This is a genomic window from Idiomarina sp. H2 (assembly GCF_004364275.1).
GTDB classification, from domain to species: domain Bacteria; phylum Pseudomonadota; class Gammaproteobacteria; order Enterobacterales; family Alteromonadaceae; genus Idiomarina; species Idiomarina loihiensis.
Genome location: NZ_SNZY01000002.1, coordinates 171,763 through 402,448 on the forward strand (window position 1 = coordinate 171,763; position 230,686 = coordinate 402,448).

Consider the following 230,686-nt stretch of genomic DNA (forward strand, 5'->3'; position numbering starts at 1 on the left):
TATAACCGTTGTGTCCGTCTTCAACAACATCGTCTATACCGCTGGAGCGCACCGCAACCACGGGTAAACCCGCCGCCATAGCTTCCAGAATCACCATACCCTGAGTTTCTGACTGCGAGGCAAATAGGAAAGCGTCTCCTAGCTGATACCAGGCAGCCATTTGCTCAGGCGGAACGGCGCCAACCAGGGTAATGTACTGCTGCAGTTTCATGTTATCAATGCGCTGCTGTAACCGATGGCGCTGATGACCATCCCCCACAATCAGCAAACGGAACGGCTTATCGGTTTGCTCTTTCAGTTGCGCTACAGCTTCGATCATAAAGTCGATGTTCTTCTCATTCGACAACCGGGACACACTGACAAACACTGTTTCATCGCCTAGCTTTTGTTGCTGGCGCAGCTCCTCTATTTGCTTGTCGTCAACTTGCTGGAAACGCTCAAACTCAATACCTGTTGGCTGTACAAAGGTAGGCTTCTTAACCCCTATCATGCGCAGGTATTCTTCGGTCGACTGTGTCGGCACAATTACGCCGTCGCATTTGTTGGCAAAGCGACGCACCAAAAAGTGCGCAATAATATTGCGGAACAACGAACCGGGTAAAAACACAAAGTGCGCATAATGTTCTAGCCGCGTGTGATAAGTATAAACCACCGGCACTTTCAGGCGGCGCGCAATAAAGACCCCAAGCGAACCTATCCAGAACGGATGGTGAACGTGAATAATATCCGGTTTAAAGGCTTTAACCTTTTTACGCACGGCACCGGAGAAAATATTGGCAAACTGAAACTCACTCTTTTCACCAAAAGAAAACAGCGACGGCATACGCACCACATGCTCTTCTTTTTCACTACTTTGCTGATAGCGCGGCGCAACAACCAATACCTTATCTTTGAGCTTAACTAATCCCAGACGCAGGCGCTCGATAGAAATTGGCACACCACCGATAAAAGGCAGATAGTTATTCGTGAACATGGCCACGCGCAACGGCTTTTTGAACCAGGGCTGCGGGTCAATATCGTAGTCCGGGTAGTAATCTTTACCGACGAATACCGCGTTGTACAATTTGGTACTAATAACCAAAAACAGGCTCACCAGCAGAATAAAATTCAGGTAGCCCACGTAAAACAACGAGTGAATAAAGAACCACAGGCTTTCCAGTTGCTTCAAAATGGGGTGCTGACCAATTTCCAGCTCTTCAACAGAATGCTCAACCGAGCCATCGGCATTCACTGTTACTTTCACATAGTGATAAAAGCTCTCGTCCTGATTCAGTACCAGACCACCCGCGCCCCCAGTAGTGATATAGGGAATGCCGTTGTGCTCACGCTCTGAGTAAATAGAGATATTGGATGAAAAGACGCGATCAACACCGAAGTTGCTTATTGTCTGCAGTAACGCATGACGGAACTCCATGGGTTGCAGGAAATCGTCCTCCTGGGCTAAAAAAAACTCTTCTTCAGGCTCTAAAGGTGGGTGACCAATAAAAACAAAGCGATGCTTTGAATCGTCGGCTTTAAGAATATCGGTTAACCAGCGAAGCTGCCATTGCCATGGCGTTTTTCCCGTGCTGTCTAAGAAAATAAAGCGGCTGTCATCGGCAGTAAAACTGAAAAAATGCGGACCGTAATGGTCATAAAAGCGGAAGCTGCCAAACTCTTCATACTCATTGTTACCGAAGGTCAGTAAATACGGCATATCCAGCCGCGACAGAGTACCTTTTATTGCCCGGTATTTGTCTTCTCCTCCACTGCTCACAGCATTCCCCGCAGACACTAAAAAATCAATGTCGGTGTCGTTCAACATAGGAATAATGCGACGCTCGAAAATACCAACCGAATTATTGATATTACCCACGACAGCAAAGCTGTAACTGTCCTGTCCTTCCAGCCGGGCACTAATGTCTGAGAGCTGTTCGGTATGCTCCGCCTCAAATTCAGAAGTCACCAGGTTCAAATAAATTTTATAGCCAATAAGCCCAACCACAACCGCAATGTTGAGGTAAAACAGGACTTTCAGTAACTTGGTTTTATTCATTGTATGCCCTGCACTTTAGCCGACTGAACTAAGTAGCGCTGTAAAATAAAGAGTCCCAATAACATACCAAGATAAATGGTTAAGAAGCGCCAGCTAAAGGTGACTAACAGTAAATGATTATTGGCTAAAATGTCATTAAAAAAGCTACCAAACACACCTTCGGAAATTCCCGAAGCACCGGGCGTTGGCGCGAAATACATGATAAAGGTGGTAACCACCAGCAGTCCCAGGCTGACGAGGTAATCAACGTCGTATCCTAAACCCCACATTAGCAGCGCGGGAAAACTGAATAAGCTGAGCAGAAAAATGACGGTGGACAATACCGACAGCGCAATAGCCACCTTAGAGCCGCGACAATACTCCGAAAAACTCCGGGAGAAACGCAGCATTTCGCGGCGAGTTTTGTATTGCCAGCGCAGATGACGCTCAGGACTAATCAGTTGCAGCTTATGCACCGCTTTACATAAATAGCTTAGCGGCCCAATTAACCAATGTGCCCGCAACAAAACCACCGCGAAGAAGAGCAGATAAAGCACAATGAAAACGGCAAGAGCCGTACCAATTTCACCAATAATAGCTTTGTTCTGCAGTGGCTCCAGCACCAGCAAGAACACCGGCGTCAGCGAAAAAATAAAGAAAATAGCCAACACCGTACGAATAGTAGTGGCAGCGGTCGCCCGCCCAATAGGCACGCCGTGCTCGTGTAAGAACCAAACCTGCGCGAAACCGCCACCGGTGGCCATAGGGGTAATATTGGAGAAAAAGATATTAATAAAGACCAGTTTAGCCATGGCTTTTTTAGGAATACGGTAACCCAGAGCGCGCAAAGTGTAGTAAAGCCGCAAACCGTCGGCGGCGAAGTAAACCAGTAACAGCAAGACTGCGGCACTTAAAACTTCAGGGGCAAACAAACGAAAATCGAAGGTAAGACTGCGGCCGGAAAAGTGGTCATAAATGGCGTAAAATCCGGCAGCCGTGAGTAAAACAAATAACACACTAAATAGCGTTAAGCGTTTCCACGAGGCTTTGTATTGTTTTTCTTCTTCCGCTGAAGCTGCCATCTTGCTGCCGTTTACTCCCCACAAAGCCTAAAGATTAAGGATTATGGAGTTGCTGGGAAGGGATGTCAAAAACCTTACATTACGCAGCCGCCGACTGCCGTGCGTCATGAGTCATTTTCACTAGTTGCTTTCTGATCTCACCGGCTGTCGCGCAGTCCGTCTCAAAAGGAATGAAAATACTGCGTTCATCGGCAATTAGATGGAACCCGTCCGGATAAATACTGCTCATTTTGACGCTACCTGCATAGTTCCTGAACTCCACTTTCTGGTGGCGCAAAATAAGGCCACAAGCGTCAGCATGGTCATCATTCATATGCTGGATCATCTGCAATGCGTCTGCCGAATTCCATTGGGGTTCAAGCAGCAGCCATTCAGCAGGGTTTATCCAGAAAATTTTGCCGAAGCCACCAATGTACCGAATATGCTCAACGTCCATTTGCCAAAATTTAAAGTCATGAGCATTGCGATAACTTAAAGCGTCGGGGAAACGCTGAAAGTACAACTCCCCTAAAGACTCATCCACTAAAAACCGAGCATTTCCCGTTAACGTCAGTCGCCCGTGAGTATTCTGGTCACCGCTTTCAGCCGCATCGAACACGGTAATACTTAAACGGTTATCTACTGATAAATTACGGGCATGCTGGGCAATATCAGACACATAAAATATGACCTGACCTTCTGCAGAAAGCATAAACGGTGATACCGAACCGAACGGATATCCCAGTAACTTCTTTGAGATAGTGGACAGAACAGCGGTATCGTTATTTTGCGCTAGTACTCGCGCTTCTCGCGCCGCTTTTATTCGTTCATTCATTATAAAATACTCCTTAATGTCTTGGCTCGGTGAAAATCATTGGCTTTAAAAAGCTCGGGTGCGAGCTGACGTGCACCGGTGTACGATAGGTTCTTTCCAGAATGTCTTCCCGAAAAACACTCTCGGGGCTGTCAACATGCTGAATACAGTTATTGCCTAAAACAATGACTTGATCGGCATACAAAGAAGCCAGATTTAAATCGTGCATAACCGACAGAACCAGGTTGCCTTTTTGGCTGAACGACTTAATTTCATGCAACACCGCATGTTGATGATACACATCCAGTGCGGAGGTCGGCTCATCCAAAAGCAACAATTGTTCGCCCGGCAAGTCTTTATCTAGCTGGCATAAACACCGGGCTAAATGTGCCCGCTGTTGTTCACCACCAGACAAGGTTTCAATGCCTCGCTCACCCATTTGGGCTAAATCAAAGCGGCTTAACCATCGGGTTGCGCGTTGTTCCGCATCGGCATCAGACTCCTGTGACCAATATCGTCCCATGGCCACCAGTTCCTTAACCGATAACCCTTCAGGCGCGGCCTGGTGCTGCTCCATAACCGCTCTTATCGGCGCCAGTTTCAAAGCATCCCACGAGTTCAGTTCTCTTCCATTTAAGTAAATAGAACCGTTATAAGGAAGCTCCCCTGCTAACATATTTAAAAAGGTGGACTTACCCGCACCGTTTTCGCCGACAATGGCAACAAATTGGTGGGCTTCTAAACTTAGGTTCAGTGACGTTAACACTTGCTGCCGACCAATAGATAGATTCGACACATCGATATCAAGCATAAAACCTCCGTCGTTGCTTCATAAGCAAATAAATAAAAAATGGCGCGCCGATAGCCGCCGTAATAATGCCAATAGGTAATTCCGCCGGAGCAACCAAAGTTTTTGCTAACCAGTCGGTAAGCACCAAAATGGCCGCGCCAAATAACATGGATATCGGCATTAACCAGCGCACATTAGCGCCAACCAGCATTCGTGCAATGTGGGGAATAATCAGTCCGATAAAGCCAATCATGCCGGTTAAGGCAACAGCTCCGCCGACACCAAGTGCAACGAAAAAAATTATCCGACGCTTCAGAGTGCCGACATTAACGCCCAGGTAACGCGCTTGTCGTTCACCTAAAAGCAGAGTGTTAATTGCCCGGCGGTGAATAAAGAGTGCAACGCAGCTAACGCCCATAAACAAAAAGCCAAGTGGTAACTGTTGCCAGTCGGCTCCGGCCAGAGAGCCCATCTGCCAGAAACTCATAAGCCTCAGGGCGTCATCGTTAGCGTAGTAGCTGAGCAACCCGAGAATGGAACCGGCCAGCGCATTGATGGCAACACCTGCCAGCAGTAAGGTGGCAACATGAACTCCGGAACGCCCACCAGCCAAATGGTAAACCACAAAGGTGGTCACCAGAGCGCCGATAAAAGCCGCGCCGGAAACCCAGAGCTGTCCCTGTAACCCGAACTCGGGACCTAAGGCAATAACTGCCAGTGCGAATACAGCCGCTCCCCCCGAAATACCAATTAGCCCGGGGTCAGCCAGCGGATTACGACACAAGGTTTGCATTGCAGTACCACTTTGCGCCAACACCGCGCCCACCATTAGTCCTAAAACCAACCGGGGTAACCGAATATCGATTAATACCGTCTTTTGGATATCAGTAGCTTCAGACAAGACTCCCGGTAACCAGATAAAGGGCAACCGCCAGTCCGACATCACCGGTCCGCTGGAAAGCAACAAAACGCTGCTGACAGCAATACCCATAACACCGACGAGTAACCAATAGCGACGTTCAAGCGGCATAGTCTTACTCCCGGCCCGCCGCTAATTCATTGGCAAACTCAGCAACCACTCGTTGCGCCTCTGCAATGCGGGTTGTCATACCCAGCGCCAGCAACGAATCCATAACCAAAACCCGGCAGTTTTTTCCGGCTTCCAGTAGCTTAAGTGCCTGCGCCTGACAAAACGCTTCTTTACTGCCGTGGCTTTTAACCACGTGCTCAGGAGCAACTAAAAAGTCAGGCTGTTCTGCCAGTAAATATTCAGTAGAAACGGTCTTGAATCCGACGTGAGAAAACACGTTGTTAATATCGGAGTAACTGAAAAGCAAATCCGGTACTGTATCCGTCCCGGCTGCCACCACGCCTCGCTCTGACGCCTGCAGAACGAACAGAGCCTTCAAAGGCTCTTTACGCGAGCTAGTCGTCGTCAAATCCGACTTGATACCGGCAATCACCTGCTTTCCTTCGGCTTGCGCACCGAAGCGATCCGCCATGTTTTCAATTAGCTCGTACAGCTCCTGAAGCGACGTCGGCTTATCAAATACAACCACAGAAACTCCGGCCCCCTCAATTTGCTGCAAAACTTTATCGCTACCGCCGCCTTCAAGCACCCACAGGTGTTCAGGCTCAAAACTCAGAACGCCCTCAGCGGATAAATTACGGTAGTAACCAACCTTCGGTAACCGGTTAACAGCCGCAGGCGAAGTACTGGAAGTATCTACGCCAATCAGGCTGTCGTCTTTATGCAGCGCAAACACGATGTCGGTTAAGGTTCCGCCTGCGGTTATTAACTGGTTAACGTCCGTATCCAGCGTATCTTCAGCCTGGCCGAACCACGAAAACAACAATAGAAAAGTGGCTCCGGCATGAACCAGAAACTGTCGTCCTGTCATCACAATCAAACTCCTGAATTAGATTTTCTTTTTTGTCCTAAATCAAAAATAGTAACTTTCACTTGCAAATGCAAATCATTTTCGTTTAGATCTTATTGATTTTTTCATACGACGTGTTAGTCAGAATTGGAGATGAAAAGTGAATAAAGGACATAAAATAACTCGCAGCTTTGCAAAAAGCTTATTGGCGACAGCCATTTTCGCTACCTTACAAACCACCGTTTACGCAGCTGATTCGGCCGAACCCAAGCTGGAAACCGATGAAATACTGGTAGTAACCGGGTCGCGCAGTAAAGAAAAACTGGAAGATGTTGCCGGTGCCGTCAGTGTTGTGACAGCCGAGGAAATTGATATTCAGGTTAGTAACAGTCTGTCGGATATTTTTCGTTATGACCCCAGCATCAGTTCAACCGGCAGCCAGGGTCAGGCACAAACCCTGTCAATACGAGGCATTGGCGGTAACCGGGTAGTGTACATTAAAGACGGCCGACGCTTAAACGATGCCTATGCCGGCGGTGGCGGGTATCTGGTTGGCCGGGGTTACCTGGACGTCTCACAATTGAGTCAGGTGGAAGTTGCTAAGGCCGCAGCATCGCCACTTTATGGCTCAGACGGATTGGGTGGGGTTATTGTTCTGACAACGCCAGACCCTGACGATATGCTAAAGGGTGATTCAAACGCACTCGCCCTGCAGGCGGGTTTTGATAGCATTGCAGACGAACGCAGTTTAGGTGTGCAGGCGGCAAAACAGTTTTCCGGGTCGCAGGCATCCATTCAGCTCACCGCCCGCAAAGGAAACGAAACCCAGAACTATGAAGAGTCGTTACCGGAGTTTGATTACGACAGTGTTGGTGTGCTGGCTAAGTGGGCTATCGCGCTTGAAAATAACAATGAGCTGAAGTTTACTCTGGACCACTACCAGCAAAACAATGAGCAGTTGCAGGAGCCGCCGGAGCAAACCGAGGATGAAGACACACAAACCGCCTTTTCCATCGACTATCTCAATAATAACAGCAACTGGCTGACCGATACCCAACACTGGCAGTTGTATTTGAGTCATTACGAACAAAACAGTGACCAGATAGCGCAAGGTGCGGACCAAGGCGGTCCTTATATCGACAACAACGATTACGGCTTTGAACAGCGTATTATTGGTGCTCGCTGGCAGGGCGAAACCTTGTTGTCCGGCAACCAAGTGGAACAAGATCTGGTATTTGGGTTCGATGTTGACTACTACGACACTGAACGACCACGCTTTAAAACCCGCACCGCAGCAGACGGCACCTTACTGCAGGACAACGAACCGCAAAAAGCCTTTCCCGGTGCAGAAACCTGGTTAGCAGGGCTCTTCCTGCAGGACAATATTCAACTGAAAGATAGCCCAATTAAATTCATTGCCGGAGTCCGTATCGACCATTATCGCATGACGCCTCAAGACAATTCACTCTACGACATGTCGCTATTAAGTGATATACGTGAAACGGCTATGTCACCTAAACTGGCGGCTATATACACTTTCTCAAATGATATTCGCGGATACGTTCAATACGCCGAAGGCTTTAAAATTCCACCTCATGATCAGGCCTACCAGAACCATGGTATCGAACCTTTTTATGCCATATTGCCTAATCCCGACTTAGATCCTGAGAGCAGCCGTTCGCTGGAAACCGGTCTGAAATTTGCGGACAACAACACTCGCTGGAATCTGTCAGCTTTTTACAGCAAGTTTGACGACTTTATCGATACTCAGGTCGTCGGAACCAGTCCCACCTATATTCCGGGCGTGGATCGCGTCGAGTATCAGTATGTTAATAAGGACGAAGTGACAATAAAAGGCGTTGAAGCCTCAGTGACTCACTGGCTGAATGACAACATTCAATTAGCTTCGTCAGTGACCTACACAACCGGCAAGGATGAAACAACAGACGACTATTTGACCACTCTGTCACCGCTTTCCGGCAATGCCTCAGTGGGCTACCACGGCAATGACTGGTATGTGCGCGGCGTTGTTACCGCAGTAGATAGCATGAGTCGCGTTCCAACCGATGACTCTATCCAAACACCGGGCTACGCCACCGTTGATCTGCTGGCTGGTATCACACTGACAAACTGGCAAGTTAACCTTGCGGCGCGTAACTTAACAGATAAATATTATGTGCCCTACCAGAGCGTGGCAGGACTTCAGAGCGAAGCCTCTACGGAACAGTACAGTCAGCCCGGACGTTCGTTTGGGGTGCAGGTGAAATACACTTTTTAGTCTAAAACAGCCAAAAAAAAGCCCCCAAATATTGGGGGCATAAAAACTTAACCAGGGAGTATAACCAAACAATGTTAAGTTGTGGTGCATGTTAAAGATTAAATATGACAGTTTTTAGACGACTTTATTCAATTTTGATGAAACCTGCCGTTTAAATAAAGCCATCACAAGAATCAAATACACCAATTGCGCACCTAAGGTCTCCCAGCTGGCGTAAATACCCAGCCAGTCGAAGGTTACATCCACTGGAAACGCCGTATGACTAAACCAGGCAGCTTCCTGCAGGGCGCTAATGCCTTTGCCCAGCAAAACAAAGACCAGAGCCAGAATGATGTACGTTGTGAACTTGAAAAACGTATTCATTGGCAGTTTGACTGAGTATTTAATGACAGCCCAGGCCACTACCGCCAGAACCACCAGGCCAAAGACAAAACCGTAGGCGACACTGCTGCCATTGTCCTGCGCCTGCAACAATAAAGACTGATAGAACAATACGGTTTCAAACACTTCTCGATACACAGCTAAAAAGGCAAGACCGGCAAGACCCCATAAAGCGCCCTGCTTTAGCTGAGTCTGCACTTTTTCATGAATAAAGCGTTGCCACTGCTGCGACTGGGTTTTGCTGTGCATCCAGTAACCCACATAGAACAGTATGATGGCGGCTAGTAAGGCCGCCCCACCTTCAATAATCTCGCGGCTGGCACCACTAATGCTGATAAAGTATTCCGCCACCAGCCAGGTGCCGACACCCGCAATCAGCGCCGTGATCCATCCCGCGTGCACATAACGCAGGCCGTCTTTGCGTCCGGAACGCGCCAGTACTGTGCCAATTGCCAGCACAATGAGTAAGGCTTCAAGCCCTTCTCGTAACAGAATAACGGCGCTTGCCGCAAACAATGCAGACTCTGAAAGCTGATCTTCCGACAGCGTGTTCGCCGCAACGTCCAGTTCCTGTTGCAACTGCGCTGTCATTTGCTCTACCTGCTGCAGCTTGCCGGGTTTACTGATAACCCCACGCAACGCCATCATGTCACGTTCTATGGTTCGCATTAGCTCCGGAGCTTTGGCATTAAGGGAGTTTTCAGCTAACTCGAAACCATCGAGATACGCCGAAATAGCCAACCGCTTAGCTTCGCTATAATTGTCCTGTTGGTAAGCCTTTAAAGCCTGACCAAGAGTTGTGCGGGCAATTGCGATAGGACTGTTTACTGAGCTTTCAGAAAAGTAATCGCGGGCGTGAGTGCGCGAGTAGTCAATAGCGTTAGACGAAATACCGCGCTGCAATAAGGTATTTGGGCTGTAATTAATCAACTCGCTCAGCGCCACCTTCTGCTCAGAGCCGGCACTGTTATTAAACGCCAGACTGCCCACGTAAAAGGTTAACGCCCACCGCTCTTCTTCGCTTAAATGGCTAAAAGATGCCATTGCCGTGCCGTCGATGCCATCGGAAACGGCGTCAAACAACCCAAGTAATGAGCGGTTATTGGCGCGTTCACGGTCGGTAAAGTTAGTCGGCGCAGGTTCCAGTCCGGCTGCACCAGGCCCATCGCCCTGACCGTTAGCACCATGACAGGCTGCACAGTTTTGTTGAAATAGCTGTTTAACCTGCGTTTCACTTGCTAACTTTGACGGCAGACTTAACTTTGGCAGAGCCGACAACAGGGTGTCTCTTAGCTCACTGGTTAGCGCAACCACAGCTTCCGGGTCAGCTTTGTCATTAATCAGCTGCTTAAGCTTGTCCACCAACTGACGCATTTCGGCTTGCACCGCCTGCGGCGCCTGTTCAGTCTTTTCACCAATAAGGCCGGCGAACTCAGTCATTTCGCTGTATTCATCGGGATTAATGACTTCACCATTGGCTACCGCTTCGGAATAATCTACGCCAACGTATTCCGCCAGCTGCAATAACTGACGCATGTCAGAACTTTGAGTATCCGCTGAAGAACTGGCCAAAGCCTGACCGGAGAAAAGTAATGTGCCTATTAAGGCAATAGGGAAAAAGAATCGGGAAAACACGAGTACTCCTCAAGGCTCATGTCATAATCAGGCTTAAAATTATACAGGAACCTTGAGAAGTATTAAATGATAACTATTGTTGTTTGTCTTTAAAGTCTCTTAATCTGAGCTAAATCAATACGCCGGCATTAAGAACACTTCGCGCACACAATTACGCGGATTCGCATTGATTGAATACAATACCGCATCGGCAACGTCTTCAGGAGCCAGTTTGTCCGGCTTAGGTTCGTCGAAGAACGGCGTATTGACCATACCCGGTGCTATGGTTGTGCAGCGGCCGTTCCACTCTTTCATTTCTTCGGCCAGGTTCTGGGCAAAGCCATGAACGAACCACTTAGTCGCACCATAAACCGAACCTTTTAGCGTAATTCGTCCGGCGGCAGAGCCTGTCATTAAAAAGTGACCGGTGGTTTTACGTAAATGCGGCAAAGTCAATTTAGCCGTGTACAGAAGACCATTGATATTCACATCCACCATAGACTTCCACTCGTCCGGGTCGCCCTCTTCTGTTCCAGCGGTCGAAACCCCGGTTCCGGCGTTAGCGAATACCGCATCCAGCTGACCAAACTTATCTACGCCCTGCTTTACAGCCTCGGCTAACTGGTCATAATTTCCGGCATCAGCAGCGACACCAATAGCATTATCCGCACCAAACTCCTTAACCAGCGCATCCAGTTTTTCTTTCCGGCGCGCCGTTAATATCAGCTTTAATCCCTCTTTCGCCGCTTTTCGGGCTGTAGCTTCACCAATGCCGCTTGAGGCACCTGTTATCAATAATACTTTGGACATACTTCCTCCTTAAGTTCGTGTTTCTACCTCTATTGTACTCTTCTGCTTCGCTTAGCGATCAACGACCCACCAACGAAACCATGGAGAACAAAAAAGGGGCGCTTAATACTAAGCGCCCCTTTTCATTAACCAGCTAATTCAGTATTAAGCTAAATCAAACCGATCTGCGTTCATGACTTTCGTCCAGGCCTTCACAAAGTCTTTTACAAACTTCTCCTGGTTGTCGTCCTGAGCGTACAGCTCTGAGTACGAACGCAATATAGAGTTTGAACCGAAGACTAAGTCAATGCGGCTCGCTGTCCACTTCAGTTCGTCAGTTTTGCGGTCACGAACTTCGTAGTGGTCATCCGCTTTCTTCCAGACATTGTTCATGTCGGTCAGGTTAACGAAAAAGTCGTTGGTTAACGTACCGACACGGTCAGTGAATACACCGTGCTCAGACTCACCGTAGTTAGCGCCTAAAGCGCGCATACCACCGACAAGAACTGTCATTTCTGGCGCCGTTAATCCCATCAAATGGGTGCGATCCAGCATCAGCTCTTCCGCCGGTACCGCGTAATCTTTTTTCAGATAGTTACGGTAACCGTCATGCAATGGCTCTAAAGGCTCGAAGCTTTCTACATCGGTCTGTTCGTCGGTTGCATCACCACGGCCAGGCGCAAACGGAACCGTCACATTATAACCAGCATCTTTTGCAGCCTTCTCAACGGCTGCCGTACCGCCAAGTACAATCAAGTCGGCCAAGCTGACTTTTTTATCCAGCGTCGACTGCAGTTCTTCTAATACACGAAGGACTTTGTGCAGCTTTTCCGGTTCGTTACCGTGCCAGTCTTTTTGCGGCGCTAAGCGAATGCGAGCGCCATTTGCGCCGCCACGAAAATCCGAACACCGGAAGGTACGTGCGCTATCCCATGCGGTAGAAATCAGCTCGTAAGAGGTTAACTCTGTGTTTAATAATTTCTCTTTCAAGTCAGCAATTTCTTGCTCGCTTAGGGTGTAATCCACTTTCGGAATCGGGTCCTGCCAAATCAGGTCTTCTTCCGGCACGTCCGGGCCTAAATAACGGTCTTTTGGACCCAAGTCGCGGTGCGTCAGTTTGAACCAGGCGCGGGCGAATACATCGGCAAAATACTCAGGGTCGTTATAAAACTTCTCCGCAATTTTGCGATAGTCCGGATCCATTTTCATTGCCATATCAGCGTCTGTCATAATGGGGTTATGACGAATGGACGGATCTTCGACGTCAACTGGTTTGTCTTCCTCTTTAATATCGATAGGCTCCCACTGCCACGCACCGGCCGGGCTTTTCTTCAGTTCCCACTCGTAGTTAAACAGCAGGTAGAAGTAACCGTTGTCCCACTGAGTTGGGTTGGTCGTCCAGGCGCCTTCAATACCACTGCTCATGGTGTCGCGACCAACGCCTTTGCCGCCGCTGTTGCGCCAGCCCATGCCCTGCTCTTCCACATCTGCCGCTTCAGGCTCAGGACCTAAGTTCTCTTCTTTACCATTACCGTGACACTTACCCACAGTATGGCCACCTGCGGTTAACGCACAGGTTTCTTCGTCGTTCATTGCCATACGTTTAAAGGTTTCGCGTACGTCTTTTGCGGAACGAAGCGGGTCAGGCTGACCGTCAACGCCTTCAGGGTTCACGTAAATTAAGCCCATTTGCACTGCGGCCAGTGGGTTCTCCAGTGAATCACGCTTTTCATCTGAATTGTAACGGTTTTTCGTTTCCGCCAGCCATTCTTTCTCGCTACCCCAGTAAGTGTCTTCTTCAGGGTGCCAGATGTCCTCACGACCACCGGCAAAACCAAAGGTTTTAAGACCCATGGACTCATAAGCCATAGTACCGGCCAAAATGAACAAGTCAGCCCAAGACAATTTGTTGCCGTATTTTTTCTTAATTGGCCACAATAGCCGACGCGCTTTGTCTAAGCTTACGTTGTCCGGCCAACTGTTTAACGGCGCGAAGCGTTGGTTACCTGTACCGCCGCCGCCACGGCCATCAGCTAATCGGTAAGAACCCGCCGAGTGCCAGGCCATACGAATCATTAAACCACCATAATGGCCCCAGTCTGCTGGCCACCACTCCTGGCTGTCGGTCATAAAGTTTTTCAGATCTTGCTTTAACTCTTCTAAGTCAATTTTTTTGAACTCTTCCGCGTAGTTAAATTCTTCATCCATTGGGTTGGCTTTGGTGTCGTGCTGACGCAGAATTTCCAGCTTCAACGAGTTTGGCCACCAATGGGTGTTTGTTTTCTTCTCAGAGGTCATGCTGCCGTGCATGATAGGGCATTTACCGCCACCACTTGATTTAGTCATTTAGCTTTCCTTATTTTCTGTGCTCAAATCGATTACTTGTTATGTAAGTTATAGCAACACACAGTGACATACTCAAAGGCAAGATTTCGTTTGCTTTGATAGGTTTTATAGATACAGCTCAAATAAGAGGGTGGATCGGAATGCCGTTAACACTCAACGTCTCACTTTTTTGAATGTTTGCCAGCGACCATAGGTAGCCAAGCGCCATAGCCACTCGAAAGGCCCATAGTTAAAGTACTGCAGCCACCACTGACTTAATGTTAACTGACAGAGCCAAAAAGCGAGAGCCAGTAACATCATTTCAAACCTCCCCAGCTCGCCATATAAGCCAAATCCGTAGCCATAGAATAACGTGGTGAAACACAAGGATTGCAGTAAATAATTTGTCAAAGCCATACGGCCAGCCGGAGCCATATTCTTCAAAATACAATTCTGCTTTTTATTACGACAAAACATTAAAGCAATAAAAGCCATATAAGCTACGCACAACCCTAAAGACGAAATTTGCATTAACGAATAAAGCAAAGCCGCATTAACTGTCGGCAAAATCATTTCAGTAGCCGGTAAGGCACTTGCGTATAGCGCAGCGGAAATTCCCGGTATTCCTCCCCAAATGAGGAGCTTGTTATAAACTTTAGTTTGGGGCTCGGAGCTTGTAAAAACCCCACTCCGACTAAGAGCTGCGCCCAGAAGGAATAGTCCCAGAAAGGTCGAAATTGTAAAGACAATCTCACTGCTAAAAATTAAAGCAAATTCCTCAATACGTGCTTCAGTTACTTTTTCATAAACGCCAGTGGCATATGCCTCGCTGGCAAAACTTGCCACCTCAGATAAAGAGCTTTGCATTTCGTTAACATCTATCTGGTATTGCTGTATTTCTTCTGACGATTGGCTCGAAGAGTGAATTGAAACTGCAGATAACCATAAAAGCGCAACGGGCAAAGCGATAAAAAATAATCCCCACTTCCACAGCCTGCTCGCAGAGGTTCTGACAAAAAACAATAGAAACAGTCCGGCTATAGAATAGATGAATAAAATATCCCCCGCCCAGACAAAAACAGCATGGGCTACACCAATAAGACCAAGCACTATGATACGCCGGAAGAACAACCACTTCGGTAAATTGCTTTTTTGCTTCGCTCTGTCATAAAAAATGACAAAACCAATACCGAATAATAAGGAAAACATGGTGTAGAATTTTCCTTCGGCAAAAACAAAAAGGCTCCAGGCTATCGCGTAATCAATGCCACTTTCGTTACCTTCAACGCCTAATGAAATCGTTGTTAGAGGGCTTTGAAAAAACGCCATGTTCATCAACAAGATACCCAGCAAAGAAAAGCCTCTGAGAATGTCGAGTAACTCAATGCGCTGACTGGAATTTATAGAACACGCTGTCATATTTCTCTGGTCGGTTACCGTCATCAAAAACTAGCTTACTCGAAATCTCTGAGGTAGCATACCCCCATGCAATGTACTCTATGTTCCTCAATATCCCAGCCTTTTTGTGCAGATAAAAAGCGTCAGTATTTTCGCTGCACGGAGTGCGACCTTATTTTCGCAGACCCCGACACTCTGCTGTCTCAAGCCGAAGAGAAGCTCATTTACGACTATCATGAGAATGGTCCAAACGATCTTGGCTACCGAAAGTTCTTAAACCACCTGAAACCCCCTTACTGGATAAACTGTCTCCGGGTATGAAAGGTCTTGATTTTGGTTCCGGCCCCGGTCCAACATTGAACCTGATGCTTGAAAAACAGGGAATGAAGATGTCTGTTTATGACATCTATTACGCGCCGGATACCGGTCAGCTGAGTTGTCAGTACGACTTTGTCACCTGCACCGAAGTCGCAGAACACTTTCGGGAGCCTGATAAAAGCTGGGCGCAGTTAATTGGCCTGGTCAAACCCGGCGGCTGGCTGGGAGTAATGACCTGCATGTTCACAAAAGAAACGGCTGACGACTTTAACCTGTGGAGCTACAAAGGGGACCCCACCCATATCAGCTTTTACACACCAAAAACCATGCAATGGATAGCACAACGCTTCCAGTTACGCATTGAAGTAGTTAGCGACCGAGTCATTTTGTTTAAGAACAAAGCCGCCCGGCAGCGTTAACTACCGGGCGGCTTTATCAGTAAGCGTATAAGAAGTAACTACTTACTTAATGGTTTTCAGAATATTCTCTAACGGCACCAGTTTAAGATTCTGACCCGCTTCCGGCATACGGTTACGTCCGTCCTGAACAATAAAAGCGCCTTGCTCAAATCCTTTACCCAGAGACTGAGTTGTTACGTCAATACCATCGGTTTCTGATGCGCCATCAATAGCTAACTCAGTATTGGTGCGAATACGGAAGTGCGAAAGCAGCGACCAGGGCGCCTGCCCTTCAAACACAATGTAACTGTCGTTGCCCTGACTTGAGACAAACAACAAGTCCCGGCCATCAACATTTGCGAAGGTAACGCCTTCAATGTCATCGACCAGCTCTTCATGTTGATCAACACGAATAATGCTTTCACCAGACGTTGAGCCATCGGCAGCGGCATCAAATAACCATACCGCAACGTCCTCTTCACCAACGAATAAGCGTTGTGTTTTATCATCGACAACACAACCTTCTGGCTGAGATGGAACGCTCAATTCTCTTACTTTTTTCATCTTGCCGTCGTTGCTTATGACAAACTGCTGAATAACGCCGGATTTGCCGTTTACATAAACGGAGGCCTGTTCTGTCGACTCATTGTAGCCCATGCAAAGACCGTAAATTTCGTCAATATCGGTAAGCGCATTGGTACCAACCGAAAGCTCGCCGTCTGCGTTAATATCAAACAGTTGCAGACTGTTGTTGTCACGCAAGGAAGCAACGGCCCGGGAGCCACGGACATCGACATTATTCAGCCGGCCTACAGGGAGTTCCTGAACAATGTTACCGGACATGTCATAAACATAGAGACCTGTGCGCTTGTCTGTAGCCAAAATGCGGCTTTTCTCAGGGGCTTCCGGATGTACCCAAACGGCAGGATCATCAATCGCATCGCCCCGTAACGGTGAGGGTTCAGTCTGCAGTGTTGCCTCAACCTGAGACACCGGCTTTTTAACCGAACGCTGTTTTGACTCCAGAGTATCAATTGTCAGCTTGCTCGTTGCGGTCATGTCTTCTTCTGTCAGCAATAGCTCGCCATTTCCTAAATCAGACACATCGGTTAAAGCTTCAGCGTCGTCAATTGCAAAGGCTTTATCAAACTTAAAACCCTGCTCATTCTGACGATACACCAGCAACCGCGGCGGCTCTTCTTCAAGCACCAGCAAACTGCCGTCATCAAGCAGCTCCAGCGCTTTCACTTCGCCTTCAATAACACCAAAAGGTTTGGCTGCCGCAATTAAGTCGCGCCCCTGATCAACTTCCGGCTCTGCGTTATACGCCCACACAGCCTGATCCGCTTCGGCAACATACAGCTTTTGTTCCGCATTCGATACAACACAAGCCGTGCTGTCAAAAGGTACGTTCATATTACGGATAACCAGCGGCTCTTTTAGCCACTTTTCGTCCTGCTTTAACAATCGCTGTTCTGCACCGCCACGGCCGCCAAGCAGGAATACAGACAGCTGCTGGTTTTCGTAGCTCTCGTAAAAGCAGATATCCTCTACCACGCGGCTGGTAATTTCGCCCTTCCACACCGGCTGTATAGCTTTGCCGCTGGCACGCCATAGAACAAGCTCCTGAGTGTTGCCTTCCATTGCGCCAATCAGGGTTTCACCATTACTTAACGGCAGAGTTCGCAGGTGGAAAAAATCGCCTTCGGCAACGCGTTTATCACCCAGACTGAGTCCGTCAGCAGTGACTTTCAGGTAGTCATTATTCAGTGCTACTTTATGACGAACATTGGTCTCTGTCGCTGACGTACCGCAAGCGGCAAGTAGCATCAAACTTGATGCTACCGCGCTTAAAATCATTTTATTTCTCATGGTTATCCTTTAAATACCGTTATTCCGTGTTACCAGTTAATTAGCTGCACACCCAGAGTGAAGCTGCGGCCATAGCTTTCGTACTGTGCGTTGTATCGCTTCTGGCCGTTGTAAACATAGTAGGGTTCATCGGTAATGTTGTTGGCCGCAAAGCTCAGGCTGACATGGTCGTTAATGAGCCATTTCGCGGAAAAGTCCAGAGTCAGATTGTCGTCTTCGTAAATGTCGTAACGGCTGTCTTCAACGTCACCAAGCTCAGCCAGATACTTTGACTTATAGTTCGCTGCCAAACGTAAGCTGACATCATAAACTTCGTAGCCAAGCGCAAAGTTTGCCGTGGTATCAGACTGGCTCGGCAGCGTGATGTCGCGTGACACAAGCTGACCATCGTCAATCCAGTCAACCGTTGCTTCCGAGTCAGTGAAAGTCAGGTTGGTATTGATTAAGAAGTTATCCAGCCAGTTATCAAAACCAGACACCTGATGCACAAAGTTGATTTCTAAACCATAAACGTAAGCGTCATCACCGTTGATATAAGTGACGGCCTCGTCAAAGTTTTCGTAACCCGGGCGCCCGGCAACATCGGCTTCATAGACAAAGTTTTTAATGTCTTTGTAAAAGGCCATGGCGGAAATAACGCCCAGAGTGTCGTCGTAATGCTCAATACCAAAATCGAGGTTTTGCGTGGTTAATGGTTCAAGATCCGGGTTACCGAATTCAGCTTTCAGGTCGCCGTCGTCGTTTTCCAGATAGTAGCTGGATCTGACTTGCTCAAAGTTAGGTCTGACAAGACCGGTGCTGTATGCCGCACGAATAATAGTGTCATTACTTAAGTCGTAGCGCGTCACCACACTAGGAAGCCAGTTTGCATCGCTGAATTTATCCGAAACTGGTGTAAAGGTTTCCAGTTCGTCGTCATACCGGTTACCGCGCCCGGTGCGCTCCTCATGTTCATACCGCGCGCCAGCAATAACCTGCCACTTACCAAAGCCCATGTCGGCCATCAGGTAACCGGCACTGATGTCTTCATCAATTTCGTAAGAGGCGATTCTCGATTCAACTTCATCCCGGAAGTTTTGTAACTCGAAGGTATTAATCATGTCCCAAAGTTTGCCGGCGGAAGCGCCGGGGCCAAATCGATCCAGACCGTACTCAACATTTGACGACGTTTCGTAGTCAGCAAGCGTTAATCCGGTAACACCCAGGTCAGCAAAGTCATCCATAATAAAGATGTTTTCTTCTGCGGACTTTTCGCGTTGGCTTAACTTAACACCGCCTTTAAAAGTAACCTGATAGCTGGGTTGTAACCAGTCATAAGCCACATCCAGCTTAACGTTCTTTTCAGTCTCTTAGGCGCGTTGCTCAAACTCTTCCAGCCCCGGTTCATCCAAGTCCCAGTTTCCGCCGGTTTCAACGTTGTCGGTAGTAAATGAGCGATCCTGATAACTACCGGCAAAGGCGATACCAAAACTGTCCGCTTTATCGCCAACATCAAAGGTGTTGCTGACAACACCGGAAACTTTTGGGTTCGTTTCGCTGGCCTGCTCGTTATAACCAACATCAGCAGTAAAAGAATAGAACGAGCCTTCACGGTCAAAGGCCGTCATGCTTTGCAGTTCAATATTAGCGCCAAGGCTGCCTGCTGAGATATCCGGCGTCAGGGTTTTATTAACCACAACCGATTCCAGCAAATCCGCCGGAATAACATCTAGCGCCACGGCTCGGCGTCCGGCTTCAGGAGCGGCCAGCGAGGTGCCATTGTATGAAACCGAGTTTAAATCGGGGGCTAAACCACGAATGCGAATAAAGCGTCCTTCACCCTGGTCGCGTTCTACAGATAGACCAGGAATGCGCTGCAACGCATCACTAACGCTGTCGTCCTGCAGCTTACCCATGTCATCTTTCTTCAGAACATTGATAATACCGCCGGACTCTCGCTGCTCTTGCACGGCACGTTTTATTGAGTCGCTGTAGCCAATAGTAAGCACCTCTTCAATGCGCTTTTCTTCGGCTGTTTTATCTGCGCTCTGGTCCTGCGCTTCCTGAGCCATAAGTGGGGATGTAGCACCACATGAAACGGCAATAAGCCAAGCTAAATATGTCTTTTTCATAATCATTCAAACCCTGTCGTTTTTTGATTGATGCGACATACCTTAAAAGCAAAAAGTGACAATATGAGGATGCATATCGCCCGCTTATGAGCTCTTTTGATGCGGGTCAGTTAAGCTCAGAAAGCGAAACCGGCGTCACCAAACTGTCACAACCGGAGGTTAGAGTGTCTTTGTTGTTCTAATGCCGAGATATGCGGAGACTTCAATGCAATTGATTAATTTACGCTATATCAGCAACTGGCGAGTTCTGCTCATTGCCGTAGTGGTTCTGCTTTGTTTGCTGCTTAGCAGTCAACTGGGTGTGGTCAAACCCTATGAAATCGTTGATCCGCTGGACATTCTTGGTGAGGGCTCGACCCTGTTCCTGACCATTTTAATTGTCATATTTATGGTTACTGACCGGCCTCGGGGTAATGTAACCAACCTCTTTTACAGCGGTGGTCTATTACTTATTTTTTCCATGACGCTGGACGTACTAGATGAATTTTTTCGCTATCCCGATGCCCTGCGGTTATTAAGCTGGCTGGAGTCCTTTCCGCTTCCGGTGGGGCTTATTATCATTAGTTTTGCCGCAGCTGAATGGCGGCGTGAAAACAAAATGCTGTCGCGACAACTTATGGTACGCGAAAAGAACCTTCGGTCTCACCAGTGGGTCGACCCTTTAACCTCGCTATACACCACCCCTTATTTTATCAAGCTGGTTGAACGGGAAATAGCGTTACAAAACAGTACTGATGCAGAGTCGACTGTATTGGTTAGCGTTAATTTCAAAAACTTCGCCCAGTATAATCATGAAATGGGTACAAAAGCCGGAGACGAACTCCTGCATCAGGCCAGCGAGTTAATGGTGTTACTGCTAAGGCCTCAGGACTGTCTGTGTCGGGAACACAGTGACCATTTTTTAATACTGCTTCCACAAACTCGCTTGTCTCAGGCGGACAGGTTAATGAAGGTTATAGCTCAGAATCTAAACTCCGAACTAGAGTTACCCAATTACATGAGTGTGGAAGTGCATACTCACCGCGTTGAAGAACTCTCGGCTGTTGATGCAATTACTGCATTACACACGCAAGTTGAGGAGATGACTCACTATGCGCCCCTGGCCAACTAACGACCAGCGCCGTTTGCTTGGTAAACCCTTTATACGGGCGCTGCTGCCGCTTGCCGAGAGGCGCGGCATTTCCTCTTCGGAGCTTTTCAGGGGCACCTCATTATCTGAACAAAAACTGCAGATAAACAACTTTCGGCTCACCGATCATGAAATGCTGTTGTTACTGGCGTCTGCCGAAGAAAAAACTAACGACCCGCACTTATGGCAATTGGTTGTAGAAACACTGTTCAGTGACAGACTGAACCCACTGATTGACCTGACCGTTCATGCGCAAACACTAAAGCAGGCACTTATTCACTTGTCGCGCTTTCAAAGCCTGCTACAGCCCTTTTTATTTACCCCCACCCAACGCTTTGAAAATTACTTACAACTGGACTTTATTCCGGTTGAGGGGCTGTCAGGGAAAATGAATCAACTCTGCTATTCTGCCAATTGCAAAATTGGTGTAGCAATACTTTTAATGCTGGGCAGAGCTCGTGGCTTAGCTATTAACCAGTGGCATGTTGCTCTGCCTGATGATATTTCGCCCTTACCCACCTGGAAAAAATGGGTAAAAAAGGTGAGTTCACGCCCTATTTGTGGACTCTCTATTCCGGCGGAACAGCTTCAGGAACATTCGCCTGAACGCAACTTAGCCCAATATCATCAGGCACTTAGCTTTTGTCAGATGCAGCATCAGACACAGACGCGAGCTTCTGTCATGCTAAGCGTTTTTAAGTGGCTGGATTATCAGCTCGAAACGGGCCATGACGCCTCGCTAACCGAGTTGGCGGCTGAAATTGGCATTAGCCTTTCCTCGTGCAAACGTCTGCTGGCCAGTCATGGCTACAGCTTTCAGCAAATATATGACCTGGTGCGTCTACACAAACTGCTGAACCTGCTGCAAAAACACCCCTACAGCAATGTCGAGCCTGCGCAGAAGCTGGGGTACAGTAACCCCAACAACTTTCGACGCGCCTGCAAACGCTGGCTGGGTATTGTCCCGGAAGAGCTGCGCCAGCAGCAATCTGCGCTATTTATTTCCAATTCAGCTTTATGATCGGGCTACTCCCTCATCTGACAAGTAGGTAACAACAGCACCCGCAATATGCACAACAAGCAAAGCCGGCAGTACGTAAAGGCCGGTAATTTTATGCACTTCTTCCGCCGGTTCGTGAACAATACTGAGAGCAGTGAGATCAAGATTAACGGTAAACCAGTCAAACACAGCCAGTCCTTCATTCTCAGTAAACAAATACAAGGGACCGGTAATAATCAATAGTGTCAGCCCGAGTAGAATCAAGTAGTGAACAACCCGGGCAAATTCGTGACGCCTATCTTGTTTTTTGTGCGCAGGGAAACCCATTTTTAAACGGTAGATTGTGCGCCAGAGCAAAAACCAGAAGGCAAAAAATCCAACGCCAATATGTGCGGCTTCGGCGTATGAGCCAGAGGCTCTGTCATTTGCAAAAAACATCATATAACCCAGAGTCAGCATGACAACCACAAAGATCACGCTGAACCAGTGGTTTATTCGCGACAAACCCGAATATCGAATATCCATAACAACTCCAAAAGGTGTTTAATGACTTGAGTATAGCACACTACCTTAAGGAAATATTAAGCTTATGCGCTCAACGCCGGGAATACAGCCGCTTATTGATCCGTATCAAAAGTTACAATAAAACAGAACTCATCATCGATATGTCGAAAGTTAATCTGAACGCCGAGTTGCTCGGCCAAATTCTTCACAATACTCAGACCCAGTCCGGAGCCCTCAACATCTAGCTGTTTTCCGCGATAAAACCGCTCGGTAATTCGGTCAATATCAATAACATGGTCTGCAGCGACGCGGTTACAAACAAATATCTGGTTTTCGGTGACTTCGATTCCGATATGAGAGCCCGGAACCGCATACTTAATTGCGTTATCCAGTGCGTTAGCAAACAAAAGATAGAGGTAACTTTCTTCACCCTGGCTTTTAGCTCCTCTAATCACGAACCGTTTGAGTTCCCCGATAACACTATAAAGCTTCATGATGAGCCTAAAAATACCGTGAATAATGCGGTTAAATATGCGGATTACGCACTCGGAGAGTTCTTTAGAAAAGCCAGACAAAGTGACTACTGGGATAACACCTTATTTTTGGTCGTGGCCGATCATGATACCCGGGTTTACGGTGACGACTTAATCCCTGTCAATAAATTCCACATACCAGGACTGATTTTAGGCGCAGATCTTGAACCACGAACCATTAAGTCGACGGCAAGCCAAATTGACTTGGCTCCCACATTACTCTCTTTAGCAGGTGTTTCCGCCTATTTGCCAACAGTAGGGCAGGATTTAAGTCGCACAGATAAAGCTCCGGAAAACCGGGCAATGATGCAGTTTGGCGACAACTACGGATGGTTGGAAGGTGATACTTTAACCGTTCTTAGGGTAAATAAGCCAACTGAGCATTATCGCTATATCCCGGAAGCCGATAAGCAAGAGCCGATAGAGGATCCGCTAAGCCCCGAGCAGTTAAAAAAAATAAGAGCATTCGCTATGTTGCCGTCCATCTTGTATCAATCGCGAGGATATTATGTTCCTAAAGATTAGACTACTTCGGCGTACCAAACAGGATCTTGTCGGCTTGACCAGCTAACGCAATGATCATGGTCACAACCCAAACGCCCAGTATCCACCAAAAAGTTGGCCAGGACATCCATGCCAGGTCTAGAAACAGCAAGTCAAAAATCCAGACAATAAATGCCGCGAATAAGATTGAGGGCAAAAATACAACGAAAAGAACGCAAAGGGCTAAAGGTATCGTGCCCAGAGTTTTCATCCAGTTTAATAAAGACGACATAGTGGCTTCAGTTTAGTGAGAATGGACTGAAGCTACCTTGAGTTGATAGAGATATCAACTCACTCTGTGTTTTTAGATTTTTATTCCGCTATTTCGCCTGTTATTCGCCAAAATTACGAAATCTTTACGCCTCTTCAATGTTCCGTTCTAGAGAATTTACGCTCCCCCACAATACATTGCCATTGTCTCAGTCATCAACAGAGGAAATTGACATGACTTGGCTATTACTACTCATTGGCGTATCGCTATTGGCATATCTTGCCGTAGCGATGTTTGCCCCTGAAAAGTTTTAAGGGGGCTTTATGTTTGAAATTATTCTTATTATGGCGATTGCGGTCGCACTGGCTTATCCTTTAGGTCGTTACATGACTGGAGTATTCTCTGGTCAGGCGCACTTCTCCGATCGACTTTTTAACCCTATCGAAAAAGTTATATATCGCTGTATTGGTATTAACCCCGGCGTCTCTATGACCTGGAAGAGCTACGGCGTCGCTTTTCTGTTAAGTAATCTCGTACTGGGCATCATTGCTTTTTTAATTTTGAAGTTCCAGCACGTGTTACCGATGAACCCCGACGGAATTGGTCCGCTTAGCTGGGATTTGGCGCTTCACACAGCGGTTTCTTTCCTGACTAACACGAACCAACAGCACTACTCAGGTCAAGCACAACTGTCTTATCTGTCACAGGGCACCTTAATTGTTACCTTGCAGTTTGTAACTCCAGCTATGGGGCTGGCGGTCTGCGTGGCTATGCTCCGCGGTATGGTCGGCGGTCGCGACGAGAAATTTGCCAAAGACGGTCAGGAGCGCGATTTAGGCAACTACTATGTTGACGTCGTTCGCGGCTTGACTCGCGTGTTTATTCCTCTGGCAGCCGTTGTTGCGCTCATTCTGGCATCACAAGGTGTGCCCAGTACCTTTAAAGGTGCTCAAAATGTCGAAACCCTGGACTCTCAGAGTGAAGTAACCGAACAAACAATTCCTGTTGGCCCGGTCGCTTCAATGGTGGCAATTAAACAACTGGGCACTAACGGTGGAGGCTGGTACGGCCCCAACAGCAGCAACCCACTGGAAAATCCAACACCTGTATCGAATGCAGTCGAGACCATCGCGCTTGTACTTATACCTATGGGTGTTGTGTTTTTAGCTGGCGGCATGGTGCGGCGTAAAAAATTCGGAGTCATGTCATTTGTGGTGATGGCCGTATTCAGCGTCAGCTTCATCGGCCTGACGGTATACAGCGAACTACAACCTAATGCCGCATTCAATGAACTGGCAGCAGAAGGCTCCAACTGGGAAGGCAAGGAAACCCGGTTTGGCCCTGAACTGTCGGCACTCTGGGGTACCTTAACCACACAAACCTCTAACGGTTCGGTTAACGCCATGCACGATTCATTTAACCCCGTTGGCGGGCTTATGACTCGCTCGGGCATGCTTATTAACGGCATTTGGGGCGGCATAGGCTCAGGCTTTGTTAACTTTGTTATCTACGTCTGGATAGCCGTCTTCTTATCCGGGTTAATGATTGGTCGCACACCAGAGCTGTTTGGTAAAAAGGTGGAAACCCGCGAGATAACCCTGCTTGGTAGCCTTATTGTTTTGCCAACTATCGTTCTTCTTGGCTTTACTGCAATAACGGTTGCTCTGCCTGCACTCACGGGCAATAGCAACCCGGGTTTCCACGCCATTTCGCAGGTGTTTTATGAGTACACTTCTGCTTTTGCTAATAACGGTTCCGGCTTCGAAGGCTTAGGCGACGATACCGTATGGTGGAACATCAGTTGCGTCATTGTGCTGATTCTAGGTCGCTATTTGCCCTTAATTATTCCGTTAGCAATAGCCGGAATGATGGCGAAAAAACGCACCATACCAACCAGCAAAGCAAGCTTAAGCGTCGAAAGTGTGACTTTTGGTGTCACTTTAGTCGCGGTCATTCTCATTCTTAACTTTCTTTCATTTCTTCCTGCGGCGGTTATCGGCCCTATTGGTGAAGCACTGCAGCTGGCATCACTTGGGGTGGAGGGCTAATCATGACTACTCAAGCTAAAACATTGTCGTCCACAGCAGTAAAAGGCGCTCTGGTCGACGCACTGAAAAAAATGGCGCCCCGCTATATGGCGAAAAATCCGGTAATGTTTGTGGTTCTTATCGGAACCGTCATTTGTATCGCGACCACAGGCATAAAAATAGCCAGTGGTCTGAGCTTCGGGTTTGAGCTCATCACCTCTTTAATTTTGTTCGTAACACTTTGGTTTGCTAATTTCGCAGAGTCGGTTGCGGAAGCCCGCGGACGAGGCCAGGCGGCAAGTCTCCGCGCAACGAAACAAGCCTTGGTTGCGTTCAAAAAAGAAGGCAGTGAGTTCGTTAAAACCGAAGCCACAGATCTCCGAAAAAATGACGTTGTTCGGGTTCAACAGGACGAATACATTCCTGCCGACGGCGAAATTATTGAAGGTGTTGCTACGGTCAACGAATCGGCAGTAACCGGAGAGTCGGCGGCGGTATTGCGCGAAGCAAACACAGACCATTCCGGCGTTATTGGTGGTACCAAGCTTTTGACTGGCGAAGTTCTCATTAAAGTGTCTGACGACCCGGGCAACAGTTTCCTCGACAAAATGATTGGTTTAGTCGAAGGCGCAGAACGCAAGAAAACGCCGAACGAAATAGCGCTGACGGTTCTGCTTGCAGCACTCACTGCGGTGTTTCTTATTGTCGTCATGACGCTGCCCGCACTGGCCTCCTTTGTCGATGTCGAGCTCAACTACATCATGCTCATCGCCTTGTTGGTTTGCTTAATACCAACCACCATCGGTGGTTTGCTTCCGGCTATTGGTATTGCCGGAATGAACCGTGCTTTGACCTCAAATATTATCGCTAAATCCGGTAAGGCTGTTGAGGTAGCGGGTGATATAGACATCTTGTTGCTGGATAAAACCGGAACCATTACCTACGGTGACCGTCAGGCAACTGATTTCATCCCGGCGCAAGGTGTGGGCAAAGACGAACTCATTCAGGCAGCTTATCTGGCGTCGGTTGACGACCCGACTCCTGAAGGCAAATCCATTGTTAAGCTTGCTAAACAAAACAAAGGGTTAGATGAAAGCTATCCGGAAGGCGCTGAGTTTATTCCTTTTTCGCCAACCACCCGGCTTTCGGGTCTAAAAATCAGCAACGATGAGTTTTTTGTCAAAGGTTCCGGTGACGCTATCCACACCTTCGAGGAAGAAAAGGGTGTGTCCTGGCCAAACAACCTTAATGCTGAAATCGGGAAAGTCGCCAAACAGGGGGCAACTCCGTTAATAGTCGCCGATCAGGATAGAATTCTGGGTGTTATTGCATTGTCCGATGTCATAAAGCCCGGTGTTGCAGAACGTTTTGCAAGACTGCGCAAACTTGGTGTGAAAACCGTCATGGTGACCGGTGACAACCATGTAACTGCCGGTGCAATTGCCGCGGAAGCCGGTGTTGATGACTTTATCGCCGAAGCAAAGCCGGAAGATAAGTTAAGCCTTATTCGCGAAGAACAGGCAAAGGGACACTTGGTCGCCATGGTCGGTGACGGCACCAATGATGCGCCGGCACTGGCACAAGCGGACGTTGGCCTTGCTATGAATTCGGGAACCCAGGCGGCGAAAGAAGCCGGTAACATGGTCGATTTGGACTCCGACCCAACCAAACTGCTGCAAGTAGTTGAAGTGGGTAAACAACTACTGATTACTCGCGGCGCAATGACCACGTTCTCGCTGGCAAACGATGTTGCGAAGTATTTCGCTATCATTCCTGCGGTTTTCGCCAGTGCCCTGCCGTTAATGTCGACACTGGACATTATGAATTTAGGCAGTCCGCAGTCAGCCGTTATCTCAGCATTAATTTTTAACGCTTTGATTATTCCTGCTCTGGTTCCACTGGCTCTGCGCGGCGTTAAGCTGAAAAGTAACAGCGCTGAGAAAATCTTACGCAATAACATGCTGATATTCGGTCTTGGCGGTATTGTTCTGCCATTCATCGCTATCAAACTTATTGACCTAGTCGTCAGTCTGTTCATTTAAGGAGCGAGTCATGACTACATTAAATTCAAGCTCTGCAGGCAGCATCATTACAGGCATTCGCTTTAGCGCCACACTCATTATTGTGTGTGGTGTTATCTACACCGGTGCCACAACGCTGGTAGGCGAGCAGTTATTTTCGCATCAGGCCAGCGGCAGCATCATTGAAAAGGACGGCAAGGCTATTGGATCTGAATTCGTCGCACAGGACTTTCAGGCTCCGAATTATTTCTATGCCCGTCCCAGCGCCGCGGGATACGATCCAACAGGAACCGGCGGAAGTAACCTTGCACCTTCTAATCCTGAGTTGCGTGATCAGGTCAGAGCTCGCAGCCAGTCCATACAAGCTTTAGAAGGTGTGGACGCTAACAAAATACCTCCAGAGCTCCTGGCTGCTTCAGGCGCTGGGCTTGATCCACACATTAGCCCACAAGCAGCAGAGTTTCAGACTCCGCGCATAGCAAATACTCGCGGTCTGCAACTTAATCAGGTAAAGGCGTTAATTGATGAACACACCGAAGGCAAGCAATTGGGCTTATTCGGTCAACCCCGGGTGAACGTTCTCAAGCTTAATATAGCGCTTGATAACGCATCCATGAAAAACGAAAACACAGAGGATTAGCAACGTGAAAATGATTAAAACCGCACTTTTTTCACTGGTTACCTGCGCGCTGGGCACAAGCTCAGCGTTAGCAAATGATTACAGCGTTTCTTCGAACCTGACATTAACCAGCGATTATGTGTTCCGCGGCGTGTCACAGACCAATGAAGATCCAGCTATTCAAGGTGGCTTTGACCTGGCACTCGAAAATGGTTGGTACGCTGGTGTCTGGGCATCTAATGTCGGCTTTGGTGAAGGCAGTACCGAAGCCGATATCTATGCCGGCTGGAGTCAGTCACTTAACGATGAATGGGCATTGGATTTTGGTGTTATTCGCTACCTTTATCCTAGCGGTAACGGTGTAGGAGCTGAGTTTAACTACAACGAAATTTACACCAACATCACGTTCCGGGACTTTAACTTAAACATAGTCTATTCAGACGACTACTTTGGAACCGGAGTCGACAGCTTTTACTACGTTGCTGGTGACTACGGTTATCAGTTTACGGAGAAATGGTCCGTGAATTTGCATGCCGGTCTGAATCAGTTTGATTCCGAAAATGAACTGACGCAGTTCTTGGGGGCAGCGCCGACAACAGACGATGCATACTGGGACTGGTCAGTGACGTTAAATTACAGCCTGACCGATAGCATCAGCCTGGATTTAGGTTATATTGACACCGATATTGATAAACAGTCCTGCGTCGACATTTGTGACGGTCGTATGGTTGTTAGCCTGTCATCGTCGTTTTAAATTTTTAAGAAGAGGCCAATAATGGACGACTCGAATCGCGAGCAAAAGGCAGATGCTATTCTACAGCGTGTAGAACAAGAAAATAGTGGACGCCTGACAGTATTTTTGGGTGCGGCACCCGGGGTAGGAAAAACCTACTCCATGCTAGCTGCAGCCAAAGAAAAACAGCAAAGCGGTCGGGAAACCATTATTGGCCTGGTCGAAACTCATGGGCGCTCAGACACCCAACAAATGGCTGATGGTTTTGAGCAACTGCCGCTGACTCAAATTGAGTATCACGGAACTCAGTTGTCAGAATTTGCTGTCGATGCCGCTTTGCAACGCAAACCCGACCTGATACTGGTTGACGAGCTCGCCCATACCAATGTTCCCGGCAGCCGCAACAAGCGGCGTTATCAGGACATTGAAGAACTACTGAATGCCGGTATAGACGTTTACACTACGGTTAATATTCAGCACATGGCCAGTGTCAACGATCTGGTTTTGCAAATGACCGGAGTTAGGGTGAATGAAACGGTACCCGACCATTTTGTCGATAGTGCCTACGAAATTCGCTTTATTGATCTGCCACCGGCGACACTGATTGAACGCTTGCAACAAGGTAAAGTGTATCTACCCGAATACGCGCGCTCAGCTTTATCATCGTTTTTTTCATCGGCGAACTTAACCGCATTGCGAGAGCTGGCGATGAAAAAAGCGCTGGAACGGGTCGACGCCACGATGCTAAGCGAGCTGGCCGTTAATCAGAAGTCAGGACTTGGCATTTATATGGACAAGTTGCTGGTACTGGTTAGCGCAAACAGCGACCATCGTTACTTAATTCGGGTTGGCCGACAAATTGCCGAACGCAGACAAATTCCCTGGGCCGTCGCCTGGGTGGATACCGGCAAAACCCGAAGCCCGGAAAAATCCCAGACTATTGAGCTCAACCTTGCGCTGGCAAAAGAGCTGGGCGCACAAACAAAAGTACTTAAAGGAACAAGTACTATTAGCGCCGTCAGCGAATTTATAAAGGATAATGCGGTTTGCACTGTACTGGTAGGCGCCGGACGCAGAAACCGTTTTAACTGGTGGCGAAAACGCCTGTATCACCATTTAATCAATTTAGGGCTCCCTATTGAGGTTACGGTATTCCGGGCCAGATCAACACCGGTTCAGAAAAAGAAAAAGCTAACACCACCAGCAGTTCAGAACTTCTTTGGCAAGTTGAGCGGTTATGTCCATGGTGCCATTGGCGTTGGAATAGCTTCATTATTAGCCGTTATTCTCGAGAACTTTCTGAATGTCGGTAACCTGGTTTTAGTTTACACGCTGGCGGTTATCTTCGTTGGCCTTACCTCTGGCTCGCGGCCGGCAATGTTTACCGCGATACTCTCGTTTTTAAGCTTTAATTTCCTGCTTACCGAGCCTAAAAATACCTTGATGGTTTATAATCATGACGATGTAACCACACTCATCTTTCTGACAGTAATAGGGCTCATCTGTGGTCCTGCAGCATCACGCATACGCAGTCAGTTTTTACTGCTCAAACAAGCCAATCATTATGCCGAAACCTTACGCGATTTAGCTCAGGAACTGGCAACTGTCAGCGATGAAACGGGCTTATGGAAGCGCCTGAGTAAATTATTAAGGAAATCAACGGAAGTTGATTGCCTTATTGCAGTACCTGACGAAGATTCAGACTTCAGGTTTGTAGAATCTCCTCCCGCACCACCTCATAAATTAACCGAGGCAGCCATTCGCTGGAGCTTCAAAAACAAAGCCAGTGCGGGGGTTACAACCGAAACCCTGTCCGCAGCTAAAGCGACCACCTATCCGGTGATTGTTGATGACACCGTGGTTGCAGTCGCTGCCGTTCCTTTAACAGAACAAAGTAATGACATTAACAGCGCTAGCACCAGTTTAATTCTCGCCATGCTTAATCAGGCTTCTAATGCCTGGCGTCGTATTCATCTGGCTTCCGATTTAGAAAGTGCGCGAGTCAAAACCGAAGTAGAACAACTTCGTTCGGCGTTGTTGTCTTCGGTGTCTCATGACCTGAAATCGCCACTATCGGCTATGATGGGGGCAGCAGAAAGCCTAAAACTATTGCATGACCAGCTTCCCGATAAGGACAGAATAGAGTTAATTGACACCATCATTTCAGAAAGTCAGCGGCTTGATAGCTACATTCAGAACTTACTGGATATGACCCGCCTTGGTCACGGCACACTAAAAATTGAGCGAGACTGGGTTTCTGTAGACGACATTATCGGCAGTGCCATTAGACGATTAAAGCGCTATTGGCCATCAACCAACGTACAAATTGAACGAATGGGTGAACCGCCTCTGCTTTACGTTCATGCGGCATTAGTTGAACAGGCAATTTTTAATATCCTTGAAAATGCGGCTAAATACAGTCCCGATGAATCCCCTATTTTTGTTGAACTGCATAAAGGCCGCGCGCAATGTTTAATCGCCATAGAGGATAGGGGCCCCGGCATTCCATCTGACCAGCGCGATAAAATTTTTGATATGTTTTACATTGTTGCTGACGGTGACAAGAAAAAACAAAATACGGGTATGGGACTGGCCATCTGTAAAGGTATGATCGGCGCACATGGCGGCAACGTTGTCGCAACCTCTGCCAGGGATGGTGTAGGTACTCGTTTCGAAATTACATTGCCGTTAGACTACGGGAACAACCAACAGGAAGAGTCGTAACGTGGCAACAAAGATTGTTGTGATTGATGACGAAAAACAAATTCGGCGCATGCTTAAAATCGCTTTGTCTAGTGCCGGCCATGAAGTCACTGAAGCTGAAAACGGTACTGACGGACTAAGTTGCGTTGCCCGCCAGCAACCCGACCTTGTCATTCTGGATTTAGGGCTGCCCGATATTGACGGCAAACAAGTGTTAAAAGAAATTCGGGAATGGTCACCAGTGCCGGTTATTGTTTTATCTGTGCGCAATCAGGATCAGGAAAAAATCATCGCCCTGGACTATGGCGCTCAAGACTACGTGACGAAACCTTTTAGTGTCGAAGAGCTACTGGCCCGGGTTAGAGCTAATTTGCGAGATCACTTACAAGCAGACACCTCACCACTTCTTGAAATAGACGACTTGTCTTTTGATTTGTCACGCCGCATAGTCAAGAAATCGGGACAGCCCGTTGAACTTACACCGAAAGAGTATGCGGTGATCTCCCGCCTGGTAAAACAACCCAATTGTGTGGTTACCCAAAGCCAGCTGTTGAACGAAATATGGGGACCCAGCCACAAGGAAGACACTCACTACCTTCGCATTGTTATTAGCCACCTACGGCAAAAGTTAGGCGACGACCCAACCGAACCCAAATACTTGAGAACCGAAGCCGGTATAGGCTACCGATTTTGTGTTGACAGTTAATAAAGGCTGCCCATGTTTCAAAATAAACAACGCTACTTTTTCATTCTCGTTGCATGCTTGTCACTCAATGCCTGTAATCAACAACCTGAAATAAAAAAGATTACCGGGCATGCGCAAGGCACAACCTATAGCGTGAGCTACTGGAGTGAAAATACGGTAGACCAAAAACAACTGCAGACTCATCTTGCCGATGAACTGACTCGAATTGACCGGTCGATTTCGAATTATCAGGATACTTCTGTAATTGAAAAATTTAATAACAATGCATCGCTTGAGCCAATTGAGGTGAATTCTGAAATCGTTAGGTTGCTTAATATTTCCGGTAAGGTATCAAAAGCCTCTAATGGCTGTTACGACCCTACCATCTTTCCAGCCTTTCGCGCGTGGGGCTTTCTTGATAATGAGCTCCATGAACCTACAGACGAGGAATTTGCAAGATTGCGAGAAAACGTCGGTATCAAAAACGTCAAAGCAACTTCAGGCTCCAAGCTACAAAAAAAGAACTCCGGCACCCGTCTTGATCTATCGTCTATAGGACAAGGTTATAGCGTAAGCCAGTTGGCACATATACTTGACCAGGCGCACGTCGAAAACTACCTGGTGGAGATAGGTGGTGAATTACAAACCAGAGGGCACAAACCCGATGGCTCGCATTGGCGAGTAGCGATTGAAAAACCAAACCATAAACGACGCGAAGTTTTGGACGTCATTGAGGTAGTAACCGACGCCCCCACAGCTATAATGACTTCCGGTACCTACCGTCATTATTACCAAGCTCATGAGCAGCAATACAGTCATATTATTGATGCTCGCAGCCTAAGCCCGGTAACCCATCGTACATCTTCCGTTACCGTCATCCATAACGATGCAACAGCAGCTGACGCTTGGTCAACCGCATTACTCTGTCTCGGCAGCAAAAAAGGCCTTGCAGTTGCCAACTCTCACCATATAAAGGCTCTATTTGTAGACGGCTTTGATAAAGAGCTGATAAAAGTTAAATCTGATGACTTAGCGAATAACCAATCGGATGTAGCTCTGCATTAAACCTTACAATTACAGAAAGGATAGCCCCATGCTGCGCTTTTTTAAAATTGTCGATAATGTCATTACCGAAATGCCTGCAACGGAAGAGGAACAACATCAATCTATTGAAGCAGCAGACTGGATAGACGCTCTCGACGCCACGGATAATGAGCGAGCACTGCTGAATTCATTTTTAAGCATAGAGCTTCCTGAAATTGAGGAAGTTGAAGAGATTGAGGACTCTGCCCGCTGTTTTTCTGATAATGCCGGTATACACGTTCATAGCTTATTCCTGGCTCCTTCTGAAGGACGCCACAAAACCGTTCCAGTCGCTTTTATTTTGCAAAAAAACCTTCTAATAACAATTCGGGATAGTGATACAGCGGACTTTCGCTTATTCAGGCTACGCGCAAGGAGAAAGCAGATTCTCTGTGGAAATATAAACGCGTTGTTGATCAAGTTATTTGAACAAAAAATAGAGAATCATGCTGACACACTGGAAGATATCCATCGAGAACTAGAGAAAATAAGCTTCACGGTGCTTGAGGAAAAAGACTCAGATCTAGAAGAATGCATTTCCCGTCTGGCTAAACTGGAGGACTCAAATGGTAAGATGAGGCTATGCCTGATGGACTCGCAACGCAATATTTCGTACCTACTACGCAACTTACAAGCTGACACAAACCAACTCGAAACGTTGAAAGGTGTCACTCGCGATACTGAGACCCTAATGTCGCATACAACCTTTTTGTTTGAAAAGGTTAATTTCCTAATGGATTCAACCCAGGGCTTTATTAATATTCAGCAAAACCAAATTATCAAAACATTCTCGATTGCTACCGTCGTCTTCTTCCCTCCTACACTCGTAGCCAGTATTTATGGAATGAACTTTCAGTTCATGCCTGAGCTAGAATGGGTACTAGGCTATCCGGCAGCCATTGGTTTTATGCTTTTATCTGGGTGTGCCCCTTACTTTTACTTTAAACGTAAAGGTTGGCTATAAGCCTCTGTTAAGACGCATTTATTGCGGGGTGGCTAACAGCCAGCTAGCAGCCACCCCTAAAGCCTTTATTTTTTAAATTGCTGACTGGCCGATTTCAGCGCCGTTGATAAAGACTCTGTCGCCGACTCAAGTCCCTTACTAACGTCAGACCATGCGTCCTTGCTGGATTTCTTAACCTCTTCCAGCTTATTTTCCGCATCATCTTTTAACGCTTCAAGCTCATTAATTTTTTCTTCATACTTAATTTCAGATTCCGCCTCTGACTGCTTTGCTTTGGCTTTTAAGCGGTCAATCTCGGCTTTCATCTCTTCTATTTTTGCTTCGTGCTTTTTCTCAAATGCGTCTTTGTTGTCCATTTAAACCTCCAAGTTTTTACCGTTACTCAGTAACTTAATTAAATAAGCATGGTCAAAAGTCGTCTGGGAATCAAGCGGGCCCTGGTTCTCCTGTATGATTACTGTAAAGATGCTTGTCCGGTTTATGGTTTTCGGGTTTCATATTCGCATTACCCAATAGACAGGGATGTCATGGCAAAAAGTAGAACAAGCACGCTAGATCGGAGTATCAGGCTCTATGAGCGTTTTAAAGATTATGCCTGGTTAATGCCTGAGCCGGTGCACAATGCTTCCTGACTTTATGCCATTCATAATAAAGCTGATCTTGTCGCAAATAGTCTGCCGATGTCACAAAAGCTTAAATGAACTGTCAACGGCGGTTCATTTAAGCAGAGGAGTATGGACGAAACCCACAGTGGGAGATCGTTATGCCTCAGGCTCGCTTGAACGCCCGAACTTTGTTTATTTCCGACGTACACCTTGGCTCTAAAGATTGCAAAGCCGAATTTCTGCTTCACCTGCTCAAACGCGTTGATATTGAGCGGTTGTATCTGGTTGGCGACATTGTCGACTTTTGGGCAATGAAACGGCAGATATTTTGGCCGGATCAGCATCATAAGGTACTTCAGCAAATACTGGCAATGGCACGTAACGGTGTCGAGGTTATCTACATTCCCGGCAACCATGACGAAGTTATGCGTAAATATCGCCATCCAGATGTGGCCAGTATTCGCATTCAACGTCAGGCTATTCATACTACCGCTGACAACAAACGTTTGCTGGTAATGCACGGCGACGCGTTTGATGCCGAAACCTGCCATAGCCGCTGGCTGTCGTTTGTTGGCGACCATCTTTATGACTTCTTACTGTGGCTTAACCGAACAACAAACCGCATTCGCAACCTGTTTGGCCACAATTACTGGTCATTGTCGGCCTACGTGAAAAGCCAAATTGGTAAAGCCGAAGAAGTCATTGGCCGCTATCGGGCGGCCTCATTCCGCGAAACTAAAAAGCGTGGTTTAGACGGTATTGTATGCGGACACATTCATCACCCAGAATTGGTTGAGTCTGACGGCTTACTGTACGCCAATACCGGTGACTGGGTGGAAAATTGCACGGCTCTGTTTGAAAACCATGACGGCGAGCTGTCGCTGATGAAATACACATTCTCGGATGCTCAGCCAGCTCGCTTAAGTCGCTTTCGTCGGCGCCGTCGCGCCTATAACAACGCGGCCTAAAGGCTAAGTTAAGGTATCGACAATACCGCCTTCGACTCGCAGCGCTGCGCCGGTAGTGGCGCTGGCCTGCGGCGATGCCACGTAAACACTCATATTAGCAACCTCTTCAGGCGTTGCTAAGCGCTGAATAATGGACGAAGGCCGGTTCTCCTGAACAAAGCGGGACTCTATTGTTTCCTGTGAAACGCCCTCTTCCTCAGCCATGTCTTTAAGCATATTAAGCACGCCTTCTGAGCGTGTGGGTCCGGGCAGTATGGCGTTAACTGTCACTTGAGTGCCGCTAAGTACTTTCGCCAACCCCCGGGAAATGGACAACAGCGCTGATTTTGTCATGCCGTAATGCACCATTTCACTAGGAATATTAATGCCCGATTCACTGGATATAAACTGAATACGCCCCCAGTCACGCTCCTTCATGCCTTTCGCATAATGGCGCGAGAGTCTCACCGCACTCATCACGTTCACATCGAAAAATTGCTGCCAGGTATCATCATCCACCTCAAAGAAGTCCTCAGGTCCGAAAATACCGACATTATTAACCAAAATATCAGTGTCTGGTTGCTGTTCAGTCAGAGTTTTACAACCTTCCGCGGTTCCAAGATCGGCTGCGACACCTTCAATGCCAGCATCAGGAGCCGCTTTTTTAATCTTGGCGATGGCTTCATCAACCCGCTGTTGAGTACGCCCGGTGATCACAACATTAGCACCAGCCTTGGCGAGCCCTTCGGCAATTGCAAAGCCAATACCGGCTGTAGAGCCAGTAATAATGGCGTGTTTTCCGTTCAGATCAATGTGCATAAGCTGCTCCTTTTTTCTGAATACCCGTGCTACATAGAAAAACGATGAACGCACGGCTTGTTAAGGAAAACATGGGACTCTTTTTATTATATTCAAGGTGCAGAAGGCCGGAAAGTCGCCGCCTCTTTCTCTTCATTAGACGAAGGTTTACTCAGCTTCAGACTGCCTTCATGTAATACCAGATAGACCTCTGGCTTATCTGCCAAATGATAAGAAGACCACTCACTATTGGACAGGCCTTCAACTTGCTTAAAGGTCGCGTTGGCGATAAAACTGTCTGAGCCATCATGCTTGCTTACGGTTAACTTACCGTTTTCCGAAACAAGGTAGAAACCAGGTGATGCTTCAGGCTGAAACGAAACCGTATTCTTCTCACCGCGTAACGACTGCAGATGCCACAGCTGGCTATAGTTTTCTTTCTCACCTGCAGCAACAGCGGCACCGTCACCCTGATAAGTCAGAAACTCTTTATTTGAAAAGGCCTGCAACTGTTTCGCATTGTAGTGAATACCCGACGCCGTTGGGGTAATTTTCTGGATGCTGCCGTCCTCATTGTACTCAAGATGTTCTATCGAAACCGAACGACGATAATTCCCACCCGTTGGCAGCGCGGCGGTGTGATAAACCAAATACCACTGCTCTTCGAACTCAAGAACAGCCTGATGGCTAGTTCCGCTATCAGGTAACACATCCATTATCAGCCCCTGATATTCCCACGGCCCTTCAGGCGAGTCACTTACCGCATACGCCAGCTCTTCAGGATAATTCATCGCAAATGTCAGGTAATATTTATCCTGGTATTTATGCAGCCACGGCGCCTCAGTGAAGGTACCTGGCATGTTATTGATATCAACTTTATGAATTTCGCTGTCCAGTTCGGTCATATTGTCTTTCAGACGTGCGTAGTAGAGGTGCGTGTTCCCCCAATACAAATACGCTTGTCCGTCATCATCAATAAATACAGTTGGGTCGATATTGTCCCACGGCTCATCCTTCATAAATTCAGGCGATTCTGTCATATCAGCGGTTATCAATGGCCCGCCTATTGCGTCTTTCCAACCATTAACCGGGTCATCCGACACCGCCACTCCTATCGCAAAACCTTGTTTTTCCGGAGCGGGGTCGTCGTTTAGTACGGTTACATACCAGTAAAACTTACCGTCTCGTTCAGTCGCCTGGGCAGCCCAGGCGGTATCGCCTTTTGCCCACTCAAATTCCGTGCGGGGAAAAGCGCCTTCCAGCGTCCAGTCCTTTAAGTTTTCTGACGAATAGATAGACCACTCGCGAAGGACAAAAAAGTCGCCGTCTTCTTTAGCTTCGTCATGGCCTACATACAGATAGACCACACCGTCATGCACTAAGGTTGCCGGGTCGGCGGTAAAGCGTTCTTTAATAATAGGATTTCCGGCCACAGCAGAGCCAATAGCTGAAGCCGCCAGCACAAAGCCCCCGAGCATAGTCATTAATTTATTCGGCATATAACATGATTCCTGGTTTAAGGTATCCGGGAAATAGTTTTAGAGACTACCCCGAACCTAATTCGCACAAAGTTAATTTGTATTACTATAAGACATTAACTTATTTAACTATAAACCCTAAACTTTGTTTGTAAGCTGACTTTGCGTATCATTGAGACAAACGACACAGGAGCAACGCATGACAGACAATAACAGTAATAAAGCGCTCAGGCTGGATAACCAGCTTTGCTTTGCGTTGTACTCAACCTCTCTAGCAATGAATAAGCTCTACAAGCCTCTGCTCTCAAAGTTTGATTTGACCTATCCGCAATACCTTATTTTATTGCTTTTATGGGAGCGCGATGGCGTGACCATTACTGAAATAAGCCACAAGTTGTTTCAGGAAAAAGGGGCGTTAAGCCCGGTTATTAAGCGGCTGGAGCAACGCGGGTTAATAACCCGAAAGCGCAATACCGACGATGAACGTCAACTCCATTTATACCTCACCGAACAAGGTCGGCAACTGGAACAGTCTGCCTGCGATGTTCCAGAACAGGTTTTCTGTGCCACTCAGCTTGAGCCTAATGAGGCCCTTGCCTTAAAACAAACCCTTGAATCACTGCGGGCGCAGTTACAAGACAAGCCCAACCGCTAACTAAATCAAATGTATCGAAAATATCGATAACACCATTCGGAAAACACTGTTAGCGCGATAACCATTATTGCACTAACATTATGTGTATTAGTTCCCAACACACCAACTAGTAAGGTAATCGTTATGGATATTCTGTACAAAGCTGTAGCAACATCAACCGGCGGACGCGATGGTCAGTCAGAGTCTGACGACGGTCAACTGAAAGTAAAACTGACAACGCCTAAAGAACTGGGTGGCGCAGGCGGTGATGGTACCAACCCGGAGCAATTGTTTGCAGCAGGTTACTCAGCCTGTTTTATCGGCGCACTGAAGTTCGCTGCGGGTCAGGAAAAAGTCAAACTGCCCAAAGACACTGAAGTTAAAGCCGAAATAGGTATTGGTCAGATTGAAGGCGGGTTTGGTATTGATGCCACGCTGAACATTCATTTACCGGGCATGAGCCAGGACGAAGCGGAATCTCTTGCTGAAAAAGCACACCAGGTTTGTCCGTACTCAAACGCGACTCGTAATAACATCGACGTACGCCTGAACGTTACGGTGTAGCTGCGACTAACACCCGTGGTATTCAGAGTTTCAGCCGATCAGATTAACTGATCGGCTGGCTATTTCAGGCTCCAACGACTCCGCCGTCTTCACGAGTAATAATAACCGTTGCTGAACGCGGACGCGCACCGTTACCGGCAGGCCAGCTACTGCTAAACTTACCAGGCGCCAGTCGGTCACCAGGGTGCTGAACATTCACGAACATGGTTTTCCCGTCGGGCGTTGTAACCACCCCGGTAATTTCGCAATCCACAGGCCCCACCAAAAAGCGCTTCAACTCGCCAGACTCAGGGTTCGCAGCGTACATACCGTTATTACCAAAACTGCCCTCACTTAACAGCTCACCACTCATGTCCGTTTGGATCCAGAGCGTGCCTCTATGATCAAACCACAAGCCATCCGGACAGGCGAACTGGTTGTCAGACGTTAAAGTCAGGTCATCCCCTTCGGCACTTGGAGTGCGGGTACCCGCTTCGCCGCCCATTAAGAAAATGTCCCAGTGAAAGGATTCAGCGCTTTGCTGGTTGCCTTCGCTCCAGCGCACAATATGACCGTAAGCGTTTTCTGCACGTGGGTTCACAGCATTAGTCTGCACTTCAGTACGCCGGGTGTTATTGGTTAAACTGAAGTAGACTTCTTTGGTCGTTGGGTGAACAGCGCCCCATTCCGGACGGTCCATTTTCGTCGCCCCCATAACATCGGCCGCAAGCCGGGTATTTAACAGCACATCGGCCTGAGAATGGAACCCGACGCCCGCTTCGCTGGCCTTTGCCTGGAACTCTGAGTTTTCAATATCTAACGGCAGCCAGCGACCCGTTCCGTCATCATTAAATTGCGCAACGTACAGCGTACCTTCATTCAACAGCTCGCCTGAGGCAGTCGCTTTATAATAAGGCTTCGCCGAAACAAACTTATAAATATACTCAAAGCGCGAATCATCGCCGGAATAAGCCACCAACGGCTCACCTTCCACTGCCGGAGCAAACACAATACCTTCATGAGCAAAGCGACCCAGCGCGCTTCGTTTAACCGGTGTGCTTTTAGCATTGAAAGGGTCTATTTCAACAATCCAGCCAAAGTGGTTCGGTTCATTCCGGTAATCATCCTCGGCTGCAGCACCGGTAGAAGAGGCATTAAAGCGCGCGGTTTCATCAAGACCCGGCGTTGCCGTTTCCCAGTAATAACGGCTGTTCTCGCGGTTCACACCGTACCGTTCATGCTCACGAGGATGAGTATCGTCATCGTTCATGAAACAGCCCGCCCAGTTTTCTTCGCAGGTTAAATAAGTGCCCCAGGGCGTATGGCCATGCGAACAGTTATTAATGGTTCCACGAGTCTTGGTGCCGTCAGGACTAAAACGGGTTACCAGCTTGTCATGACCGGCAACAGGCCCGCTCATTTGCATTGGGGTACTTGCGGTAATTCGACGGTTGTAGGGGCTGCCCTCAACAAGCTGCCATTCGCCATCGGGTTTACGAATAATATGAGCTACCGATACACCATGTGCCATCATCTCTTTCAGCACTTCCTGCTGCGGGCGCGGCGCATTAAGAGAAAAATTAGCGTGCAGAATTTGTGGATCAACGTACTCATGGTTCATCACCAGCAGCCCTTCTTTCGAGGAGGCGCCACCTTCTTTCACGTCTATGGGAAAGAAATGCATACCGTCGTGATGTGAACCGACTTGCCGCGCCTGATCTAACGCCGAATTGCTGGCGTCAGTTTTGAAATCACCGGCACCGGGCACAAGTGGCGTACCCCAGGGCAGAAAAGGCTGAGCACGATAACCTACGGGTACGTCAACAACATCGGTTCGGTTGCCGGCAATGGCCTGAAAACCAAGCCCCGCAGATGAACGGCCAGTGTCTTTAGAGGACGTACAACCCGCCATTAAAGGCGATAACATAAAGGAGCTGACGGCAACGCCAAGACCTCCTTTAAGGAAAGAGCGACGGCTTAACTGACGGTTCACCACATCGTAAAAGTCATCACCTTTTGACTTATTACAAATTGGATCAACACCTGAAATATCAATCTTCAGCTTTTTCTCTTTCGTGGTCATGCCGTCTTCCCCGTTCTGAAACCTCTGGCTTAACAAGCTCAGCGTTATATTTTCGAACAGGCAATAGTACTGACTTTAAATGACAGTTTGATTACGTCGTTAACCAGCTGTAATGGCGACTATCTCCTACATTTTTTTAATATCGGCGCCCTGCTTTTCAAGCTGCTCAAGCACGCCTTGCTGACCACCAAGGTGCCCCGCCCCAACGGCCACGAATACGGTATCAGACTCATTTACCTTAGCGAGTTTTGTTATCCATTCATTGTTACGTTTCGTGATCAGCTCGTCTAACGCCTTCGGAGGTAGGTTCTGGTTTAAGTAGTGGGTGAGTTTATCAAGATCACCCTCGAGCCAGGTCTTCTGGATATCGGCAAAAACCTCTTCAATTTTTTCCACTTCCGCAAGCGTCTGCTCCAGCAATTCCCCCTCACCAGATTCACTTTGAGCCGCGCGTAAAGCATCAATTTGCCGCTCGACGGTTTCTAGCCCTTTAACCGGTATGTCCGAGCTTTTTGCCAACTCAAACAGTTTTCCTTCAGAGCCACCTTCGGCGGTGTAACCGGATTGCGCAATGGCTTGCGAAACAATGACAATTTGTGCAAACCAGGCATTGAGCTGTTCTAACGCACTGGCGTTCATACCATACTTTTCTGCCAACGTAGTGAGCTGCTGCCAGGTTTCGCTATCAACCGAGTCAGATAACTTACCCTCGGAGCGCCGGGCATGCTGCATAAACAAAGGCTGAGCACTTCCCAGCTTTTCAGGATGTACCTCAAACCACACAGTTTCACTGTTTTTTAGTGCGTTTTTTGCCGTTTCAGACAGGATTATGGCGTCTTTTTTGGCGGCGTGCAGCGTTCCGTAAACCCAAATAGTCTGGTCTTCTTTTGTCACCTTGTAGAGGATTTCAGCCTGCGCGGAGGTACTCAATAAACACAATACAAAACTGATGAGTATCGTTTTCAACTTCAGCATGGTTATCTCCGGTCTATTTTTGTAGCAGTAGTCTCATATTTACCAGTATACGACAACTCTATAGCGCTCATCAGCCAGCTAACGAGTAAAGCCCACCGCTAGCCTGTGTTTTTACAAATCCTTAACTTAAAGTTGTGCGCTTTAACAGGTACTCTTAGCGGTCATGCTTTAAACGAACAGAATTTTTAGCGCCAGCTGGTACAGCTATCAGTAAAACAGATTAGGTACTGTCATGAATAAAAAAGGGATTTTGTTGCTTATTGGCGCGCTTTCAGCGAGCGCTATTACGCTGGGCTGCAACAGTAACGACAGTTATTCAGCAAGAGAGGTACTGAGTGTGGAGCAAAAAGAAGCGGCTTTGGCTGAGTTACAGCAAAAGAGAAAAGAGCGTAAGGAAAAAATCCAAACCATTGAAGATAAAGCTTTGTTTGAAGCTCTGGAAGGTGAAGAATTTATAGCCCACCGGAACATTTACAGAACGATAAAATTCGATGAAAAACCTGCGCAGTACTTTTATGTTGAGCCTTTCAAGGCTTCTTATATTGGCCCTTTAGGTCGCCCCTACACCGCCGACCGCTTTAAACGACTGAAAGACTACGAAAGTCCACAAAAGCTTCTGGATATTTACCGTAACAATTTTGTGGCTTCCACCGCTTCACGCGAGGGTCAGTGGTTTCAGGTCCGTGAACCTTTTGCTTTTCCCTTTAGAAGTCAGCTGCAGTTTACCCAGGTAGTTATGGATAACGGAGACGTTAAAGCCCTACCAGACCTATTAGACTGGGTTGCCCAAACCGATGAAATTCGTTACGACCCGGAACGCTTTTATTTCAAAGAACCACGTACCGAAGACGACCCACAACCCGTTAAACTGCTCGGCGACGTTGAAACTGAGTTACCAAAAGATGTGCTTCAGTTTGAGTTTAAAGCAAGCGATGTTGGCAAAACTCTAGAGCAGCGCGGATACTCTGTCACTCTGGTTAAGGCCGGTGATTTTAACTACGACATAAAAATTGAAGTACCGGATGACCAGGCAATGCCGCTGCGGGACGAAGACATTATCGGCGAAGCCCTCTCTCCGACAGAGCGCGAACTTCAACTACGAATGGATACGACACTGCGGTCTGATTATCACGAACGAATGGGTGAATGGCTTGACGAAATTATAGAACGGGCCATGCGGGGCGAAGTTGATGCAGAAACCGTACGCACCGAGGGCAATAACTTACATGACAAACTTTCAGTGGGCGAAGGCCGCGTTCTGCATAAAGCCTTTTCCTTCATGGGACCTGTGGCTACCGCACGAGTGACTTTGCTGCCTCGTAAGAAAACCACCAATAAAGTAACCCACAAAATTGAAATTCCAATTCATTTCCTTGGTCAGCAAGGAAACAGTGATGAAATTGATTTGAGCACTTTGCCTGATATCGACCTGGAAGGCCCGGTTTATGATGAAAGGCCAAAACGACGAGTCGATTTAACCGAAGAAGAAATGAAGCAGCTTATTGATATTCGCTATGAAAAAAGTCGTCACCTTCCGGAGTATCAACACACAGAACGAATCTATCTGAAATACCCGCCGGTACAAAGCCAGCTTTTTATCAGCAGTTCAGAGCGCTACCATTTCAACTTAGAGCCCAAATTTAAGCGAGTGATACTGACCGAAATGGTGAAGTTTTTCGATGACGCAGACGAAACCATTGAGCTAACACGCGACAAAGATGAGGTATTCAGTTTCACCACATATGGCTTTGCGTATACCCCTGAGTATATGCCGGAGTCGCCCGCCCGTATTGAAGCCCGCATTCCGCTATTAACAGCACCGGATATTGTCAAGAAAAGATACAGTGCCGACAATTTACCCGATGGTATGCGCTTAGACGACAACCGACTTGTCGTTGACTACAGCGTGTTTACTCCCGAAGAAACCCTGGACGGTACGTGGTTGAACACAAAACTTCGCAACCGAATTTTCGCGAAGAACGCAGAGCAAAAATACCTACAGCCCTTTGAAAACGTTATTCTACTTGAGCGCGAAGACGGCGAACCGGTGCATGTGTTCTATTATTACGGGCAGCCTGAAAGTATTGAGCTCTGGTATCGCGGCGAAACGAAAGTCGTCGACTTCAACCTGGATGTCGAGACACGGGAGCAGAAAGGTTAGTCAGGGCGGCATTCGTTTGATTCATTTTTTCGATGGTGGAGATAGATTATTTCTAATTATCTAAAGCTAGCGTACGAGCTAGTATAGGTGCCTCAAAATTGCTTTTACAGCACGCGAAGTAAATAACAGGAGTACTTAAGTTGTCCGCATTATTTCAACCGTTCGAGTTAAAAGACGCACGTTTGCGTAACCGCATTGCCGTTCCCCCAATGTGCCAATATATGGCTGAAGAAGGTGTCGTTAACGACTGGCACTTAAGCCATTACACCAGCCTGGCGCGTGGCGGTGCCGGCTTAGTCATTGTCGAAGCCACTGCGGTTTCTCCTGAAGGCCGCATTACTCCCAACTGCACCGGTCTCTGGAACGACGACCAGGCACAAGCTTTTGCACCTGTTGTCGAAAATATTAAAAAAGCAGGCGCCGTTGCCGGTATTCAAATTGGTCACGCCGGACGCAAAGCCAGCGCAAACCGCCCGTGGGACGGTGACGATCATATAGCTGAAAATGATGCTAAAGGCTGGCAACCAATATCACCTTCTCCTGTCGCTTTTGGCGCAAACTTGCCTCGCGAACCGAAAGAAATGTCGCTGGATGACATAAAACGCGTGCAAAATGACTTTGTTTCCGCTGCGGAACGAGCTCGTGACTTAGGGTTTGAATGGCTTGAACTGCACTTTGCTCATGGCTACTTAGGGCAGAGCTTCTTTTCTCCTCATGCTAACCAGCGTACTGACGAATACGGTGGCTCGTTTGAGAACCGTGCCCGGTTCCTGGTAGAGACAGTTCGTGCGGTAAAACAAGTATGGCCAGATAACTTCCCGCTAACCGCGCGCTTCGGCGTGATTGAATTTGATGGCAATGACGAACAGCAAATGCAGGAATCCGTCAAGCTGACTCAGTTGCTAAAAGCTGAGGGACTGGACTTTTTAAATGTCAGTATCAGTTTCTCAACGCCAAACGCCAACATACCCTGGGGCCCAGGCTTTATGGCACCTATCGCGGAGCGCATTCGTAAAGAAGCGGATATTCCAGTGGCTTCCGCCTGGGGCATTGATTTACCTCAGTTGGCAGAACACACTGTTGCACAAGGGCAACTGGATTTGGTCATGGTTGGCCGTGCTCATTTATCGAATCCTCACTGGCCTTACGACGCCGCCAAAGCAATGCGTGTCGAGAAGCCTTCTTGGGTATTACCTGCACCTTATGCACACTGGCTTGAACGCTACTAGGCAATAAGTTGCTCGCAGCTCAAGCAAAGGCGGTCACCCTATACGGTGGCTGCCTTTGCTTATTAAGCGCCGAGATCCATTAAGTCGGTTTACGCGTATAAAGGGGTGATGAACAAATAACAGGAGGAATAATGAATACAAGTGATAAAACAGCTGAATTCACCGCCCCTGGGATTAAAGACAAGTCTGCCCAAGACGCTATAGCACTGCTCGACGACCGCCTGGTCGCACTGCTTGACCTTCAACTGACGCTTAAACATGTTCACTGGAACGTGGTTGGTCCAAACTTTATTGGCGTACATGAAATGCTGGACCCGCAGGTTGATAGCATTCGTGAAATGACCGACACCATCGCAGAGCGAATCGCCACTATGGGCGGCGTGCCCGCCGGTACCCCTCAGTCAATTGTGGATCGCCGTTCATGGAAAGACTATTCGATAGGCAGAGGTCTGGTCACTGAGCATCTGGTTGCACTTGATAAAGTGTACAACGGTGTAAATAAAGACCACAGAGACGCACTCAATAAGCTCGCTGAACTGGACCCGGTTTCGGAAGACATGCTCACCGGCCAACTTGCCGAGCTTGAGCAATTCCAGTGGTTTGTCCGCGCTCATATCGAGTCGGCGTCGGGTGAACTCAAAAGCTAATTAATTTTTACAATTAGCAAACCACTCTGGAAGCCCGGCAACGATGTTGCTGGGCTTTTTTGCTTTTAAGGCCGGGCTACTGCAGTTAAGAACTGCCTATCAATGCGGGGGGCCCCGATATAGCTAACAAATTATAACTTTGTTAATATCATTTGAATTAAAAATAATAATCATAACGAGATCCCCACATGCAAAAGCTTCGCCCACTGTATATTGCTTTATTAAGTGCTGCATTATTGCAGGCCTGCTCTCCCGCGAATCAAAACACCGATACCAGCTCATCGACCTCTAAACAAGGCGTTGAAGCTCCGGTAGCAGAAAAAGTCCCTCATGAAATGACCATTCATGGTGATACCCGCATCGATAATTATTACTGGATGCGGGACGATGAACGTAAAGACCCTAAAGTACTGGCTTATCTTGAGGCAGAGAACGCTTATACGGATGAGATGCTGGCTCACACGGAAGATTTGCAGCAAAAGCTGTTTGAAGAAATGAAAAGCCGCATAGCCAAAGATGATAACTCCGTACCAGTACGTGACGGCGACTACTATTACTCAACAGAAATGCGCGGCGATAACGAATACCCGATTTACGTTCGCAGTACAGATTTTTCCGGTACCAACAAGCAAATTTTGTTAAATGTTAATGAGCTTGCTGAAGGTAAAGATTATTACTCCGTAGGCAGCCTTGAAGTTAGCCCGGACGATGCGATTCTTGCCTATAGTGAAGATACCGTTAGCCGCCGTATGTATGAAATTAAACTTAAGGATATGAAGACCGGTGAATTACTACCGGATGAAATCAAAAATACGTCGGGGAGTATAGTCTGGGGCAACAACGGACAGCATTTTTACTACATAAAGAAAAACCCAGAAACCCTGCTCGGCTATCAAGTCTATCGTCATACCTTGGGTACCGAACAGCAACAAGATGAACTGGTCTACGAAGAAGAAGACACAACCTTTTACACCGGCATCAGCAAGAGTAAAGATGACTCTCAAATTTATATTGTCCATGATGCGACAGAGTCAAAAGCCGTATCACTAATTGATGCCAATGATCCCAACGCCAAACCTGTTCCCTTTGTGCCACGGGAAGACGGCCTGGAATACAGCATCGCCAAACACGGCGATGCTTATTATGTATTAACCAATCTGGACGCTGTGAATTTCCGTCTGATGCGGGTAAGTGCTGATGAGCTCGGCGATAAGCAGCAATGGCAGGAAGTCATTCCACATAAAGAAGATACACGACTGGAAGACATTGAGATTTTTGAACAGCATTTGGTCTATAAACAGCGCCAGCGTGGCCAGACACAGGTGTTTGTACGTAATTTAAACATCGGTGATGAGCAAGAGATTTCCTTCCGGGATAAAGCTTACACGCTGTATTTTTATGGCAACAAAGAAGCCGATAACCCTGAGCTGCGCCTTTACTACACCAGTATGACCACTCCGGGTAGCCACTATAATGTGGACCTGAACAGCCTGGATAAAGCCCTGTTAAAGCAACAGCCAGTAGTGGGCGATTTTAAGCCTGAAAACTATGCTTCCGAACGGTTGTTTGTCACCGCCCGGGACGGTGCTGAGGTACCGGTAACACTGGTTTACCGTAAGGATAAATTCAAAAAAGACGGCACCAACCCACTATATCAATATGGCTACGGTTCTTACGGTTCAACTTCAGAACCCAGCTTTAGCAGCAACCGTCTAAGCCTACTGGATCGCGGGTTTGTCTTTGCTATAGCCCATATTCGCGGCTCGCAAATGCTGGGGCGCCCTTGGTACGAAGACGGCAAAAAACTGACAAAACAAAACACCTTTAATGATTTTGTCGATGTCACTAAGGCATTGGTTGAGCAAGGCTATGGCGCCAAGGATAAAGTCTTCGCCATGGGTGGTAGTGCTGGTGGTCTGTTAATGGGCGCAGTGATCAATCAGGCGCCGGAACTATACCTTGGTGTAGCGGCACATGTACCTTTTGTCGATGTTGTAACAACCATGCTGGATGAAAGTATTCCTCTCACTACCAACGAGTTTGACGAGTGGGGTAACCCGAAAGAGAAAGTTTATTACGACTATATGCTGTCGTATTCACCTTATGATCAAATCAGCGCACAGGACTACCCTAACCTGCTGGTAACCACCGGCCTATTTGACTCACAAGTGCAGTATTTCGAACCAGCCAAGTGGGTTGCCAAACTCAGAGATTATAAAACCGATGATAATCTGCTGTTATTTAAAACCGAAATGGAAGCGGGCCACGGCGGTGTTTCCGGGCGCTTTAAGCGCTTGCAAAACACAGCGCTGGAATATGCTTTCTTTCTCGATTTACTGAAAAGCAAATGAGCCAGTTCACACAGTCTCGAACCTATAAGGCAACATTATGAATATTCGCGGCATTATAAGCAGTGCCCTACTTATGTCGGTTAGTCTGTTCACTCAGGCTGCCGACACCGGGCACACATCTTCGCACAGCCTAACCTTGTCCGAGGCGAATAAGCTGGTGGAGCTACCACTGCATTGTGTCGAGACACCTTATCCATACAAAACGGGAGTAATACTGGGAAGTGCCGATGATTTAAAGGAACCTTCGGTTATACACCCGATTTTTTATGGCTGCTTTGACTGGCATAGCGCTGCTCATGGTTATTGGTCAATGGTGACTTTATTACGTCAGTTTCCAAACTTAGAACAGGCCGACGAAGTCAAAGCCATACTTAAAGGTAATTTAACCGCTGAAAAAGTGGCGCGCGAAGTCGACTTTTTCAGTAAAGATATTAATGACTCCTTTGAGCGCACTTACGGCTGGGCCTGGCTGTTAAAGCTGTCTGACGAGCTCCATTCATGGGAAGACCCTATGGCCAAAGAACTGGCCGCTAACTTACAACCATTAACCGATTTAATCGTTGAGCGCTATATCAACTTTTTACCCCGGCTGGTCTATCCGGTGCGTGTGGGCGAGCATACCAACACAGCCTTTGGCTTAAGTTTCGCCTACGACTATGCCGTTAACCAGCAGCACACCGGACTACAGCAGTTAATTGCCAAACGCGCGAAAGACTATTTTCTGGAAGATAAAAACTGCCCCATAGGCTGGGAGCCCAGCGGCTACGACTTTCTTTCGCCCTGCCTGGAAGAAATTGGCTTAATGCAGCGCGTTCTACCGAAGCAGCAGTTTTTAACCTGGCTGGATGATTTTATGCCACAACTCGCTGACCCAGAATTCAGTCTGGCGGTAGGTGAAGTTGGCGACAGAACCGATGGCAAACTGGTTCATCTGGACGGTTTAAATTTCAGCCGCGCCTGGAACCTCTATGCGCTGGCTAACCAATACCCGCAGTACAGGCATTTACGCAAAATAGCCGATAAGCATATGGCGCACTCATACCCTAATCTAATCGGCGATAGCTACGAAGGTGGTCACTGGCTTGGCAGCTTTGCTATTCAGGCGTTAAATCAAGCCCAGCAGTAATTGCTGGGTTTGCTAAAGAGCAAGCTTCGGGTCGGCATCAGCTAAAAAGCCTTCTATGATTAATAGCTCAGCCAGCATTACTCCTAGCGTCTGATGCTTTAGGTTTTACCACTTCTGGATAGTGGTGTATCAATTAATCGTATCTAAAGGTGATGGTTATGTCTGATTATATCCGTATTGAAAAAGCCATGGCCTATATGTCAGAGCATGTATCGAGCCAGCCGACCCTGGAAGACGTTGCTGCTCATGTTCATCTCAGTCCGTTCCACTTCCATCGGGTGTTTTGTAAATGGGCAGGCACCACACCGAAACGCTTCCTGCAGGCCCTCACGCTGGAGCGAAGCAAACGAATGCTGAAGGGAGAAAGCTCTCTTATGGATGTTTCCCTCAGCATGGGTTTAAGCGGAGGCTCCCGACTGTATGACCACTTTGTAAAGCTAGAAGCCGTAACGCCAGGTGAATACAAGAACGAAGGCCAGGGAGTTACTATCCAATACGGCGTAAATGAAACGCCTTTTGGTAAGATATTTGTCGCAATTACTCCACGGGGCGTATGCCGCATTGAGTTTTTGGGCTCCAGAGCTGTTGACGAGATACTTACTGATTTATGCAAAGACTGGCCCAAAGCCTCGCTCGTAAGAAACGACAACGCGATCAACTATGTGGCTAACGTACTGTTTAGTCGATTAAAAGACGGGCAGTCTAACCCCTTGTCATTGCACGTAATGGGTACAAATTTTCAAGTAGCCGTGTGGCGAGCTTTATTGAGGATACCACCGGGAAAGCTGGCGAGTTACTCACAAATTGCCAATGCATTAGGTTACCCTAAAGCGTCTCGGGCGGTTGGTAATGCTGTTGGTTCGAACCCTGTTGCCATGCTAATTCCGTGTCACCGTGTTATTCAGAAAAGCGGTGCTTTGGGCGGGTATCGCTGGGGTTCAACGAAGAAAGAAATGCTTCAGGCATGGGAGTCCCTGCACGAAGAGCCCGTAGAGCAGTAGCATCGTTCGGTAACCGCGTTATTGCCCTTATTTAAGAAGAGTGCGAACGCCAGATTCGAAAGCGCGTCACTATGTACCAGATAAGACCGCCGATAAACATAACCAGAGGTATCACATTAATTTCGTTACTTTGTTGAGATTCTTCTGAGGTTAAAAAGAACCAAAGCACACCCACGATAAGAATAACGAGCGATAACACACCTTGTATCTGCAAACTTTTCGATGTGTTCTCAGACGTAATCGCGCTGTTTTCGCCCGGTTGGTTCTCTTGCTCCGATTTTTCACTCTTCACAAAACCACAGGCAGGACAGCTATAGTTATTATCCAGTACCTGATCTTCACATTTTGGACATTTTTCAAATGCCATTGAGGTACCTCTCTGCTTTATTGATGAGTGTTCATTGTTGAGTGTAGTCAAAAACTTTTGTGTTTGTCATTTCCATTACGCTGATGACATCCGTTATAAGCTGTGCCACGTAATAGGATTTTATGTATTTAAGTATATTTCTGACAGCCTTTCTGGCCGCCACAATACTGCCTGCTCAGTCTGAGTTTGTGGTCGTGGCAGCCCAGCGCATGGATTACGATGTCTGGATAATCTGGTGGCTGGCCTCAATCGGTAATACGCTGGGGTCAGTGGTCAACTATGTTCTGGGTCGTTTTTTGGTACGGTATCAGGATCGCCGCTGGTTCCCGTTCAAACCAAAATCTCTTGCCCGTGGTCATCGCTGGTTTGAACGCTTTGGTAAGTGGTCGCTGCTGATGGCCTGGGCTCCCTTCATTGGCGACCCTCTTACGTTTATAGCCGGTATGCTGCGATTAACCTTCTGGCAATTTTTAATTCTGGTTTTCATTAGTAAAGCTGGCCGCTACGCTATTTTGCTGGGTATTACGCAGTTGTTTTAATAACTCTCATCGCACCATTACACCTACCGGATTCACTCTAAAACGGTGACCTGTTTTTTTTAATCTGTGAACACAGACGAAATTTTTCTTTAAAGCTATACTCAGGTTCGATAATACGAACATAAGGCTTTGCAATGGAGTTTATTGATTATTACGAAGTACTGGGTGTAGAGCCGACCGCCGATAGTAAAGCAATTAAAACCGCGTACCGCAAACTCGGCCGAAAGTATCATCCCGATGTAAGCAAGTTACCAGATGCAGCCGAGAATTTTAAGCGCGTAGCCCAAGCCTATGAAGTATTACATAGTGCTGAAAAGCGTGCTGAATATGATGCTTTGTGCGAGGCTCGCAAACGCGGTTATAACAATCAAAATAGGAAATCGAGCGCCAACTATCACACTAATAATAGTACGATGGGTAATCAGGACTTTACTGACTTCTTTAACTCAGTGTTTGGAGCAGCAGGTTCCCGCAGTCGCCAACAACATCGTCAGCAACCTTGGTATGAGGACGCCAACCAAGCCAAAGGAGCTGATGTTGAATTCGACTGGCCGGTTATGCTCGAAGACACCTTGGCCGACACGACCAAACAAATTGAGTTCGTTATTCCGGTTTATGACCAACAAGGTTACCAGCAGCAGGTACAAAAATCGCTCAAAGTAAAAATTCCTGCTGGCGCACGAGATGGCGAACGTATTCGACTAAAAGGACAAGGTGCCCCCGCTTACGGTAACGCCCCAAGCGGCGATGCTTACTTAACCATCAAATTACTTCCGCATCCATTATTTGATGTGGAAGCCAATAATCTTTTGCTCACCTTACCGCTCGCGCCATGGGAAGCGGCATTGGGAACTAAAGTAGAGGTGCCGACGCTCTCTGGCAAAGTTCAACTAACCATTCCAGCTAACAGCCAGGCAGGTCAGCGCTTACGTGTAAAAGGCAAAGGCTTGGTCGGGAAGCTCTCAAATGGCGATTTGATTGCCACAATAAAGATTGTGATGCCATCCTCACTAAATGAAAACAGTAAGACCCTTTGGGCTCAGCTCGCGGACAGCGAAACCTTTGACCCTCGTCGCGAATGGAGCGATAGATAATGACAACCTTACAACAAGTGTACTCACCCAATTTTCACCTGAGTTTCGAAGAGCTCTGTCTGTCTGCAAATCTCAGCGCCGAAACCATGCTTGAGCTGATTGAGCATGAGATTGCGGTACCAGTCACCGGAGAACACCCACGTCAGTGGATGTTTCATGTTACCTCTGTGATGACAGTAAAAAAGGCGGCGCGTCTCAACCGGGATCTAAATATAGACTGGGCCGATCTCTATTTAGTGCTAAACCTGCTTGATGAAATTGAGCAGATAAAAGCTGAGAACCACAGGTTGAAGCAACGGCTCAATAGAAAAATTTAGAAGAGCCGCCGGTAAATCAAACGTCTGGTCGGAGTCGATTACAGCACGTTAAAGCTTATCGAACTCGGATACTCAGAGTTGTGATAAATTTTATGAGTTGCCTTTGTAAAGTCGCTCTCTTTTGCATTAAAAATGTTTTCAACGTAATTCTGGGGGTTAATATCCAGAAACGGAAACATGCTGCTTTGTATTTGAATCTGCAGCTTATGCCCGCGTTTGAACGTATGTAAAACATCGTACAACTCAAACCCAATTTCAGTTGGTTGATTTGAGACAAATGCTTTAGCCTCACTCATACTGTCACGAAAACGCCCGCGTAACACTCCCCAACGCACAAGCTCATGGCGGTTCCCGCGCTCCATGTCAGCCTTATTGGTATTCTCATCAATGGAAGGAAAGACATCGACAAGCTTCACCACAATATCCGCCGCTGATTTATTGGTAGCGAACCATAGGTTAAGGTCGATGGCCCCGGCAATTGTTAAGTCCGATTCCAGCGTATCGGTCTCAAATACCAGAACGTCAGGTCTTCTCGCTGTAAAACGCTGATCTTCTACCATGTATGGTCTATCCCAGCCGCGACTGATTTCGGCAGAATGAGGAACCGGCTTGTTAGGGTCACTTAGGTACTCGCTGCTACCCGTATTGTTTTCCTGCTCAACGATTTTTTCGTCATCCGCTAAATACAGGGTTTCTCTAGATGTATCCTTAGGCGGCCAAGCTTCAAAATGACGCCAGCGATTACTGCCGGTTTCGAACATGGTTGCCCTAGTCAGATTGGCTTCATCAGCACCTTTTAGGTGCTCTTTAAAAAATGGCAGCAACACATCTCTTTGAAACCAAGCACTGGTATCAAAACCAAAATGAGCCTCTCCAAGTTCAGTACCGCCCTGCTCGCTTTGCCATTGACCGTGATACCAGGGCCCCATGACCAGTTGAACATGATCCTTCTTATTGTTGTCTGACATGGTTTGATAGGTATAAAGCGGTCCGTAAAGGTCTTCTGTATCATACCAACCGCCAACAACTAGCGTGGCAGGCTTAGTGTTTGATAAGTGCTGTAAAACATTTCGCGACTTCCAATAATCGTCGTAATTGGGGTGCTGAATAATCTCATTCCAAAATGGGCGTTCGCCGTTAAAGTACTTATCGTTTACATTGGAAAGTGGCCCAAGATTTTTGAAAAACTGATAGCCGTCTGGCGTTTCAGTTTTCATACCTTCAGGCCAGTAAGCGAAGGTGCCATCGCGCTGCTTATCGAAGGTATCAAAAAATATGAAAGCCATGGGCGTGACGAAAGCACCATTTCTATGAAAGTCATCAAAGAACCAATCAGCAATGGGAGCCTGAGGTGAAATAGCCTTAAGCGCAGGGTGACTGTTAATTGATGCCACCGACGTGTAGTAACCGGGGTAAGAGGTTCCCCACATACCGACTTTCCCGTTGTTACCTTCGATATTGCTTACGAGCCAATCAATCGTGTCGTACGTATCTGTGGCATCATCCGTTGCGTTCTTTCCGCGAGTGTAGGCATCCTGCGGGCGCATGTTGACGAAATCCCCCTCCGACATGAACTTGCCGCGCACGTCCTGGAAGACAAAAATAAAACCGTCTTTTTCAAATGCTTCGCTCGGCCCCAAACGTTTTTTATACTCGTCTACCCCGTACGGTGCAACGCGATAAGGCGTTCGCTGCATCATAATAGGGTAAGATTTGCTGGTATCATTGGGTACGTAAACCGACGTGAATAACTTTACGCCATCGCGCATCGGGATTTGATATTCATATTTGGTGTAGTTAGCCCGGATATAGGCTTCCCTTTCATCCGCTACACTTTGTTTACTGAATGCGGAGTTCACCGTCAGCAAACATATAGCCAGCAAAAAGCTGCGTATAACAACCTTCATGTTCTGTCCCTTTTATTATTGAACTAACTCGTTTACCACCTCGAATGGATGCCGCGGATAGCCGTTTTCGACCTTTCTTTGTTATAAATCCAAAACCACTCAGTAGCAAGTTTTGTGTTTGTTCAAAGTTTTAGTTGTGGGAAGGCCGCCGAAGTCCCAAAAATTCTCTGTCTTCGCGTTAATATCGACTGCTACAGCCATCTTGTATTGGGGAGCCAGCTTTGAGCGCCACGGGACACGCCACCATGATTGGCAAGTATCCTTCTGGGTTAATGAAGGAACACTTCCAAATAACTTTTTAGATCGTTCATATCAGCAGTTTTTTCCTTGCTAGATCCAGAACGCCTTTGGTTATTTGTTCACCTGTTTCCCGATGAAAGTGGTCGGGAGCATCAGCCCAGGTTTTATCAAGAGCACCCTGCAACTCCTCATTTATCGCACCAATTAATTCTTGAGCAATATCGGGGGAAAGGCCAGAAAATTTGGCATGATTAGGCCAATGCCGAGGTAATATTTTATGCCAATGATAATGGGAGTTTTTACTTTTTACCCTCATTGCCATTTTAGCTTTTTTCGGCTGTATTTTACCCAGGGTTGGATACGCTGAAAGGACATCATAGATTGGCGTTAACCAATAACCCGAAGCGTCCAAATAAACACTGAAATTCTTTGCATGACCATCAATAGCACACAGTAACCAGAATACGTATTGACTCAAAAAAAACACTTGCTGATCTTTTAAACCTTGCTGACTTGTTGCGAGCAGATCCGATATTTCAAAAGCGCCCGGGCCTCCTTTATCTTCATACTTCGATTGCCCGGCTCTGCCCAGAGCCTGGCACATATCTTCCTGGCTTATCCTTAAAATTTGACCATCTTCATCCGTATGTCTATCAAAACGTTCGACAACAAGTACCTTTTGCTCACCAAAAACTTCTATCTCAGCGTGCGCTACATCAAACCCTAAATGATGCATAAAGCGTAAACAAAACCATTCATTGTCGACACTTTGCTCCATATTTATGCCACTAGGTAACTCTCCCATAGCCATTTTAAAAATATGGGTTGTAGGAGTGTTACCTATCGGTTGATGCCACTGACCACGGTGATAGGTTAATGCTGTTTTTTCCTGAGCTCCTGCAATAGAAATACGAAAAGTATCGTCATCCCCCATTCCGAGGGTATGCCCGGTAACCGCATGATTTAAAATCTCATTGATTTCATTCTCATCGACCGGGTTCATCTGCATAGATGGTTCTGGAGGTATTTCCGTTAAGGAAAGAGATAACGCTCCCACACAGTCACGCCCGATAGCTGATAGCAAATCCATAGTGTCTGTTGAGTAAGCGCCGATTCTATCAACAATTTGCTGACGAACTTCTTCATTATCTGGCAACAAATTATCAAAAAAATAACGAACGCGCTCGCCTGTATGTCGTTTAGATGTCATTGGCAGTGACAAGCTTATCGAATGCGCATATTCTGCTCCCAACCATTCATCATCATAAATAAACTCGAAGGTGCCACTTTTCCGCCTTACGGTTCCTACTTTTATTCCATTAATCCCGCAATGTAATTCTCGTGTAGCCTTGCGCCTTGGCATGACGAATCTTCCTTTTACTTTTTAGGTGGTGATTTTCGAATCACAATAGGCCTACGATTGCTCTTAAGCGCATCAAGAGGCCGATGCTTGGTTTGCGGGAGATTTTCATCCACAGACGCTTTCCTGACCCTATTTAAGACTTCATAACCGTCATCTGCGGAATTAGAAATATCGAACCGAATGTTCAAAGCAGCCATTACTTTCATTAAGTTAGCGAAAGTAATGGATGATGTTTTGGTCTCAACACGGGATATAAAACGCTGATCTTTACCAATCCGTTTGCCTAATTCCATTTGGCTATAACCAGCTTCCTGTCGCCGTTGTGCTATATATTTACCCAAGGAACCGGGAGTGGTGATTCGCATTTTAATTCCTTATATAGAATATAGGCATTTATACTAAATAGAGAATATAAAAATTTAGTTTATATATGGAATATAGTCAAATAATGCATATATGGATTATCTCGTAACTAAACCCACTGAATTGAGTGCATCCACAAGTCTGTTATAAGCTCTCCGATGTCTTTCCTCACTCATTTCTCCAAGATTTTTCAGCTTCCACCTAACCGCCGGTAGCCGATCAACACCATCAAGTCCGAGTAATGACCAATCCGGTTTGCGTGATTTAAACGTCAAAAGAAACGACCTCTCCTCGTCAGTAAATGCCGCATGCATGAGTTTTACAATTTTCCCACGCGCAGCCACAAGCTCCGCGAATGGGACATCGATGTCCGCCATCGATTTAAACTCCCCCTCATAAAGTTCGGAAATATCTTTGAAATGAGGTCGTAATAACTCCGAAATAGGACGGGGGTGGCTGACAATATAAACAAGTAACGCTTTACGAATATCATCAGTGAAGCCTTCGTTATCCAGAAGTAGTTTTACGTCAAACAAATCTCTGGGGTGCTGCCGGTCGAGCGCGGCGCAAATCTTACCAGCATAGAGATCGGCGAAATTAACCACGGAAATTTCTGCGAAGCCAAATTCATTTTCCACCGCTTCAGTAACACTCAAGGTTGTCGGTTTGTAGACAGTTCCTCGAAGTACGGGTGACAGTTCTATCTTTATCTGAACCTTTGTACCGCGAACCTCACGCTCCACCAATAAACGGAGCGCGTCTTTTTTGACTTCAAATGGGCGTATGACAGTCACATTCTGAATTTCGGCTGTGAGCTTTTTACCTATTTTCTCCAGGTGACTAGTGATCGTATTAAGTGCTTCATCTCGATCCATCATAGGTAGAAAAACGAGATCAATATCAACCGACAGTCGCGGAAAGTCTCTGACAAATAGGTTAATCGCTGTGCCGCCTTTGAGCGCAAAGCAGTCATGAGCCGCAACAAATGGTAACACCTGCATAAGCAACTGAACCTGCCGATAATAAATGCTATTTCTATCCATGATAATTTACATCTCCTTGGGTACCGTGATCTGCCATTTGCTTTCCAGGCGACCATTTACCGCGATAGCTCTTTTACCTGAGCCTAGATCGTAGTCTGTTGACACTAAACGTTTAAACCAGGGCTGTTGATTGCGCTCCGCTAGCCAAAAGAATAGCCGTTTTACTTTGACATTAAGGCAGTTTTTTAGCAGCGTATCTAACTTCCGGGGTGATAAGTTATGCAACCCCTGAAGCAGCGCATCAGCATGCTCAAAACTGATATGTTTAGGTACCTCGTTGAGCACTTCCAGATAAGCTTTTTCAACACAAGAATACGTTATTTCCGGCAAACCTTTTGACCATTCATAAGGACGGAGAACGCGCTGGTCGCGCATGAGTGATTCTGGCCACAATCGCTTCGTTCCATGCCATTCGAAAGTAGCTTCCACACCAATTTTATCAACCCATACAGGCAGCTTCTCAGGACAATATAGACCAATCGTAGGTTTTCCACTTTGATTTACGTAATGGCTTACACCATTTAACTCTAGAGCTGTCAGGCCCCCCACATTGACTGCGAACGTAGCTATTCGCTGCAATGAAGCCACAACACCTTGCCAGGTTGGGTAAGCTTCTTCGCGATAATAGACCCCGGGCGTAGCAACGATTAAAGCTCCTCGTCGGACGGAGTTGTCGATATAGTGCAAACTCAAGCCCTGCTCTTGTAGCCAACGCTTTGTTGCTATCATACCGAGAGGAAGTTTTTGCTTTAGCGTTTTGCCCGCTTCATGATTTAACATGTGATGCTCTTTTGGTTTGCAATATACTTTATACACGTTAATTATTGACGTGTATAATGAATTAGTCAAACTGAAGGCACAGGAAAATCGTAAACCTGTGGTTAGCTTCTCTTGACCACTACAGTTAGTGTCGCCCGTCTGTCGTGTATATTTCGTGACCGACACCGACGTTGTTGCTTCATCATTGAGCCTGAATACAGATACCAGGAGAATTTGAATGATTAAAAAATTGAGAGAACGTAAAAATTGGTCTCAAGAACAATTAGCGATAATGTCAGGCTTGAGTGTAAGAACAATTCAACGTATAGAAAGCGGCAATAAAGCAAGTATGGAATCTCTTAAATCACTGGCCTCTGTATTCGAAGTTGATGTGTCGAAGCTAACGGAGGAAATTACTGTGATTGATAAAGAATCTAAATACTGGAAGCAACAACCGGTCTGGTTCAAATTAAGTTTGTTTGGCGTCAATAGAAGAAATAAACTCGTTTGGGTCGAGTACTTAAGCGTGTTACTGGGACTGGCAACCTGGATTATGCATCCAGACATTTTTGCGACGCCTGCTTTTTTCTTAGCTGCTTACTTAATAAGTAAATTGGTAAACAGAGCAGATAGCCGGAAAGTTTGGTAAAGAATAATAGGCAAAGACCTGTTGAAAAAGAACCGTTATACGTAAAGGGAGTTAAACATGTTCTGGCAAGTATCCTTCTGGATTTTAGTTGGGATACTCGTTCTGCCGTTGCCGACTCGGGCATTACTGATGGTTTATAACCCCGTAGCGCCACGGCCGATTCGCAAGTGCCCGAGCTCGGCAACAGCCTGGCTTACTCCGAATCCGCTCCCATAATTTCATAGCCAGATGGCGCTAAGTCGAACATTTCAGGGTCTATCGCTTCATTAAATGCCACATCTGCCTCAAAAACAAAATACGGTCCATCCATTGTCTCTACTCTTATACGAATAGGTAATTCAGTCTTAGGATCGACCCATAAAGTCAATCTCATGTTTTCAGGCTCCACTGTAAAGACAGTCGTTTCTATTCCATCGATAACTACACCTGGTTCACTCTTCACTTCACCGTCGTAATTTAAAATTTTCGTGTGCCAATCAAGTAACTCATTTTCCAGCGCCTCTTTCGCGTTTTGACCAGGCGTAAAATTAATAGGCATGGCAACTTTGCGTTCAGGGAAGAGTATTAACCCCTTACCAAGTTTAGTATCCATCACGTTCACTACTGAAGGTGCACCTTCAATGTCTGGAAGCGGTGTGTTGACCACCCTAATTTTACTGGGCGATTGGTAAAAAACCTCTACTGTCATAATAACTTGGTCATCCGACTGCATTTGTCCTGTGTACACCATACTGGTGATTTCGCTTAACTTCTTGACCACCGATGCAAATGCAGGTTTGCTCACCGACGTGGTGATAATCAACACAGCGGTTAGCACCAAAGCGGCAGCCGTTCCAGCAAAGCCAAATCGCTTTGGTTGTGAGGCGGTTTTTAACCAACTCCAAAGACGAATCATACCGTTGCCGGGTTCTTCTTCATCTACAGGGTTGTCTTGTGCATCAATGGCAGCGTGAAGTCGGGACTGCATTGCTATATCGTCATGTTCCGAAGGCTTTTGTCCCTTAACTTTATTAAGCATAGTCTGAATAGAATCGTGATTAGTGTTCATGACGAGCTCCTAAATATTCTGATTTACCTACGATACTGGAGAGTTTTAGCTGTGAGCGATGCAGGGATACGCCGACTGAATTGCTAGAGACATGCATTAATTCGGCGATTTCTTGGTAAGAGTATCCTTCGACATGACGCAGGCAATATATGTGAGCGTCTTGCTCTGTCAATTGCAAAAGGGCTTGTTTGAACAGTATCAAATCACGGTCTCGTAAAACTTGGTTCAAAGGGTGCCTTGATGTATCACTTTCATTTTCAGGCACGCTTTCCAAGTCGTCTTCCGCTAATCTTTTATTACGACGTAGATAATCAATCGCTGTGGTAACTGCCATAGACTTTAAATAAGCAGGCCAGTTTTTCACCTCGTTCATGCTTTTAAGAGATTTTTTAAACAGTTTAATAAATACGTCTTGAGTCACATCCTCTGCAAGGTGTGTATCGCTTAACAGTCGATATGCGCAGTGAAAGACTAGCCTCCCGTGTTGCAGTGCCAAGTCAGATATTTTCGCTTTGTGTTGCTGCAATGTCATTCTCCAAAAACACATCTCGACTTAAAGACGATCCAGTTGTCGAAAATATTACCGTTTTTTTAATTCTTTCAGAGCAGCATATGTTAATTGTGCTTTGTTGACAGTTAGGAAAGCAATGAAGGGTAAAACGCCCTACTAAAATAACAAAGTTATCGTAAGCGTGTAGTCGGAGATAATTTGGGACACAGAATGGACACAAGAGAAATTGAGTTAATAGTTACTATCAATGCGAGAACTTCAAAAGATGGCGCGCCCGACAGGAGTCGAACCTGTGACCTCCGCCTCCGGAGTAAATAGCGACTGGCTGACGTTAAATGGTGAGAGAAGTTACTAACCGTGCAGGCCACGTTCTATAGGGATCTCAGGAATATTTTAACGAGGCCATTTAGCCAGATGTTTTAGCGTTTTATCTCCAACCCCTGCAAAACTTGCCACAAAAGGGTATGGAAAAAAGGATAGTTAGCCAGATAACCACTACCCTAAATTATGCGTCGATTAGCAATCACCGTGGTTTAAATATTAACTAAAACGCCTATAATTTGGTAGGAGCAAGTGCTCTTGAAAGGGAGCTAAACCTCCCTATGCAGTTTCTGCCTCTGTGTATTATCTTCATTGGACTCTCGGTACTGATGTTAACTTATGCTGTAACTTTGGGAATTTAAATCTACCGGGCGCTTCTTAGCAGCGCCTGGATTCTACCCACTCAGTTTTTACAAGATAAATTCTGGGTTCCTCATTGCCATTAGGCTCGAGACACATCGCTACATGGAGAGAACTCGAGGCCAGTATTGCTAAGGCTGACAAGTTAAGTATCAAGACTAATGCCGTGTACGGCATAAAGCGACCAACCAATCGCCCAGGGACTCAAGCCCGGGACTTTTAGCGGTACTGGAAGGGTAAACAAAATAGAAACTGTCATCGGTTTGAATACTGTGAAACGGCAATTCAAACAAACTTTCTTCACGCTCTTGCTCGGTTGTCATAAACTCATTTAACAGCGCAATTCCCTGTCCGTATTTAGCCGCCTCGGCAGCAAGTAATAAATGACTAAAGTGGTGAACCCTAGCGCTCACAGGTAACCGAAGGTTGGCTTTTTTAAACCAACGCTGCCAGTCGGTTCCCGGTTCGCCGCTGGCAAATGCGCTTATCGCTGACAGTAATGGATATTGAATGAGGTCACCCGCACTTTCGAGCCGATGAGCCTCAGCCCATAATGCTTTTGAACAATAGGGCTTTAACGTTTCATCATACAAATGGTAGCGCTGATAACCCATGCCTGGCGGCTGTGTTGTAATAAAGCAGTCAGCCCACTGGGTATCAAAATTACCATCCTGAGTCAGCATTTGCAGCGTCAATTCCACATTAGGATAGCGTTGTCGGAACTCATCGAGGGCCGGTATCAGCCACTTTACCGCTAACGAACCATGCACCGCCAGCTTTACCTGCCGGGTATCATATTGCCTGACGTTTGCAGTCGCCCCTTCAATCGCGTTAATTGCTCCAGCAACTTCATTAAAATAGTTCTCGCCGACTGCTGTTAACAAAATTTTGCGGCCCCGCCGAACAAAGAGATCATCACCCAAATATCCTTCAAGTAGTGCCACCTGATGACTCACGGCACTTTGTGACACATGTAAGCGCTCTGCTGCCAGGGAAAAGCTCTCGCAACGCGCAACTTCAACAAAATAATGGATGGAGCGAAGCGGAAGGCTCATTATCTAAAAACCTCATGTGAAAATTAGTTAATATCATTATATTTAATAAAAAGAGCCACGTAAAATGCCCTCATCGCTAACAGTTTAAAGAGGAGAACAAAGGTGGATCGCTCATTGCTCATGGCTATTATTATGTTGGTCTTAGGAAATAACATCGTTATTCTCTCAGATTCTTTGATTAAGCTACTGGATGGTTTTGAGGCACCTTTTCAATTTGTTTTATACCGTCAAATAAGTGCCACGCTGATGCTTTTACCGTTTATGTTGCTTTTTAAGCGCCCATTATTGCCTAAGAATATACGTTGGCATGCCACTCGCGCTCATATTTTTTTACTCGGTACGGTGTTTATGGTGATATCATTAACCACTTTACCGCTAGCGACTGCGAATGCCATATTTTATGCGGCGCCTATTATCACGGTTGTATTAGCCCGCATGTTTTTTAAAGAGCGTGTCACACGCTTATCTTTGATTACTGCAGTCTTAGGCATGGTTGGCGTATTGGTAATTGTGAACCCCTCCTCTACAAACATTTTTGCGTTGGCGGCCCTGGTGGTTGCTACAACCCTGGCGCTCAATAATCTGCTAGTAAAAAAGCTTCCGGCTGAACACAGTATTCTGGACACGCTTTACTTAACTAACCTATTGGGTATTCCTTTAGCTTCTGCAATGGCATGGTTTGAAGGTGCCAGTTTTGATGTCAGTACTTTTTTAATTTCAGTGGGCTCCAGTTTGTTTGCGATGATTTATGCCGGTACCTGCGTTTTTGCTTATCGAGCCGCAGAAAGCAACAAAGTCACCAGCGCCGAGTATACAGGCCTTATTGGGGCGGTAATACTGGGGATTGTGTTTTTTACCGAAACCCCTGACGCAAGGTTTTATATAGGTTCAGTCCTTATCATTGCACCACTCACCGTTTTAACTCTGCGGAACTCTAATAGATCGGCTTAAAGTCGGAAGTCTGGCCTTAAATTACTCTTTGCTCAGCCGGTGGCGGCGTGAAGCCGAACCATCCTCTAAAAAGCTTTCAAGGGATCAAGTAACCCCCGTGACGAAGAAATGGCGCGGCTTAAACGCGAGAATTCCCGGCTTAAAAAGGAACGGGATTTTTGCAAGAAGCGGCAACGTTCTTCGCAAAAGACTCGTTCTGAGATATCAGGCGATAGAGCGTTGCCGAGATAAGTTTCCGATACGCTTAATGTGTCGATGTCTGCAAGTGTCACCCAACGGATATTACGCCTGGGCAGCACAGCCTCCCAGTGCCCGGGACGTCGAAAATCAGCGGATACTGACGCGCATTAAGGAGATCCACGAGGACAGTGGTGGTGTAATTGGCGCACCACGTATGCATGAAGATCTGTCTATTGAAGGTGAACGAGTGAGTCTGAATCGTGTGGCCCGCTTAATGGCCGTTAATGGCTTTCAGGGCTGGACTCATAAGAAAGGACGAGGCCGAAAGCGACCGGCCGCCAGACCCGCTGGCCTTAAAGATCACCTGGCACGTGACTTCACAGCAACAGAGCCTGAAACTAAATGGCGAAGTCAAAACCACCGAAGGTAAACCGTTTCTGTGCGTTGTGCTCGACTTGTACAGCAAACTGATAGTGGGCTGGTCTATGCATCATCGGCAGGATCGTTACATGGTTGTTCGCGCAGTGGAAATGGCCGTCTGGCAACGAACAGGCAATCAGCCTGTGATTTTACATTCGGATAGCGGTTCTCAATTTACCAGCGGTGATTATCAGCGTGCTCTCAAATTTAATAACCTGATCAGCAGCATGAGCGCAGTCGGTAACTGCAGCGACAACGCCGGCTGTGAAGGATTTTTTGGGATACTGAAGCGTGAAAGAGTGAATTATCGCCATTATCGAACAAGGGATAAAGCTCGTTCAGATATTTTTGATTATATTGAGCGGTTTCATAATCCAAGAATGCGTCGTAGACTGGCAAAACAAGATCAGCAGTTTAGCGCGATTTTAAACCGTCCGTGATAACGAAGTAGAACCCCAACTGGAAGGCGCATGGAATTACTAAAGGTAAGGGGCTTTCCGTAAACCAACGAATTGAGAGCGACATCAAAGCGCTTTGGTCTGTCATCAGAAGTAAACTTGAGCAGGCTGTTGATGACGGCATACTAAAGTAAACCAGCTAAACCGGGGGTGAAGGTTTCAAATGTCTGAAAAATTCATGCTGGAAGCTTTGAATATTTCCAAACAAGCACTTCCCCACTGTGAACCGAATCCTCCTGTCGGATGTGTGCTGGTTAAAGATGGCGAAGTAATATCCAAAGGCTTTACGCAGGCCATTGGTGGAAGTCATGCAGAAGTAGAGGCTTTAAATGCTCATTCAGGAGACCTAAGCGGCGTTACTGCATACGTCACTTTAGAGCCTTGTTCTTTTGTCGGCCGGACTGCTGCTTGCGCAAGCACACTTCTCGCTTCGGGCATCAAGCATGTGATTATCGCAATGCTCGACCCAGACATCAGAAACAATGGTAAAGGCGCAGAGATACTAACGGCGGGAGGCGTAAAAGTTGAGGTCGGCCTGTGTGCTGAACTGGTAGCACAATTCCTTTCCCCCTATTTAGCAAAATCATAAATAGTTTCGCTAAAAACCAGAAAGCTATGGTTTAACAAGGATTAGGTTATAACTACACGAATTTTCAGTCTTTCCAGCCCCTTAAACTCGATTAAAGGTTGAGCACTTCTGTTTACTGGGCAAGAACCGACTACGCTCCAATATTGAATGTAAATATTATGGGCAAAACTACTGCAGAAAAGGACGCTCTTGAATCAGTAGATCCCGGAATAGTAGGTGAAATAATAGGGAAGTGGGATGCCAAAAACGGTTTGGAGACAACGATGTATTTGTATAGCGAAAACGGAAAGCATTATATTGCCCAAGTATTCGGGCCAGGTGAAATTAGCAAGCATGAAGTAACATTAAGCGATATAAAACACGGAACAAAAATTGAGAATGTTGAAGAAAACACGTTTGGCGAATATTTCGTTATGAACGACTCAGGCTGGTTATAGTTCTGGAGCGATAACGGAAATTACTACACAGCTCCACCTGCTAAATAAAGCATGTAGTGAGCCGATTACTTTTTCTCTGGAGGAGTTCGTTTTATTATTAGATTAGGCAAAGGTCAAAATTTACATCCGCTAATTTGTCACCCGCAACCGCGGCCACAATCTGGACACAGAATGGACACAGCCCTGATCCAGCGCCAAATCAGCCACAATAGACCTCCGCCTCCGGAGGGCAGACCGACGAAACTGGGTAGTTTGGGGTTAACCGTCCGAAACTGGCTTTACTTGATACATCAATAGTTTACTGAGTTTCGGTGGAGGGCCATTTAGCCAGATGTAAGAACGTAAAAGAACAGTACAGTGCAAAACTTGCCACAATCCAGCCAGCCAAAATGGACCACTAGCCAGAAAACTTCTCGTTTCGGAGCTTACTATGAACACCCGAACTCAGTTTCGAAACCCAACCCGAAGCTCAGAACTGGAAATTTTTAATATTCGAGCTATCCTAAGCCCTACGGGCTTAGGGCAAAAGCCGCTAGCTCCCGCAATTCTCAAGACGAAATGATATTACCCTTCTCACACATCTCAACCGCACTTCTCAATGAGACGACCTTTTACACCTGTACAGTATTTGTACTTTCTGAGAATTCTACATGCAGGGAAACAGAGGGTTTGCTCAGTAGCAAACCCTCTGCATCTCCACTTTTTTATGGGTCGACCGCTGCTGCATCGCGATTATACTGCTGGATTTCAGAGGAAAGGACATGACCCCTCGAATAACAGATAGTTTTCAAATACTGAAATATACATCTCAGGATGAGCGGATATATTTGATCTTACATTGTGGGTAGGGCGTACAGATACCGAAATCTTTAACCATTTGATACCACTCCACTGCTGCTTGTTCTTCAGCGCTAAGCTCTGTTATTTGAAATTGTTCGGTAGAGGTTAGTGTTGAAGTAGTTTCCGTACTAAGTACTTCGCCGCTGGCTTGAGCGGTAAAAATTCTGAGCCCAAATAAGATAGCGATCAATGAAAGTTTTTTATTGTTACGGTTCATTTTGATGTCTCCTTAAGTTTATCGTCCAATTTTTGTAAAACAGCTTTATGGGTGGCTTAACTGACGCGACTAATACAGAGCGCGTTGCCAGTTGCCTTGATACAGCTCAAAGAGTGCGAGTTTGACGTGTGATTAACAATAATCGTTTCCAAACATTTATGAGACCGATTTGTGACTTCAATTTTTTCCCTTTAAAACATATACTTATTGCTATAAATAATTTTTTTACCTAGAATTTAACTATTTTTTATCATTGTTATCTATCGATAGTTGGAGGGGATGTTCACACTTTTATTACTTTTGAAACATTTGCTCTCTATGGTCATACAAATTGATATTTTCGAATGACTGTTTTTTATTAATGATTTCTAAATAATGGGTCTTTGCTCAATGTCGTTCATTAAGCCAAATATCGGCCATTGAATCATTCGAAAGACGGGCAGCTTGGTACTGCCCATCTTCGGGCTGGGTCTATTCGTCGATAGATTCAGCCAAACGGAATCCCATTACATACAGATTGGAACTATAACGTCCGTGACGGCGACGCGTTCGAGCGAGGTCGCGAAAGCGAGTAAAGCTACCACCTCTAGCAATACGATAACCTCCTTCTTTCTCCAACAGATCATCGACGACCAGCCTAGCGCCAGGATAGGCGGCATAGTTGTCCGCGACATACTCTTCGACATTTCCTGCAAGGTCCATGTGAGCGAACAAACCAGCACCTTTGGCAAAGATCCCTACCGGGGTGCTCCGCAAGATTCCGCTTTCGACAGTATTGGCGTGATCGGCTACAAAATTGTTACCCCACGGGAATTCCAATCCTTTTCCGCCGGTTGCGGCGTATTCCCACTCGGCCTCCCTCGGCAGACGGAATTGGCGACCGGTTTTCTCCGACAACCAGCGACAATAGTTGTCGGCATCTTTCGCACTGATGGTATTAACCGGGTGATTATTGAGTTCGGCCTTGTAGACACCGTATTCCCAAGTCGTTGGGAAATTCTGGTAGCCGGTATCCTCCATAAACTCACGGTACTCTTGATTCGTAACGCAATACTTGCCAAGTTTGAACGATTTGATTTCGGTGGCGAAGGTCGGCGTTTCTTTCTCGATCCATTCGGCCAACACACCATAGTGGCTATATTGCTCGACCACTCTGGCAACCTCTTCAGGCGCCAAGCCTAAAGTCACCGTCGCCGCCGGTACCACCAACATCTCTGGCGTTAGGGTTTTAATGCGCGGGTCGCCGCGCAAACCCAGCAATTGTCCAGCCACAAAGCGTTCTTTAAATGAGCACTCGATCCCTTCAGCGATCGTCAACAACTGTGCAGTGTCATATTGTTCAAACTGCGTCATTTGCTCCGATAGGTCATCAAGTGCCGAATCAACATAGCGACTCGGTAATGCCATCGCATCGCGCTCGCTGAGCTGATTGATGGTAGCGAGTTTGTGCCGACCGATGACGGTGCCGGTCAGCGATAGGGCTTGGTGAAGCGCCAGGATGTCTTGTGAACTGCTCATTTATACCGCCTTTCTTTTAATCAATGATTCTGCTGCCAAAAAATGGGTTTTACCATCGTAGGAACTTGCCAAGAAATCTCCTTTAGGTGTACGTGACAGTGAGGAAATACCGGCATAGCTTGGGTGATACCATTGCAGCCAAACGCCGCTATCGCGCTCATAAACTCCGATAAACCCGGCGTAATTGCCAGTTACGACATATTTGCCGTCGGCACTGATCGTCACGCACTTGATAGAGTTCTCGTTCGGGGTGTCGATGACCTCCATTGCAATGCCATTCCAAATACGCAGTTTCAAATCTCGGCTGACCGAAACAAAATTGCCGTTCTCAGCACTGGCGCAGCCGTTGGCTATCATATCGTGCGCCTGTTCTACATAATGGGCTCGCTCGAAATCACTAATGCGAGTAAACGCCGCCGAGGCGTCGGCGCAAACACTAAAGATTTGCTCACTATTGACGCATATTCCTTTAATCGCATTCTCGTGCAGTTTAAGCGACTCTATCAAGGCTATGGCACCTTGAGCATCGCGCTTGAAGATCAATCCCTCACCAGTATAAGTGCCAACAACCACATGTTCTTCGCCATTGCGCATAAAAGCAGCACCACAATTCAGTGGCGAGCGGTGCTGATAGATACACTCGCCGCTGATAGCATCAAATACTTGGCCAGTTTGACCGCCAGTGATCAATGCATCGCCCATAGGGGTGAAAAAGTTACACAAACTTGGCAGGGTGCGTACCAATTTATTGTTGCAGTGAACCACGCCAGCATCACCGATGGTATAAAGGTCTCCTTTATATTCACAGACCGCGTTGACGCCGAGCGTGGGCTCGATGTGGTCAAGAGTCCATTCTGCGGTTTCGATATTGTATTCAGCATAAGAGCTACCGAAGGTCACAAACACCAAGTTGTCCTGGTCGAGGAAAGTGGCCGACCGAGGCCAAACAATCGCTGGAAGGTCCGCGGTATGCATGCACTCGATACCCGCTTTGCTACACGCCCAAACCTTGACTTGGCGATCGTAGCTCAAGCTGACCAAGCGGTCTTGCGAGGCATCGTAGACCAATCGTTTGATCCCTGCATTGTGCGCTTTTACGGTATTTTTATCCTTGTGGGCGATAACGACTACTTCGCCTTCATCGTTACCCGCATAGATTACGCCTTCGTTAGTAATGGCGATAGTGTCGGTTTCGATACCGCCGAGATCGATATCTTCCAGGATATCACCGTAGCGGACATCCCAACGTTTGATGGTGCCATCGTCAGACGAGCTGAGCAGGATATCGGAATCACCCTGCCAGGCGACGGAGATCACGTCCGCGCTGTGGCCATAGAAGCGTTGTAACAAGTTGCCATCTAAGTCAAACAGACACAACGTATGGTCGCGAGAACACGTAGCGATCCAAGGCCTGCTGGGGTGGAAAGCAATCCCTTCAACATCGTCGTCATGGGTAGTCATTACCGTTTGCAAGCGCATGCTCGGCAATTGCCACAAGCGCACTGAATAGTCTGAGCTGGAGGAAGCACAAAGGCTTCCGCCAGGGCTAAAGGCGCACTGATTAGCCAAGTGGTCGTGCATCCCGCGGGCCAATGCCTCTCGGTTATCTGCATCCCACAAAATCACTTGATTGTCGTAGCCGGCAGACAGGACAAATTTGCCTTGGTAGGCGGCAATTCCGCTTAACGGTGAAATATGTTTGATCATGAATAAACTCTCTTTTTTAATTTCTTACAATTGGTTTAGCCAAATATGGGTCGCGTCGATTAGCGCGGCAAAGCAATCTTATGATGTGTGGTAGTCACTTTGGCGCTGAGATAAGGGATATTGTGCTCGTTGTGGAACACGCCGGTTTCCTGTTCTTTGACCACTTGTACGCCGTTCGCTTCCAAATGCGCTTTTTTCTCTGGGTTGTTGGAAAGCAGGATGATTTTGTTGTGACCCAAGGCTTTTAACATGTCGGCAGCCACTTTGAAGTTGCGCAAATCATTGGCGAAACCTAGGTGATTGTTGGCTGCGAAGGTATCCATCCCTTGGGCTTGCAGATTGTATGCATCGATTTTGTTATAAAGCCCGATTCCACGGCCTTCTTGACGCAAGTAGACAATAAAGCCGCCGTGTTGGTAGATTTCTTCGATGCCTTGATTGAGCTGCTCGCCGCAATCACATTTGCGCGAGTGGAAGACATCACCAGTCAAACATTCCGAGTGCAGACGCACCAAAGGCACTTCGACATTCTTCCAATCGCCCAACGCGAACACGACATGCTCTTCACCGTCTTCTAGGCCGTAGAAAGAGAAGATTTCAGACGGTTTATCGTAGTTGCGGATTGGCACCAAAGCACTGTTGCGAACGGTAACTTGGTCGGCGATTTTAAACTGAACGTTAGAGTTAAACATGATCGACTCCTCAAAAAATAAAAATAGTTAAAAGTGTTAACGGGCTGTTGCCCTGATCAGTAGGTCGTCGCCGACTCGACTGATGTAAATAAAGTCGACGGACTTGTGGTCGGCTAGGCGCTTGATCTGCGGCAGATCCAGCAGCGAGCGCGCATCGGCTCCTAAAAACTTAGGGGCCACGTAAATCAGGTATTCGTCTATCAGGTCTTGCTCAGCGAAAGCACCAATAAGCTCAGGACCAGCTTCGACTAAGATCTCGTTGCAATCGGTTCCAAGCGCCTGTACCAAAGCATCCAATGCCACCTTGCCATTGTTTTCCTCCGCTAGATGCCAATGCCCGCCAGCCTGTTGCCATTGCTCTTGTTTCTCAGAGTCTTGCGATAAAGTCGCCAGCCAAGTTTCCCCTTCCAGCGTCAACATCTTGATGGCGCTCTTACATTGCGCCTTGGAATCGACTATCACTCGACGTGGCTGCCTTTGGCGGGATGACTCAGGTTTGTACTGATAATCCCACTCTTGCCAGCGCACATTGAGTGACGGGTCGTCAGCAATTACAGTTCCGGAGCCAGTGATCACCGCACAGCTTCTGGCACGCCAGCGCTGTACGTCTTGGCGGGCATCCGCCGTGGTGATCCATTGGCTCTCGCCATCAGCCATGGCGGTTTTGCCGTCAAGACTCATCGCCAGCTTGGCACGCACATAAGGGCGTCCCTCACTCATACAGGCAATGAATCCCGGATTGAGATCCCGCGCTTGCTGTTCCAGCAGTCCAACCTCGACGCAGATGTCAGCGGTGCGCAAGATCTCTATGCCTTTGCCCGCCACTTGCGGGTTTGGGTCAACCATCGCCACGAAAACGCAGGCGACTTGGGATTCAATTAGAGCGTCGCAGCACGGTGGTGTGCGACCCCAATGACAACACGGCTCCAAAGTGACGTAGGCTGTCGCACCTTTGGCCTTATCGCCGGCAGCCAACAGCGCGTTACGCTCGGCGTGCAGCTCACCAGGTTTCAGATGAGCCCCTTCGCCGACGATTTCGCCGTCTTTGACCAGCACGCAGCCGACTCGCGGATTGGGTTGGGCGGAGTAAATCCCTGCCTTGGCCAATTCGATGGCGCGCTGCATCGCTTCGATATCGCTCAGGCTCATGAGCGCGTCCCCTCAGATTTGACCCGCCAAGGCGGGCTCTTGCGGTTGACACCCGCGAAATAGAGAATCAACTTGTTGCCCGATGGGTCGGTCAGCACCGCTTCACGCCACAAATAGCGCTTGTCTTGCGGCATATGCTCAAACTCGTATCCGGCAGCAGACAATTCAGCGGCCTTCTCGTCCAACTCACCTTCGCCAAACTCGAAGTAAACCACGACACCGCGGCTATCGGCGGCGGCCAACGAGTCAACTCTCGACACTGAAAATGTCGCATCGCCGATCGGGCATTCAAAGCGCAAGTAATGCGGCGTATCGACAATCAAAATAAACCCCATGCCTTGATAGAATGCTTTGGCTGCGTCGATATCATGGCTAGGCATAGTGACTTGATTTAGATTCATGACATCGCTCCTGTGCTGGTTTGTTGTTGCATCGTTTGGAAACGACACACAGATAAAGGTCGCATGTCTTGCCAAATCTCGCCGATGTAGGCCAGACAGATTGCCTTGTCCGAGTCTTGCGGATTGCGAGCACGATGGTTTTCGAGCCACACGGCTGGAATGGTCACCGCCTGCCAACCACCGGGCAGCGGACGCTTAGTCGACCACAGCGAGTATTGTTGTTCGTGATTCACCACCACTAGGTGGCTCGGCATCATATTGCTATTGGATGGCACTTCCTGTTCTCCTTATCGTACGGGTTTGGCCGAGTGCGCTAGCGTGACCGCGCGGCTCTGGCTAGTGGTACCGGCGCTTCGAAAATTTGCATCATGGTGGGCACCAAAATGAAGGTGAACACCACGTTCAACAACATCCCGCCGATCACTATTGCAGCCAAGCCGCGATAAAGTTCGCTCCCCTCACCCGGCAGTAACAACAGCGGTAACATGCCGAAAACAGTAGTTAAAGTAGTCATGAGAATGGGCCTGGCTCGATTACGCAAGCCTAAGCGAATGGCATCGACCAGTTGAAGTTGTTCGCTCGTGCCGCGGCGGATTTCGGCCACCAGCAGAATGGCGTTGTTCACCACCATGCCGAGCAGAATGATGAAGCCAATCATGGTTAGCAGGTCGAGCGGCTGGAATACGAAGAAGTTAGTCAAACGGATGGCGACGAAGCCGCCCACAGCCGCCAAGGGAATGGTCAAGACCACATAGAGGCTGTCTTTGAATGAGCTGAATAGCGCCGCAATCACCAGATAAAGGATCAACACCGCCAATAACACGTTCGTGCCCATGCTCTGGATGGCTGAGCTCAGTGCCGCCGCAGTACCTTCATAAACGATACGGCTATTATTTTTCAGCAACGGCTGCAATTGCGGCTCGACATCTTGTTGGATTTGGGCGATGGCCTGTTCCAACGACATCCCTTGCGGTGGAACCACTCGCAAAGTTACCGTACGGGCACCGTTGATGCGCCGAATGGTCGCAGCGCTGACACGTTGCTCGGCAGTGGCCAACTCAGCCAAAGTCGCCACGTTGCCATAAGCGGTGACCACCGGAAAGTTCAATAGGGTTTCCGGCGTCAATTCTTCGCTAGAGGTCAATTTAAGGTCGAGACGTTCGCGGCCGTCGAAAAACTCGCCGAGCCACAAACCGTCGCCTAAAGTACTGAGCACACGACCTAGGTCATAGCGATCCCAACCGTTGTCGGCCAAGCTGCGGTCATCCGGCTGGACGCGGAACTCAGGCTCATCGAACGCCAGTCCAGGAATAGGTTGCACTGAAGCACCCTTTAACGATTCGCCGATCTTTTGGTAGGCGGCGTTGGCGACAGTCATCAGGTTGTCCGTATCGCTGCCTTGGATATTGACGTCTACCACCCGACCACCGCTGAAGCGGCCGAAAATCGAAGAGCGTGACGCATAGGCACGAACATCCGGCAGATCTTTGAGGATCTCGTTGTTAATTACATTGATGAGTTCATCGACTTCATCGCTATCCGCCGCAGTGGCGCCAAGGAAGCCGTAGCGACCGTAGAAGCCGAGCCAGTAGTTCTTGATGTACGGCTGCTTATGATGTTGATAATAAGGCAACATCCGTTCGTTGATGGTCTTTTCCAGTTCATCCTGTGCAACCGCCAAGCTCACGCCCGGTGGCGGGCTGATATAGGCGAAAATCGAGTTTTGGTTGCCTTGTGGCAAGTAATCAACTTTAGGGATCAAAACCCAGCTCAGCACAATCGCACCAGTCACCAAGGACACTAGCCACAACCAGCGGCGCTTGGCAGTAGAAGTCCAGGCCATGACGATATCCGTCCAACGGTCCCACAGCGGAGCAAAACGGTCTGCGTTGGCGCTAACGCCGCGCACTGATTTCAGCCGTACTAAGATGGCCGGGATAACAGTGATTGAGACCAACAGCGACAAAACCACGGTAGCAGTGATGGCAATCGCCAAGTCGGAAAACAACTGACTGGTGGTATCTTCAGTAAAGATAATAGGCAAGAAGATGGCGACTGTGGTCAAGGTAGAGGCAATCAACGCACCGGTAACCTGACCGGTTGCAACAATCGACGCCTTTTCACGATTTCCCCCTTTATGAAAGTGACGTAACACATTCTCGAACACCACAATCGCGGCATCGATCGATAAACCTGCAGCCAGCGCCAAACCGGCCAAAGAGACGACATTGATAGAGCGGCCCAGCGCACCGATAAGAATAAAGGCGCTGAACAATGTCAACGGAATACAAAAAGCCACCACCATCGTCGCTTGGAACCGGCGCATGAACCACCACAGCACTGCAACCGCCAAGACGATACCCAAAGCGAGATTAGCGTAGACTTGCTCGATAGCGTCATTGATGTAGACGGTTTCATCGTAAACCTGAGTAATGGTCAAACCGTTCTGTTTGAGCACGCCCTCGCCTAAAACCGAGACGACTTTGTTGAGACGGTCCATCACATCGAGCACACTGACGTTTTTCACCGCCTGCACGCTGATGGCAATAGAAGTGCCACCGTTTTCGCTGAACACACCGTCTGGTTTGGCATAGTCCATTTTCACTTCGGCCACATCGGCCAAGCGCACGACACGTTCGGCATTGCGGGCAACTATAGACTGACGCAATTGTTCAATGCTATAGCCAGAGGCCAAACGTAGGCTCAATTTGCGGCGGCCTGCATCGATAGATCCGGCAGAGACGTTGTGGTTTCGAGCTAGGGTTTGCGCCAACCGCGGGAACTCGATGCCGAACGACGCGGCTTTGTAAGGGTCGACTTCGATTGCCAAAACACGTTTGCGGCCGCCGATAAGTCGGGTGCTCGCAACACCTTCGATACGCTCAAGCTGCGGCTGTACGACCTGCTCAATCAGGTTCAACGAATCGAGTACCAATGCAGAGTTACCTTCCGCTGGGCGGATAGACAACCATGAGATAGCAGTGGCGTTGCTGCCAGCGCCAACCACAACCACCGGCTCGTTCGCATCATCGGGATAATTGGGAATGCTGTTGAGGCTGTTGACCAATTCTAGCATCGCGTTTTCTACTACCGTATCTGGGGCGAAAGTCAACACGATGGTCGAGCGACCAAAGGTTGCCGAGGCTTCAAGATTGGCTAGCCCCGACAGTTTGCCAAACAGCTTTTCCTGCGGTTCAAGCAACTGCGCTTCGACTTCCGCTGGCGCAGCGCCAGGCCAATCGCTATAGACAGTAATGCGGTCGAGTTCGACGTCCGGCACCAATTGTACCGGCAGTTTGTAAATATAGCCCAAGCCCATCACCACGGTCAGCACGATACAAGCGATGACGGCAGTTGGGTTCTTGATAGCTGCGGCTGAAATTTTAAGCGCCATGATTACTGCCCTCTTAACGCTGTGACGTCAGTTGCATTTCTGGCGTAAGGATTTTCACCGTTTGCCCGTGCACCAAGCGTTCAACACCACGGATCACCACGGTATCACCGGCGCTAACCTGACCTTCAACCGCGGCCCAGCCGTGGTCGACGACTAGTGGATAGACCGGCACATAGATCGCCTGCTGTTGTTGGTCGATTTTGAAGATTCCGACTTTGTTGTTGCGCACCAACAGCGCATCGCTGGGCACCGCCAATTGCGGATGCCCCTGGCCGGGGACCTTGAAGCCGACCGTTACCGGCATTCCTGCCGGTAACGCGACATCGGAGAAATCGACGCGCAATTCGTAGTATTTGAAATCTAGCTGGACAGCCTTGGTGGCCAAGATACCAGCCACCACGCCGACGTCAGAACGCACGCTGACCGCTTCGTTGATTTGTACACCGGCAGCGAAAGTAGAAGGAACACGCAACGACACTTCCAAAGCGCTATCGTCAATTATACGCAGTACGGCTTCAGACTGTTCGACCCACTCGCCGGATTTAAGCAAACGCTCAGTTATGCGGCCGTTGAACGGCGCTTTAATCTGGCAGCGCGCCAACAGTTGCTGCTTTGTCGCTAGCTCAACATTGGCTTGTCGCAACAGGCCCGACAGTTGCGCAATTTCTTCGTCGAGGGTATCGAGGAGGTTTTGCGCGACATAGTTTTCTTTTGACAGCACGCTGTGACGGTCTCGGCGTTTGCGTGCCAGAGCTAATTGCGATTGATAGTTCACTACCGCTTGAGCGGCTTTATCTCTGGCCAGTTGTAACAATGAGTCGTCGACACTCGCCACTACCTCGCCTTTTTTGACTTGGGAGCCGAGCTCTTTGATCCAAGTTAGTTTGCCGCTCACTTCCGCCGAGAGACTGATGTAGCTGTCACTTACGACGCGGCCGGGAAAATCGCGGCTCGCGGCGATATCGCGGGTTTCAGCGGTAGCGACATAGACAGGTACGTCTGCTGCGCTGGTGGTTAGGCTGGTCAGAGCAATAAAAGCGGCCAACAAATACTTGGCGAAATGTTTCATGGGGACTATCCTATTCTCAATTCGATTAGGCGGTAACGGTTTTTTGCGCGACCACCAATAGGTAGTACTCATTCAACCCTTTGCGATAGAGATGCTGATGACTCAACACATTGAATCCGGCCTTGGCTAGTAACCCGTCGATTTCAGCACCGGTGAAATATTTGCAAATGCGCTCGTGATCGGTGAAGGTGATTTTGCCTTCTAGTGCCGCGTCGTCGAGATCGGCGTAGACGTTGAGCACCAGATAAGCTCCGGCTTTTAACAGGCGCTGAACTTTGGTCAGATAAGTGACATAAAAGTTCGGGTGCTGGTGGTGCATGCAGCCGTTGTCCATCACCGCATCGAATTGTGCTGCGGCAAAGTCCCACGTGTTGAAATCGCCTTTGTACAATTCGAGGGCACCTTGCCACTGTGCACGCAACGCATCCCAATCCTGATGGGCGAAAATGTCGATACCGCAAACTTGATGTCCGGCTTGTAACAACACTTCGGCCGGCTTAGCGGCACCGACACCGATGTCGAGCACCCGTCTGCGGCCTTCGCCGAGCAATTCGTTGAGTTTGACGGCGGTGGCTCTAAGCCACGGATCCGTCGACCAAGAGTCTTGTTGATTTTGATAGCGCCAATTAAAACTCTCCACCATCTGTTGTTGATATTGTTTTTCTGCGTTCATTGACTGCGCTCCTGTGGCGTTGCTCGCCAAAATGATTGAATATGTTGTGCGATGATCGCGGCGTACTCACCTGAGACCATATCTTGATGGCTATGTCCGCAAATCACGGTAGCGAGTTGCTCGCCGAATACCTCCGTCAGTCCATTGCAGCCATCGTCTTCGCGCAACAGCTCGATTACATTCTGTCGCGGGCGAACCAGCAAGGCGGCGTTCTCGTTACGCTCGGGACGGTAGTCTGCAAACGCCTTTTTGTTGACCTTCTCTACTTCGCTTCCTTCTGCCAAACCTATTAAATCGAGGGTTTCCAGCGCTTGAGGATTGAAACTATCAAGCAGAGCTAAACGGCAATCTCCCCCCAGCAACTTGCTAAGTTCAATGGCAATCAAGCCGCCGAGCGACCAGCCCAGTAGGAAGTAAGGCCCTTGCAGTTGCACAGCACGGATGGCCGCGGCATAAACTTCGGCCAGCTGTTCAATGCTGCTTGGCGTAGTCCCTCCATGGAAACTGGGATGATCGATACCAATCACGCTAAAGTCGCTGTCCAATTGTGCCGCCAAAGGCAAATAGCACGCGCTCTCGCCCCCCAAAGGATGAATAGCGAAGCAGTATTGTTCGCCGCCTTGCTTGAGTAGGGTCAACGGCGCAGGCAAGGAAATTGTGCTTTTCGCTGCGATTTGAGAGGCAATACCGCTAACGGTCCCCGCTTCGAAGATCACGCTCAGCGCTACTTGCGTGTCCAATGCTTTTCGCAGTTTGGTCGCCAATTTGATCGCCAACAATGAGTTGCCGCCCAAATCGAAAAAACTGTCGTCGATGCCGAAGCCGTTGCTGCCCAGAACAGCAGCAAAACCTTGCCAAACCTGTTGCTCGGTCGCGTCGCGTGGCATAACTCGCTCCAAGCTCTGAAACTGAGGAAGTGGTAGCTTGGAGCTGTCGACTTTACCATTGCCAGTCAAAGGCAAAGCGTCGATAGCCACAATGTGATCCGGCACCATGTAGTCGGCAAGGCGTTGGAGTAAGCAGCGACGCAATTCGTTTCCGTCAATGTCGGTATTACCGTTGACGATGTATCCCACCAAGGCTTGGTTAGACTTGAAATACTCGACATGCACCATGGCGCCGTCGACCAAATCCACCAAGGCGGCAGCGATCTCCGCCAGCTCGACACGATGACCACGGATTTTTACTTGGCGGTCAGCGCGACCGGCGTAGTGCAGCAATCCGGCGTTGTCGAAAAATGCTAGATCACCGCTGCGATACATATGGCCGCAATTGGTGTCGAACGGGTTGATAACATAGCTTTGCGCGGTCATTTCGGGTTGATTGAGATAGCCCAAAGCGACGCCAGCGCCACCGATGCACAACTCGCCTACCACACCTGGAGGTACGCAGTTGTCGTTCGCATCGACAATATATACTTGACAGCCGGCAATGGCGCGGCCGATAGAAATTCTAGTAGCGTCTTCAGCCAGTTCATCAATCAAGAATTCGCTAGTAATTACTGCATTTTCGCTCGGGCCATAGGCGTTGATCAAAAAGCGTGGCTTCATCGTGCTGGGCAAGCGGCGGATAGCTTGCAGGTCAGCCGCTTCGCCACCGAAGTAGACTGCCTTAAACAATGCCAACACTTGCGGATGTTCAGTGGCAAAAATATTAAACAGTGCAGTGGTGAACAAAGCGATGTTGATTTGGTATTGCTCGACCACACCGCTGAATACTGTAGGTTCAAGCAACTGCGCTTTGCTGACCGACACAACGGTGCCACCTTTGAGCAGAGCAGTCCAAATTTCCCATACCGCCGCATCAAAGCTGACATTGTTAAGCTGCGCCATGACATCGTCAGCAGTGAAAATACTGTTGGCGTCGACCAGATTGACCACCCCTTGATGACTGTTGACTACGCCTTTTGGTGTGCCGGTCGAGCCTGAGGTATAGATGATGTAGGCCGGGCTCCCAGCGGACATTGCGACAAAAGGCAATTGTGCGCTGTAGCCCGAAACGTCCTGCCAATCGATTCGATTGGCCGCAGACAGCAAGAAACCTTGTTCAGCAACCACCAAGCTAGGTTTGGAGTCAGTCAGAATCTGCCCGATGCGCGCTTCTGGCGCGTTAATGTCGATAGGCAAATAGGCCGCGCCGCATTTGAGCGCCGCTAACGCCGCGGCTACAAAACGCTCATCGCTGTCGATGGCCAGCACGACACTATCGCCAGGCTTAACACCGTGGCTTAACATCAGGTTGGCCCATTGATTGGCCAGCGCGTCTAATTGCCGATAGCTGTAATCAGCCAGGCCACAACGCAGCGCTGTCTTGTCGGCATTCTGCTTCATCACCTCGTCAAATCGACTGACGATGGTGTCAGTGCTAGGCTGAATACTTACAAGCGGCTGACGCAACTCGGTTGGTACATAATCGCAAGCGAGAATGTCGCAGTCGACGTCCGCCAACGCTATGTCCAACAATGCCCCATAGCACTGCGCCATTTGCGCGATGCGGTTTTCACTGAACAAGCCGCGACGGTATTCGAAGCCGCCGACTAAGCCTTGTTCGGTTTCGCGCAGGGTCAAGGTCAAGTCGAATTTCGCATTGTTCAGGCTCGGCTCCAGACGCTCGGCCGAAAGACCTTCAAAGGCCAATTGGCCGGGCTCGCCGAAATTCTGGAAGGCAAACAAGGTATTGAATAACGGGGTTTGACCGAGTTCGCGAGTCGGACATAAAGCATCGACCACTTGCTCAAAAGGCACCGCCTGATGGGCAAAACCTTCTAAAACCATACTTTTGGTGCTATCTAGCAACGCTTTAACGCTCAGGCTTGAAGGCAACTGCTGGCGCATAACCAAGGTGTTGACGAAAAAGCCCAGTACGTCTTCGAACGCTTGATGTTCGCGGTTGGCGACGACGGTGCCTACACTGATGTCGTGCTGTCCGCTATAACGGCTCAACAGCACTTGGTAAAGACCTAATAGAACCATAAATGCCGTGGTTTCAGTTTGACTGCACAATTGCCCAAGTCGCTCTTGAGTTTGGTGGTCAATTGTGAAGCTATAGTAGCCACCCCCCGCTTGAGCAGGGCCTTCACTGGGCAATGCCAAACGCTCGGCGCCCTGCAAAATCTCACTCCAGTAGTCCAGACCTTGTTGCTGCTCTTGTTGATTGGCCCACTGAGCGTAATCGATGTATTGCAGCGCCACCGGCGCCAGCGGAGCTTCGCGACCGTTAAATTCAGCGTTATACAATGCCACCAGTTCGTCCAATAGCTGGTTGACGGACCAGCCATCGCAAATAATATGATGTTGATTAATAAAGAGTAATTGCCTTTCTCCTCGCAACACTTGGACACTGAGCAGCGGGCTTTGCGACAGGTCGAATGGTTGCGCCAAAGCATGCGACAACAACTGTTCAGTGTCGCCGTTTTTCAATTCGACTGTGACGTTTGCCGCGCTTTGCACTTGTTGCATCGGCTCGCCTTCGATTTGCAAGAAGCGAGTGCGCAAGATCTCATGTCGTGCTACCAAAATATCCACCGCACGTTGCAACACGTCTACTCGCAACTCACCACCAATTTGGTAAACCACCGGCACATTGTATTCAACGCTGGCAGGATTCATTGTCGCCAACAGATACAGACGGCGCTGTGCACTGGACAAAGGTAGTGCGACATCACGCTTCGCGACCGGCTCAATGGTCAACAGTTGCTTAGGATCAGCATCTTTGATTAACTGTTGTTGCGAGGCGATGGTTGGATTGGCAAAAATGTCCGCCATCGCCAATTTAACGGCGAAAATGTCTTGTAAACGCGCTTGCAAGCGGGCGCTCATCAGTGAGTGGCCGCCCAAGGCGAAAAAGTTGTCGTCGACACCGACACTATCGAGCGATAGTAACGTTTGCCAAATCGCCGCAATGGATTTTTCCATCGCGGTTTGCGGCAAGCGCTTAGCGACGGACTCGGAACTGTGCTGCGCTTGTACTGTCGGTAGACGACGACGGTCGATTTTGCCGTTGCTCGTGACATCGAACGCCTTGATGCCGACAAAAAAGCGCGGCACCATGTAGTCGGGCAACTGCTTGGCCAACGTGTGCCGCAAGTCGGCTGGAGTCAATCCTTGGTCGCCGGTAAAGTAGGCTACTACCTGCTTATCGTCGGCGCTGGTATTCACCAAGATCTCGGCTTGGTTAACACCCTCTAGACGTTCCATTGCGCGCTTGATCTCGGCCAGCTCGATGCGGAAGCCGCGGATTTTCACCTGACCATCGCGACGTCCCAAAAAGGTCAAGGTGCCGTCAAGTTCGTAACATGCCAGGTCGCCACTACGATACATTTTGGCGTCATGTCCTGCTGCGAACGGATCTTTGATAAAGGCCGCCGCGCTCAACGTTTCGTCATTCCAGTAACCTTTGGCGACACCGGCTCCGCCGATATACATCTCACCGGCGACTAAAGGCGCAACCGGATTAAGGTTGTCGTCCAGGACATAAATGTTGGTATGGTCGATAGCTTTACCAATTGAAACTCTGCCGGTGGTGATATCACTCTTGCTGAATACGTGAGTAGCACTGAAAGTTGTGACTTCAGTTGGGCCGTAGCCGTTAATCAAAGTGACCGATGGGCAGGCGGCGTGTAATTGTTTGATGCGTTCGGCAGAAAGCTCGTCGCCACCGGCCAACAACAAACGCAATCCTGCCAATTCGCTGGCGTCGATGTCGACCATGGCGTGGAAAAGCTGAGCGGTCAGCCACAACACGCTAATAGGGTGTCGAGACAAAAGTTCGCTCAAGTGAGTCAGCGAAAAAGTTGTTTCGCTTGGCATTACTAGACTCGCGCCGTTAAGCAGGGCCCCCCATATTTCAAAAGTAGCCGCATCAAATGCTTGAGGTGCTGATTGTAACAAAACGTCATGTGATGACAGATCGATGTACTGAGTATTGCGAACCAGACGCAGAATACCGCTTTGACCGACCATGACGCCTTTTGGCTGTCCGGTGGTGCCAGAAGTGTGCATGATATAGCACATATCGCTGTGGTGACCGTTTGCGGCGATGGCATCAGATGAATAATCGGCGGCGGCACTCGGGTCGTGCAGTTTGGCGCTAACGCTCAATTCAGCGACATCACTCATCACATGTTCGATACCAATGTGGTCGATGATGTACTGCAAACGTTCGGCTGGTTGACGCAAGTCTAGTGGGACGTATACAGCGCCAGCTTTTAAGATAGCTAGCGTGCTAGCAATGGACGCAAAGCCAGACAAAGCCAAGCCGACACGGTCGCCACCGCGCACACCTTGCGCTTGCAAGTAGCGTGCAGTTCGATTCGCCATGGCATCAAGCTCATGGTAGCTGAGGGTCTCATCAGCACAAATTAGTGCTGCTTTATGGCCATGTAGTTGAACTTGCTCGGCAAAGACATGCAGCAATGAGGTTTCCAACGCCGCGCCACCACGCTGCGTCTGAGCCAACCATTGTGCTTTGCGCGTTTCACCTAAGTAGTCGACTTGCATTAAATCAACGCTGCTATCGCCAACCCCGGCGCGGATCAAGTTCATCAATACATCACTCAATTGCGCGATAAAAGCTTCATCAAACAGCCCGTTGCGATATTCGAAGCCGCCTTCGATACCCTGGTCGGTTTCACGCAGATTGAGCGTCAAATCGAACTTGGCGGTGTAGTGCGGTAGTTTGCACCATCTGCTGTTGATGCCTGACAGTTTCAAAGCGTTGACGTCAGAATTGCTTTGTAGTACCAGCATGGTGCGGAATAGCGGTGATTGATATTGACCGCGCTGAGGACAAATCCGCTCGACCACTTGGGCAAAGGGTACCGCTTGGTGGGCAAATCCGGCCAGCAGATCATTCCGAGATTGTTCCAGCAACTCCGGAAACGTCAGCTCTGCAGGTAGTTTTGAACGCATCACCAAAGTGTTGGCGAAGAAGCCGAACACTCCCTCCAGCGATTCGAGTGGGCGGTTGGCCACCGGGACTCCGACGCTAATATCGCGCTGTCCGCTCAGGCGAGCCAATAATACTTGATAGCAACCCAACAAAGCCATGAATAGAGTCGCACCTTGAGCACGACAGTTTTCATTCAACGCTGTGCTCAGTTCGGCGTCAATGGCGAAAGGATAAAAACTGCCGCCGGCTTGTGCTTCACCCTGTATCGGCAGCTGCAAAGGTTCGGCACCAGCCAATTGTTGTTGCCACCAATCCAGTCCGACTTGATGATCTTGGCTACGGCTAAAGTTGGTGTAGTCGAGGTACTGAAGTTCCAGGCTCGGTAAGCTTTCGCCTTGATACAGCGCGCTCAATTCCTGCAACAGACGGTTGACCGACCAACCATCGCAAATGATGTGGTGCTGGTTGAGCAACAAGTAATGGTTATCGGCGGCTACGCAGAACAGGTTAACACGGATAAGAGGACCATTGGTCAAATCGAAGGCTTGCTTAAGTTCATTGGTGATAAGCACTTGAGCTTCAACGTCATCTGCGCAGTCGTGCAAAACGACAGGCACCGCCGAGTTCGCCAAGATCTGCTGCCATGGCTGGCCATTGCGTTCAATAAAGACTGTGCGCAAGATCTCATGCCGTTCAACCAGCGCATCGATAGCGGATTGCAAATTTGCTATGCCCAACGAGCCGTTAAGATGGAACAGCATTGGCACATTGTATTCGGTGCCTTGCGGAGCCATTTGCTGCAAGAACCACAGACGTTCTTGCGCTTCAGACAATGGTTGCCAGCCTTGACGCTCTTCAACGCGGGGGATTTGCAACGCCGCTTCCGATTTAGCATCGCTCACCAACTGCGCCTGACGAGCGACGGTCGCATGACAAAAGATAGCATCAATGCTGACTTGCACGGAAAATTCTTTTTGTAGGCGAGCTTGCAACTGTGCGGTCAACAAAGAGTGGCCGCCCAACGCAAAGAAGTTTTGATCGCAACCGACTTGCTCCAACAGCAACAACTGTCGCCAGATGTCAGCAATGCGCTGTTCTGTTTCATTGGCCGGCAGCGCAATTTCGCTGGCTTCAAACGCATCGCTCACACGCGGCGCAGGCAATTGAAGACGGTCGACTTTGCCGTTTCTGGTCACCGGGAATTGTTCCAAGTGAACGAAATATTGCGGCAGCATGGAAGGTGGCAATTGCTCGCTCAAGATTTCACGTAACGCTTGCGCCGACAACGCGCCGTTGTGGCCGATGTAGTAGGCGACCAATTGTTTTTCGTCACCTTCGCTGCGCACCATCACTTCCGCCTGAGCAACCGTTTCTATGCTTTCCAGCGCGGCACGGATCTCCGCTAGCTCAATGCGATAACCTCGCAGTTTGACCTGCCCGTCACGACGGCCCATGTAGCGAATTAAGCCATTCATATCAAAGCAAGCGATATCACCGCTACGATACATGCGCGCATCGTCGTCAGCGACAAAAGGATCAGGCAAAAAAGCAGCGGCGCTTTGCTCCGGCGCTTGCCAGTAACCCAGTCCAACACCTGCGCCAGCGATATAAATCTCGCCTTCGCACATTGGCGGCAATAAAGCTTTATTATCATCGAGTATGTAAATTCGCGTATTGTCGATCGGACGTCCAATAGGTACTATGCCCTGTTCAACATCAGCAGCACTGAACGTATGGCAGCTGGCGAAAGTAGTTGTTTCGGTTGGGCCGTAACCATTGATGATGGTCAGTGCCGGATAAGCTTGTTTCAGTTGTTTAATGCGGGTAGCGGACAATACGTCGCCGCCGGCCAACAAGGTGCGCAAGTTGGCAAATGCGTCGATGTCCAAATCGACCATGGCATGGAACAACTGCGCGGTCAGCCACATGATGCTGATGTCATGACGACGCAACAACTCACCAATATGGTTCAAAGAAAATGACGGTTCGCTTGGCATCACCAAGGTCGCGCCATTGAGCAAAGCACCCCAAATCTCAAAGGTCGCGGCATCAAACGCTAGCGGCGCGCATTGCAGCATAACGTCATCCGCGCTGAGATTGACATAGCCGATGTTCTTAACCAAACGCAACACGCTTTGATGGCTTATCATCACGCCTTTTGGCGTGCCAGTGGTGCCCGAGGTATACATCACGTAGCCCAATTGCTCCGCCAATGCCGGGCGATGGATTGTGGTGGTTGGATACTCAGACACATCAACATCGCAGTGGATGTTGGCGGCAACGTTCATATCGTTGTCGCTGGTCAGCAAATGCTCGATGCCGGTGTGCTCAATGATGTAAGCCAAACGCTCAGCCGGGCTGCTCAGATCGAGCGGCACATAGACTGCGCCAAGCTTCAAGATAGCCAACAAACATTCAATAGCTTCGCCACGATTGCGGTGGAACGCCACCCCGACTCGCTCGCCAAACTCAACGCCTTGCTCTTGCAGTAACCCGGCCCATTGATTGGCGCGAGCGTCCAATTCTCGGTAGCTTAGACTTTGTTCACCGCAGCGCAGCGCGATTTTGTTAGGATGCAACTCTACTTGCTCAGCAAATGCCTCGATGATTCCGCCGTTGACTTCACATCCCGCTGTCGTCGACATTGCCAACATCTGCTGTTGTAGGTCGACAGGCAACCATTCCAAGGTATCGATGGCAGCATTAGGATTAGCCAAGGCACTGCGGATCAGTTGGCTGAAGCAGGCCGCCAATTGCTCGACGCGCTCGTAAGAAAAAGTACCCTGGCGGAATTCGAAGCCGCCTTCTATGCCATTCTCTCCTTCTCGCAGCGTCAGACTCAAAGGGAATTTTGGGGTTTGCTGCGCGAGGCCCTGCCATTGACAGGTAACGGACGGCAATTGCAGTGCAGCAACATCAGAGGTGGTCTGCAACACCAATAAGGTGTTGAACAACGGAGTTTCACTGGTTTGACGCACTGGGCAGAGACGCTCGACTACTTTCTCGAACGGCACGCTCTGGTGATCGAAATCTTGTAGCACCAAGCTGCGAGTGTCGCTTATCAACTGGTTGACACTGCTAGTACCATTAATCTGCTGGCGCATCACCAGGGTGTTGACGAAAAAGCCCAATACCGCGTCGTGATCTTTACCGTTTCGGTTAGCCACCGGCACGCCGACGCTCACGTCGGTTTGTCCACAATAGCGGCTTAAAAACAATTGATAAAAGCCCAAAAGCGCCATAAACAAGGTCGCGTTGTTGGCCAAACACAGGCGATTGAGCCCTTCGCTGACATCCAAAGGCAACTGCAAGGACACGAAACCCGCTTCGTTTTGCGCCGCCGCCTCTGCACCGAGGTTCAGATAAGGAGCATCTTGCAAGCGTTTTTGCCAGTAGTCCAAGCCTTCACTGTGATCTTGCTCTGCCGCTGCCATCGCGTAGTCCATGTATTGGATGGGCAATGCGGGCAACGCTGGGTTAAAACCCGCCGCGTAAGCGTGATAGCATGTACTCAGTTCACTCAGCAAAGAGGTGATAGACCAACCGTCGCAAATAATATGGTGTTGGTTGATGCACAACAGCATTTCGTCGGTTTGATATGCAACAATGGCAACCCGCAACAATGGACCTGTGGCCAAATCGAACGGCTGCTTGAGCTGGGCTGACACTTTGGCCAGCGCCGAGTCAAAATCCGCTGCGACCACATGTTCGATGGTAACGTCGAGATTTTCAACCAGTTGTGCTTTAGGCGCACTGTCAGTGGCAACAAAAAGAGTGCGTAAAATTTCGTGGCGCGCCACAATGGTATTTAACGCTTGTTGCAACAACTCAATATCAAGTTTGCCTTGCAGGCGATACAGTACTGGCACGCTGTAAGCGACACCGACATTATCGAGCTGCTCCATGAACCACAAGCGTTGCTGAGCGGCGCTCAATGGCTGCGGCGAGAATCTATCTTGCACCAATGGACGGACGACTTGTGCTGCCGCACGTTTCTTGACCAGGATCTTTTGTGCCAAAGACATGCCCATAGTTATACGCCCTCCATCAATTCGGCTTCCAACTCGCGACCGGCGAGCAAAGCCAATTCATTGAGATAAGCGCACTGCTGAGCCAATTTAGGACAATCCATCAATCGCGCGATAGCGACTTTCAATTCCAACACCGCTTCAATTTGGGTGGCGAGTTGCATCACCTTGAGAGAATGGCCACCGAGACGGAAAAAATGCGCTTCGCTACCATTGACCGTAACGCCCAACACTTCTTGCCACAGCATAGCCACCACTTGTAACAGCACGCTGTCCAATCCGCCGCCATCGGCCGCTTCGATAGCCTTATCCCAATCCGGCGCGGGCAATTTGCCGGTGTTGATTTTGCCGTGAGAGGTGGTATCAAATTCGGAGATCTTAGTCCAGGCAGTTGGCAACATATAATCCGGCAGTTGTACAGCCAATTCGGCCTTGATCTGATCGAGAGTCGCATCGTTCGTTTTCAGGTAAGCCGCCAAAGCAGCTTCTCCTTGAGGATTGAGACAACCGATCACCACAGCGTGCTGCACGGTCAACAAACTTTCGAGCTTTTTGCCGACCTCACTTGGTTCAACACGGTAGCCGCGGATCTTGATCTGATTGTCTTTACGTCCAATATAGTCGATGTTTCCGTCGGCTCTGAGCCTCCCTAAGTCGCCACTGGCGTACCAACGTTCGCCGCCAATATCGATAAATTTGGCGGCGGTTTGCTCCGGACTGCCAAGGTATCCGCGCGCCAAATTAACACCGCCGATGAATAACTCCCCCTGGCAGCCAGGCATTACCGGACGGAACTTACTATCAAGAATGCGAAGTTTAGTGCGGGCGATCGGCTTACCAATGTGGATGTCGTCGCTACGCAGCAAATCGACCTGCATCGCGGTGACCACGTGGCTTTCTGCCGGGCCGTAATGGTTGAACAATTTGAACGAATACTGGTTGGCTAATTGACGCCTCATGACTGTGCTCAGTTTGAGCGCCTCACCAGCGACCACAATGGCTTTGAAGCCACAAGGCTTACCGCTATCGATCAAGTAGGTGGCGAATTGGTTGAACACCGAGGTCGGCATGAAAATTACCGCATCGCTAAGTTCTTTCGAGATCGTCGACAAATGGGCGAAGTCAACATTCAGTTCGGCTTCGCTGAGCTGATAGCAACTGCCGCTGGCAAAGGCATAAAGCATTTCCTGCAACGCTACGTCGAAGCCAATAGTAGAGAACTGCAACACATATTTGATGCCGAGCGCAGCAAAATCGTGACATTGCCATTCGATCAGGTTGGCCAAAGTGCGGTGACAGACTTCGATGCCTTTTGGCTGACCGGTGGTGCCTGAGGTATAAACAACATAAGCAACATCGTCCAATTGAGGGGGGGCGGCCTTAAATGGCTGTGGCTTAATATTGTGCAGCGCTAGACCGGAAACGTTCCAACATTTGATTTCAAAGCGGTTCGGTTTATCGCTGATCAGCAATTTTGGCTGGCTGTCGACCAACATATACTCAACTCGCGAATGCGGGTATTTGTCACTGATGGCCAGCAGCGGTGCAGCCAGCTTGAGACAAGCCATTTGCAATAATACCAACAACGGATTGTCACGACGGATGGATAACGCGACGACATCACCGCGGCCGACTCCACGTTGTTGCAATTGTGCAGCCAAGGCATCGGTAATCATTGCCATCTCAGCGTGATTTATCTGACCACCATTCCATTTGAGCGCCCCTTTACCGGGATCGACACAGGCAATTTGCTCTACCACGGTCGCTAAACGCGCTTCGTTACGGCTGCCGACCACTAGGCTTTGCGGCAGCTCACCGCACAGCAACGCAACAAAGCTGTCGGCCATCGCCGCGACGAATTGGTCGGTCAATAAACCTTTGTCATACTCCAAACGGCACTGTAAGTGACTCCCCATGTCGTCAACCAACAAGGTCAAGGCAAATTTGGCGGTTTCGTTACTGTAGTGCCATGGGGTCAGACCGATGTCACCGTGATAGGTTTCGGCATATTGTACCTGCTGATAAGCGAACAATACTTGGAAAAGGCCGTTGTATCCGTCGTCGCCCACCTGATTGGCCAAGCGCACTATTTCCTGCAGCGGCACTTGTTGATAGCTGAATGCATCGGTGACCTGTTGACCAACATGGCTGAGTAGCTCGGCAAAATCTTGTTGTTGCGGTAAATGTAATCGCACTGGCAAAGTGTTGACAAATAGTCCGACACTGTCTTTGAACGCATTTGGCAGTTGCGGCGTCATCGGCACGCCGATCACCAAATCTCGATTGCCGGAATAGCCTTTGAGCAATTGGGCGAATACCGCCAATAACAGGTTAAATACGGTAGTGCTTTTAGCTCTAGCGCGATGACGCAGTTGTTCAGTCATCATCGATTCGATGGTGAAAATCGCTTGCGAACCTTGGTAGCTCGATTTTAGGCCTAAAGCTTTAGGGTCAGCCAACAACAGCGGCTCAAGCGGCTGATTAAATTGTTTCTGCCAGTAGTCATTAGCTTGAGTGCGAGCCATAGTAGCCAGTTGTTCGCGCTCCCACAAGGCATATTCCACTGCTTGATAGCGGATCGGCGCCAATTCCGGCATGTCGCCGTACAGCGCCATCAGCTCGTTGACCATCATTTGGATGCTGCGGCCATCGGCGGCAATATGGTGTACGACGATGGATAAGACGTGATCGTCTTCAGCAAGTTTGAAGACTTTAGCGCTACACAACTGGCCACTATCCAAATCGAATAGCGTACGGCCATGGGCGACCAAAAATTGCTCTACCATGTGTCGTTCAAAGCCACAGAGGTCGACTTTGCTCATCGCCGTCACATTTTCCATCGGTTGTTGGAAAATCTCATTGTCACGCTTATAAAAGCGGGTGCGCAACGACTCGTGGCGCATCAGCAATTGTTGGTAGCAGTCGCTGAGTTTGGCGATGTTAAGTTTGCCTTTGACCTTAAGCGCCAGACAGATGTTGTAAAACGCGTTGTCTGGTTGCAGCGCATGCATAAAGTACAGGCGTTGTTGCGCACTAGAAGCAGGGAAAGCTGTCAACCTTTTGCGCTGCGGTAAGCGCAATTGATCTTGTTGCAATTGCGCCACTTTTTCAGCGAAAACCAACATCATAGGTTGGGTCAATAAGGTGGCAACAGGAACCGTCTTGCCGAGTCGCTCGCTCAAGTCGGCGCAGACCTGCACTGCATTGAGAGAGGAGCCGCCAAGGTCGTAGAAGTTGTCGTTGCGACCGACACAGCTCAAACCGAGCTTGATCTGCCACACAAATGCGATAAGATTTTCCAATTCCCCTTGCGGAGCTTCGTATTGTTCGCCGAAGTCGGCTTCGCTCAGTGCTGGTAGGGCCTTTTTGTCGATTTTACCATTGGTGGTCAAGGCAAAGCTTTCAACGGCTTTGAAGACACTTGGCACCATATATTCCGGCAATAAGTGTGCCATCCAATCAATTAGCGTTGCTTTGTCGACCTCGCTATTGGCGACAAAGTAGCCAACCAAACGTTCGACGCCGGCCGCATTTTTATGCAGTAACACACAAGCGGCGGCAATGTCTTGATGCTTGAGCATTACTCGCTCAATTTCACCAAGTTCGACGCGGAAACCGCGGATCTTGACTTGTTCGTCGGCACGACCGCAGAACTCAATCAGGCCGTCGGCACGATAATATCCGAGGTCGCCGCTTTGATACAAGCGTGAGCCATCATTTGCATAAGGATTTGGCAAAAATTTTTCCGCTGTCATTGCCGGCTGGTTGTTGTAACCTCGAGTGACACCGACACCACTGAGATAGATCTCGCCGATCCGGCCAACCGGCAGTTGGTTCAGCTCTTCGTCCAGGATATACACCTGTGTGTTATAGTTTGGACGGCCGATACACGGATGACCATCCCCCCAAATGCAAGGATACATGCTAGTGCCGATACTCATTTCCGTCGGGCCGTAGCAATTGAAGAAATCACGGCCTTTGCCCCACAAATCCACCAGCGCTTGATTACAGGCATCACCGGCGGTGATGATAACTCTCAAACACGGTAGCTCGCGATAGGGCAACACGGTTAGGGCAGCCGCTGGCATCTTCATGATGGTGATCTGTTCCTGCTCAAGCAGGTCAACCAAACATTCATCCAGTCCCAAGGCTTTGGCCGGCTTGAATACCACGCACCCGCCGCAGATTAAAGTGGTCGCCCACTCTGGCACTGATGCATCGAAGCTCATAGATGCAAACTGCAGATAACGGGTATCCGTGCTGACCTGCCAGGCTTTGGCCATAGACCAAACTAAGTTGGAAACACCACGGTGAGCCACTAACACGCCTTTAGGTTGCCCGGTAGAACCCGAGGTATAAAGAATGTAAGCCAAAGCATCGATGCTCATGACTACATTAGGATTGTGATCCGGCAGCAACTGCAACAGCTCTTGCGCCTGGTCTATTGCCAACTGTGGCAATTGGCAATCAGCCAACTTGTGTTGTAAGTGGGACTGAGTCAGGATAATTGTCGCCCCTGAGTCGCCCATAATATAATGGCTCCGAGCGGAGGAAAACACCGGATCGACCGGCACGAATGCTGCGCCCGACTTCATAACAGCCAAAATGGCGACCAAGCAATCGAATCCTCGGTCGGCATAGATGACCACTCTGTCTTCGACGCCGATTCCTTGCTCCACCAAATAGTGTGACAGGCGATTGGCGCGACAATTCAGTTCGCGATAGTTCAATACCTCGCCATCAAACTGCAATGCCGCTGCGTCTGGGGTTTGCATCGTCTGATTTTCAAACTGTTGTGTAATAGTCAGTTCGGGATAGAATTTTTCGGTGCGGTTAAGTTTTTTGAACCAAGTTTGCTGCAGGTCGCTGAGCGCTGCCAACTCTACCAAACGCTTTTGCTCGTCACTGATAAGCCGCTCAATAATAGCCAACAAATTGTCGGCGACCAACATAGCATTGAAGTTTGACGCGTCGTCGTTGAGAATGACGGTCAAACGGGTGTGTTGCTCGATCAGCAAAGTGATAGCGGCATCGTCTTGTTGAGCCTCAATAGCGTCGACATAAAGTGGGCAAGGTAGGCCTGGTGCCTTACTGTGGGTTTGTTTGAACCATTGGCTGGCGGTCAAGTCATGGTTGAAATCGAGCGACAGAGACTGGCCACTATTGCCTTGTAATCGCAAAGTGCCTTCGCCACGGTACAAGCGGTTGAGAATGAGGTAGGCTAGCGACACCACGGTTAACGTACCTACACCAAATTTGCCGGCATAGGTGTTGATCTGCGCCACCAACACTTCCGGCAGCTGAAGCGTAGCGGCGCCGTCCGCTGCAGGGGTGACCGAAGAATCGGGGGTTACCGGTATAAGTGCTTGCCAATGTTCCAAGATATAGACCTCTTCTACTTGCTTCGTTGCTAGGGCTTAAGGTATTGCCTGTCAGGCGCTTTTTGCCGTTAGCTGCCCACTGAAGTCGGTGCGTTTGAGCGCATCGGCAAAACGGCGGCCGAGGAATTCGGCTGTTGTCAGGTCGCAGGGGTAAAGTTTGCCGCTGGCCTTGTCTCGCTGAGCCATCGCACCAATCCAACCGCCCAAACGGTTGAGGTTTTTCTCGTCCTGACCTTGATCGAAATTGCCCGGCAACAACCCTAAGTTGACCCAGTTCATGCTGTGTTGGGCGGCGAACAACAATATTTGTTGCAACGCCTGCAGTTTGTCGCCACTGGCACAATCGGAGCTAGTAAAGCCGCTTGCCAATTTATTGCGCCAACCTTGCTCAGCCCAAATACCGCCGGTTTTTTCCATAAAGGCTTTGAACTTTGAACTGAGGCTGCCGAAGTAGGTCGGTGAACCGAAGATAATGCCTTTCGCTTGGCCGATGAATTTCCAATCGTCGTCATTCATTTCATCGACTTTGATCAAACGTGCCTGGATATTGGCTTCTTGATTGAGACCGCGAAAAACCGCCTCAGCCTGAGCCTTGGTATTGTTGTAAGTACTGTGATAAACCACTGCTACACTTCGCATTTTTTCGCTTCTCTCTGTTGTTATCAGAATAAAGACGTCCATACTTTTTTCCCGATACGGTTTATTCGAGTAAAGTAAAACTTCGCCTCGCATTCCACCTATGAAATGTCAGGTCATCCATGACCAGCGTTACTTGTATGATTTAATAAAATAGCCCGTTAGTTGTTGCCAAGTACCTAATTCGTCTCGGCGACTCAATATGGTTGAGATTAAATCGAACAAACGCGGTAATCACAATGAAGAAATCAGAAGCTTTTGATGACTTTTTATAATTCCAAAAACTCCTTGTTAATCAACGGCTATAATCACGTAGTCACAAAAAATTCATCGCAAAAATCACGGTTTGAGCCGTCGCTTCTCTTTCCAATCGCGATTAGATCGAATTACATCCTAAATTGGTAACGTTTATTGGTTTGGCTGAGATGAATTTGTACAGTGGTTTAGATGGGTTAGTGTTGAAGTGGTTTAAATAGTATCGGGGTCAATGTTCGGCAGGTAGTGCACTTTATTTTAATTTGTGTCTAAAGAAAATTATTGACGTTACCGGTGTTAGTTTGACTGGGTGCAATGCTCATCGGCTCAGACCCGAGCGGCAGTGACAAGCCAAATGGTTAAGTTTGGATTAGGTGTTGGGGCGGCTTGAAGGGGGCCAGAGTAATGAACATCGGGTTGTGCGCTTTGCATTTACATGGCTCAGTATTAAATAATTAAAGTCGCAGGCGTTAGTTTGAGTTGGCGCCGTGATCTTCGACTCTGATCCCGGATGGGGCGTATTTTCCTTCTCGAGACGCGGCCTCCCGGCCGCTTGGAGACTATTTGTACACAAAAAAGTCACGACCGATCATAGGCGATTATAAAAAAATCACACGATAATCTTGTCTTGTTCATTCACTGTTCCGTTATATTGCGGTTTACTTGCAGCAATTAACAGCAACCTTAGGTCAATAGCAATGAGTAAACGAACGAACACACTCAATCCTCAAGCGCTGCCTCTAGGCCGCCGCATGCGCGATTGGATGTTCGACAACTTAGGCAAGCCGCTGTTACGGAGCTATTTTAAGGTCCTGAACCACCTATGCCGTGCGGCCGCTGGGGGTAACAAACGGCCGGTGTTTTATGATGTCAAAACCGTGTATCCCAGCTTGCAAATCCTCGAAGACAACGTTGAGGTGATCAAGGCCGAGTTCCAAAAAATATTGCTTAAAAAATCGACTTTGCCACGCTACCACGAACTCGACGATATCCAAACGGATATTTCCGAGACCACCCAAAACGACTGGAAGGTCTTTATGTTGCAAGTATGCGGTGAAAATGCCGACATTCGCGATCAGTGCCCTCTGACCCGATCACTGCTCGAGCAAATTCCATACGTCAACCAGGCATTCTTTTCTATCTTGGACGCGCGTAAGTCGGTGCCGGCACACGATGGTCCTTATTGCGGCTATCTGCGTTATCACTTGGGCATTGAAATCCCTAAAGACAATTCGCCGCACATTCGCATTCTCAACGAACGTCACGTCTGGCAGCAAGATAAGGGCGTGCTGTTCGATGACAGCTGGAACCATGAAGTGATCAATAACTGCGACGAAATCCGCGTGGTACTGCTGGTCGACGTATTGCGACCTTTACCAGGCTGGCTACACAAATTGAACGTCGGCTGGACCCGTTACGTTGGCAAACACTATTCCCGTCGTCTGCTCGGTCGCTTGGCCAGTAACGACTACACCATTTAAATTAATATTTGCAAAGATTAGGAGCACCACGTGGGTACTTACTTAGAACATTACAACGTCACCGTCAGTGACATTGAATTCGCCACCGAATTTTTCCTCACGGTCTTCCCCGACTTCCAAATCCGTGGCGAAGGTATAATTGAAGAGGAGATAGATGGCAGTTTGTACAAAACCAAGTGGCGTCACGTCGGCACCGAGAGCCACTACTTGGCGCTGCAATCCACCCCCAACAATCTGCCACTTAAAGAAAACAAATATAACTATTTCAATCACCTGGGATTCGTGGTCGGCGATATCAATAGCACTTTGGAACAGTTCACCCTCATGGGTTATGGCAAGCATCGCATCGACGACAGCCATCCGTACCGCACCCGCGCTTACATCTATATTTTTGACACTCTCATTTTGGAACTGGTGCAATACAAAAGCGACGAGTTCGATAAAATGAACGACTACGCGCTTTAATTTGCAACCCTTTAGAACGGAAAAGTCGATGCGACATGAAAATAAAGCGCTCGCCAGTGTACTGCTACTTGTTTGTGTCAGTTACATTGGCGTCGCCTTGCCCTATCCTATCTTAGCTCCGTTGTTTATCGGTGCGACGCCCGCCAAGCTGGCCGATTTCATGCGGTTGCCGCCGGAACTCCTGTTGGGATTGGTGCTGGCAGCCTACCCTTTAGGCATGTTTCTCGGCGGTCATGTATTGGGCGCCTTAGCCGATCACTTAGGACGTAAACCGGTGATTCGCTGGACGCAAATCGGTGTTTGTCTGAGCTATTTGCTCTCAGGCTATGCCCTGCTGCAACAGCAATATCTGTTGTTGCTATTCAGTCGCTTGTTAACAGGCTTGTTTGAAGGCAATATAGCCATCGCCCGCTCCATCGCCGCAGATTTGAGTCATGCGATCCCGAAGACCACTTCGTTTAGCTACATTCATGCCGCGGTCTACATCGGCTACCTGATTGGTCCACTGTTAGGCGGTGCATTGTTATACCATTCGGCATCGACGCCGTTTTATTTTGCCGCCGCGCTAGCATTGGTCGGCCTTGGCTACTTTGAACGGATGTTTCAGGAAACGCACAGTCGTACCACCGATGCACCCGTTGTCACTAAGTTTAACGCTTGGATTCTATTAAGACGCCGTACCGTGCGGCAATTATGTCTTATAAATACCCTTAGTGCTTTGGCATTCTCGACCTTTTACCAGTTCTATCCGCTCTATCTGGTTAAAATATACGATTTCGGAAGCGATGGAATCGCCCTTCTCACCGGTGTGCTAACGGTGAGTTTGATTTTTTCCAGCTTGGTGATGGTAAAAGTCGGTAAGAAATACTTGTCACTCGCGGCGAATATCATATGGTCACTAACCTTTTACGGATTGCTCGGCAGTGCGATGATGTTAGTCAATAACCATTTTGCTTTTTATGTACTATTCACCTTGCTCGGTCTATTTATTGTAACTTCAGGTACTAATATGGGGGTTTACGTCTCAGACCATACCCCGGCCGATGAACAAGGCAAGCTCATGGGCCTGCTGGCCTCTTTGTCGGCTATAGGCACCGTTCTCAGCATTTTGCTGGGTTCATTCCTAGCCACTTTTTCACCCTACTATCCGATGATCGGCAGTGTTTTGTTCGCCGCAGTGGCATTGCTGCTGTTTATGCGTCTTCATCTGCAAAACGATGTTGCGCCGTCGGACCTAATTTCCACGGCAAAGCATTCTTAAGCCATGAAGACAATCGAGGAAAGGAAAATGAAACATCTAGAGCCAGAGCAATTTTCAACCGAGGTAATCCGCCGTTTTGGCATCCTCGGAAAATTGCAACGTAAGATTGGCAATACGCCATTGATCGAGGTCGTTACGCCGCCAGGCTACGGCAAAATCTTCGGAAAATGCGAATCCTATAATTTTGGTGGCACGGTAAAAGCGCGAGTCGCCTTTGCTATGTTGTGGCGCCTACTGTCGCAAACGCCAGCAGAAAAAGTCAAAGACCTGACGATTCTGGAATACAGTGGTGGTACTTTGGCCAAGTGCTTGGCAAAGTATTGCCAAGAGCTAAAAATCCGTTTGGTGTTGGTGCTCAGCGAAGCGACCGCCCCCAGCATCATCAACGATTTACGCACACTCAACGCAGAAGTTCATTTAACCCCAAGAGATCAAGGCTTTTACGGCGTTATTGAACAGGCCAAACAAATGGCAAAAGAGAATCCAGAGTGGTCCTTTCTCTATCAACATACCAATGAGGCTAACCAGTTCATCCATTACAGTACAACGGGTGAAGAGATCATTAATCAGCTTAAGAGCGACAGAGTCGATGCTTGGGTGGCGTCGATCGGTACCGGGGGCACGCTGACAGGAGTCTACCAAAAACTCAAACAAGCATTTCCAGCAGTCAAGGCATATGCCACTACTCCTGCTGAAATGCCTTACGGGACGACTTGTGCGCCAAACAGCAAAAACAAATTCGCTGGCTCCGGTGGCTTGGGCTTCGGTGCCAAACAACCATTTGTCGCACCACTGGAAGCTGAAATTGCCGGGCATTTGACATTTGATTACGCCGCCACGCTCGACACCATGAAACAGTTCTACCTTGATACCGGCACTAAGATCGGTAGCTCGTCGGCAGCCAATTTAATGGCTGCGCTGCAGTTGGCCGAACAATTGGGACCACAGAGTGTGATAGTTACGGTTTTTCCGTGCAGCGGCTTTTCCGAAGAGTGGCAAAACCTGCTCAGCGCTTAGGCAAGCTAGCCAATCGCTGTCGCCCAGACGTTATTCGAACGGCAGTATGGCCTTATAGATGTTGTTTTGGAATGTAGGCTCGACGGTGAGCACCAATTTACTTCCGTCGCGAGAGATGGCGAAGCGACCGTCGAAAGTGCCTCTAGCAAGCACCATAGAGGTCTCTTCGAAGGTATCGAGATCGATGCGATATAACGTTATAACGTCTTGCTGTTGCTTGGAATAGTAGACATATTTACTACCAACGGCCCACGCAGTATTGATGTTCAAGTGTACGTGCATATCCGCCAATGGTGTGACCTCTCCGCTATCGCTGACTCGCGCCAATTGGTAGTCTTCAAGGATCGCCAAGTAGCCGTCCCGATAGGCTTTGACAGCAATAGCAGAAGGAATAAAAAGCTCATTTTCAGCGCTGTTGAGATCCTTGGCGTACACCGACCAACTGTCGCTGATTTTGATGGCATAAAGTACTTTACTGCCGTCACGATTGTAGGTGCCATTTTGCACGTCATCTGATTCTCGGGTCAAATATTGCAAATCCTGGTCGGCTAAACTGAACTCCGCCAATCGCCTACCGATCTGTAACAACACGGCGGCCTTAGCCGGATTGACAGCCAGTAATTGCACCTGCTGTTTCAGCGGAACCGTCCGCAAGTGGTATTTTTCATTGCGGCTGGCTATATATCGGTTGTCTTCTTTGCCGTAAAGATAATACAGCAGATCGTCCGATTGGCTGTAGGCCGCCGACAAGGATCTGTTGGAAAAGGTGATAATGCGTTTTGTGCGTTGGTCGCCGAAAGGATTGCGGGACTCTTGCAGCAGGTATTTACGCTTGTTATGGCGAATAGCGAATGGGCGATGCTGATCAGAACGATTGGGATACAAGCCGACCATATCTTTCGGTACATTGGCGGTCTGTAATCGACCGTCAATAATGTTCAACAACGACAATCGTTCATTGTTGAGAAACACCAATTGTGAATCGGACAACCAATAGAGACTGGTGACATCGCCGTTGAGATTGATTTGGTTGACTAGCTCACCGGAATTGAGTTCTTCAACAAGTAATTCGGTTTTTTCGCCGTTTTCGGTGCGGGCAAAAGCGATTATGTCGCCGTTCGGGGATACCGAACTAATGTAATCCCCGACACCCTTGTTCGCTGGTGAGGAGACCCGTGACAGACTCCTGTCGATAAGATTAAAGCGGAAAATATTCAAAGAATCGTCAATATTGTCTCTATCCGAGAAGAATAGATCGCTGCTTGGTTGACTAAAATTAAGATTGAGCTGGCCAGCATTGCAGCTATGTAGTATTTCACTCGACACCCGCTCGCCCTTGTTGTTGAGTTCGATTCTGACGAGTGAACAACTTTCGCCATTAACCGCAATCGCGACCAATTCATTTTCGCTCACCCATAAAGGGGTGCGATAATTGAATGCATCGCTGGTCAGCTGACTGAGATTTTTAGTGTTCAAGTTGAGTAAAAATAAATTGTAGAGACTATCTTTTTCGATTTTGTGCGCAAAAGCTAGCCAAGGTTTGCTGCCATGCCGAGTCGGCGTCGCGCTTCTGCCGAATAGATCCAGAAGATTGTCTTCGAAACTAATGGAGGACTTTTCTTCCATATTGATCGTGGCGGTCTTGGCAACGCTAGTTTCTCTATACTCCAGAGTGTACCAACTCACCAATAAAAATGCTGCCAGTAGCACAACTAAAATGATATTGCGCTTAAATCCCGAATGATGCTCAGCCGATTCAATCGCTGGGGCGTTCTGTAATTGCTCAACATGGTCTTCGAGCTGGCAGATGAAACGATAGCCCCTGCGAGAGGCAGATTTAATATATGTAGGATTGGAACTGTCATCACCCAATACCGCCCTCAATTTAACAATCGTACGGCGGATCGCGCTATCGCTTACCACTTTATTGATCCACAGCCGATTATGTAGCTCCTCAATATCTACATATCGGGTATTATTATCGATTAGATATAGCAACACTTGCATAGTCAGAGGTTCAATCTCAACCTCCTCGCCATCACGAAATAAGATCTTCTTGCCGAGGTCCAAGCGATATTCGTTAAAACTCTTGAGCATTTTCCCTGTCTCATATGTATAAATTTTTAGAATTTACAAAGATGTTTTATTCGTGATCTAATTGATTTTTATAGACAAAAAGATCGTAGGCAGAACGAATAACACATAGATAAAATAACACATTGTCAACATATTATTAATTTATTTTAAACGTCTTTTGGACTCTTAGGCTTCGGGATCTCACTGGTGGGAACTGGGGAAAGCGGCTCAAGCTACGAGTAAAAGCAGAGAGTAACTTTACCGTAGCTTTTATAAAGCAACATAAGTTATAACACTTTTCTTCGCGATAAAGTCATATTCAACCTGCACTTCTTTGTTTTTCGGCAGAGACTTGCATAGATTTTGAGTTATATGGAATGTTAGATACTGATTTTCCGTATTCAAAGCGACCAGCCTCAAGGCGTCAAAATCAAAATACTCCAAAACGGAGGGATAAGCTGCTTTAAAAAAGCTTTCTTTGGCAGAAAATACGAGAGTAAATAAAAGTTCAATACGTATTGAGGCGCAGCTTAATTCTATTACGTGCATTTCATCAGAATTTATTACCTGCTTTTTGATGTTTTCCATAGTTGTAATATTTACTACCTCTTCTATATCGAGCCCTAATCCATTGTAGTAAGCTTTGGAAGCCACTATTGCTGCTGCGAAATGATCTGAATGCGTAATTGAACCTACAAAATTGATTGGCCAGAGAGGTTCTCTTTTTCCGCCAGTAGCAAGAAAATAGTTTCTCACACTCAATCTCTCCAATGCTATGCGGGCACAAAACCGTCCAGCTAAATACTCCGCCTGTCTCTTTATCACAGCGGTCTCCAAAGTAGGACAAAACTCTATATTTAGTTGCTGGAATAAATTACGGTGATAATTCTGCCTAGAAAATTTTACCAGAGAAAAAGCTGTTTTTTCATATTTCAGATTTTTCTGATTTAGAGGGTCTAAAAATGATGCCGGCATCGAGGTCTCCTATTGTTAAGTACAGTAGATACCATCTCACTCTGCACAGTTCGAACTCAATTTAGAACGATGTTCGGTTGATATTCAGTTTCTGTCTTTAGTACGCCGAAGCAAATATGAATCAACGGGTTCTACCCCGTTTCTACGGACGGTTTAAAATCGCACTAAACTTCTCATGATCCTTAGGCTGCTGGGAGGCTCTAAATGATTCTGGATAATTATAGTGATACTCTGACTCTGAAAAGAAAAACTTATTACTAAACCAATGAAACAGGTTTATTTGTGGTCGATTCTTTCTATAGGATACTTGCTCTAAGCTCAGTTCGCCTTTGTTACTTGTCCCCAGCCCTTTAATCTCATAGCCTCCATCAATCTTTTCATTAACCGAGCTCATCCTGAGGAATGTAGGAACAGGGAGTTCCACTTCAACTTTATTGTTTTCAGTTTCATGCACAATAACCATCCCCTTATCTGCATCCGCATAATGTCCCCACATAGTTGGGTTAGTCGCCGATTTAGAAAAGGACAGGGTCGAATAGCGCTTATTAATATCTGTAAGCAAAAGATCTAAGAGGTATTTTTCTAATTTGGCAATCAAAGCGCAAAGCATAGGCTCACCGTTAAAACCTAAATCATCGATTGCGCTTTTTAGTAGTTCTTTAAAGTGCTCTACTAGTAAGGGTCGCTTAGAGGATAACTGCGACACTTTGTATGAAATGCGATTAAACTTTTCGGATGATTCGGACACTTCTTGAGCACTCAGTCGGTATAAACTATCAGCACACCCGCAAAGCACCCAATACGAGAAGCGCAGATACGCTTCCTTATCACCATGTAACACGAGTTTTGGGTACCCTTCGTTTCCGTCATTCAATTCAAATGGCGTTGAAAACAAGTACTCTCCCCGTTTCAAATTACCCAGCGTAAGTTCATTGATATGTTGGTAACGATAAACCAATTGACTTAATAAGGACTCATTATTCGAACTGTTGTTCTGGGCCGCATCAATATTATCTGTTTGCTCTTCCATTACTTGCAATAATCTCCTTAAAAACTAAGCGTCAACTCATCAAGAATGCCCGAACATTGACTACAAAATAGTTGCTATTGTAGGACGTGGTTCATAAAGCTTCTCCCCGCAGAAATATCTCTTGTCACTATAAGTGCTTTATACAGGCACAGCTTTAAACCTTCTCATCATACAATGCTCGAACTTTTTGAGTCATTGATAAGCTGATCTCAAAGCCATCTGACGTAATGTGATTCAAGGCTACATAAGGTTTGCTGCTTCCACCTGCGGGGAGACCAAGCTCCTCTTCAATGTCATTTTCCAGTACTATCGAAGAACCAATATTCGCATCAATCTCGTTTTCAATCTTTTGAGTAGATGTGTCAGCGGAAGCTTTCGCATCGTCCCCTTTGTGGGCTTGATGGTCGCGGTCATACACTGCGACGTAAGGGATCGAAAACTTGTTCATAAGCTTTACATATAAAGGAATATTATCTTTGGAGCCGCAATCAACTAGCGTGTAGTCATAACGGAACACTTTCAGTCTCTTCGCCAAAAGAGGTAGTACAGTTTTCTCTGTCGCACCTTCCACAAGTACTACCTTTGTAGCAAAAAAGAGCTCGCCTCTATCCGGGTTTATCCAATAAGAAAGGTTGAAGTCTTTCTTCGAGTCTCCGTCGAAAAGCTCTTCACTACACTGCTTAACTCGTGTCCCTTCCGCCTCATTTTCTTTAGTGGCTATATAAATCGACCTGTATTTTTCAACATCAATAAGCCCACTTGAGTGCGTACACAAGATAACCTGACTTCCCGACTCTGAAAGACCAACAAACGAATCAAATAACGACCTTTGAGCTTGAGGATGCAAGTAAAGCTCGGGCTCTTCAAATATAAAGTACCTCGAATTAGATGCTTTACGATGATTACCTTTTCCGTCACCTGCCTCCTCACCTGCAGCGGCCGATATTGCTTTTTTTGCCACCACTTGTATTAAAGCGACCGTCAACGCGCGTTGCAGACCATGTCCTTTCCGTTTTATGTCCGTTCTGACGCCATCATCGATCCAAACCTGAGTATTAGCTTTAAAGACGGTTTCAATGTCCGGCGCCGCAACCTCTATATCAACCTTTGCTCCCCAAGATACTAACTCATCAGCCAATTCCTGCTCAAAGTCTAATAGTTGTTTAGGCCGATCAAGGTTTTCATTCCCATTTTTGTCCTGTTTATTTAATGCAGAAAACAGGTTACCGAGTTTTTCCTTCGTATCCTTCCATTCTTCGTTGTACTCAGACATTAGAGCAACCACATCCGCGTACATTTTCCCGAAGACGCTAGATTCTTTTGAAGTGAAGTCGTCCGATGCCTCTTTCACCGCAGGAATAAAATATACTTCCCCAAAAATTCCTGTAGCTACTGTTTTTAGGCCAAGAAAATTAGAGCTCTCCAATTCAAAGCTAAAATCAATTTGATCTCTGTTTTGTTCAATGTAGGCATTTTGGGCATCAATAATATTCTGCTTCGTAATGCGGCCTGAATCTGGAATGAAAGGATGCAGTGGCAAGCTACTAGCCAATTCTCTTTTCGCATAAGCAGAAGCATTAGCCTCTTGGAGCCATTCTTCTTGTGGGTTCTCTATATACCCACGATATTCAAAGCTTCCACCTAAATAGGCTGTTTTTCTTACAACGACCTTTTCATCAGAAGTAAGGTATTTTTTAAAAGTCGCTTTATCTGATTGATCCAAGCATCCAAATTCAATTTCAACAAAGAGCTCCGTAGAACCATGATGAAAATCCAAGTCGTGATGCTTCAGCTCACCAAAGAAAAATAGAACCGATGAGAGTAGGTTTGATTTTCCATGATTATTTTGGCCAATAATTACCATAAGATCTTGAGCTTCAATTTTTTGCTCTTTCACAGACCTCCAGTTCTTAATCCAAATTTTCTCTATTTTCACGCTCTCTTCCTTATGACATGCCTAGTATCAGTTTATTTGCACGCCCATTTCCCGCTAAAAAGCGCGCAATCTCTAACTTTTACCTTTTATTTTGTTATTGACATTAAGTTAGTCAGCAATTAAATACAACAAATAAACATGACATATTACTTATATGAGTGACTCGACTTTCTAGGCTTTGCTCGATATCTTTCCCAGTTACAATGTACTTAGAATGGATGCGGCTGAATCACCAGTGATTTGAAAGGCCTCTCATACCAAAACGAAATTACATAAAAGAGGTTTTTATGAGCAATGATCTCACTGAGGCCAAAGAGTTTGTCTGGGGCTTAGCTGAGGAGCTCAATACTCAGCTAGGTCAGCCATTAATAAGGCCAAAGCAGCAGAGAGTAAAGCAACAAAATATCAGCTTAGTCTTTAACGATGAGCAGCGCCAAAGGCTGGCAATTCGACCTTCAAAATCTGGGTATTACGTTGCGCCGAACACGCAACAGTGCGTCAACCGACTTGTGCCATTTATAAAAGGTCTCACTGGTCGAGATTGCCACGGTTATCATCAGCCGAATCAAAACGAACCATACTGGTATATTCGCTCATCTAATGACGTGAGGAAAATTGCGTTCTACTTCGCTGGCCTCCCCCTTCCCCAGTCCGCTAACATCAAAGAACTCAATTTAGCTGAATATACTGATGAGTTTGAGCAGCAAGTGAAAAAAGCGTTAAATGATTCGCCAGCACAGAGGAAGAAGCGTTTAGCTGAAGCCCCGCCGAGGGCTAAACAAAAACAAGTAACTGCAACCGTTTTTGTTAGAAACCCAGATGTTGTTGCTGAAGCATTATTAAGAGCTGACGGTTTATGTGAGAGCTGCGGTAGTAAAGCTCCTTTTCTACGAAAGTCAGATGGAAGCCCATATCTTGAAGTGCACCATATTAAAAGATTAGCTGACGGAGGCGAAGATACCCTTAGGAATGTAAAAGCTCTTTGCCCTAATTGTCATCGAGAATCGCACTATGGCTCTAACAAGGAGAGTTTCCTCTGACTGACATTATAATCCGCCAATATCTTAGGCGCCGTCGAGAACAATAAATCATCGACGGCTTCTCCAGCTGCGACCTCAACCCTGAATGATTTTTAACCACCTCCTTTATCAAAAAGCCTGCCAAGCGTCGCCTGCTTGAAAAAAATGTGGTTTTTTTCGTCTCAGAAAATCCTTAAAAATATAGAGAAAATATTCGTTTTTTAACTATTTCCAATTTCCGTAACTTCATCTCCGATTTTTTTGCGTTCCATCAGCTAGCATAAGTCATGTGGCTTTCAAGCCGATTTTTCTGAATTGCATTAACGAGGTGATGCTATGGACAACAACAGACGACAAATGATTGACGTACCTCTCTCGAGGTTAATCATCCATCCGTGTGCGCAACCGGCTTACGAGTTTGAACTTGATTTGCAACACCAATGCATGCAACGGACTCAAGATTATCCATCAGACCAAGCCCTTCAGTTGGAATACCCCCAGGTCATGCCAGACAACAGTAGTTATCAAGTAATTGCTGGCTGGTCTCAGCTTCTGACTGCACACCACGATATGAATAAGCTGCTGACTGTCATTTGCGTCCCAGACATTGAATCACCGGTAGTATCGAATACTGCCTGGCGATATGTTTTATCAAGGATGCTAAACCAGGTGCATCATCCAACTTACTGCGCACAACTACGTAGAGCTCTGGAAAAAAGCCATCTCTCACATTCAGATATCGAAGAGCTAACAGGCGTATCCGCAAAAACAATTGGAGCTATCGCGCGCAAACTCTCTCGGACCAGTCTCAGCACGTCGAAGCGACAATTAAAAAAACTCCAGAGCGAGCGTATCAAAAAAATGGGAGAGCAGTTATGAGTGGCAGAAAACAAAAGTATCAGGGTAAGCACCAGAAAAGGAATCAGAAACGTCCTCAGTCGTCCCCTTACCGGCTAACCAGATCAACGTTGTCCGAATTGTCTTCATTTCTTCTCAGTGACCCCGACGATTTGACGCGAGGCTTGGCATTAGCCAAGTTAGCCACTGGACGCAATATGAGATCGCTTGTCGATGCGAGCTTGGACTTTGAGATTCTTAGCACAGGCGTTGGTAAACTATCCAATAGCTGGCGCTATGGAGAAGCTTCTTCACCAATATTTGATGAAGCATCAAAACTTGTGACCAAAGACGATAATTACATCCTATTGCCGCCATGTGTCGCGAAACCTACCGCCCAAGCCCGCTCACAATCAATACCAATCGATATACTCGAGAGTAGAGTCGCTCGGCTACTCGCTGGGAAACGAGGTCCATCAGGACAGCTGATAACGCCCAATGCACTCCAGCGCGTCATTGATTTCGAATTCACTACGGTAAATATGACACGCTTTGAACGTGACTTTATCGCGGATAGAAAAATGAATGACAACATGCAAAATTTTTATGCAGCATTCTCTGCAAAAACGCTTCATAAACATCACACAGATTTCATGGCTTTATTCTTACCAGAGGATGAAATCGAAGCATATAAACAGACGTCAATTCCTGACGACACACTGTTTGGTTCGAAAAAAGCCTTGTCATCTCACGGGGTTGAATATGTGTTTTCACAGCTTCAATCCGCGCTCAGGAATGCGTTGATTAAAGAGGATCGTATCGCAGCACATAACATTTACACAGCTTATGTTGTTAACTTGCTGCAATTTGCGACGATGCATCGCCCCGCTCCCGATGTATTTAGAACGATAGGTGCCTTTCTTGATGATTTTAATCAAGTGGAAATCGTCGATAAATCCGATAGCTCTGCACGACTAGTCCCTGTGTGCCAACGCGCTCGGCAGGTAATTCTTCATTACATCGATTATTTAAAGTGCTATCAAGAGCGTTTTAGATTTACTAACACCAACAATTATCAGGCGATCGACGACATGCTATCTGGCCGCTCAAACCTATTTCGCATCCAAACGGCATCGACTTTTTTACCCAACTTCGATCACTTACGTGGCTATCTTTCTGATGCGGTTTTCAGATCGATAAACTGGCATCGCCATACAATGGCAAGCCTACTCATCCAGTCAGACGTCGACCGGGATGTCCTTGCGGCCTTTATGGGTCACCGACAGGCACTGGACTCGCCAACAAAATCGAGCTCAACATTTCGTTACCAGCAATTGCTCGATATTAGTGAACGGGTTGATCACATCATGGAAGCGCTGGCTCTACCGAAAAGCTCATTGATGAGCAAATAGGGAGATAAAAATGGACTTACTTCGAAAAGTTATCACCGAGCATGCGACACCGCAGAAGAGCAAAATTGAAAAAGCGAGTATCAACTGCGCTGACACGTTAATGCATCTGATATGCCGCGAGCCAATTGATACTCTCAACGATGCGCATAAAGAAATGGTATTTTCAACAATCTACGACTCCGTGCATGCTAAAAAATCATTAAGCAGCAAGTTCAGACGTGCACTCATAGATGCAATTAACCAAAAACTTTATGGCCAACACTACTATTCAACGCCCCGCTTAAACGGCTTTGTTGACCCAAAAATCGTTAAAGCTAAGTCGTTACTCCACGGAGCAATAAATGAGGTTAATCTCCTAGTCTCGGTGCAAAAGTCGTTTAACAATAGTTATCCACTGTTTCTTGTCCTGTTTCACGCTGCGTTCGAAAGTGGTTTATGTTTCGAGGAGGCACTGGATGCACTGCTAACGACAGTTACAACATCAAAAGTCGTGCTCAAAAAAATTGAAGGAAACTGGGTTATTCCTCTTATTTACTCACGTCGAGGTCATGAAACCAACACAAAGGCAAATAGAAGGAAAGTCACTCAACGTAACTTTTATCCCGGCCCACTCACCCTGTTTACAATATCCGGTTTTATAAAAAGTCGGGCAACCGCCTGCATAAGCGGAGACGCAACAACGCTGCTAAAAAATGAACTGTCTGCAATTGCCTCTCAACAAGCCATCAAAAAGCTTAATAACCGCACGTTCTTGCGCGCGGTTGCGCAGCTCGTCAGCGAGCAGCCCGGCTCAAATATGCCAACTTTTCTACGGCATTTTGCAGGCGGAGACTTAAGTAGCGCCTCAACGTCCATCGAGTGCCTTCAGTGCATTAAAAGCCAAACTTTTCATAATACCATCGCGTCGCCGACACAACCCAATCCAGTATCTATACCTCGGCAACCTGCTGGTGTGCTTAAAAAACGTGATCTTCCGGCTTATCATTCAGAGTTCAGCGAAGGTTTGCGAGAGTTATTCAAAGCTAGGAATGATCACCACCGCAGTGCCGCAGAGCGTAAAGCCTTCATTATTCGAAGGATTGATAGCTTCTATGAGTCGCGTAAGCGCACTATCAGCGACTCTGAGTTCGTGCTCATTGATTGGCTGCGATATTGTTATCGGGAGGGTAATTTAACCAAGTTTGCAACCGGGGCTCGTTACGTCAGCTCTGTTGCGACCATCTGGCTCGACGTTTGCCAACAAACGAGCGTTTTTGTGCTCGATGAAGATGAAATGACAGAGCTCTACGAGCAGTTAATGAACAAAAAGAGCCTCTCGGACTCACAATACAGCGAATCAATCATCGAGCTAATGCACTTCTTAAATGAAGAGCACGATATTGCGTTGCCCCAACAACTTGAGCCAAGAGATAAACAAAAATCTGTTCATGTCCGCTCAAATATCCCCTCAGAAGTGCACATCAAGCAACTGTTTACTGATATCGGCGAGCTTTACGCTAACCAATCATCTCACCTTCGCGAGTCAGTTATTGCGCTACTCATCCTATGCTCCAGGCTTAACCCTAGACCAAATGAAGTACTCAACCTAGAAATAAAGGATATTGACCTGCTCCTAAAAGGTCATTTGTTCGTAAGAACCAACCGCCACTTTAGAGAAAAAACATACTCCGCCAAACGACTGATTGAGCTTGATACTTTCTTACCACCTGATGAATCCAAGTTTATCCGCTGGTTTATAAGTCGCCGAATGGAGCAAGCCGGGCGTTACCTAAGTGCAGATGGAAGAGTGAGATTCACGAACCCGCACATGCTCATCTTTTCCAGACTGCCGCATAACAATGTCTTTCTCAACATGCGCGAAATCAGCCAGCATGTAACTCGACTGCTATCATCATATACGGGCGTTCATACCCCAATGTATCAACTGCGCCACTTCGCAATTTCTACCGCGGTATTGGTCTGTTTTGCGTCGGACGATACCGTACGCGCCTTAACGCCATATTCACCAGAGCAAGTAGCCGTTATCAGAGATTACTTTCAACTAAGCGACTCCCTAAACGTGCTCTATAAGATATCAACCTGGGCAGGCCACCTTGAGCCAGGCATGACGTTATCAACCTACACGCACTTCACTGACTTATTGCTTTTCGAGTCCATCATGCGTTCGAACACCACAACCAACATGTCTTCGGTAAGGAACCTTTCACGCATGCAGCCAGCGCGTATGAGCAAGCTTCTACCGGAGGGCGCAAACGCTGAAGCACTAAATAAAACGGAGCTGATGTCACTTGCTGATAGATTACTAAGCAAAGAGCGAGGCGGATGGGTAGTCAAACAGCTTAAAGGGATTAAAAAAGGAGATCTCGACATGGATAGTTTATTCACCCAAAAAACAGAGTTCGATGCTGAGCAAGTAAGCCTTGTGTTAGAGGCCTCCGACAAAGGTCGTTCTATTGAGCAAATTTGTGACCTTTACAACCTGGAACGCAAAATGGTGGAAGCACTCATAGATGCGGCTCGCGATACTAAAGAGCGCTATAAAACGAAGCATAGAAAGTTCAGATTGTACGCTGCTGAGACATCAAAGCTTCATGTACCGCTACCGAATTCCAATGATGACATCATGGCCGCAAATATAATCATCAATAAACTTATGCCGGCTGCGATGCACTATCTTGACAACCAGGTTAGAAAAGCAAGTCATATACTTTTAAGTGCTTCGACGCATAGCCACCGTTACGTTTCCTTCAATACAAAAGAAATAGACGATGCCATCAATCTCATCACAGCTTTAAAACCTGTCGTCCCTGCTTCACGCTTGTATCTTGAGATTCACGTCGACAACTCGATTTGCGGGGCCCCCGTTGGCAAATACCGGGATGATGTTTTGAAAATTGTAACAGCACATTGGAATAATGTTTTGAACGCTGTTGGTCACTTCGAGATAGTACTTAAAGATGGCGGGAAACGTCAAAATTCTAAGGGAGTTGCTCGTCTTTACTTCCTAAGCCATGACATCAACGAAAATAACGCTCAATACTTAAGGGGAAATAGCGAGCAATATGCCTCGAGCGCACTCCGGTATGCTTTTCACACGCTTGCGATCTATTCGGGGGCCCTGAGAAGGTATTACGATCCGAGATTTACATATGATCCTAACAATATCTATGAGCTCACTTAAATATTTCTTACATAGAATAATGGTTGTCTCACATCAAGCTACGGCCTGCTTCTTGCGAAGAGCGGAAATCATTGAGATTGGCCTCATTATGCCCAACAAGCGAGCATCTTGATTTAAACTTTTCTCTACTACGAAGTAAAGGGCAACTCGGGCTGGAATATTGAAAGTGCACGCTCATACTAAGCATCCAGGTCAAAGTTTCGTTCTTTTCCTTGTCGTCAAAACGACCAATCGAAAGTGTAAGACCGTATTCCCGCTTGTCCTAGGCTCGACACACAGGTCTTTATATCCAACCCTATCGACTAAAACAACTGAGTCTTGGGCTTTTTAGATCTATTTTCCATAACAGCTAAATCCCACTTAGTTGCGCGGGCGATAGTGACGGGACTTCCCAGACTTCTAACATTCATGGGTTCTACCCAAAAACACTTGAATAATAATTTGTGCTCATTATGTCTCAAAAAAACTACCGTAAAGGTAGCTTTTATCGACAGCCTTTCCTATTTTTTTGAGGATTTACTAGGCTTCAGTCCCGGGGTATTCCCAGGTGTATCTTTGTTATCACGCCTGCGTCTATCAGGTTTCCCTGTTGAGTCAGCAATTGGTTTTGGTCCAGGTTTAAGAGCCATATAGTTATCCTTTTTATGATTTAGAGCTACTATCTCATCTACGGGGTATATGAATCCTGTCTCATATACCCCGTAGATGAGTATAGCTTTAATAAAAAAATGGCTGTTTTTTTGTCCGATTTTCACTAAGAACGATTAAACCCTTCCCAATTTCACGATTGGGCACTAACTAAACATTCTATCTCGCCAAACACTAAGAACGCCTTATACTGCACCGCTGGCTTCCGGACTTCAACCTTCATCAGCTCGAACTATCTTGGTCGTTTAAATATTTCTCAAATTTTAGTTGATATGCAAACGTTATAACGCATTAAGAGGAAGCTCGAGCTTTATCTGCCTCCTTCTTGCTTGACTCGTTAGGACTTTCTTTTCCATATGTAATTCTGAAAGTAGTCTCTAAATTAAATATGTGGGTTACATCTCTAGTTTTTTCCCAAAATGCGACTACACCATCCCGTAGGCGCACAACCTTACCTTCCAATTCCATTTCATGTCCGGATTTGATAACTATAATCCTATCCGTTTCTTCTTCTTTTTTTAGTGACTCTGCCAACTCTGAGCCTTTGTTTATAGAGTGGAAAAGCACCATGAATAGTAAAAAAGGTGAGGCGATTAGCACGTATATTTTTAACCTACTGAAATTAACGCTTTGAGAAATAGAGCGCAGCACCCTAGTAATTTTGTCACTAGCTGCCAACCAAGCAAGAAAATCTTGTTTGATTTGATCAACCACTAAAAGAGCAAAAAAAACTATTATCGAAGCGATTACAATACCTGATGTCGTATTCAAAAAAATATATCTAAAACCGAAAGATATAGAGGTTGGTATGTCCGGTGCCAGCTCCGAGGTGTTCAACCCAAAGCTCTCTAAATAAACGGTTTCATAGAGATATCCTACTGCATATAGAAACGCAGATATTAACGATGCGAGGATCGTGAAGTCTCTTATTGGATGAAATTTAGACTGATTATTCATAGCTCTCTGTAACTCGGATATTTATAGACTGTGCGGCGCACTTAATAACTCGTTCAGCTGATAGTTGCTGCCTCTTAAGTTACTAAGCAAATGAGCACTCCGGCCTTAAAACAAGCTCTGAACAAGAAAGAAATTTGAGCACGCCCCCTTATTCTCTGGCTGACACGCAACATTCAGCTTCGATTCTTCATTATGTTATTGACATTAAACGACTTAAACTGCTAACACAACATGGAATGCGCAATACTGTCGAGGTAGGATATATCGTGCAGTTAGCTAAACCCACACTGCTAATTACAGCGCGGTTAATCATTAGTTGAAGTAGCCGGTGACTATTAAACAACCAAAGGTCAGTTTATCGCTCGTTAGTGACCTTGAGCTTTGTACCAAGAGCAAACGTCCACGCCCGCAACACGGACAAAACTGAAGTACGCCGTAAACTTTCTCCCAGAGCGCTTACGCTTGTTACATTTTTTTATGTGTGACGGCCATATGAACCTCCATATGGCGCACTTTCATTACATTGAGTTTCTCTGTTTTGTACTTTTTACGGAGATAACTCAACACCTCGTCTGGTTTTCTGCGATCCACCTCGCCATCGACTACAAATCCGAAGCCTGCTTTTTCTTCATGTGCTGGATCTATAACACCAACTGGCATAGATTGGACTAATTCTGATGCGTTTAATTGTTCATAACGAGGTGAATGATTATTTATGCAGAAAGTCGCCTCTCCTTTGCTACCAGTAACCATTACAGCATCTATTGAATCTCGGTACTTAAAAAACTGACTAAAGCCAAAATAATAGCAGGTTCCAGAAAAAGCATCATCGGAGCTACAGTCTACAATGGTTTCACTACCATAAAGGCCTGCAATTATTTGCTCTAGTGTCGCGTCATAAGCAAGACCAGTACAATGTACCCAAACTATCCTAAACGTTGACTCGTCAGTAACGTGTGCTTTGATTTGCCTGCGACCGTCCCGTACTACATTTTGAAGTACGCTTTTCGTTGAAAGTGTTTCAGATACTTCGAAAATTTCCCCTTTTGAAAATGCTTCTTCTTTTGCTTCACCGAGTGCTGGATTTGCCTCTTTCTCTTTAACCTCTACCAAGTATTCGTTAATGCTATCACGCACAAGGAAATCGGGCGTTTTTTGGTCCGACTCAGGTATTTTCTCGACATGGAGTTTAAAGTGTTCTCTTTACTAACGTTTCAGTGTCCATCGGTACCTTTTAAAATGTATCGTTTGGGCTAACGCCAGCGAAAACGTTCGGCTTGAGCCTCTGTCTGTTTAGCAATTTTTCCCGAGTATCCGTTTAGCACGAGCAAGGACATGATCAAAAGTCATGATACTAAGATTGTGGTAGCTCGAGTTCAAAATCCTAAATGCCTCCTGCTGACCCACATTCCAATCAGCCGACCGTCCGTAAATCAGTGTGCAGCGAGGCTTGATTGTCTTTACACCACCCACACGCTCAAAAAACTTGATGCTGTCTGCTTCCCTTTCCACTTCGTGGATGTATTTAGATGCTTGAGTTATAGCCTTAATAAGGTCAGAATGCGGTATATAGTTTCCGTGATCAAGCCTGTTCTGCCAAAATTGTAGGCCTCCCTGTGGCCTCTTTATTTCAACTATATCAAGAAATCCGTCATAACTTTCCATTAAGAAATCTGAAATATTTCTCGTATCTATATTGCGTTCGTCTAACACTTTTACGAAGTCACTTCCGAGCACCCAATTATTATTCTCGAACCATTCTTGCCATCGACTTTCGGTATCATCAGATTCAAGAAGAACCACAAATTCGTCGATTGCCCTCAACCTGCGAGCATGTGAGAGTCCGACCTCCAGCTCATCAGGAACGACATTGTTCTCTACTAAGAAGTTGAGCATTTCAGACTTGTCACTTTGATCCAGCAATTGCTTTAGCTGGTGAGCAATCGATAAATCATACGGCTTATTCAAAGGGATAAATGCTTTAGTCCCATTTTTAAAAGGCTCGTAGTTTTCTTGGATGAAGGAAACAAGATTCTGAAATTCCTCACCATCCAACGTTAATTCACTTTTGGGTTCAAAAACCTCCACACTCTCTGGGTCGAATATTCCGTTCGGTTTCTTGTACCGGCCAACCTTAAGGTGAATTTCATCAGGGCTGGTATGGTGAGGCACTTTCCAAAATGTCGCACGGGTGATTACAGTTTTTTTGTCTCTTATAACTGTAAACTTGTGATCTCTCACTTTAGACATTGAAATCTCCCTGTACTGCTAATGTCTCGATAATCGGCGCGAAGTTGATTGATTTGTTAGGCTTCACTTTAGCTTGCCCTCGAACGCCAACAATTGTTCAGACTTTATGATTATACCAAGGTTGTTCGGTATTCCTGCTATCGCTATAACTCTCTGCTGCGTAGCAATTGGCACGATCTGTATATCACCTTGTATCGTGTGCTGCGGGCCTGCATACAAAACCCCAAGAAGCTTGATTCGAGACCCCATTACTAGTGCATTTCGAGTTTGATAGTTTCCGATTTCGAAAAGTAGTATTGGAGAGCCGCTAGAACCTGGAAAACAGGCAGCATCGATTAGAAATTCTTTTTTGCCATTCCAATCTCTCTTATAGTCAGATGCCATCACACCTCTTCTAAAGATTGGAAGGTTATTGGCTTTATCCCATAAGCCGTTTGGGTATCCAACCATAAGGATATTTTCAAGACCCAACATATCCTTTAGATCGTTTTCAGTTGGAATAAGTTCTTTTTCTAAGGTGGTGAAGTAAAATTGAGTTTTAGTCGCCTCAGCCTGTCGGATTAGTGGGGCAATAGGCATGACGCATAGATCAACATCATTATCTGGATGAGGGAGCCATTGCCCCTGAAAGTTGTCCAGCTCAAAGGATTTTGTTTTTCCTATATCAGGACCACCTTCAGCATTTCTTAGGGTTAATAGAAATCTCCCCTTAGTTGCGCCAGCCACCACATGCTTGTTTGTAACAATGACAGGTATATGTTGGTCGTCATTTCGATCAAGGCTATAGAAAAAACCCGTGCCAGTACCCACTCCCCCACTTTGCATATCGCATTCTATACGTACGGTGCTGTGAGCAAATTGTTCGGCTGGACTCAAATCCATGCACTAATCATCCATTACGCCTAACATTTATATACTGCGCGCGCACTTCGTAACTCGTTCAATTGATAGCTCCCTGTTTTTAAGTTACTGATTAAACAAGTATTCCGAACTTTGAATGCTCTGACTAAGCAAAAGTAACTTGCACATGCTCAGTTGCCTTCTAACGGACATACTATATCCAACTTTAATTTTCCATTATGTAATTGACGGTAAACGACTTAAATTAACAACACAACAAAAAATCGCTAAAGATTGTTGAGGTAAACCTGTCGTACACTGTGAATTTCAGCCTAGTGAAGCTGGGAAGTCCAATTCACTGATATTGCCTTTGTATTTTATTTTTTCGGCCCTAAAATTGGCACAATTTCCTATAATTTGGTTTGCTCATTTTAGCTTTGATAGGACTTTAGCCTTCAGAGGGAGTTTTCATGATACGAATATGGACAAAGTCAGTTTAAAGTCATGTACATAACAAAGTATTTAAGAGTGGCTCCAAAGCCGTGTAAGTTTCGCACATGGTTGTCGCACCATAATGTGGCGTTAAATATTTAAGGAGTTTATGGATAAAAGTATTTTGGCCGCTTTGAAGAAAAGTGGTTTTAACCAACCAATAATGGAGGATAGTAATTTTGATTATTCCCCAGCATGGTACAATCAATTGCATTTAGCTTGTAAAAAAATCGCTGATGCGGTTGATTCCGACTATCTTGTTCTACAGGATCGTAATTTCAATGCTATGGCTTCTTATACTCCAAAGTATATTGCCCTAATGTATGGAGTTTTTGACCTATCATACAAAATGGCACTTGTTGTTGCAGATTTAATTGAAAATGGACAAAAATGCTTCTCTGACGAGAATGATAAAAACCCAAAAACTTACAAAGATCTCGTTGGTTTAGGCTCTGTAAACTATTTTGAAAATAATCAATTTGACGAGAAGTTAAAAAATGAAAGCTTTAGGCATAGGGTTGAACTAATTTCGTCAATTTTTACATTGTTTACTATGTTCCATGAAGCTGGTCATATCTTTCACATGCATGGATTACGTCACAACTCTATCGATATTGATGATATTGATAATATGAAGGGAAAAAAACTAACTGAGGAAGAAGCTCTGAACTCTCAGAGCAGAGAGTTTGTCGGTGATATGTTTGCGCTTCAAGGTTTGGTTGATAATCACCTTAAGGAACTGAAAGGATTTATTAACAACAAGAACCTATACAAGAAGGTTTTGTGCGATTATTTCACATATTTGAACCTGTTTTTTTACTTTTTATCTCCTAAACTTACCCGAAGTGACTTTAAATCCTCTTCTCATCCTCCTGCTTCTCTCCGTTTGCATATGGTATCAGCCACATTTTTTGGAGATGAACAACTAGGACTGGGTAATGAAGATAAGGATTTTGTGCTCTCTGAATCGCGATCTTCAATGCTATTAATTCTTGATGATTTGTTTAATGACAAAAAAGCAGGAGATTGGTTATATGAAATACCAGAGAAGGATATAAATGTTTGGTACCGAAAGATTCGAAAGCGAGCTATGAGTCATTGGTATTTATATAGTATTGACAGAAACGAAGTAAAGAAATTGATTTCTCGACAAGCAATATATAACAAGTACTTTAAGCGCAACTAAAACCGTTGACTAATTCCACTTCTCTACACATTATAGTCCGATTAAGTGGGCATTAGCGCCGCCCACTCCTGACACTTTGCAGATCTCTCCTTTCTTCTAAGACTGGCATCACGTCAGTTTCGGCCTACATTTTAATCAGCCAATATCGGCGCACACACGAAAAGGAACATTCTATGGCTGTTAGACATACACCCGAGTCAAGTGAAAGTGTTGTTCACTAGGGGCGAAAAGGCGGGAAAACTGGATGCGGCGAAGACACTAACGTTAAACCATCGCATTGGACAAACACGACCGCACCGGTAACCTGCAAAAGAAATGGCTGCAAAAATTGAAGTGAATATTAAGGGCTAGTATAAACGCTAGCCCTGTTATTGATAGGTTCGCTTAATGGGTTTGATGTAAGTTTCAACTGTCCAGCGTCATATCCTCCGAAAACTCCTGATCTTTATCATCGTGCTTTGACAGGTATTGAAAGTGCCAGATGATGTCCGTTGAGATCGATCGAGATTCTGCGTACTTTCGGATGAAGTCGTTCATCATGTACCGGTAGCGCGCAAACTCAGAGCTGTATTCAAATGCCTCAAACAGATCCGACACGCGCTCATCATATTCAAGGTTGATTCGCGCTTCCGCCGCACTAAAAGCATAATAATAGGCCAAGTCCTCGGACTTTAAAGGCCACTCATCCACGTTGTTTGGCAGTAATGAATAGGCCAGCCGGTATTCAGAGCAAACACAACCAATGGATGCGAAGTACTGCAATAATCCCTGCACCTCTGCGGAGGGCCTTAGTAAGTTGTAGCCTTTAAACTTAGGCTTACGGTATAAAAACAGCTCGCCACCGGTATGATGGAGCTGACTTTGTATTTCTATCTCAGCGGCTTCTAACAGTTTCTCAGGCGCTAAGCCGACAAAACTTATGGTTTTAAGTGCCATATGTGCCTCTCTTTAAATTCTGTGTTTTAAACTATTCTTTGGACGCATCGAGCTTTCCACGAAGCTCCGCGTTTTCAATCAGTAGCTGCGCGTTTTGCTCAGCGAGCTTGTCTCTCTCGGATTGTATGTCGTCGAGCTCATCCTCAAGCTTCTCAACGCACTCCACGGCCGACTGTTCGCTCTCCTCGTAGTCGCTAATTGCTGCGGCATGATTTGTCTCGATACTTTTAAGGCGTCGCTCAAACAGGCTCTGCGCATCGCCGTAAGCGGCAATCGCCATATGCTTCATGGCCTGCGATACCTTCTCGATAAGCAACTCAGCTTCGTCCGCATAGGAGCTCGGTAGGACATCAAACGACAGGTTACTGCGCCTTGCTGCATAGAGCGGCTCGTCACGATTGCCCTGGTAGGTTTCCCAAATGGATTTAATGCGGGCAAGACCGCCTCTGTCACCTAACTGAACACGAATAGCGCCCGCATTCGCGCGCTTCCCTCGTTTCTCCAGAGCTAAACCGGCATCGATGATTTGCTGTTCGCTGACTTCTGGATGGCGTGCCATAAATCATTCCTCTTTAACGAAATTAATTAAATTAAAGAAATTAATGATTGGCCGTAATGGGCACGCCCATTTCCGCATCCGCCAGAAACGCCATGGACTGCTCGCCCTCAATACTGAAGTGCTTTGAGCGCTCTAACACATCAATCAATAGCGGCTTTCTGTCGGTACTTAGTGCGGTACCCGGGATAAGTGCAACCCATGCCTCCCGGAGCCGTTCGGCCATCAGCGGCGCTCGTGCATCGAGCTTCTTCAATGCGCCAGCACAGAGCTCCAGGGTCAAATGCGGCGAATCAACACGACATCCCAGCCGGCTCGGCATCTGTTGGTTGGCCAGCGTTTGTGTTTTTCCAATATCATGTAAAAGCGCAGCAACAATGGCGGTGTCCCTCTCAATGCTCTTAAAAGTCTGTACCCCCAGAATATTCCAGGCGACATCAATGGAATGTTCAAGCAGCCCCGCCCCGTAACTGTGGTGACCGTTAAGGGTTGCGGGGCACTCAAGGTAGGCGATAGCCACGTGTTTCTGTAACAGCACGTCACAGAGGAATTCTTTCATGACCTCGGACTGGATGCGGCTCTCCATCACAAGTAGCGCTTTAAAAATATCAGTGCGTGGGCACTTAGCAATTGGAAGCGCCGCAAGCGACGTGCCGATGGTGTCGCAGTCATCGGCGCAGGCCAGTACCTTACAAACCCTTACACTTTGTTCACCAATAAATGACTTCGCGACTTCCACGTGAACCATAGCGTCCACTAAGATAGCTTCATCGCGCAGTTGCTCATATCGGGCATAAACCTCAATAGTGCCGGAGCTGTCAGATAACGTTAATTTACAACGCTCCTGCGCCGACGTTGTATTCACATACTCCACTTCACACAAGTAGTAACGTCCGGTAAAGCGCATGTAGTCTTTCGCGTCGACGAGCAGCGGCTGAATGGTGTCTTTGATGGTGTTGGTTGTAATGGTGTTCATAATAATTCTCCAGGGTAATTAAATCGGTAGCGCGACGGAGTGAACTCTTACTCACTCTGCGCCGGGTTTGAAATCGTTGAAGTTGGATTTGAGCAATCGCTCGAACGCGGAGCCGTCCTGGCGGGTCAGGTTCGGTACAAAGCGTGAATAGACCCGGAACAGCATTTCGGTTGTCGAGTGACCCATCTGCCGGGCAATCCACTCAGGGCTCTCCCCCGCTGCCAGCCAGAGCGTGGCAGCCGTATGGCGCGTTTGGTAAGGGCGTCGTTTACGCAACCCCAGATGCCGTAAAAGTGGATACCAGACACGTTTGGTCACGTTGTTATGCGACAACGGCGAGCCGCTGCGGGTACAAAACACGTACTGCTGATCACCGGTTGCTTCGTACTGATGTTTCAATGCATCGAAGACCAGCTCGCTCATGTCAATTGCGCGAAACGACCCATCGTTTTTGGTGCTTTGGATTTCGCCGTTAACGATGGTGCTGCGTACCATGATTTGCCGGCGGTCAAAATCCACCGCATCCCATTGGAGCCCATCGATTTCCGCTGTCCGCATGCCGGTAAAGAACCGCACGGTGTAGTAGTCCCGAAAATCAGGACGGACCTTTTCGATGATGAGCCGAACCTCATCTATCGTGAATGGCTCTACATCCGTGCGCGGCACCTTAAGCGATTTAATTCCCTGGTAAGGTGAGCTAAAATTGTAGCGGTTGGCTGCTTCATTCAAAATCATGCGCAAAGGCGTCATGATGTGGTTTATCCGCGACGGAGATAGCGACTTGTTGCTTCGGGGCGTAACTTTGGCGAGTGAGGCCCGAAACTCAAGTACTTCCGCTTTGGTGATGCGGCCAACTTCCCTTTCCCCAAAGGCTGGGACTAAATACTTATCCAATGTAATTCGCACCGTATCAGCATGCGATGTTCGCCACTGAATACTCATTTCAGCAAACCACGTGTTCGCAAAGTCACTGAACAGGGGCGTATCAAGATGCTGACTGCGCACCTGCATTTCCCTGAATTGCTGCGCCTTGGCGCTTCCTGGGAAATGCTTACCATAATCAAAGGTACCGAGAGTAATTTCCGCTTCAATCCGATCGAGTAACTTCTGCACCCGTTTACGGTTTTCTCGCGTGTCCTCAAGGGAGGTTTGTTCGCGACAGCGTTTACCCTTGTATCGGAAATCGATGAACAATTTCCCGGTCTCGGGACGTGCATTAACACTACCCATGAGCCATGCCCCCTTTTACCATCGGAATAGCAAGCGTACCTGACGATTCCTGACCTATGTCACGCTGAATGGCTTCCCACAGAAATAAGATTTTTCTACCACCGAATGGGCGGATGTAGTGAATCCCCTCATGTAGTACCGAATCCTTAAGCTGCTCTCTAATGGTGCGTGGGTCATACTTGATTCGCTCAGCCAATTCGGCGGTCGTTAAAAGCGTCATGTCATTTAACATGGCAAACTCCTTAGTTGATTGATAGACTGAATGGCATAACGTATTCCTGAATTACAAACTGCCATCCTAAATGACATATTAGCACGCAAAATATCATTTGCAATGTTTTTTTGTCATTTTAGATGACATTTTTTGAGAGGTGGTCATGATTAAGTGTCATTTAGCGCGGATGATGGGCGAGCGAAAGCTAAAGATAATGGACGTTGCACGCGATACTGGATTGAACCGAAATACCGTGACCTTGCTGTACAAGGAGACCGCTCAGCGAATTGATTTTGCTGCTTTGGAAGCGCTTTGTAGGTATTTTGATTGTGAAGTTGGGGAGCTATTAGAAGTCACTGAAGAGTAATTTTTTATTACCAATTCAAAACAATCTAAGCTGTGTTAAAAAGTAAATTATCAACACTTAAACTTAAGGCTTTATATATGCTCTTCCATTATTGCTCACTTGATACTCTGCTGAAGATTTTAAAAAGTCGCAAGATATGGCTTTCAGATATAACTAAAATGAATGACCCTGAAGAATATAAAGCTGGATTCGAGTTAGTAAATTCTCAGTTTAAAAATGCATTCCCACACGCTGCAGACTGGCTAAACGACAATCACTACCTTTCGGACCAAACAGAATATCTACTCCTAGCTTGTTCATTTTCCAAAAAAGGAGATGATTTAGATCAGTGGCGGGCATACGGTGAGAATGGTGCTGGTGTCTGTATAGGGTTCAAAAAATCCATATTGGAAAGATTAAATGACACGCTTATTAGACCAGAAGGAAACCTGATCGATGGAAAGGTCAGACCAGTCATGCAGATACTTCCTCTCATTTACTCTATTCACGAGTTAAAAGAGAAAGCTAAGGACATTTTATTACAATTCAAAAAGTCTGATACAAACAAAAATGCATTTGGCGACGATATGCTTTTTAACGAATATATTTTGGGGGCAGAACTTTCCGAACTGGCGGCAGCATTTAAAAAATCATTCTACGAATCGGAACGAGAGCAAAGAATGATTCTCTCGCTCCACAGAGGAGGAAAACTCGTCGGCGTCAATGCTTTTACAGCTCATAAACCCGTTGAAATAGATTATCGACTAGGCGGGTACGGTATAACAGCCTACTCAAATGCTCTTGTTTCTGATAAAAGTTCCTCAGCAATTGCTTCAATTACTTTAGGGCCACGCAATACAGAAAGCCCAACTGAAATAAAGTATATGCTTAACGCTCTAGGTTATAAAAACGTGGAAGTTAACACCTCTAGAGGACACTACAGGTGAGCATAGTTCTGTTTTCGGGCTCTCTGTTCGTTGCACCTTGCCCAAAGGAGTGAAAGCTGCATTTATGCAGCTATTATATGAATTCCAAGCAGTTGAAACTTCAGACATCCGGTATGCAAAGACTATAATAAGGCCAACACTCTTCGATACAGCCTATAGCAATTTGCGTCACTCAGATAAACAGAAATGCCTTGGACGCTATGCGTTCGATGCTTGAAGGAAACTTTAATGACACAAGACGAGTTTAGAAATTTACTTTACACGGTTGCGGTTAGTTCAAATACAGACTTTTCTGGCACAGGAGTTGTGGTCTGTGATTGTCCTAATCACTTGCCAATAGTTAGTCTGCGAGATAGTCCTCCCGAGATTAGCGGCTCGGTCGTGCAAGTTTTATCAGAGATTTCCATTCATAAAAGTAAATATCATGACGGCTTCCATATTCTCAACAAAAACGCGGAATTGACTCACGTTGCTCAGTATTTTTCACCACCTATTGTACAAAATGCATACTTTGATAGGTCTCGGCATGTAGGGGGACGTTTCGTAGCAGCTCTATTTGGCTCGAATATCTCGAATGTAGTCATGACAGGGATCGTGAGTGAAAGGCGTAGGCTTTCTATTTTCAAGAGCGGGAAAGAAATCCACTTCGAGGAGTGCCAATGATTAGTCTCATCCCTATAGGTAGAGCTATCTCCTCTATTGCTGTTGCATACGCGGTAGTCAGTTGCTTGATTCTTTGGGGGGTATACGATCAAAATACCTCTTTTATATCTGCAATATCAATCGCAACTAGTGGCTCTGCTCTTCTACACCTTTTAGTGCTCGGAACATTTTATTTTGGGTGGGAAAAAATATGGAATCACTGGCCAATTCTCAATAAAATTTTTTTCCCAAACTTAAATGGAACCTGGGACATGAATATTCATTGGGAATGGGAAGGCAAAAAAGGAACGTCGAAAGCAAAAGCTGTAATAAAGCAAGATTTTCTGAAGCTAGGCATTGATGTAGAAGCAGAAGATTCAGACTCTCAAACATTATTAGCCAAGCCTAAAAAGGATGTTGAAACAGGGCGTGCAGAATTGTATTACGTATTTTTGACGACACCTAAGCATAAATCTAACACCCGCGCTCAAGAGCCTTATAAGGGAGCCGCAGTGCTAAAACTTGGTCTTTCGGATAACGAACAGCTTCAGGGAAATTATTTTACCAGCCGCAGGACAGTTGGTTATTATGAGCTTAAACGCATTGTCACCTAAAAATCAATGGACTAGTTTTCATCGACACCTTTCTGTTCAAGGTTGGTCCGTGCACTTTATTCATGTCTAACTTTCAGTCAAACATTGTTCAATAGCTTGCTTTTCTTTCTTAGCAAGCCAAATTGATTGTCTCCCAACAATGATAAGAACCATCGTGCTACCGGTATCTAGGTTCTTTGACCAAGATAATTTGTCTATAGCCGAAGGGGTAGGATGATCTTCTGGGTGAGTGTGCCACTCACCTATATACTGAGCCGTTCCCTCAGACTGATGAAACGAAGATATAACTTTAGTCTGGTGATGTGCCCCTCTCCTGTCAACTCTGCAGCGGCTCCGAATGTCGCCATCACCAGGTACCGATAAATCACTAATGATGATATGAGCCCCCCGTCGCTCACCGATGAGAACGCCCGCAGACTCCGGACTGCTGTAAGTTAGTTGTCGATAGGTTTGAAGGCGCTCTGCGATATGGTGCATAAGCACGACAAATTGCCCGTTCTGGTCTCGAAAAACTAAATCACTATCCAGCATGAGCATGACAAATTGGGCAATTTGGCTGGGTTCGTAGCAGTTTGGGTTTTCGTGTCCTAGAACCATCAAGAATATGTTCATTATAAGTCCAGGGCAGTTGCATCTCTAAAGAGTTTAGCGCCGCTTGAGCGGCAAGTGCCGCGGACATATAGCTAACTGCAGCGTCATAGGGTGTGTATGCACTTCCACAGCTAATATGAAGCTCATCGTTGATATTGAGAAAGCGTCGATCGATACCTTTGGTATGCGTGCCCACGTCAGATCGCATACACTCATAACAGCAGTTCCCATCGTCCACTAGCACCTTCGCAGCCCTTCCATTCCCATCGTTAAACGCATGGATTATCATTGGACGCTTCGCTGGCACCAATTCACGAACAACGCACGCCAATCGCTTAGATACCGGGGGTCTTCCAGTCGCGTCAATTATCAAATCATAATTTGATAAAGAATCTTTACTAATCGGAAACTCCTTTGCCTTTCCTTGAATATTAGTCGCTGTATGGATGGACTCTGATAGACTGCGTGCTAGCGCTTTCGCTTTATATTCACCAAAATCTCGTGATGTTAATGGGTGTCGGCCAAAGTTCTGTGGACTAAATACATCAGGGTCATATAGATCATATTGGCAGTTTCCGCATCCAGCACCGCTACGTAGAAGGAGCCCAGCCAAATAACCACCTATGGTTCCACAACCTATTAGAGCAATTCGTTTACTGCCGAGGTTATCAAGCCCAGGACGCTTACTATTTCGGCTTAAAAGCGCAGCAGAGTGAGCCTCGACCACCCCGAGTCTCACGAAACATTTACTTGCATGTTTACTGCCCAATACGGACGCAGCATGATTTATACTTGTTTTCTGGCGCCGACCTTTGCGACGCCATTTTACGGCGGTTGTCCTATGTGTGAGCTGTACGTAAAAAGCCAGCTTCGCTTGGTTCGCAACGTCCATAATACAGATATGGCTTTTTGTGGGGCCTGCTGCGGTAAGGTGCTCGACGAGCTTGGCTCGAGCGTTATGGTCGACGCGTTTTAGCCATTCTAAAACATCCGGAAGGCTTCGAGGAGGCCAAGTTTCACCTGTCAGCTTAGTGGGGGTAACGGATATGAAATGTGTTTTAATAGAATCTCTTTTTAACTGGTCGACTTGCAACTTGCGCTGATTAGCCCACTTTGAAAAGCTTTCCTGACTAATATCGCTGTCTTTAGAAACAGTGACGAATTCGTTAAGCTCAGTTGCAGTTTTCCCTGCATCGACGGATTTTAATAAATAAGTACTTAAAGATTCGTTGCGATGCGCCCGTGTAATGAGAAAAAGTCGTTCTTTTGATTCCCAGTATGCAGCGAACTCACCTTCAAATTCTCTGTCCACCTCGGCACTTAGATCGGATGATGTTGCAACGATATCCAGCGTTGAAGATATTTTCTCGTCGACTGCGGTATATAGCGAAACCAAGTCGTTAGGGTCCCAATCACCTTCCTGTTGATCGACATAACAAAAACTACCTTCATGAGTTACATGAGGGAGAAGCCTCCCATTCAAGCTTTCAGGCATTTTATAGATGATCGCAAAGGGCAACTCTGTATGCGGATCTTTATTCAAATATAGAGCAACAGAGAATACTCCAACATTGGTCTCATAGTCTTTCACGTAATAACCAATACCTGGTACTTTCACGTGAAGCCAGCTATCTGAGGGGAGTCCAGAGGCTGGCGTGTATCGGTAACCACAATCCAACAAGATATGATGAATTTCGTGATTCACAGAAAGGCTAACCACTAACCATGGTGTTACTGATGGAAGCTGGCTCCTTTGCAGCGCTCGGATCCTCTTTTAGCGCTGGAGCGGCGCTAGCTGAGGTAATCAGCGTATTGTCAGTAACTCTGTTACCAAAAGCAGTATTAATAATAGCGAGCGCTTCGGCTTTAGAGTTTGCCTCTTCAGCACTTTTTAGTATCCCGTGCAGCTGCTCTAGCTTATCGATAATCGCCCAATCACGAGGCTCATGCTGGCCTGACTTTGGAAAGAGTAGATTATCATCGGTATGATCGGGGCTTTCTACTCCGCATCGAAACTCGTTTGGTAAATGTTCGGCAATTACCTTCATGGTCTCGCTTAAATCATTATAATCCAGCGGGACTTGATCTAAAATCTTCACGACCGCAGCCATGAGACTGATGGATGATGGACCGCCTACATCCCACTGTGCATCGCGCCAAGCTTTCATAAATCGAGATACTTTACGTAAGTGACTGCCGTTACGTCGACAGCTTTCATTAAACCAATCCTCAACAATTTTAGGATCGCTATTCATCCATTTCTTATCACCGCTACGTAACGCTAAGTTCACTGACTCTGAATCAATTTTATAGGATTCGCGAGTTGCTTCGTCCAAAGCTCCTCCCCTATTGGCGGCCATGGACTCCATGGCTACCTGCTTTTGCAGGAATTGCTCTTTTGGAATAGCGTACATTGGCACATCAATATGTGTATTTTCATTAGGTATTTTAATACGCCCGCATGTCTGTTTTTCTTCAAACGTCCAGCCTGGATTCTCTGCAGCAAGCGACTTTAATGATGCGTCCACAAGCAGGACTAGCAAAATATGGCCTATCATGGGTTCCGTTTCAAACACTGGCATTGGCATGTAGGTACCGTCATCAATGTCCATTTCTTGCGGTGCCTGAAATGGCTTATTTAACGTATTATATTGGAAGCTTCCCTGAGTCCAGAATCTTGGTGTCAAATTGATAAAAACGTCTCGCGCTGTATCGTCTAGTTCGTGGATAAGATGAGCCACTTTCTTTTGCTCCGGCTCTGAAAGGAATCGCATCTTCGTGCCTTGGAACTTATAAAGCACAGCTTCTTCTGTCAGGTTCTGCTGCTTCACTTCTTTCGCAATAGTTTTGGCATCTTCAAAGACGTCTTTAGTGCGTTGCCGGACTATCTGCCGCAGTCGTTTAAGCTTTTCATTTTCCTGCTCTGAAAGCTTAAGTTTTCCCATGAGACCGTTAGTGCCATCAGTGTAGTATCGGTGAAAGTTCCAGTTCATGATTTTGTGTCCATGTGTGTTCTTGATTTGAAAGGTTTGGCTGATGTTTTGAAGAACGCTTGTAGTGGTTTATTTCGGGCGAACTCTTCGCTAGCCAACTGTTTCCCCCTTCCAGCTAATGTCTTAAGTGCCTCCGGACTCGCGTTATCGAGCGAAATATCAAGCCCCGCGTCGTTTGAAAGCGTGTCATCAAGGTAAACGTAGTTTTTATCGGCGCCGCATGACGAAAGCTCGCGCATTAACATGTCCTTGTGCAAGCGCTGAGTAGCTGACATAGTGGTTAATACTAGACGTTTTCCTCCGGCCCAAAGCCCCAAGTAGCCCTTGTTCCACTTCCGTCCAAGAGTCTTGGGGCGGATCGTATATTCTTCCCCCAAAGTGCCTACATTTAAAATATGAACGTTATTGTAAGATGCAGAGGGAAAGTCATCTCTCATGTCGCGCAAAACTTCAAGTAATCCGACAAAACTTGTGTTATTGGCAACTAGTCCGCCATCGGCAAAGTATGCATTCCGTTCAGCGCAATAATGAGGTGCAAAGTAGGTAGGCGCCGCAGCTGTTGCCATAGCCGCATCGACAAGTTTTAAAGAGCCATCCCTGTTAAACCGTCCGTTGTGAGGTGTTTTGAAAAACTGCGACTTACCAGTGGTAAGACTGACCGTAGGGATTAAAACTCGTCGCTCTAGATCGTTAAAAATAGTGCTGCTGCCTATCATATTTTCTACGGTTTTTCTGAGTGGCTCGCTGGAATATAAGGGTGTGAAAATCGACTTGATAGTGTTAAACCAGCGCCCTGGGAAGGTAGAAGGAAATATTAGTGAAGCTTGATCATAAAAGACCTTTTGCAGTTCGCGAGCAGACTTGCCTGCTGCCAAGCCAAGCGCTAGAATCCCACCTATTGAGGTTCCGGTGAGGAGATCGAAATAATCACCAATTTTCACATTTTCATTGCCAGTTTGCCGCGCAATAATGCTCTCTATCTCGGCCAGTACGCTAATAGTGAATAATCCGCGTACACCGCCACCATCAAGACTCAGAACTTTCACTGACTCTTGACCTTCCGTTTCGTAGCCGACGGTTCTATTTGAATTCGACATTAGAACTTCCCTCATTTTCCTTATATTTCAAAGGTGGTGGCACGAAAGGATAATTTCAATGGCTGAAGTGAATAAAAAACAAACAAATTTAGAGAGATTCTAGTTGAGCCAAAGGTCAAAATTTAGTGATACAGCTCTTGGCCTAAGTAATGCGGCCACAATCTGGACACAGGATGGACACAGCCATGATCCCACCCAAAATCAGCCACAACAGCTAACGGTCACATCGAAAACACATCAAAGAGAAGAGTTTAAAACTAATACGAAAGGAAGAAAATCGCTACAGGCCAAGGAAATGGCGCGCCCGACAGGAGTCGAACCTGTGACCTCCGCCTCCGGAGGGCGGCGCTCTATCCAGCTGAGCTACGGGCGCGTAGTTAGGAGTCTTCAGAGCAGGCGTGGATTTTAGGGAATATCCGCTGCAATGTCCAGTGCTGCAAACCGCGCATGTACCACTAACAATAACCTATAAGCTGCTCGGCTCGGCGCCGCAAGGCTTGTTTTAAGCTGTCGGGGCTTATAATGGTGAAGTCGAAAGGTAAGCGAACCAGCCACCAGGCAAACCATTCTGTGCTGTCTACCACGGTTTCAATAAATATCGCGTTGTCTTCCTGGGTTAAAATACTGGCGCTTGTGCCTAGCTCGCGGGTCGCTGTGTCCAGGTCCGTATGTAATAAAACTCGCACTTTCAGGTTGCCTGGCATGGCGCACAGGCTTTGTTTGAACTGCTCGGCAGCGTTGTAGTTTAAAGGCCTTTCAAAGGTTGCTTTAAGTAATGTCACTTCGGCTAAACGGTCTAATCGAAAGGTACGGAGCGCTCGGCGCAAATGGCAGAATCCGCCTATATACCAGTGTCCTAGCCTATAGAACATACCGTAAGGATCGAGCTCGCGCTGCTGCTCGGGCTCGGCTTTGCCCACATACACAACTTGTACCCGCCGCTGGCTCTCTATGGCTTCCATTAACGGCATCAATAACGACTGCTCCTGCGGCAGTCCAGAGTCGGGCAATAACAGGTTTGTATGCTGACTAATGGAACGAGCCCTTGCCTGAATATGCTCTGGCATAACGCGCTCAAGTTTCGCCTGAACGCTGGTCAGCGCAGGCGAGGTATCGGTCAGCTGAAGACTCTTCGCGGCCAACAAGCCTAGCGAGAGCGCCAGCGTTTCTTCATGAGTAAACATCATCGGCGGCAGCTTAAAACCGGCAACCAACATATAGCCTCCATGAGGGCCATGCTCTGTGGTAACCGGAATACCCAACTCCTCAAGCGCACTGATATAGCGCCTGACCGTGCGTTTATCCACGCCTAGCATTTCAGCAATTTCAGTGCCACTCAAACGTTTGTGAGACTGCAATAACTCCAGTAAGGCGAGTACTCGTGTTGTCGGGCCGTTCATAATTTTCCTGATAAAAGGCGGCGAAAATAAATTTAGATAAATATTTTTATATAGGACTAATTATGACCTATATAACTAATATAGTTCTTATCAGACGTAAAACCCATAATAAAAAGGAGCTGAGCTATGAAAGAAAATATGTCTAAAAACACCAAAGAAATCGTTTTCTATACTAACCCTGAGTCCCGGGCACGCATTGTTCGTCGTATGCTGGAAGAGGTTGGCGAGCCGTATACGGTCAAAGTACTTAACTACAATGGCGATATGAAAACGCCCGAGTATCTGAAAGTTAACCCGTTAGGGAAAGTGCCGGCAATACAACACGGCGATTTGGTTGTTACGGAAACAGCCGCCATTTGTGCCTACCTGGCCGATCAGTTTCCGGAAAAGAACTTAGCTCCACCACTGGACAGCCCGGAACGAGGAACTTACTACCGTTGGCTATTCTTTGCGGCCGGCCCGGTAGAAATGGCAAACAGCGCCAAAGCCTGTGGCTGGAACCTCGAAGATAACCTGCAAACGGTTGGCTCTGGTAGTCACGACGATGTTCTGAAAGCTCTTGAATTAGCCGTTTCTAAAGGGCCTTATATTTGTGGCGAGCAATTTACCGCGGCAGATGTATACGTTGGTAGTCATATTAGCTGGGGCATGCAGTTCAAAACGCTCGAGGAGCGGCCTTCATTTAAAAGTTACGTCAAGCGCATTGAAGAACGCCCCGCTTTCCAGCGAGCAACAAAACTCGATGACGAATTGAGTAAAGGCTAGAGCGTCTGAAAATAAGCAGCCAGAGGGCTCTGGCTGCTGACTCTTTTAATCACCGGTTTCCTGCTTCTGTTTTTTCAAATTCAGGTTATGGAAATCGAAGCTGAAATCGGTATAAGGCGCTACGGCCTCCAGCATTGCACTGTTCACTTCATTATTTCGGTTCACGCTAAAGTCGATAAACGCATCAGCCTCCAGTAAAGGCTCGTCCCAGCGCACGATAAAAGTGTCGTCGTTATAATGCTCTAAGGTGCCTTGCAGCATAGGAGTGTGAGTAAAATTGATGCGCAGTTTGTCCTGCTCGTAGCTAATTTTTACGTCGCCGTACCAGGCGTCATTATAAGTACCGGCGTAGCTTTCCAGCGGCAGCGCGGCTCTTACTTTTTCAGGCTCTTCTACCTCGAACTCGGCTTTTCTTTTCATAAAGGCCTGATATTTTTGCTGCTCTTCCTCCACCCAGTCGCGGTCGGGCAAATCTAACAAGTCTTCTAGGGCTTCTTCGGTAATTGCGGTTAAACCACCAAAAGCCTGCTGGTTACTCAGAACTACCATGCCAAAGTTCTTTTCAGGTATCAGTGTGGTCAGCGACAACATGCCCAGAATGCCCCCGCTGTGATACACCCGCTTCACGCCCTGGTAGTCTTTTACGAACCAACCCATGCCGTAGCCACCAAAATACGTTCCTTGTTCAGCAGCTTCAGGTGATGTACCCAACGGTGTGGTTAACTGCCACATGGCCTGTTGCGAGTCTTCTGAAAAGAGGCGTTCACCCGATGGGCTCACGCCGCCCTGCAGCTGAGTGATCAACCAGTTACTTAAATCATCAACACTTGCTGCGGTCGCACCTGCTGCACCAAAATCTTCAAGAAAATCTAGCGGGAAACGATGCAGCTCACCGTTCATTTCAATAGTGCCTACCGCAACGTTGTCATTACTTTCAGGTATATGCGAAAAACCAATAACACTCTCGTCCATATTCAAAGGCTGAAAAAAGGTTTTCTCAACGTATTCTCTGTATGGCATGCCCGTAACCCGGTGGATAACTTCACCGGCCGTTACGAACATCAAGTTGTTGTAGGCGAAACGCTCGCGCAAACCGTGGTCAATAGGTACGTGCGCCAGCCCGGCAAGAATATCGCTGGTGGACTTATCGGTGTTAGGCCAGATCATTAGGTCGCCCGCTCCCAGACCAAGGCCCGAGCGGTGACTCAGGATATCGCGAATTGTTAGAGATTGAGTAATAGCCGGGTCGGCCAAACGAAACTCAGGAATGTAGTCTATAACTTTGTCGTCCCAGTTGAGTTTCCCCTGCTCTACCAGCGTTGCCATAGCCGCTGCGGTAAAAGCTTTGGTGTTTGAAGCAATACCAAACAGTGTATTGGCATTTACCGGCTCACCGCTGTCTATATCACGCACGCCGAAACCCTCGGCTAAAATCACTTCGCCGTCTTTAACCGCAACAACGGCCAGGCCCGGAATGTTAAACGCCTCCAGCGTTTCCTCGGCGGTATTGCGAATGCTGTCTGCGCTTTGTGCCCAAACAGGTGCATTGGCCAACAAAGTAACGCCAAGCGAAACTGAACTTAACATTTTAAATAACGGTTTCATTTATCGGTTCCTTATTATCAATAGCCGTTAGTCAGCGTAAGCCGCCCGAATTTTCTCAACTTTTTTATCAATAGCCTCACGGCTCAGCCATTGCCCCCGCACCATAACCCCTTGGTTTTCACGCAAGGTATCAGGGTTCTCCAGAGGGTTATCCTTTAACAAAATAAAGTCAGCACGATGTCCCGCAGCAATGCGCCCAAAAGTATCCTGTTCGGCAAAGTAGTCGCCGGCCGCTACTGTGGCCGAACGTAAAATATCAGCCATAGGTATACCGACTTCTGACATCAGCTGTATTTCGTGGTGTATGGAGTAACCCGGAACGCTAAACAACTGTGGTGCGTCGGTTCCAAAAATAATTTCAGCGCCGCCTTCGTGCAGGGCGTGCAATAGCTTTTGCCGATTTTCCTGCTGCACTTGCGCCTGTTCCTGATTAAAGTAACTGCTGGGGTTATCGTAATAGTTTAGCCAGCCTTCCCGGACGGCCTTGGGTACCAGCTGAATTTCCGGGTAGTCTTTCAATTTGTCGGGATCAGCCGCACCTATCAGGGTTTTCCATAGGGCCTGGGTGGGCACAACCGCAACGTCTTGTTCCAGCGTCATAGCCACCAGTAAGTCCAGTTCATCCTGTGTTATTTCTCTGTTCATAGCATCAACGTAAGCGAGGTAACCGTCCAGGTGGTCAATGGTTCTCTGGCCTGCTTCCATGGCGCGTTTTAATCCGACATCTGCCGGCACATGTCCGGCAAAGTCCATGCCCGCCTGGCGAGCCGTACTTGCCATGGTCTCATACTCTTCAAGGGTTAACCCGGGGTGCACTTTCAGTAAGTCCCACCCTTCATCGCGTTGTGCAATGACCCGCTTCGTCACCTGCTCAACCGACTCAATGGTATTGCCACTGAAGCTAGGGCCAGCTAAATACAACGTTGGACCCTGGCGCTTGCCCGACTCAATATCGGACTTAAGCTGCAACTGGTGCGGATACCCCAGCATCCCACGCACTGTTGTTACGCCATTGGCAACGTACAAAAACAACATGTCGTCTGCGTAGCGTTTAGGAAAATCTCCAAAGTCTGTCGCCGGCGGCACATGGCCGTGCATTTCTGCCATGCCCGGTAAAACGTATTGCCCCTCAGCATCAATTATTTGCGTGTTATCATCGAAAGCCGGAGCTTCGGCGTTGGAAAACACACCGCTGATGTATCCGTCATTAACCACTAACGTCTGCTGCTCAATAACATTCGGCTCGCCCTTAAGCCAGTCAACAAGGGTCACGTTTTTAATCACGTAATCTGCACTGCGAGTATCATTACTCTGGGGCTCTGCATTGTTACACGCAGATAAAAATAAGGCCGCGACAGTTGCGGCCAGAAGGTGAGTCAATTTCATTTTGGTTGCCTCCGGCGTCAAGTCTGCCTTTAGCCTAGCGCAAGCTTACAATAAAGCCCAGCGGATAAGGCCGCCAACTAAAGTGACGGCCAGAACACCCAGACACCATAAGCCAACAAACCACAACCACTTCTTAAGTACAGGTTTCATCAGTCGTGGTATCCGCTGTCAGGGTCAACCTTGCCGCGGAACACCCAGTAGGTATAACCGGTGTAAGCGAAAATTATCGGCAACAGGAACACGGCACCCACGAGTAAGAACTTCAGGCTGTTGTCCGGTGCAGCGGCTTCCCACAGGGTAATGCTGCGGGGTACAAGATACGGGAATATGCTGACCGCAAAGCCAGCGTAAGCCAATAGAAACATGCCCAACCCCCAAAGATAGGGACGTCCTTCCTGTTTTCTATGCAGCGAACGCAGCAAACCAATGGTCATCACCGCCAGCAGTACCGGCAAAGCCCACAGACCAACGGAGGCCGGGTAAGTGAACCAGCGCTCGGCAATAAACATATCGACATAAGGTAAGTAAAGGCTCACAAAGGCTATGCAGGCCACCAGCAATATTGTGGTGTACCAGCCGGCACGGTAGCTTTGACGCTGCAGGTCGCCGCTGGTTTTCATCACCAGCCAGGTCGCACCCAGCATCATGTAACCGATAACCACCGCCACGCCGCAGAAAATAGTAAATGGCGTCAGCCAGTCGAACCAACCTCCGGAATAAGCCCGGTCTGTTACCTGAATGCCCTGCAGCATAGCGCCCAGCATAATGCCCTGACTCATTGCCGCTATCAGCGAGCCGGTAATAAAGGATAAGTCCCAGATGCCTTTGGCACGTTTGGTTTTAAAGCGGTACTCAAAGGCCACGCCACGGAAAATAAGCCCCAGCAACATGGCAATAACCGGCATATAAAGCGCCGGCATCAGCACCGAGTAAGCCAGCGGGAACACCGCCAGCAAACCACCACCGCCCAGCACCAGCCAGGTTTCGTTGCCGTCCCAGACCGGCGCCACGGTGTTCATCATCACGTCACGGTCTTCTTCTTTTTTGAACCAGGGGAACAGCAGCGCTATCCCCAGGTCAAAGCCATCGAGTGCGACGTAAGCAAATACGGCGACCGAAATTAATATTGCCCAAATCAGTGCGTAATCCATAGCTTACACCTCCTCATCGTATATGCGCTCAGCGGCCATAGTGGGCTTATGCTTCGCGTAATCGGGAATGGCTACCTGTTCAGGGTTCCCCGCCATTTTGCGCAGAATGTAGAAGGTACCCGCACCAAAAACGAGGAAGTACACCACAATAAAGGCTATCAGGCTGCCCGCCACACCGGCTTTGTCGATGGGCGATGCCGCATCGGCGGTGCGCAGCAGGCCATAGACCACCCAGGGCTGACGCCCCACTTCGGTGACTATCCAGCCGGCAATGACCGCCACAAAGCCCATAGGTCCCATAAATAAACTGAAACGCAGCAAGGTTTTGTTGTCATACAGTTTGCCGCGCAGGCGTTGGAAGCCCGACCAGAGTCCAGCAAGTACCATCAGCATGCCCACGCCGACCATTATCCGGAAAGCCCAGAATACGGTAACCACCGGCGGCCAGTCTTCCCGTGGATACTGATCAAGGCCGGTCACTTCCGCGTCGATGTCATGCTTAAGAATGATGCTGGCAAGACCCGGAACTTTCAGAGCGTAGTCCACTTCCGCAGTTTCCTGGTTCGGCACCCCGAATAAATACAGCGGTGCCCGGGCTTCGGTATGGAAGTGCCCTTCCATTGCCGCGACTTTCGCCGGCTGGTGCTCCTGCGTATTCAGTCCGTGAAAGTCTCCGACAAGAACCTGCAGCGGAGCCACAATGAGCGCCATCCACATGGCCATGGAGAACATTTTACGGGCTGCCGCGTTGGTTTTGTCTTTCAGCAAATGCCAGGCACCCACCGCACCGACCACAAAGGCTACTGTCAGGTAGGCTGCCAGCAGCATGTGCGCCAGCCGATAAGGGAAGGACGGGTTAAACACCACCTCAAACCAGTCGGTGACCACGAACTGCCCTACGTCATTCATGGCGTAACCGGCGGGCGTCTGCATCCAGCTGTTTACCGATAAAATCCAGAAGGCTGAAATAGCCGTGCCCACCGCCACCATCAGGGTAGCGAAAAAGTGCAGTTTCTCGCCCACCTTATTCATGCCAAACAGCATGACGCCAAGGAAACCTGCTTCAAGGAAGAACGCAGTGAGAACTTCGTAACCCATTAGCGGGCCAATAACCGGACCGGCTTTATCGGAAAATACCGACCAGTTAGTGCCGAACTGGTAGCTCATAACAATACCGGAGACCACGCCCATACCAAAGGCCACAGCGAAGATCTTCACCCAGTAACGGAACAGCTGCTGGTAAACCGGGTTGCGGGTTTTGAGGTACAGGCCTTCGAGAACCGCCAGGTAACTAGCAACCCCGATAGTAAAGGCAGGAAAAATAATGTGAAACGCGATGGTAAACGCGAACTGGAAGCGCGCTAAAAACAGTGCGTCAAAACTTTCAAACATAGCAAGCACCCTTAATTAAGGTTTGTCTCAAGTATACGCTTTTGTTGACAAAGATCAGGGGTGCCGATGTAAAACTTGTAGGATAAATACTAATAAATGCCATACTTTTTGTATGGCTAATGAACGAAAAACCTATACAAGTACTCTGGGAACCCGGCCGCTAACGCCGGTCAGCAAGTGCCAGGAAATAGTATCAGCACAGGCGGCGACTTCTCGCACGTCAATATTAGGGCCCCAAAGCTCGACATCATCGCCTAACTGCAGATTTTCAATACCGGTAACATCAATCGTCAGCATGTCCATAGAGACTCGTCCGGCCAAACCCACACGCTTTCCACGAACCATTGCCGGTGTGCCATTTTCCGCCTGCCTTGGGTAACCGTCAGCGTAACCCATAGCAACTGTCGCTATAACACTGGGTTTATCGGCACTCCAGCCGCTGCCGTAACCTACCGACTCGCCTTTTTCCAGCTGGTGCAATGCAATAACCGGAGCAACTAAGCGCATTGCAGGCTTCAGTTCTGCCTGCACTTCAGTCACCGTAGACGGATTCACACCATAAAGCAGTAAACCCGCTCTGGCCCAGTCATTATCCTGAAGTGACCACTGAGTATCCGGGTTTAAAAGTCCGGCTGAGTTGTGGAAGCTCCGTGCCTGATAGTCTTTAAGGGTTTCCGACAACTGGCAGAACTGCTGTTTTTGACGGGCGTTTAAACGATGCTCGGCATCGGCGTTGGCTAAGTGCGACATTAAGGTCACACCGGCGACATTCTTGCTCGCACGCAGGCGCTTTAATGCTTGCGGAGCCTGCTCTTCAGACCAGCCAAGCCGGTGCATACCGGTGTCCACTTTTAACCAGACCCACAAAGGGCTAGTCAACTGCGCTTGCTCAATACTCTCAAGTTGCTGTTCGCAATGCACCACCGGGCTCAGCTGATGTTCACAACACAGGTTCAATTCAGTCGCTGAGAAGCAGCCCTCCAGTATTACCAAAGGCCCTTTGTAACCGGTTTCACGAACCGCTAACGCTTCTTCCATAAAACCCGCCGCCATGCCATCAACCAGCTCTGCCAATGCCTTAACCGCGGGAGCGACGCCGTGTCCGTAACCGTCAGCTTTCACTACGCCCAGAAGTTTTCCACCCGCCACTTTACGCCGTACCCACTTAGCGTTGTGCTGTATAGCGGAGGAAGAAATTTCAGCGCGAGTTTGGCGGTAGTGCATGGGGTTTCCTTTTTAATTTTCGTCCGGCTTTTCGAAAAGGCCTTCAGTTTACCGTATTTTCCAACAACTTGAACGGAACTCTTTGCATCGCTCCGCAAGCTTGAGTAACGTAAAGCCATAACCCAAAAGGAGAATAACAATGTGGTTAAAGCAATCTGTCATTGCCGGTAGCTTAGCGCTACTTTTTACTTCCGTTCCAGCCTTATCACAAGAAACATTCCAGGCGGACGACATATTCCAGCTTGAATACGCTAATCAGGTCAGTATTTCACCCGACGGAAAGTATATTGCGTATATCCGCAACAGTTTTGACAACATGAAAGACAATACCCGGCGCTCATTATGGCTAATTGATACCGAAACCGGTCAACATTTACCGATTTTTGACGATCAATTTAATTACGGTAGCCTCGCCTGGTCGAATGACGGTACTCGCCTTGCCTTTGCCTCTAACCGTTCTGAAAAAAACCAAATTCATGTGCACTGGATTAAAGAGCAACGCACCGCCAAAGTCACTCACGTAAGCGAAAGCCCGGGCAGTATTAGCTGGTCTAACGACGACACCCAACTGGCTTTTACTATGTCGGTTAAAGCCGAAGCGACCCCTTTTGCTAAAAGTGTGAAAAAGCCAACAAAACCTAAAGGCGCTAAGTGGTCTGACTCTCCCATTATTGTTCAGGAAGCCTATTATCAGCGCGACGGTCGTGGCGTGCTAGAGCCCGCGCATACCCAAGTTTTTGTCGTACCGGCAGAAGGCGGCACAGCGCGCCAGCTAACCGACGGCCCATACCGGCACGGTGGCTCTCTGGCCTGGACTGCCGACGACAAACATTTGATTTTTTCGGGCAACCGTTCTGAAGACTGGGCCTATCAGGTAAATGAAAGCGACTTGTACAGCGTTAACCTGAGTTCAAAAGAAGTGACTCAGGTGACCGATAAACCCGGTCGCGAGTCATCGCCACAGTTTTCACCAGACGGCGAGCATTTGGCCTATTTACATAGCTCGAACGAGCCAGTGCCTTACCATAAATCACAATTGTGGATCATGGACTGGAGTGAGCGCTCGGAAGCCGAGCTACAGGCTGACTTCGACCGTTCTTTCAGCTCACCACAATGGACAGGCAATGATTCACTTGCGGTTTCTTACGCCGATCAGGGCAAAACCGTAGTTGCTGATGTCACCTTGAGCAATGAGCTGACGAATCGGGTGGATGATGTTTCCGGTGTTTACGTTAGCCGTCCTTATACCATGGGCTCATTCACTGCCTCTCAGACCGGTGCAATTGCCTACACCAAAGGCTCCGAATACCGTCCGGCGGATGTCGGTTATCAGCCTCAGGGTGGTGAGTCGGTTCAGTTTACTCAGCTAAATGAAGACCTGCTTGGTCACCGTAAGCTGGGGGAAGTTCACGAAATTCGCTATGAATCACGCTACGACGGTCAGGAAATTCATGGCTGGTATATTACGCCGCCAAATTACGATGAAAGCAAAGAGTATCCTCTGCTGTTAGAAGTGCATGGTGGCCCTCATCTGTCTTACGGTCCGCACTTTGCAGCAGAGCACCAGCGCTACGCAGCGGAAGGCTATGTGGTGCTTTATGTAAACCATCGCGGCAGTACCTCTTACGGTAAAGATTTTGCCATGCTGCTGGACGGTAACTACTCATCACCTTATGACTTTGCCGACCACATGAGCGGCATTGATTTACTCATTGATAAAGGCATTGCTGACTCCAACAACCTATTTATTGCTGGTGGTTCAGCCGGTGGAATTGCTACAGCCTATGCTGTCGGCCTGACTAACCGTTTTAATGCCGCGGCAGCCACTAACCCGGTGATTAACTGGGTCAGTAAAGTACTGACGGCTGACAGCTCAATTGGTCAAATTACTAACCAGTTCCCGGGTATGCCATGGGAAGAACTAGAGCATTACTGGCAACGTTCACCGCTGTCTATGGTGGGTGACGTTGAAACACCTGTACTGCTGTTTACAGGAGAGAAGGACCGCCGTACGCCAATATCGGAAACAGAACAGTTCTACCAGGCGTTGAAGCTGCAAAAAGTCGATACCACAATGGTGCGCGTGCCCGGTGCTTTTCACGGTGTTACGGCTCGCCCTTCTAATATGATAGCCAAAATTGAACACGCTCTGGCGTGGTTTGAGCAGTATAAGAAATGAGAATAGCGACACTGGGCCCTGCCGGCACCTTTTCAGAGGTTGCGGCAGGGCTTTATCAACCCGAAAAACAGCACCAAATTCAGTTACTGGACAGTCTGGTAAGTTGTCTGGACGCTATTGGTAATGACTGCGACGCTGCGGTTGTGCCTATTGAAAATTTAACCGAGGGCTTTGTCTCTCCTGTTGTGGACTACCTGGTTCAGCGTCCGTTACATATTCAGGCGGAAATTCGCATTCCGGTTGGTTTTCAGTGCCTGGCCAACAGTGCTGAACCGCAGCAAATATGGGCACAGTTCGTAGCCGCCGGTCAATGCAATCAGTATCTGAATGGATTGGGGCTTCCGGTTATACACACCGCAAGTAATGCATTGTCGCTGGATGCGTTGCTGGCCACTGAAAAGCCATCTGCGGCGGTGGTTCCCAAGCACGTAAACTGCCCCGCTTCATTACAGATTCTGAACAGCAACATTGCTGACAACCCACGTAACGAAACGCGCTTCGTGGTATTATCCGCAACATCTGAAACGCCGGAATTTGATAAAAGTACGCATTGGAAAAGCAGTTTACTGCTCATTGACGACAACGATCATCCGGGTTTATTGGTCGACAGCTTACAAGTTTTTGCGAAACAGCAAATTAACTTAACCTCCATTGTTTCAAGACCGGCGGGCAGTCAGTTTGGTGACTATCATTTCTTTATCGATTTTGACGGGCACCTCAGCGAGCCAGGTGTAGCAGCCGCTTTGCAAGAACTGGCTAAAATGAACAACATTCACTGGCTGGGTTCGTACCCGGCCGCAGCTATAGGGAATCAGTAATGTCTCTGGAAGTTATTAAACATGAGCCGGCGGGTAACGCCGATGCAGTCATAATTTGGCTTCACGGTTTAGGTGCGTCGGGTAACGACTTTGTACCCATGACAGAGCATATAAAAATCGCTAATGCGCAGATTCGCTTTTTATTTCCGCATGCTCCGCAAATGCCGGTCACCATAAACCAGGGCATGGTCATGCCAGCCTGGTATGACATTACCGACATGAGCATTGACCGCCAAATTGACAGCCAGCAGCTGCGTGAGTCAGCAGCCAAAGTGCACGCCATGATCGACGAACAAGTTGCTCAGGGCATCGACAGTAAGCGCATTATTATTGCCGGGTTTTCACAAGGTGGTGCGGTCGGCTATGAAGCGGCTTTAACTTACCCTAAACCACTGGCTGGTTTAATGGCGCATTCCACTTATTTTGCCACCGCGGGTGACATTGAGGTAAATGAAGCCAACGCGCAACTGCCTATTTTGGTTCAGCACGGCACACAGGACCCCGTCGTGCCGGAAGTTCTGGGACAAAAAGCCTGCGCGGCATTAAAAGAGAAAGGTTTTACAGTGACGTATCAGACCTACCCAATGCCACATTCATTGTGTATGGAGCAGGTTCAGGATATGCAGAAATGGCTGAATGAGCGGTTCTAGCCGCTCACTCAAAGAATCGTTACAGCTTTAAAAAGTTTAGCCAGCCAGCAGTTGCAGCTTTTCCGCCCAGCTGCTGGCCAGATTCTCGCCCCGTTCAAACGAGTCGATCATAATATTCACATGACCCACCTTACGGCCAGGACGTGCCTCTTTACCGTACCAGTGACAGTCGGCAGCGGCGGCTTCCCACAAGGCTTCAGGGATTCCGGCAACACCAATTACATTAACCATTAGCGTTGGCGCAATCAGCAAGTCCGGCAATGGCAAGCCGGTAATAGCACGTATATGCAAATTAAACTGATCGCAGTTAGCACCACTCATGGTCCAGTGACCGGAATTATGAACCCGCGGCGCCACTTCGTTCACCAGCAAGTGTTGGTTGTCACCTTCACCGACAACGAAGAACTCAATAGCCAATACACCGACGTAATCCAGCGCATTCGTCAGTTTCTGGTGGTGCTCTTTGGCTAACGCCTCAAGCTCTTTAGAAAAGTGCTCTGCACCCGCCAGGCTATACGACAAAATACCCTGCGTATGTACATTCAACGTCAGCGGGAAACAACGCTGTTCACCTTTATGTGAACGCGCACCGACCACCGATACCTCGTCGGTAAAATCGATCATATCTTCAACAATACCCGGTCGCTGTCCGGCGTCTTCCGCAACGGCTGCAATGTCGTCACCCGGACGCCAGCGCCACTGGCCTTTGCCATCGTAACCGCCTTTTGCCGATTTAATGACAACCGCATGGTCGCAGCCGTTTAAAATAGCGCTTAACTCAGCTGCGTTTTCGTATGCCTTCCAGGCCGATGTCGGTATGTCCAGCTCATCGCACAGAGCTTTTTGAGAGCGACGGTCAACCAACTGATTAAAGCGTTCAGGTTGCAACAGAAACTTGTCGGCAGCTTTAGCCACCAGCTCTTCTCCTAAATGCTCATGCTCCCAGGTTGTCACATCAGCCCATTCATTAGCTTTCGCTAATGTCATCGATAGCGGCTGCTGGCTACCCAATGCCATAACCTGATCTTGCCGGTCGCTGTATAAAACACATTCATGGCCCTGCTGAATAACCGCTTTACCCAGCATTTGCCCTAACTGGCCGTTACCAAGGATCAGGATTTTCATTTTGGTAATTCCAGGTCTGAGTTAGCCATCACTTTTTCTTTTTGCGCTGTGCGGAATTCGTGCACGCGTTTACGCACATCGCTGTCAAAGCTACCAATAACCTGTGCCGCCAGTAAACCTGCGTTTGCAGCTCCAGCATCGCCAATAGCCAGAGTACCTACAGCGACACCCTTAGGCATTTGCACAATAGAAAGTAAGCTATCCAAACCTTTCAACTGCTTGCTCGGAACCGGCACACCAAACACTGGAATAGCAGTGTAAGCCGCCAGCATACCCGGTAAATGAGCAGCACCACCGGCACCGGCGATAACCACAGGCACACCATCTTGTTCCGCTTGTTCCATGGTGGATTTAAGTAAATCCGGCGTGCGGTGTGCAGAGACCACTTTCGCCTGCCATTTAATGCCCAGAGACTCGAGCATTTCTGCCGCTTTTTGCATTACCGGCCAATCGGACTGGGAACCCATTAGAATCAATACCGGAGCCATGGTGTCACCTTTTGTTTACTGTTTGGATGTGCATCTGCATTTGGAAAGGCGGGGATTGTAGCCATTGACCGCCTTAACTGCAAATTTCACGCATAATTATTAACCAAATTTATTAACTCAGTTTAGACTTTTTGCTGATGGTAGTGTTAATCAGCTAGAGTTAGTATCTGTTATCACTTAGTACCAACAGGAATACATCATGCTACTTTCTGCGAAAGACTCTTTACTACTGATTGTTGATGCTCAGGAGAAGTTGCTGCCAGCCATCCACCAACGCGATGTGGTTACTTCTCGTATGCGCTGGCTAGGCGAAATTGCCATGCAACTGGATTTGCCTATTCTTATTACCGAACAGTATCCGAAAGGTTTAGGCTACACCGTTGATAGCCTGCAAGATATTATTGAAGCGGCACGAGTGGTTGAAAAAACGCACTTTAGTGCGCTGCGTGACGACACCTTTCGCGACGTACTTTCTGAATACAATAAAAAGCATGTGGTTATTATGGGCATGGAAACCCACGTCTGCGTTTTACAAACCGCAATAGAGCTTCAGGCTTCGGGTTATCAGGTCTTCTTACCCGCTGACACAGTAGGCTCGCGCCGGCCCACAGATAAAGACAGTGCCATTGAGCGAATGCGAAACGCCGGCGTTGAAATTATTACTTCCGAAATGGCCGCTTTTGAATGGTTAGAAAAGTCAGGAACCGATACTTTCCGCCATATCAGCCGTAACTGGTTAAAATAACGCAAGGTATTGTTGACTCGGGTTATATTAAGCGTATACTCGAAACCGCTGAGAAAATTTCGGCTATTGATTTGAGATTTTTTACGAAGTCCTTTTTGCTGTACCTCGTTTTGTAAGTCCAAGTAATACCTAAGTTTTTTGAGCAATACATTGATTTCAACATGCACTACGAGGAATATCAGCATGTCTACTACTACTGGTAAAGTAAAATTCTTTAACGAAGCTAAAGGCTTCGGTTTCATCGAACAAGAAAACGGCGCAGACGTTTTCGTACATTTCAGCGCTATTCAGTCTGACGGTTTTAAAACTCTGGCAGAAGGCCAGCAGGTTTCTTTCACCGTAGCTCAAGGCCCTAAAGGTCCACAAGCTGAAAACGTAGTTCCTATGTAAGGAACCTTCGTTGCCCTTTCGGGTACCGAACGTTTACACAAAGAATTTCAAAAACGTCGCTTCTAGCGGCGTTTTTTTATGCCTAAATCCCTGCTTCGCTAAACTTTTTCTAGAAAATCACGATAACCTTACTAATATTGATGTTAATCAAACAACTTAAAGGCGCTTATGAAAAATAACGGTCCGGTAACAGGAAAGGAAAGTCGCTTTCCCGACCACTATCGGTTGATATCGTCAACCGACCTAAAAGGGGTCATCAGACATTGTAACGACGACTTCGTTAATATTAGTGGTTATACCCGTGATGAATTAATTGGTTCACCGCACAACCTTTTACGTCACCCCGATATGCCGGGCAGCGTTTTCGAACATATGTGGAAAACCATTAAACGCGGCAAACCCTGGATGGGCTTAGTTAAAAACCGCTGTAAAAATGGCGACCATTATTGGGTCAGTGCTTATGTCACGCCAATAATGGAGAACGATAAGCCGGTGGGTTTCGAATCGGTGCGGGTTGCCACCTCTGATGAATTAAAACAGCGCGCACAAGGCGTTTATGACAGGCTGAATGCCGGAAAACATGCTATTCCATTCGGCAAACGTGTATGGCTGGGCTGTAAAGATTTAATACCTGTAATAGTTCCCGGTGTGGTAGCCAGTGCCATTATAGCCGCGCTAGGTGAACCCGCAGCGGCACTTATCACTTTAGCAGGTACCGCAATATCAACTCTTGCTTATGGCGCCTACGTTGGTCGTATGCTGCAAGGGCTATTAACTTTGCGCACTGATGCTTTCGACTCTGAGTTAGTCGGCATGACTTATTTCAACAAGCAGGGTCGGGAAGCCAGGCTTGCTATGCAGCTCATTAGCGAAGGCGCACGTAACCGAACCGCTTTAAGTCGCATGAAAGACGCGGTCGGCGGTCTTCTGAAAGTCACCGAAGATACATACAATCAGGCGCAGCTGAGCAGTCAGTATGTTGATAAACAAACAGCCTCTACTCAGCAAACTGCAACCGCAATGAACCAGATGGCGACCGCCATTCAGGAAGTGGCCGACACAATAGAGCGTAATGCGGAGCAGGCCGAATCAGCCAAGGCCAACATTGACGAAAGCGTCGGGCTGGCAAGAGAAGCCAGTGAAGTTATTATCAGACTGCATGACGCAGTAAAAGAAATCGCCAAAACGGTCGAAGAGCTTGATCAGTCTACCGGAGCTATCGGCGAAGCCGCCGATTTAATCTCTTCTATTGCAGACCAGACCAATTTATTAGCATTGAATGCCGCAATTGAAGCAGCTCGTGCCGGTGAACATGGCCGTGGCTTTTCCGTGGTCGCGGACGAGGTCCGCTCGCTGGCCTCAAGAACCACTCAATCTACCGAGGGTATTCATAAAGTTATTCAGCAACTGCGCGATCGTGCCCGTAATGCTGTAGAAGTATCGAAACAAGGCGAGCAGGCAGCATCTGAAGGGGTTGAGAAAGTTCGCCTGGCAGACAGTGCGTTGGGTGAAATATCAGTGGCTATTCAGGAAATTTCTGATATGTCAGCGCAAATGGCATCGGCTGTCGAAGAACAAAGTGGCGTTGCCGACCATATCAGTGAACAGATTACTCAAATTGCTGATACCGCTCGCGAGACTCAGAAAACGGCAGAGCAAACTCAGCACTCAAGCAACGAACTGCAAAATACCAGCAAAGAGCTGTATTCATTGATTGAGCGCTTTAACTTAAAAAATTAATGGTTTTGCTCATCTGATGCAGAAGCATCATCTTTGTGGGCGCGCCGTTTAGCGGCGCGCTCGCTTTCTTCCAGAAACTCGACGTCGTCCATATCAACTTCGGGGATCTCGCCGCAGACATCGCCACCGAGCTTATTAACCGCCTGGCATAGGTCAGAAACCTTGTTATCCAATACCTGCACATGATCCAACATTCGACCTATTGCGGTTGCCACCGGGTCAGGATTATCTGCCGAGATAGCGTAAGCGTCGAAACCATATTCCTGAGCCATTTTCTTGCGTCGCTCAGTCGTTTCTTTATCAACACCAGACTGAGCCACACGAGCCGGAATGCCTACAACCGTTGTTAACTCAGGTACGTCGCGGACAACAACAGCGTTAGAACCAATGCGGGCAGACTTTCCAACCGTAATGGGACCCAGTACTTTAGCGCCGGCACCAATAACCACACCGTCCTTTAATGTCGGGTGTCGCTTACCTTTATGCCAGCTTGTACCACCAAGAGTGACACCATGGTAAAGAGTAACATCGTCACCAATTTCCGCAGTTTCACCAATAACCACACCCATACCATGATCGATAAAGAATCGACGGCCAATTTTAGCCCCGGGATGGATCTCAATACCGGTAAGCCAGCGTGAAATATTAGAGACAAAACGGGCAAGCCAGTACAGTTTCCAGCCCCAAAGCTTATGGCTTACGCGATGAAACCAGGTAGCATGAAGCCCGGGATAGTGAAATAACACTTCCATGGTATTGCGCGCAGCCGGGTCTCTTGCAAAAACGCTGGCTATATCTTCTTTTACACCTTTAAAAAACGCCATGCCGCCTCCTCAGGCCGCCGGAAATTGCTTTAATAGCTTATCAACGTCAGCAAGAATAATATCGCGCATGGACTTCTCATAGCCTTCTCGCTCGTCGTCCATTTCCTTCACTTTCTTCTTAGGAAACTTCTTACGCGATTCATGCGTTGGCATATGTTTAATTTTCTCATACATACCGTGCATTGCAGGGTAGTCATTAGAGTAATCGTAATCGACCGCTTCGGGTCGATGATCAAGCAATACCACGATTCTCAGGCATCCTTCAGACAGCGGACATTGCTCCTGCTGCATTGCTTTAGCTATGGTAATAATGCTTTCATCAATACGGTCAACGCGCTTTTGCACCGCTGCTTCGCGAACTTGAGTCTGAGTACGCAGGCGCAACAGTAAAGTCGAAGCGTACCAGCCCAGAGCTACAATAATCAATACGCCTACAATGGCGATAATCCAATAGAATCCGCTGGACATTAGCTCTCCTCGTCGTCCCATTCTTCATCGAGTTCATAACCCAGTTTGGCAATCAGCTGCTCGTAACGCTCAGATTTCTCGTCCAGGTAGCTTTGCTCTTCTGCTGTCAGAGACTCATCGTTTTCAAAGCGTTCAGCCAGTAGTTGCAGTTTGGTATCTTCCTGCAACTGCTTCAGCTCCTGCTCAGGTGTCATTACCAAAGCTATTTTACGACGACTTCCGTGCCGGGGATCTTTCTCATCCCCTTTTGTTTTGCTTTGTTGCAGAACTTTAGCCGATGAATGTCGCTGACCAGGCGCTTGTCCCTTTCCTTTTTTCTTGCCCTTGGATGCCGCATCTGTTGCGCGTGCATCTCTCGGAGTTTTAGGCTGTGCCAATGGTCCGGCCTTACGTGTCTTTTTCTGGCGAGTCATGGTCGCTCCTGAATAACAACTAATGTGGTCTATTGTAACGCAATAACGTGGATTACGTCAGTGGGGAGCAACGAATTACAAGTCTGAGATGATTTTTAGGCAAGAAAAAAGGCGATGCTTTCACATCGCCTGATTCTCTCATAAAATTGGCAGCGCACTGCAACTATGAGAATGGTTGTCACTGTTTCCGAGTTTTTATTGCGGTTTTCCGTAACCTGTCTGCTTTTTATTATTGTTATTATTAAGTGGAGCAACCGCGAGCCTGTTGGCTTTACTCCCTGGATTATCGAGAAATAAGATAACATCTGACTTTTCGATAACCTCTCGACCTCTTGTTATTTTTTTGTGTCGAGTCAGCTGTATTTTTACAGTCTTTTTATTATTTTCTCAAGGGCTTTTAACATCTTTTTTTTGTTTTTTTCTGTCTGGAAGCTCCCCGAGCGTTGTTAAGACTACTTGAACCAAATATTAATTCAATGATTTTATTGATCTAAAAAACCACTTTTTTATTACTTTTTGTTAACAAGGCATGAAAAGATACGTTACTCATAACATTTTTCATAGCTATAAAAAAAGCGGCCGAAGCCGCTTTTCTATTCGCAAATACGAATTTAATACAAGCCACTCAAGAACTTAGACAGCAGCTCAATTTCTTCATCTGTCATTTTCTCTGTAACGCCCTGCATCATTCCATTCGGGTCGTTTGCACGCTCCCCACTACGGAACATTTCTAGCTGAGACTTGGTGTATGCGGCATGCTGACCTGAAATGTCAGGAAAAGCAGCTAACCCCATACCGTTTCCACGAGGGCCGTGACAACCCGCACATGAAGGCATATTGGTTTCAGGGTTTCCACGGCGGAACAAGTCTTCACCTTTGGCAATAAGATCTTTAGGTGTTTCGCCTTTCGGTGAGTCCTTCGATGCATAAAACGCGGCAAGATCAGCCATGTCTTGTTCTGACAATGAAGCGACCTGCCCCATCATAATCGGGTTATTACGGCCTTCTTCACCGCCTGTTTCGGAGGCCCGTTTGAAATCTTTCAGCTGTTTCAACAAATATTTTTCGTGCTGACCGGCCAAATGCGGGTACATATCGGTCGGAGATTCACCATTGGGTCCATGGCAAGCCGCACAAACTTGCGATTTCTCTTTTCCGGCTTCAGCGTCGCCGCTTTGTGCTACTGCGATACCGGCGGTACCGAAGAAAAGTCCCAAAAAGATTGCGAATTTTTTCATGTTTGCTTCTCTTCTGTTCTGGATGGCGCCACGCGCCCCAATAAATCACCTTAAGCAGGTTGCTATTTTACACAAAACTTGTGTGGATTAAATGATTAAAACCGAATCAATTGCTAAATGATCATTGGAGATACTGTCCGGATACTTCATAATGCGCGTAGATGTTCCGTTTTTTCAATAAAAGTGACCTTAATAGTGGCAGATCAGCAATTAGATTACGCATCGGCAAAATTTGTGACCAGTGCACCAGATATCAGCAAACTGCCGCCGGACTCAGGCATTGAAGTTGCTTTCGCCGGCCGTTCTAACGCAGGGAAATCCAGTGCGTTAAACACTCTGACGCGTCAAAAAGCGTTGGCCCGCACCAGTAAAACGCCTGGACGGACTCAGTTAATTAACGTTTTTGAACTTACCACAGGTCAGCGACTGATAGATTTACCCGGCTACGGATTCGCTAAGGTTCCATTAGCTGTCAAAGAAAAGTGGCAACGCTCTTTAAGCGAGTACCTTCAGCAACGCGACAGTTTAAAAGGTATCGTGGTATTAATGGATATCCGCCACCCGTTCCGCGAAACCGATCAGGAATTAATATACTGGGCGGTTGACTGTGACCTGCCGGTACTGGCTTTATTAACTAAGGCAGACAAACTCAAACAAGGCGCTCGCAAATCAACCGTTTTGAAAGCCAAGCAAGCGGCAATAGCCTTCAACGGCGACGTCCAGGTTGAAGCCTTTTCCTCATTGAAGCGCATAGGTGTCGAGCAAGTCGAAGAGAAACTCAACCAGTGGTATAGCAAAGAGTATGACGACGAATAACACGCCACCGCTTAGTGCCTGGTTATTATTAGGGTTACTCGCATTAATTTGGGGTAGCTCTTTTTTGTTGATTAAAAAAGGCTTACTGGCCTTTGGTCCAATGGAAGTTGGCGCGCTACGCATTAGCTCAGCAGGGCTTGTACTTGCCCCTTTCATTGCCCGCCGACTGAATAAAATTACCCGCAAACATTGGTTAAAGCTTGCCAGTGTCGGACTGGTTGGCAGTCTTATTCCGGCTTTTATGTTTGCCATTGCCCAAACACAGCTGGCAAGCGGCGTTACCGGAGTTCTAAATGCGTTAACCCCTATCGCAACACTGGTTATCGGTGCGCTGTTCTTTCATCAGAAAGCGCGCATAGCACAGGTTATTGGCGTAGCCATTGGCTTGTTTGGTACTTTGCTTCTGGTTACGGCTTCGGCTAATGGCAGCTGGGACTTTAATCTGTACGCCTTGTTAGTCCTGGCCGCAACAGTTTGTTATGGCCTCAACCTGAACCTCATTAAACACAAAATCAGCGACTTATCGCCGTTAACCATTACCGGCATATCGTTGCTTATGGCTGCCGTTCCGGCAACAATCTACTTGTTTGCAGGAACGGAGTTTATTACTCAGGTTCAGCAGCCAGGCGCAATGTTGTCGCTGCTTTCTGTTCTGGCTCTGGGTATTGCAGGAACGGCAGGCGCCTTGGTTATTTTTAACCATGTCGTGCAGCTCACCAATACCGTTTTTACCAGTTCGGTCACCTACCTCATTCCCATTGTCGCTCTTATACTAGGGATACTTGATGGCGAAGAGTTTTGGTTGCAACAGGGAATTGGAATGCTCGCCATTTTAGTTGGGGTTTGGTTCGCTAACCGCAGAGGTCGCTCAGGTATGGCTGGCATACCACAGAAATAGACAGAAAAAAGCCCGACTAAAAAGCCGGGCGAAAAGTAATCCAGGGAGAACAATTTTTTGAGGGAGGATTAATGCCCTCACTTGTTGTGACTAGACCCTTTATAAAAAGTTCAGACAATTCTTAAAATTAATGAGCTTCGTCCCAGTTATTACCCTTACCAGCTTCCGCTATTAAAGGCACATCAAGGCTTGCAGCCTTTTCCATTACTTCAGTTAATTGTTCAATATAATCTGTTAATTTCGACTCTTTTATTTCAAACACCAGTTCATCGTGAACTTGCATTAGCATGCGCACATCATCCTGACAGTTATTACGGTCAATCCAGTCGGCAACCTGCAGCATGGCTTTCTTAATGATGTCGGCTGCAGTGCCCTGCATTGGTGCATTGATAGCCGCACGTTCCGCCCCTTTTCTACGGGCTCCATTACTGGCTTTTATATCCGGCAAGGGTAAACGACGTCCAAACAAGGTTTTAACGTAGCCCTGCTCTTTTGCCTGCTTGCGAGTGTCTTCCATGTAACGCAAAACTCCAGGGAAGCGTTCAAAATACTTGTCCATATAGTGCTGAGCTTCATGACGGGCAATACCCAGTTGCCGCGCAAGCCCAAAGGCTGACATACCGTAAATTAGCCCGAAGTTCACCGCTTTTGCCTGACGCCTCTGGTCATTAGTGACTTCATCAGCCTTACAGCCAAACACTTCAGCCGCTGTCGCACGGTGAATATCCAGGCCTTCGGCAAAGGCTTTAAGCAAAGACTCATCTTGCGACAAGTGGGCCATAATACGCAGTTCAATCTGGCTGTAGTCGATAGCGACAATCTTGTAGCCTTGCTCGGGAATAAAAGCCTGACGCACTCTGCGCCCTTCAGCGGTGCGGATAGGGATATTCTGCAGGTTAGGGTCTGTTGAGGACAAGCGCCCGGTTGCAGTAACCGCCTGCTGATACGAGGTGTGTACTCGTCCCGTATCGGGGTTAATCATCTTAGGTAACTTGTCGGTATAGGTTGATTTGAGCTTCGACAAGCCACGGTGCTGCAGGATCACATCCGGCAAGGGGTAGTCATGAGCCAGTTCGTGCAAAACTTCCTCAGCCGTTGACGGCGCGCCTTTTGGTGTTTTCTTCACAATTGGCAACTCAAGCTTTTCAAAGAATATGCGTTGCAGTTGTTTCGGCGAGCCCAGGTTGAACTCCTCTCCTGCAATCTCAAACGCCTTTTTCTCTAGCGCATCAAGCTTTTCCGCAATTTCCTGGCTTTGCTTACCCAGCAAGTTTGCGTCGATACGCACGCCGTATTGTTCCATATCGCACAAGACAGGCACTAACGGCACTTCAATGTCGGTAAGAACACTTTGCAGCTCGCTGCCTGTTTCTTTTACTTTATTCCAGAGCACATCATGCAATCGGTAGGTAATGTCGGCATCTTCAGCCGCGTAGGGCCCGGCCTGCTCTAAAGCAATCTGATTAAACGTTAGTTGCTTCGCACCCTTACCTGCAATGTCTTCAAAACTAATGGTTTTATGGTTCAGGTAATGAAGGCTTAAGGTATCCATATCGTGTCGCGATCCAACGCTGTTAAACACGTAGGAGGCAAGCATGGTGTCATTTAAAATTCCCGCCAGGCGAATTTTATAGCGACGCAGAATATGCGAGTCGTATTTCAGGTTTTGCCCCACTTTTTGGGGCTTTTCAGCTTCCAGTAAAGGCTTTAACTGCTCCAGTAACCAGTCCCGGCCCACCTGCTCCGGCGCTTCCATATAATCATGCCCGACAGGTATATACACAGCCTCGCCCGGCGCCATTGCTAAAGACACTCCAACCAGTTCAGCCTCCATATAATTAAGGCTGGTTGTTTCGGTATCAAAAGCAAAGTAATCGCATTTTTTCAGTTGCGTTATGTAATCGCTGACGTCTTTTTCAGTCATCAATACACGGTACGCGTCTCTGTTGATATCGCTGGTCGGCTTTTCGCCATCGGTTTCGCCCAGCGCCTGATCCGTTGCCGCCCCAGTTTCCATCAGCTCACCAAGCCACCGGCGGAATTCACAACGACTGTAGAGCTCCTGCAGTTTTTCGCTGTCTGCCGTCTGTATTTTCAACTCTTCCGGTTGTAAGTCCATTGCCACATCGAGCTTAATGGTCGCCAGCTCACGCGACATCAGCAGCTGTTCTTTATATTCATTAAGCTTAGCCGGCATAGACTTCGCACCACGAAAAGAGAGCTCAGTTACTGCATTCACATTTTCGTAAATAGCGTCAATGCTGGGAATACTTTGCAGCAGAGCCTGTGCCGTCTTTTCGCCCACTTTGGGCAGCCCGGGAATGTTGTCCGAGCTGTCACCCATAAGCGCTAAATAATCGATAATCTGATTCGGTTTAACCCCGAACTTTTTCTCAACCCCTTCAGGGTCCATTAAAGTATCGGTCATGGTGTTAATGAGCATGACATGTTCATTGACCAGCTGAGCCATGTCTTTATCGCCGGTACTAATCAGCGTAAAGCGACCTTTGTCGCCGGCCTGCCGCGCCAGCGTGCCAATAACATCATCGGCTTCAACATCGTCAATACACAGCAGCGGTAAGCCCATAGCCTGGACAATGTCATGCAAAGGTTTGATCTGACTTCGCAGATCGTCTGGCATAGGTGGACGGTTTGCTTTGTAGTCCTGGTAAATGTCGCTACGAAAGGTTTTGCCTTTGGCATCAAAAACTACCGCCATATGGCTGGGTTTATAGCGCTTTAACAGGCTTCGAAGCATATTAACGACGCCATAAATAGCTCCGGTCGGTTCACCTTTTGAGTTGGTTAAATGCGGCGGCGCATGAAAAGCGCGGAACAAATAAGAAGAACCATCGACAAGGATAAAAGGATTTTCTGGAACAGATGTGGCCATAGTTAAGAACCTAAATTAAGCGTTACCTATAGGATGCCACAGAACGGCAATTCAGGCCACTGAACAGAGTGTGCATAACCTGTTAATAACTCTGTTAACAACGGTTCATGCCACAGCCGGAAGTTTAAATTTCCCCGTGTCCAAAATTTACTTAAGTTATTGATAGTATGGGATTTAAAACGGCAGGTTTCCCGAAATACCTAGTACTTTTTATTATTATGTTTCACTGTGGAAACTATTCTGCTCTTGTCCTTAAATGGAAGGAAATGCCTCAAAAGCAGGTCAGACAGATTACCATAAAATCAGCAATGATCTACTGACAAATTCAGTTTTTTTATAACCTTTTGTTCCTCATTTTTCTTTACTTATAAAAAGCAAAGAAAACCCCTTTTCAATCAATCAACTAGGAGTTCGCATTTCAGCCATAACAAATGCAGTATCGGGGCGTTCGCCTCCCATCCAAAGTTGGTAAGAGGACGCTGCCTGCTCAATCAACATGCCAAATCCATCGCTGACATTTTTACAGCCGGCCTGCGTCAGTTGCTCCATAAATACCGTTGGTTGGTCGGCATACATTAAGTCATAGCCAGAGGCATTTTCGGATAGCAGCGGAGGGAGCGTTAAACGCTGTCCATTCAAACTGCTGCTGGTGGCGTTAATTAACAGATCTATGGGTTCGTCAATTTCAGACGCAGAGGAACGTACCTGAATTCGGTTCGCTGCAACCAGCCCCAGTGTCTCTAGCTGAGATTTAAGTATTTCAGCTTTCTTTGCCGTTCGATTAACCAAATACAGACATCGCGGGTTTTGCTCCAGCAGAAGAGGTATTATTCCCCGCGCGGAGCCTCCGGCACCAAAAACAACAAGTGAGTGCTCACTTACTTCAAGGCCTTTATTTTTAAGGTCAATAATTAAACCTTCGCCATCAGTATTATCACCTAGTAGCTGACCATTGCCATAAGGAATTAAGGTGTTCACCGCCCCCGCTAACCGCGCACGATCGGACAGTTTAGTAACCAAGGATGCAGCCTGCTGTTTGAATGGCAAGGTGACATTGGCACCCTGCCCGCCGTGGCGGAAAAATTCAGCAACCCGGCGGGGAAAATGCCCAGGCGTGGATAAATAGCGTTGATAGTTAATTGAGTCTTGCCGAGTCTGCGCAAACAACGCATGAATACGCGGAGACAGGCTATGCGCTATGGGATTCCCGAATACGCCCAGGCTGGTCATGGATTTCATACTGACAGCCAGTCTCTGGGTTTTAGATAATACTCGGTAAGCTGCTCTTCCGCAGAGCCCGGCTGAGCTTGCCAGTCGTATTCCCAACGCGCCAGCGGTGGCATCGACATTAGAATAGACTCGGTTCTGCCACCGGTTTGCAGACCAAACAAAGTTCCCCTATCCCAGACCAGATTAAACTCCACATAACGCCCGCGGCGATATAGCTGGAAGTCTCTTTGTTGCTGAGTATAAGCTAGGTTTTTGCGGCGTTCGACAATAGGCAGATAAGCTTTGGTGAAAGCATCACCGACCGCTTTTATAACCGAAAAGCACTCGTCAAATGAACGGTCATTAAGGTCGTCAAAGAATATGCCACCCACACCGCGCGCTTCATCGCGATGCTTAAGGAAAAAGTAATCGTCGCACCAGGCTTTATACTCCGGATAGAGCTTTTCATCGACGCTATCGAGCGCGTTTTTCGCCTGTTGATGCCATTCAATAATGTCTTGATCAAAAGGATAAAACGGCGTTAAATCGAAGCCACCGCCAAACCACCAAACCGGTTCTTCACCTTCTTTTTGCGCAATAAAAAAACGCACATTCATATGGACCGTCGGTACCATAGGATTTTCCGGGTGCATTACCAGAGAAACACCACAGGCATTGAAGTCGCGACCTTCCAGCTCTGGTCGGTGTCCCGTTGCCGAGGCAGGCATTTTCTCACCGTACACGTGCGAAAAGCCCACACCACCCTGTTCAAAAACCGCACCGTTTTTTATGATCCTCGAGCGACCACCTCCGCCTCCCGGCCGGTCCCAGCTGTCTTCCTGAAAGATCTGCTCACCGTCCGCCTGCGCCAACTGCTGACAAATAGCATCCTGCAACGACATCAGGTAGCTTTTTACCTGCTTCAAGTAATCATTATGCATCGTCTCTGAGAACCTGATTATTTAATGGGTTTATGATTCGAGTCGGGTTCGCAGCTCCACCGGTGCTTTCATCCATTATCCAGTCCACACTGTCACCAAATTGCTGACGAACTTCTGCCGCAGTTCGGGCGGGTTCCTGCCCGGTTAAATTGGCGCTGGTAGAGACTAACGCGTGGCCCAGTTCGCGGCACAACGCTCTGGCAGGTTCATGTGCAGTCACTCGCACAGCAATGGTATCGCGGCCGCCCGTCAATAAGGTTGATACGCCCTTTCTTACCGGCAGAATCAATGTAACGGGCCCCGGCCAATGTGACAAAACGCTGAATCGTTTGTCCTGCGCAATAGCAGAGTCTTCAACATAGGGAAGTAACTGACTGTAATCGGCGGCAATTAATATAAGACCTTTCTCGGCAGGTCGCTGTTTCAGGCTTAATAGCCTCTGAACAGCAACCTCATTGCGGGGGTCGCATCCCAGTCCAAATACCGCCTCTGTCGGATAGGCAATAATGCCCGTTTTTATAGCGCTGTGCGCTGCTTCCCATGTATCTGCCATAATCACTCCTCAACTCAATGAGTCGGATTATAACGCGTCCGACTTATAGTCGCATTGCTTTTGCGGGCAGACTTTGCGAATTCCGGCGGCGGTTTTCTTTTTCACCAGCAGTGGGTACCGGCATTTGGGACAGGTTTCATCGACCGGAGGCTGATTAACGGTAAATTCACATTTCGGGTATTGGTCGCAAGCGTAGAATACGGTACCGCGCCGCGATGTTTTTTGGTGTAACTGGCCTTTGCCGCATTCCGGGCAGCGAATCGTCTCTTCTTCCTCAACGTTAGGTTCAGTAACGAACTCGCATTCAGGAAAACCGCTACAGCCAACAAATAAGCCATAACGACCACTCTTTAACTGCAGTTCCTGGCCACACTCAGGACAGGGAACGCCGAGATCTTCGGGCTCAATTTCAGATTGCTCCCGAAGGCCTCGCTTATAATCGCAGTCCGGGTAACCGGTACAGCCTAAAAAGCTGTTATGCCCAACATGTTTAATAACCAGTGGTCGCTCACAACGGGGGCAGCGCTCATCTGATGACATTAATGCAGGGGTCCTTCAGCTTCCTCAAACAGCAAACCTTCCATTTGGTCGTACGCAGCTTCTTGGCCCGGAACATTAAACAGCACCATAAGTACAACCCATTTCAGGTCATCCAGAGTAAAGTTCGGCGTTTCCAGTTCCATCACACGGTCAATGACTACTTCTCGTGTAGCAAAATCAAGCACACCCAGGTTTTCCAGGTACATCAGAAAACCCCGGCTCTGGCTGTCCAAACGAGTCATCTCTGCCGCGGTATAAATACGGGTAGACTGCTGCGGAGCAACATCCAGATAAGACTTGGTTTCCATTTGCTGCAAATCGGCCAGGCGTTCTAACCACGCCAAAGCCTTCTGGATTTCCTGATGACGGAAACCAGCCCGGGTAAGTTCATTGGTTAACTCATCGTGATCAACTACAACTTCCATTTCCGAATGAATGTAGTTTTCAAACAAGTACATGAGGATATCAAACATACTTTAGCGCCTCCCCACTTTGATATAACCGCCTGGTACGGCTGCCACTAGCCCTTCTAATTCGAGTAACACTACTTTCTCCATGACTTCAGCAACCTCGAGTCCGGACAATTGTACCATGTCATCAATTGTTCGTGGCTCTGAACTCAGACTAGCGAACAATCGATTGTTTGCCAAGCTTTCATCGCGACATTCGGTATCACCTTCTATGGCAACCTCAGTATCGTCAACCGAGAACCAGTCAAGAATGTCCTGCGGCGTATTAATTAACTTAGCGCCCTGTTGAATTAACCAGTGGCAGCCCTGATGCTCAGGCAACAACACCGATCCCGGAACAGCTCCAACTTCACGCCCTTCGTTCAAAGCGTGTATTGCCGTTGAAAGCGAACCGCTTTTGCGCGCCGCTTCAACCACCACCACGGCCTGACTGATACCACTAATAATACGGTTACGGCGGGGAAAATGATCGATTCGCGCGGTTTGCCCGGGCGGAAATTCGGAAATCAGCAGCCCCTGATGTGCAATAAAGTCCTGTAAGGCTTTGTTTCTTCTTGGGTAATACTGATTGATACCAGTACCTAAAACCGCTATGGTTTTTCCTTTTTCGGCTGCAGTTTTATGTGCTTGAGCGTCAATGCCCATAGCCAGACCACTAACCACCACAACACCCGCCGCCACTAAGCGCTCGCTAAACCAGTCAGCAATTTGTAAACCACTGTGAGTGGCTTTGCGGCTGCCAACAATAGCCACACTAACACCCTGTAGCAGCTCTTTACGGCCCCGGTAATAAAGTAACCAGGGCGGATTAGCTATGGCTTTTAACGCAGTTGGGTAATCTTCACTAAAGTAAGAAATAACGCCCTGATAGTCACTACGACACCAATTTTCAGCTGCATTTAACCAACGCGCCTCGACCGGTTTTAGCGATTGCCCCCATCGTTCAAAAATGGCCTCCCAGCCGGTACATTCCCGAGCAGCTTTCTGTACCTTGTTTGATGCGCGTGTCATCCCCATTAATACACATAGTTCCTGTGTGTTCACAGACTGTCCTTGACCTACCAATTTAAGGTAAACTAAGGGTAGATGAAGAATTGGAGGTTCTAATGGCAAAAATGACGGTTCTGCAATATCCGGACGAACGTTTGCGCAAAGTCGCACAAAAGATTGAAAAGGTAGATGACAATATCCGCTCGGTTATCGACGATATGTTTGAAACCATGTACGAAGAACAAGGCGTAGGCCTTGCGGCAACTCAGGTTGACGTGCACAGACGGCTGTTTGTTTCTGATTGCAGCGAAGATCAAAACGAACCGCTGGTGTTCATTAACCCGGAAATTACCGAAGCAGAAGGCCACTTTAAGAACGATGAAGGCTGTCTGTCGTTTCCCGGCGTTTACGCCAAAGTTGAACGCGCTGAGAGAATTACCGTTACTGCACTGGATAAAAACGGCGAGCGTTTCAGCCGTTCCGCTGAAGGGCTACTGGCCATTTGTATTCAGCATGAAATAGACCACTTAGACGGTAAACTCTTTGTTGATTATCTATCGCCGCTGAAGCGCGAACGTATTCGCAAAAAACTAGAGAAAGAGCAACGTTTAGCTGAGAAGCAAGCGGCGGAAGCACAATAATGCGAATTGTCTTTGCCGGTACTCCGGACTTTGCAGCACAACACTTACAACAATTGCTTGATGAATCTCATCAGGTAGTGGGTGTTTATACACAGCCCGACAGGCCTGCAGGGCGAGGCAAAAAGCCACAACCCAGTGCGGTTAAGAAGCTTGCGCTTGAGCACCAGCTTCCTGTTTATCAGCCCGAGTCTTTAAAGTCGGATGAGGATCAGGCTGCACTAACCGAGCTAAAACCTGACGTCATGGTAGTGGTGGCTTATGGCTTACTGCTTCCGCAGGCGGTATTGTATATTCCCGCAAAAGGCTGCCTGAACGTACACGGTTCTTTGTTGCCCCGCTGGCGAGGTGCCGCTCCAATTCAACGCGCGATATGGGCTGGCGATTTAGAATCCGGTGTCTGCATTATGCAAATGGAAGCCGGCCTGGATACCGGTCCGGTGCTGCACGAAGAACGCTGCGCTATCAGTCCGGACGAAACCTCGGCTTCGCTTTATCACAAGCTTGAAAGTCTGGGGCCTGAGGCGTTAATTAAAGTATTGAAAGATCTCGACGGCTATCAGAGCCAGGCTAAGCCGCAAAGTGACGCCAATGCCACTTATGCGAAAAAGCTAACCAAGCAGGAAGGTAAAATAGACTGGACCCAACCGGCGGCCTTTATCGAACGCTGCGTACGAGCGTTTAACCCCTGGCCAATGAGCTGGTGCCAGTCAGAGAATTTAAAAGCCGGACAGAACACACTCAAAATTCACGCAGCTGAACTTATTCAGGGCGCAAGCAATAAAGGTCCGGGAACGATTATTAATGGTACACACGAAGGCATCGACGTGGTAACCGGGGACGGTATTTTACGTATCACTCAGGCGCAGATGCCGGGCAAAAAGGCTCAGCCAGCCAGTACCTTAGTAAACGGCTACAGTAATGTCTTTAGCCCGGGACTGGAATTACAATGAGCCGGCAGAAAAATTCAGAAAACGCTGGTCAGGGAGCAACTAGCCGGGCCGCCGCTGCAACCGCTCTCTTTCATGTATTAGAGAAAGGCGAGTCGCTTTCCGCGGCTTTACCCCACGCCACCGGTAAACTCTCTGACGCAGATAAACGTCTTGCCAGTGCAATTAGCTACGGTGTTTTAAGAGTTCTGCCCAGCCTTAACAAAATGGTTGGGGTTAAACTGGATAAGCCACTTAAAGGTAAGCTTAAAGTATTGCACTACTTACTACTGGTAGGTGCCTATCAGCTTTATTGTCTTCGTATTAAAGACCACGCTGCCGTTAGCGCCACAGTAGAAGCCGCGCGTATTCTGGGCAAACGTAATCACAAAGGTCTGGTAAACGGTATACTGCGTCAATTACTGCGCGAAGCGCCTGCGGCAAATGAGTCACAGCAGCGCGAGCTACCTGTAGACGCGATGCAAAATCATCCGCGCTGGTTGTTTGATGCGATTCAGGCAGACCACCCACAACAAGCCAGCGACATTCTTTTAGAGAACAACGCACACCCGCCCATGTGGTTACGTGTGAATCGTCGTTTTTTCAATCGCGATGACTATTTAAGACAACTGGAAGACAGCGGTATTGCCGCCGAAGGCGATACTCTGGCTGGCGATGCGATTCGTCTGCATTCGCCTGTTCCGGTTGAACGGCTTCCGGGGTTTGACCGGGGCCACGCATCGGTACAGGACCGTTCGGCCCAGCTAGCTGCGGATTACCTGAACGTAAAGGCTTCCCACCGCGTACTCGATTGTTGCGCCGCTCCGGGAGGCAAGCTATTGCACCTGCTTGAGCGAAACGACTTTGAACAACCGGTTCAGGCCATTGATATCGATGCTAAACGTCTTGAGCGAGTGGACGAAAATCTGGAGCGCGCCGGTTTAAGTGCCGTAGTTCATTGCGCCGATGTTGCTTCAACTGATGACTGGTGGGACGGCGAGCAATTTGATCGCATACTTTTGGATGCCCCCTGCTCCGCTACAGGCGTGATACGCCGCCATCCTGATATTAAATGGCTGCGTCGCGCAGAGGACATTAATGAGCTCGCGCAATTGCAAAGCCAGATACTAAATTCGCTTTGGCCTCTACTTAAAAACGGCGGAGAACTGCTTTACGCAACCTGCTCGATTTTAAGCCAGGAAAACCAAACTCAAATTGAGTCTTTTCTAAAACAGCAATCGGGTGCTAGTCTGATACCTATTAATGAAAAGCAGAAAACTCTGCAACTGCTCCCGGGCGAACATAACGGGGATGGTTTCTTTTACGCGAGATTGAAAAAAGTCGAATGAAAATTATCATACTCGGTGTTGGCCAGGTTGGCGGCACATTAGCGGAAAACCTGGTTGGCGAACGCAACGATATTACCATAGTTGATACTGATAACGATTTACTGGACGATTTGCAGGATAAGTATGACCTGCGGGTCGTCGTTGGTAACGGAGCGCACCCTGATGTTTTACGTCGCGCGGGTGCCGACGATGCCGACTTGCTTATTGCAGTAACCAGCAGCGACGAAACTAATATGATTGCCTGTCAGGTTGCTTACTCGATATTTAATACGCCAAAGAAAATAGCCAGAATTCGCTCTGAAGAATACATCCGCTATAAAGACCAGCTTTTTCATAATCAGGATGCCCCAGTTGACCACATTATTTCACCGGAACAACTGGTAACCAGCTATATTCGCCGACTTATTGATTACCCCGGCGCACTGCAAGTGATGGAGTTCGCCAACGGACGAGCCAGCCTGGTCGCGGTAAAGGCATACTACGGCGGGAAGCTTGTTGGCCATGCTATCTCAACACTGCGGGAACATATTCCCAATATCGACACCCGGGTTGCGGCTATTTATCGTCAGGGTAAGCCTATACGCCCTACCGGAACCACAATCATCGAAGCCGATGATGAAGTTTTCTTCATTGCCGACACCCGCCACATTAGTACCGTAATGCAGGAACTGCAAAAGCTGGAAGACAAATACCGCAGAATAATGATTGTTGGTGGCGGGAACATTGGTGCCGGCCTGGCGAAACAACTGGAAGTTGATCACCGGGTTAAGCTAATAGAGCGTTCAGAAACCCGCGCGGAAGAGCTTTCGCAAAGCCTTGAGCATACCTTAATTTTCCGCGGTGACGCGTCCGACCAAAAGTTGCTGGAAGAAGAGCACGTTGAAGATATCGACGTATTTATTGCGGTTACCAACGACGACGAAGCGAACATTATGTCAGCCATGCTGGCTAAACGTATGGGCGCCCGTAAAACTATGGTGCTCATTCAGCGTAGCGCCTATGTTGACTTGGTGCAGGGAGGCGAAATTGATATTGCCATTTCACCGCAACGTGCGACTGTTTCAGCTCTACTAACTCACGTACGCCGTGGCGATATTGTTAACGTTTACTCACTACGAAAAGGTGCCGCCGAAGCTATTGAGGCAATTGCACATGGTGATGAAGACACGTCCCGAGTGGTGGGTAAAGCCATTAAAGATATCAAGCTTCCGCCGGGAACCACCATTGGTGCGGTTGTCCGGGGACAAGAAGTGCTTATGGCGCACAGTGAAACCATTATTCACTCCGACGACCACGTGATTCTTTTCTTGCTGGATAAAAAGTACATTGATCAGGTTGAAAAAGTCTTCCAGCCAAGTGCTATGTTCTTTTAGTCCAGTTCTTTTAACTGCACCCGGCCACGGGTGGCAGCTTGTAGCTTCTTCTGCAGCGCCCCAACATTCACGGGGCGTAGCAACACCTTAAGCCGCACACTTTCCTCGTACTCCGAAGATTCCGTTTCAGCATTGGCCTCAAGCAAAAGCGGTTCAACATCGCCCTGGTCGGTATAAGCAAAATTTAACTGAAAGCGTTGTTTAAAAACCCTTTGCTCTTTTTCAAGCTCAGCTAATGCGGCGACTGTCGCGTCGGTATAGGCTCGCTGAAGTCCGCCCGTTCCCAATTTCACCCCACCAAAATATCGCACGACTATAGCGGTAACCTCGCCGACGCCGCTATTTTGTAGCGCCATAAGCATAGGTCGCCCCGCTGTTCCCGAGGGTTCTCCGTCGTCGCTGTAAACCATACTCTGGCTGTTATTAGGTGCTGAAAAAAGCGACGCAGAGCAATAGTGAGAGGCCTTAGGCCAGCGCCTTTTTATCACGGCCAGAAACTCTGATGCGCTGTCGACGTTTGCTGTATGTGCCAGGCACGCAATAAAGCGGCTGCCTTTAACTTCTATTTCGACTTCCGTTTCCGAAGCCGGAATGTCGTAATCCTGATCATGCAAGACGGGTAACCTTTTTCACGTAAGCATCTAATGCAGTTTGGCGTGTAAGGTTATCATTTCGCTCGCGGTAAACCACAATATTATCCTCGATTCGCACTCCACCAAAGGGTTTAAACTCATCCACTCTGCGCCAGTTAATTAAATGCTTATTGCGTGAATTCGCTAATTTCTGCAGCAAAGGCTCAATAAAGTAGATTCCGGGTTCAATGGTATAAACCTGTCGGGGCTCTACGGTACGAGTGGTTTTTAGCGTAAGGTGCCCACTAGGTGGCGCTATCGGCGTGCCTCTTTCATCAGCCTGCGCAGCACCAACGTCGTGTACCTGCAAGCCCAAGGGGTGCCCTAAGCCATGCGGAAGAAACACCGTGGTTATTCCGTCTTCAATCATTTGTTCAGGACTGCAACTGACAAAACCAAAAGCAAAAAGCACATTAGCAATTTGTTCATGAGCCAACTGGTGCAGCGCCGGGAATTCAACGCCCGGCTTCATTTTATCAATTAAAGCCAATGTAATTTGGTCAAGTGCAGCTATCAGCTCTTCGTATTCATTATGTTGTTTAGACCAGGTACGGCTAATGTCGGCGGCATAACCACAAACCTCAGCACCCGCATCAACCAACATCGACTTAAGCGAGCCTGAAACTTTTTTATCAGGCATCCAGTGATGCAAAACACTGGCGTTTTCATTTTGTCCAATAATGTGATTATAAGGCACTTCGTTCTGCCCTTGCCGAGTAGCCGCCATATATTTCAGCAGACAATCAAACTCCGACTCACCGTTAAAAAAGGCGTCAGCGGCCGCAATATGGCCTTCAGCCGCAATATGGTTTGCCTGGGTCAAACAGGCAATTTCATAGTCGGTTTTAAACAAGCGATGATAATGAAAAAAGTGAAGAACAGGATCTGGGTTTATATTCTCAAAACCCAGAGCCTTGGCAACCTCAATATGTTCACCAAGGTAAGCCGCGCTTTTCTTATCGTAAGGAAGTAGTTTTTCAATGGCCTCTGGCGAGCTGATGTGTTCCACGTGGAACTCTTCTAACCAAGGAGCTCCCTCGAGGCTTGCTGTCGTGTGCCAAAAATCTGGAGAACTTAATAGAACTAAGGTTGGCCGGGTGTTCGGCTTTAAAATAACCCAGGCATTAGCCAACTGAGTTTCCGGACACCAAGCCTTAAAGTGAGGGTTCGCACGAAACGGATAGTTCATATCATCCAAAAACCAACGTTTTTGCTGGCCCGAATGAATGGCAACTAAATCTAAATTTTCTCGTTTAAAAAGTCGTTCAGCACGAGTCTGAAGCTGCTTTATATGGTCAGGAAACAACGGCCACAAATCTGCTGTCGCAGTCATATTGGATCGCCTTATTCAGTATCAACAATTGTCATATCAACAACTTGCTCAAACAAATTATCCTCGTTACCACCCAACATCCTATAAATTTGCTGATAACTCAATACTGCTTTTACATAATCTCTGGTTTCATGGTACGGAATGGTTTCGACCCACACATCGGCAGCAACAGGCTCGTCAGGTAACCACTCTTTAACTCGATAGTAGCCTGCATTATAGCTTGCCGTAGCTAATAACCAATTATTCTCAAAGCGGTGTTTCAGTCGACTTAAATAGTCCGTGCCCAGGCGCACATTGACGGCAGGGTCATTCAACCGCCGCCAGCTATTATTCTTAGTATCCAGTTGCTTTGCAGTACCAGGCAGAATCTGCATTAGTCCCCTTGCACCAGCACTTGAATACGCGTCGTGCCGAAAGTTACTTTCCCGGCGCGTAATAGCTAAAGCCCAGTTTTCATCAATTCCGGCAGCCTGTGACGCTCGCCCTAGTATGTCTTTGTAAGCTAAAGGGAAACGAATCCCCACAGCGTCAAAGTGCCCTATTTGCGCAAGTGTCCATATTGCCTGATCGTGCCATCCCCATTCGCTCGCCAGATATGCCGCAACCTTTTGTTCCTCGCCATCAAGCTGCGTTAATAAATGGTTCCATTCGCGTCGGGCGTCGACCCAACGCTCCAGTTGAATCAATTCGTATGCACGTTGCACGCTAGGATGATTACGAATTTGCTCAAGCTGAACAACACTGACTTCAAGTTTCTCCTGCTCAAGACTCACCGGCTTTTGCAACCGCGCGGCCGCCAGAAACCCGTAGTAATGGCGCTCATCGGCTAAATCTTCATACAGCTCTTGTGCGGCCAAAGCATTACCGGTTACCTCCTGGGAGCGAGCCAGCCAGTAACGCCATTGGTTACCCTGCCGAATGGCAACCGGCAAGCTTTGAATCGCGTCTCTAAGGCCTTCGTAATCTTTGTCCTTAAGATAAATAGCCAAACGCCACTGTAAAACCCGTTCATTTAGCGCGGTTACCGGAACGCGATCATGCCAGACACGAGCTTCGGGATGAGAGTTTAAGCTTAACGCAACAGCAAATTCTTCGGCGATGCGGCCCTCTTGCTGTTCGGTAAAGGGCAGTTGTGAACTCAGCTTTTTATAGCTTCGCAGAGCAATGTTTTCATCACGCCAAACCAGCTTGGTTAAAGCATAGGTAACTATTTGTGCCTCTTTTCCAGGGTAGCGCCCTTTGTACCAGGAGCCGTCTTCAATGGCAGCCGGTGAGTACCTCACTTTATGATAAAACTCCCCAAGATACTGCTGTAACTCAGGTAATAAGTCGGTTAAATACGGGAGCAGAGTCGGGTTACCGTGCTCAGCAGCCAATTCCAATCGTTCCCACACTTTTTCTTCGGTGCGCCCACCCAACTTCGTCCATTCGTCCAAAATAGGGTCACAAGCCGACGGAAGCGAAAATCCATGCTTCCAGATAGCATCCACCTGCCGCCTAAAAGGCCCGTCCCCCAAACCCGTTTTACGTTGAGACTCTATAAATTGACAACGATGAGTTAGGGTTCCCGGATGCCGGAAATCCCGAATAAAGCGTGAATATTCATTTTGTCCCGCCAGATAGGTAAGCCAGGGTTGTCTTAATTGCCAGTCGAGGGGAGTCTTTTCATACTTTTCGAGAAAATCCAGCACGCGGTCTTCATTGGCCAGATATCCAACTTGCTCCAGCCGGGCCAATTCCAGATACGGCACTAAAGGATAACCCTCCAGCTTTTCAAGTAATAGCCGGTATTCGCCCAAGCGGCCACGTTTAGCCGCGTACTCCGCTTTTTTGAATAGCTCACGCTGCTGCTCCCGTTGTTTTGTATCAACAGGTTCAGACTGAACCGCACCACTGCTTAGCAGGAACAACACGAAAAACAATGGCGCACTGTAACGTATGATAAACGACTGCTTTTTCATTGATTCAAACGCATGTTTAAATAACCGTTGAAAAATTGGCGTATTCGCGCCAAACTCTGTCTACCTTAACCCAAAGCTATAGCAGAATCAGTTTCTTTATAGCAACAAATTAATGGAAGTCGTGGGAGACCCAAGATGATCTATCAAGGTGAAAGCATTCGGGTCGATTTTATCGAACCAGGTTTCGCAGAATTACAATTTGATGCGAAAGGCTCGGTTAATAAATTCGACCAGGCTACATTAGAAGAATTCAGTGAAGCACTGACAAAATTACAGAACACTGACGATTTACGTGGCGTTATTGTTACCAGCAGCAAGTCGACCTTTATTGTCGGCGCTGACATTACCGAGTTCCTGACGCTATTCTCTGATCAGGAAAAAACCCGCAGCTGGGTGGCAAAAGCCTCACGCGTGTTTGATCAATTAGAAGACCTGCCAGTTCCAACCGTTGGAGCCGTAACCGGATTCGCACTGGGCGGCGGTTGTGAAGCATTGTTAGCCTGTGACTACCGTGTTGCGGACACCACAGCAACTATCGGCCTGCCAGAAGTTAAACTGGGTCTTATCCCGGGCTTTGGCGGCACCATGCGTTTACCTCGCGTGATTGGTCCGGACAACGCGCTTGAGTGGATAACCACAGGTAAAAACAACAAAGCCCTTGATGCGCTGAAAGTTGGTGCTGTGGATGCGGTTGTTGAACCGGAAAACCTGACTAAAGCCGCACTCAACTTAGCTAAAGCCGCAGCAGCCGGCCAGCAGGACTGGAAAGCCAAGCGCCAGCCTAAGTTAGAGCCGCTGAAAGCTAACGACACCGAGCTGATGATGACGCTGGTTACCGCCAAAGGCATGATTGCAGCGAAGGCCGGTAAGCACTATCCGGCACCGCACAAAGCCTTAGAAGCCATTGAAAACGGTGCCCGCGAGCATCGTGAAGGCGCGCTAACAGCTGAAAACAACGCGTTTTTCGACCTCACCCAAACCGAGGCTTGTCAGGCTCAAGTTGGTATCTTCCTGGCGGATCAGGCAGTTAAAAGTAAGTCGAAAAAATACGCTAAAGCAGCAACCAAAGAAATTAAGACAGCAGGTGTTTTAGGTGCCGGCATTATGGGCGGCGGTATCGCTTACCAGTCAGCGCTTAAAGGCGTACCGGCTGTTATGAAAGACATTAAGCAAGACGCTTTAGACTTAGGCATGAAAGAAGCCGGCAAGATCCTGAAAAAAGGTGTTGAGCGCGGTAAGGTAAACAACGAGAAGATGATTAAAATCTTGTCTTCTATTACGCCTACGTTGCTGAATGACGCAGTCAAAGACGTCGATATTGTCGTAGAAGCCGTTGTCGAAAACCCGAAAGTTAAAGGCTCGGTGCTGGCTGAAATTGAAGGCGTAATTGGCGATGATGCCATTTTGACTTCAAATACCTCGACCATTTCTATTACTGAACTGGCTAAGAACCTGAAGCGCCCTGAGAAATTCTGCGGAATGCACTTTTTCAACCCGGTACACAAAATGCCATTGGTTGAAATTATCCGTGGCGAGAAAACCTCAGATGACACTGTTAATGCGGTAGTCGCTTATGCACTTAAGCTGGGCAAAACTCCTATCGTTGTTAACGACTGCCCGGGCTTCTTAGTAAACCGCGTATTATTCCCTTACCTGGCAGGCTTTGCTGGCATGGTTGATGAAGGCGTTGATTTCGTCGGCATCGACAAGGTTATGGAGAAGCAATTCGGTTGGCCAATGGGTCCTGCGTACTTAAGCGATGTTGTTGGTATTGATACCGCTGACCATTGTACCGTTGTTATGGAAGCAGGCTTCCCGACCCGCATGAAACGCGACGAGTCCAGCGCCATTGCTAAACTGGCAGCTGCTGAGCGTTACGGTCAGAAAAACGGCAAAGGCTTCTATGTTTACGGCACCGACAAAAAAGGAAAGCCAACCAAAGAAGCGGATCCTGCCACTTACGAGCTATTAGGCTGTGAGCAAGGCAAGAAACTGGATGCTGATGAAGTCATTGCGCGCTGCATGATCCCTATGGTGAACGAAGTGGTTCGCTGTCTGGAAGAAGACATTGTTGGCTCTGCTGCCGAAGCAGACATGGCGCTGCTTTATGGCTTAGGCTTCCCTCCATTCCGCGGCGGCCCTTTCCGTTATCTGGAAACGCTTGGCATGGACAACTTTATTCAACTGGCAGACAAGTACGCGCACCTGGGTGAAATTTATCAGGTTACCGACGGCATGCGCGAAATGGCTAAAGCCGGTAAATCTTACTTTGACACAACCAGCGCGAAGTAAGGCTTGAGGAGGTTATTAAAATGAAAGACATCGTCATAGTAGATTGTATTCGTACGCCAATGGGGCGTTCAAAAAATGGTGTTTTCCGCCATACTCGTGCCGAAGACCTCTCAGCTGCGCTGATGAAGGGCTTACTTGAGCGTAACCCGGAAGTTGACCCGGAAGAGCTGGAAGACATTTACTGGGGTTGTGTACAACAAACCTTAGAGCAAGGTTTTAACATTGCGCGTAATTCAGCATTAATAGCCGGTATTCCGCATAAAGTGGCCGGTGTAACGGTTAACCGTTTGTGTGGCTCTTCAATGCAGGCATTGCACGACGCTACGCGCGCTATTATGAACGGCGACGGCGATATCTTTATGGCTGGAGGTGTTGAGCACATGGGTCACGTACCAATGACTCACGGAATTGACTTTCACCCGGGCATGAACAAGTCTGTAGCGAAAGCCTCTGGCAGCATGGGTATGACCGCTGAACTGTTATCTCGTAAGTTCGGTATTACCCGCGAACAACAAGACGAATTTGGTGCACGCTCTCACAGAAAAGCGCACGAGGCGACGGTTGAAGGCCGCTTTGCTAAAGAGATTTACGCAATGAATGGCCACAACGCCGACGGCGAACTGGTACGTGTTACTGAAGACGAAGTGATTCGCCCAGAAACCACTGCTGAAGGCTTGTCACAGCTTCGCCCAGTGTTTGACCCTGCTAACGGTACGGTAACCGCTGGTACCTCGTCAGCCTTGTCAGACGGCGCCGCAGCCATGTTGGTTATGTCTGCTGACAAAGCCAAAGAACTGGGTCTGACGCCACGCGTTAAAATCCGTTCAATGGCCGTTGCAGGCTGCGATCCATCCATTATGGGTTACGGACCGGTTCCGGCAACAGAAAAAGCGCTGAAGCGTGCTGGTGTGTCTATTGATGACATCGACGTTGTTGAACTGAACGAAGCCTTTGCCGCACAGTCGCTGCCTGTACTTAAAGGTTTAAAACTGTTCGACAAGATGGAAGAAAAAGTGAACCTGAACGGCGGTGCTATCGCTTTAGGTCACCCATTAGGCTGTTCTGGCGCTCGTATCTCAACCACGCTAATCAACTTAATGGAAGAGAAAGACGCGAAGCTTGGCTTAGCAACCATGTGCATTGGCCTTGGCCAGGGTATTGCTACTGTCTTCGAACGCGTTTAAAAGAAACAGAAAAATTAGGGCGGTTTAACACTTTAACTGCTCAGAGGAAGGGGGGAGCGAAGGCTCGCCCCTTTTTATTGTCAGGAAAGACTCAGAAACACGCCGTGAACCCATCCCTGGGGGCTTGACTGCAGCCATCCATGGCTGCAGACAGTTTCTGAGTCTTTCCCGCCAACAAACAGCGGCGCAATCCATCACTCCCCCTCACCTATTAAGCGCGAAAGTGTTAAACTACCCAGCTGCCCCATTAATCTCTACTTGAACATAATGACTCAAATTGACTGCGACAAAGAACTCGATACCTTAGGCCTTAAATGCCCAGAGCCCGTAATGTTAGTTCGTGCGGCTATTCGCAAAATGTCGGTTGGAGAGGTATTGCTGATTTTTGCGGATGATCCCGCAACAACCCGGGATATTCCGGGCTTTTGCGAGTTTATGGAGCATGAATTGGTTGGTTCTGAAACCGAAGAAATCCCCTACCGCTACTGGGTTAGGAAATCTCATTAATAGCCTGATGCTTAGATGTCAGGCTTTGTCTTTATTCAAGTACATTTCCCAAAACTCGGCCTGACCTACGTCACCTAATTCATAAGGTGCAAAGCCGAAGTTCTCATAGGCTTTTTTCGCCCGGTCATTGTTCTCAAGCACTTCCAGTGTCAGCTTCACGCAACCGCGGAACTCTGCAAGTGTTTTCACTTCTTCAAGAAGTTTACGCGCAACGCCCTGTCCCCGGTACTCTGGAATGACGGCTATGTCATGAATATTCATTAACGGTTTTGCTGCGAAGGTTGAAAAGCCTTCTACACAGTTTGCAACGCCAACCGGAGTGTCACCATCGTAGGCCAGCAAAGAAAACACATGGCCTCGCTTTGCCATTTCATCTATGAGGCTTTCTTTAACTTCATCTGATATGCCTTCACCGCCACCCATTGGGTCTTTGGCATAAGCATCTAACATAGCAATAACGGCATTGCGGTGTTTGGGGTTGCTGTAATCCGCAAGAGTAATTTCTATCATTCTTCCTTCGCTCATTTTACAACGTAAACTGTTTCATTTGGTCAGCAACAGGCTGATAACAATGACAGCTAGTAACATGGTCGTTCACCATACCAACTGCTTGCATAAAAGCATAGCAAATGGTCGGTCCGACAAACTTAAAGCCTTCCTTTTTTAACGCTTTTGCCATGCTTTGGGAAGCTTCTGTTTCTGTTGGGATCTGACTTTGCGCCTGGTGCTCATTAATAATCGGTGAGCCGCCTACAAACTCCCATAACCACCGCTCAAATTTGACGCCCTTTTCTTCCATTCTTAAATACGCTTCAGCGTTAGTAAAAATGGCATCAATTTTGGCCTTGCTACGGATAATATCACGGTTGCTGTACAACAATTCACGATCAGCGTCACTCATTGCCACGATAGCTTGTGGGTCAAAACCTAAAAAGGCTTTCTCATAGCCGGCCTGTTTACGCAGAATGGTTAACCAGCTAAGCCCCGCCTGCTGCCCGTCCAGACACAGTTTGGCAAAAAGTTCTATCGGGTCGCTTACCGGACGCCCCCACACATTGTCATGATAAGCACGGTAGTCGTCAGTAGATTCACACCAGGAACACCGTTCTGGCTGATTATTTGTCATACCTTCCCCTATAACCAAGGCGATTCAGAGGGTATAATCTACGCATATTTCTCGACCTTCGGTCAACCACAAATAACAAAGCAGAGAATGCGTATGTCGACGTACGATGTGAAAACCTTTCAGGGGCTTATTCTTGCTCTTCAGGATTACTGGGCTCAGCAAGGCTGTGCCGTGGTTCAGCCACTGGATATGGAAGTGGGCGCGGGTACCTTTCATCCAATGACCTTTCTGCGCTCATTAGGTCCGGAGCCAGCCAGTTTTGCCTATGTGCAACCCTGCCGCCGCCCGACCGATGGCCGGTATGGTGAAAACCCGAACCGCCTGCAGCACTATTATCAGTTTCAGGTCATTATGAAACCATCGCCTAAGGACATTCAGGAGCTTTATCTGGGGTCTTTAGAAATGCTGGGCTTTGACACACTAACTCACGACATACGCTTTGTAGAAGACAACTGGGAATCGCCTACTCTGGGTGCCTGGGGTCTGGGCTGGGAAGTCTGGCTTAACGGTATGGAGGTCACTCAGTTTACTTATTTCCAGCAGGTAGGCGGTATCGAATGTCGCCCCGTGGCCGGAGAAATCACCTACGGCCTTGAGCGTTTAGCTATGTACATTCAGGGCGTGGACAGCATCTACGACCTGGTCTGGACCGACGGCCCGCGCGGTAAAATCTTGTATCGGGATGTTTTCCATCAGAACGAAGTTGAGCAATCGACTTACAACTTTGAATACGCCGATGTTGATGTGCTGTTCCGCCGCTTCGACGACTGCGAAAAAGAATGTGAGCTGTTAATAGAGAAGTCTCTGGCTTTACCCGCGTACGAGCAGGTTATGCGGGCATCTCACGCCTTTAACTTACTGGATGCCCGACACGCGATATCTGTAACCGAAAGACAGCGCTACATACTTCGCGTCAGAACCATGGCAAAAGCCGTTGCCGAAGTCTATTACCAGACGCGCGAAGCTCTTGGCTTCCCTTTAGCCGACGATAAAAACAAACCAGCAGCGAACTAAGGAGAGCAGAGCGTGCAAAAAGAAAACTTATTGATTGAGTTAGGTACTGAAGAGCTTCCTCCAAAAGCCTTAAAGTCGCTGCGTGACAGCTTAAAGTCGGGTATTGAGTCAGGCTTAAAAAGCGCCGAACTGAGTTTTGATAGCATCAAGGCGTATGCAACCCCTCGCCGACTTGCCGTGCTGGTGAAACAAGTTGAAACCGAACAGCAGGACAAAGAAGTCGAGAAGCGCGGGCCAGCAGTAAATGTAGCCTTTGATGATACCGGTAAGCCAACTAAAGCTGCCGAAGGCTGGGCACGCTCAAACGGCATTACGGTAGAGCAGGCTGACCGGCTTAAAACAGACAAGGGCGAATGGCTGCTGCATAAGGCGACAGTAAAAGGCCAGACACTAGCTGACTTAGTTCAGGGTATCTTAGAAGCAGCAATTAAAGCTCTACCTATCCCAAAACCGATGCGTTGGGGCGACAGCACGGCGCAATTTATTCGTCCTGTGCACACACTCACTGTTATGCTGGGTAGCGAGCTTATTGAAGCTGAAATTCTGGAAACGAAGAGTGCCCGCTTTATCCAGGGTCATCGCTTCCATTCGCCCCAAGGTTTTGAGCTCGACCATGTCGACAACTACCTAACTAAGCTTCATGAAGCGAAAGTGATCGCTAACTTCGAAGAGCGTATTGAAACCATTCAGTCGGAAGTATCACGTCTTGCCTCAGAACTCGGCGGCCAGGTTATTCAGGATGACGAGTTAGTTGAGGAAGTTGCGGCCTTGGTGGAATGGCCGGTTGCTTTAACAGCTAGTTTCGATCAAGGCTTCCTCGCGGTACCAAAAGAGCCGCTTATCGTTACCATGAAAGACGACCAGCGTTACTTTCCGGTGGAAGATGGCAAAGGTAACTTACTGCCACAGTTTATTTTCATTACCAATATTGAAAGCCGTGACCCTCAACAAATCATTAAGGGTAACGAGAAAGTCGTTCGCCCTCGCCTGGCGGATGCACAGTTTTTCTTTGAGTCCGATAAGAAAGTCCCTTTAGAGTCGCGAGTTGCTGCACTGGATTCTGTTCTGTTCCAAAAACAACTGGGTAGTATTGGCGATAAGGCTCGTCGTATATCGGTATTAGCAGGTAAAATTGCAAACCAGTTAACTGCCGACGTAAAAGCCTCAGAACGAGCCGGTCTGCTGTGCAAGGCCGATTTGGTTTCCGATATGGTTTCTGAGTTCCCTGAAACCCAGGGCGTTATGGGTAAACACTATGCGTTAAACGACGGCGAAAGCCCGGTAGTAGCCGAAGCAATAGAACAGCACTACTGGCCTCGTTTTTCCGGTGACGAACTGCCTTTAACTAAAGAGGCTTGTGCCGTTGCTTTAGCTGACAAACTCGACACACTGGTCGGTATATTCGGTATTGGTCAAGTACCTAAAGGTGACCGTGACCCATTCGCTCTGCGCCGTGCCGCTCTTGGCTTATTACGTACCCTGGTAGAACGAGAGCTTTCATTAGACTTGCATGAACTGTTAGCGGCATCCGTCGAAGGTTTTGGTGACAAGCTATCGAATAGCACCGTAGCTAACGATGTTTTCGAATTTCTACTCGGTCGTTTTCGTCCCTGGTACCAGGATCAAGGCATCTCTGTCGATGTTATTCAGTCGGTACTTGCCAGTTCACCGTCTAAGCCAACGGACTTCGACCAAAGAGTAAAGGCGGTTCAGTCATTTAAGTCTATGAATTCTGCTGCCAGCCTTGCCGCAGCCAATAAGCGGGTGGGTAATATCCTGGCAAAATCAGACGAAGAGATATCCGGTAACGTAGATGAAGCTCTTCTACAGGAAGAGTCTGAAACAACACTTTATCGTTTGGTTAAACAGACAGAAGGCACTGTTAAGCCACTTATTGCTGATGGTAAATACAATGACGCCCTCACGCATTTATCCGAGCTTAAAGAGCCTGTGGATGCGTTTTTTGAGCATGTCATGGTCAATGCCGATGACGATAAAGTCCGTATTAACCGCCTGAACTTGTTGTTCCGCTTGCGTCAGCTGTTCTTGGAAATAGCGGATATTTCTTTGCTTCAGTAACTAACGCTTTGATTTTTAATAAATAAAAAGCCGGCTTCATTTTCATGAGCCGGCTTTTTTGTTGCCTGTTGCTAACATCGCTGTTAAGCCTAGACGTCCAAATTGGCAACCTTAAGAGCATTGGATTCAATAAAGGCTCTACGCGGTTCAACTTCATCACCCATTAACGTGGTGAACAGCTGATCTGCGCCAATAGCGTCCTCAATAGTTACCTGAAGCATACGGCGAGTATCAGGGTCCATCGTAGTTTCCCACAGCTGGTCAGGGTTCATTTCGCCCAGACCTTTATAACGCTGAACGTATAAACCTCGCTTGGATTCACCAATAAGCCATTCCACAGCTTCAACGAAGTGTGTAACTGGCTGCTTCTTCTCACCGCGAAGCACATAGCCACCCGGCTCAACCAAAGAGTCGATCTCTTCGCCAAGCGTCACTATTTGTTCGTAGTCTTTAGACATTAAGAATTCATAGTTCAGCGGGTAATCTGTGTCGACACCGTGTTGACGAATCGTCGTCGAAGGTAACCACATCTTGCGTTCAGTATCTTCATGCAAAGAAACGGTATAAGTTGCCGAATTAATTTCACGGGCAGTTAGGTCATCGTTTAATGTTTTAACCCACTTCTCCATGTAATCTTTATCTTTCAAACGATCATCCGTTAAACGAGGCGCATAGAACAGACGCTGTAAGAAACGCTCAGGCATACGACGACTTAAACGCTTAATATTTTCCTGCGCCATCTGATAGCCGTTAACCAAAGTTTCGAGCTTCTCACCAGAAATACCTGGCGCAGTTTCATTAACGTGCAGCGATGCATTATCCAGAGCCAAACTGGTTAGATAGCGGATCAATGCAGGGTCATCTTTAATATAAACTTCCTGCTTGCCCTTCTTCACTTTGTAAAGCGGGGGCTGAGCAATATAGATGTATCCGCGCTCAATAATTTCAGGCATTTGACGATAGAAGAACGTCAGCAACAAAGTTCGAATGTGTGATCCATCAACGTCCGCATCCGTCATAATAATAATACGGTGATAACGTGTTTTATCCGGGTTGTACTCATCACGGCCAATACCACAGCCCATAGCAGTAATTAATGTACCAACCTCGACGGAAGACAGCATTTTGTCAAACCGCGCTTTCTCTACGTTAAGAATTTTACCTTTAAGTGGCAAAATCGCCTGGTTTTTACGGTTACGACCCTGTTTAGCGGAGCCGCCTGCAGAGTCACCCTCCACAATATAAAGTTCAGACAGTGCCGGGTCTTTTTCCTGACAATCTGCCAATTTACCGGGTAAACCTGCAATATCCAGAGCACCTTTACGGCGTGTCATTTCACGTGCTTTACGAGCGGCTTCACGAGCTCTTGCTGCATCAATAATTTTATTGATAATCAGTTTCGCTTCGCCTGGGTTTTCTAATAAATAGTCCGCCAACTGCTCGTTCATTGTCTGCTCAACAGCCGACTTCACTTCTGAAGAAACCAGCTTGTCTTTTGTTTGAGACGAAAACTTAGGATCAGGAACTTTAACAGAAATAATGGCGGTCAGACCTTCACGCGCATCGTCACCCGTTGCAGAGGTTTTTGATTTTTTATTATAACCCTCTTTCTCCATGTAGGTGTTCAGTGTACGCGTCAAAGCAGCACGGAAGCCGGCTAAGTGTGTACCACCATCACGCTGCGGAATGTTGTTGGTAAAACAATAGATGTTTTCCTGGAATGAATCATTCCACTGCATGCTGACTTCAACACCAATACCGTCTTCTCTTTGTATTGTGAAGTAAAAGGCTTTCTGGTGAATTGGCGTTTTATTCTTATTCAAATAATTAACAAAGGCAGCAATACCGCCTTCGTATTTAAATAAATCTTCGCGGTCGTCACGCTCATCGCGCAACCGAATGCCAACACCTGAATTCAGGAACGACAGTTCGCGCAAACGCTTAGCCAGAATATCGTAGTGGAATTCAGTATTGGTAAAAGTTTCGTGGCTTGGCCAAAAACGCAGTTCTGTACCTGTTGTCTCGGTATCGCCAACAGGTTTTACATCGCTGTCAGGCTCACCCATATGATAAGTCTGCTCGTAAACCTGGCCTTGTCGACGAATGGTCAACTGCAGTTTTTCAGATAGCGCGTTTACAACAGAGATACCCACCCCGTGCAGACCACCGGATACTTTATAAGAGTTATCGTCGAACTTACCGCCGGCGTGCAATACGGTCATAATAACCTGAGCAGCTGAAACACCTTCTTCTTCATGTATATCAACTGGAATTCCACGACCATCATCTTTCACACTAACAGAACCGTCAGAGTGGATGATAACCATAATTTCTGAACAGTGACCCGCTAAGGCCTCGTCAATAGAGTTATCGACAACTTCAAAAACCATGTGGTGCAAACCAGTTCCATCATCCGTGTCACCAATGTACATACCTGGGCGTTTGCGAACCGCATCCAACCCTTTCAGAACCTTGATACTCGATGAACCGTAATTATTTTCTTCCATAGTATTATCTCGATATCATTCGTTTATTACCCCATGTTCCACGTGGAACATTCGGGGTGATTTTTGAAATTTATCCGACAACTGCTTTCCAGTAATTGCGGTGATAAACACTTGTGCGTCTAGATTTTCTAACTCACGACAGAGTAACGCCTGATTTTTTGAATCAAGCTCTGACGTTAAATCATCGACTAAATAAATGCAGGGTTGCCTTTTTATTTTTTGGTAATGCTTCCCTTGCGCTAACTTTAAAGCGGTTATCGCGGTCTTTAATTGCCCGCGAGACAGGCGATGTTTTACTTCCACCCCATCCGCTATCACTTTTATATCTGCCTTATGTGCCCCAACTGAGGTAAAGCCGTATTTCTTATCTTTCTCTGTATGGCTTTCTAAGGCGTCAAATAAGCTTTGGCTAGTATCCCAGCCCGATTTTAATCGAACCTCCATTGTAACATCGGAGAGAAAAGATTTCGCTAGTTCTTGTATATAATCATTCAGTTCTTCTAGGTATTTTTCGCGACTTTTACTAATGCGCTCGCCATAATAGGCTAACTGCTCTTTCCAATATCGATCTTCTCTTACAGGAAGCGAGCGCTGCTTGAGTAAACTGTTTCTTTGTTTTAGGAGCTGAGTGTACGCAACCCAGTCAGAATAAAAGGAGTGTTCCACGTGGAACACTCCCCAATCTATAAACTGTCTTCTCTGTCCTGGACCTTCCAACAATATATCGACGGACTCAGGCGTTAATAATTGTACCGGTACCAAACGCGCAACATCAGACATGCGCTGAACGTTGGCACCATTCAACCTAAGCGACTGTTCACCATCGGTACTGCGTCTTACACCTATAGCGTAATCTTGGGAACGGCAAAATACAGTAAAGCCCGGGTTCCCTTCTTTAATCAACTGACGAAAACCACCCGGCCGAAAAGAACGACCAAAACCGAGTAAATAGATAGCTTCAAGCAGACTGGTTTTTCCGGAACCATTATCGCCGGTTATGATATTAATTTTGGGGCTGGGAGATAAAGCCACTTCTGAAAAATTTCGGAAGTGGCTTAAATTCAACGTCTCAATGAACATTTACGAGGCAGGGTTACAAACGCATCGGCATAATGACGTAACAGCAAGAGTCGTCGTGCTGAGGTTCAATTAATGCACTACTATTTGAGTCAGACAGAGTAAAAGAAACTTGTTCGTCATCAATGTTATTTAAGACATCTAGCAAATAGCTAACGTTGAAGCCAATTTCCAGATCATCACCTTGATAATCCACTTCTATTACTTCTTCCGCTTGTTCCTGCTCGGGGTTCGTTGCCGTAATGCAAAGTTCACCACTACTCAAGTTCAAACGCACACCGCGAAACTTTTCATTAGAGAGAATGGATGCACGCCCAAAGGACTGCCGCAACGCATCGCGATGGGCAACAATAACTTTGTCTCCTCCGCTCGGTAAGACACGACGGTAATCAGGGAAACGACCATCTACCAGCTTACTTGTAAAAACAAGCTCTGGTGTTTCAACACGAATATGGTTGTTTCCTATCGACACTGACACTTCCTGATCGTCGTCACCTAACAACCTAAGTAACTCGACCACGCCTTTGCGCGGAACAATAACCTGGCGTTGGGCCAAACCTGGCTGATCAATAGCACAAGTGCTCATGGCTAAACGGTGGCCGTCGGTCGCTACGGAACGCAACATGCCGTTATCGGTTTCGAACAACATGCCGTTTAAATAATAACGCACGTCCTGATTCGCCATGGAGAAATGCGTTTTCAACATTAAATCTTTTAATACCGCCTGCTCAGTTACCAGGTGGATATCGCTTTTCCAGTCGTCGATATTTGGAAAGTCATCTGAAGATAAGGTACTCAATTTAAATTTACTGCGACCAGACTTAACCGTGGCACTGTCTTCCTGCGAGGTAAACTCGATGGTCGAGCCTTCAGGCAGACTGCGCACAATATCCAGCAACTTTTTCGCTGGTACAGTAACGGCCGCATCCATATCAGCTGATTCGAGCGGTACAGCCGAAACCAGTTCAACCTCAAGGTCTGTTCCGGTTAGTTTAAGCTGGCCATTATCGACCTGAAGCAACAAATTCGACAATATTGGTAAGGTATGCCGCCGTTCAACAGCGCCACTTACAACCTGCAGCGGCTTTAAAAAAGCATCGCGGTTAATTGAAAATTTCATGACTGAGTCCCCTGTTTATAACGACATACTTTTATGACGACAATGTGCGAATAAGATTTCGATAATCTTCTTTAATGTCGTGCTGCGCATCTTTTAATTCTTGTATCTTCCGACAAGCATGCAAAACCGTTGTGTGATCACGACCGCCGAATGCGTCGCCTATCTCCGGTAAGCTATGATTGGTCAATTCCTTAGCTAACGCCATCGCTAACTGGCGAGGGCGCGCTACAGAGCGGCTACGGCGTTTTGATAAAATATCGGCTAACTTAATATTGTAGTATTCCGCTACCGTCTTCTGAATATTGTCAATAGTAACTAATTTTTCCTGGGCGGCAATTAAGTCACGCAAAGCTTCACGTACAAAATCAATAGTTATAGGCCGGCCAGTGAGTTGCACATTTGCGACAACCCGGTTCAATGCCCCTTCTAGCTCACGAACGTTTGAACGTAAACGTTTAGCAATGAAAAAAGCCACTTCGTGAGGCATATTCAAACCACGTTCGTCAGCTTTGCGCATTAAAATAGCCACCCGCGTTTCTAATTCCGGGGGCTCAATGGCAATGGTAAGGCCCCAGCCAAAACGTGACTTCAGCCGATCTTCTACTCCGTCTATTTCCTTGGGGTAGAGATCGCTGGTCATAATAATTTGCTGGTTACCTTCCAACAACGCATTAAAGGTATGGAAAAACTCTTCCTGCGAGCCTTTTTTATTAGCAAAGAAGTGAATGTCATCAATCAATAACGCATCGACCGAACGATAGTAACGCTTAAACTCGTTGGTTGAACTGTTACGAATAGAGTTCACCATGTCCTGAACAAAGCGTTCGGCCCGAATGTAAAACACCTTGGCATCCTTTTTATGCGCCATAATGCCATTACCAACCGCATGCAAAAGGTGAGTTTTACCTAAGCCGGTACCACCATAAACAAACAGTGGGTTATAAACGCCACCCGGGTTTTCAGCCACCTGAATAGCCGCTGCCCGTGCAAGCTGGTTTGATTTACCCTCTACAAAGTTATCAAAGGTGTATTCCGGGTGAATATTGCTTTCAAAAGGAACTTCCACATCGGTATTAGCTGACGAAAAGTTAGGTGTTTTTCTGCGGGTTGCAGCCGCCCGTTGTGGTGAGCCGCTATCTCGTTGTGTTGGTGAAGCTTCCCCAACTTTTAAAACCACGTTAGGCACTTTGTCATCACACAAAGCTTCTAAATAGGTATTAATGGTTTTCAGGTACTTATCACGCACCCAGTCTACCGAATAAATATTCGGAGCAAACAAGGTTAATGTTTCGCCATTTAGTTTGGCTTGTAGGGGTCTGATCCACGTGTTGAACTGCTGTAACGGTAACTCCGATTGCAGTCGCTCTGCACATTGTTGCCAAAGCGAATTATTCACACTCTTCTCCTGGATCGTTTCTTTATAAACATAACCAAAGATTGTACTTCACTCAGCGAATATTCGCTAGCATAAACTGCCTGAAAACAGCGTCAATAAAGGAGTTAAAAAATAGCCATTCAAACCATAACTGGCGCATAAATTGCTTAAAAGCTGACAATGCCGCAAAACACGAAAACACAGCAAACAGTGAATAACTGTTATTTTATCCACATTATTAATGTTATAATCTCAGCAGATTGTGGATGATATTATTTTAGGATTTATTGCCTAAAAAAGCCTCTGGTCATTGACTCAACGAGAAAAGATCGGTAAGATCCGCGCTCTAAAAAATTCCGTTCACGTTTGGTTTCAACTTATTCGGCCAGCGTGGGAAATAGCAAACTGACCGATGGAATATTAGTTATGAAAAGAACATTTCAACCAAGCGTATTAAAACGCAAGCGTTCACACGGTTTCCGTGCTCGCATGGCAACAAAAAATGGCCGCAAAGTACTGGCTCGTCGCCGTGCACGTGGTCGTAAAGTACTGAGTGCATAAAAGTATCTCATACGGAAGGGAGTTACGTCTGTTAACTCCCTCTCATTTCCAGACTGTATTCTCAAACCCTCCTGTAAAAGCCGTTACTGCTCATGTCACTATGTTGGCAACCCCCAATGAGTTAGGACATCCACGTATTGGTGTTACCGTCAGCAAAAAGCGAGCTAAGCGCGCCGTTGACCGAAACCGCATAAAACGACAAATACGTGAAACCTTCCGTTTAAGCCAACATAAAATTCCCGCTTTCGACATTGTAATTATTGCTAAGCAGGGTATTGTCGAGCAGGATAACGCCGCATTACGGGATACGTTGAATTATTTATGGCGAAAATTAGCAAAGCGTTGCGAACAATACCAATCGCGTTCATAAAGGTTTACCAGTGGTTTATTAGTCCACTGCTGGGCCCGCGTTGTCGTTTTTATCCATCTTGCTCACATTATGCCTGTGAGGCCATACAAAAACACGGTACAATCCGTGGCATTGGCCTTGCTGCTGTTCGAATCAGTAAATGTCACCCAGCTCATGAGGGCGGCTATGACCCGGTTCCACTTGCTAAGCAAGACGTCAAGCCAGAAAATAACAGCGAATCCGAATCTTTACTAAATCAGCCAACAGAGACGAAATCACTATGAATTCGCCACGCACGATATTATTTATTGCCTTTTTAGTGGTGTCTTTCTTCCTATACCAGAATTGGATGGTGGAAACCGCACCCGGAACAAAAGCACCTGAAAACGTTACCTCAACACAATCGAGCAATAACGCTGATAACAGCGATGTGCCCTCAGGCAGTTCAGCCGTTTCGGCAGACGTCCCGGAAAGTGACCAGCCGGTTGTGAACCAGCGGTCTGAAACCACAATTAGCGTTCGCACCGACGTGTTAGATGTTGAAATAGATACCCGCGGTGGTGATGTTGTTTCGACTCACTTACTCAAGTTTGCGAAAACTCAGGGTTCTGAAGAACGCTTTCAACTTCTGCAAAACAGTTCAAACAACGTTTACGTCGCTCAGTCAGGCCTAATTGGCCCGGACGGAATTGATGGCAAAGACGGCCGCCCTTCTTATAACTACGAACAAGAAAGCTACGAGTCTACAAGCGAGGTTATTGAAGTTCCTTTAACCTATACGGCTGAGAACGGCGCTGTTTATCGTAAAGTATTTACCTTCACGCCAGGAAAATACACTGTTGATGTTCGGTACGAAGTAGAAAATAACACCAGCAAAACGCTTGAAACTCAATTTTACGGCCAATTAAAACGTTCCGTACACTCAGGCGAAAGTGGCAGTATGATCATGCCTACCTATTTTGGTGCAGCTTATTCCTACGATGAAGACAAGTTCGAAAAATACGATTTCGACAGCATGCAGGACAAAAAGCTGAACGTTACTTCGCAAACTGGTTGGGTCGGAATGCTTGAGCACTATTTCGTGTCAGCCTGGGTGCCGAAACAAGGTCAGCAAAATCGTCTTTATTCTCGAGTAGCCAATGGCAGCCAGGCAATTATCGGTGTCATTTATCCAATGACTGATATTCAGCCAGGCAGCTCCAAAACGATTGAGTCTCAAGTATTTCTGGGTCCAAAAGACCAAGACGCCATGGCTGAAGTCGTCGAGTATCTGGACTTAACCGTCGACTATGGTTTCCTATGGTGGTTAGCTCAACCGATATTCAAACTGCTGCAGTTCTTACAAAGCATCGTTATTAACTGGGGTCTGGCTATTATCCTGACCACAGTTATTGTTAAAGCGCTATTGTTCCCGCTAACTAAGGCACAATACGTTTCAATGGCTAAGATGCGCATGCTGCAGCCAAAAATGACGGCTCTGCGTGAACGTTATGGTGACGACCGACAGAAGATGTCAGGCGCCATGATGAAGCTCTACAAAGAGGAAAAAGTAAATCCTCTGGGCGGCTGTCTGCCTATGCTGTTGCAGCTTCCAATCTTCCTGGCGCTATACTGGGTGCTATTGGAAAGTGTTGAGCTGCGCCATTCTGCTTTTGTGTTCTGGATACAGGATCTGTCAACCAAAGACCCATACTACATCCTGCCTATTTTAATGGGTGCCAGTATGTTCTTAATGCAGCGACTGCAGCCAACACCGACGGCTGACCCAATGCAACAGAAACTGTTTCAGTATATGCCGGTTATCTTTACCGTATTCTTCCTGTGGTTCCCATCGGGTCTGGTACTGTACTGGCTGGTCAGTAACTTGATTACCATTGCACAAATGCTGATCATTTACCGTGGGTTAGAAAAGAAAGGGATTAACGTTCGAAACAAGAAGTAGTCCAGCATTAAGGCCCGGCTAATGCCGGGCTTTAGTCCTTTTGGGAGCAGCAAAAATGCAAACTGAAACAGATTTTGACGACACCATAGTAGCTCAGGCAACGCCTCCCGGACGCGGCGGTGTTGGTATTGTTCGCGTGAGCGGAAAAGCCTGTAAAGAGGTTGCAGAAAAGCTGTTAGGTCACTGCCCCAAGCCTCGTAAAGCAGAGTACCTGCCGTTTTACGATTTACAGAAACAACTGTTGGACGAAGGCATAGCGCTCTTTTTCCTGGGTCCAAACTCCTTTACCGGAGAAGATGTCTTAGAACTGCAAGGCCATGGTGGGCCGGTTATTATCGATATGATAATTCGAGCAATACTGGAAATTCCCGGTATTCGCCCTGCTCGTCCCGGTGAGTTTAGCGAACGAGCATTCTTAAACGACAAGCTCGATCTCACCCAGGCAGAAGCCATTGCCGACCTAATTGATACCAACTCAGAGCAGGCCGCAAAAGCCGCCTTACAAAGCCTAAAAGGTGAGTTTTCTCATAAAATTGATCAGTTGGTAGACGCCGTTATTCACCTGAGAATATACGTTGAAGCGGCTATCGACTTTCCTGATGAAGAAATCGATTTTCTTTCCGATGGCAAAGTATCCGGCGATTTAGCTGAAATTATCGACCAGCTGTTCCACATAGAACAGGAAGCCAAGCAAGGCACGCTCATGCGCGAAGGCATGCGCATTGTTATTGCCGGACGCCCCAATGCGGGTAAGTCCAGCTTGCTTAACGCGCTGGCGGGTCGTGAATCAGCTATTGTAACGGAAATAGCAGGAACCACTCGCGATGTTCTGCGGGAGCACATTCAAATAGACGGTATGCCGCTGCATATTATCGATACCGCAGGTTTACGCGAAAGCCCTGACCATGTTGAGAAAATTGGTATTGAACGCGCCTGGGATGAAATACGCCAGGCTGACCGCGTGCTGTTTATGGTCGACAGTCAGGAAACCTCTGCCATTCATCCCGACGATATTTGGCCAGAATTTTTCGCACAATTACCCGAGGACATGCCCTACACCGTTATTCGCAATAAAGTCGATTTATCGGAAGAGCCCACGGGTATAGATGAACACAATAACATTCCAGTTATTCATCTCTCCGCCAAAACCGGGCATGGCATTGAATTGCTTAGAGAGCACCTAAAACATTGTGTTGGTTACAGCGCAACCTCCGAAGGCAGTTTCATGGCAAGACGCCGCCATTTAGAGGCCCTGGCAAAAGCGAAACTCCACTTACTGCAAGGTCAGGAACAGTTAGAAGCCAATATGGCCGGCGAAATACTCGCCGAAGAACTGCGTCTAACTCAGCAGCACCTCAATGAAATTACCGGCGAATTCACTTCTGATGACCTCCTTGGCCAGATTTTTGGTTCGTTTTGTATCGGTAAATAAAGCTTTTTCTTAGTCGTACAACTAAGGGGCACCAGTGAAAGACAAGTTAGCGCAATGGGGGTTTGACTATGTTCGCCTGCGGTTTGGCTTCCGAACCGGCGTTGCTGCCTGCTTATCTCTTATTATTGCCTGGGCTATGGGCTTAGAGCATCCTCAATGGTCTGCTATGACGGTTTGGGCTGTTTCCCAGCCAACTCGTGGTCTTCTTATAGAAAAGGCCGCATACCGGGCGTTAGGCACTCTTTTAGGGACTATGTTCGGTATGGTGCTGGTTGTTTCTGCCAGTGGCGAAATCATTTGGCTGGTGGCGGGCTTAACTCTGTGGGTATCGCTTTGTGTCTACACGGGCAATTTACTGCACGGGCTTATTTCTTACGGCACCATACTTGCCGGGTATTCAGCTTCCATGGTGGTGTTGCTAACACAAAACCCTGACGCACTTATGCCCCTCGGAATTGACCGTCTACTCACGGTTTTTGTCGGCATTATGACATCACTCGTTATTGGCTGGGCTTTTACTTATAAAAGAGCGGAACAAAGCTTAATTAACCAACTTCGCCGACAAACCGCAGCTAACTTGCACGATATTAGTCGTTACTTCGCCGAACCGGATAATAACGATTTAAACCTTGCCGATAAGTTATCAAAACTGGCGGCCCTCGAAGCTCAACTACTCGATCACGGCACCGGCTCTGTCAGTGCTCATGAATCGGCCAAAACGTTACGCTTGGTCATTAACAGCCAACTGGGATTTCTGGCTGAACTGAATATTCAGGAGCCAGAAAAAAACAAAAAAGTAAGCGATTACTTACTCGACGCGTCAAATAAATTAAATGCTTCCGCTAAACGTTCCGAAATTGTAGAACCTCTCAAAACTGCTCTGGAATCCATTAAAAACACCGCGTTGAAAAAGCGCTTTAATGAATTCGTTGAAGCAACCAATGACCGGTTATCTTTTCGTGATTCGGGCAAAACTGCTACTTCCACCTTACTCAGCAAAACCATTTTGCACCGCGACTGGTTGGGTGCACGCCAAGCCGCCATACGAACGTTAGTTATTATGGGGCTCATTGGCGCAAGCTGGTGGTATACCGGATTATTTCAGTTCGCTTATTTAATGCTGGGCGCATCGGTTATGTTGACGCTGTTTTCCACCGCAGACAACCCGGCATTAACCATGAGATATGTGTTTTTCGGGCAGTGCGCCGGCGCGCTGACAGCGGTGCTTATACAGGCAACGGTCTGGCAGTACCAGGGCTCCATTTTATGGATGCTGGTTGCTTTAATGCCGGTTATTTTGCTGGCGGGTTTTCCTATGTCACATCAAAAAACAGCGAACGGCAGCATGGATTTCAACCTGGTCTTTCTACTGTTAATGCAGCCCTCTATCGGTTATTCGTTCCACCTTAGTCATTCTGCGAGTATCGCTCTGGCTGTAGTGGCCGCCCCTCTTCTTTCGTTAGTTGCTTATCGGCTTATTTATCCAACCAATTTAAAAGCGCGTTATCTAAGCTTACTGCAAACTCTGACCGAAGAAATTAACCAACTGAACAAAACAAAACTCACCGAAAGCCAGTACAACCGGCGTAAAGCACGTTTCTACCATCGCGTAATAAAGCTTACCCAAATTAGCGACAAACTGGGAATGAAAGACAAAAACGCCATTCTCGGGCACCTTTTAACCGGTCAGAAGCGACTAAATTCCACCGGCTAACTCAACCTTTTTAGCGCGCGGCCAACGTTTAATTTCATATTCACGCTGGCATGCTTTAGTTCGGTTCGGGTGTTTCTCACTCCAGACAAGCACCACAGGACGACGAGCTCGTGTGTACTTAGCGCCTTTTTTATCGTCCGTATTATGCTCATTCACACGCCGTTCAATGTCCGTTGTGACACCGGTATAGAACGTATTGTCTGCACATTTAATTAGATAAACCGCCCAGCTCACGACTTGAACTCTCTCCTGCTAAACCCAATACACAGTGTAACAACAGTTACTCAATGAACCGACTAAGGATGACATTATGAGCAGACATTTTGATGAAGCCAAGGGTTTGTCTGAACAACACGACCCCGCAACACACGACTTTGTATTTAACCAGACCATGTTCCGCATTAAAGACCCGGAGCGCACCTTAAAATTTTACAGTGAAGTTCTGGGCATGACATTGGTTAAGCGCTTCGACTTCCCGGAAATGGAGTTTACGCTGTATTTCATGGCTGCCATGTCGCCTGAACAACGTAAAGACTGGTCAACCGACAAAGACAAGCGCATTGAACAGACCTTTGGTCGACCGGCCATGCTGGAACTGACTCATAACTGGGGCGACGAGAACGACGACTCGGTGTCTTACCACAGTGGTAATGGAGAGCCCAAAGGTTTTGGTCACATAGGTTTCGCCGTACCGGATATCGATGCCGCCTGTGAGCGTTTCGATAAAATGGGCGTAGAGTTTCAAAAACGCCCGAACGACGGGAAAATGAAGGGTATTGCCTTTATTAAAGACCCGGATGGCTACTGGATTGAAATATTCACGCCGGAACGCCAACCAGAATTACTGAAAGAGCACTTAAAATAACGATGGTACCTTGAAAAAAGGCCAGTTCATTTGAGCTGGTCTTTTTCTATTCTCTAGTACCTTTGCAATTCATTTTACTGTTCTGAAAGCATCAACTTCACTTTACCCTCCAGAGACGTCATGCCATGTTCACGTCCAATTTCTAACGCTTTTTCTACCGGCATTCCATCTAACCAACCGGCTCGCAAAGCCATTAAAGCGCCGACTCTATTACTCGAAGCACAATGCACCATCGCCTTCTTATCGCTATTTTTCAGTAAAATACGGTCCACCATGCGAGCATTTTCAAGTGTCACTCCGTCTGCACCGTTAACCGGTACATGGTAATACGCCATGCCATTACGGGTAACCACTGCGGCTTCCTCACTGTCGGTCATTTCTTTTTGTGAAAGCAGATTAATAACAACCTCACCACCTTCATCAGCAAAGTCAGCCAACTGCTCATTTGATGGTGTGCCCATCACCCATAACTTATCTGACACCTGTTTGGGTGACTCAATGCCAGCAAAAACATTCGTTGAAACTATTGCTACACTAAAAGCGACTAATACATTAACCAGAGCTTTTACCATTTGGGTTCTCCTGTATGATTCTCGTGTTTTTAATAGTAGCAAATGAGTTAGAAATTTTATGACTGTTTTACATCTTTTAGTGGGTACAACTTCCGGAAATACCGAATTTTTAGCCGATACTGTCAGCGAAAAGTTAAATCAGCAGGGCATTGAAACCGAGCTCCATTACGAACCGGAGTTTGAGAAGTTACCCAGCGATCAACCCTGGTTAATTTTTCTCGCTAGCCATGGTGCGGGCGATTATGCCGACTCCATGCTCGATTTCTACGACGAAATAAAGGATCCTCAAAGCCCTGATTTAGCCGGACTGAACTATGCCGTAGTGGCGGTTGGTGAATCCTGTTATGACACCTTCTGCGAAGCCGGTCGACATTGCGATAAACGCTTACAGGAATTAGGCGGGACACAAATGACCGATCGTTTAGAAATCGACATGCTGGAAGACGATCCGGAAGAGAAAGCATTAAACTGGTTGCCCGCGATCGCTGATGCTGTAAAGGCTCTGTGATCATACCCACAGGCTTGTGCACAAGGATTTCAGCTTGTGACTAAGGTTGGAATAAGATCACTTAAGCGCTGTCAGTGAAGTGGGTATAACACTGGGGATAAACTGATCTGTGTATAACTACCCTACTTATCCACGATCTATGATCCCGGTTCAAGGGCACTTATCTACAAAGAGTGATCTTGCTCCAGGATATATTTAAAAAGGGCTTCAGCGATCTATTCACAGAAATCCGCTGACTAGTAGTAATAGTAATAAAAGATCTAAATAAGATCCTTTACTGATCTTCTTTAAGATCTTTAACAGCGCTGAACGAAATTTAACCATTTAGATTTAAGTGAAATCGCGTTAAAATAATCGGCTAACTTCCTATTCTTCAAACAAAGGTCACTTTGCATGTCACAACAGAGCCAACAACACTTTGACGTTATTGTTGTCGGTGGAGGACACGCCGGAACAGAAGCTGCGTTAGCCGCCGCTCGTTTAGGTGTTAAAACCCTATTGCTTACGCATAATATTGATACTTTAGGGCAAATGTCCTGCAACCCAGCCATTGGGGGAATAGGAAAAGGTCATTTAGTAAAAGAGATCGATGCACTTGGCGGCGTTATGGCCAAAGCAGCTGATAAAGCCGGAATTCAATTCAGAACACTGAATTCATCCAAAGGCCCGGCAGTGCGTGCAACCAGAGCTCAGGCTGACCGACAGCTTTACAAACAAGCGATCCGCTACGCACTGGAAACCCAACCGAATCTGTCAATATTCCAACAAGGTTGTGACGATCTGATCGTCGAGAACGATCGCGTTACTGGCGTTGTTACCCAAATGGGTCTTAAATTTACGGCAAAAACCGTGGTGCTAACCGTAGGAACATTCCTCGGCGGACAAATCCATATTGGTCTGGATAACTACCAGGGCGGTCGCGCAGGCGATCCTCCATCAAACGCATTAGCTAAACGATTACGTGCATTGCCGTTACGAGTTGAACGTTTAAAAACCGGTACGCCACCGCGTATAGCCAGTCACAGCGTTGATTTTTCCGTTATGCAGGAACAACCGGGCGATAATCCGACTCCGGTATTTTCTTACATGGGTTCTCGTTCTGATCACCCGCAACAAATTCCGTGTTACATCACGCACACCAACGAAAATACCCACGAAATTATTCGTTCAGGGCTTGATCGTTCACCCATGTATTCTGGTGTGATTGAAGGCGTAGGACCACGTTACTGTCCTTCAATTGAAGATAAAATTGTGCGTTTTGCTGACAAAGGCTCGCATCAAATTTTTGTTGAACCAGAAGGCTTAAATACCTTTGAAATTTACCCTAATGGCATTTCAACCAGCTTGCCGTTTGATGTTCAGCAACGTCTCGTTCAGTCAATTAAAGGCTTTGAAAATGCGCATATCACACGACCAGGTTATGCGATCGAATACGATTACTTTGATCCCCGAGATCTGAAACAATCTCTGGAAACCAAAGTCATTAACGGCTTGTTCTTCGCTGGCCAAATTAACGGCACAACAGGCTATGAAGAAGCCGGTGCGCAAGGGCTTATTGCCGGTTTAAATGCCGCGTTGCAGGCTCAGGACAAAGAATCCTGGGCACCACGACGCGATCAGGCCTACATGGGTGTGTTGATCGATGATTTATCGACTTTGGGCACTCAGGAACCTTACCGTATGTTCACTTCGCGCGCTGAATATCGCCTGTTGCTGCGTGAAGATAACGCTGATATGCGATTAACTGAAATTGGTCGTAATCTCGGTTTAGTGGATGATGAACGCTGGGCCGCGTTTAATAAGAAAATGGAATCAGTCGAGCAGGAAAAACAACGTTTAAAAACTACCTGGGTGCATAAAGATCATGCATCTGTAGAGCAAATTAACGCGCTGGTTAAAAGCCCTGTCACCAAAGAAGTCAGTGGCGAAGAACTATTACGCCGCCCGGAAATTCATTACAAAGATTTAGCCTTAACTGACTTTTTTGCGCCGGGGTTAGACGATCCTTTAGCGGCAGAACAAGTTGAGATCCAAATTAAATACGCGGGTTATATAACGCGTCAGCAGGAAGAAATAGCAAAACAACAACGTCATGAAAATACCTTGCTGCCCTCGCCTTTCGATTACGCTAAAATTAAGGGGTTATCGAACGAAGTGGTTGCGAAATTAAATGATCATCAGCCTGAGACCGTTGGTAAAGCAGCGCGTATTTCCGGAATTACTCCGGCGGCTGTTTCAATGTTATTGGTTCACCTGAAAAAGCAGGGTTTATTGCGTAAAAGTGCTTAAGGAAGAAATGTGAAAGAGCAGTTAAAGGGATTATTAGATCAGGCACAAATAAACCTGTCAGAAGCACAGATTGAGCAACAACTGGCGTTAGTAGGCTTACTGGATAAATGGAATAAAGCCTATAACCTGACCAGCGTGAGAAATCCGAAGGATATGCTGACCCGACATATTATGGACAGCCTGGCTGTTCGTAAGTATTTACATGGGCAGCGCTTCATCGATGTCGGTACAGGACCAGGGCTACCGGGTTTACCCTTAGCCATAGCCGAACCGGATAATGAATTTGTTTTACTCGATAGTTTAGGCAAGCGAATCCGTTTTATTCGTCAGGTTTGTCATGAGCTAAAACTAACCAATGTTACGGCTGTGCAGGCGCGGGTGGAAGACTATCAGGACGAAAAGCAGTTTGATGGTGTAATCAGTAGAGCCTTTGCCTCGCTTAATGATATGCTTTCGTGGTGTGAACATTTACCGGCTGAAAACGGTCGGTTTTATGCGTTGAAAGGGCTGTATCCGCAAGACGAACTGGAGCAGTTGCCCGAGCAATATAAAATTGAAAGTATTGAGCAAATTAACGTTCCCGGCATTGACGCGAGCCGGCATATCGTCATTATAAGCAAACGGTCATAAAACAACCGACAGTCGACTATCCGACAACAACAAGAGGTTATAAAACCCGTGGCTAGAACCATTGCTATTGCGAATCAAAAAGGCGGAGTAGGAAAAACAACTACAGCAGTTAACTTAGCTGCGTCCATGGCTGCTACCCGTCGCAAAGTGTTGTTGATTGACCTGGACCCTCAGGGTAACGCGACTATGGGCAGTGGCGTTGATAAGTACGATGTTGAAAATACCATTTACGAATTGCTGATTGAAGAAAAGCCAGTCGGCGACGTTGCCGTAAAAGACACCAACGGTAAATATCATTTAATAGCGGCTAATGCCGATGCTACAGCTGCAGAAATTAAGTTAATGGAAGTTTTTGCACGCGAATTGCGTTTACGTAATGCACTTAAAGCCGTTCAGGATAGCTACGACTATATTTTTATCGATTGTCCGCCATCGCTGAATATGTTGACCGTTAACGGCATGGCCGCCGCTGACTCTATTCTGGTGCCCATGCAGTGCGAGTATTATGCACTGGAAGGTCTTACCGCATTAATGGAAACTATTCGTCAGCTGGCCGACGTGGTTAATCCTGGGCTGGAAATTGAAGGTATTTTGCGGACTATGTACGATCCGCGTAATCGTCTGGCTAACGATGTTTCAGAACAGCTCAAAAACCACTTTGGTGAGAAAGTTTACCGGACCGTAATTCCACGTAACGTCCGTTTAGCCGAAGCACCTTCATTTGGTGCGCCGGCTATGTACTACGACAAGTCATCCACCGGGTCAAAGGCCTATTTAGCCTTAGCGGGTGAACTTATCCGACGTTCTGAAAATCGTAAAGAAGTAGCAAAAGAATCATAACAAGGGAATAAAGCGAATCATGTCGGCAAAAAAACGAGGTTTAGGTCGCGGTCTGGATGCCTTACTGACCAGTAATCAGCAAAACTCTGACCGTCAATCAGAGCAAGTGACGGAAGAAGTTAAAGGTGAGTTACAGAAGCTGCCGGTTGAGTTTTTAAAGCCTGGTCGCTATCAACCTCGTAAAGACATGTCACCCGAAGCTTTGGAAGATTTAGCCGCTTCGGTAAAAGCTCAGGGGATAATCCAGCCCATTGTTGTACGCCCTGTTGGCAAAGACGAATATGAGATTATTGCGGGTGAGCGTCGTTGGCGTGCGGCGCAACTGGCAAAGCTTGAACTGGTTCCTTGCCTGATTAAAGACGTACCTGATGAAGCCGCAGTAGCTATCGCGTTAATTGAAAACATTCAGCGTGAAGATTTAAACGCAATGGAAGAAGCCACTGCGTTACAACGTTTGTTGGTCGAGTTTCAGATGACTCACCAGGACGTTGCTCAGGCAGTGGGTAAATCACGGACTACGGTGACCAATTTGCTGCGCCTTAATAACTTGCAGGACGGCGTTAAAGTGTTACTTGAGCGTGGTGATATTGAACTTGGCCATGCCAAGTTGTTACTTGCGCTGGAAGGCGAACAACAAGCCGACGTAGCACAACAGATTGTCGCAAAAGATATGACCGTACGTGACGCAGAAAAACTCGTCAGACGTACAATAGACCCTCCCAAAGAAACCGAAAAACCAGAGCCAGACGCTAATATTGAACATTTAGAAACCAAGTTGTCTGAAACCCTGGGAGCCAAAGTTTCCATTAATCATGGTCGTAAAGGAAAAGGTAAACTGGTTATCAGTTACACCAACCTGGACGAACTGGATGGAATTCTGACTCACATCAAATAATAATTTCCAATGCATTGATTGTTGTAGAACTTTTGTTAAATGGCATAGAAACCGTCGCCTACAGGCAAATTTGTTTGCAATTACATGGCAGATCTTTATACTAGCGCGAGTTTCGTTGTGGCTGGTTGAAAGCCTCAAAAAAATAGCCGCCAGTTAAAAGGTTTTAGTCGTGACACAGGCACTTAATGCGGTAGGTAAAAAGCTGGCAGGAAAAGTTGTAGGTACACAATTTATAGCGGTTTTGATAGCCGCACTTGTCACGATAGCGGTTTCAAATACACAGTCGGCTTTGGGTATTCTGTGTGGCGGATTAACCGTCGTAATACCAAGCACTCTATTTGCACTTATTGCTTTTAGACACGCAGGCGCGCGCGCTAATCAGAAAGTTGTACAAAGTTTCTTTTTAGGCGAAGGCGTTAAGCTACTGCTTACAGCAGTGTTGTTAACAATCGCATTGCTGGTAACAAATTTATATCCTGTGTGGTTATTGGTCGGTTTTGTCATCGCCGTCACCATGCAGTGGATAGCACCGGTTTTATTTTTAAAATCAACCTAACTGGGAAACAACATGATAAGTGGAGAACAAACTCCGACTCAGTATATCCAGCATCACCTCCAAAATTGGACGGTTGGTGAAGGGTTCTGGGCGGTGAACGTCGATACTATCTTCTGGTCCGTGTTACTGGGTGCGCTGTTTCTGTGGAGTTTCCGCAGAGTAGCCAAAAAATCCTCTGCTGGGGTACCTGGTAAATGGCAATGCTTTGTCGAAATGATTGTCGAGTTTGTTGACAACAGCGTCAAAGAATCCTTTCACGGTAAAGATAAACTGATTGCGCCTCTGGCATTAACCATCTTCGTCTGGATATTCCTGATGAACCTGATGGACTTAATTCCGGTTGACTGGCTACCAACAGCTGCTATGTATGGCGGTTATTGGTTAGGCTTTGTTGAAGACCCGCATGATGTGTACATGAAAGTAGTACCAACAACTGACCTGAATACAACTTTTGCATTGAGTTTAAGCGTATTTGCGCTAATTATTATCTACTCAATCAAATATAAAGGTGTGAAAGGCTTCGCTAAAGAAATGACTTTCACTCCGTTTAATCACTGGGCATTAATACCAGTGAACTTTGTACTGGAAAGTATCACGTTATTAGCAAAACCAGCGTCACTGGCACTGCGTTTGTTCGGTAACATGTATGCAGGTGAATTGATATTTATTCTAATTGCAATGATTGGATTCTGGCAGCTACCGGCGCACTTTGCGTGGGCAGTATTCCATATTCTGGTTATTACATTGCAAGCGTTTATTTTCATGATGCTGACCATTGTTTACTTAAGCATGGCGTCATCTGAACACTAGTGTTCGAAACAAAAGTTTTTAGCTTTACTTTTAACTTTAATCTACTGAAAAACTGGAGAAATCAATGGAAACTGTAGTTGCTTTTACTGCTATCGCTGTATCAATCATGATCGGTCTGGCTGCACTGGGTACTGCCCTGGGCTTTGGTATTCTGGGTGGTAAATTCCTGGAAGCTGCTGCTCGTCAACCAGAACTGGCACCACAGCTGCAAGTTAAAATGTTCATCGTTGCAGGTCTTATCGATGCTATCGCGATGATCGGTGTTGCTGTTGCATTGCTGTTCACGTTTGCGAACCCATTCTTAACCCAGGTAGCAGGCTAATCGTTATTCGACGGTCACCAACTGAAGGAGGTCCGTTGTGAATATCAACGCTACTCTAATTGGACAAACGATCGCGTTTATCGTGTTCGTGTGGTTCTGCATGAAATTTGTATGGCCACCGATCATCAAAGCTATCGAGGAACGTCAGAAGAAAATTGCTGACGGCCTTAATGCCGGTGAACGTGCTCAAAAAGATTTAGAGAAAGCCCAGCAAGAAATTGCCGAGCAGCTCAAAGAAGCGAAACAGCAAGCCGCTGAAATCATTGAACAGTCGAAAAAACGTGGTGCTAAAATTGTTGAGGAAGAAACTCAACGTGGCCACGAAGAACGTGAAAAAATCGTTGCGGCCGGACATGAAGAAGTTGCTGCTGAACGCAATCGTGTTCGCGAAGAGCTGCGCAAGCAAGTTGCCGTATTAGCGGTGTCTGGGGCTCAGAAAATCATTGAGCGTGAAATTGATAAAGACGCTCATAGTGACATTGTTGAAAAACTGGTCGCTGAACTTTAATAAAGGGGTTTGAGCTTATGTCAGAACTGACTACGGTCGCTCGCCCTTACGCAAAAGCAGCTTTTGATTTTGCTTTAGAACAGGGAGCGCTCGATAAGTGGGCAGAAATGCTTAGCTTCGCTGCTGCGGTGGCGCAAGACGAGACTATTGCCTCATTTTTGAGTAGCTCCTCGACTGTTGGGAAAACAACAGAGGTTTTCTTGGGTGTTTGCGGCGACGAGCTCGACGACAACGCTAAGAACTTCGTTAAAGTACTGGCTGAAAATGAACGTCTGCCAGTGTTACCAGCAGTTAGTGAGCTCTATCAGACGCTTCGTGCTGAACATGACAAAGAAGTCACTGTAGATGTTAAATCGGCAGTTAAACTGCTGAAAGCACAACAAACGGCTTTGAGTAAAGCACTTGAGAAGCGCCTGCAACGCAAAATTAAGCTGAACTGCAGTGTCGACAAGTCCATTATTGGCGGACTTGTTATAGAAGCTGGTGATACCGTTATTGACGGCACCTTGCGCGGCAAGCTCGACAGACTTGCTTACGCACTGCAATCCTAATTGGGGACTTGAGCATGCAATTGAATTCAAATGAAATCGCAGAACTGATCAAACAGCGAATTGAGAAGTTCGAAGTCACCAGCGAAGCTCGCAACGAAGGTACCATCATGTCTGTTCAAGACGGTATCATTCGCATCCACGGACTTGCAGACTGTCTGCAAGGTGAAATGGTTGAGCTACCTGGTAATCGTTACGCTATCGCACTAAACCTTGAACGTGATTCTGTAGGTGCGGTTGTTATGGGCCCTTATGCAGACTTGCAGGAAGGCACCAAAGTAAAATCAACCGGTCGTATCCTTGAAGTTCCGGTTGGCGAAAAACTGTTGGGTCGTGTGGTTAACACACTAGGCCAGCCTATCGACGGTAAAGGTCCTATCGAAGCTGACGGCTATGAGCCAGTCGAGAAAATCGCACCGGGCGTTATTGAACGTCAGTCAGTTGATCAGCCAGTACAAACGGGTTACAAGTCAATTGACTCGATGATTCCGGTTGGTCGTGGTCAGCGTGAGCTTATCATCGGTGACCGTCAGACAGGTAAAACGGCTTTAGCAGTAGACGCTATTATCAACCAGAAAGATTCTGGTATTAAGTGTGTTTACGTAGCTATTGGTCAGAAGAACTCAACCATTTCAGCGGTTGTACGTAAGTTAGAAGAGCACGGCGCAATGGAAAACACCATTGTAGTTGCAGCTTCTGCTTCTGAATCCGCAGCCCTGCAATATCTGGCAGCTTACTCTGGTTGTACCATGGGTGAGTACTTCCGTGACCGCGGTGAAGACGCTCTGATTGTCTACGATGACTTGTCTAAACAGGCTGTTGCTTATCGTCAAATTTCACTGTTGTTGCGTCGTCCACCAGGTCGTGAAGCATTCCCTGGTGACGTTTTCTACCTTCACTCTCGTCTACTTGAGCGTGCTGCGCGTGTAAACGCTGACTACGTAGAAAAATTCACTGACGGTAAAGTGAAAGGCCAGACCGGCTCATTAACTGCCTTACCTATCATTGAAACTCAGGCAGGTGACGTATCAGCATTCGTACCGACTAACGTTATCTCTATCACCGATGGTCAGATCTTCCTTGAAACTGACTTATTTAACTCAGGTATTCGTCCTGCGGTTAACGCTGGTGTCTCGGTTTCACGTGTTGGTGGTTCAGCACAAACGAAAATCATCAAGAAACTGGGTGGCGGTATCCGTCTTGCCCTGGCTCAGTATCGTGAATTGGCGGCGTTCGCTCAGTTCGCATCTGACCTTGATGAATCGACTCGTTCACAGTTAGAGCACGGTCAGCGTGTTACTGAACTGATGAAACAGAAACAGTACAAGCCTATGAGCGTGGCTCAAATGGCTGTATCAATTTATGCCGTTGAAAAAGGCTTCTTGAAAGACGTAGAAATCGACAAAATCATGGATTTTGAAGAATCTCTGCAATCTTTCATGGCGAGCGAATACGCCGAGCTAATGGCTGAGATTGATAAAACTGGCAACTATAACGACGACATCGATGCGCAATTGAAAGCTGCGCTTGAGAAATTCAAGCAAACGCAATCATGGTAATCGCACCTGGCCGCAGTAGCGGCCATTTGTCGTTGAGTTAACAGGAGAATCGTCATGGCCAGCGGTAAAGAGATAAAAACTCAGATCTCGAGTATCGGTAATACTCAGAAGATCACCAGTGCTATGGAAATGGTCGCTGCGTCGAAAATGAAAAAGGCGCAAGAACGTATGGAGGCAAGTCGCCCCTATGCGGACACCATTCGCAAGGTGATTGGTCATGTGGCGCGCGGTAACCTCGAGTATCGTCATCCATTTATGGAAGAACGTCAGGTTAAGCGTGTGGGTTACATCATTGTGTCTACCGATCGTGGTTTGTGTGGCGGCTTGAACGGTAATGAGTTCAAAAAAGTCGTTAAACACGCTAACGAATGGAAAGAGCAGGATGTTGAAGCGGATTTTGCCGCTATAGGCAGCAAAGGAACCAGTTTCTTCAAGCGTTTTGGTAAGTTGAAAGCGCAAGTTTCAGGTATGGGCGATAAGCCAGAACTGAAGGAAATTACCGGTTCTATCCAGGTTATGCTGGATGCTTTTGAAGAAGGCAAAATCGATCGCTTGTACGTTGTATTCAATAAGTTTGTGAATACGATGACCCAGGAGCCGACCATTCATCAATTGTTGCCATTGCCGCAAGCAGGATCGGAAGAAGATGTGCAGACAGGTAGCTGGGATTACCTGTATGAGCCGAATCCGGAAAGTATCCTGGATACGCTAATTCGTCGCTTCGTAGAAATGCAAGTGTACCAAGGCGTAGTGGATAATTTTGCTAGTGAGCAAGCCGCTCGGATGATTGCGATGAAAGCTGCAACAGACAATGCCGAAGATATTATTGACCAATTACAATTGCGATATAACAAGGCTCGTCAGGCAGCAATTACGCAAGAAATTTCGGAAATCGTGTCCGGCGCCGAAGCGGTATAACGCGGCAACGGTTAACAGAATTGAAGAGTTAGAGGAAACGTCATGAGTCAAGGTAAGGTCGTACAAATTATCGGCGCCGTTGTGGATTTAGAATTTCCACAAGACGCTGTACCAAAAGTATACGACGCACTGAAAGTGACCGAAGGTGGCTTAGAAGGTTTGGTTCTGGAAGTTCAGCAGCAGCTGGGCGGCGGAATCGTACGTGCCATCGCAATGGGTACAACTGACGGTCTGCGTCGTGGTATCACCGCTAAAAATACCGGTGAATCAATCATGGTTCCAGTGGGTAAGAAAACCCTGGGCCGTATTATGGATGTATTGGGTAACCCAATTGATGAAGCGGGCCCTATCGGTGAAGAAGAGAAAATGTCTATTCACCGTGCGGCACCAAGCTACGAAGAACAGTCAAACACTAACGAACTGTTAGAAACCGGTATCAAAGTCATCGACTTGATTTGCCCGTTTGCTAAAGGTGGTAAAGTTGGTCTGTTCGGTGGTGCTGGTGTTGGTAAAACCGTTAACATGATGGAGCTTATCCGTAACATCGCTATCGAGCACAGCGGCTACTCAGTATTCGCTGGTGTTGGTGAGCGTACTCGTGAAGGTAACGACTTCTATCACGAGATGAACGATTCAAACGTTCTGGATAAAGTATCACTGGTTTATGGTCAGATGAACGAGCCACCGGGTAACCGTTTACGTGTTGCTCTGACTGGTTTGACTATCGCTGAGAAATTCCGTGACGAAGGTCGCGATGTACTTTTCTTCGTTGATAACATCTACCGTTACACCTTGGCCGGTACTGAGGTATCAGCACTGTTAGGCCGTATGCCTTCAGCGGTTGGTTATCAGCCTACCCTGGCCGAAGAAATGGGTGTTCTGCAGGAACGTATCACCTCTACTAAGACAGGTTCAATCACGTCTGTACAGGCCGTTTATGTACCAGCGGATGACTTGACTGACCCATCTCCTGCAACAACCTTCGCTCACTTGGATGCGACTGTTGTACTTAACCGTGACATCGCGTCACTGGGTATCTACCCTGCGGTTGACCCGTTGGACTCAACGTCACGTCAGTTGGACCCACAGGTTATCGGTGATGAGCACTACGACACAGCAATGGGTGTTCAGGAAGTACTGCAACGTTATAAAGAGCTGAAAGACATCATTGCGATTCTGGGTATGGACGAGCTGTCTGAAGAAGACAAACTGTCTGTATCTCGTGCTCGTAAAATTCAGCGCTTCTTGTCGCAGCCTTTCTTCGTAGCCGAAGTATTCACTGGTGCTCCAGGTAAATACGTGTCTTTGAAAGATACTATTGCCGGCTTTAAAGGCATTTTGGATGGTGATTACGACGATATGCCAGAGCAGGCCTTCTACATGGTTGGTACCATCGAAGAAGCGGTAGAAAAAGCCAAAAACCTGTAACCGACCGGGAGGTTTGAATGGCAACACAAACATTAAATCTGGACGTTGTCAGCGCTGAAGACAAATTGTTCTCAGGCGTTGTACAAACGGTTCAGGTCACTGGTAGCGAAGGTGAGCTGGGTATTTACCCAGGTCACGCGCCCCTGCTGACTAAAATCAAACCAGGTATGGTTCGTTATGTCAGTGAAGCGGGCGACGAAGAGCTTCTGTATGTTGCCGGTGGTGTGTTAGAAGTACAGCCTGGTCACGTTATCGTTCTTGCGGACGTTGCTGTTCGTGGTGACGAGCTTGACTTGCAGGAAGCTGAAGCAGCGAAGAAACGCGCTGAAGAAGCTATTGCCGATTCAGGTTCTGATGTGACCTATGCAGAAGCTATTGCTGAGCTATCGCGTGCGTTAGCTCAAATCGATATTATTCGTAAGCTTAAGCGCTAAAACTTCTGCGTTAAAATACGTAAAAGGCCTTGTTGTTAGTGCAACAGGGCCTTTTTTGTCGTTACAATAAGCTAATGTCATAAGGCTTATGCCAGCGATACTGAATTAAGGATCCATTAATATGAAGTTACGCGTTGTTATTCTGGCCGCAGGAAAAGGAACCCGCATGCGATCGGAGCTACCTAAGGTGCTGCATAAAGTGGCTAATAAACCTATGGTAGAGCATGTTATTGATACTGCCAGGTCATTAAAGCCCGATGCCATTAATTTAATTTACGGCCATGGCGGCGATCAGCTTAAACAAGCGATTGCAGGTGAAGACTTAACCTGGGTTGAACAACGCGAACAACTGGGTACAGGCCATGCGGTTCAGCAGGTCATTCCACACCTGAAAAGCAGTGAAAAAGTCATTATTTTATATGGTGACGTGCCGTTGCTGACCGAATCCACCTTAATTAAACTGGTAACCGCCAGCGCAGACACCTCGCTTGGTCTGCTGACTATGACACTTGCCGAGCCTACAGGTTATGGTCGTATTGTGCGTAATGAACGCCGCAGTGTAACCGGTATTGTTGAGCAAAAGGATGCCAACGCGCAGCAGTTGGCTATAGAGGAAGTAAACACCGGCATTATGATTGCCGACAGCGATAAACTTAAAAGCTGGCTTGAACAACTGAGCAATGACAACGCACAAAAAGAATATTACCTGACCGATATTGTGGCAATGGCCGCGCAGGAAGGGGTTAATATTGCCACTGCACAGCCTGACAACGCGCAGGAAGTGGAAGGTGCCAATAACCGTCAGCAATTAGCCTCTTTAGAGAGAGCACTGCAGCAGCGTCAGGCTGAAGAGCTCATGACCCAGGGCGTCACCTTAATTGACCCTGCCCGCTTCGATTGTCGCGGTAAACTGAGTGCCGGCAGTGATGTCACTATTGATATTAATGCAGTGTTTGAAGGCAACGTGGTTCTGGGTGACCGGGTTGTCATTGAACCAAACTGTGTCATAAAGAACTCTGTTATTGGTGATGACACCGTTATTCGCGCGAACTCCCATATTGAAGACGCAAAAGTGGCGAAAGGCTGTAAAGTCGGTCCTTTTGCGCGTTTGCGCCCTGGTGCGGAACTTGCGGATGAAGCGCAGGTCGGAAACTTTGTCGAGATGAAAAAAAGCCGCCTGGGTAAAGGTTCTAAAGCCAGCCATTTAACCTATTTGGGCGACACCCAGGTGGGTGAATACGCAAATATTGGTGCAGGTACCATTACCTGCAATTACGATGGTGTGAATAAAGCGCTTACAGAAATTGGTGACGGCGCTTTTATTGGTTCAAACAGCTCTCTGGTTGCGCCTGTCTCCATTGGTAAAAATGCAACCGTCGGTGCCGGCTCGGTCATAACCCGGGCGGTAGCAGATGACGAACTGGCTGTAGCCCGGGGCAAGCAGCGTAATATCAGCGGATGGCAACGTCCACAGTCGAAAAAAGGAAGTTAACTTATGTGCGGTATTGTAGGCGCGACGTCTGAACGTCGAGTAACAGGTATTTTGCTGGAAGGCTTAAAACGACTGGAGTACCGGGGGTATGACTCGGCGGGTGTGGCTGTTATCGACGCTGATAATCACCTTAAAAGCGTACGCCGTACCGGTAAGGTGCAGGAATTAAAAGACGCCATAGACCAGAACCCCTTAGACGGCACTATTGGTATTGCCCATACACGTTGGGCAACGCATGGCGGGGTTACGGAAGCGAACGCCCACCCGCACCGTTCAGAAGACGAAATTGCCGTAGTGCATAATGGCATTATCGAAAACCACGAACGCCTACGCGAAGAGCTGCAAGCCGAAGGTTATGTCTTTAATTCGCAGACTGACACCGAAGTAATCGCTCACTTAATTCATCATGAGCGTAAAACTCATGGCGACTTACTGGCTGCCGTTAAATCAGCAGTACGTCAGCTGGAAGGTGCTTACGGCACCGTGGTTATGGATACAAAGTACCCGGAACGTTTAGTGGTTGCCCGTTCTGGCAGCCCTCTGGTTATTGGTGTGGGTATTGGCGAGAACTTTGTTGCCTCTGATCAGCTCGCTTTATTGCCAGTAACCCGTCAGTTTATTTACCTGGAAGAAGGTGATGTTGCAGACATTAACCGTACTGAAATCGACATTTATGACTCTGAAGGTAACGCGGTAGAGCGCGAAGTTGTTGAATCTGACGTAAGCTACGATGCGGGTGGTAAAGGCCAGTATCGCCACTTTATGCTGAAAGAAATTTACGAGCAGCCTATTGCCGTGCGTAACACGCTGGAAGGTCGTTTGTCTGAAACTACCGTGTTGGATAACGCTTTTGGCGAGAATGCCGCTGACATTCTAAAAGACATTGAGCATGTTCAGATAGTCGCTTGTGGCACCAGTTACCATGCGGGCATGGTGGCGCGCTATTGGCTGGAGTCTATGGCAAATGTGTCGTGCAATGTTGAAATTGCCTCGGAGTTTCGTTACCGCAAGTCCTATGTTCACCCGAACAGTTTGTTGGTGACTATTTCACAAAGCGGTGAAACGGCAGACACTCTAGCGGCACTGCGCTTGTCCAAAAAGCTTGGCTATAAAGGCAGTCTGACCATTTGTAATGTAGGCTCCTCGTCTATGGTGCGCGAATCCGACCTGGCCTTTTTAACCCGTGCCGGTGCAGAAATTGGTGTGGCGTCGACCAAAGCCTTTACCACTCAGTTAACCGGCCTGCTTATGCTGACCTTAGGCATTGGCAAATATCGTGGTATGCCAGAGCAGCAGCAAGAAGCCGTTGTTCATGCCCTACAGGCGTTGCCAACTAAGCTGGAAGAAGCGGTGTCCTTAGCCGATGAAATTGAAGAGTTAGCGCAGGACTTTGCGAACAAAGAGCACAGCCTGTTCCTGGGGCGTGGTAACCAATACCCCATTGCTATGGAAGGCGCATTAAAACTGAAAGAAATTTCATACATTCATGCCGAAGCCTATGCCGCCGGTGAGTTAAAACACGGCCCGTTAGCGCTTATTGATGAAGAAATGCCGGTTATTGTCGTGGCACCGAACAATGACTTGTTGGAAAAATTAAAGTCAAACGTTGAAGAAGTGCGCGCCCGCGGCGGTCTGATGTACGTTTTTGCCGACAAAAACGCCCGCTTCAAAGGCGATGACTCGTTAACCGTACTTAACGTCTGCCATTGCGACGAAGTGATAGCGCCTATTGTCTATACCGTTCCATTACAGCTGCTGTCCTATTACGTAGCCTTGATAAAAGGTACGGATGTGGACCAGCCCAGGAACCTGGCCAAGTCAGTTACTGTGGAATAAGAAAGGGCCGAAAGGCCCTTTTTTGTTAAGGTAGTCCTTGAGGGAGTAACAATTTAACAAGGAAAATTTATGAAAAAAGATACTCTGAGCAGTATTGTAATTTTAGTAGGATTAATTCTTTCTGGGACAGCTACGCTTAATTTGTACTATGAAATTCCATTATGGGTTCTGATGTTTGTTGTGATTTTGGGTTTGCTCGTTTTTATCTACGTATTCCTGAAATCAAAAGACCAAGAAGATTAAACTTCAAATTATTCAGGTTTTTATAAAAAGCTATGTGAAGTCATTCACGCTACTTAACTACTCTAAAGTAAAATGAATTTTTGCACGGCACCGACTAAATTAAGTTCCTGGCAGAGATGTGCGAATAGAGTTGCCGCCCACCCGACAAAGCCTGATAATCCCCGAGTGATCACTTAAGGAATTACTCCAATGTTTAACCGAAACTGGACTGCTGTAAGTTTATTGGTTTTAGCCTGTTCGCAATTGACCGCCTGTAACTCCGATTCGTCGTCAGAAAATACGGATAATGGGGAATCTGGCATATGGCAACCCAAGCCAGGAACAAGCTGGCATTGGCAGCTCGAGAACTACGACAACCTGGATATAAACAAGGATGTCGAGGTGTTCGATATCGACTTATTTGAAGGTTCAGAGGGTGGTGACGAAAGCATCATCAGTTCATTAAAGGCCAACGGTAAACAAGTTATTTGTTATTTCAGTGCCGGAACCCGAGAAGACTGGCGGACCGATGCCAGTGAGTTCTCGGAAGATGCGGTTATTGCCGATGGTGAAATGGCGGACTGGCCGGGTGAAGTATGGCTAGATATAAATAATGAGGCTGTCCTGAATGAAAATATCAAACCTATTATGGAAGCGCGCCTGGACTTAGCTCAATCTGCAGGTTGTGATGCGGTTGAACCCGACAATGTCGACGGCTATATCAACACTGACGAGACAAAAGGCATTATCACTTACGATGATCAGCTAAACTACAATAAATGGTTAGCAAATGCCGCACATTCGCGGGGCTTAAGCATTGGTTTAAAGAACGATGTAGACCAACTGAATGAGCTGGTTAATGACTTTGATTTTGCTGTAAACGAACAGTGTTATGCCTACGGAAATGAATGTGTCAGTTACGAAGACACTTTCCTGAAAAATAACAAAGCGGTGTTCGTACAAGAATACTATGAAGACGGCTCTGAGGGTGAAATTAGTCAGCAGGAGTTCGAAAGTAATGCCTGTTCTTACTTCCTTGATGTTGAGATTTCCGCTTTATGGAAAGAGGGTTTTAACCTGGATGGGGAAAACGTTCTAAATTGCGGCGAATAAAGCGTTAAAGAAAAGGTCAGTTTCCTTGGTTTGGATCAATTTTGGACAGGCTTAACGTAAGCTACTATTTTGAATGTAGTCATACTTTTATTTTAATAGCCTGAATTCTAAAATAATTTGACCAGACCAAGGAGCCAGCATGGAGAATTTTCTATCGCTATGGGGTGAGTCGGCCTATACCAGCCTGGGGTTTTTCTGGATGGCGTTGTGGGCGTTTGTATTAGGTTATTTGATCAGTAGCTTAATCCAAGTGCTTATCACTAAACGTCGAATGCGTAAGGCTATGGGCGGCAATGACTTGAAGTCTGTGTCGCTGGGTACCTTCTTTGGCTTTATCTCCAGTTCCTGCAGTTTTGCTGCGCTATCAACCACCCGGGCTTTGTTTAACAAAGGGGCTGCGTTCAGTGCTTCAATGGCGTTTATGCTGGCCTCCACGAATCTGGTTATTGAACTGGGTTTTGTTATTTCTATTTTCCTTGGTTGGCAGTTTGTAGTTGGTGAATACGTTGGCGGGTTGTTGCTAATTCTATTCGTCTGGCTCTTTATTACGCTAACCAACCCTAAAAACCTAATTAAGAATGCGCGAAAAGAAGACGAAGAGGACGACGAACATCAACACGAGAGCACATTATCGGATCTTTTCAGTAAGGATACCTGGCAGAAAGTTGGCCAAAAGTACGTAATGGAATGGCAGATGGTCTGGAAAGACGTACTTATTGGTTTTACGGTAGCTGGCGTTATTTCCGCCTTTGTACCTAGTGCGTTTTTTGAATGGTTGTTTATTGGCGTGGGTACAGAGGGTGACCCGGGTTTCTGGTCGTTACTTCAACAAACGGTAGTGGGTCCGGTGGCTGCATTTTTCACCTTTATTGGTTCTATGGGCAACATTCCATTAGCGGCCGTTTTGTTTGGTGAAGGTGTGGCCTTTGCCGGGGTTATGGCGTTTATTTTCTCCGACTTAATTGTACTGCCGGTGGTTAAAATTAATGCGCGTTATTATGGCTGGAAAATGGCACTGTATATTACCTTAATGCTATTTACCTGCCTGGTAGCGGCGTCTTTAGCTATGCATTATGGTTTACTGGCATTTGATTTACTACCGGATGCCTCGCAGTGGTCCTCTCCGGCTGAACAACAGCACTTTAAGCTGGATTATGGCTTTGTTCTGAACCTTATTTTCTTACTGCTGAGCGTGGTTATGGTTGTGCTTTGGCGGCAGAAGCAAAAAGAACACGAACACCACCATCATCATGACCATGGCGACTCTTCTTCGTTGAGCGACAAGGTCATGAATGGACTGTGCGGTATCAGTGTCCTCTGGTTATTAGGCGGAATGGGCTTTTATCTTACAAGTAGCGCCGGTTAGTCCTGACCGGCGCAGTGCTCGTGCTTTAAATGAAAAAAGTGACCACTAATTAAGGTAAGCGAGCCAATAATAGTGAGTAAGATTTCAATTGGGTCATGAAAAAACTGGGCGATAACGACCGCTAAACAACCAAGCGGCAGTAGTACCCGACTGAGCTTCGCCTGCGGGTTTTTCCAGGCATAATACCCCTGAAATATCGCCATGGTTAACACCGGCAGCAATAATAGCCGGTGGAACAAAGGCGTTTCCAGAACACTCGCTAACGAGTTTGTCCCCAGAAAAATAAGCAGTATTGGCGTTGCCAGACAATGGACAAAACACAGGCCAGAGAAAAACATACCGAGGCGGTCACTCATTCCTTTCTCCTTAACCATCATAAATATTTCACCCAGGCTTTATTGCTGCGACGTTTGTATCGGTTAAACACTTGCGTTGGCTTATACAGTAAGGCGGCCAGTACAATGGTGGTTAACCACACCCAATAAATGTTGGGCAGACTCATAAAGCCTTCCTCCGGCGCCCCTAAAACTGCAGTAGCCAGAGTATAAAGCAGCAATAAAACGTAAAGGTGGACTATGTAGAAAAACATGGGTGCGCCACCGAAAGCGGTCAGAACTTCCGTCCACTTTCCTTGTAAGCGCTCCATTAGGTAAAGCATGGCAAACATGCCGGCAAAGGTTATTTGCAGAAAATTCAGCGATGGCGGGTACTTGGTCACATTGAATATAGCCCGCGCGGTGGCGGCTAAACTCTCTTGCTGAGACCATGCCTGTGTCTCGCCGTAGATATTAAAACCACGCAGCAACAGAAAGCCGGCGAGGCAAAACGTCGCTAGCCCTAATAACCAATAGGCTCTGCGCTCAGATGAGAAGGATTTGGAATACAAATGTCCGGCCGCATAACCCAGCAAAATAACGCCTATCCACGGCAGTAACGGGTAGCTGGCTCGTATTGATAATGCGTCGGACTGTAAAATATAGCCGCGGTCATGAAGAATGGTCCAGGCTGTATAGCCCCACTCACCCGGTTTAAGGTGGATAAAGTCCAACGCGTTATGCCCGGCAACAATAAGCAGACCCAACACAAACAGAAGCCGGTACGGTAAATTAACGCAGGCACCCAGAATGAGCATGCACAGACCAATAACCCATATTACTTGCAGGTACAGTGTTTCGTAGGCCCCAAACCATGAAAAGTTAATGACCGTAAGTTCTAATATCACCAGGAACAGTCCGCGCTTCCATAAAAACTCACGGGCGACACTGGGCGAACCGTCATGCTTTTGCTGATACAGCCAGGCTGAAAGGCCGGTTAGAAACACAAATATGGGTGCACAAAAATGCGCGGCAAAACGGCTCCAGAATAAACCGGGTTCCGTAGCTTCCAGCATCATCGGGTCCGCAACCGGGTGGTTATAAAAAAACCGTTCCCGTACGTGGTCCAGCAACATCAATATAATGACCAGCCCACGCAACGCATCAATACTGTTAATTCTTTGCGTTATAGTTTTAGAATTCATAAGTCAGGCTCACTGAAAACTGTCTTGGGGCTCCCGGTGTTGTCCAAAGCGCAGAATACGCGTTCGACATGTAATACTCGTCAAAAAGGTTATCGACGTTTATCTGTAATTCAGTGTTGTCGGTTAACCGGTGTGTATAAAACAAATCGAATACCTGATAACTGGGCAGACGATACGACTGATCGACCGTAGCGCCTAAACGGTCATCCACATAGCGAGCAGTAAGCCCTATATCAGCATTAATTTGCCAGTGTCTGAGGTCGTGTTTAACCATGGCGTTAAAGGTATTCTGAGGAATATTTACCAGGTCACTGCCGGCAGGAACATTGACGCCCCAGTCGTAAACGGTAATATCATTTTTTGTTTCACTGTCTATGTAGCTGTAGGCAACCCGTAAGTCGGTGTAACTGCTCAGCGACATGCCCCCTTCTATTTCAAACCCTCTGCTGGTTGCAGCGCCGAGCGTGGCCGGATAGCCTGGGTGAACCGGGTCATCCGTAAGAATGTTGGTTTTGGTGGCATCGAAAACAGCAGCGTTTAACCGAAAGCCTTTAGCGGAATATTTCATGCCCAGTTCTACTGAGTCGCTCTCTTCTGGCTTAAACCCCTGACCTTCGAAGTCGGTGCCGCTAATAGGAACAAAGCCTTCTGAATAACTGGCATAAAGGGTTAAGTTATCCGTTGGCAGGTAGCTCAGTGCAACGCGCGGGCTAATCCGGCTTTCATCCTGTTCAGATTCAGTACCTGACACCAGCTCTAAGGTTTCTTGCGTGTACTGATCCAGCCTTAATCCCAGTAGCAGGTGCCACTGGTCATTAAGCTCAAGCTGATCCTGCACGTACAAACCGAAGCCTTTTTGATTCTCATCGTTAATGTACTGGGTCTGAAGTTCGGGTTTAGCGGCGCCATACTGAGGGTTAAAAATATCCAGCTCGTAAGTACCTGGCTCCGGACGGACACGGTCTAATAAAGTGTATAAGTCATAACGGTATGCGTCGGTTCCCATCAGTAAGTGATGGGTCATGCCGAACAACTCTGCGTTACCGCTTAATTCGAGTCTTAATGATAAATCATCGGAATCGTAGTCACGACGACGGTGCTGACGGGTTAGAGTGCGACCGTCTTCAAATAATTTTTGGCGCGAGCCGGAAAGTTCGGCATCCGACGAGTAGCCGTCTAACTTTGTGCTTCTGGCATTAATACCACCGGTTAAAAACCAGTCATTTTGCAGGTAGTGCTCAAAGGTTAACTGGTGGCCTTGTGAAATGATTTTAGTCGGATCATCGCTTGGTTCGCCCAGAAAGCGGTCTCTTGGCACGGTTCTAATATTGTTATCTAAAACCACTATGCCGCGGTCAAACAGCTGCTCCTGTTGCATGAACTCAAACGAATAAAGTATGGAGGTGTTTTTATCCAGTTGCCAGCGCAGCGACGGGTTAATAACCTTTTTCTTACTGCTGACATGATCGCGGAAACTGTCGTCATCCTGTATTGCACCGTTTATCCGCATGGCGAGGCTATCGCTAAGACCGCTGGTGTAGTCTCCTTCAAGACGATAGTGGTCATCGCTGCCAAGGGAGGTCTTTAAGTAACCTTCCGGCGCGTATTGTGGTTTACGAGTAACTACATTAATTACCCCTCCCGGATCCGAACGGCCATACAAAGCAGAGCCCGGGCCTTTCAGAACTTCTACGTACTCAATATTGGAAACGTCCCGATGCCCACCGAACCCGCGACCACTGGAAAAACCATTAACTAAATAACCGGTCGGTACATTTTCGTTGCCCGGGAACCCGCGCATAGAGTAGCTGTCCCATAAGTTACCGCCGTCGTTTTGCAAAGCAATTGACGGAGAAAACAGCAAAACATCGCGAAAACGGGAGATATTAATATCATCGACCAGACTACGGTCCAGTGTTGTAATTGCCTGAGGAATTTCCGAAACAGGAACATCTCCGCGGTAAGCCTGACGGTAATTAACTTCTATGTGCTCGAAGGATTCCCGTTCTTGCGCAAACGAGCCCATACTTATGATAGAGAGTAAACTTAAGGTAACTGTTTGGTATTTCATGGGTCCAAGACAACTCAGTTATTGTGTTTAAGTGTAATGTTATATTATAACAATAAATCTCTGATGTCGAATTCTGACTCGCTTAGTATTAAGATGAATGGGTACTAACATTGGTAATAAGGAGCTTTATGCACCATCACCATCATCACCACGAGAGCTCATCGGAGCGAATTGGTTGGGCGTTTTTCCTTAATCTGTGCTTTACCGTTATTGAATTTATCGGTGGAGTATTAACCAATAGTACAGCCATTTTAGCGGACGCTGTGCACGATCTGGGTGACAGCATTTCTATTGGTATGGCCTGGCTGCTGGATAAATTCAGCCGTAAAGATGCCACGCAGACTTTTACTTACGGCTATCAACGCTTATCTTTGGTTGGCGCTTTTATTAACGCGGTTGTACTGACTGCTGGCTCAATCTGGATTTTATTTGAAGCCATTCCGCGTCTATGGGACCCGGTAATGCCAATGGCGGAGGGTATGGCGTTACTGGCGGTATTCGGCGTTATTGTAAATGGTTATGCGGCGTTTAAATTGTCTCATGGTAAATCGTTAAACGAACGCGTACTTAACTGGCACTTATTAGAGGATGTTCTGGGCTGGGTTGCGGTTCTAATTGTGTCGATTATTTTAATCTTTGTCGACTGGCCTATTCTCGATCCTCTGTTGTCTATTGGCTTCACTTTGTTCATTCTGGTTAACGTTCTTCGTCACTTGGGTTCTACCGTTAAGCTCTTTGTTCAGGCCTCTCCAGACCCTGAAGTGTACCGGAAAATACGTGAACAACTGACCTCGCTGGAACTGGTTGATGACGCCCATCATTTGCATTTTTGGTCACTGGATGGCGAGCGTCATGTATTAACCGCGCATATTGTGGTATCAAAAGAACTGGAATGTTCAGAGCGCGCACTTTTAAAGCAGCAAATATCACAGCAGCTGGCAGCGTTTGAATTAGCTCATACCACCATTGAACTGGAATACCCTGACGAAGCTTGTCGAGACCATTAACAGGAGAAGATCATGGAATTGTTCGGAAGTTATACCTCGCCGTTCGTAAGACATTGCCGTATTGCTTTGCTTGAGACCAAGACAAAGTTTTCATTTACCGAAACGGATTTTGAAACCAGTGCCAAATTAAGCCCTGCGAAAAAGGTTCCCTTTCTTCACCACAATGACCTGCGTTTGCATGACTCTACCAGCATTCTCAAATACGTAAGGGACAAGGCGGATGAGCGTTTCTTTGCCGATGTAAAAGATTTTGATCAGTATTGCCTGGTTAATACGGCGATGGACTCGGCAATTAACGTGTTTTTGCTGGAAAGAGAAGGCGTAACGGCGGACAGTGTTAAGTATATTAAGCGCCAGCAGCAGCGTATTGATGACATACTGCAGTTAATGGAAGATAAAGAACATGCGGTGGCGTATGAAGGTCCGCACCCTTTTAGTGATGGTGAACTGAGGTTGGGTTGTTTCTTAAGCTGGGGGCTTTTCCGTGAGCGTTTTAATTTGGATAAGTATCCGCGACTTCAGGCTTTTGTCGATAAGTTAAACGACTATCCTTATTTCGCGGATACTGATCCTGGCCGCTCTTAAATATCTTTAATGGCGCGGCTGCGTTCGGGGATTTCCTCGTTCAGCAGCCGGTCATTTTGTGAATAATCCACGGGTACATCAATAAGGTGTACGCCGGGTTTGTTCAGGCAGTCTTTTAACAGCGGTATCAGGTTTTCGGTTTTATCTAAGCGGTAACCGTTAGCGCCATAAGACTCTGCATATTTCACAAAATCCGGGTTATCGAAATCTAAGCCGTAGTCGCTCAGTTTCATATGCTGCTGTTTCCACTTGATCATGCCATAGCCACTGTCGTTTAAGATAACGACAACAATATCCAGCCCCATGCGCACAGCGGTTTCAAGCTCCTGAGAGTTCATCATAAAACCGCCGTCACCGCATATTGCCATGACTTTCTTTTCCGGGTTAACCAGCTTCGCGGCCATGGCCGATGGTAAGCCTGCACCCATTGAGGCAAGGGCATTATCCAGTAGTACCGTATTTGGCTGACGAGCCGGGTAATTACGTGCAAACCAAATTTTGTAGATGCCGTTATCCAGTGCAATGACACCGTCATCTGGCATAGCTTCACGCACATCTTCTACCAGACGCTGGGGTAACACCGGAAAGCTGCCGTCATGAGCGCCTTCATCGGTATGGTCGCGCATGTGATCGCGAACTTTCAGCATAAAGTCGAAATCCCAGTGACTTTGCGGCTCAATCCCTTCTTTTAACTGCCAGATACTGTTACCAATATCGCCGATCATGCTGGCATGAGGAAAGTAAACCGAATCAACCTGGGCACCCTGAAAGTTAATGTGCACCACTTTACGGTTGTCGTTGTCGCCGGTTTTCATCATAAAGGGAGGCTTTTCCACCACGTCGTGACCGACATTAAGAATCAGGTCAGATTTTTCGATGGCGCGGTGCGGGTAATCGCCGTCGGAAACCGCCGCATTACCAAGCCAGCGTGGGTGGTCTTCGTTAATAACGCCCTTACCCATTTGCGTGGTAATAAAAGGAATACCGGTTTTATCGACAAATGCGCGCAGCATTTTGGCTGTAATTTTCCGATTGGCCGCAGCCCCTATCAACAGTACCGGGTGTTTTGCTTCGCGCAGTAGTTCCAGCACGTGGCGGACCGATTTATGCTCGGTAATAGGGCGGCGCGAATGACTGGCTTCTATAGGAAGGCTGCTGACCTCTTCGCGACTGATATCATCTGAGAGCTCCAGGTGAGAAGCGCCGGGGCGTTCATCTTCAGCGCGGCGAAAAGCCTCACGGATGTGCGCCGGAATACTGCTGGCGCTAATAATCGCCTGAGTGTATTTGGTAATGGGAGTCATCATGTCGACTACATCAATGATCTGGAATTGACCCTGATGACGTTCCTTTATGGGTTTTTGTCCAGTAATGACAACCATAGGCATAGCGCCGAGTTGCGCGTAGGCCACCGGTGTAACCAAGTTGGTTGCCCCCGGGCCTAAGGTGGAAAGGCACACCCCGGGTTTGCCGGTCAGGCGACCATAAGTGGCGGCCATGAAACCTGCGCCCTGTTCGTGGCGGGTTAAAATTAGCTCAATGCTGGATTTTGAGAGCGACTCAAGTAAGTCCAGGTTTTCTTCGCCGGGAATGCCGAAAATGTACTTCACACCCTCGTTTTCAAGTGCTTTTACGAATAAATCGGATGCTTTCACTTCGCTTTCTCCTTGCGTTAAAGAATATTCTTCTAGTTAGGCCTACGTAAAGCATAGGAGAGATGATCAAAAAAGGCAGCCAAAAGGCTGCCTTCTTAAGCGACAATCGAGTAAATCGATTAAGAGTTTTCGTCACCAGTCAGCTCTTCTAAGCGACCACGAAGCTCTTCGTCGTTTTGCGCCTGCTGAATAATCATGTTGTACTCTTGCGGAGTCAGACCCGCGTTTTCAACTGCTGCAATCATTTCTTCCTGTGCAGATTGTTGAATCTCACGCGCTTCTTCCTGATTTTCAGCTTGCTGGAACTGGTCGCGGTATTTTTCAGTAACGCCCTGAACATCTTCCATAGCGGTTACAAACTTAACCAGCATGCCTTCAGAAATTTCCTGAGTTTGCTGCTGTTGCTGCGCCATTGGATCTTGAGCTTGTTGCTCTTGAGCCATTGCTGCTGTGCTACCCAGTGCGAATACTGTTGCTAATGCGATAATTGTCTTTTGCATGATAATCTCCTAGATGAATTTATCAGTTTTACTTACGCTCTAACTAAAGCGAAGACTGTGCCAACTTTTCAATTAACTGATTTTTATAGCTTTTTGTTCTTGCGAAGTTTGCGCCGAGAAAACCAACTAAAAAATGTGTATCCTTAGTACACAGTTAAAGGAGGTCGTGTGACAAAAAGATACAGTTGGCCACTATCCAGTCTGCAAAGGCGGCTTCTGGTTTATGTCGTTATGCCAATGTTATTGATTTCCGGTGTAGCAATAAGCGTTGGGTTACAGGTTGCCTCTGATGAGTCTAATGAGCGGCTAAAAAGTGACTTAGAACTTCTGGGGCGAGCCATTAGCCTGCCTATAAGCGACGCCTTGTTGAATAACGACTTGTCCACAGTACAGGCGAATCTGGATTCGGTGTTCAATATTGGTCGGGTTTATGGTGCATCGGTTTATAACGTGTATGGCCAGCAGGTAGCGGAAGCGGGCATTACTGAAACCGACTTAAGCAACAGTCAGTTAGCACTACAAACCGTTCAGACTGGAATAAAGCAAGACGATTACCGTCGGGTGGAAGGCCGCGATGTCTTCTCTCAATTCCTGCCTATTGTTGATCGCGGTGGTCGCATTATTGGTTTATTACAGATAAACCGGCGGGCTAGTGATTTTGATGAGTCTTTTGAAACCTTAAGCCAATACGCCTGGCTGAGCTGGGCGGCGTTCGGTTTAATTACTATTGCGGTGCTGGTTTTTGGTCATTATCGCGGTGTCGGTCGGCATGTGGTGGCACTTAAGGACGCCATGTTGCGGGTCGCTGAAGGGAACCGCAGTACGCGGGTTACACCTGCTGGCCCGTCAGAATTGCAGGAGGTTGCGCAGGGTTTCAACCGTATGCTCGATAGTATCACCGAGGCTGAACAAGAGCTGGAGCAGCGCCGAGAGCACGAGGCCTCTCTGCAGCAAGCTTTGCGAGAACAGGAAAAAATGGCGGCTATTGGGAGTGTCGCCAGTGGTGTTGCGCACGAGCTAGGTGCTCCGCTTACCGTTATTGACGGCCGCGCCAGCCGCTTATTACGCAACCATAAAGACGAAGACAGTCAGCGCCAGCTAAAAGCGGTAAGAGGCCAGGTGCAGCGGTTAACCGGGCTGGTAAACCAACTGTTGGCTTTCTCCCGTACGCCGGTACAGCAGCGCGAAACCATTTCTTTACGTGAGCTGATAGCAACAGCCATGACCAGCATAGAGTTTGAGCAGGATAAGGGGTCGGCCAAAGTGGTAATTAAGGAGCTTGTCGACGTTATTCTGAAAGTGGATATCAAGCGACTGGAACTGGCCTTGGTTAATGTTCTTCGCAATGGTTTGCAGGCCGCTGAATCGGAAGTTGTGGTGGCAGCTGAGTACGCCGGTGAAGGTGTCATTATCACCATTGATGACGACGGGGAAGGCCTGCCCGAGTCTATGAAAGATAAAGCCTTACAGCCTTTTGAAACCAATAAACCTCAGGGTAAAGGTACCGGACTTGGTTTAACCATAGTTAAACACGTATTGAATGATCATAACGGGGAGTTGTCTTTAGCCAATAACCCCAATGGTGGTTGTCGGGTCACCCTGAGTTTGCCCGCGCAATGCCTTCGGCAAGCCGTTATTAAAGGAGGTAGTGAATGACCGCAGCAAAAGCCATGATAGGTGTTATTGAGGATGATCCGGCTCTGCAGGAGCTATTGGTTGAAGAACTGGAGGCCGAAGGCTATAAAGTTATGGCCTGGGGAAGTGTTGAGGCCTTTAAAAAGTCGGTAACGCCATTGGATTTGGTTATCAGCGATATCCGCTTACCGGGGCTGTCCGGCCTGTCTTTACTGGAAAGTTTAAAAAATGAAGATAATTCGCCTGCGCTATTATTGATTACCGCTTTTGGTACGGTTGATCAGGCGGTTGATGCCCTAAAACAAGGAGCTGATGACTTTCTAACTAAGCCGCTGGATGTTGAGCATTTATTGCTTAGCGTAAAACGGATCTTAGAACATCGGTCACTGCAGCGGGAGCTTAAACGGTATCGTCAGCAACAAAAAGGCCCCGGGGGCTTAGTCGGACAAAGTCCGTCAATGCGTAAATTGTATGACCAGATAGAGCGCATTGCTCCGGCAGACGGCAGCGTGTTAATTACCGGTGAAAGCGGTACGGGTAAAGAGTTGGTGGCTAAGGCACTGCATCAGTTAAGTGACCGTGCTGAGCAAAGCTTTCAGGCAGTGAACTGTGCAGGCATTCCCGCCGATTTAATGGAAAGTGAATTCTTTGGTCACGCAGCCGGTGCGTTTACCGGTGCTCAGAAAAAACGTCAGGGTCTGCTTAAGCAGGCCGACGGTGGTACTTTGTTACTGGACGAAATTGGTGAAATGCCAATGGCGTTGCAGGCCAAACTGCTACGCGTCTTGCAGGAAGGCACGATTCGCGCCGTGGGCAGTGACGAAGAAGAAACAGTGAATGTCCGGATCCTGGCTGCAACGCACCAGGACTTAGAGCAACAGGTAGAGGATGGGCGCTTTCGGCAGGACTTATTTTACCGTCTGGAAACCTTTAGCTTAAGGGTGCCTCCTTTGCGCGAGCGCGGCGAAGACATAGAGCGCTTAGCTAATTACTTTCTACAGCAGTTGCAAAAAAACAGTGATAAAACGGTTCGCAGCATTTCTCCGGCTGCACTGGAACAACTTTATAGCTACCGCTTTCCGGGCAACGTACGAGAACTACAAAATGCTATTGAGCGTGCTTTTACCTTTTCCAGAGACGATAAGATAGCGGTTGAAGATTTACCGCAAAGAATTCTGGATAGTGAGCATGAACCCGACGTGGAATATGGCACGGAGTGGCCGACTCTGGATGAATATCAGAATCAGTACATTTGTAAGGTACTGGCGCATGCCGAAGGGAACAAATCTAAAGCGGCTGAAATTCTCGGGGTCACAAGACGCACCTTATACCGTTGGCTGGAACAGCATGGCGAGTGATCAAACACGCGTTTTATCACGTAGTCTATACTAAGTTTTAGAATCATCTAACGGGAGTACTAAGTGAAAGTATTAATGGTATTAACCTCACACGATAAGCTCGGTGACACAGATCATAAAACGGGTTTCTGGGTAGAAGAGTTTGCAGCTCCGTATTATGTTTTTACCGATTCAGGTGTGGACGTGACTTTGGCATCGCCTAAGGGCGGCAAGCCACCAATTGATCCAAACAGCACAACGCCCGATGCGCAAACCGAAGCAACCGAGCGTTTTGAAAAAGACGAGACGGCTCAGCATAAATTAGAAACCACCTGTAAGCTTGATGAAGTTGACCCTGAGGGTTTCGACGCAATTTTTTATCCGGGTGGTCACGGACCATTGTGGGATTTAACCAACAATGAGCACTCCATTAAGCTGATTGAGCATTTCTGGAGTAAAGGCAAGCCGGTTTCTGCTGTTTGCCACGCACCCGCGGTGCTTTTAAATGTGAAAACCCCAAGTGGTGACCCGCTTGTTCAGGGGCGTACTGTTACCGGTTTTAGTAACAGCGAAGAGGCGGCAGTAGAGCTGACCGATGTGGTTCCGTTCTTGCTGGAAGACGAGTTGACCGCCAAAGGCGGCCATTATCGTAAGGTGGATGACTGGCAGGCATATGCCGTTCAGGACGGTATGTTAATTACCGGTCAGAACCCTGCTTCATCTGAGCAGACGGCACAGCGCCTGCTCGATGTGTTAAGAGCCAGCCTGTAGTTGGTTTAAAAGCGTCGGCGCCAACTAATGCCGACGCTTGCCTGCCGGCCTACTGCGGGTTCAAATGAACGCCCGCTGCCCTGATTAACCACAACAGCTCCTACGTAGTCTTTGTCCGTAATGTTATCAATCCGAGCCCATACATCCAGCTCGCTCTTAGACCATTGCCAATCGCGGCTTACGGCGACATCCCAAGTTGTATAAGAAGGGGCAAAGGTATCGTTTGCATCATTAACCGGTGTCTCGTTACGGTACTGTCCGGCTAACTGAACCAGCCACTGCTCTGTGGGCTGCCAGTTAAGACGTAAATACCCCTGACTTTTTGCTACGCCGGGTAGCTGATTCCCCTGCAACGGACCATTATCAAAGGTCGCATCAATGTAACTGTATGAAAGCAGTAAATCTAACTGTTGCGTTAATGCGCCGTTAATACTGAGTTCAGCACCTTCGCGCGAGGTTTCCGATGCGTTGCGGTAGGTAGTGCGACCGTCGTTTGACTGATCCACCAGTATTTCGTCTTCACTTTTAATACCGAAGAAAGCAAAATGCAGACGCCAGTCTTTCGGTAGTTGGTGTTTAATACCCCATTCCCACTGATCATTCGTGGACGGACCCAGTTCGCGGTTCAGACCCGAGCCCTGATTCCGGTATGCCAGCTCAGTTAGTGTCGGCGTTTCAAAACCTTGCCCGATGCTCAGATAAGTCGCCGAGGTAGGCAGAAACTGCCAGGTAACTGAAACTGCTGCCGTGGTCTCGCTAAAGTCGCTGCTGCCGCTGTCATCGGAGTTATCCAGCTCGGTAAAGTAGTCTTCAACCTTATAATTGATGTCGCTGTAACGAACTCCGCCGGTTGCTGAAAGTTCTTCCGATAACTGCCACTGAAAACGCAGATAGGCTGATGCATTTTCAATCCAGTTAAATTCGTTGCGGCGCAAATCACCTTTTTCACCATTGTCATTCACATATCCAAAGCGGTGATCTTGCTGGCGCTCTAATTGCGCCCCCACGGTTGCTGACCAGTTAACTCCGCGTTGACGCCAGCGGGCATGGGCACCTTCAAACTGACGAGAAACGTCTATTACGGCACCAGAACTGGTGTTCCCGTCACCGGCAAACGGCAGAAACTGCTCTATGTCGCGGTCACCCTGCCACAGCGAAAGTAACCCTTCACCATTGTCACGCTCGTGAAACCAGCTAAACGATCCCTGACGGTGGTGAATATCTTTCCGCGTGTTGAAATCAACCGCTCGTTGCACGGTTTGGGTTGGGTCTTCGCGCCAGTCTTCGGGCGTTAGTGCGCTGGGGTCCTGCAATAATGGCGCATCGTTATTGTCGTAGCGAATAACAAACCGGTTCTGCTCGTCCCACTGATGATACCAGCGTATCGCCTGCTGCTGGCGCTCGGCAGAGTTGTGCCTGCGCGGGCCGTCGGTCTGAAAGTCTGAGGCTAGAATTTGTAGCTGATTGGTGTTGGTTGCCCACTGGGCATTAACATTGTACCGCTGAGTGTCATTTTCGCTGAACTGTCCACCCCATTCCAACGCGGTTTCTGTTGGCTTACGGCTGAACCATTCAACCACACCGCCACCGGAGTTCCCGTAAAGCGTTGCTAATGGGCCGCGTAATACTTCCAGCGAATCGATGCTATCGAGAAAAATGCTCGAAGTTTGCGCCTGGCCGTCGGGCATAGATAACGGAATACCGTCAACGTTTAGCTGCAAACCCCGCACCCCAAACGCCGCTCGTGAGCCAAACCCGCGAACCACCAGGCGTGTATCCTGTGCGTAATTGTAACGGTTGTCAGCCTGAATGCCAGCCACTCCGGCTAAGGCATCGCCAGCATCAATTTTCATAGAAGGTAAGGTGTTTTCCACGCTCACGCGGTCGATACTGGCCGCAGTAGTCAACCAAGGCGTTTCGCTTTGTGTCGCTGTAACAACAACGGTTTCGTCTACGTCTGCGGAGTGAACAACGAAAGAGGCCGCCAATAAAGGCAGCCCCGTGTAAGTGAGTTTTCTTAATACAGCTGAGTACAACATATTAATCCGCCGGTTTTATTTGAATGATGGCACCGTCAGGCTGGTCGGTTAATAAATAGAGGTAACCGTCAGGGCCTTGGTTAATGTCGCGAATACGAGCTTCAACAGCATCTTCAAATAAACGCTCTTCATGCATCATGCGACCTTCATACAAGTCCAGGCGAGCAACCAGTGAACTTTTCAAAGCTGCGACAAAGAAATCGCCTTTCCACTCAGGAAACGCATCGCCGTTGTAAAATGTGGCTCCGGCCGTGGCAATAGAGGGTACCCAGTAATAGAAGGGTTGCTTCATACCTTCTTTGACCGCGTCTTCGCTGATAATGCCACCGCCATAATCAACACCATAAGTAATTTCTGGCCAACCGTAATTTTTGCCAGCTTCCGGAATGTTTACTTCGTCACCGCCTTGTGGGCCATGCTCAACAGTCCAGAGCTCGCCCGTTTCTGGATGAATGTCGGCACCCTGCACATTGCGGTGACCGTACGACCAGATTTCGTCCAGAGCGTTATCATCGTTAACAAAAGGGTTGTCTTTCGGGATGCTGCCATCAGGCCATATGCGTATCACTTTACCGTGATGGTTATCCAGTGTCTGTGCGTCATCCATTCGTGAATAGCGGTCACCTAAAGTAATGTATAAATGCCCTTCAGGTGAAAAGACTAACCGGGAACCAAAGTGGTTATTGCTTTCGTACTTCGGTGCCTGACGGAAAATAACTTCCTGCTCAGTAAATTCTTTATCGTCAAGTTTCGCACGCATAACGGCCGTACTATTCCCTTTCCCACCGTCCTGTGACGCTTCAGAGTAACTAATATAAACCCAGTTATTCTCAGCAAAGTCAGGGTCAGTGGTAATATCCAGCATACCGCCCTGGCCTTGTGCTACCACCTCTGGTGTTCCGCTTATCTTTTCGCGATAACTGCCGTCGGCGGATACCCAGTAGATGTCGCCGGAGCGCTCGGTAACTAAAATACTTTTGTCAGGAAGAAAAGTCATACCCCAGGGGTTGGTAAAGCCATCCGCAAGCGTGCTGACACTAACTTTATGGCGTTCGGTTTCGACATCTTCGGCTGTGGCCGTCACGCTTACTGAAGCTGCCAATATTGCCGTTAAAACAAACTTTGGATTGAACATAGGTCTCTCCTTGTTATTGAATTATTTAGAGTATACGTCATTATTCAAAATTTTGATGACACTGTGCTTGATCTGTTTGTCGCTTTAACCGTTAATACTCTTATCAATTACTAGAAATGTATTAGGTACCCATGAGCGGCAACGTTTTTAGCACGGATTCCTTACTTACTTTAGCGCAGTGGTTAGCCGCCATTTTTGTTTTGGCTATTATTACGCTGGTGATTTCTATTGGCGTTATGTATGTCGTCGATAAAACCCAGAATAAGCATACTATTCGCCATAACTATCCGGTTGTGGGGCGCTTTCGCTATTTATTCGAGCGTATGGGGGAATTCATGCGCCAGTATTTCTTTGCTATGGATCGCGAAGAAATGCCATTTAATCGTGCCCAACGAAGCTGGGTCTACCGTGCCGCAAAAAATGCGGACCGTAACGTGGCTTTCGGCTCCACCCGGGATTTAAGCCGCACCGGCACCATCATTTTTAGTAACGCTCCTTACCCACCTATGGCTGAGCAGGCGACATCGCCGGAGCCGGTTATTATTGGTCCTTATTGTCAAAAGCCCTATTCTCCGGTTTCGTACTTTCATGTGTCCGGGATGAGCTATGGTGCCTTGTCACCGGTTGCGGTTAAGTCATTGTCTCAGGGGGCGGCGAAGGCCGGCTGCTGGCTGAATACCGGCGAGGGCGGTTTATCGCCTTACCACTTGATGGGACATTGCGACATTGTTTTCCAAATGGGCACCGCGAAGTTTGGGGTACGGGATAAAGAAGGGCGGCTTGATGAAGATCGGCTTGCTGAGCTGGGCCGTCACGACAATGTAAAAATGTTTGAAGTAAAGCTGAGTCAGGGGGCTAAGCCGGGTAAAGGTGGTATTTTGCCGGGTGTAAAAGTGAATAAGGAAATTGCGCAAATTCGTGGCCTTGTACCGGGTGAAGACGCCATTAGCCCGAACCGGCATCCGGAAATCAGCAACAATGAAGAGTTGCTCGATTTCATTGAAAAAGTACGCAAGATTACCGGCAAACCCACCGGGTTTAAATTTGTTATGGGTGACCCGTCATGGATTGATGAATTGATCGACTGCATCCTGACGCGCGGAGAAGAATACGCTCCCGACTTTATTACTCTGGACAGCGCTGACGGCGGAACTGGCGCAGCACCGCAGCCGTTAATGGATTACGTCGGTCTGAGAGTGACTGAAAGCTTACCGATGCTTATTGATAAGCTCACCGAAGCAGGCCTGCATGGCCGTGTTCGAGTGGTTGTCTCCGGTAAAATGATCACACCGGCCGATGTTGCCTGGGCTATTGCTATGGGCGCAGACTTTGTGACCTCAGCGCGGGGCTTTATGTTCTCGCTGGGCTGCATTCAGGCCATGCAGTGCAACAAAAACACCTGCCCAACAGGAGTCACTACCGACGACCCTAAGTTAATGAGAGGGCTTGATCCAGAGGACAAATCGGTACGTGTCGCTAACTACCACAAGTACATGGAGTATGGTGTTAATATTATTGCGCATTCCTGTGGTGTGACTGACCCACGCCAGTTAAATCGGCGTCACGCCCGGGTTATTAAGCCTGACGGTGAAAGTATTAGTCTGGCCGAGCGTTATCCGTTACCCCCGGCCAGACGTCGTTAGTTTAGTTCAGGGTATTCACCGGCAGCAGTCGGGCTATTTCTTCTGCAATTTTACGGAAGGTCTGTCGGCGGCTGGTGGTTGGGCGGTAGACCAGACCTATATCGCGGGAGGCTTCCTGCCCGGTGGGCTTTAAGGAGACCAAATCGGTGTTTTCCAAAATGCCCTGGTCTATTGCCATTTGTGGAACAAAGGTAGCGCCTAAGCGGGCATCTGCCATTTGTACCAGGCTGTGCAGGCTGGTTGCTGTAAATGGGTTCATCTTAATCGAGTCGGTTAGCTGGCAGGCTGCGACCGCATGGCCGGTCATGCAGTGTTCTTTTTCCAGCAGGAAAATGCTGCGATCAGGCAGTTTATCGTAATCAACCGGCTCGCCGACGGTTTCCGCCAGCTCTTTATGCACCACTAACTTGAACGGGTCACGGCCCAGTATCCACTTCTGATTCCCCTGAATGTCCATCGGCAGCGCCAGCAACAGAATATCCAGCTCACCGTTACGTAAGCGATGCAGTAAATTCTGGGTCGTGTCTTCAGACAGTTGCAGCAGCAGTTTAGGGAACTTGTTCTGTAAGTTTTTACTAAGTTCACCGATAACAAAGGGCGCTATGGTGGGAATAATACCCAGCCTTAACGGTCCTTCCATAATGTTGCCTTGCCCCTGCGCGTAATGCAGTAACTCTTCTGAGGCGCTGATAATGTCCCGCGCTTTCTCCACAATTTCCTCTCCTAAGGCAGTAAACAGGAAAGATTTATGGTCACGCTCAATAAGCTGGCAGTCGAGCTGTTCTTCCAAATTTTGAATGCCACTGCTTAGTGTCGACTGGCTGACATTGCATTCAGCCGCCGCACGATTAAAGTTTTGTTCCTGGTGGAGAGCCAGTAAGTAGCTCAGGTTTTTCAGGCTCGGCAATTTACTCATAGGTTATCCGTTGCGTTATCTGTTTAATTGGTATTTCCGATTATCATAATCCGTTTTATTCGTTTTATCCAATCTGTCTCCGTCCGTACACTAGCTCTCGACTCGTTAAGGAACGAATACATTTTAAATCCCAATCAAGGAGACAATTTATGTTAACAGTAGGCGATAAATTACCAGAATTCAGCGTTATTGCGGCAAAACCTAAGTTCAATATGCCGGAAGAAAATGGCGAGAGCGCGTTTGAAACTATCGACAACAACAGCTTTGAAGGTAAGTGGAAAATCATTTTCTTCTACCCGAAAGACTTCACCTTTGTTTGCCCAACTGAAATTGTTGAGTTCGCAAAACTGAACGAAGACTTTGCTGACCGCGACGCGGTAGTTATGGGCGGCAGTACCGACAACGAATTTGTGAAACTCGCATGGCGTCGTGAGCACCCTGATCTTGACCGCCTGAACCAGTACTCTTTTGCTGACGACGGTTCTTTGGTCGACGGATTAGGTGTTCGTGACAAAGCTGAGAATGTTGCTTTACGTGCGACCTTCATTGTTGACCCGCACAACGTTATCCAGCACGTATCGGTAAACAACCTGAACGTGGGTCGTAACCCGGCAGAAATCGTCCGTATTTTAGACGGCTTACAGACCGACGAACTGTGCCCTTGTAACCGTGCACTGGGCGGCGACACGCTGTAATTGATGTCTGTTTTCACCGAACGAGCGCTGATGTAATAGCATCGGCGCCTGTTCCCCACTTTCACAGGATTTCAGGAGTAAAGCATGGCAATTGCAGATTACAAACAGCTATTGGGTGATCACAGTAAAGACACCAAACTCAACCTGTCGAGCTTATTTTCTAACGTTGAACAGTCGGGTTTAACCAGCGACCAGTTCTACGGTACAGCTCTTTCGCTGGTTTACACCCTGGCGAACGACGAGCTGACTCAGGCAGTGGAAGAAGAAGCCGAAGGCAAAATTGAAGAAAACGTTAAAACGGCAGCGAAAACCGCAGCCTCTTTAATGGCAATGAACAACATTTATTATCGCTTTTTGCACTTATCAAGCGATAAACAGTTTTCCAAGCTTCCTGCGGGACTGCGCATGAATGCAATGGCTAATCCGGGTGTGGATAAGGCCGACTTTGAGCTGTTCTCATTGGCGGTATCGGCACTGAATGGTTGTGGTATGTGTATTGATTCGCACGTGCAAACCTTGCTGAAGCATGACGTTTCAGCGCAAGCAATTCAATCGTCAATTAAGTTGGCGGCGGTACTTAATGCAGCCTTAACTGCACGCAAACTGTCGTAAACCCTCTAGGGGCTCCCCTTTGCCCCGTGCAACCTTTGCCCGTATCTTTTGGTGCGGGCTTTTTTATGCCTTTGGTGCTCCCCGGTTTATGTCCTACTCTTTAATAACAGACATTAAGGAGGCAACTATGTTGAGCATTAATGCTGACCGTTTAAAGAAAACCGTGCTGGATCTGTCCAAAATTGGCTATAACCAAACTGACCATGGGGTTTATCGCTGGGGTTTTACCGATGCTGATATGGAAGCTCGTCGCTGGATGATGGAGCAAGCTAAAGCTGAAGGCTTTGAGACCTTTATGGATGGTGCCGGTAATGTGTTCTTTGGTATTGGCGATTACAGAAAAAAACCAGCCATTCTCACGGGCTCGCACCTGGATACTGTTCCTGCAGGGGGAATATTCGACGGGGCGCTCGGGGTTTTAGCGGGCTTCGAAGTTTTGCGCTCGATCAAAGAAAATGACGTGAAATTAGCGCATCCTGTATGGGTTGTTGGTACCGCCGAAGAAGAAGGCCGATTTGGCGGTATGATGGGCTCTCAGGCTATTGCGGGAGTTCTGAACCCGGACTGGCTAATGTCGGCTCACGATGCTGATAATGTTTATTTGAAGGACGCAATGGCCGCCCACGGTATGGACGTTATGGATGCGCTGGATGCTGCCTGGCCTCCGGAGCGGCTAAAAGCCTTTTACGAACTGCACATTGAACAGGGGCCGGTGCTGTTCCAGAAAGAGATAACCATTGGCGCAGTGGAAGGTATTTCCGGGGTGTTTAAATGGATAGTTCACTTAAAAGGTAAAGCCGACCACGCTGGTACAGCGCCCATGAATATGCGCAGTGACGCCTTTATGGGGTTGGCCGATTTTGCTCATGAAATTGAGCGCATTATTGCCGAAGATGGCACCGATAAAACGCGCATTACTGTAGGTAAGGTCGATTTGAAACCCGGTAGCCCGCATACCGTGCCGGGTGAAGCGGTATTTACTATTGTGGGTCGCGACATGAGTAACGATGTAATGAAAGAGCTGGCAGACTCCTGCAACAAGGCGTTGTCAGCAATAGCCCGCAAACACCGTTTGAAGTTTGAATACGAACAAGTCAGCTGGCTGAATCCGCAAGCCTGTTCAGAAAAGCTGACAAAACAGATACAGGATATGGCCAAAGCGCGGAATTATTCGTGCCTGAAAATGCCCAGTGGCGCGGGGCATGATGCTCAGTTTTTTACCGAAATTACAGAGTCCGGGCTAATATTCATACCGTCTGTAAATGGGGTCAGTCATGCACCCGATGAGTGGTCGCACTGGCATGACGTAGAAGCTGGTTGTAACATACTTTTTGATTGCATTATTAATTCAGCTCAGTGAGCTGCGCAAATAGTTAAGATCCGTTATACTGTGCGCACCTCGCCGTGACACTATGTGGTATTGCTCATGGAACAAAAAATAACGGTTCAGTCCGCCGACAAAGTTAAAATTCACCGTCCCGATGGACAAAAGCACAACGACAACTATTCCCCCCGCAGTCGTATTTATGTGCGTGATATAAAAGGTGCAATGGAATACTTTCGTCGAGGGTTTGGCTTTCTTCTGCTGGCGGTCTTCGCCCTCATTCCCTGGCTGACCTATCAGGGAGAACAAGCGGTTCTGCTTGATATTATGGAGCAGCGTTTCCGCATTTACGGTTTAACCTTGTGGCCGCAGGACTTTACTGTCGTTGCCTGGTTTGCCATTGTCGCGGCGGTTGCGTTATTTTTTGTGACGACGGTTTTTGGCCGGGTCTGGTGCGGCTTTATGTGTCCACAAACCACCTGGACTTTCATTTTCATGTGGTTTGAGAAAAAGTTTGAAGGTCCGCGCAATAAGCGTATTAAACTGGATGAGCGTAAAATGGACTTTGATAAGTTCTGGCGCAAAGCCGGTAAACAAACGGGCTGGGTGCTGGTCGCGCTGTTAACCTCAATGACCTTTGTTGGCTACTTTACCGACATCCGCGAACTTTTCCTGAATTTCTTCACCCTGGATGCCGGTTTCTGGGCAACGTTCAGCGTGCTTTTCTTTGCCTTCTGCACCTATGGTAACGCAGGTTATATGCGGGAGATTATGTGTACGCATATGTGCCCTTACGCGCGTTTCCAGTCGGCCATGTTCGATAAAGACACTTACACGGTGTCTTATGATGCTGAGCGTGGTGAGCCCCGCGGGCCGCGTTCACGTAAGGCCGATCCGGCTGAAAAAGGCTTAGGTCACTGCATTGACTGCTATATGTGTGTACAGGTTTGCCCTACTGGTATCGATATCCGAAACGGTCTGCAATATGAGTGCATTGATTGTGGCGCCTGTATCGATGCCTGTAATGACGTTATGGATAAAATGAACTATCCCAAAGGCCTTATTCGCTTTACTACAGAACGTAATTTGGCAGCCAAAGACAAGAAAGAGAAAACCAACCCGTGGCGAATGAAAAGTATCGGCTACTTTATTATGGTTCTGGTGGTGAGTACTGTTTTGGTGTGGGACGTTGCAACTCGGGTGCCTCTGGAAGTCGATGTATTGCGGGACCGCAATCAACTGTTCAGAGAAAACATTGAAGGGCAAATTGAAAACGTCTTTACCTTAAAGCTGGTCAATAAGTCGCAACAGGACATGACTTACCGCGTGGAAGTTAAAGGTTTTGATGAGTTCGAGTTAATTGGCGATTCTACGAAACAGGTTTCTGCGGGTGAAGTCGGAACCTTGCCGGTAACCGTAGCGGTTCCACCATCATTATTAGAAGGTCAGGTCACAGAGTTTTACTTCGTGGTCACAGCGGTCGATAATGCGGATATAACTAATACGCATCAGAGCCGCTTTTTATATGAATGATTTTACAGAGAACGCGTCGGACTTTGCTTTTCAGGGACTGACGCCGGATCTGGTTGTTAATGCCTTAGAAAGTGTCGGTTTGTATCCCGCATCGGGCTTGCTGGCACTTAATAGCTACGAAAACCGGGTTTATCAGTTTGCTGACGACGATCGCAAACGTTACGTGGCAAAATTCTATCGCCCGCAGCGCTGGCGCACAGAGCAAATTAACGAAGAACTGGAGTTTGTTGAGGAACTGGCGCAAGCCGAGGTTCCGGCGGTTTCGGCTCTGGAGCTTCAGGGAAAGCGTCTGCACGAGTTTGAAGGCTATCGTTTTTGTGTGTATACAAGCATTGGCGGCAGAGCCTTTGAGCCGAATGACCTGGACGAACTTGAGCGACTGGGCCGTCAAATAGGCCGTATGCATGCGGTGGCTCAGGCAGGCAAGTTTAAAGTCCGGGAAACCATTGACTATGAAGGTTTTGTGGAACAGTCCGTGGCCGAGCTACACCAGTCCGCTTTATTGCCCGCTGAATTAAAAGACGCCTTTTTTGCCATTCTTGATCCCTTAAGTGAGCGCTTACGTTCTACACCTTTGCAGGACTTCGAGTATCAGCGTCTGCATGGCGACTGCCATATTGGTAATATTCTGCAGTATGAAGAGCAACTGACTTTTGTCGATTTTGATGATTGTCGTTCCGGGCCTGCGGTTCAGGACTTATGGATGATGCTGAACGGATCGCATCAGGAGCAAACATTACAGATGGATGCCCTGCTGACTGGCTACGAAGATTTCTGCGAATTCGATACGGCGCAATTGATATTAATTGAACCTTTGCGCAGTTTCAGAATCATTCAATATATGGCATGGTTATCACGCCGGTGGCAAGATAGTGCCTTTCAGCGCGCGTTTCCCTGGTTTGCAGAAAGCCGGTATTGGGAGCAGCAGATTCTGGCACTGAAAGAACAATTGGCGGGGCTGGATGAAGCGCCGCTAAACCTTGGCTTTAACGGCTAGTTTGAGTAGATAGTTTTAACAGATAACAGGAAATGATAATGAAAAAGTGGTTAATGGGTTTTGTCGGGGCATTAATGGTCGCAGCGGGTTTTGCTCAGGCTCAGAATTTTGAAGAAGGTGTCCACTACGAAGTGGTGGCCGATGAAGCGACCAGCAAGCCGGAAATTGCAGAGTTTTTCTCATTTTACTGCGTGCACTGCTACCGCTTTGAACCTATTGCAAAAGAACTGAAATCTGAATACCCGGATGCTTTCAAGAAGGCTCATGTGTCGTTCATTAGTCCTCGCGGTAACGTGGGCGAGACCATGACTCAGGCTTTTGTCGTTGCGCAAAAACTGAATAAGGAAGAAGAGATTGCCGCGGCTATTTTTGATTACAACTTTAATAAAAATAGCATGCTGACCAGCAAGCAGGACATTCGTAATGTGTTTATTGTTAACGGTGTTTCCGGTGATGAGTTTGATAAAGCTATGGCGAGCTTCACTGTGCGCGCTGCGGCGTCTAAAATGGATCGCCGGGCAAGCAACTTAGGGGTTAACGCAACGCCAACTTTTATCGTTAACGGTAAATACAAAATGCTGCCACAGGGGTTCCGTGACAGCGATAATTTTCAGGAAGACTTTTCTGATTTAGCCGGTTATCTGTTAGAAAAGTAACTCAGGACTCCGGTTTATAGTCACAATAAGCGCCTTCTTTGTTTTCAGAGAAGGCGTGGTTGTTATTCAAGTACTGATAATTCTTCAGTCCAAAGTCTGGCATCACACTGTATAAATACTCGATAATTGAGCTTTGTACCGCTTCGTATTTCATCCAGTCCGTTTGTTTACAAAACGCATAAATTTCCAGCGGTAACCCTGCTGCTGTAGGCTGCATAAGGCGAGCCATAATAGTCAGATCTTCTCTTACCTGTTTGTGGTTCCTTAGATAATTGTCAGTAAATACCCGGAATACAGTTAAGTTACTTACCGGTTTGTCGAGTTCATTGGCATTTAGCCAGTCGTCAGCGGACTGATTAAAATGCTTTTTAGCAAGTTCTTCTAACTGTTCGTTCGACAGAATTTTAGAGCTGTCCAAATCAATCATTAGTGAACGTCTCATGCGCCGCCCACCTGTATTGATCATTCCCTGCCAGTTTTTAAACGACTCGTGTATTAATACATAAGTGGGCAAGTAAACAATGGTTTTATCCCAGTTCTCAACTTGCACGGAAATTAGGCCGACTTCCTGAACCGTACCATCAACCCCGTGATCAGTCAGCTCAATCCAGTCCCCAATAGCAACCATACGGTTGGTCGCCAATTGCACTCCGGCAACAAAGCCCATTAGGGTATCCCTGAAAACCACCATAAGAATGGCGGTCATGGCGCCGAAACCACTTAGCAAGTACATAGGCGATTTGTTCATAATGATGGCAATAGTGATGAGAATCGCCATGAGTACCAGTATCAGTTTTATGACCTGAATGACTCCGGTAATGGGGACCTCACGTGCTTTATAAGTATAGTCATAGGCAATGGAAACGACGTTGGCCAGAGCTGTCAGAATACTGGTAATAACCCAGGTCAGATAAACACCAACAACGGTACGTAGCGGGGACTGCCAGCTTTCAAAGTCATCGATAAACAGGATCGGTATGAAACTGTGTATCAGGATAACCGGGGCTAAGTTTGCGCAACGCTTAAAAAGGCCACTGTTAACCAGCGATTTATACCACCGCTCGGGCGCCCTTTTTAACAAGTGCTCTATGGCATGATCGATAAGCCAACGCGCTATGGCATAGGTAATGTAACAACCAATTAGAACTAATAGAGAGCTGATAGCCAAGCTCAGTTCTTGTAGGTTGCTTTCGATACCGAATTTTTTTAGCCATTCTTTTACAAACTCGAAGTCCATTATAAAACTCTCTTAGCGTGTGCCGTGAATTTCCTTACGCATTTCGTCGATGGTTTGGTCTTTTTCCTGCCAGCGCGTATTCAGCCATTGCTGAAAATGAGCTCTGAAAGCTTTATCACTGGCATAATCGCCAATTAAATCCTCGGTAATCGGCCGTGTCTTTATATCAACATAGACGTTTTTCAGCTGTCCGCTTAATAAATGCCAGACTACCGGGCGTTTGTCGGTTCCCGGGTAGACTATAGTGATATCCAGAATGGCTTCAAACTGACCGCCCATAACTTGCAAAGAGAAGGCCGTTCCGCCTGCTTTAGGCGGCAGCAGGTTGCTAAAAGGGCTGTGTTTTTTCGCGTGCTTCTCTGGAGTAAATCGCGTGCCCTCACAGAAATTGACCACAGTTGTAGGAATGTGACGGAATTTGGCACAGGAGCGCGTTGTTGTCGCAATGTCTTTGCCTTTTAAATGCGGTTTTTTCTCCAGCAACTCTTTTGAGTAGCGCTTCATAAAAGGCATATCCAGTACCCAGCAACCCCAGCCAATAATGGGTATCCACATAAGTTGTGACTTTAAAAAGAAGCGCGGCATAGGCATGTGGCGACGAGTCAAATGCATTAACACCAGCACATCGACCCAGCTACGATGGTTAGCCATAACCATGTACCAGCCTTTTTCGTGGATATCGAGGTCACCTTTAATGTGCCATTCCATGCGTTGAGTCAGCTGGAACATCATTGACATACAGTACGCCCAGACTCTGAATAGAGCATTCCCCAGAAAAGAACAAATGCGCTGAGGCGTTTTAAAAGGCAGTAACACTTTAAAAATACCAATACTAATAATCGAAACACCAATAATAGCGGTGGTGATTAATCCCCATGAAAAGTTAATAACGACTCTGAAGG

198 protein-coding genes, 1 tRNA gene and 1 pseudogene (2 of these 200 running past the window's edge) are annotated in these 230,686 nt (G+C 47.4%); 99 read left to right on the plus strand and 101 right to left on the minus strand.

The window, feature by feature from the left end; translation table 11 throughout:
• The 6 genes from DET62_RS03045 to DET62_RS03070 all read right to left on the minus strand — a co-directional run.
• Positions 1-2,035, minus strand: the 5' portion of a protein-coding gene (locus DET62_RS03045) for a glycosyltransferase (protein ID WP_110012950.1). Its footprint begins 185 nt before the window's first position; 2,035 of the gene's 2,220 nt are visible here — the first part of the coding sequence; it begins with the start codon at positions 2,033-2,035; its stop codon lies beyond the left edge, outside the window.
• A complete protein-coding gene (locus DET62_RS03050) occupies positions 2,032-3,096 on the minus strand; it encodes a lysylphosphatidylglycerol synthase transmembrane domain-containing protein (protein ID WP_034819095.1) in 1,065 nt (354 codons plus the stop codon). The genes DET62_RS03045 and DET62_RS03050 overlap by 4 nt, the downstream gene beginning before the upstream one ends.
• A gap of 79 nt (positions 3,097-3,175) precedes the next feature.
• Positions 3,176-3,910: a DUF2470 domain-containing protein gene (locus DET62_RS03055; RefSeq protein ID WP_034819096.1), complete on the minus strand. Its 735-nt coding sequence runs from the start codon at positions 3,908-3,910 to the stop codon at positions 3,176-3,178.
• A gap of 13 nt (positions 3,911-3,923) precedes the next feature.
• On the minus strand, positions 3,924-4,700 hold the full coding sequence (locus tag DET62_RS03060; RefSeq protein WP_110012949.1) for a heme ABC transporter ATP-binding protein: 777 nt from the start codon (positions 4,698-4,700) through the stop codon (positions 3,924-3,926).
• Complete coding sequence (locus DET62_RS03065; RefSeq protein WP_110012948.1) at positions 4,693-5,709, minus strand: iron ABC transporter permease; 1,017 nt, start codon at positions 5,707-5,709, stop codon at positions 4,693-4,695. Before DET62_RS03065 ends, DET62_RS03060 begins: the two co-directional genes overlap by 8 nt.
• Before the next feature lie 4 nt (positions 5,710-5,713).
• A complete protein-coding gene (locus DET62_RS03070) occupies positions 5,714-6,580 on the minus strand; it encodes an ABC transporter substrate-binding protein (RefSeq protein WP_110012947.1) in 867 nt (288 codons plus the stop codon).
• Between the two features lie 139 nt (positions 6,581-6,719).
• Between DET62_RS03070 and DET62_RS03075 the strand changes: the two genes are divergently transcribed.
• A complete protein-coding gene (locus tag DET62_RS03075) occupies positions 6,720-8,837 on the plus strand; it encodes a TonB-dependent hemoglobin/transferrin/lactoferrin family receptor (RefSeq protein ID WP_110012946.1) in 2,118 nt (705 codons plus the stop codon).
• Positions 8,838-8,951: 114 nt separating this feature from the next.
• On the opposite strand, the gene DET62_RS03080 is transcribed toward DET62_RS03075, so the two are convergent.
• From DET62_RS03080 to DET62_RS03095, 4 genes are all read right to left on the minus strand, one after another.
• Positions 8,952-10,853, minus strand: a complete 1,902-nt coding sequence (locus DET62_RS03080) for a cytochrome c/FTR1 family iron permease (RefSeq protein WP_110012945.1) — start codon at positions 10,851-10,853, stop codon at positions 8,952-8,954.
• Positions 10,854-10,967: 114 nt separating this feature from the next.
• Complete coding sequence (locus DET62_RS03085; RefSeq protein ID WP_034819103.1) at positions 10,968-11,642, minus strand: SDR family oxidoreductase; 675 nt, start codon at positions 11,640-11,642, stop codon at positions 10,968-10,970.
• 144 nt (positions 11,643-11,786) lie between these two features.
• On the minus strand, positions 11,787-13,967 hold the full coding sequence (katG, locus tag DET62_RS03090; protein ID WP_110012944.1) for a catalase/peroxidase HPI: 2,181 nt from the start codon (positions 13,965-13,967) through the stop codon (positions 11,787-11,789).
• Between the two features lie 153 nt (positions 13,968-14,120).
• Entirely contained in the window at positions 14,121-15,281 is a 1,161-nt protein-coding gene (locus tag DET62_RS03095) for a DUF418 domain-containing protein (protein ID WP_166635820.1), read from the minus strand.
• A 380-nt stretch (positions 15,282-15,661) separates the two neighbouring features.
• On the opposite strand from DET62_RS03095, the gene DET62_RS14515 reads away from it, so the two are divergent.
• Positions 15,662-16,081, plus strand: a complete 420-nt coding sequence (locus tag DET62_RS14515) for a class I SAM-dependent methyltransferase (RefSeq protein WP_243734835.1) — start codon at positions 15,662-15,664, stop codon at positions 16,079-16,081.
• A gap of 42 nt (positions 16,082-16,123) precedes the next feature.
• Here DET62_RS14515 and DET62_RS03105 read toward each other — a convergent pair whose 3' ends face one another.
• The 3 genes from DET62_RS03105 to DET62_RS14525 are packed head-to-tail and all read right to left on the minus strand — an operon-like array spanning position 16,124 to position 20,043.
• Positions 16,124-17,932 carry a phytase gene (locus tag DET62_RS03105; RefSeq protein WP_110012942.1) on the minus strand — a complete coding sequence of 603 codons (1,809 nt, stop codon included), beginning with the start codon at positions 17,930-17,932 and terminating at the stop codon, positions 16,124-16,126.
• Between the two features lie 29 nt (positions 17,933-17,961).
• Positions 17,962-19,254: a TonB-dependent receptor gene (locus tag DET62_RS14520; RefSeq protein WP_243734834.1), complete on the minus strand. Its 1,293-nt coding sequence runs from the start codon at positions 19,252-19,254 to the stop codon at positions 17,962-17,964.
• A 27-nt stretch (positions 19,255-19,281) separates the two neighbouring features.
• Positions 19,282-20,043, minus strand: a complete 762-nt coding sequence (locus DET62_RS14525) for a TonB-dependent receptor plug domain-containing protein (RefSeq protein ID WP_243734833.1) — start codon at positions 20,041-20,043, stop codon at positions 19,282-19,284.
• Between the two features lie 205 nt (positions 20,044-20,248).
• On the opposite strand from DET62_RS14525, the gene DET62_RS03115 reads away from it, so the two are divergent.
• Complete coding sequence (locus DET62_RS03115) at positions 20,249-21,154, plus strand: diguanylate cyclase (protein WP_011233363.1); 906 nt, start codon at positions 20,249-20,251, stop codon at positions 21,152-21,154.
• Entirely contained in the window at positions 21,135-22,193 is a 1,059-nt protein-coding gene (locus DET62_RS14530; protein WP_133660290.1) for a helix-turn-helix transcriptional regulator, read from the plus strand. Before DET62_RS03115 ends, DET62_RS14530 begins: the two co-directional genes overlap by 20 nt.
• Here the strand turns inward: DET62_RS14530 and DET62_RS03125 are convergent.
• Complete coding sequence (locus tag DET62_RS03125; protein WP_110012941.1) at positions 22,188-22,697, minus strand: cytochrome b/b6 domain-containing protein; 510 nt, start codon at positions 22,695-22,697, stop codon at positions 22,188-22,190. The two genes, DET62_RS14530 and DET62_RS03125, sit on opposite strands and share 6 nt — an antisense overlap.
• A gap of 92 nt (positions 22,698-22,789) precedes the next feature.
• The gene (locus tag DET62_RS03130; protein WP_243734832.1) at positions 22,790-23,170 is read right to left on the minus strand and encodes an ATP-binding protein; all 381 of its coding nucleotides are present in this window, start codon (positions 23,168-23,170) and stop codon (positions 22,790-22,792) included.
• Between DET62_RS03130 and DET62_RS03135 the strand changes: the two genes are divergently transcribed.
• Positions 23,063-23,734, plus strand: coding sequence for a sulfatase-like hydrolase/transferase (locus DET62_RS03135; protein ID WP_243734839.1), 672 nt, complete (start codon positions 23,063-23,065; stop codon positions 23,732-23,734). The genes DET62_RS03130 and DET62_RS03135 overlap by 108 nt on opposite strands.
• A gap of 1 nt (position 23,735) precedes the next feature.
• Here the strand turns inward: DET62_RS03135 and DET62_RS03140 are convergent, their stop codons facing one another.
• Complete coding sequence (locus DET62_RS03140; RefSeq protein WP_110012940.1) at positions 23,736-23,984, minus strand: hypothetical protein; 249 nt, start codon at positions 23,982-23,984, stop codon at positions 23,736-23,738.
• A 302-nt stretch (positions 23,985-24,286) separates the two neighbouring features.
• Here DET62_RS03140 and kdpA point away from each other — a divergent pair, with 302 nt between their 5' ends.
• From kdpA to corA, 8 genes are read left to right on the plus strand one after another with little or no spacing between them, the layout of a single operon-like run.
• Complete coding sequence (kdpA, locus tag DET62_RS03150) at positions 24,287-26,011, plus strand: potassium-transporting ATPase subunit KdpA (RefSeq protein WP_110012938.1); 1,725 nt, start codon at positions 24,287-24,289, stop codon at positions 26,009-26,011.
• Positions 26,012-26,013: 2 nt separating this feature from the next.
• A complete protein-coding gene (gene kdpB / locus DET62_RS03155) occupies positions 26,014-28,032 on the plus strand; it encodes a potassium-transporting ATPase subunit KdpB (RefSeq protein ID WP_110012937.1) in 2,019 nt (672 codons plus the stop codon).
• A 10-nt stretch (positions 28,033-28,042) separates the two neighbouring features.
• On the plus strand, positions 28,043-28,651 hold the full coding sequence (kdpC, locus tag DET62_RS03160; RefSeq protein ID WP_110012936.1) for a potassium-transporting ATPase subunit KdpC: 609 nt from the start codon (positions 28,043-28,045) through the stop codon (positions 28,649-28,651).
• A 10-nt stretch (positions 28,652-28,661) separates the two neighbouring features.
• Entirely contained in the window at positions 28,662-29,384 is a 723-nt protein-coding gene (locus DET62_RS03165) for a TorF family putative porin (RefSeq protein ID WP_110012935.1), read from the plus strand.
• 21 nt (positions 29,385-29,405) lie between these two features.
• Positions 29,406-32,087: a sensor histidine kinase KdpD gene (locus DET62_RS03170; protein WP_110012934.1), complete on the plus strand. Its 2,682-nt coding sequence runs from the start codon at positions 29,406-29,408 to the stop codon at positions 32,085-32,087.
• Between the two features lies 1 nt (position 32,088).
• Entirely contained in the window at positions 32,089-32,772 is a 684-nt protein-coding gene (locus tag DET62_RS03175) for a response regulator (RefSeq protein ID WP_110012933.1), read from the plus strand.
• 12 nt (positions 32,773-32,784) lie between these two features.
• On the plus strand, positions 32,785-33,816 hold the full coding sequence (locus tag DET62_RS03180) for an FAD:protein FMN transferase (RefSeq protein ID WP_110012932.1): 1,032 nt from the start codon (positions 32,785-32,787) through the stop codon (positions 33,814-33,816).
• A 28-nt stretch (positions 33,817-33,844) separates the two neighbouring features.
• On the plus strand, positions 33,845-34,798 hold the full coding sequence (corA, locus tag DET62_RS03185; RefSeq protein WP_110012931.1) for a magnesium/cobalt transporter CorA: 954 nt from the start codon (positions 33,845-33,847) through the stop codon (positions 34,796-34,798).
• A gap of 65 nt (positions 34,799-34,863) precedes the next feature.
• Here the strand turns inward: corA and DET62_RS03190 are convergent, their stop codons facing one another.
• A complete protein-coding gene (locus DET62_RS03190) occupies positions 34,864-35,154 on the minus strand; it encodes a coiled coil domain-containing protein (RefSeq protein WP_110012930.1) in 291 nt (96 codons plus the stop codon).
• Positions 35,155-35,561: 407 nt separating this feature from the next.
• Between DET62_RS03190 and DET62_RS03195 the strand changes: the two genes are divergently transcribed.
• Positions 35,562-36,371 (plus strand): UDP-2,3-diacylglucosamine diphosphatase, encoded by an 810-nt coding sequence (locus DET62_RS03195; protein ID WP_011233347.1) that lies wholly within the window; start codon positions 35,562-35,564, stop codon positions 36,369-36,371.
• A 3-nt stretch (positions 36,372-36,374) separates the two neighbouring features.
• On the opposite strand, the gene DET62_RS03200 is transcribed toward DET62_RS03195, so the two are convergent.
• The gene (locus DET62_RS03200; RefSeq protein WP_011233346.1) at positions 36,375-37,169 is read right to left on the minus strand and encodes an SDR family oxidoreductase; all 795 of its coding nucleotides are present in this window, start codon (positions 37,167-37,169) and stop codon (positions 36,375-36,377) included.
• Positions 37,170-37,261: 92 nt separating this feature from the next.
• Complete coding sequence (locus DET62_RS03205; RefSeq protein ID WP_011233345.1) at positions 37,262-38,647, minus strand: family 43 glycosylhydrolase; 1,386 nt, start codon at positions 38,645-38,647, stop codon at positions 37,262-37,264.
• 178 nt (positions 38,648-38,825) lie between these two features.
• On the opposite strand from DET62_RS03205, the gene DET62_RS03210 reads away from it, so the two are divergent.
• On the plus strand, positions 38,826-39,281 hold the full coding sequence (locus tag DET62_RS03210; protein WP_110012929.1) for a MarR family transcriptional regulator: 456 nt from the start codon (positions 38,826-38,828) through the stop codon (positions 39,279-39,281).
• A 123-nt stretch (positions 39,282-39,404) separates the two neighbouring features.
• A complete protein-coding gene (locus DET62_RS03215) occupies positions 39,405-39,824 on the plus strand; it encodes an organic hydroperoxide resistance protein (protein ID WP_034819178.1) in 420 nt (139 codons plus the stop codon).
• 64 nt (positions 39,825-39,888) lie between these two features.
• Here the strand turns inward: DET62_RS03215 and DET62_RS03220 are convergent, their stop codons facing one another.
• Positions 39,889-41,886 (minus strand): PhoX family phosphatase, encoded by a 1,998-nt coding sequence (locus DET62_RS03220; protein ID WP_110012928.1) that lies wholly within the window; start codon positions 41,884-41,886, stop codon positions 39,889-39,891.
• Positions 41,887-42,012: 126 nt separating this feature from the next.
• Positions 42,013-42,861 carry a TraB/GumN family protein gene (locus DET62_RS03225; protein ID WP_110012927.1) on the minus strand — a complete coding sequence of 283 codons (849 nt, stop codon included), beginning with the start codon at positions 42,859-42,861 and terminating at the stop codon, positions 42,013-42,015.
• A gap of 232 nt (positions 42,862-43,093) precedes the next feature.
• Here DET62_RS03225 and DET62_RS03230 point away from each other — a divergent pair, with 232 nt between their 5' ends.
• The 6 genes from DET62_RS03230 (at position 43,094) to DET62_RS03255 (ending at position 51,376) form a co-directional block, all read left to right on the plus strand.
• Positions 43,094-45,022: a hypothetical protein gene (locus DET62_RS03230; RefSeq protein ID WP_110012926.1), complete on the plus strand. Its 1,929-nt coding sequence runs from the start codon at positions 43,094-43,096 to the stop codon at positions 45,020-45,022.
• Positions 45,023-45,162: 140 nt separating this feature from the next.
• Positions 45,163-46,251, plus strand: a complete 1,089-nt coding sequence (locus DET62_RS03235) for an NADH:flavin oxidoreductase/NADH oxidase (protein ID WP_110012925.1) — start codon at positions 45,163-45,165, stop codon at positions 46,249-46,251.
• 131 nt (positions 46,252-46,382) lie between these two features.
• The gene (dps, locus tag DET62_RS03240) at positions 46,383-46,898 is read left to right on the plus strand and encodes a DNA starvation/stationary phase protection protein Dps (RefSeq protein WP_034819182.1); all 516 of its coding nucleotides are present in this window, start codon (positions 46,383-46,385) and stop codon (positions 46,896-46,898) included.
• A 188-nt stretch (positions 46,899-47,086) separates the two neighbouring features.
• The gene (locus DET62_RS03245) at positions 47,087-49,249 is read left to right on the plus strand and encodes a S9 family peptidase (RefSeq protein WP_110012924.1); all 2,163 of its coding nucleotides are present in this window, start codon (positions 47,087-47,089) and stop codon (positions 49,247-49,249) included.
• A 37-nt stretch (positions 49,250-49,286) separates the two neighbouring features.
• Positions 49,287-50,375 (plus strand): DUF2891 domain-containing protein, encoded by a 1,089-nt coding sequence (locus DET62_RS03250; protein ID WP_110012923.1) that lies wholly within the window; start codon positions 49,287-49,289, stop codon positions 50,373-50,375.
• Between the two features lie 158 nt (positions 50,376-50,533).
• The gene (locus DET62_RS03255; protein ID WP_110012922.1) at positions 50,534-51,376 is read left to right on the plus strand and encodes a methylated-DNA--[protein]-cysteine S-methyltransferase; all 843 of its coding nucleotides are present in this window, start codon (positions 50,534-50,536) and stop codon (positions 51,374-51,376) included.
• A gap of 31 nt (positions 51,377-51,407) precedes the next feature.
• On the opposite strand, the gene DET62_RS03260 is transcribed toward DET62_RS03255, so the two are convergent.
• A complete protein-coding gene (locus DET62_RS03260; protein ID WP_011233331.1) occupies positions 51,408-51,743 on the minus strand; it encodes a zinc ribbon domain-containing protein in 336 nt (111 codons plus the stop codon).
• 122 nt (positions 51,744-51,865) lie between these two features.
• On the opposite strand from DET62_RS03260, the gene DET62_RS03265 reads away from it, so the two are divergent.
• The 3 genes from DET62_RS03265 to DET62_RS03275 all read left to right on the plus strand — a co-directional run bounded on the left by DET62_RS03265 (position 51,866) and on the right by DET62_RS03275 (position 53,693).
• Entirely contained in the window at positions 51,866-52,282 is a 417-nt protein-coding gene (locus DET62_RS03265; protein ID WP_011233330.1) for a YqaA family protein, read from the plus strand.
• A 134-nt stretch (positions 52,283-52,416) separates the two neighbouring features.
• Positions 52,417-53,376 carry a DnaJ C-terminal domain-containing protein gene (locus DET62_RS03270; RefSeq protein WP_110012921.1) on the plus strand — a complete coding sequence of 320 codons (960 nt, stop codon included), beginning with the start codon at positions 52,417-52,419 and terminating at the stop codon, positions 53,374-53,376.
• Positions 53,376-53,693: a chaperone modulator CbpM gene (locus tag DET62_RS03275; protein ID WP_110012920.1), complete on the plus strand. Its 318-nt coding sequence runs from the start codon at positions 53,376-53,378 to the stop codon at positions 53,691-53,693. Before DET62_RS03270 ends, DET62_RS03275 begins: the two co-directional genes overlap by 1 nt.
• A 38-nt stretch (positions 53,694-53,731) precedes the next feature.
• Here the strand turns inward: DET62_RS03275 and DET62_RS03280 are convergent, their stop codons facing one another.
• The 5 genes from DET62_RS03280 to DET62_RS03300 all read right to left on the minus strand — a co-directional run bounded on the left by DET62_RS03280 (position 53,732) and on the right by DET62_RS03300 (position 59,389).
• Positions 53,732-55,600 (minus strand): CocE/NonD family hydrolase, encoded by a 1,869-nt coding sequence (locus tag DET62_RS03280; protein WP_110012919.1) that lies wholly within the window; start codon positions 55,598-55,600, stop codon positions 53,732-53,734.
• A gap of 307 nt (positions 55,601-55,907) precedes the next feature.
• Entirely contained in the window at positions 55,908-57,203 is a 1,296-nt protein-coding gene (locus DET62_RS03285) for a type II toxin-antitoxin system HipA family toxin (RefSeq protein ID WP_110012918.1), read from the minus strand.
• A 14-nt stretch (positions 57,204-57,217) separates the two neighbouring features.
• A complete protein-coding gene (locus tag DET62_RS03290; RefSeq protein WP_034819205.1) occupies positions 57,218-57,568 on the minus strand; it encodes a helix-turn-helix transcriptional regulator in 351 nt (116 codons plus the stop codon).
• 96 nt (positions 57,569-57,664) lie between these two features.
• Entirely contained in the window at positions 57,665-58,609 is a 945-nt protein-coding gene (locus DET62_RS03295) for a nucleotidyl transferase AbiEii/AbiGii toxin family protein (RefSeq protein WP_034819207.1), read from the minus strand.
• Between the two features lie 6 nt (positions 58,610-58,615).
• Positions 58,616-59,389 carry a type IV toxin-antitoxin system AbiEi family antitoxin domain-containing protein gene (locus tag DET62_RS03300; protein ID WP_034819209.1) on the minus strand — a complete coding sequence of 258 codons (774 nt, stop codon included), beginning with the start codon at positions 59,387-59,389 and terminating at the stop codon, positions 58,616-58,618.
• Between the two features lie 217 nt (positions 59,390-59,606).
• Between DET62_RS03300 and DET62_RS03305 the strand changes: the two genes are divergently transcribed.
• On the plus strand, positions 59,607-60,017 hold the full coding sequence (locus DET62_RS03305; protein ID WP_034819211.1) for a helix-turn-helix transcriptional regulator: 411 nt from the start codon (positions 59,607-59,609) through the stop codon (positions 60,015-60,017).
• 193 nt (positions 60,018-60,210) lie between these two features.
• On the opposite strand, the gene DET62_RS03310 is transcribed toward DET62_RS03305, so the two are convergent.
• From DET62_RS03310 to DET62_RS03320, 3 genes are all read right to left on the minus strand, one after another.
• A complete protein-coding gene (locus DET62_RS03310; protein ID WP_011233319.1) occupies positions 60,211-61,065 on the minus strand; it encodes a hypothetical protein in 855 nt (284 codons plus the stop codon).
• Positions 61,055-61,591, minus strand: coding sequence for a sigma-70 family RNA polymerase sigma factor (locus DET62_RS03315; protein ID WP_016341244.1), 537 nt, complete (start codon positions 61,589-61,591; stop codon positions 61,055-61,057). The genes DET62_RS03310 and DET62_RS03315 overlap by 11 nt, the downstream gene beginning before the upstream one ends.
• An 824-nt stretch (positions 61,592-62,415) precedes the next feature.
• Positions 62,416-63,312 (minus strand): LysR substrate-binding domain-containing protein, encoded by an 897-nt coding sequence (locus DET62_RS03320; RefSeq protein WP_011233317.1) that lies wholly within the window; start codon positions 63,310-63,312, stop codon positions 62,416-62,418.
• 102 nt (positions 63,313-63,414) lie between these two features.
• On the opposite strand from DET62_RS03320, the gene DET62_RS03325 reads away from it, so the two are divergent.
• From DET62_RS03325 to DET62_RS03340, 4 genes and pseudogenes are all read left to right on the plus strand, one after another.
• Positions 63,415-64,263, plus strand: a complete 849-nt coding sequence (locus tag DET62_RS03325; RefSeq protein ID WP_011233316.1) for a DMT family transporter — start codon at positions 63,415-63,417, stop codon at positions 64,261-64,263.
• A 25-nt stretch (positions 64,264-64,288) separates the two neighbouring features.
• A pseudogene (locus DET62_RS03330) lies at positions 64,289-65,303 on the plus strand (IS3 family transposase); the annotation flags it as partial.
• 181 nt (positions 65,304-65,484) lie between these two features.
• Positions 65,485-65,910 (plus strand): bifunctional diaminohydroxyphosphoribosylaminopyrimidine deaminase/5-amino-6-(5-phosphoribosylamino)uracil reductase RibD, encoded by a 426-nt coding sequence (locus DET62_RS03335; RefSeq protein WP_011233313.1) that lies wholly within the window; start codon positions 65,485-65,487, stop codon positions 65,908-65,910.
• Between the two features lie 158 nt (positions 65,911-66,068).
• Entirely contained in the window at positions 66,069-66,347 is a 279-nt protein-coding gene (locus DET62_RS03340) for a hypothetical protein (protein WP_011233312.1), read from the plus strand.
• 808 nt (positions 66,348-67,155) lie between these two features.
• Here DET62_RS03340 and DET62_RS03345 read toward each other — a convergent pair.
• The 13 genes from DET62_RS03345 to DET62_RS03405 all read right to left on the minus strand — a co-directional run bounded on the left by DET62_RS03345 (position 67,156) and on the right by DET62_RS03405 (position 93,986).
• On the minus strand, positions 67,156-67,404 hold the full coding sequence (locus tag DET62_RS03345) for a hypothetical protein (RefSeq protein WP_110012917.1): 249 nt from the start codon (positions 67,402-67,404) through the stop codon (positions 67,156-67,158).
• 471 nt (positions 67,405-67,875) lie between these two features.
• Positions 67,876-68,922 carry an SUMF1/EgtB/PvdO family nonheme iron enzyme gene (locus DET62_RS03350; protein WP_110012916.1) on the minus strand — a complete coding sequence of 349 codons (1,047 nt, stop codon included), beginning with the start codon at positions 68,920-68,922 and terminating at the stop codon, positions 67,876-67,878.
• The gene (locus DET62_RS03355; RefSeq protein ID WP_110012915.1) at positions 68,923-70,629 is read right to left on the minus strand and encodes a WD40 repeat domain-containing protein; all 1,707 of its coding nucleotides are present in this window, start codon (positions 70,627-70,629) and stop codon (positions 68,923-68,925) included.
• A 59-nt stretch (positions 70,630-70,688) separates the two neighbouring features.
• A complete protein-coding gene (gene ribA, locus DET62_RS03360) occupies positions 70,689-71,321 on the minus strand; it encodes a GTP cyclohydrolase II RibA (protein ID WP_110012914.1) in 633 nt (210 codons plus the stop codon).
• A 36-nt stretch (positions 71,322-71,357) separates the two neighbouring features.
• Complete coding sequence (ribD, locus tag DET62_RS03365; RefSeq protein ID WP_166635819.1) at positions 71,358-72,470, minus strand: bifunctional diaminohydroxyphosphoribosylaminopyrimidine deaminase/5-amino-6-(5-phosphoribosylamino)uracil reductase RibD; 1,113 nt, start codon at positions 72,468-72,470, stop codon at positions 71,358-71,360.
• A complete protein-coding gene (locus DET62_RS03370; RefSeq protein WP_110012913.1) occupies positions 72,467-72,871 on the minus strand; it encodes a VOC family protein in 405 nt (134 codons plus the stop codon). Before DET62_RS03370 ends, ribD begins: the two co-directional genes overlap by 4 nt.
• Positions 72,868-73,128 (minus strand): MbtH family NRPS accessory protein, encoded by a 261-nt coding sequence (locus DET62_RS03375; RefSeq protein WP_208107578.1) that lies wholly within the window; start codon positions 73,126-73,128, stop codon positions 72,868-72,870. Before DET62_RS03375 ends, DET62_RS03370 begins: the two co-directional genes overlap by 4 nt.
• Before the next feature lie 56 nt (positions 73,129-73,184).
• Entirely contained in the window at positions 73,185-76,265 is a 3,081-nt protein-coding gene (locus DET62_RS03380; protein WP_110012912.1) for an efflux RND transporter permease subunit, read from the minus strand.
• Between the two features lie 13 nt (positions 76,266-76,278).
• Positions 76,279-77,334 carry an efflux RND transporter periplasmic adaptor subunit gene (locus DET62_RS03385; protein ID WP_166635818.1) on the minus strand — a complete coding sequence of 352 codons (1,056 nt, stop codon included), beginning with the start codon at positions 77,332-77,334 and terminating at the stop codon, positions 76,279-76,281.
• A gap of 25 nt (positions 77,335-77,359) precedes the next feature.
• Positions 77,360-78,007, minus strand: coding sequence for a class I SAM-dependent methyltransferase (locus tag DET62_RS03390; protein ID WP_110012910.1), 648 nt, complete (start codon positions 78,005-78,007; stop codon positions 77,360-77,362).
• Complete coding sequence (locus tag DET62_RS03395; protein WP_166635817.1) at positions 78,004-87,921, minus strand: non-ribosomal peptide synthetase; 9,918 nt, start codon at positions 87,919-87,921, stop codon at positions 78,004-78,006. The genes DET62_RS03390 and DET62_RS03395 overlap by 4 nt, the downstream gene beginning before the upstream one ends.
• 8 nt (positions 87,922-87,929) lie before the next feature.
• Positions 87,930-93,305 carry a non-ribosomal peptide synthetase gene (locus tag DET62_RS03400; protein WP_110012908.1) on the minus strand — a complete coding sequence of 1,792 codons (5,376 nt, stop codon included), beginning with the start codon at positions 93,303-93,305 and terminating at the stop codon, positions 87,930-87,932.
• 51 nt (positions 93,306-93,356) lie between these two features.
• Complete coding sequence (locus DET62_RS03405) at positions 93,357-93,986, minus strand: flavodoxin family protein (protein ID WP_208107577.1); 630 nt, start codon at positions 93,984-93,986, stop codon at positions 93,357-93,359.
• A gap of 908 nt (positions 93,987-94,894) precedes the next feature.
• Here DET62_RS03405 and DET62_RS03410 point away from each other — a divergent pair.
• From DET62_RS03410 to DET62_RS03425, 4 genes are read left to right on the plus strand one after another with little or no spacing between them, the layout of a single operon-like run.
• The gene (locus tag DET62_RS03410; protein ID WP_110012907.1) at positions 94,895-95,677 is read left to right on the plus strand and encodes an aspartyl/asparaginyl beta-hydroxylase domain-containing protein; all 783 of its coding nucleotides are present in this window, start codon (positions 94,895-94,897) and stop codon (positions 95,675-95,677) included.
• Positions 95,678-95,707: 30 nt separating this feature from the next.
• Positions 95,708-96,142, plus strand: coding sequence for a hypothetical protein (locus DET62_RS03415; RefSeq protein WP_110012906.1), 435 nt, complete (start codon positions 95,708-95,710; stop codon positions 96,140-96,142).
• Between the two features lie 28 nt (positions 96,143-96,170).
• Positions 96,171-97,403 carry an MFS transporter gene (locus DET62_RS03420; RefSeq protein WP_110012905.1) on the plus strand — a complete coding sequence of 411 codons (1,233 nt, stop codon included), beginning with the start codon at positions 96,171-96,173 and terminating at the stop codon, positions 97,401-97,403.
• Between the two features lie 27 nt (positions 97,404-97,430).
• Positions 97,431-98,420 (plus strand): pyridoxal-phosphate dependent enzyme, encoded by a 990-nt coding sequence (locus tag DET62_RS03425; RefSeq protein WP_166635816.1) that lies wholly within the window; start codon positions 97,431-97,433, stop codon positions 98,418-98,420.
• 30 nt (positions 98,421-98,450) lie between these two features.
• On the opposite strand, the gene DET62_RS03430 is transcribed toward DET62_RS03425, so the two are convergent.
• The 4 genes from DET62_RS03430 to DET62_RS03445 all read right to left on the minus strand — a co-directional run bounded on the left by DET62_RS03430 (position 98,451) and on the right by DET62_RS03445 (position 104,437).
• The gene (locus DET62_RS03430; protein ID WP_110012903.1) at positions 98,451-100,517 is read right to left on the minus strand and encodes a winged helix-turn-helix domain-containing protein; all 2,067 of its coding nucleotides are present in this window, start codon (positions 100,515-100,517) and stop codon (positions 98,451-98,453) included.
• Between the two features lie 249 nt (positions 100,518-100,766).
• Positions 100,767-101,471: a 4'-phosphopantetheinyl transferase superfamily protein gene (locus DET62_RS03435; RefSeq protein ID WP_110012902.1), complete on the minus strand. Its 705-nt coding sequence runs from the start codon at positions 101,469-101,471 to the stop codon at positions 100,767-100,769.
• Between the two features lie 142 nt (positions 101,472-101,613).
• Positions 101,614-102,501, minus strand: coding sequence for a hypothetical protein (locus tag DET62_RS03440; RefSeq protein ID WP_110012901.1), 888 nt, complete (start codon positions 102,499-102,501; stop codon positions 101,614-101,616).
• Between the two features lie 154 nt (positions 102,502-102,655).
• The gene (locus tag DET62_RS03445; RefSeq protein ID WP_110012900.1) at positions 102,656-104,437 is read right to left on the minus strand and encodes an AAA family ATPase; all 1,782 of its coding nucleotides are present in this window, start codon (positions 104,435-104,437) and stop codon (positions 102,656-102,658) included.
• A gap of 287 nt (positions 104,438-104,724) precedes the next feature.
• Between DET62_RS03445 and DET62_RS03450 the strand changes: the two genes are divergently transcribed.
• The 4 genes from DET62_RS03450 to DET62_RS03465 all read left to right on the plus strand — a co-directional run bounded on the left by DET62_RS03450 (position 104,725) and on the right by DET62_RS03465 (position 110,886).
• Positions 104,725-105,477 carry an HNH endonuclease signature motif containing protein gene (locus tag DET62_RS03450; RefSeq protein WP_110012899.1) on the plus strand — a complete coding sequence of 251 codons (753 nt, stop codon included), beginning with the start codon at positions 104,725-104,727 and terminating at the stop codon, positions 105,475-105,477.
• A 315-nt stretch (positions 105,478-105,792) separates the two neighbouring features.
• Positions 105,793-106,335: a hypothetical protein gene (locus DET62_RS03455; protein WP_110012898.1), complete on the plus strand. Its 543-nt coding sequence runs from the start codon at positions 105,793-105,795 to the stop codon at positions 106,333-106,335.
• Positions 106,332-107,705: a site-specific integrase gene (locus DET62_RS03460; protein WP_110012897.1), complete on the plus strand. Its 1,374-nt coding sequence runs from the start codon at positions 106,332-106,334 to the stop codon at positions 107,703-107,705. Before DET62_RS03455 ends, DET62_RS03460 begins: the two co-directional genes overlap by 4 nt.
• A 10-nt stretch (positions 107,706-107,715) precedes the next feature.
• A complete protein-coding gene (locus DET62_RS03465) occupies positions 107,716-110,886 on the plus strand; it encodes a hypothetical protein (RefSeq protein ID WP_110012896.1) in 3,171 nt (1,056 codons plus the stop codon).
• A 939-nt stretch (positions 110,887-111,825) separates the two neighbouring features.
• On the opposite strand, the gene DET62_RS03475 is transcribed toward DET62_RS03465, so the two are convergent.
• The 4 genes from DET62_RS03475 to DET62_RS03490 form a co-directional block, all read right to left on the minus strand.
• Entirely contained in the window at positions 111,826-112,491 is a 666-nt protein-coding gene (locus DET62_RS03475; protein ID WP_110012894.1) for a hypothetical protein, read from the minus strand.
• Between the two features lie 465 nt (positions 112,492-112,956).
• Complete coding sequence (locus tag DET62_RS03480; RefSeq protein WP_110012893.1) at positions 112,957-113,628, minus strand: hypothetical protein; 672 nt, start codon at positions 113,626-113,628, stop codon at positions 112,957-112,959.
• Between the two features lie 156 nt (positions 113,629-113,784).
• Complete coding sequence (locus DET62_RS03485) at positions 113,785-114,741, minus strand: Shedu immune nuclease family protein (RefSeq protein WP_110012892.1); 957 nt, start codon at positions 114,739-114,741, stop codon at positions 113,785-113,787.
• A 63-nt stretch (positions 114,742-114,804) separates the two neighbouring features.
• Positions 114,805-115,623: a serine protease gene (locus DET62_RS03490; RefSeq protein WP_110012891.1), complete on the minus strand. Its 819-nt coding sequence runs from the start codon at positions 115,621-115,623 to the stop codon at positions 114,805-114,807.
• A 559-nt stretch (positions 115,624-116,182) separates the two neighbouring features.
• Here DET62_RS03490 and DET62_RS03495 point away from each other — a divergent pair.
• Positions 116,183-117,259 (plus strand): hypothetical protein, encoded by a 1,077-nt coding sequence (locus DET62_RS03495; protein WP_110012890.1) that lies wholly within the window; start codon positions 116,183-116,185, stop codon positions 117,257-117,259.
• 405 nt (positions 117,260-117,664) lie between these two features.
• Here the strand turns inward: DET62_RS03495 and DET62_RS03500 are convergent, their stop codons facing one another.
• The 5 genes from DET62_RS03500 to DET62_RS03520 are packed head-to-tail and all read right to left on the minus strand — an operon-like array spanning position 117,665 to position 121,189.
• Positions 117,665-118,195 carry a hypothetical protein gene (locus DET62_RS03500; protein WP_110012889.1) on the minus strand — a complete coding sequence of 177 codons (531 nt, stop codon included), beginning with the start codon at positions 118,193-118,195 and terminating at the stop codon, positions 117,665-117,667.
• Between the two features lie 31 nt (positions 118,196-118,226).
• Positions 118,227-118,754 carry a DNA-binding protein gene (locus DET62_RS03505; protein ID WP_110012888.1) on the minus strand — a complete coding sequence of 176 codons (528 nt, stop codon included), beginning with the start codon at positions 118,752-118,754 and terminating at the stop codon, positions 118,227-118,229.
• A 40-nt stretch (positions 118,755-118,794) separates the two neighbouring features.
• Complete coding sequence (locus DET62_RS03510) at positions 118,795-119,727, minus strand: hypothetical protein (RefSeq protein WP_110012887.1); 933 nt, start codon at positions 119,725-119,727, stop codon at positions 118,795-118,797.
• 51 nt (positions 119,728-119,778) lie between these two features.
• The gene (locus DET62_RS03515; protein WP_110012886.1) at positions 119,779-120,957 is read right to left on the minus strand and encodes a DUF3596 domain-containing protein; all 1,179 of its coding nucleotides are present in this window, start codon (positions 120,955-120,957) and stop codon (positions 119,779-119,781) included.
• Complete coding sequence (locus tag DET62_RS03520) at positions 120,950-121,189, minus strand: hypothetical protein (protein WP_110012885.1); 240 nt, start codon at positions 121,187-121,189, stop codon at positions 120,950-120,952. Before DET62_RS03520 ends, DET62_RS03515 begins: the two co-directional genes overlap by 8 nt.
• A 145-nt stretch (positions 121,190-121,334) precedes the next feature.
• On the opposite strand from DET62_RS03520, the gene DET62_RS03525 reads away from it, so the two are divergent.
• The 4 genes from DET62_RS03525 to DET62_RS03540 all read left to right on the plus strand — a co-directional run bounded on the left by DET62_RS03525 (position 121,335) and on the right by DET62_RS03540 (position 123,720).
• Positions 121,335-121,538 carry a helix-turn-helix transcriptional regulator gene (locus tag DET62_RS03525; protein ID WP_110012884.1) on the plus strand — a complete coding sequence of 68 codons (204 nt, stop codon included), beginning with the start codon at positions 121,335-121,337 and terminating at the stop codon, positions 121,536-121,538.
• 32 nt (positions 121,539-121,570) lie between these two features.
• Positions 121,571-122,464: a DUF2971 domain-containing protein gene (locus DET62_RS03530; RefSeq protein WP_133566268.1), complete on the plus strand. Its 894-nt coding sequence runs from the start codon at positions 121,571-121,573 to the stop codon at positions 122,462-122,464.
• A gap of 228 nt (positions 122,465-122,692) precedes the next feature.
• Positions 122,693-123,127, plus strand: coding sequence for a diadenylate cyclase (locus DET62_RS03535; protein WP_166635815.1), 435 nt, complete (start codon positions 122,693-122,695; stop codon positions 123,125-123,127).
• A complete protein-coding gene (locus tag DET62_RS03540; RefSeq protein ID WP_110012881.1) occupies positions 123,124-123,720 on the plus strand; it encodes a hypothetical protein in 597 nt (198 codons plus the stop codon). Before DET62_RS03535 ends, DET62_RS03540 begins: the two co-directional genes overlap by 4 nt.
• 66 nt (positions 123,721-123,786) lie before the next feature.
• On the opposite strand, the gene DET62_RS03545 is transcribed toward DET62_RS03540, so the two are convergent.
• The 6 genes from DET62_RS03545 to DET62_RS03570 all read right to left on the minus strand — a co-directional run bounded on the left by DET62_RS03545 (position 123,787) and on the right by DET62_RS03570 (position 129,801).
• Positions 123,787-124,332: a Mov34/MPN/PAD-1 family protein gene (locus DET62_RS03545; protein WP_347876344.1), complete on the minus strand. Its 546-nt coding sequence runs from the start codon at positions 124,330-124,332 to the stop codon at positions 123,787-123,789.
• Positions 124,241-126,031, minus strand: a complete 1,791-nt coding sequence (locus tag DET62_RS03550; RefSeq protein ID WP_208107576.1) for an E2/UBC family protein — start codon at positions 126,029-126,031, stop codon at positions 124,241-124,243. Before DET62_RS03550 ends, DET62_RS03545 begins: the two co-directional genes overlap by 92 nt.
• Positions 126,024-127,304, minus strand: a complete 1,281-nt coding sequence (locus DET62_RS03555) for a cyclic GMP-AMP synthase DncV-like nucleotidyltransferase (protein ID WP_110012879.1) — start codon at positions 127,302-127,304, stop codon at positions 126,024-126,026. Before DET62_RS03555 ends, DET62_RS03550 begins: the two co-directional genes overlap by 8 nt.
• A complete protein-coding gene (locus tag DET62_RS03560) occupies positions 127,301-128,401 on the minus strand; it encodes a CBASS cGAMP-activated phospholipase (RefSeq protein ID WP_110013065.1) in 1,101 nt (366 codons plus the stop codon). The genes DET62_RS03555 and DET62_RS03560 overlap by 4 nt, the downstream gene beginning before the upstream one ends.
• 296 nt (positions 128,402-128,697) lie before the next feature.
• Positions 128,698-128,774, minus strand: a tRNA-Arg gene (locus DET62_RS03565).
• Between the two features lie 82 nt (positions 128,775-128,856).
• Complete coding sequence (locus DET62_RS03570; protein WP_110012878.1) at positions 128,857-129,801, minus strand: YafY family protein; 945 nt, start codon at positions 129,799-129,801, stop codon at positions 128,857-128,859.
• Positions 129,802-129,927: 126 nt separating this feature from the next.
• Between DET62_RS03570 and DET62_RS03575 the strand changes: the two genes are divergently transcribed.
• A complete protein-coding gene (locus tag DET62_RS03575) occupies positions 129,928-130,566 on the plus strand; it encodes a glutathione S-transferase family protein (RefSeq protein WP_110012877.1) in 639 nt (212 codons plus the stop codon).
• A gap of 45 nt (positions 130,567-130,611) precedes the next feature.
• Here DET62_RS03575 and DET62_RS03580 read toward each other — a convergent pair whose 3' ends face one another.
• The 5 genes from DET62_RS03580 to alr form a co-directional block, all read right to left on the minus strand.
• Positions 130,612-132,171, minus strand: coding sequence for a serine hydrolase (locus DET62_RS03580; protein ID WP_110012876.1), 1,560 nt, complete (start codon positions 132,169-132,171; stop codon positions 130,612-130,614).
• A gap of 27 nt (positions 132,172-132,198) precedes the next feature.
• A complete protein-coding gene (locus tag DET62_RS03585; RefSeq protein WP_110012875.1) occupies positions 132,199-133,557 on the minus strand; it encodes an amidohydrolase family protein in 1,359 nt (452 codons plus the stop codon).
• Positions 133,558-133,706: 149 nt separating this feature from the next.
• Positions 133,707-134,708, minus strand: a complete 1,002-nt coding sequence (gene cydB / locus DET62_RS03590; RefSeq protein ID WP_110012874.1) for a cytochrome d ubiquinol oxidase subunit II — start codon at positions 134,706-134,708, stop codon at positions 133,707-133,709.
• 3 nt (positions 134,709-134,711) lie between these two features.
• Entirely contained in the window at positions 134,712-136,100 is a 1,389-nt protein-coding gene (locus tag DET62_RS03595) for a cytochrome ubiquinol oxidase subunit I (protein ID WP_110012873.1), read from the minus strand.
• 132 nt (positions 136,101-136,232) lie between these two features.
• Positions 136,233-137,324, minus strand: a complete 1,092-nt coding sequence (alr, locus tag DET62_RS03600; protein WP_110012872.1) for an alanine racemase — start codon at positions 137,322-137,324, stop codon at positions 136,233-136,235.
• A 139-nt stretch (positions 137,325-137,463) separates the two neighbouring features.
• Here alr and DET62_RS03605 point away from each other — a divergent pair, with 139 nt between their 5' ends.
• From DET62_RS03605 to DET62_RS03615, 3 genes are read left to right on the plus strand one after another with little or no spacing between them, the layout of a single operon-like run.
• Complete coding sequence (locus tag DET62_RS03605; protein ID WP_110012871.1) at positions 137,464-139,503, plus strand: S9 family peptidase; 2,040 nt, start codon at positions 137,464-137,466, stop codon at positions 139,501-139,503.
• Positions 139,500-140,321, plus strand: a complete 822-nt coding sequence (locus tag DET62_RS03610) for a prephenate dehydratase domain-containing protein (protein WP_110012870.1) — start codon at positions 139,500-139,502, stop codon at positions 140,319-140,321. Before DET62_RS03605 ends, DET62_RS03610 begins: the two co-directional genes overlap by 4 nt.
• Positions 140,321-140,971, plus strand: coding sequence for a dienelactone hydrolase family protein (locus DET62_RS03615; RefSeq protein ID WP_110012869.1), 651 nt, complete (start codon positions 140,321-140,323; stop codon positions 140,969-140,971). Before DET62_RS03610 ends, DET62_RS03615 begins: the two co-directional genes overlap by 1 nt.
• A 36-nt stretch (positions 140,972-141,007) precedes the next feature.
• Here the strand turns inward: DET62_RS03615 and DET62_RS03620 are convergent, their stop codons facing one another.
• Entirely contained in the window at positions 141,008-142,096 is a 1,089-nt protein-coding gene (locus DET62_RS03620; protein ID WP_110012868.1) for an ATP-grasp domain-containing protein, read from the minus strand.
• The gene (gene purE, locus DET62_RS03625; RefSeq protein WP_011233299.1) at positions 142,093-142,584 is read right to left on the minus strand and encodes a 5-(carboxyamino)imidazole ribonucleotide mutase; all 492 of its coding nucleotides are present in this window, start codon (positions 142,582-142,584) and stop codon (positions 142,093-142,095) included. Before purE ends, DET62_RS03620 begins: the two co-directional genes overlap by 4 nt.
• 199 nt (positions 142,585-142,783) lie before the next feature.
• Here purE and DET62_RS03630 point away from each other — a divergent pair, with 199 nt between their 5' ends.
• From DET62_RS03630 to DET62_RS03640, 3 genes are all read left to right on the plus strand, one after another.
• The gene (locus DET62_RS03630) at positions 142,784-143,329 is read left to right on the plus strand and encodes a hydrolase (RefSeq protein ID WP_034819335.1); all 546 of its coding nucleotides are present in this window, start codon (positions 142,784-142,786) and stop codon (positions 143,327-143,329) included.
• 183 nt (positions 143,330-143,512) lie between these two features.
• Positions 143,513-143,719 (plus strand): cold-shock protein, encoded by a 207-nt coding sequence (locus tag DET62_RS03635; protein ID WP_011233297.1) that lies wholly within the window; start codon positions 143,513-143,515, stop codon positions 143,717-143,719.
• 168 nt (positions 143,720-143,887) lie between these two features.
• Positions 143,888-145,459 (plus strand): PAS domain-containing methyl-accepting chemotaxis protein, encoded by a 1,572-nt coding sequence (locus tag DET62_RS03640; protein WP_110012867.1) that lies wholly within the window; start codon positions 143,888-143,890, stop codon positions 145,457-145,459.
• Here the strand turns inward: DET62_RS03640 and cysE are convergent.
• The 4 genes from cysE to DET62_RS03660 all read right to left on the minus strand — a co-directional run bounded on the left by cysE (position 145,456) and on the right by DET62_RS03660 (position 148,402).
• Positions 145,456-146,283 carry a serine O-acetyltransferase gene (gene cysE / locus DET62_RS03645; protein WP_110012866.1) on the minus strand — a complete coding sequence of 276 codons (828 nt, stop codon included), beginning with the start codon at positions 146,281-146,283 and terminating at the stop codon, positions 145,456-145,458. The two genes, DET62_RS03640 and cysE, sit on opposite strands and share 4 nt — an antisense overlap.
• Positions 146,284-146,292: 9 nt before the next feature.
• On the minus strand, positions 146,293-146,751 hold the full coding sequence (locus tag DET62_RS03650; RefSeq protein ID WP_110012865.1) for a DUF2489 domain-containing protein: 459 nt from the start codon (positions 146,749-146,751) through the stop codon (positions 146,293-146,295).
• Positions 146,751-147,164: a GTPase-activating protein gene (locus DET62_RS03655; RefSeq protein WP_034819346.1), complete on the minus strand. Its 414-nt coding sequence runs from the start codon at positions 147,162-147,164 to the stop codon at positions 146,751-146,753. The genes DET62_RS03650 and DET62_RS03655 overlap by 1 nt, the downstream gene beginning before the upstream one ends.
• Positions 147,165-147,775: 611 nt before the next feature.
• Entirely contained in the window at positions 147,776-148,402 is a 627-nt protein-coding gene (locus DET62_RS03660; RefSeq protein WP_034819357.1) for a c-type cytochrome, read from the minus strand.
• A gap of 195 nt (positions 148,403-148,597) precedes the next feature.
• On the opposite strand from DET62_RS03660, the gene yihA reads away from it, so the two are divergent.
• Both yihA and DET62_RS03670 read left to right on the plus strand, forming a co-directional pair.
• Complete coding sequence (gene yihA / locus DET62_RS03665; protein ID WP_011233291.1) at positions 148,598-149,218, plus strand: ribosome biogenesis GTP-binding protein YihA/YsxC; 621 nt, start codon at positions 148,598-148,600, stop codon at positions 149,216-149,218.
• Positions 149,205-150,116, plus strand: coding sequence for a DMT family transporter (locus DET62_RS03670; protein WP_110012864.1), 912 nt, complete (start codon positions 149,205-149,207; stop codon positions 150,114-150,116). Before yihA ends, DET62_RS03670 begins: the two co-directional genes overlap by 14 nt.
• 127 nt (positions 150,117-150,243) lie before the next feature.
• Here DET62_RS03670 and polA read toward each other — a convergent pair whose 3' ends face one another.
• From polA to dprA, 7 genes are all read right to left on the minus strand, one after another.
• The gene (gene polA / locus DET62_RS03675) at positions 150,244-153,009 is read right to left on the minus strand and encodes a DNA polymerase I (protein ID WP_110012863.1); all 2,766 of its coding nucleotides are present in this window, start codon (positions 153,007-153,009) and stop codon (positions 150,244-150,246) included.
• A gap of 399 nt (positions 153,010-153,408) precedes the next feature.
• Positions 153,409-154,248: a shikimate dehydrogenase gene (gene aroE, locus DET62_RS03680; RefSeq protein ID WP_110012862.1), complete on the minus strand. Its 840-nt coding sequence runs from the start codon at positions 154,246-154,248 to the stop codon at positions 153,409-153,411.
• A complete protein-coding gene (gene hemF, locus DET62_RS03685; protein ID WP_110012861.1) occupies positions 154,245-155,159 on the minus strand; it encodes an oxygen-dependent coproporphyrinogen oxidase in 915 nt (304 codons plus the stop codon). Before hemF ends, aroE begins: the two co-directional genes overlap by 4 nt.
• Positions 155,152-155,712, minus strand: a complete 561-nt coding sequence (locus DET62_RS03690; RefSeq protein WP_110012860.1) for an L-threonylcarbamoyladenylate synthase — start codon at positions 155,710-155,712, stop codon at positions 155,152-155,154. Before DET62_RS03690 ends, hemF begins: the two co-directional genes overlap by 8 nt.
• 27 nt (positions 155,713-155,739) lie before the next feature.
• Positions 155,740-156,252, minus strand: coding sequence for a type I DNA topoisomerase (locus tag DET62_RS03695; protein ID WP_011233285.1), 513 nt, complete (start codon positions 156,250-156,252; stop codon positions 155,740-155,742).
• The gene (locus DET62_RS03700) at positions 156,252-156,725 is read right to left on the minus strand and encodes a DUF494 family protein (RefSeq protein ID WP_011233284.1); all 474 of its coding nucleotides are present in this window, start codon (positions 156,723-156,725) and stop codon (positions 156,252-156,254) included. The genes DET62_RS03695 and DET62_RS03700 overlap by 1 nt, the downstream gene beginning before the upstream one ends.
• A gap of 3 nt (positions 156,726-156,728) precedes the next feature.
• A complete protein-coding gene (gene dprA / locus DET62_RS03705; protein WP_243734829.1) occupies positions 156,729-157,766 on the minus strand; it encodes a DNA-processing protein DprA in 1,038 nt (345 codons plus the stop codon).
• Between the two features lie 62 nt (positions 157,767-157,828).
• Between dprA and def the strand changes: the two genes are divergently transcribed.
• From def to trkA, 4 genes are read left to right on the plus strand one after another with little or no spacing between them, the layout of a single operon-like run.
• Positions 157,829-158,353 (plus strand): peptide deformylase, encoded by a 525-nt coding sequence (def, locus tag DET62_RS03710; protein WP_011233282.1) that lies wholly within the window; start codon positions 157,829-157,831, stop codon positions 158,351-158,353.
• On the plus strand, positions 158,353-159,303 hold the full coding sequence (fmt, locus tag DET62_RS03715) for a methionyl-tRNA formyltransferase (RefSeq protein ID WP_110012858.1): 951 nt from the start codon (positions 158,353-158,355) through the stop codon (positions 159,301-159,303). Before def ends, fmt begins: the two co-directional genes overlap by 1 nt.
• Positions 159,300-160,628, plus strand: coding sequence for a 16S rRNA (cytosine(967)-C(5))-methyltransferase RsmB (gene rsmB, locus DET62_RS03720; protein WP_110012857.1), 1,329 nt, complete (start codon positions 159,300-159,302; stop codon positions 160,626-160,628). The genes fmt and rsmB overlap by 4 nt, the downstream gene beginning before the upstream one ends.
• A complete protein-coding gene (gene trkA / locus DET62_RS03725; protein WP_110012856.1) occupies positions 160,625-162,001 on the plus strand; it encodes a Trk system potassium transporter TrkA in 1,377 nt (458 codons plus the stop codon). Before rsmB ends, trkA begins: the two co-directional genes overlap by 4 nt.
• Here trkA and DET62_RS03730 read toward each other — a convergent pair.
• The 3 genes from DET62_RS03730 to DET62_RS03740 are packed head-to-tail and all read right to left on the minus strand — an operon-like array spanning position 161,998 to position 165,927.
• Positions 161,998-162,615 carry a YigZ family protein gene (locus tag DET62_RS03730; RefSeq protein ID WP_110012855.1) on the minus strand — a complete coding sequence of 206 codons (618 nt, stop codon included), beginning with the start codon at positions 162,613-162,615 and terminating at the stop codon, positions 161,998-162,000. The two genes, trkA and DET62_RS03730, sit on opposite strands and share 4 nt — an antisense overlap.
• Positions 162,608-163,966: a Xaa-Pro dipeptidase gene (pepQ, locus tag DET62_RS03735; protein WP_110012854.1), complete on the minus strand. Its 1,359-nt coding sequence runs from the start codon at positions 163,964-163,966 to the stop codon at positions 162,608-162,610. The genes DET62_RS03730 and pepQ overlap by 8 nt, the downstream gene beginning before the upstream one ends.
• 11 nt (positions 163,967-163,977) lie before the next feature.
• Positions 163,978-165,927, minus strand: coding sequence for a transglycosylase SLT domain-containing protein (locus DET62_RS03740; protein ID WP_110012853.1), 1,950 nt, complete (start codon positions 165,925-165,927; stop codon positions 163,978-163,980).
• A 135-nt stretch (positions 165,928-166,062) separates the two neighbouring features.
• Between DET62_RS03740 and fadB the strand changes: the two genes are divergently transcribed.
• The 3 genes from fadB (at position 166,063) to tusA (ending at position 169,910) form a co-directional block, all read left to right on the plus strand.
• Positions 166,063-168,219, plus strand: coding sequence for a fatty acid oxidation complex subunit alpha FadB (gene fadB / locus DET62_RS03745; protein WP_110012852.1), 2,157 nt, complete (start codon positions 166,063-166,065; stop codon positions 168,217-168,219).
• 20 nt (positions 168,220-168,239) lie between these two features.
• Positions 168,240-169,403 (plus strand): acetyl-CoA C-acyltransferase FadA, encoded by a 1,164-nt coding sequence (gene fadA / locus DET62_RS03750; RefSeq protein WP_011233274.1) that lies wholly within the window; start codon positions 168,240-168,242, stop codon positions 169,401-169,403.
• 267 nt (positions 169,404-169,670) lie between these two features.
• Entirely contained in the window at positions 169,671-169,910 is a 240-nt protein-coding gene (gene tusA, locus DET62_RS03755; protein WP_110012851.1) for a sulfurtransferase TusA, read from the plus strand.
• An 18-nt stretch (positions 169,911-169,928) separates the two neighbouring features.
• Here the strand turns inward: tusA and DET62_RS03760 are convergent, their stop codons facing one another.
• Together DET62_RS03760 and DET62_RS03765 are read right to left on the minus strand one after the other, a co-directional pair.
• Positions 169,929-170,420, minus strand: a complete 492-nt coding sequence (locus DET62_RS03760; RefSeq protein ID WP_110012850.1) for a GNAT family N-acetyltransferase — start codon at positions 170,418-170,420, stop codon at positions 169,929-169,931.
• Positions 170,421-170,436: 16 nt separating this feature from the next.
• Positions 170,437-171,036: a DNA-3-methyladenine glycosylase I gene (locus DET62_RS03765; protein ID WP_110012849.1), complete on the minus strand. Its 600-nt coding sequence runs from the start codon at positions 171,034-171,036 to the stop codon at positions 170,437-170,439.
• Between the two features lie 93 nt (positions 171,037-171,129).
• Between DET62_RS03765 and glyQ the strand changes: the two genes are divergently transcribed.
• Positions 171,130-172,050 carry a glycine--tRNA ligase subunit alpha gene (gene glyQ, locus DET62_RS03770; RefSeq protein WP_016341241.1) on the plus strand — a complete coding sequence of 307 codons (921 nt, stop codon included), beginning with the start codon at positions 171,130-171,132 and terminating at the stop codon, positions 172,048-172,050.
• A gap of 12 nt (positions 172,051-172,062) precedes the next feature.
• On the plus strand, positions 172,063-174,129 hold the full coding sequence (gene glyS, locus DET62_RS03775; protein ID WP_110012848.1) for a glycine--tRNA ligase subunit beta: 2,067 nt from the start codon (positions 172,063-172,065) through the stop codon (positions 174,127-174,129).
• 89 nt (positions 174,130-174,218) lie between these two features.
• Here the strand turns inward: glyS and gyrB are convergent, their stop codons facing one another.
• The 4 genes from gyrB to dnaA are packed head-to-tail and all read right to left on the minus strand — an operon-like array spanning position 174,219 to position 180,229.
• Positions 174,219-176,636, minus strand: coding sequence for a DNA topoisomerase (ATP-hydrolyzing) subunit B (gyrB, locus tag DET62_RS03780; protein ID WP_110012847.1), 2,418 nt, complete (start codon positions 176,634-176,636; stop codon positions 174,219-174,221).
• Positions 176,637-176,651: 15 nt separating this feature from the next.
• Entirely contained in the window at positions 176,652-177,716 is a 1,065-nt protein-coding gene (recF, locus tag DET62_RS03785; RefSeq protein WP_110012846.1) for a DNA replication/repair protein RecF, read from the minus strand.
• Between the two features lie 13 nt (positions 177,717-177,729).
• Positions 177,730-178,833: a DNA polymerase III subunit beta gene (gene dnaN, locus DET62_RS03790; protein WP_110012845.1), complete on the minus strand. Its 1,104-nt coding sequence runs from the start codon at positions 178,831-178,833 to the stop codon at positions 177,730-177,732.
• 31 nt (positions 178,834-178,864) lie between these two features.
• Complete coding sequence (dnaA, locus tag DET62_RS03795; protein WP_110012844.1) at positions 178,865-180,229, minus strand: chromosomal replication initiator protein DnaA; 1,365 nt, start codon at positions 180,227-180,229, stop codon at positions 178,865-178,867.
• 405 nt (positions 180,230-180,634) lie between these two features.
• Between dnaA and rpmH the strand changes: the two genes are divergently transcribed.
• Genes rpmH through DET62_RS03825 form a run of 6 tightly spaced genes read left to right on the plus strand, consistent with a single transcriptional unit; the run spans position 180,635 to position 186,206 of the window.
• Positions 180,635-180,769 (plus strand): 50S ribosomal protein L34, encoded by a 135-nt coding sequence (gene rpmH / locus DET62_RS03800; RefSeq protein WP_011235863.1) that lies wholly within the window; start codon positions 180,635-180,637, stop codon positions 180,767-180,769.
• Positions 180,762-181,139 (plus strand): ribonuclease P protein component, encoded by a 378-nt coding sequence (gene rnpA, locus DET62_RS03805; RefSeq protein ID WP_110012843.1) that lies wholly within the window; start codon positions 180,762-180,764, stop codon positions 181,137-181,139. The genes rpmH and rnpA overlap by 8 nt, the downstream gene beginning before the upstream one ends.
• On the plus strand, positions 181,091-181,402 hold the full coding sequence (gene yidD / locus DET62_RS03810) for a membrane protein insertion efficiency factor YidD (RefSeq protein WP_110012842.1): 312 nt from the start codon (positions 181,091-181,093) through the stop codon (positions 181,400-181,402). The genes rnpA and yidD overlap by 49 nt, the downstream gene beginning before the upstream one ends.
• Positions 181,399-183,060 carry a membrane protein insertase YidC gene (gene yidC / locus DET62_RS03815; RefSeq protein ID WP_110012841.1) on the plus strand — a complete coding sequence of 554 codons (1,662 nt, stop codon included), beginning with the start codon at positions 181,399-181,401 and terminating at the stop codon, positions 183,058-183,060. The genes yidD and yidC overlap by 4 nt, the downstream gene beginning before the upstream one ends.
• Positions 183,061-183,115: 55 nt before the next feature.
• Positions 183,116-184,492 (plus strand): tRNA uridine-5-carboxymethylaminomethyl(34) synthesis GTPase MnmE, encoded by a 1,377-nt coding sequence (mnmE, locus tag DET62_RS03820; RefSeq protein WP_110012840.1) that lies wholly within the window; start codon positions 183,116-183,118, stop codon positions 184,490-184,492.
• A gap of 34 nt (positions 184,493-184,526) precedes the next feature.
• Positions 184,527-186,206 carry an FUSC family protein gene (locus DET62_RS03825; RefSeq protein WP_110012839.1) on the plus strand — a complete coding sequence of 560 codons (1,680 nt, stop codon included), beginning with the start codon at positions 184,527-184,529 and terminating at the stop codon, positions 186,204-186,206.
• Here DET62_RS03825 and DET62_RS03830 read toward each other — a convergent pair.
• Entirely contained in the window at positions 186,189-186,440 is a 252-nt protein-coding gene (locus tag DET62_RS03830; protein WP_110012838.1) for a GIY-YIG nuclease family protein, read from the minus strand. The genes DET62_RS03825 and DET62_RS03830 overlap by 18 nt on opposite strands.
• Before the next feature lie 76 nt (positions 186,441-186,516).
• Between DET62_RS03830 and gloA the strand changes: the two genes are divergently transcribed.
• Positions 186,517-187,071: a lactoylglutathione lyase gene (gloA, locus tag DET62_RS03835; protein ID WP_110012837.1), complete on the plus strand. Its 555-nt coding sequence runs from the start codon at positions 186,517-186,519 to the stop codon at positions 187,069-187,071.
• A 74-nt stretch (positions 187,072-187,145) separates the two neighbouring features.
• Here the strand turns inward: gloA and DET62_RS03840 are convergent, their stop codons facing one another.
• Positions 187,146-187,643 carry a sulfur transferase domain-containing protein gene (locus DET62_RS03840; RefSeq protein ID WP_110012836.1) on the minus strand — a complete coding sequence of 166 codons (498 nt, stop codon included), beginning with the start codon at positions 187,641-187,643 and terminating at the stop codon, positions 187,146-187,148.
• Positions 187,644-187,701: 58 nt separating this feature from the next.
• On the opposite strand from DET62_RS03840, the gene DET62_RS03845 reads away from it, so the two are divergent.
• From DET62_RS03845 to DET62_RS03930, 19 genes are all read left to right on the plus strand, one after another.
• Entirely contained in the window at positions 187,702-188,151 is a 450-nt protein-coding gene (locus tag DET62_RS03845; protein WP_110012835.1) for a flavodoxin domain-containing protein, read from the plus strand.
• Positions 188,152-188,544: 393 nt separating this feature from the next.
• Positions 188,545-190,440, plus strand: a complete 1,896-nt coding sequence (mnmG, locus tag DET62_RS03850; RefSeq protein ID WP_110012834.1) for a tRNA uridine-5-carboxymethylaminomethyl(34) synthesis enzyme MnmG — start codon at positions 188,545-188,547, stop codon at positions 190,438-190,440.
• Positions 190,441-190,449: 9 nt separating this feature from the next.
• Positions 190,450-191,070 carry a 16S rRNA (guanine(527)-N(7))-methyltransferase RsmG gene (gene rsmG, locus DET62_RS03855; RefSeq protein WP_034819462.1) on the plus strand — a complete coding sequence of 207 codons (621 nt, stop codon included), beginning with the start codon at positions 190,450-190,452 and terminating at the stop codon, positions 191,068-191,070.
• A 48-nt stretch (positions 191,071-191,118) separates the two neighbouring features.
• Complete coding sequence (locus tag DET62_RS03860) at positions 191,119-191,910, plus strand: ParA family protein (protein WP_011235851.1); 792 nt, start codon at positions 191,119-191,121, stop codon at positions 191,908-191,910.
• 19 nt (positions 191,911-191,929) lie between these two features.
• The gene (locus tag DET62_RS03865) at positions 191,930-192,805 is read left to right on the plus strand and encodes a ParB/RepB/Spo0J family partition protein (RefSeq protein WP_011235850.1); all 876 of its coding nucleotides are present in this window, start codon (positions 191,930-191,932) and stop codon (positions 192,803-192,805) included.
• Between the two features lie 169 nt (positions 192,806-192,974).
• A complete protein-coding gene (locus tag DET62_RS03870; protein ID WP_110012833.1) occupies positions 192,975-193,361 on the plus strand; it encodes an ATP synthase subunit I in 387 nt (128 codons plus the stop codon).
• 12 nt (positions 193,362-193,373) lie between these two features.
• Complete coding sequence (gene atpB, locus DET62_RS03875; RefSeq protein WP_110012832.1) at positions 193,374-194,171, plus strand: F0F1 ATP synthase subunit A; 798 nt, start codon at positions 193,374-193,376, stop codon at positions 194,169-194,171.
• Between the two features lie 64 nt (positions 194,172-194,235).
• Entirely contained in the window at positions 194,236-194,493 is a 258-nt protein-coding gene (gene atpE / locus DET62_RS03880; RefSeq protein WP_011235847.1) for a F0F1 ATP synthase subunit C, read from the plus strand.
• A 37-nt stretch (positions 194,494-194,530) separates the two neighbouring features.
• Entirely contained in the window at positions 194,531-195,001 is a 471-nt protein-coding gene (gene atpF, locus DET62_RS03885; RefSeq protein WP_011235846.1) for a F0F1 ATP synthase subunit B, read from the plus strand.
• A 17-nt stretch (positions 195,002-195,018) separates the two neighbouring features.
• Entirely contained in the window at positions 195,019-195,552 is a 534-nt protein-coding gene (gene atpH / locus DET62_RS03890) for a F0F1 ATP synthase subunit delta (RefSeq protein ID WP_110012831.1), read from the plus strand.
• 14 nt (positions 195,553-195,566) lie between these two features.
• The gene (gene atpA, locus DET62_RS03895; protein WP_011235844.1) at positions 195,567-197,108 is read left to right on the plus strand and encodes a F0F1 ATP synthase subunit alpha; all 1,542 of its coding nucleotides are present in this window, start codon (positions 195,567-195,569) and stop codon (positions 197,106-197,108) included.
• Between the two features lie 54 nt (positions 197,109-197,162).
• The gene (gene atpG, locus DET62_RS03900; RefSeq protein WP_011235843.1) at positions 197,163-198,026 is read left to right on the plus strand and encodes a F0F1 ATP synthase subunit gamma; all 864 of its coding nucleotides are present in this window, start codon (positions 197,163-197,165) and stop codon (positions 198,024-198,026) included.
• Positions 198,027-198,068: 42 nt separating this feature from the next.
• Positions 198,069-199,454, plus strand: coding sequence for a F0F1 ATP synthase subunit beta (gene atpD / locus DET62_RS03905; protein ID WP_011235842.1), 1,386 nt, complete (start codon positions 198,069-198,071; stop codon positions 199,452-199,454).
• 17 nt (positions 199,455-199,471) lie between these two features.
• Complete coding sequence (locus DET62_RS03910; protein WP_011235841.1) at positions 199,472-199,888, plus strand: F0F1 ATP synthase subunit epsilon; 417 nt, start codon at positions 199,472-199,474, stop codon at positions 199,886-199,888.
• Between the two features lie 121 nt (positions 199,889-200,009).
• Positions 200,010-201,380, plus strand: coding sequence for a bifunctional UDP-N-acetylglucosamine diphosphorylase/glucosamine-1-phosphate N-acetyltransferase GlmU (gene glmU / locus DET62_RS03915; protein WP_110012830.1), 1,371 nt, complete (start codon positions 200,010-200,012; stop codon positions 201,378-201,380).
• A gap of 3 nt (positions 201,381-201,383) precedes the next feature.
• Entirely contained in the window at positions 201,384-203,216 is a 1,833-nt protein-coding gene (gene glmS, locus DET62_RS03920; protein WP_110012829.1) for a glutamine--fructose-6-phosphate transaminase (isomerizing), read from the plus strand.
• A gap of 69 nt (positions 203,217-203,285) precedes the next feature.
• A complete protein-coding gene (locus DET62_RS14440) occupies positions 203,286-203,459 on the plus strand; it encodes a hypothetical protein (RefSeq protein ID WP_166635814.1) in 174 nt (57 codons plus the stop codon).
• A gap of 189 nt (positions 203,460-203,648) precedes the next feature.
• Positions 203,649-204,551 carry an endo alpha-1,4 polygalactosaminidase gene (locus tag DET62_RS03925; RefSeq protein ID WP_110012828.1) on the plus strand — a complete coding sequence of 301 codons (903 nt, stop codon included), beginning with the start codon at positions 203,649-203,651 and terminating at the stop codon, positions 204,549-204,551.
• 139 nt (positions 204,552-204,690) lie between these two features.
• Positions 204,691-205,917: a permease gene (locus DET62_RS03930; RefSeq protein WP_110012827.1), complete on the plus strand. Its 1,227-nt coding sequence runs from the start codon at positions 204,691-204,693 to the stop codon at positions 205,915-205,917.
• Here DET62_RS03930 and DET62_RS03935 read toward each other — a convergent pair.
• The 3 genes from DET62_RS03935 to DET62_RS03945 are packed head-to-tail and all read right to left on the minus strand — an operon-like array spanning position 205,914 to position 209,507.
• Positions 205,914-206,273, minus strand: coding sequence for a MerC domain-containing protein (locus DET62_RS03935; protein WP_110012826.1), 360 nt, complete (start codon positions 206,271-206,273; stop codon positions 205,914-205,916). The two genes, DET62_RS03930 and DET62_RS03935, sit on opposite strands and share 4 nt — an antisense overlap.
• 17 nt (positions 206,274-206,290) lie before the next feature.
• Entirely contained in the window at positions 206,291-207,436 is a 1,146-nt protein-coding gene (locus DET62_RS03940) for a heparan-alpha-glucosaminide N-acetyltransferase domain-containing protein (RefSeq protein ID WP_110012825.1), read from the minus strand.
• Entirely contained in the window at positions 207,426-209,507 is a 2,082-nt protein-coding gene (locus DET62_RS03945) for a TonB-dependent siderophore receptor (RefSeq protein WP_110012824.1), read from the minus strand. Before DET62_RS03945 ends, DET62_RS03940 begins: the two co-directional genes overlap by 11 nt.
• Before the next feature lie 128 nt (positions 209,508-209,635).
• Between DET62_RS03945 and DET62_RS03950 the strand changes: the two genes are divergently transcribed.
• A complete protein-coding gene (locus tag DET62_RS03950; protein ID WP_110012823.1) occupies positions 209,636-210,514 on the plus strand; it encodes a cation diffusion facilitator family transporter in 879 nt (292 codons plus the stop codon).
• Between the two features lie 12 nt (positions 210,515-210,526).
• On the plus strand, positions 210,527-211,099 hold the full coding sequence (locus tag DET62_RS03955; protein ID WP_110012822.1) for a glutathione S-transferase family protein: 573 nt from the start codon (positions 210,527-210,529) through the stop codon (positions 211,097-211,099).
• Here the strand turns inward: DET62_RS03955 and DET62_RS03960 are convergent.
• Both DET62_RS03960 and DET62_RS03965 read right to left on the minus strand, forming a co-directional pair.
• Positions 211,096-212,754, minus strand: coding sequence for an acetolactate synthase large subunit (locus DET62_RS03960; RefSeq protein ID WP_110012821.1), 1,659 nt, complete (start codon positions 212,752-212,754; stop codon positions 211,096-211,098). The two genes, DET62_RS03955 and DET62_RS03960, sit on opposite strands and share 4 nt — an antisense overlap.
• Positions 212,755-212,873: 119 nt before the next feature.
• Entirely contained in the window at positions 212,874-213,254 is a 381-nt protein-coding gene (locus DET62_RS03965; RefSeq protein WP_110012820.1) for a DUF4168 domain-containing protein, read from the minus strand.
• A gap of 168 nt (positions 213,255-213,422) precedes the next feature.
• Here DET62_RS03965 and DET62_RS03970 point away from each other — a divergent pair, with 168 nt between their 5' ends.
• The 3 genes from DET62_RS03970 (at position 213,423) to DET62_RS03980 (ending at position 216,997) form a co-directional block, all read left to right on the plus strand.
• Positions 213,423-214,910, plus strand: a complete 1,488-nt coding sequence (locus DET62_RS03970; RefSeq protein WP_243734828.1) for a HAMP domain-containing sensor histidine kinase — start codon at positions 213,423-213,425, stop codon at positions 214,908-214,910.
• Entirely contained in the window at positions 214,907-216,247 is a 1,341-nt protein-coding gene (locus DET62_RS03975; protein WP_110012818.1) for a sigma-54 dependent transcriptional regulator, read from the plus strand. The genes DET62_RS03970 and DET62_RS03975 overlap by 4 nt, the downstream gene beginning before the upstream one ends.
• A 63-nt stretch (positions 216,248-216,310) precedes the next feature.
• On the plus strand, positions 216,311-216,997 hold the full coding sequence (locus DET62_RS03980; protein ID WP_034819500.1) for a type 1 glutamine amidotransferase domain-containing protein: 687 nt from the start codon (positions 216,311-216,313) through the stop codon (positions 216,995-216,997).
• A 5-nt stretch (positions 216,998-217,002) separates the two neighbouring features.
• Here DET62_RS03980 and DET62_RS03985 read toward each other — a convergent pair whose 3' ends face one another.
• Entirely contained in the window at positions 217,003-219,036 is a 2,034-nt protein-coding gene (locus tag DET62_RS03985) for a TonB-dependent receptor (protein ID WP_110012817.1), read from the minus strand.
• A gap of 1 nt (position 219,037) precedes the next feature.
• A complete protein-coding gene (locus DET62_RS03990) occupies positions 219,038-220,171 on the minus strand; it encodes a PQQ-dependent sugar dehydrogenase (protein ID WP_110012816.1) in 1,134 nt (377 codons plus the stop codon).
• Positions 220,172-220,302: 131 nt separating this feature from the next.
• Between DET62_RS03990 and DET62_RS03995 the strand changes: the two genes are divergently transcribed.
• A complete protein-coding gene (locus tag DET62_RS03995) occupies positions 220,303-221,814 on the plus strand; it encodes an FMN-binding glutamate synthase family protein (protein WP_110012815.1) in 1,512 nt (503 codons plus the stop codon).
• Between the two features lies 1 nt (position 221,815).
• Here the strand turns inward: DET62_RS03995 and DET62_RS04000 are convergent, their stop codons facing one another.
• A complete protein-coding gene (locus DET62_RS04000) occupies positions 221,816-222,730 on the minus strand; it encodes a hydrogen peroxide-inducible genes activator (protein ID WP_110012814.1) in 915 nt (304 codons plus the stop codon).
• Between the two features lie 149 nt (positions 222,731-222,879).
• On the opposite strand from DET62_RS04000, the gene DET62_RS04005 reads away from it, so the two are divergent.
• The 6 genes from DET62_RS04005 to DET62_RS04030 all read left to right on the plus strand — a co-directional run bounded on the left by DET62_RS04005 (position 222,880) and on the right by DET62_RS04030 (position 228,547).
• On the plus strand, positions 222,880-223,425 hold the full coding sequence (locus tag DET62_RS04005; RefSeq protein WP_011235799.1) for a peroxiredoxin: 546 nt from the start codon (positions 222,880-222,882) through the stop codon (positions 223,423-223,425).
• 84 nt (positions 223,426-223,509) lie between these two features.
• The gene (locus DET62_RS04010) at positions 223,510-224,037 is read left to right on the plus strand and encodes a carboxymuconolactone decarboxylase family protein (RefSeq protein WP_110012813.1); all 528 of its coding nucleotides are present in this window, start codon (positions 223,510-223,512) and stop codon (positions 224,035-224,037) included.
• Positions 224,038-224,164: 127 nt separating this feature from the next.
• Positions 224,165-225,397 carry a Zn-dependent hydrolase gene (locus tag DET62_RS04015; RefSeq protein ID WP_110012812.1) on the plus strand — a complete coding sequence of 411 codons (1,233 nt, stop codon included), beginning with the start codon at positions 224,165-224,167 and terminating at the stop codon, positions 225,395-225,397.
• A gap of 66 nt (positions 225,398-225,463) precedes the next feature.
• On the plus strand, positions 225,464-226,894 hold the full coding sequence (gene ccoG, locus DET62_RS04020) for a cytochrome c oxidase accessory protein CcoG (RefSeq protein WP_110012811.1): 1,431 nt from the start codon (positions 225,464-225,466) through the stop codon (positions 226,892-226,894).
• A complete protein-coding gene (locus tag DET62_RS04025) occupies positions 226,887-227,891 on the plus strand; it encodes a serine/threonine protein kinase (protein ID WP_110012810.1) in 1,005 nt (334 codons plus the stop codon). Before ccoG ends, DET62_RS04025 begins: the two co-directional genes overlap by 8 nt.
• A 38-nt stretch (positions 227,892-227,929) precedes the next feature.
• Complete coding sequence (locus DET62_RS04030) at positions 227,930-228,547, plus strand: thiol:disulfide interchange protein DsbA/DsbL (protein ID WP_110012809.1); 618 nt, start codon at positions 227,930-227,932, stop codon at positions 228,545-228,547.
• A gap of 1 nt (position 228,548) precedes the next feature.
• Here the strand turns inward: DET62_RS04030 and DET62_RS04035 are convergent, their stop codons facing one another.
• Entirely contained in the window at positions 228,549-229,784 is a 1,236-nt protein-coding gene (locus tag DET62_RS04035; RefSeq protein ID WP_110012808.1) for a mechanosensitive ion channel family protein, read from the minus strand.
• A 12-nt stretch (positions 229,785-229,796) separates the two neighbouring features.
• Positions 229,797-230,686 carry the 3' portion of an acyltransferase gene (locus DET62_RS04040; protein WP_110012807.1) on the minus strand. 22 nt of this gene lie beyond the right edge of the window, so the window shows 890 of its 912 coding nt (coding positions 23-912); its start codon lies off the right edge, out of view; the stop codon is at positions 229,797-229,799.

Excerpts from the sequence above, each read along its gene's own strand:
- DET62_RS03050 (WP_034819095.1), bottom strand. The coding sequence starts at position 3,096 with ATGGCAGCTTCAGCGGAAGAAGAAAAACAATACAAAGCCTCGTGGAAA.
- DET62_RS03055 (WP_034819096.1), bottom strand. The coding sequence starts at position 3,910 with ATGAATGAACGAATAAAAGCGGCGCGAGAAGCGCGAGTACTAGCGCAA.
- DET62_RS03060 (WP_110012949.1), bottom strand. The coding sequence starts at position 4,700 with ATGCTTGATATCGATGTGTCGAATCTATCTATTGGTCGGCAGCAAGTG.
- DET62_RS03065 (WP_110012948.1), bottom strand. The coding sequence starts at position 5,709 with ATGCCGCTTGAACGTCGCTATTGGTTACTCGTCGGTGTTATGGGTATT.
- DET62_RS03070 (WP_110012947.1), bottom strand. The coding sequence starts at position 6,580 with ATGACAGGACGACAGTTTCTGGTTCATGCCGGAGCCACTTTTCTATTG.
- DET62_RS03085 (WP_034819103.1), bottom strand. The coding sequence starts at position 11,642 with ATGTCCAAAGTATTATTGATAACAGGTGCCTCAAGCGGCATTGGTGAA.
- katG (WP_110012944.1), bottom strand. The coding sequence starts at position 13,967 with ATGACTAAATCAAGTGGTGGCGGTAAATGCCCTATCATGCACGGCAGC.
- DET62_RS03095 (WP_166635820.1), bottom strand. The coding sequence starts at position 15,281 with ATGAACATGGCGTTTTTTCAAAGCCCTCTAACAACGATTTCATTAGGC.
- DET62_RS14515 (WP_243734835.1), top strand. The coding sequence starts at position 15,662 with ATGAAAGGTCTTGATTTTGGTTCCGGCCCCGGTCCAACATTGAACCTG.
- DET62_RS03105 (WP_110012942.1), bottom strand. The coding sequence starts at position 17,932 with ATGAGAAATAAAATGATTTTAAGCGCGGTAGCATCAAGTTTGATGCTA.
- DET62_RS14525 (WP_243734833.1), bottom strand. The coding sequence starts at position 20,043 with ATGAAAAAGACATATTTAGCTTGGCTTATTGCCGTTTCATGTGGTGCT.
- DET62_RS03115 (WP_011233363.1), top strand. The coding sequence starts at position 20,249 with ATGCAATTGATTAATTTACGCTATATCAGCAACTGGCGAGTTCTGCTC.
- DET62_RS14530 (WP_133660290.1), top strand. The coding sequence starts at position 21,135 with ATGCGCCCCTGGCCAACTAACGACCAGCGCCGTTTGCTTGGTAAACCC.
- DET62_RS03125 (WP_110012941.1), bottom strand. The coding sequence starts at position 22,697 with ATGGATATTCGATATTCGGGTTTGTCGCGAATAAACCACTGGTTCAGC.
- DET62_RS03130 (WP_243734832.1), bottom strand. The coding sequence starts at position 23,170 with ATGAAGCTTTATAGTGTTATCGGGGAACTCAAACGGTTCGTGATTAGA.
- DET62_RS03140 (WP_110012940.1), bottom strand. The coding sequence starts at position 23,984 with ATGTCGTCTTTATTAAACTGGATGAAAACTCTGGGCACGATACCTTTA.
- kdpA (WP_110012938.1), top strand. The coding sequence starts at position 24,287 with ATGTTTGAAATTATTCTTATTATGGCGATTGCGGTCGCACTGGCTTAT.
- kdpB (WP_110012937.1), top strand. The coding sequence starts at position 26,014 with ATGACTACTCAAGCTAAAACATTGTCGTCCACAGCAGTAAAAGGCGCT.
- kdpC (WP_110012936.1), top strand. The coding sequence starts at position 28,043 with ATGACTACATTAAATTCAAGCTCTGCAGGCAGCATCATTACAGGCATT.
- DET62_RS03165 (WP_110012935.1), top strand. The coding sequence starts at position 28,662 with ATGATTAAAACCGCACTTTTTTCACTGGTTACCTGCGCGCTGGGCACA.
- DET62_RS03170 (WP_110012934.1), top strand. The coding sequence starts at position 29,406 with ATGGACGACTCGAATCGCGAGCAAAAGGCAGATGCTATTCTACAGCGT.
- DET62_RS03180 (WP_110012932.1), top strand. The coding sequence starts at position 32,785 with ATGTTTCAAAATAAACAACGCTACTTTTTCATTCTCGTTGCATGCTTG.
- corA (WP_110012931.1), top strand. The coding sequence starts at position 33,845 with ATGCTGCGCTTTTTTAAAATTGTCGATAATGTCATTACCGAAATGCCT.
- DET62_RS03190 (WP_110012930.1), bottom strand. The coding sequence starts at position 35,154 with ATGGACAACAAAGACGCATTTGAGAAAAAGCACGAAGCAAAAATAGAA.
- DET62_RS03195 (WP_011233347.1), top strand. The coding sequence starts at position 35,562 with ATGCCTCAGGCTCGCTTGAACGCCCGAACTTTGTTTATTTCCGACGTA.
- DET62_RS03200 (WP_011233346.1), bottom strand. The coding sequence starts at position 37,169 with ATGCACATTGATCTGAACGGAAAACACGCCATTATTACTGGCTCTACA.
- DET62_RS03205 (WP_011233345.1), bottom strand. The coding sequence starts at position 38,647 with ATGCCGAATAAATTAATGACTATGCTCGGGGGCTTTGTGCTGGCGGCT.
- DET62_RS03210 (WP_110012929.1), top strand. The coding sequence starts at position 38,826 with ATGACAGACAATAACAGTAATAAAGCGCTCAGGCTGGATAACCAGCTT.
- DET62_RS03215 (WP_034819178.1), top strand. The coding sequence starts at position 39,405 with ATGGATATTCTGTACAAAGCTGTAGCAACATCAACCGGCGGACGCGAT.
- DET62_RS03220 (WP_110012928.1), bottom strand. The coding sequence starts at position 41,886 with ATGACCACGAAAGAGAAAAAGCTGAAGATTGATATTTCAGGTGTTGAT.
- DET62_RS03225 (WP_110012927.1), bottom strand. The coding sequence starts at position 42,861 with ATGCTGAAGTTGAAAACGATACTCATCAGTTTTGTATTGTGTTTATTG.
- DET62_RS03230 (WP_110012926.1), top strand. The coding sequence starts at position 43,094 with ATGAATAAAAAAGGGATTTTGTTGCTTATTGGCGCGCTTTCAGCGAGC.
- dps (WP_034819182.1), top strand. The coding sequence starts at position 46,383 with ATGAATACAAGTGATAAAACAGCTGAATTCACCGCCCCTGGGATTAAA.
- DET62_RS03245 (WP_110012924.1), top strand. The coding sequence starts at position 47,087 with ATGCAAAAGCTTCGCCCACTGTATATTGCTTTATTAAGTGCTGCATTA.
- DET62_RS03250 (WP_110012923.1), top strand. The coding sequence starts at position 49,287 with ATGAATATTCGCGGCATTATAAGCAGTGCCCTACTTATGTCGGTTAGT.
- DET62_RS03255 (WP_110012922.1), top strand. The coding sequence starts at position 50,534 with ATGTCTGATTATATCCGTATTGAAAAAGCCATGGCCTATATGTCAGAG.
- DET62_RS03260 (WP_011233331.1), bottom strand. The coding sequence starts at position 51,743 with ATGGCATTTGAAAAATGTCCAAAATGTGAAGATCAGGTACTGGATAAT.
- DET62_RS03265 (WP_011233330.1), top strand. The coding sequence starts at position 51,866 with ATGTATTTAAGTATATTTCTGACAGCCTTTCTGGCCGCCACAATACTG.
- DET62_RS03270 (WP_110012921.1), top strand. The coding sequence starts at position 52,417 with ATGGAGTTTATTGATTATTACGAAGTACTGGGTGTAGAGCCGACCGCC.
- DET62_RS03275 (WP_110012920.1), top strand. The coding sequence starts at position 53,376 with ATGACAACCTTACAACAAGTGTACTCACCCAATTTTCACCTGAGTTTC.
- DET62_RS03280 (WP_110012919.1), bottom strand. The coding sequence starts at position 55,600 with ATGAAGGTTGTTATACGCAGCTTTTTGCTGGCTATATGTTTGCTGACG.
- DET62_RS03285 (WP_110012918.1), bottom strand. The coding sequence starts at position 57,203 with ATGCCAAGGCGCAAGGCTACACGAGAATTACATTGCGGGATTAATGGA.
- DET62_RS03290 (WP_034819205.1), bottom strand. The coding sequence starts at position 57,568 with ATGCGAATCACCACTCCCGGTTCCTTGGGTAAATATATAGCACAACGG.
- DET62_RS03295 (WP_034819207.1), bottom strand. The coding sequence starts at position 58,609 with ATGGATAGAAATAGCATTTATTATCGGCAGGTTCAGTTGCTTATGCAG.
- DET62_RS03300 (WP_034819209.1), bottom strand. The coding sequence starts at position 59,389 with ATGTTAAATCATGAAGCGGGCAAAACGCTAAAGCAAAAACTTCCTCTC.
- DET62_RS03305 (WP_034819211.1), top strand. The coding sequence starts at position 59,607 with ATGATTAAAAAATTGAGAGAACGTAAAAATTGGTCTCAAGAACAATTA.
- DET62_RS03310 (WP_011233319.1), bottom strand. The coding sequence starts at position 61,065 with ATGAACACTAATCACGATTCTATTCAGACTATGCTTAATAAAGTTAAG.
- DET62_RS03320 (WP_011233317.1), bottom strand. The coding sequence starts at position 63,312 with ATGAGCCTTCCGCTTCGCTCCATCCATTATTTTGTTGAAGTTGCGCGT.
- DET62_RS03335 (WP_011233313.1), top strand. The coding sequence starts at position 65,485 with ATGTCTGAAAAATTCATGCTGGAAGCTTTGAATATTTCCAAACAAGCA.
- DET62_RS03340 (WP_011233312.1), top strand. The coding sequence starts at position 66,069 with ATGGGCAAAACTACTGCAGAAAAGGACGCTCTTGAATCAGTAGATCCC.
- DET62_RS03345 (WP_110012917.1), bottom strand. The coding sequence starts at position 67,404 with ATGAACCGTAACAATAAAAAACTTTCATTGATCGCTATCTTATTTGGG.
- DET62_RS03350 (WP_110012916.1), bottom strand. The coding sequence starts at position 68,922 with ATGAGCAGTTCACAAGACATCCTGGCGCTTCACCAAGCCCTATCGCTG.
- DET62_RS03355 (WP_110012915.1), bottom strand. The coding sequence starts at position 70,629 with ATGATCAAACATATTTCACCGTTAAGCGGAATTGCCGCCTACCAAGGC.
- ribA (WP_110012914.1), bottom strand. The coding sequence starts at position 71,321 with ATGTTTAACTCTAACGTTCAGTTTAAAATCGCCGACCAAGTTACCGTT.
- ribD (WP_166635819.1), bottom strand. The coding sequence starts at position 72,470 with ATGAGCCTGAGCGATATCGAAGCGATGCAGCGCGCCATCGAATTGGCC.
- DET62_RS03370 (WP_110012913.1), bottom strand. The coding sequence starts at position 72,871 with ATGAATCTAAATCAAGTCACTATGCCTAGCCATGATATCGACGCAGCC.
- DET62_RS03375 (WP_208107578.1), bottom strand. The coding sequence starts at position 73,128 with ATGATGCCGAGCCACCTAGTGGTGGTGAATCACGAACAACAATACTCG.
- DET62_RS03380 (WP_110012912.1), bottom strand. The coding sequence starts at position 76,265 with ATGGCGCTTAAAATTTCAGCCGCAGCTATCAAGAACCCAACTGCCGTC.
- DET62_RS03385 (WP_166635818.1), bottom strand. The coding sequence starts at position 77,334 with ATGAAACATTTCGCCAAGTATTTGTTGGCCGCTTTTATTGCTCTGACC.
- DET62_RS03390 (WP_110012910.1), bottom strand. The coding sequence starts at position 78,007 with ATGAACGCAGAAAAACAATATCAACAACAGATGGTGGAGAGTTTTAAT.
- DET62_RS03395 (WP_166635817.1), bottom strand. The coding sequence starts at position 87,921 with ATGTCTTTGGCACAAAAGATCCTGGTCAAGAAACGTGCGGCAGCACAA.
- DET62_RS03405 (WP_208107577.1), bottom strand. The coding sequence starts at position 93,986 with ATGGACGTCTTTATTCTGATAACAACAGAGAGAAGCGAAAAAATGCGA.
- DET62_RS03410 (WP_110012907.1), top strand. The coding sequence starts at position 94,895 with ATGAGTAAACGAACGAACACACTCAATCCTCAAGCGCTGCCTCTAGGC.
- DET62_RS03420 (WP_110012905.1), top strand. The coding sequence starts at position 96,171 with ATGCGACATGAAAATAAAGCGCTCGCCAGTGTACTGCTACTTGTTTGT.
- DET62_RS03425 (WP_166635816.1), top strand. The coding sequence starts at position 97,431 with ATGAAACATCTAGAGCCAGAGCAATTTTCAACCGAGGTAATCCGCCGT.
- DET62_RS03430 (WP_110012903.1), bottom strand. The coding sequence starts at position 100,517 with ATGCTCAAGAGTTTTAACGAATATCGCTTGGACCTCGGCAAGAAGATC.
- DET62_RS03435 (WP_110012902.1), bottom strand. The coding sequence starts at position 101,471 with ATGCCGGCATCATTTTTAGACCCTCTAAATCAGAAAAATCTGAAATAT.
- DET62_RS03440 (WP_110012901.1), bottom strand. The coding sequence starts at position 102,501 with ATGGAAGAGCAAACAGATAATATTGATGCGGCCCAGAACAACAGTTCG.
- DET62_RS03450 (WP_110012899.1), top strand. The coding sequence starts at position 104,725 with ATGAGCAATGATCTCACTGAGGCCAAAGAGTTTGTCTGGGGCTTAGCT.
- DET62_RS03455 (WP_110012898.1), top strand. The coding sequence starts at position 105,793 with ATGGACAACAACAGACGACAAATGATTGACGTACCTCTCTCGAGGTTA.
- DET62_RS03460 (WP_110012897.1), top strand. The coding sequence starts at position 106,332 with ATGAGTGGCAGAAAACAAAAGTATCAGGGTAAGCACCAGAAAAGGAAT.
- DET62_RS03465 (WP_110012896.1), top strand. The coding sequence starts at position 107,716 with ATGGACTTACTTCGAAAAGTTATCACCGAGCATGCGACACCGCAGAAG.
- DET62_RS03475 (WP_110012894.1), bottom strand. The coding sequence starts at position 112,491 with ATGAATAATCAGTCTAAATTTCATCCAATAAGAGACTTCACGATCCTC.
- DET62_RS03485 (WP_110012892.1), bottom strand. The coding sequence starts at position 114,741 with ATGTCTAAAGTGAGAGATCACAAGTTTACAGTTATAAGAGACAAAAAA.
- DET62_RS03490 (WP_110012891.1), bottom strand. The coding sequence starts at position 115,623 with ATGGATTTGAGTCCAGCCGAACAATTTGCTCACAGCACCGTACGTATA.
- DET62_RS03495 (WP_110012890.1), top strand. The coding sequence starts at position 116,183 with ATGGATAAAAGTATTTTGGCCGCTTTGAAGAAAAGTGGTTTTAACCAA.
- DET62_RS03500 (WP_110012889.1), bottom strand. The coding sequence starts at position 118,195 with ATGGCACTTAAAACCATAAGTTTTGTCGGCTTAGCGCCTGAGAAACTG.
- DET62_RS03505 (WP_110012888.1), bottom strand. The coding sequence starts at position 118,754 with ATGGCACGCCATCCAGAAGTCAGCGAACAGCAAATCATCGATGCCGGT.
- DET62_RS03510 (WP_110012887.1), bottom strand. The coding sequence starts at position 119,727 with ATGAACACCATTACAACCAACACCATCAAAGACACCATTCAGCCGCTG.
- DET62_RS03515 (WP_110012886.1), bottom strand. The coding sequence starts at position 120,957 with ATGGGTAGTGTTAATGCACGTCCCGAGACCGGGAAATTGTTCATCGAT.
- DET62_RS03520 (WP_110012885.1), bottom strand. The coding sequence starts at position 121,189 with ATGTTAAATGACATGACGCTTTTAACGACCGCCGAATTGGCTGAGCGA.
- DET62_RS03525 (WP_110012884.1), top strand. The coding sequence starts at position 121,335 with ATGATTAAGTGTCATTTAGCGCGGATGATGGGCGAGCGAAAGCTAAAG.
- DET62_RS03535 (WP_166635815.1), top strand. The coding sequence starts at position 122,693 with ATGACACAAGACGAGTTTAGAAATTTACTTTACACGGTTGCGGTTAGT.
- DET62_RS03540 (WP_110012881.1), top strand. The coding sequence starts at position 123,124 with ATGATTAGTCTCATCCCTATAGGTAGAGCTATCTCCTCTATTGCTGTT.
- DET62_RS03545 (WP_347876344.1), bottom strand. The coding sequence starts at position 124,332 with ATGAACATATTCTTGATGGTTCTAGGACACGAAAACCCAAACTGCTAC.
- DET62_RS03555 (WP_110012879.1), bottom strand. The coding sequence starts at position 127,304 with ATGAACTGGAACTTTCACCGATACTACACTGATGGCACTAACGGTCTC.
- DET62_RS03560 (WP_110013065.1), bottom strand. The coding sequence starts at position 128,401 with ATGTCGAATTCAAATAGAACCGTCGGCTACGAAACGGAAGGTCAAGAG.
- DET62_RS03570 (WP_110012878.1), bottom strand. The coding sequence starts at position 129,801 with ATGAACGGCCCGACAACACGAGTACTCGCCTTACTGGAGTTATTGCAG.
- DET62_RS03575 (WP_110012877.1), top strand. The coding sequence starts at position 129,928 with ATGAAAGAAAATATGTCTAAAAACACCAAAGAAATCGTTTTCTATACT.
- DET62_RS03580 (WP_110012876.1), bottom strand. The coding sequence starts at position 132,171 with ATGAAACCGTTATTTAAAATGTTAAGTTCAGTTTCGCTTGGCGTTACT.
- DET62_RS03585 (WP_110012875.1), bottom strand. The coding sequence starts at position 133,557 with ATGAAATTGACTCACCTTCTGGCCGCAACTGTCGCGGCCTTATTTTTA.
- cydB (WP_110012874.1), bottom strand. The coding sequence starts at position 134,708 with ATGGATTACGCACTGATTTGGGCAATATTAATTTCGGTCGCCGTATTT.
- DET62_RS03595 (WP_110012873.1), bottom strand. The coding sequence starts at position 136,100 with ATGTTTGAAAGTTTTGACGCACTGTTTTTAGCGCGCTTCCAGTTCGCG.
- alr (WP_110012872.1), bottom strand. The coding sequence starts at position 137,324 with ATGCACTACCGCCAAACTCGCGCTGAAATTTCTTCCTCCGCTATACAG.
- DET62_RS03605 (WP_110012871.1), top strand. The coding sequence starts at position 137,464 with ATGTGGTTAAAGCAATCTGTCATTGCCGGTAGCTTAGCGCTACTTTTT.
- DET62_RS03610 (WP_110012870.1), top strand. The coding sequence starts at position 139,500 with ATGAGAATAGCGACACTGGGCCCTGCCGGCACCTTTTCAGAGGTTGCG.
- DET62_RS03615 (WP_110012869.1), top strand. The coding sequence starts at position 140,321 with ATGTCTCTGGAAGTTATTAAACATGAGCCGGCGGGTAACGCCGATGCA.
- DET62_RS03620 (WP_110012868.1), bottom strand. The coding sequence starts at position 142,096 with ATGAAAATCCTGATCCTTGGTAACGGCCAGTTAGGGCAAATGCTGGGT.
- purE (WP_011233299.1), bottom strand. The coding sequence starts at position 142,584 with ATGGCTCCGGTATTGATTCTAATGGGTTCCCAGTCCGATTGGCCGGTA.
- DET62_RS03630 (WP_034819335.1), top strand. The coding sequence starts at position 142,784 with ATGCTACTTTCTGCGAAAGACTCTTTACTACTGATTGTTGATGCTCAG.
- DET62_RS03635 (WP_011233297.1), top strand. The coding sequence starts at position 143,513 with ATGTCTACTACTACTGGTAAAGTAAAATTCTTTAACGAAGCTAAAGGC.
- DET62_RS03640 (WP_110012867.1), top strand. The coding sequence starts at position 143,888 with ATGAAAAATAACGGTCCGGTAACAGGAAAGGAAAGTCGCTTTCCCGAC.
- cysE (WP_110012866.1), bottom strand. The coding sequence starts at position 146,283 with ATGGCGTTTTTTAAAGGTGTAAAAGAAGATATAGCCAGCGTTTTTGCA.
- DET62_RS03650 (WP_110012865.1), bottom strand. The coding sequence starts at position 146,751 with ATGTCCAGCGGATTCTATTGGATTATCGCCATTGTAGGCGTATTGATT.
- DET62_RS03655 (WP_034819346.1), bottom strand. The coding sequence starts at position 147,164 with ATGACTCGCCAGAAAAAGACACGTAAGGCCGGACCATTGGCACAGCCT.
- DET62_RS03660 (WP_034819357.1), bottom strand. The coding sequence starts at position 148,402 with ATGAAAAAATTCGCAATCTTTTTGGGACTTTTCTTCGGTACCGCCGGT.
- DET62_RS03670 (WP_110012864.1), top strand. The coding sequence starts at position 149,205 with ATGACGACGAATAACACGCCACCGCTTAGTGCCTGGTTATTATTAGGG.
- polA (WP_110012863.1), bottom strand. The coding sequence starts at position 153,009 with ATGGCCACATCTGTTCCAGAAAATCCTTTTATCCTTGTCGATGGTTCT.
- aroE (WP_110012862.1), bottom strand. The coding sequence starts at position 154,248 with ATGAAATCCATGACCAGCCTGGGCGTATTCGGGAATCCCATAGCGCAT.
- hemF (WP_110012861.1), bottom strand. The coding sequence starts at position 155,159 with ATGCATAATGATTACTTGAAGCAGGTAAAAAGCTACCTGATGTCGTTG.
- DET62_RS03690 (WP_110012860.1), bottom strand. The coding sequence starts at position 155,712 with ATGGCAGATACATGGGAAGCAGCGCACAGCGCTATAAAAACGGGCATT.
- DET62_RS03695 (WP_011233285.1), bottom strand. The coding sequence starts at position 156,252 with ATGTCATCAGATGAGCGCTGCCCCCGTTGTGAGCGACCACTGGTTATT.
- DET62_RS03700 (WP_011233284.1), bottom strand. The coding sequence starts at position 156,725 with ATGTTTGATATCCTCATGTACTTGTTTGAAAACTACATTCATTCGGAA.
- def (WP_011233282.1), top strand. The coding sequence starts at position 157,829 with ATGGCAAAAATGACGGTTCTGCAATATCCGGACGAACGTTTGCGCAAA.
- fmt (WP_110012858.1), top strand. The coding sequence starts at position 158,353 with ATGCGAATTGTCTTTGCCGGTACTCCGGACTTTGCAGCACAACACTTA.
- rsmB (WP_110012857.1), top strand. The coding sequence starts at position 159,300 with ATGAGCCGGCAGAAAAATTCAGAAAACGCTGGTCAGGGAGCAACTAGC.
- trkA (WP_110012856.1), top strand. The coding sequence starts at position 160,625 with ATGAAAATTATCATACTCGGTGTTGGCCAGGTTGGCGGCACATTAGCG.
- pepQ (WP_110012854.1), bottom strand. The coding sequence starts at position 163,966 with ATGACTGCGACAGCAGATTTGTGGCCGTTGTTTCCTGACCATATAAAG.
- DET62_RS03740 (WP_110012853.1), bottom strand. The coding sequence starts at position 165,927 with ATGAAAAAGCAGTCGTTTATCATACGTTACAGTGCGCCATTGTTTTTC.
- fadB (WP_110012852.1), top strand. The coding sequence starts at position 166,063 with ATGATCTATCAAGGTGAAAGCATTCGGGTCGATTTTATCGAACCAGGT.
- fadA (WP_011233274.1), top strand. The coding sequence starts at position 168,240 with ATGAAAGACATCGTCATAGTAGATTGTATTCGTACGCCAATGGGGCGT.
- tusA (WP_110012851.1), top strand. The coding sequence starts at position 169,671 with ATGACTCAAATTGACTGCGACAAAGAACTCGATACCTTAGGCCTTAAA.
- DET62_RS03760 (WP_110012850.1), bottom strand. The coding sequence starts at position 170,420 with ATGATAGAAATTACTCTTGCGGATTACAGCAACCCCAAACACCGCAAT.
- DET62_RS03765 (WP_110012849.1), bottom strand. The coding sequence starts at position 171,036 with ATGACAAATAATCAGCCAGAACGGTGTTCCTGGTGTGAATCTACTGAC.
- glyQ (WP_016341241.1), top strand. The coding sequence starts at position 171,130 with ATGTCGACGTACGATGTGAAAACCTTTCAGGGGCTTATTCTTGCTCTT.
- gyrB (WP_110012847.1), bottom strand. The coding sequence starts at position 176,636 with ATGGAAGAAAATAATTACGGTTCATCGAGTATCAAGGTTCTGAAAGGG.
- recF (WP_110012846.1), bottom strand. The coding sequence starts at position 177,716 with ATGTTCATTGAGACGTTGAATTTAAGCCACTTCCGAAATTTTTCAGAA.
- dnaN (WP_110012845.1), bottom strand. The coding sequence starts at position 178,833 with ATGAAATTTTCAATTAACCGCGATGCTTTTTTAAAGCCGCTGCAGGTT.
- rpmH (WP_011235863.1), top strand. The coding sequence starts at position 180,635 with ATGAAAAGAACATTTCAACCAAGCGTATTAAAACGCAAGCGTTCACAC.
- yidD (WP_110012842.1), top strand. The coding sequence starts at position 181,091 with ATGGCGAAAATTAGCAAAGCGTTGCGAACAATACCAATCGCGTTCATA.
- yidC (WP_110012841.1), top strand. The coding sequence starts at position 181,399 with ATGAATTCGCCACGCACGATATTATTTATTGCCTTTTTAGTGGTGTCT.
- mnmE (WP_110012840.1), top strand. The coding sequence starts at position 183,116 with ATGCAAACTGAAACAGATTTTGACGACACCATAGTAGCTCAGGCAACG.
- gloA (WP_110012837.1), top strand. The coding sequence starts at position 186,517 with ATGAGCAGACATTTTGATGAAGCCAAGGGTTTGTCTGAACAACACGAC.
- DET62_RS03840 (WP_110012836.1), bottom strand. The coding sequence starts at position 187,643 with ATGGTAAAAGCTCTGGTTAATGTATTAGTCGCTTTTAGTGTAGCAATA.
- DET62_RS03845 (WP_110012835.1), top strand. The coding sequence starts at position 187,702 with ATGACTGTTTTACATCTTTTAGTGGGTACAACTTCCGGAAATACCGAA.
- mnmG (WP_110012834.1), top strand. The coding sequence starts at position 188,545 with ATGTCACAACAGAGCCAACAACACTTTGACGTTATTGTTGTCGGTGGA.
- DET62_RS03865 (WP_011235850.1), top strand. The coding sequence starts at position 191,930 with ATGTCGGCAAAAAAACGAGGTTTAGGTCGCGGTCTGGATGCCTTACTG.
- atpB (WP_110012832.1), top strand. The coding sequence starts at position 193,374 with ATGATAAGTGGAGAACAAACTCCGACTCAGTATATCCAGCATCACCTC.
- atpE (WP_011235847.1), top strand. The coding sequence starts at position 194,236 with ATGGAAACTGTAGTTGCTTTTACTGCTATCGCTGTATCAATCATGATC.
- atpH (WP_110012831.1), top strand. The coding sequence starts at position 195,019 with ATGTCAGAACTGACTACGGTCGCTCGCCCTTACGCAAAAGCAGCTTTT.
- atpA (WP_011235844.1), top strand. The coding sequence starts at position 195,567 with ATGCAATTGAATTCAAATGAAATCGCAGAACTGATCAAACAGCGAATT.
- atpG (WP_011235843.1), top strand. The coding sequence starts at position 197,163 with ATGGCCAGCGGTAAAGAGATAAAAACTCAGATCTCGAGTATCGGTAAT.
- atpD (WP_011235842.1), top strand. The coding sequence starts at position 198,069 with ATGAGTCAAGGTAAGGTCGTACAAATTATCGGCGCCGTTGTGGATTTA.
- DET62_RS03910 (WP_011235841.1), top strand. The coding sequence starts at position 199,472 with ATGGCAACACAAACATTAAATCTGGACGTTGTCAGCGCTGAAGACAAA.
- glmU (WP_110012830.1), top strand. The coding sequence starts at position 200,010 with ATGAAGTTACGCGTTGTTATTCTGGCCGCAGGAAAAGGAACCCGCATG.
- glmS (WP_110012829.1), top strand. The coding sequence starts at position 201,384 with ATGTGCGGTATTGTAGGCGCGACGTCTGAACGTCGAGTAACAGGTATT.
- DET62_RS14440 (WP_166635814.1), top strand. The coding sequence starts at position 203,286 with ATGAAAAAAGATACTCTGAGCAGTATTGTAATTTTAGTAGGATTAATT.
- DET62_RS03925 (WP_110012828.1), top strand. The coding sequence starts at position 203,649 with ATGTTTAACCGAAACTGGACTGCTGTAAGTTTATTGGTTTTAGCCTGT.
- DET62_RS03930 (WP_110012827.1), top strand. The coding sequence starts at position 204,691 with ATGGAGAATTTTCTATCGCTATGGGGTGAGTCGGCCTATACCAGCCTG.
- DET62_RS03935 (WP_110012826.1), bottom strand. The coding sequence starts at position 206,273 with ATGAGTGACCGCCTCGGTATGTTTTTCTCTGGCCTGTGTTTTGTCCAT.
- DET62_RS03940 (WP_110012825.1), bottom strand. The coding sequence starts at position 207,436 with ATGAATTCTAAAACTATAACGCAAAGAATTAACAGTATTGATGCGTTG.
- DET62_RS03945 (WP_110012824.1), bottom strand. The coding sequence starts at position 209,507 with ATGAAATACCAAACAGTTACCTTAAGTTTACTCTCTATCATAAGTATG.
- DET62_RS03950 (WP_110012823.1), top strand. The coding sequence starts at position 209,636 with ATGCACCATCACCATCATCACCACGAGAGCTCATCGGAGCGAATTGGT.
- DET62_RS03955 (WP_110012822.1), top strand. The coding sequence starts at position 210,527 with ATGGAATTGTTCGGAAGTTATACCTCGCCGTTCGTAAGACATTGCCGT.
- DET62_RS03965 (WP_110012820.1), bottom strand. The coding sequence starts at position 213,254 with ATGCAAAAGACAATTATCGCATTAGCAACAGTATTCGCACTGGGTAGC.
- DET62_RS03975 (WP_110012818.1), top strand. The coding sequence starts at position 214,907 with ATGACCGCAGCAAAAGCCATGATAGGTGTTATTGAGGATGATCCGGCT.
- DET62_RS03985 (WP_110012817.1), bottom strand. The coding sequence starts at position 219,036 with ATGTTGTACTCAGCTGTATTAAGAAAACTCACTTACACGGGGCTGCCT.
- DET62_RS03990 (WP_110012816.1), bottom strand. The coding sequence starts at position 220,171 with ATGTTCAATCCAAAGTTTGTTTTAACGGCAATATTGGCAGCTTCAGTA.
- DET62_RS03995 (WP_110012815.1), top strand. The coding sequence starts at position 220,303 with ATGAGCGGCAACGTTTTTAGCACGGATTCCTTACTTACTTTAGCGCAG.
- DET62_RS04000 (WP_110012814.1), bottom strand. The coding sequence starts at position 222,730 with ATGAGTAAATTGCCGAGCCTGAAAAACCTGAGCTACTTACTGGCTCTC.
- DET62_RS04005 (WP_011235799.1), top strand. The coding sequence starts at position 222,880 with ATGTTAACAGTAGGCGATAAATTACCAGAATTCAGCGTTATTGCGGCA.
- DET62_RS04010 (WP_110012813.1), top strand. The coding sequence starts at position 223,510 with ATGGCAATTGCAGATTACAAACAGCTATTGGGTGATCACAGTAAAGAC.
- DET62_RS04015 (WP_110012812.1), top strand. The coding sequence starts at position 224,165 with ATGTTGAGCATTAATGCTGACCGTTTAAAGAAAACCGTGCTGGATCTG.
- ccoG (WP_110012811.1), top strand. The coding sequence starts at position 225,464 with ATGGAACAAAAAATAACGGTTCAGTCCGCCGACAAAGTTAAAATTCAC.
- DET62_RS04025 (WP_110012810.1), top strand. The coding sequence starts at position 226,887 with ATGAATGATTTTACAGAGAACGCGTCGGACTTTGCTTTTCAGGGACTG.
- DET62_RS04030 (WP_110012809.1), top strand. The coding sequence starts at position 227,930 with ATGAAAAAGTGGTTAATGGGTTTTGTCGGGGCATTAATGGTCGCAGCG.
- DET62_RS04035 (WP_110012808.1), bottom strand. The coding sequence starts at position 229,784 with ATGGACTTCGAGTTTGTAAAAGAATGGCTAAAAAAATTCGGTATCGAA.